The organism is Halorussus sp. MSC15.2, assembly GCF_010747475.1.
In the GTDB taxonomy this organism is placed as follows: Archaea; Halobacteriota; Halobacteria; order Halobacteriales; family Haladaptataceae; genus Halorussus.
Window position 1 is genome coordinate 332874 of record NZ_VSLZ01000001.1, and the last position, 222130, is coordinate 555003.

The 222130-nt window shown below is 63.6% G+C and carries 223 protein-coding genes, 3 tRNA genes and 11 pseudogenes (2 of these 237 only partly in view); 134 read left to right on the forward strand and 103 right to left on the reverse strand.

Annotated features, from left to right (window positions below; translation table 11 throughout):
* From FXF75_RS01725 to FXF75_RS22365, 6 genes and pseudogenes are all read right to left on the reverse strand, one after another.
* Positions 1-393, reverse strand: the 5' portion of a protein-coding gene (locus FXF75_RS01725; protein ID WP_163519839.1) for an ethylbenzene dehydrogenase-related protein. It extends 612 nt beyond the left edge of the window; the window shows 393 of its 1005 coding nt (coding positions 1-393); it begins with the start codon at positions 391-393; its stop codon lies off the left edge, out of view.
* Positions 386-1009, reverse strand: coding sequence for a molecular chaperone TorD family protein (locus FXF75_RS01730; protein ID WP_309221737.1), 624 nt, complete (start codon positions 1007-1009; stop codon positions 386-388). Before FXF75_RS01730 ends, FXF75_RS01725 begins: the two co-directional genes overlap by 8 nt.
* Complete coding sequence (locus FXF75_RS01735; protein ID WP_240334479.1) at positions 997-2391, reverse strand: 4Fe-4S dicluster domain-containing protein; 1395 nt, start codon at positions 2389-2391, stop codon at positions 997-999. The genes FXF75_RS01730 and FXF75_RS01735 overlap by 13 nt, the downstream gene beginning before the upstream one ends.
* Positions 2391-3632, reverse strand: a complete 1242-nt coding sequence (locus FXF75_RS23245; RefSeq protein ID WP_309221768.1) for a molybdopterin dinucleotide binding domain-containing protein — start codon at positions 3630-3632, stop codon at positions 2391-2393. The genes FXF75_RS01735 and FXF75_RS23245 overlap by 1 nt, the downstream gene beginning before the upstream one ends.
* Positions 3621-4169: pseudogene (locus FXF75_RS22360) on the reverse strand (molybdopterin-dependent oxidoreductase); the annotation flags it as partial. The pseudogene FXF75_RS22360 and the gene FXF75_RS23245, both read right to left, overlap by 12 nt.
* On the reverse strand, positions 4076-5347 hold the full coding sequence (locus FXF75_RS22365; protein WP_375335524.1) for a molybdopterin-dependent oxidoreductase: 1272 nt from the start codon (positions 5345-5347) through the stop codon (positions 4076-4078). The gene FXF75_RS22365 and the pseudogene FXF75_RS22360, both read right to left, overlap by 94 nt.
* A 449-nt stretch (positions 5348-5796) precedes the next feature.
* Here FXF75_RS22365 and FXF75_RS01745 point away from each other — a divergent pair, with 449 nt between their 5' ends.
* The 10 genes and pseudogenes from FXF75_RS01745 (at position 5797) to FXF75_RS01790 (ending at position 14063) form a co-directional block, all read left to right on the forward strand.
* A complete protein-coding gene (locus tag FXF75_RS01745) occupies positions 5797-6084 on the forward strand; it encodes a hypothetical protein (protein WP_163519841.1) in 288 nt (95 codons plus the stop codon).
* Entirely contained in the window at positions 6012-6620 is a 609-nt protein-coding gene (locus FXF75_RS01750) for a substrate-binding domain-containing protein (protein WP_163519842.1), read from the forward strand. Before FXF75_RS01745 ends, FXF75_RS01750 begins: the two co-directional genes overlap by 73 nt.
* Positions 6621-6645: 25 nt before the next feature.
* Complete coding sequence (locus FXF75_RS01755) at positions 6646-6888, forward strand: DUF2249 domain-containing protein (RefSeq protein WP_163519843.1); 243 nt, start codon at positions 6646-6648, stop codon at positions 6886-6888.
* A complete protein-coding gene (locus FXF75_RS01760) occupies positions 6885-8237 on the forward strand; it encodes a hypothetical protein (RefSeq protein ID WP_163519844.1) in 1353 nt (450 codons plus the stop codon). The genes FXF75_RS01755 and FXF75_RS01760 overlap by 4 nt, the downstream gene beginning before the upstream one ends.
* A 115-nt stretch (positions 8238-8352) precedes the next feature.
* Complete coding sequence (locus tag FXF75_RS01765; protein ID WP_163519845.1) at positions 8353-9132, forward strand: nucleoside phosphorylase; 780 nt, start codon at positions 8353-8355, stop codon at positions 9130-9132.
* 64 nt (positions 9133-9196) lie between these two features.
* A complete protein-coding gene (locus FXF75_RS01770; protein WP_163519846.1) occupies positions 9197-9580 on the forward strand; it encodes a cupin domain-containing protein in 384 nt (127 codons plus the stop codon).
* A gap of 242 nt (positions 9581-9822) precedes the next feature.
* Positions 9823-10470: a hypothetical protein gene (locus FXF75_RS01775; RefSeq protein WP_163519847.1), complete on the forward strand. Its 648-nt coding sequence runs from the start codon at positions 9823-9825 to the stop codon at positions 10468-10470.
* A 95-nt stretch (positions 10471-10565) separates the two neighbouring features.
* Positions 10566-10793 carry a DUF2249 domain-containing protein gene (locus tag FXF75_RS01780; RefSeq protein ID WP_163519848.1) on the forward strand — a complete coding sequence of 76 codons (228 nt, stop codon included), beginning with the start codon at positions 10566-10568 and terminating at the stop codon, positions 10791-10793.
* Between the two features lie 18 nt (positions 10794-10811).
* A complete protein-coding gene (locus tag FXF75_RS01785; protein WP_163519849.1) occupies positions 10812-11120 on the forward strand; it encodes a cupin domain-containing protein in 309 nt (102 codons plus the stop codon).
* A 646-nt stretch (positions 11121-11766) separates the two neighbouring features.
* Positions 11767-14063: pseudogene (locus FXF75_RS01790) on the forward strand (nitric-oxide reductase large subunit).
* A 67-nt stretch (positions 14064-14130) separates the two neighbouring features.
* On the opposite strand, the gene FXF75_RS01795 reads toward FXF75_RS01790, so the two are convergent.
* Positions 14131-14667, reverse strand: a complete 537-nt coding sequence (locus FXF75_RS01795) for a CPBP family intramembrane glutamic endopeptidase (RefSeq protein ID WP_163519850.1) — start codon at positions 14665-14667, stop codon at positions 14131-14133.
* Positions 14668-15376: 709 nt separating this feature from the next.
* On the opposite strand from FXF75_RS01795, the gene nirK reads away from it, so the two are divergent.
* Positions 15377-16441, forward strand: a complete 1065-nt coding sequence (gene nirK / locus FXF75_RS01800; protein ID WP_163519851.1) for a copper-containing nitrite reductase — start codon at positions 15377-15379, stop codon at positions 16439-16441.
* A 238-nt stretch (positions 16442-16679) separates the two neighbouring features.
* On the opposite strand, the gene FXF75_RS01805 is transcribed toward nirK, so the two are convergent.
* Positions 16680-17426 (reverse strand): IclR family transcriptional regulator, encoded by a 747-nt coding sequence (locus tag FXF75_RS01805; RefSeq protein ID WP_163519852.1) that lies wholly within the window; start codon positions 17424-17426, stop codon positions 16680-16682.
* Between the two features lie 312 nt (positions 17427-17738).
* On the opposite strand from FXF75_RS01805, the gene FXF75_RS01810 reads away from it, so the two are divergent.
* The 9 genes from FXF75_RS01810 to FXF75_RS01850 all read left to right on the forward strand — a co-directional run bounded on the left by FXF75_RS01810 (position 17739) and on the right by FXF75_RS01850 (position 29477).
* On the forward strand, positions 17739-19052 hold the full coding sequence (locus FXF75_RS01810) for an extracellular solute-binding protein (protein ID WP_309221738.1): 1314 nt from the start codon (positions 17739-17741) through the stop codon (positions 19050-19052).
* Positions 19053-19070: 18 nt separating this feature from the next.
* Positions 19071-20090, forward strand: coding sequence for a carbohydrate ABC transporter permease (locus FXF75_RS01815; protein WP_163519853.1), 1020 nt, complete (start codon positions 19071-19073; stop codon positions 20088-20090).
* Complete coding sequence (locus tag FXF75_RS01820) at positions 20083-20952, forward strand: carbohydrate ABC transporter permease (RefSeq protein WP_163521052.1); 870 nt, start codon at positions 20083-20085, stop codon at positions 20950-20952. Before FXF75_RS01815 ends, FXF75_RS01820 begins: the two co-directional genes overlap by 8 nt.
* A 6-nt stretch (positions 20953-20958) precedes the next feature.
* The gene (locus FXF75_RS01825) at positions 20959-22098 is read left to right on the forward strand and encodes an ABC transporter ATP-binding protein (RefSeq protein WP_163519854.1); all 1140 of its coding nucleotides are present in this window, start codon (positions 20959-20961) and stop codon (positions 22096-22098) included.
* Entirely contained in the window at positions 22095-23249 is a 1155-nt protein-coding gene (gene dgoD / locus FXF75_RS01830; protein WP_163519855.1) for a galactonate dehydratase, read from the forward strand. Before FXF75_RS01825 ends, dgoD begins: the two co-directional genes overlap by 4 nt.
* Before the next feature lie 2 nt (positions 23250-23251).
* Positions 23252-24082, forward strand: coding sequence for an SDR family NAD(P)-dependent oxidoreductase (locus FXF75_RS01835; protein ID WP_163519856.1), 831 nt, complete (start codon positions 23252-23254; stop codon positions 24080-24082).
* Positions 24082-26229 carry an alpha-galactosidase gene (locus tag FXF75_RS01840; RefSeq protein ID WP_205427119.1) on the forward strand — a complete coding sequence of 716 codons (2148 nt, stop codon included), beginning with the start codon at positions 24082-24084 and terminating at the stop codon, positions 26227-26229. Before FXF75_RS01835 ends, FXF75_RS01840 begins: the two co-directional genes overlap by 1 nt.
* A 57-nt stretch (positions 26230-26286) precedes the next feature.
* Positions 26287-28275 carry a beta-galactosidase gene (locus FXF75_RS01845; RefSeq protein WP_163519857.1) on the forward strand — a complete coding sequence of 663 codons (1989 nt, stop codon included), beginning with the start codon at positions 26287-26289 and terminating at the stop codon, positions 28273-28275.
* Positions 28276-28469: 194 nt separating this feature from the next.
* Positions 28470-29477, forward strand: a complete 1008-nt coding sequence (locus tag FXF75_RS01850; protein WP_163519858.1) for a tyrosine-type recombinase/integrase — start codon at positions 28470-28472, stop codon at positions 29475-29477.
* 488 nt (positions 29478-29965) lie between these two features.
* Here FXF75_RS01850 and FXF75_RS01855 read toward each other — a convergent pair whose 3' ends face one another.
* From FXF75_RS01855 to FXF75_RS01870, 4 genes are all read right to left on the reverse strand, one after another.
* On the reverse strand, positions 29966-30535 hold the full coding sequence (locus tag FXF75_RS01855; protein ID WP_163519859.1) for a hypothetical protein: 570 nt from the start codon (positions 30533-30535) through the stop codon (positions 29966-29968).
* Between the two features lie 144 nt (positions 30536-30679).
* Positions 30680-31435 (reverse strand): DUF4145 domain-containing protein, encoded by a 756-nt coding sequence (locus FXF75_RS01860; RefSeq protein ID WP_163519860.1) that lies wholly within the window; start codon positions 31433-31435, stop codon positions 30680-30682.
* A 1293-nt stretch (positions 31436-32728) separates the two neighbouring features.
* A tRNA-Thr gene (locus tag FXF75_RS01865) sits at positions 32729-32800 on the reverse strand.
* 78 nt (positions 32801-32878) lie between these two features.
* Entirely contained in the window at positions 32879-33616 is a 738-nt protein-coding gene (locus FXF75_RS01870) for a hypothetical protein (RefSeq protein WP_205427121.1), read from the reverse strand.
* Positions 33617-33666: 50 nt separating this feature from the next.
* Between FXF75_RS01870 and FXF75_RS01875 the strand changes: the two genes are divergently transcribed.
* Positions 33667-34386, forward strand: a complete 720-nt coding sequence (locus FXF75_RS01875) for an enoyl-CoA hydratase/isomerase family protein (RefSeq protein WP_205427123.1) — start codon at positions 33667-33669, stop codon at positions 34384-34386.
* A gap of 237 nt (positions 34387-34623) precedes the next feature.
* Here FXF75_RS01875 and FXF75_RS01880 read toward each other — a convergent pair.
* The 4 genes and pseudogenes from FXF75_RS01880 to FXF75_RS01895 form a co-directional block, all read right to left on the reverse strand.
* A pseudogene (locus FXF75_RS01880) lies at positions 34624-35579 on the reverse strand (AEC family transporter).
* A 213-nt stretch (positions 35580-35792) separates the two neighbouring features.
* Positions 35793-36698, reverse strand: a complete 906-nt coding sequence (locus FXF75_RS01885; RefSeq protein WP_163519861.1) for an acyltransferase — start codon at positions 36696-36698, stop codon at positions 35793-35795.
* 142 nt (positions 36699-36840) lie between these two features.
* Complete coding sequence (locus tag FXF75_RS01890) at positions 36841-38388, reverse strand: heme-binding protein (protein ID WP_163519862.1); 1548 nt, start codon at positions 38386-38388, stop codon at positions 36841-36843.
* Positions 38389-38475: 87 nt separating this feature from the next.
* A complete protein-coding gene (locus tag FXF75_RS01895; protein WP_163519863.1) occupies positions 38476-39150 on the reverse strand; it encodes a site-2 protease family protein in 675 nt (224 codons plus the stop codon).
* A 632-nt stretch (positions 39151-39782) separates the two neighbouring features.
* Between FXF75_RS01895 and FXF75_RS01900 the strand changes: the two genes are divergently transcribed.
* From FXF75_RS01900 to FXF75_RS01925, 6 genes are all read left to right on the forward strand, one after another.
* On the forward strand, positions 39783-40799 hold the full coding sequence (locus FXF75_RS01900; RefSeq protein ID WP_163519864.1) for an ABC transporter ATP-binding protein: 1017 nt from the start codon (positions 39783-39785) through the stop codon (positions 40797-40799).
* A complete protein-coding gene (locus tag FXF75_RS01905) occupies positions 40796-41572 on the forward strand; it encodes an ABC transporter permease (protein WP_163519865.1) in 777 nt (258 codons plus the stop codon). The genes FXF75_RS01900 and FXF75_RS01905 overlap by 4 nt, the downstream gene beginning before the upstream one ends.
* The gene (locus FXF75_RS01910; protein WP_163519866.1) at positions 41538-42545 is read left to right on the forward strand and encodes a SagB/ThcOx family dehydrogenase; all 1008 of its coding nucleotides are present in this window, start codon (positions 41538-41540) and stop codon (positions 42543-42545) included. Before FXF75_RS01905 ends, FXF75_RS01910 begins: the two co-directional genes overlap by 35 nt.
* Positions 42538-43596 (forward strand): TOMM precursor leader peptide-binding protein, encoded by a 1059-nt coding sequence (locus FXF75_RS01915; RefSeq protein ID WP_163519867.1) that lies wholly within the window; start codon positions 42538-42540, stop codon positions 43594-43596. The genes FXF75_RS01910 and FXF75_RS01915 overlap by 8 nt, the downstream gene beginning before the upstream one ends.
* Before the next feature lie 196 nt (positions 43597-43792).
* The gene (locus tag FXF75_RS01920) at positions 43793-44857 is read left to right on the forward strand and encodes a YcaO-like family protein (protein ID WP_163519868.1); all 1065 of its coding nucleotides are present in this window, start codon (positions 43793-43795) and stop codon (positions 44855-44857) included.
* A 63-nt stretch (positions 44858-44920) separates the two neighbouring features.
* Positions 44921-45442, forward strand: coding sequence for a PadR family transcriptional regulator (locus FXF75_RS01925; RefSeq protein WP_163519869.1), 522 nt, complete (start codon positions 44921-44923; stop codon positions 45440-45442).
* Positions 45443-45655: 213 nt separating this feature from the next.
* Here FXF75_RS01925 and FXF75_RS01930 read toward each other — a convergent pair whose 3' ends face one another.
* The 4 genes from FXF75_RS01930 to pyrH form a co-directional block, all read right to left on the reverse strand.
* Complete coding sequence (locus tag FXF75_RS01930; RefSeq protein WP_163519870.1) at positions 45656-47461, reverse strand: site-2 protease family protein; 1806 nt, start codon at positions 47459-47461, stop codon at positions 45656-45658.
* Between the two features lie 54 nt (positions 47462-47515).
* Entirely contained in the window at positions 47516-47941 is a 426-nt protein-coding gene (locus FXF75_RS01935) for a hypothetical protein (protein WP_163519871.1), read from the reverse strand.
* A gap of 106 nt (positions 47942-48047) precedes the next feature.
* The gene (gene lysS, locus FXF75_RS01940) at positions 48048-49880 is read right to left on the reverse strand and encodes a lysine--tRNA ligase (protein WP_163519872.1); all 1833 of its coding nucleotides are present in this window, start codon (positions 49878-49880) and stop codon (positions 48048-48050) included.
* On the reverse strand, positions 49877-50602 hold the full coding sequence (pyrH, locus tag FXF75_RS01945) for a UMP kinase (protein ID WP_163519873.1): 726 nt from the start codon (positions 50600-50602) through the stop codon (positions 49877-49879). Before pyrH ends, lysS begins: the two co-directional genes overlap by 4 nt.
* 206 nt (positions 50603-50808) lie before the next feature.
* On the opposite strand from pyrH, the gene FXF75_RS01950 reads away from it, so the two are divergent.
* The 3 genes from FXF75_RS01950 (at position 50809) to FXF75_RS01960 (ending at position 53492) form a co-directional block, all read left to right on the forward strand.
* Complete coding sequence (locus FXF75_RS01950) at positions 50809-51618, forward strand: molybdopterin synthase (RefSeq protein ID WP_163519874.1); 810 nt, start codon at positions 50809-50811, stop codon at positions 51616-51618.
* Between the two features lie 319 nt (positions 51619-51937).
* A complete protein-coding gene (locus tag FXF75_RS01955; protein WP_163519875.1) occupies positions 51938-52189 on the forward strand; it encodes a hypothetical protein in 252 nt (83 codons plus the stop codon).
* 187 nt (positions 52190-52376) lie between these two features.
* Positions 52377-53492: a PQQ-dependent sugar dehydrogenase gene (locus tag FXF75_RS01960; protein ID WP_163519876.1), complete on the forward strand. Its 1116-nt coding sequence runs from the start codon at positions 52377-52379 to the stop codon at positions 53490-53492.
* A 104-nt stretch (positions 53493-53596) separates the two neighbouring features.
* On the opposite strand, the gene FXF75_RS01965 is transcribed toward FXF75_RS01960, so the two are convergent.
* Complete coding sequence (locus tag FXF75_RS01965; RefSeq protein WP_163519877.1) at positions 53597-54841, reverse strand: aryl-sulfate sulfotransferase; 1245 nt, start codon at positions 54839-54841, stop codon at positions 53597-53599.
* Positions 54842-54957: 116 nt separating this feature from the next.
* Between FXF75_RS01965 and FXF75_RS01970 the strand changes: the two genes are divergently transcribed.
* Both FXF75_RS01970 and FXF75_RS01975 read left to right on the forward strand, forming a co-directional pair.
* On the forward strand, positions 54958-55230 hold the full coding sequence (locus FXF75_RS01970; protein WP_163519878.1) for a zinc ribbon domain-containing protein: 273 nt from the start codon (positions 54958-54960) through the stop codon (positions 55228-55230).
* Between the two features lie 54 nt (positions 55231-55284).
* Positions 55285-55992 carry a hypothetical protein gene (locus FXF75_RS01975; protein WP_163519879.1) on the forward strand — a complete coding sequence of 236 codons (708 nt, stop codon included), beginning with the start codon at positions 55285-55287 and terminating at the stop codon, positions 55990-55992.
* A gap of 131 nt (positions 55993-56123) precedes the next feature.
* Here FXF75_RS01975 and FXF75_RS01980 read toward each other — a convergent pair whose 3' ends face one another.
* Positions 56124-57614, reverse strand: a complete 1491-nt coding sequence (locus FXF75_RS01980; protein ID WP_163519880.1) for an aldehyde dehydrogenase family protein — start codon at positions 57612-57614, stop codon at positions 56124-56126.
* Between the two features lie 306 nt (positions 57615-57920).
* Between FXF75_RS01980 and FXF75_RS01985 the strand changes: the two genes are divergently transcribed.
* The 5 genes from FXF75_RS01985 to FXF75_RS02005 all read left to right on the forward strand — a co-directional run bounded on the left by FXF75_RS01985 (position 57921) and on the right by FXF75_RS02005 (position 62676).
* Positions 57921-58673, forward strand: a complete 753-nt coding sequence (locus tag FXF75_RS01985; protein WP_163519881.1) for a pirin family protein — start codon at positions 57921-57923, stop codon at positions 58671-58673.
* Positions 58674-58806: 133 nt separating this feature from the next.
* Positions 58807-59367: an NAD(P)/FAD-dependent oxidoreductase gene (locus tag FXF75_RS01990; RefSeq protein WP_163519882.1), complete on the forward strand. Its 561-nt coding sequence runs from the start codon at positions 58807-58809 to the stop codon at positions 59365-59367.
* Positions 59368-59522: 155 nt separating this feature from the next.
* Entirely contained in the window at positions 59523-60146 is a 624-nt protein-coding gene (locus FXF75_RS01995) for a TetR/AcrR family transcriptional regulator (protein WP_163519883.1), read from the forward strand.
* A 103-nt stretch (positions 60147-60249) separates the two neighbouring features.
* A complete protein-coding gene (locus tag FXF75_RS02000) occupies positions 60250-61026 on the forward strand; it encodes a helix-turn-helix domain-containing protein (RefSeq protein WP_163519884.1) in 777 nt (258 codons plus the stop codon).
* A 150-nt stretch (positions 61027-61176) separates the two neighbouring features.
* Positions 61177-62676 carry an amidohydrolase family protein gene (locus tag FXF75_RS02005; RefSeq protein WP_163519885.1) on the forward strand — a complete coding sequence of 500 codons (1500 nt, stop codon included), beginning with the start codon at positions 61177-61179 and terminating at the stop codon, positions 62674-62676.
* Between the two features lie 62 nt (positions 62677-62738).
* On the opposite strand, the gene FXF75_RS02010 is transcribed toward FXF75_RS02005, so the two are convergent.
* Positions 62739-62809, reverse strand: a tRNA-Gly gene (locus FXF75_RS02010).
* A 260-nt stretch (positions 62810-63069) separates the two neighbouring features.
* Here FXF75_RS02010 and FXF75_RS02015 point away from each other — a divergent pair.
* The gene (locus FXF75_RS02015) at positions 63070-63867 is read left to right on the forward strand and encodes an NAD+ synthase (protein WP_163519886.1); all 798 of its coding nucleotides are present in this window, start codon (positions 63070-63072) and stop codon (positions 63865-63867) included.
* Positions 63868-63974: 107 nt separating this feature from the next.
* Here FXF75_RS02015 and FXF75_RS02020 read toward each other — a convergent pair whose 3' ends face one another.
* Positions 63975-64598: a hypothetical protein gene (locus FXF75_RS02020; RefSeq protein WP_163519887.1), complete on the reverse strand. Its 624-nt coding sequence runs from the start codon at positions 64596-64598 to the stop codon at positions 63975-63977.
* Between the two features lie 256 nt (positions 64599-64854).
* Between FXF75_RS02020 and FXF75_RS02025 the strand changes: the two are divergent.
* Positions 64855-65972 (forward strand): annotated as a pseudogene (locus FXF75_RS02025) (site-2 protease family protein).
* A 97-nt stretch (positions 65973-66069) separates the two neighbouring features.
* Here the strand turns inward: FXF75_RS02025 and thiL are convergent.
* On the reverse strand, positions 66070-66978 hold the full coding sequence (gene thiL, locus FXF75_RS02030) for a thiamine-phosphate kinase (RefSeq protein ID WP_163519888.1): 909 nt from the start codon (positions 66976-66978) through the stop codon (positions 66070-66072).
* 236 nt (positions 66979-67214) lie between these two features.
* On the opposite strand from thiL, the gene FXF75_RS02035 reads away from it, so the two are divergent.
* From FXF75_RS02035 to FXF75_RS02075, 9 genes and pseudogenes are all read left to right on the forward strand, one after another.
* Positions 67215-68258, forward strand: a complete 1044-nt coding sequence (locus tag FXF75_RS02035; RefSeq protein WP_163519889.1) for a lysylphosphatidylglycerol synthase transmembrane domain-containing protein — start codon at positions 67215-67217, stop codon at positions 68256-68258.
* Positions 68259-68339: 81 nt separating this feature from the next.
* Positions 68340-68795 carry a 30S ribosomal protein S19e gene (locus tag FXF75_RS02040; protein ID WP_163519890.1) on the forward strand — a complete coding sequence of 152 codons (456 nt, stop codon included), beginning with the start codon at positions 68340-68342 and terminating at the stop codon, positions 68793-68795.
* A gap of 131 nt (positions 68796-68926) precedes the next feature.
* Positions 68927-69268 (forward strand): DNA-binding protein, encoded by a 342-nt coding sequence (locus FXF75_RS02045; RefSeq protein ID WP_163519891.1) that lies wholly within the window; start codon positions 68927-68929, stop codon positions 69266-69268.
* A 2-nt stretch (positions 69269-69270) separates the two neighbouring features.
* Positions 69271-69861, forward strand: a complete 591-nt coding sequence (locus FXF75_RS02050) for an alpha hydrolase (protein WP_163519892.1) — start codon at positions 69271-69273, stop codon at positions 69859-69861.
* 106 nt (positions 69862-69967) lie between these two features.
* Positions 69968-70219 (forward strand): hypothetical protein, encoded by a 252-nt coding sequence (locus FXF75_RS02055; protein WP_163519893.1) that lies wholly within the window; start codon positions 69968-69970, stop codon positions 70217-70219.
* A 121-nt stretch (positions 70220-70340) separates the two neighbouring features.
* A complete protein-coding gene (hisS, locus tag FXF75_RS02060) occupies positions 70341-71648 on the forward strand; it encodes a histidine--tRNA ligase (protein ID WP_163519894.1) in 1308 nt (435 codons plus the stop codon).
* A gap of 46 nt (positions 71649-71694) precedes the next feature.
* Entirely contained in the window at positions 71695-72069 is a 375-nt protein-coding gene (locus FXF75_RS02065; RefSeq protein ID WP_163519895.1) for an SHOCT domain-containing protein, read from the forward strand.
* A gap of 223 nt (positions 72070-72292) precedes the next feature.
* A pseudogene (gene truA / locus FXF75_RS02070) lies at positions 72293-73083 on the forward strand (tRNA pseudouridine(38-40) synthase TruA).
* A gap of 17 nt (positions 73084-73100) precedes the next feature.
* On the forward strand, positions 73101-73352 hold the full coding sequence (locus tag FXF75_RS02075) for a hypothetical protein (protein WP_163519896.1): 252 nt from the start codon (positions 73101-73103) through the stop codon (positions 73350-73352).
* Between the two features lie 6 nt (positions 73353-73358).
* Here the strand turns inward: FXF75_RS02075 and FXF75_RS02080 are convergent, their stop codons facing one another.
* Complete coding sequence (locus FXF75_RS02080; protein WP_163519897.1) at positions 73359-74699, reverse strand: M28 family metallopeptidase; 1341 nt, start codon at positions 74697-74699, stop codon at positions 73359-73361.
* Positions 74700-74832: 133 nt separating this feature from the next.
* On the opposite strand from FXF75_RS02080, the gene pepF reads away from it, so the two are divergent.
* The 3 genes from pepF to FXF75_RS02095 all read left to right on the forward strand — a co-directional run bounded on the left by pepF (position 74833) and on the right by FXF75_RS02095 (position 79767).
* On the forward strand, positions 74833-76626 hold the full coding sequence (gene pepF / locus FXF75_RS02085) for an oligoendopeptidase F (RefSeq protein WP_163519898.1): 1794 nt from the start codon (positions 74833-74835) through the stop codon (positions 76624-76626).
* A gap of 83 nt (positions 76627-76709) precedes the next feature.
* Positions 76710-78419 carry a methyl-accepting chemotaxis protein gene (locus FXF75_RS02090; protein WP_163519899.1) on the forward strand — a complete coding sequence of 570 codons (1710 nt, stop codon included), beginning with the start codon at positions 76710-76712 and terminating at the stop codon, positions 78417-78419.
* A gap of 109 nt (positions 78420-78528) precedes the next feature.
* Positions 78529-79767 carry a proteasome-activating nucleotidase gene (locus FXF75_RS02095; protein WP_163519900.1) on the forward strand — a complete coding sequence of 413 codons (1239 nt, stop codon included), beginning with the start codon at positions 78529-78531 and terminating at the stop codon, positions 79765-79767.
* A 163-nt stretch (positions 79768-79930) separates the two neighbouring features.
* Here the strand turns inward: FXF75_RS02095 and FXF75_RS02100 are convergent, their stop codons facing one another.
* Positions 79931-80206: a phage repressor protein gene (locus FXF75_RS02100; RefSeq protein ID WP_163519901.1), complete on the reverse strand. Its 276-nt coding sequence runs from the start codon at positions 80204-80206 to the stop codon at positions 79931-79933.
* 223 nt (positions 80207-80429) lie between these two features.
* Here FXF75_RS02100 and FXF75_RS02105 point away from each other — a divergent pair.
* A pseudogene (locus FXF75_RS02105) lies at positions 80430-81871 on the forward strand (MATE family efflux transporter).
* 104 nt (positions 81872-81975) lie between these two features.
* Here FXF75_RS02105 and FXF75_RS02110 read toward each other — a convergent pair.
* Both FXF75_RS02110 and FXF75_RS02115 read right to left on the reverse strand, forming a co-directional pair.
* Positions 81976-82731, reverse strand: coding sequence for a DUF2270 domain-containing protein (locus FXF75_RS02110; RefSeq protein ID WP_163519902.1), 756 nt, complete (start codon positions 82729-82731; stop codon positions 81976-81978).
* Between the two features lie 100 nt (positions 82732-82831).
* Entirely contained in the window at positions 82832-84169 is a 1338-nt protein-coding gene (locus tag FXF75_RS02115) for a tRNA pseudouridine(54/55) synthase Pus10 (RefSeq protein ID WP_163519903.1), read from the reverse strand.
* A gap of 122 nt (positions 84170-84291) precedes the next feature.
* Here FXF75_RS02115 and FXF75_RS02120 point away from each other — a divergent pair, with 122 nt between their 5' ends.
* Together FXF75_RS02120 and FXF75_RS02125 are read left to right on the forward strand one after the other, a co-directional pair.
* Positions 84292-84681 carry a hypothetical protein gene (locus tag FXF75_RS02120; RefSeq protein WP_163519904.1) on the forward strand — a complete coding sequence of 130 codons (390 nt, stop codon included), beginning with the start codon at positions 84292-84294 and terminating at the stop codon, positions 84679-84681.
* 143 nt (positions 84682-84824) lie between these two features.
* Positions 84825-85246: pseudogene (locus FXF75_RS02125) on the forward strand (nucleoside deaminase).
* 30 nt (positions 85247-85276) lie between these two features.
* Here FXF75_RS02125 and FXF75_RS02130 read toward each other — a convergent pair.
* The 3 genes from FXF75_RS02130 to FXF75_RS02140 all read right to left on the reverse strand — a co-directional run bounded on the left by FXF75_RS02130 (position 85277) and on the right by FXF75_RS02140 (position 87031).
* On the reverse strand, positions 85277-85993 hold the full coding sequence (locus tag FXF75_RS02130; protein ID WP_163519905.1) for an ERCC4 domain-containing protein: 717 nt from the start codon (positions 85991-85993) through the stop codon (positions 85277-85279).
* Positions 85994-86071: 78 nt separating this feature from the next.
* On the reverse strand, positions 86072-86638 hold the full coding sequence (locus tag FXF75_RS02135) for a DUF892 family protein (RefSeq protein ID WP_163519906.1): 567 nt from the start codon (positions 86636-86638) through the stop codon (positions 86072-86074).
* A gap of 102 nt (positions 86639-86740) precedes the next feature.
* Positions 86741-87031 (reverse strand): hypothetical protein, encoded by a 291-nt coding sequence (locus FXF75_RS02140; protein ID WP_205427125.1) that lies wholly within the window; start codon positions 87029-87031, stop codon positions 86741-86743.
* A gap of 123 nt (positions 87032-87154) precedes the next feature.
* On the opposite strand from FXF75_RS02140, the gene rnhB reads away from it, so the two are divergent.
* On the forward strand, positions 87155-87829 hold the full coding sequence (gene rnhB / locus FXF75_RS02145; RefSeq protein WP_163519907.1) for a ribonuclease HII: 675 nt from the start codon (positions 87155-87157) through the stop codon (positions 87827-87829).
* A 42-nt stretch (positions 87830-87871) separates the two neighbouring features.
* On the opposite strand, the gene FXF75_RS02150 is transcribed toward rnhB, so the two are convergent.
* The 3 genes from FXF75_RS02150 to secF form a co-directional block, all read right to left on the reverse strand.
* Positions 87872-88153, reverse strand: a complete 282-nt coding sequence (locus tag FXF75_RS02150) for a hypothetical protein (protein ID WP_163519908.1) — start codon at positions 88151-88153, stop codon at positions 87872-87874.
* Positions 88154-88445: 292 nt separating this feature from the next.
* Positions 88446-90029, reverse strand: a complete 1584-nt coding sequence (locus FXF75_RS02155) for a preprotein translocase subunit SecD (RefSeq protein WP_163519909.1) — start codon at positions 90027-90029, stop codon at positions 88446-88448.
* A complete protein-coding gene (secF, locus tag FXF75_RS02160) occupies positions 90030-90911 on the reverse strand; it encodes a protein translocase subunit SecF (protein ID WP_163519910.1) in 882 nt (293 codons plus the stop codon). It lies immediately after the preceding gene.
* A gap of 148 nt (positions 90912-91059) precedes the next feature.
* On the opposite strand from secF, the gene FXF75_RS02165 reads away from it, so the two are divergent.
* On the forward strand, positions 91060-91416 hold the full coding sequence (locus FXF75_RS02165; RefSeq protein WP_163519911.1) for a hypothetical protein: 357 nt from the start codon (positions 91060-91062) through the stop codon (positions 91414-91416).
* Between the two features lie 12 nt (positions 91417-91428).
* On the opposite strand, the gene FXF75_RS02170 is transcribed toward FXF75_RS02165, so the two are convergent.
* Complete coding sequence (locus FXF75_RS02170) at positions 91429-91902, reverse strand: DUF5812 family protein (RefSeq protein ID WP_163519912.1); 474 nt, start codon at positions 91900-91902, stop codon at positions 91429-91431.
* A 58-nt stretch (positions 91903-91960) separates the two neighbouring features.
* Positions 91961-92488 (reverse strand): hypothetical protein, encoded by a 528-nt coding sequence (locus FXF75_RS02175; protein WP_163519913.1) that lies wholly within the window; start codon positions 92486-92488, stop codon positions 91961-91963.
* Positions 92489-92662: 174 nt separating this feature from the next.
* On the opposite strand from FXF75_RS02175, the gene FXF75_RS21935 reads away from it, so the two are divergent.
* The gene (locus tag FXF75_RS21935; RefSeq protein WP_205427127.1) at positions 92663-93337 is read left to right on the forward strand and encodes a hypothetical protein; all 675 of its coding nucleotides are present in this window, start codon (positions 92663-92665) and stop codon (positions 93335-93337) included.
* A gap of 670 nt (positions 93338-94007) precedes the next feature.
* On the opposite strand, the gene FXF75_RS02185 is transcribed toward FXF75_RS21935, so the two are convergent.
* Positions 94008-94862 carry an ABC transporter permease gene (locus FXF75_RS02185; protein WP_163519914.1) on the reverse strand — a complete coding sequence of 285 codons (855 nt, stop codon included), beginning with the start codon at positions 94860-94862 and terminating at the stop codon, positions 94008-94010.
* Positions 94859-95770, reverse strand: a complete 912-nt coding sequence (locus FXF75_RS02190; protein ID WP_163519915.1) for an ABC transporter ATP-binding protein — start codon at positions 95768-95770, stop codon at positions 94859-94861. The genes FXF75_RS02185 and FXF75_RS02190 overlap by 4 nt, the downstream gene beginning before the upstream one ends.
* Before the next feature lie 526 nt (positions 95771-96296).
* Here FXF75_RS02190 and FXF75_RS02195 point away from each other — a divergent pair.
* From FXF75_RS02195 to FXF75_RS02210, 4 genes are all read left to right on the forward strand, one after another.
* Complete coding sequence (locus FXF75_RS02195; protein ID WP_163519916.1) at positions 96297-97589, forward strand: glucose-6-phosphate isomerase; 1293 nt, start codon at positions 96297-96299, stop codon at positions 97587-97589.
* Positions 97590-97658: 69 nt separating this feature from the next.
* Positions 97659-99173 (forward strand): BGTF surface domain-containing protein, encoded by a 1515-nt coding sequence (locus FXF75_RS02200; RefSeq protein ID WP_163519917.1) that lies wholly within the window; start codon positions 97659-97661, stop codon positions 99171-99173.
* A gap of 80 nt (positions 99174-99253) precedes the next feature.
* Positions 99254-100381 (forward strand): CPBP family intramembrane glutamic endopeptidase, encoded by a 1128-nt coding sequence (locus FXF75_RS02205; RefSeq protein WP_163519918.1) that lies wholly within the window; start codon positions 99254-99256, stop codon positions 100379-100381.
* A gap of 137 nt (positions 100382-100518) precedes the next feature.
* Positions 100519-100662: a CopG family transcriptional regulator gene (locus FXF75_RS02210; protein ID WP_163519919.1), complete on the forward strand. Its 144-nt coding sequence runs from the start codon at positions 100519-100521 to the stop codon at positions 100660-100662.
* A 137-nt stretch (positions 100663-100799) separates the two neighbouring features.
* Here the strand turns inward: FXF75_RS02210 and FXF75_RS02215 are convergent, their stop codons facing one another.
* Together FXF75_RS02215 and FXF75_RS02220 are read right to left on the reverse strand one after the other, a co-directional pair.
* Positions 100800-101264, reverse strand: coding sequence for an NOB1 family endonuclease (locus tag FXF75_RS02215; RefSeq protein ID WP_163519920.1), 465 nt, complete (start codon positions 101262-101264; stop codon positions 100800-100802).
* Positions 101265-101510, reverse strand: coding sequence for a PRC-barrel domain-containing protein (locus tag FXF75_RS02220; protein ID WP_163519921.1), 246 nt, complete (start codon positions 101508-101510; stop codon positions 101265-101267). It lies immediately after the preceding gene.
* A 147-nt stretch (positions 101511-101657) separates the two neighbouring features.
* On the opposite strand from FXF75_RS02220, the gene infB reads away from it, so the two are divergent.
* The 3 genes from infB (at position 101658) to FXF75_RS02235 (ending at position 105106) form a co-directional block, all read left to right on the forward strand.
* Positions 101658-103460, forward strand: coding sequence for a translation initiation factor IF-2 (gene infB / locus FXF75_RS02225; protein ID WP_163519922.1), 1803 nt, complete (start codon positions 101658-101660; stop codon positions 103458-103460).
* A gap of 251 nt (positions 103461-103711) precedes the next feature.
* Entirely contained in the window at positions 103712-104710 is a 999-nt protein-coding gene (locus FXF75_RS02230; protein WP_163519923.1) for a twin-arginine translocation signal domain-containing protein, read from the forward strand.
* Between the two features lie 144 nt (positions 104711-104854).
* On the forward strand, positions 104855-105106 hold the full coding sequence (locus tag FXF75_RS02235) for a hypothetical protein (RefSeq protein WP_163519924.1): 252 nt from the start codon (positions 104855-104857) through the stop codon (positions 105104-105106).
* Positions 105107-105250: 144 nt separating this feature from the next.
* Here FXF75_RS02235 and FXF75_RS02240 read toward each other — a convergent pair whose 3' ends face one another.
* From FXF75_RS02240 to FXF75_RS02250, 3 genes are all read right to left on the reverse strand, one after another.
* Positions 105251-105643: a DUF5811 family protein gene (locus FXF75_RS02240; RefSeq protein WP_163519925.1), complete on the reverse strand. Its 393-nt coding sequence runs from the start codon at positions 105641-105643 to the stop codon at positions 105251-105253.
* Positions 105644-105733: 90 nt separating this feature from the next.
* Entirely contained in the window at positions 105734-106210 is a 477-nt protein-coding gene (locus tag FXF75_RS02245; protein WP_163519926.1) for a pyruvoyl-dependent arginine decarboxylase, read from the reverse strand.
* A 90-nt stretch (positions 106211-106300) separates the two neighbouring features.
* Complete coding sequence (locus tag FXF75_RS02250; protein ID WP_163519927.1) at positions 106301-106996, reverse strand: cupin domain-containing protein; 696 nt, start codon at positions 106994-106996, stop codon at positions 106301-106303.
* A 117-nt stretch (positions 106997-107113) separates the two neighbouring features.
* On the opposite strand from FXF75_RS02250, the gene FXF75_RS02255 reads away from it, so the two are divergent.
* Entirely contained in the window at positions 107114-107653 is a 540-nt protein-coding gene (locus FXF75_RS02255) for an XTP/dITP diphosphatase (RefSeq protein WP_163519928.1), read from the forward strand.
* Between the two features lie 24 nt (positions 107654-107677).
* Here FXF75_RS02255 and FXF75_RS02260 read toward each other — a convergent pair whose 3' ends face one another.
* Positions 107678-108631: a helix-turn-helix domain-containing protein gene (locus FXF75_RS02260; protein ID WP_163519929.1), complete on the reverse strand. Its 954-nt coding sequence runs from the start codon at positions 108629-108631 to the stop codon at positions 107678-107680.
* 375 nt (positions 108632-109006) lie between these two features.
* On the opposite strand from FXF75_RS02260, the gene FXF75_RS02265 reads away from it, so the two are divergent.
* The 13 genes and pseudogenes from FXF75_RS02265 to glmS all read left to right on the forward strand — a co-directional run bounded on the left by FXF75_RS02265 (position 109007) and on the right by glmS (position 119196).
* Positions 109007-110239 carry a translation initiation factor IF-2 subunit gamma gene (locus FXF75_RS02265; RefSeq protein ID WP_163519930.1) on the forward strand — a complete coding sequence of 411 codons (1233 nt, stop codon included), beginning with the start codon at positions 109007-109009 and terminating at the stop codon, positions 110237-110239.
* Position 110240: 1 nt separating this feature from the next.
* The gene (locus FXF75_RS02270) at positions 110241-110621 is read left to right on the forward strand and encodes a PIN domain-containing protein (RefSeq protein WP_163519931.1); all 381 of its coding nucleotides are present in this window, start codon (positions 110241-110243) and stop codon (positions 110619-110621) included.
* Position 110622: 1 nt separating this feature from the next.
* Positions 110623-111195, forward strand: a complete 573-nt coding sequence (locus FXF75_RS02275) for a DNA-directed RNA polymerase (RefSeq protein WP_163519932.1) — start codon at positions 110623-110625, stop codon at positions 111193-111195.
* Positions 111196-111197: 2 nt separating this feature from the next.
* Positions 111198-111395, forward strand: a complete 198-nt coding sequence (spt4, locus tag FXF75_RS02280) for a transcription elongation factor subunit Spt4 (RefSeq protein ID WP_163519933.1) — start codon at positions 111198-111200, stop codon at positions 111393-111395.
* Positions 111396-111411: 16 nt separating this feature from the next.
* Positions 111412-111966, forward strand: coding sequence for a GTP-dependent dephospho-CoA kinase family protein (locus FXF75_RS02285; protein WP_309221743.1), 555 nt, complete (start codon positions 111412-111414; stop codon positions 111964-111966).
* 87 nt (positions 111967-112053) lie between these two features.
* Positions 112054-112371 carry a 30S ribosomal protein S24e gene (locus tag FXF75_RS02290; protein WP_163519934.1) on the forward strand — a complete coding sequence of 106 codons (318 nt, stop codon included), beginning with the start codon at positions 112054-112056 and terminating at the stop codon, positions 112369-112371.
* Positions 112371-112505 carry a 30S ribosomal protein S27ae gene (locus FXF75_RS02295; RefSeq protein ID WP_163519935.1) on the forward strand — a complete coding sequence of 45 codons (135 nt, stop codon included), beginning with the start codon at positions 112371-112373 and terminating at the stop codon, positions 112503-112505. Before FXF75_RS02290 ends, FXF75_RS02295 begins: the two co-directional genes overlap by 1 nt.
* Before the next feature lie 72 nt (positions 112506-112577).
* Complete coding sequence (locus FXF75_RS02300) at positions 112578-114179, forward strand: bifunctional N(6)-L-threonylcarbamoyladenine synthase/serine/threonine protein kinase (protein WP_163521062.1); 1602 nt, start codon at positions 112578-112580, stop codon at positions 114177-114179.
* A 67-nt stretch (positions 114180-114246) separates the two neighbouring features.
* Positions 114247-114486, forward strand: coding sequence for a hypothetical protein (locus FXF75_RS02305; protein WP_163519936.1), 240 nt, complete (start codon positions 114247-114249; stop codon positions 114484-114486).
* Positions 114487-114592: 106 nt separating this feature from the next.
* A complete protein-coding gene (locus FXF75_RS02310) occupies positions 114593-114868 on the forward strand; it encodes a DUF5808 domain-containing protein (RefSeq protein WP_163519937.1) in 276 nt (91 codons plus the stop codon).
* Positions 114869-115057: 189 nt separating this feature from the next.
* A pseudogene (locus tag FXF75_RS02315) lies at positions 115058-115970 on the forward strand (undecaprenyl-diphosphate phosphatase).
* 136 nt (positions 115971-116106) lie between these two features.
* Positions 116107-117309, forward strand: coding sequence for a sugar phosphate nucleotidyltransferase (locus FXF75_RS02320; protein WP_163519938.1), 1203 nt, complete (start codon positions 116107-116109; stop codon positions 117307-117309).
* A 96-nt stretch (positions 117310-117405) separates the two neighbouring features.
* Positions 117406-119196 carry a glutamine--fructose-6-phosphate transaminase (isomerizing) gene (gene glmS / locus FXF75_RS02325; protein WP_163521065.1) on the forward strand — a complete coding sequence of 597 codons (1791 nt, stop codon included), beginning with the start codon at positions 117406-117408 and terminating at the stop codon, positions 119194-119196.
* Between the two features lies 1 nt (position 119197).
* Here the strand turns inward: glmS and FXF75_RS02330 are convergent, their stop codons facing one another.
* The 6 genes from FXF75_RS02330 to FXF75_RS02355 all read right to left on the reverse strand — a co-directional run bounded on the left by FXF75_RS02330 (position 119198) and on the right by FXF75_RS02355 (position 125588).
* Positions 119198-119671 (reverse strand): hypothetical protein, encoded by a 474-nt coding sequence (locus FXF75_RS02330; protein ID WP_163519939.1) that lies wholly within the window; start codon positions 119669-119671, stop codon positions 119198-119200.
* On the reverse strand, positions 119671-120165 hold the full coding sequence (locus FXF75_RS02335; RefSeq protein WP_163519940.1) for a DUF4330 domain-containing protein: 495 nt from the start codon (positions 120163-120165) through the stop codon (positions 119671-119673). Before FXF75_RS02335 ends, FXF75_RS02330 begins: the two co-directional genes overlap by 1 nt.
* 468 nt (positions 120166-120633) lie before the next feature.
* Positions 120634-122139 (reverse strand): flippase, encoded by a 1506-nt coding sequence (locus FXF75_RS02340; RefSeq protein ID WP_163519941.1) that lies wholly within the window; start codon positions 122137-122139, stop codon positions 120634-120636.
* A gap of 2 nt (positions 122140-122141) precedes the next feature.
* On the reverse strand, positions 122142-123461 hold the full coding sequence (locus tag FXF75_RS02345) for a sulfatase (RefSeq protein WP_163519942.1): 1320 nt from the start codon (positions 123459-123461) through the stop codon (positions 122142-122144).
* 99 nt (positions 123462-123560) lie between these two features.
* Positions 123561-124376 carry a glycosyltransferase gene (locus tag FXF75_RS02350; protein WP_163519943.1) on the reverse strand — a complete coding sequence of 272 codons (816 nt, stop codon included), beginning with the start codon at positions 124374-124376 and terminating at the stop codon, positions 123561-123563.
* A gap of 33 nt (positions 124377-124409) precedes the next feature.
* Complete coding sequence (locus FXF75_RS02355; RefSeq protein WP_163519944.1) at positions 124410-125588, reverse strand: O-antigen ligase; 1179 nt, start codon at positions 125586-125588, stop codon at positions 124410-124412.
* A 394-nt stretch (positions 125589-125982) separates the two neighbouring features.
* Between FXF75_RS02355 and FXF75_RS02360 the strand changes: the two genes are divergently transcribed.
* Entirely contained in the window at positions 125983-126549 is a 567-nt protein-coding gene (locus FXF75_RS02360) for an FkbM family methyltransferase (RefSeq protein WP_163519945.1), read from the forward strand.
* Positions 126546-127709 carry a glycosyltransferase family 4 protein gene (locus FXF75_RS02365; RefSeq protein ID WP_163519946.1) on the forward strand — a complete coding sequence of 388 codons (1164 nt, stop codon included), beginning with the start codon at positions 126546-126548 and terminating at the stop codon, positions 127707-127709. Before FXF75_RS02360 ends, FXF75_RS02365 begins: the two co-directional genes overlap by 4 nt.
* A gap of 5 nt (positions 127710-127714) precedes the next feature.
* On the opposite strand, the gene FXF75_RS02370 is transcribed toward FXF75_RS02365, so the two are convergent.
* On the reverse strand, positions 127715-129181 hold the full coding sequence (locus tag FXF75_RS02370) for a sulfatase (protein ID WP_163519947.1): 1467 nt from the start codon (positions 129179-129181) through the stop codon (positions 127715-127717).
* Between the two features lie 315 nt (positions 129182-129496).
* Between FXF75_RS02370 and FXF75_RS02375 the strand changes: the two genes are divergently transcribed.
* Entirely contained in the window at positions 129497-130402 is a 906-nt protein-coding gene (locus FXF75_RS02375; protein ID WP_163519948.1) for a glycosyltransferase family 2 protein, read from the forward strand.
* Positions 130403-132292: an asparagine synthase (glutamine-hydrolyzing) gene (asnB, locus tag FXF75_RS02380; RefSeq protein WP_163519949.1), complete on the forward strand. Its 1890-nt coding sequence runs from the start codon at positions 130403-130405 to the stop codon at positions 132290-132292.
* Here asnB and FXF75_RS02385 read toward each other — a convergent pair.
* The 4 genes from FXF75_RS02385 to aglF all read right to left on the reverse strand — a co-directional run bounded on the left by FXF75_RS02385 (position 132289) and on the right by aglF (position 136729).
* The gene (locus FXF75_RS02385; RefSeq protein WP_163519950.1) at positions 132289-133401 is read right to left on the reverse strand and encodes a glycosyltransferase family 4 protein; all 1113 of its coding nucleotides are present in this window, start codon (positions 133399-133401) and stop codon (positions 132289-132291) included. The genes asnB and FXF75_RS02385 overlap by 4 nt on opposite strands.
* Positions 133402-133440: 39 nt before the next feature.
* Positions 133441-134871: a sugar transferase gene (locus tag FXF75_RS02390; RefSeq protein ID WP_163521067.1), complete on the reverse strand. Its 1431-nt coding sequence runs from the start codon at positions 134869-134871 to the stop codon at positions 133441-133443.
* A 68-nt stretch (positions 134872-134939) separates the two neighbouring features.
* Positions 134940-135926: an SDR family NAD(P)-dependent oxidoreductase gene (locus FXF75_RS02395; protein ID WP_163519951.1), complete on the reverse strand. Its 987-nt coding sequence runs from the start codon at positions 135924-135926 to the stop codon at positions 134940-134942.
* 53 nt (positions 135927-135979) lie between these two features.
* Positions 135980-136729: a UTP--glucose-1-phosphate uridylyltransferase AglF gene (gene aglF / locus FXF75_RS02400; protein WP_163519952.1), complete on the reverse strand. Its 750-nt coding sequence runs from the start codon at positions 136727-136729 to the stop codon at positions 135980-135982.
* A gap of 88 nt (positions 136730-136817) precedes the next feature.
* Between aglF and aglM the strand changes: the two genes are divergently transcribed.
* The gene (gene aglM / locus FXF75_RS02405) at positions 136818-138110 is read left to right on the forward strand and encodes a UDP-glucose 6-dehydrogenase AglM (protein WP_163519953.1); all 1293 of its coding nucleotides are present in this window, start codon (positions 136818-136820) and stop codon (positions 138108-138110) included.
* 62 nt (positions 138111-138172) lie between these two features.
* On the opposite strand, the gene FXF75_RS02410 is transcribed toward aglM, so the two are convergent.
* Complete coding sequence (locus FXF75_RS02410; protein WP_163519954.1) at positions 138173-140533, reverse strand: STT3 domain-containing protein; 2361 nt, start codon at positions 140531-140533, stop codon at positions 138173-138175.
* Positions 140534-140618: 85 nt separating this feature from the next.
* Positions 140619-140909, reverse strand: a complete 291-nt coding sequence (locus FXF75_RS02415) for a hypothetical protein (RefSeq protein WP_163519955.1) — start codon at positions 140907-140909, stop codon at positions 140619-140621.
* 167 nt (positions 140910-141076) lie between these two features.
* On the opposite strand from FXF75_RS02415, the gene FXF75_RS02420 reads away from it, so the two are divergent.
* On the forward strand, positions 141077-142285 hold the full coding sequence (locus FXF75_RS02420) for a CaiB/BaiF CoA-transferase family protein (protein ID WP_163519956.1): 1209 nt from the start codon (positions 141077-141079) through the stop codon (positions 142283-142285).
* A 39-nt stretch (positions 142286-142324) separates the two neighbouring features.
* On the opposite strand, the gene FXF75_RS02425 is transcribed toward FXF75_RS02420, so the two are convergent.
* Positions 142325-143434: a LeuA family protein gene (locus tag FXF75_RS02425; protein WP_205427129.1), complete on the reverse strand. Its 1110-nt coding sequence runs from the start codon at positions 143432-143434 to the stop codon at positions 142325-142327.
* A 292-nt stretch (positions 143435-143726) separates the two neighbouring features.
* On the opposite strand from FXF75_RS02425, the gene FXF75_RS02435 reads away from it, so the two are divergent.
* Together FXF75_RS02435 and FXF75_RS21940 are read left to right on the forward strand one after the other, a co-directional pair.
* A complete protein-coding gene (locus tag FXF75_RS02435; RefSeq protein WP_163519958.1) occupies positions 143727-144149 on the forward strand; it encodes a VOC family protein in 423 nt (140 codons plus the stop codon).
* Between the two features lie 101 nt (positions 144150-144250).
* Positions 144251-144415, forward strand: a complete 165-nt coding sequence (locus tag FXF75_RS21940; protein ID WP_205427132.1) for an HVO_A0556 family zinc finger protein — start codon at positions 144251-144253, stop codon at positions 144413-144415.
* 34 nt (positions 144416-144449) lie between these two features.
* Here the strand turns inward: FXF75_RS21940 and FXF75_RS02440 are convergent, their stop codons facing one another.
* Positions 144450-145613 carry a tubulin/FtsZ family protein gene (locus FXF75_RS02440; RefSeq protein WP_163519959.1) on the reverse strand — a complete coding sequence of 388 codons (1164 nt, stop codon included), beginning with the start codon at positions 145611-145613 and terminating at the stop codon, positions 144450-144452.
* 137 nt (positions 145614-145750) lie between these two features.
* Here FXF75_RS02440 and FXF75_RS02445 point away from each other — a divergent pair, with 137 nt between their 5' ends.
* The 6 genes from FXF75_RS02445 to FXF75_RS02470 all read left to right on the forward strand — a co-directional run bounded on the left by FXF75_RS02445 (position 145751) and on the right by FXF75_RS02470 (position 148777).
* On the forward strand, positions 145751-145903 hold the full coding sequence (locus FXF75_RS02445; protein ID WP_163519960.1) for a hypothetical protein: 153 nt from the start codon (positions 145751-145753) through the stop codon (positions 145901-145903).
* Positions 145904-146042: 139 nt separating this feature from the next.
* Positions 146043-146639 carry a tRNA (pseudouridine(54)-N(1))-methyltransferase TrmY gene (gene trmY, locus FXF75_RS02450; RefSeq protein WP_163519961.1) on the forward strand — a complete coding sequence of 199 codons (597 nt, stop codon included), beginning with the start codon at positions 146043-146045 and terminating at the stop codon, positions 146637-146639.
* 403 nt (positions 146640-147042) lie between these two features.
* Positions 147043-147507, forward strand: coding sequence for a TIGR00725 family protein (locus FXF75_RS02455; RefSeq protein WP_163519962.1), 465 nt, complete (start codon positions 147043-147045; stop codon positions 147505-147507).
* Positions 147508-147559: 52 nt separating this feature from the next.
* Complete coding sequence (locus tag FXF75_RS02460) at positions 147560-147865, forward strand: hypothetical protein (protein ID WP_163519963.1); 306 nt, start codon at positions 147560-147562, stop codon at positions 147863-147865.
* Between the two features lie 61 nt (positions 147866-147926).
* Positions 147927-147999: transfer RNA gene (locus FXF75_RS02465), tRNA-Pro, on the forward strand.
* 292 nt (positions 148000-148291) lie between these two features.
* Positions 148292-148777: a hypothetical protein gene (locus FXF75_RS02470; protein ID WP_163519964.1), complete on the forward strand. Its 486-nt coding sequence runs from the start codon at positions 148292-148294 to the stop codon at positions 148775-148777.
* 188 nt (positions 148778-148965) lie between these two features.
* On the opposite strand, the gene FXF75_RS02475 is transcribed toward FXF75_RS02470, so the two are convergent.
* The gene (locus tag FXF75_RS02475) at positions 148966-149373 is read right to left on the reverse strand and encodes a hypothetical protein (protein WP_163519965.1); all 408 of its coding nucleotides are present in this window, start codon (positions 149371-149373) and stop codon (positions 148966-148968) included.
* A 189-nt stretch (positions 149374-149562) separates the two neighbouring features.
* The gene (locus tag FXF75_RS02480; protein WP_163519966.1) at positions 149563-150108 is read right to left on the reverse strand and encodes a MarR family transcriptional regulator; all 546 of its coding nucleotides are present in this window, start codon (positions 150106-150108) and stop codon (positions 149563-149565) included.
* A 145-nt stretch (positions 150109-150253) separates the two neighbouring features.
* On the opposite strand from FXF75_RS02480, the gene FXF75_RS02485 reads away from it, so the two are divergent.
* Positions 150254-150904: a hypothetical protein gene (locus FXF75_RS02485; RefSeq protein WP_163519967.1), complete on the forward strand. Its 651-nt coding sequence runs from the start codon at positions 150254-150256 to the stop codon at positions 150902-150904.
* Between the two features lie 300 nt (positions 150905-151204).
* Positions 151205-152080: a chemotaxis protein CheC gene (locus FXF75_RS23250; protein ID WP_163519968.1), complete on the forward strand. Its 876-nt coding sequence runs from the start codon at positions 151205-151207 to the stop codon at positions 152078-152080.
* Positions 152081-152148: 68 nt separating this feature from the next.
* On the opposite strand, the gene FXF75_RS02495 is transcribed toward FXF75_RS23250, so the two are convergent.
* Complete coding sequence (locus FXF75_RS02495) at positions 152149-152832, reverse strand: haloacid dehalogenase type II (protein ID WP_163519969.1); 684 nt, start codon at positions 152830-152832, stop codon at positions 152149-152151.
* Between the two features lie 138 nt (positions 152833-152970).
* Here FXF75_RS02495 and FXF75_RS02500 point away from each other — a divergent pair, with 138 nt between their 5' ends.
* Positions 152971-153690: a hypothetical protein gene (locus FXF75_RS02500; protein ID WP_163519970.1), complete on the forward strand. Its 720-nt coding sequence runs from the start codon at positions 152971-152973 to the stop codon at positions 153688-153690.
* Between the two features lie 45 nt (positions 153691-153735).
* Here FXF75_RS02500 and FXF75_RS02505 read toward each other — a convergent pair whose 3' ends face one another.
* From FXF75_RS02505 to FXF75_RS02515, 3 genes are all read right to left on the reverse strand, one after another.
* Positions 153736-154122, reverse strand: coding sequence for a DUF5684 domain-containing protein (locus tag FXF75_RS02505; protein ID WP_163519971.1), 387 nt, complete (start codon positions 154120-154122; stop codon positions 153736-153738).
* Between the two features lie 104 nt (positions 154123-154226).
* Positions 154227-155450 (reverse strand): M20 family metallopeptidase, encoded by a 1224-nt coding sequence (locus FXF75_RS02510; protein WP_163519972.1) that lies wholly within the window; start codon positions 155448-155450, stop codon positions 154227-154229.
* A 6-nt stretch (positions 155451-155456) separates the two neighbouring features.
* The gene (locus FXF75_RS02515; protein ID WP_163519973.1) at positions 155457-156629 is read right to left on the reverse strand and encodes a PLP-dependent aspartate aminotransferase family protein; all 1173 of its coding nucleotides are present in this window, start codon (positions 156627-156629) and stop codon (positions 155457-155459) included.
* Positions 156630-156902: 273 nt separating this feature from the next.
* Here FXF75_RS02515 and FXF75_RS02520 point away from each other — a divergent pair, with 273 nt between their 5' ends.
* The 7 genes from FXF75_RS02520 to FXF75_RS02550 all read left to right on the forward strand — a co-directional run bounded on the left by FXF75_RS02520 (position 156903) and on the right by FXF75_RS02550 (position 163383).
* Entirely contained in the window at positions 156903-157433 is a 531-nt protein-coding gene (locus tag FXF75_RS02520) for an AAA family ATPase (RefSeq protein ID WP_309221744.1), read from the forward strand.
* Positions 157434-157478: 45 nt separating this feature from the next.
* Positions 157479-158486 carry a hypothetical protein gene (locus tag FXF75_RS02525; RefSeq protein WP_163519975.1) on the forward strand — a complete coding sequence of 336 codons (1008 nt, stop codon included), beginning with the start codon at positions 157479-157481 and terminating at the stop codon, positions 158484-158486.
* 83 nt (positions 158487-158569) lie between these two features.
* Positions 158570-159361: an endonuclease NucS gene (nucS, locus tag FXF75_RS02530; protein ID WP_163519976.1), complete on the forward strand. Its 792-nt coding sequence runs from the start codon at positions 158570-158572 to the stop codon at positions 159359-159361.
* 158 nt (positions 159362-159519) lie between these two features.
* Complete coding sequence (locus FXF75_RS02535; RefSeq protein ID WP_163519977.1) at positions 159520-161187, forward strand: TrkA family potassium uptake protein; 1668 nt, start codon at positions 159520-159522, stop codon at positions 161185-161187.
* Positions 161188-161239: 52 nt separating this feature from the next.
* Positions 161240-162268, forward strand: coding sequence for an ABC transporter ATP-binding protein (locus tag FXF75_RS02540; RefSeq protein ID WP_163519978.1), 1029 nt, complete (start codon positions 161240-161242; stop codon positions 162266-162268).
* The gene (locus FXF75_RS02545) at positions 162265-163050 is read left to right on the forward strand and encodes an ABC transporter permease (RefSeq protein ID WP_163519979.1); all 786 of its coding nucleotides are present in this window, start codon (positions 162265-162267) and stop codon (positions 163048-163050) included. Before FXF75_RS02540 ends, FXF75_RS02545 begins: the two co-directional genes overlap by 4 nt.
* A gap of 81 nt (positions 163051-163131) precedes the next feature.
* The gene (locus tag FXF75_RS02550; RefSeq protein WP_163519980.1) at positions 163132-163383 is read left to right on the forward strand and encodes a hypothetical protein; all 252 of its coding nucleotides are present in this window, start codon (positions 163132-163134) and stop codon (positions 163381-163383) included.
* Positions 163384-163427: 44 nt separating this feature from the next.
* On the opposite strand, the gene FXF75_RS02555 is transcribed toward FXF75_RS02550, so the two are convergent.
* The 5 genes from FXF75_RS02555 to FXF75_RS02575 all read right to left on the reverse strand — a co-directional run bounded on the left by FXF75_RS02555 (position 163428) and on the right by FXF75_RS02575 (position 167973).
* On the reverse strand, positions 163428-164240 hold the full coding sequence (locus FXF75_RS02555) for a hypothetical protein (RefSeq protein ID WP_163519981.1): 813 nt from the start codon (positions 164238-164240) through the stop codon (positions 163428-163430).
* Positions 164241-164418: 178 nt separating this feature from the next.
* Entirely contained in the window at positions 164419-165381 is a 963-nt protein-coding gene (locus FXF75_RS02560) for a ribose 1,5-bisphosphate isomerase (RefSeq protein WP_163519982.1), read from the reverse strand.
* A gap of 78 nt (positions 165382-165459) precedes the next feature.
* Positions 165460-165783: a hypothetical protein gene (locus FXF75_RS02565; RefSeq protein WP_163519983.1), complete on the reverse strand. Its 324-nt coding sequence runs from the start codon at positions 165781-165783 to the stop codon at positions 165460-165462.
* Positions 165784-165874: 91 nt separating this feature from the next.
* The gene (gene hmgA, locus FXF75_RS02570) at positions 165875-167098 is read right to left on the reverse strand and encodes a hydroxymethylglutaryl-CoA reductase (NADPH) (protein WP_163519984.1); all 1224 of its coding nucleotides are present in this window, start codon (positions 167096-167098) and stop codon (positions 165875-165877) included.
* 344 nt (positions 167099-167442) lie between these two features.
* On the reverse strand, positions 167443-167973 hold the full coding sequence (locus tag FXF75_RS02575; RefSeq protein WP_163519985.1) for a DUF5817 domain-containing protein: 531 nt from the start codon (positions 167971-167973) through the stop codon (positions 167443-167445).
* 128 nt (positions 167974-168101) lie between these two features.
* On the opposite strand from FXF75_RS02575, the gene FXF75_RS02580 reads away from it, so the two are divergent.
* Entirely contained in the window at positions 168102-168440 is a 339-nt protein-coding gene (locus FXF75_RS02580) for a cupin domain-containing protein (protein ID WP_163519986.1), read from the forward strand.
* Positions 168441-168720: 280 nt separating this feature from the next.
* Here FXF75_RS02580 and FXF75_RS02585 read toward each other — a convergent pair whose 3' ends face one another.
* From FXF75_RS02585 to FXF75_RS02595, 3 genes are all read right to left on the reverse strand, one after another.
* Positions 168721-169626: a lipopolysaccharide assembly protein LapB gene (locus FXF75_RS02585; protein ID WP_163519987.1), complete on the reverse strand. Its 906-nt coding sequence runs from the start codon at positions 169624-169626 to the stop codon at positions 168721-168723.
* Between the two features lie 217 nt (positions 169627-169843).
* The gene (gene icd, locus FXF75_RS02590; RefSeq protein ID WP_163519988.1) at positions 169844-171106 is read right to left on the reverse strand and encodes an isocitrate dehydrogenase (NADP(+)); all 1263 of its coding nucleotides are present in this window, start codon (positions 171104-171106) and stop codon (positions 169844-169846) included.
* A gap of 96 nt (positions 171107-171202) precedes the next feature.
* Positions 171203-171910 carry a hypothetical protein gene (locus FXF75_RS02595; protein WP_163519989.1) on the reverse strand — a complete coding sequence of 236 codons (708 nt, stop codon included), beginning with the start codon at positions 171908-171910 and terminating at the stop codon, positions 171203-171205.
* Positions 171911-172045: 135 nt separating this feature from the next.
* On the opposite strand from FXF75_RS02595, the gene FXF75_RS02600 reads away from it, so the two are divergent.
* Complete coding sequence (locus FXF75_RS02600) at positions 172046-172912, forward strand: isoaspartyl peptidase/L-asparaginase (RefSeq protein ID WP_163519990.1); 867 nt, start codon at positions 172046-172048, stop codon at positions 172910-172912.
* Between the two features lie 124 nt (positions 172913-173036).
* Here the strand turns inward: FXF75_RS02600 and FXF75_RS02605 are convergent, their stop codons facing one another.
* The gene (locus FXF75_RS02605) at positions 173037-174680 is read right to left on the reverse strand and encodes a hypothetical protein (protein WP_163519991.1); all 1644 of its coding nucleotides are present in this window, start codon (positions 174678-174680) and stop codon (positions 173037-173039) included.
* Between the two features lie 237 nt (positions 174681-174917).
* Here FXF75_RS02605 and map point away from each other — a divergent pair, with 237 nt between their 5' ends.
* Positions 174918-175814, forward strand: coding sequence for a type II methionyl aminopeptidase (gene map, locus FXF75_RS02610; RefSeq protein WP_163519992.1), 897 nt, complete (start codon positions 174918-174920; stop codon positions 175812-175814).
* A 159-nt stretch (positions 175815-175973) separates the two neighbouring features.
* Here map and FXF75_RS02615 read toward each other — a convergent pair whose 3' ends face one another.
* Positions 175974-176174, reverse strand: coding sequence for a hypothetical protein (locus FXF75_RS02615; RefSeq protein ID WP_163519993.1), 201 nt, complete (start codon positions 176172-176174; stop codon positions 175974-175976).
* Between the two features lie 785 nt (positions 176175-176959).
* On the opposite strand from FXF75_RS02615, the gene FXF75_RS02620 reads away from it, so the two are divergent.
* From FXF75_RS02620 to FXF75_RS02630, 3 genes are all read left to right on the forward strand, one after another.
* Complete coding sequence (locus tag FXF75_RS02620; protein WP_163519994.1) at positions 176960-177508, forward strand: HIT domain-containing protein; 549 nt, start codon at positions 176960-176962, stop codon at positions 177506-177508.
* 76 nt (positions 177509-177584) lie between these two features.
* Positions 177585-178511, forward strand: a complete 927-nt coding sequence (locus FXF75_RS02625) for a cation diffusion facilitator family transporter (RefSeq protein ID WP_163519995.1) — start codon at positions 177585-177587, stop codon at positions 178509-178511.
* Positions 178512-178665: 154 nt separating this feature from the next.
* Complete coding sequence (locus FXF75_RS02630; RefSeq protein WP_163519996.1) at positions 178666-179502, forward strand: plastocyanin/azurin family copper-binding protein; 837 nt, start codon at positions 178666-178668, stop codon at positions 179500-179502.
* Between the two features lie 30 nt (positions 179503-179532).
* Here the strand turns inward: FXF75_RS02630 and FXF75_RS02635 are convergent, their stop codons facing one another.
* Positions 179533-180783: a tRNA (N(6)-L-threonylcarbamoyladenosine(37)-C(2))-methylthiotransferase gene (locus FXF75_RS02635; protein WP_163519997.1), complete on the reverse strand. Its 1251-nt coding sequence runs from the start codon at positions 180781-180783 to the stop codon at positions 179533-179535.
* Positions 180784-180900: 117 nt separating this feature from the next.
* On the opposite strand from FXF75_RS02635, the gene FXF75_RS02640 reads away from it, so the two are divergent.
* The 3 genes from FXF75_RS02640 (at position 180901) to FXF75_RS02650 (ending at position 184123) form a co-directional block, all read left to right on the forward strand.
* Positions 180901-181689 carry a hypothetical protein gene (locus tag FXF75_RS02640; protein ID WP_163519998.1) on the forward strand — a complete coding sequence of 263 codons (789 nt, stop codon included), beginning with the start codon at positions 180901-180903 and terminating at the stop codon, positions 181687-181689.
* 525 nt (positions 181690-182214) lie between these two features.
* A complete protein-coding gene (locus tag FXF75_RS02645) occupies positions 182215-182976 on the forward strand; it encodes a hypothetical protein (protein ID WP_163519999.1) in 762 nt (253 codons plus the stop codon).
* Positions 182977-183034: 58 nt separating this feature from the next.
* A complete protein-coding gene (locus FXF75_RS02650; protein WP_163520000.1) occupies positions 183035-184123 on the forward strand; it encodes a YihY/virulence factor BrkB family protein in 1089 nt (362 codons plus the stop codon).
* Positions 184124-184321: 198 nt separating this feature from the next.
* Here FXF75_RS02650 and deoC read toward each other — a convergent pair whose 3' ends face one another.
* From deoC to tmk, 3 genes are all read right to left on the reverse strand, one after another.
* Positions 184322-184963 (reverse strand): deoxyribose-phosphate aldolase, encoded by a 642-nt coding sequence (gene deoC / locus FXF75_RS02655; RefSeq protein ID WP_163520001.1) that lies wholly within the window; start codon positions 184961-184963, stop codon positions 184322-184324.
* Positions 184964-185056: 93 nt separating this feature from the next.
* The gene (locus tag FXF75_RS02660) at positions 185057-185494 is read right to left on the reverse strand and encodes a hypothetical protein (RefSeq protein ID WP_163520002.1); all 438 of its coding nucleotides are present in this window, start codon (positions 185492-185494) and stop codon (positions 185057-185059) included.
* Between the two features lie 31 nt (positions 185495-185525).
* Positions 185526-186146, reverse strand: coding sequence for a dTMP kinase (tmk, locus tag FXF75_RS02665; protein WP_163520003.1), 621 nt, complete (start codon positions 186144-186146; stop codon positions 185526-185528).
* A 101-nt stretch (positions 186147-186247) separates the two neighbouring features.
* Here tmk and FXF75_RS02670 point away from each other — a divergent pair, with 101 nt between their 5' ends.
* The 8 genes and pseudogenes from FXF75_RS02670 (at position 186248) to cofG (ending at position 193239) form a co-directional block, all read left to right on the forward strand.
* The gene (locus FXF75_RS02670) at positions 186248-187132 is read left to right on the forward strand and encodes a complex I NDUFA9 subunit family protein (protein ID WP_163520004.1); all 885 of its coding nucleotides are present in this window, start codon (positions 186248-186250) and stop codon (positions 187130-187132) included.
* Between the two features lie 295 nt (positions 187133-187427).
* Positions 187428-188608 (forward strand): annotated as a pseudogene (locus tag FXF75_RS02675) (tubulin/FtsZ family protein).
* Positions 188586-188888, forward strand: a complete 303-nt coding sequence (locus FXF75_RS22375) for a hypothetical protein (protein ID WP_240334481.1) — start codon at positions 188586-188588, stop codon at positions 188886-188888. Before FXF75_RS02675 ends, FXF75_RS22375 begins: the two are co-directional and overlap by 23 nt.
* On the forward strand, positions 188807-189373 hold the full coding sequence (locus FXF75_RS02680) for a hypothetical protein (protein WP_240334482.1): 567 nt from the start codon (positions 188807-188809) through the stop codon (positions 189371-189373). Before FXF75_RS22375 ends, FXF75_RS02680 begins: the two co-directional genes overlap by 82 nt.
* Positions 189374-189490: 117 nt before the next feature.
* Positions 189491-190138 carry a 2-phospho-L-lactate guanylyltransferase gene (gene cofC, locus FXF75_RS02685; RefSeq protein ID WP_163520005.1) on the forward strand — a complete coding sequence of 216 codons (648 nt, stop codon included), beginning with the start codon at positions 189491-189493 and terminating at the stop codon, positions 190136-190138.
* 62 nt (positions 190139-190200) lie between these two features.
* Positions 190201-191445, forward strand: a complete 1245-nt coding sequence (locus tag FXF75_RS02690; RefSeq protein ID WP_163520006.1) for an ATP/GTP-binding protein — start codon at positions 190201-190203, stop codon at positions 191443-191445.
* Positions 191446-191450: 5 nt separating this feature from the next.
* Positions 191451-192059: a hypothetical protein gene (locus FXF75_RS02695; protein WP_163520007.1), complete on the forward strand. Its 609-nt coding sequence runs from the start codon at positions 191451-191453 to the stop codon at positions 192057-192059.
* Between the two features lie 55 nt (positions 192060-192114).
* Entirely contained in the window at positions 192115-193239 is a 1125-nt protein-coding gene (gene cofG, locus FXF75_RS02700) for a 7,8-didemethyl-8-hydroxy-5-deazariboflavin synthase subunit CofG (protein WP_163520008.1), read from the forward strand.
* A gap of 80 nt (positions 193240-193319) precedes the next feature.
* On the opposite strand, the gene FXF75_RS02705 is transcribed toward cofG, so the two are convergent.
* The 5 genes and pseudogenes from FXF75_RS02705 to cofH form a co-directional block, all read right to left on the reverse strand.
* Positions 193320-194432 carry a hybrid sensor histidine kinase/response regulator gene (locus tag FXF75_RS02705; protein ID WP_163520009.1) on the reverse strand — a complete coding sequence of 371 codons (1113 nt, stop codon included), beginning with the start codon at positions 194430-194432 and terminating at the stop codon, positions 193320-193322.
* Complete coding sequence (locus FXF75_RS02710; RefSeq protein ID WP_163520010.1) at positions 194425-194877, reverse strand: response regulator; 453 nt, start codon at positions 194875-194877, stop codon at positions 194425-194427. Before FXF75_RS02710 ends, FXF75_RS02705 begins: the two co-directional genes overlap by 8 nt.
* A complete protein-coding gene (locus FXF75_RS02715) occupies positions 194870-196321 on the reverse strand; it encodes an ATP-binding protein (RefSeq protein ID WP_163520011.1) in 1452 nt (483 codons plus the stop codon). Before FXF75_RS02715 ends, FXF75_RS02710 begins: the two co-directional genes overlap by 8 nt.
* A 144-nt stretch (positions 196322-196465) precedes the next feature.
* Positions 196466-197023: a metal-dependent hydrolase gene (locus FXF75_RS02720; protein WP_163520012.1), complete on the reverse strand. Its 558-nt coding sequence runs from the start codon at positions 197021-197023 to the stop codon at positions 196466-196468.
* A 26-nt stretch (positions 197024-197049) separates the two neighbouring features.
* Positions 197050-198446, reverse strand: a pseudogene (gene cofH / locus FXF75_RS02725) (7,8-didemethyl-8-hydroxy-5-deazariboflavin synthase subunit CofH).
* A 250-nt stretch (positions 198447-198696) separates the two neighbouring features.
* On the opposite strand from cofH, the gene FXF75_RS02730 reads away from it, so the two are divergent.
* Positions 198697-199773 carry a phosphoribosylaminoimidazolesuccinocarboxamide synthase gene (locus tag FXF75_RS02730; protein ID WP_163520013.1) on the forward strand — a complete coding sequence of 359 codons (1077 nt, stop codon included), beginning with the start codon at positions 198697-198699 and terminating at the stop codon, positions 199771-199773.
* A gap of 153 nt (positions 199774-199926) precedes the next feature.
* Here the strand turns inward: FXF75_RS02730 and FXF75_RS02735 are convergent, their stop codons facing one another.
* Both FXF75_RS02735 and FXF75_RS02740 read right to left on the reverse strand, forming a co-directional pair.
* Positions 199927-200265, reverse strand: coding sequence for a hypothetical protein (locus FXF75_RS02735; protein WP_163520014.1), 339 nt, complete (start codon positions 200263-200265; stop codon positions 199927-199929).
* 78 nt (positions 200266-200343) lie between these two features.
* Positions 200344-201321 carry a formyltetrahydrofolate deformylase gene (locus tag FXF75_RS02740; protein ID WP_163520015.1) on the reverse strand — a complete coding sequence of 326 codons (978 nt, stop codon included), beginning with the start codon at positions 201319-201321 and terminating at the stop codon, positions 200344-200346.
* Between the two features lie 155 nt (positions 201322-201476).
* Between FXF75_RS02740 and purS the strand changes: the two genes are divergently transcribed.
* Positions 201477-201731: a phosphoribosylformylglycinamidine synthase subunit PurS gene (gene purS, locus FXF75_RS02745; RefSeq protein WP_163521068.1), complete on the forward strand. Its 255-nt coding sequence runs from the start codon at positions 201477-201479 to the stop codon at positions 201729-201731.
* A 55-nt stretch (positions 201732-201786) separates the two neighbouring features.
* A complete protein-coding gene (gene purQ, locus FXF75_RS02750; RefSeq protein ID WP_163520016.1) occupies positions 201787-202464 on the forward strand; it encodes a phosphoribosylformylglycinamidine synthase I in 678 nt (225 codons plus the stop codon).
* A gap of 95 nt (positions 202465-202559) precedes the next feature.
* Here purQ and FXF75_RS22995 read toward each other — a convergent pair whose 3' ends face one another.
* Both FXF75_RS22995 and FXF75_RS23000 read right to left on the reverse strand, forming a co-directional pair.
* The gene (locus FXF75_RS22995; RefSeq protein WP_275897373.1) at positions 202560-202691 is read right to left on the reverse strand and encodes a hypothetical protein; all 132 of its coding nucleotides are present in this window, start codon (positions 202689-202691) and stop codon (positions 202560-202562) included.
* Positions 202688-202813, reverse strand: coding sequence for a hypothetical protein (locus FXF75_RS23000; RefSeq protein ID WP_275897374.1), 126 nt, complete (start codon positions 202811-202813; stop codon positions 202688-202690). Before FXF75_RS23000 ends, FXF75_RS22995 begins: the two co-directional genes overlap by 4 nt.
* Before the next feature lie 282 nt (positions 202814-203095).
* Between FXF75_RS23000 and FXF75_RS02755 the strand changes: the two genes are divergently transcribed.
* Together FXF75_RS02755 and FXF75_RS02760 are read left to right on the forward strand one after the other, a co-directional pair.
* Positions 203096-203737 (forward strand): hypothetical protein, encoded by a 642-nt coding sequence (locus FXF75_RS02755; protein ID WP_163520017.1) that lies wholly within the window; start codon positions 203096-203098, stop codon positions 203735-203737.
* A 2-nt stretch (positions 203738-203739) separates the two neighbouring features.
* A complete protein-coding gene (locus FXF75_RS02760) occupies positions 203740-204279 on the forward strand; it encodes a hypothetical protein (protein WP_163520018.1) in 540 nt (179 codons plus the stop codon).
* Positions 204280-204371: 92 nt separating this feature from the next.
* On the opposite strand, the gene FXF75_RS02765 is transcribed toward FXF75_RS02760, so the two are convergent.
* Together FXF75_RS02765 and FXF75_RS21945 are read right to left on the reverse strand one after the other, a co-directional pair.
* Positions 204372-205457 (reverse strand): archaeosine biosynthesis radical SAM protein RaSEA, encoded by a 1086-nt coding sequence (locus FXF75_RS02765; RefSeq protein ID WP_163520019.1) that lies wholly within the window; start codon positions 205455-205457, stop codon positions 204372-204374.
* A 471-nt stretch (positions 205458-205928) separates the two neighbouring features.
* Entirely contained in the window at positions 205929-206132 is a 204-nt protein-coding gene (locus tag FXF75_RS21945; RefSeq protein WP_205427138.1) for a VanZ family protein, read from the reverse strand.
* Positions 206133-206202: 70 nt separating this feature from the next.
* Here FXF75_RS21945 and FXF75_RS21950 point away from each other — a divergent pair, with 70 nt between their 5' ends.
* The 4 genes and pseudogenes from FXF75_RS21950 to FXF75_RS02785 all read left to right on the forward strand — a co-directional run bounded on the left by FXF75_RS21950 (position 206203) and on the right by FXF75_RS02785 (position 210551).
* Positions 206203-206430 carry a hypothetical protein gene (locus FXF75_RS21950; protein WP_205427140.1) on the forward strand — a complete coding sequence of 76 codons (228 nt, stop codon included), beginning with the start codon at positions 206203-206205 and terminating at the stop codon, positions 206428-206430.
* A 92-nt stretch (positions 206431-206522) separates the two neighbouring features.
* Positions 206523-208454 carry an aldehyde ferredoxin oxidoreductase family protein gene (locus FXF75_RS02775; RefSeq protein ID WP_163520020.1) on the forward strand — a complete coding sequence of 644 codons (1932 nt, stop codon included), beginning with the start codon at positions 206523-206525 and terminating at the stop codon, positions 208452-208454.
* 100 nt (positions 208455-208554) lie between these two features.
* Positions 208555-209043, forward strand: a complete 489-nt coding sequence (locus FXF75_RS02780; protein ID WP_163520021.1) for a GNAT family N-acetyltransferase — start codon at positions 208555-208557, stop codon at positions 209041-209043.
* 201 nt (positions 209044-209244) lie between these two features.
* Positions 209245-210551, forward strand: a pseudogene (locus tag FXF75_RS02785) (trans-sulfuration enzyme family protein).
* A 12-nt stretch (positions 210552-210563) separates the two neighbouring features.
* Here the strand turns inward: FXF75_RS02785 and FXF75_RS02790 are convergent.
* The 3 genes from FXF75_RS02790 to FXF75_RS02800 are packed head-to-tail and all read right to left on the reverse strand — an operon-like array spanning position 210564 to position 211514.
* A complete protein-coding gene (locus FXF75_RS02790; protein ID WP_163520022.1) occupies positions 210564-210923 on the reverse strand; it encodes a hypothetical protein in 360 nt (119 codons plus the stop codon).
* A 28-nt stretch (positions 210924-210951) separates the two neighbouring features.
* Positions 210952-211221 (reverse strand): hypothetical protein, encoded by a 270-nt coding sequence (locus FXF75_RS02795; protein ID WP_163520023.1) that lies wholly within the window; start codon positions 211219-211221, stop codon positions 210952-210954.
* On the reverse strand, positions 211221-211514 hold the full coding sequence (locus FXF75_RS02800; protein WP_163520024.1) for a ubiquitin-like small modifier protein 1: 294 nt from the start codon (positions 211512-211514) through the stop codon (positions 211221-211223). The genes FXF75_RS02795 and FXF75_RS02800 overlap by 1 nt, the downstream gene beginning before the upstream one ends.
* A 181-nt stretch (positions 211515-211695) precedes the next feature.
* Between FXF75_RS02800 and FXF75_RS02805 the strand changes: the two genes are divergently transcribed.
* Positions 211696-212118: a hypothetical protein gene (locus FXF75_RS02805; protein WP_163520025.1), complete on the forward strand. Its 423-nt coding sequence runs from the start codon at positions 211696-211698 to the stop codon at positions 212116-212118.
* Positions 212119-212252: 134 nt separating this feature from the next.
* Here the strand turns inward: FXF75_RS02805 and FXF75_RS02810 are convergent, their stop codons facing one another.
* Entirely contained in the window at positions 212253-212738 is a 486-nt protein-coding gene (locus FXF75_RS02810) for a hypothetical protein (protein ID WP_163520026.1), read from the reverse strand.
* A 7-nt stretch (positions 212739-212745) separates the two neighbouring features.
* The gene (locus FXF75_RS02815) at positions 212746-213129 is read right to left on the reverse strand and encodes a hypothetical protein (protein WP_163520027.1); all 384 of its coding nucleotides are present in this window, start codon (positions 213127-213129) and stop codon (positions 212746-212748) included.
* Positions 213130-213316: 187 nt separating this feature from the next.
* Between FXF75_RS02815 and FXF75_RS02820 the strand changes: the two genes are divergently transcribed.
* Together FXF75_RS02820 and FXF75_RS02825 are read left to right on the forward strand one after the other, a co-directional pair.
* On the forward strand, positions 213317-213721 hold the full coding sequence (locus tag FXF75_RS02820; protein WP_163520028.1) for a MoaD/ThiS family protein: 405 nt from the start codon (positions 213317-213319) through the stop codon (positions 213719-213721).
* A gap of 1 nt (position 213722) precedes the next feature.
* Entirely contained in the window at positions 213723-214961 is a 1239-nt protein-coding gene (locus FXF75_RS02825) for a hypothetical protein (protein ID WP_163520029.1), read from the forward strand.
* 9 nt (positions 214962-214970) lie between these two features.
* Here FXF75_RS02825 and FXF75_RS02830 read toward each other — a convergent pair whose 3' ends face one another.
* From FXF75_RS02830 to FXF75_RS02855, 6 genes are all read right to left on the reverse strand, one after another.
* Positions 214971-215858, reverse strand: coding sequence for a GNAT family N-acetyltransferase (locus FXF75_RS02830; RefSeq protein ID WP_163520030.1), 888 nt, complete (start codon positions 215856-215858; stop codon positions 214971-214973).
* An 85-nt stretch (positions 215859-215943) separates the two neighbouring features.
* On the reverse strand, positions 215944-216528 hold the full coding sequence (locus FXF75_RS02835) for a hypothetical protein (RefSeq protein ID WP_163520031.1): 585 nt from the start codon (positions 216526-216528) through the stop codon (positions 215944-215946).
* A gap of 8 nt (positions 216529-216536) precedes the next feature.
* On the reverse strand, positions 216537-216710 hold the full coding sequence (locus FXF75_RS02840) for a hypothetical protein (RefSeq protein WP_163520032.1): 174 nt from the start codon (positions 216708-216710) through the stop codon (positions 216537-216539).
* Positions 216711-216847: 137 nt separating this feature from the next.
* Positions 216848-218599 carry an archaeosine synthase subunit alpha gene (gene arcS, locus FXF75_RS02845; protein ID WP_163520033.1) on the reverse strand — a complete coding sequence of 584 codons (1752 nt, stop codon included), beginning with the start codon at positions 218597-218599 and terminating at the stop codon, positions 216848-216850.
* A 132-nt stretch (positions 218600-218731) separates the two neighbouring features.
* The gene (locus FXF75_RS02850) at positions 218732-219115 is read right to left on the reverse strand and encodes a hypothetical protein (RefSeq protein ID WP_163520034.1); all 384 of its coding nucleotides are present in this window, start codon (positions 219113-219115) and stop codon (positions 218732-218734) included.
* Positions 219116-219283: 168 nt separating this feature from the next.
* Positions 219284-219976, reverse strand: a complete 693-nt coding sequence (locus FXF75_RS02855) for a bacterio-opsin activator domain-containing protein (RefSeq protein ID WP_163520035.1) — start codon at positions 219974-219976, stop codon at positions 219284-219286.
* A gap of 123 nt (positions 219977-220099) precedes the next feature.
* On the opposite strand from FXF75_RS02855, the gene FXF75_RS02860 reads away from it, so the two are divergent.
* From FXF75_RS02860 to FXF75_RS02870, 3 genes are all read left to right on the forward strand, one after another.
* Entirely contained in the window at positions 220100-220528 is a 429-nt protein-coding gene (locus tag FXF75_RS02860; protein WP_163520036.1) for a hypothetical protein, read from the forward strand.
* Positions 220529-220698: 170 nt separating this feature from the next.
* The gene (locus FXF75_RS02865) at positions 220699-220920 is read left to right on the forward strand and encodes an AbrB/MazE/SpoVT family DNA-binding domain-containing protein (protein ID WP_163520037.1); all 222 of its coding nucleotides are present in this window, start codon (positions 220699-220701) and stop codon (positions 220918-220920) included.
* Positions 220917-221399 carry a type II toxin-antitoxin system VapC family toxin gene (locus FXF75_RS02870; RefSeq protein WP_163520038.1) on the forward strand — a complete coding sequence of 161 codons (483 nt, stop codon included), beginning with the start codon at positions 220917-220919 and terminating at the stop codon, positions 221397-221399. The genes FXF75_RS02865 and FXF75_RS02870 overlap by 4 nt, the downstream gene beginning before the upstream one ends.
* Before the next feature lie 3 nt (positions 221400-221402).
* On the opposite strand, the gene tgtA is transcribed toward FXF75_RS02870, so the two are convergent.
* Positions 221403-222130, reverse strand: the final stretch of a protein-coding gene (gene tgtA / locus FXF75_RS02875; RefSeq protein ID WP_163520039.1) for a tRNA guanosine(15) transglycosylase TgtA. Its footprint extends 751 nt past the window's final position; 728 of the gene's 1479 nt are visible here — the last part of the coding sequence; its start codon lies beyond the right edge, outside the window; the stop codon is at positions 221403-221405.

The window sequence follows — 222130 nt, forward strand, 5'->3', positions numbered from 1 at the left end:
CATCGTGATGGGCGGCTTGTCGCCGGTCCGGAGCATCACCGCGGCGGCGTCGCTGTAGTTGTTCGGCGCGCCGATGTCGGCGTCGTTCGTCGGGTCGGCCCACGTCAACCGGAACGCGGTGTGGGTGTCGTTGTGGACGGTCTGGACCGTCAGTTCGTCGGTGCTGCCGCCGCCGAACGGCGGTGCCATCTGCTGTTTCGACAGCGAGACCGTGCGCTCGGGCGCGTCGCTCCACTGGGACGACGCAGGGTCGCTGGGCACCGACTCGACCGCCATCGCCGGTTGCGTGCCGCTCGTGACCGCGGCCGTGACCGCGGTCTGGGCGGCCACCAGTACCGCGACGACGACCACCGTGACGACGGTCGCGCGCCGGGCAGCGTCGCGGTCAGGCACGGGACCGCACCTCCGTTGACGCCTCGAAGTCGACCTCCGGTTCGGGGTGGTCGGCGAGGTCCCGGGTGACGACGGCCTCCGCGAGGTTCGCGGCCGCGCGGTAGACCGACGACGCGCCGGTGGCGTCTTCGTCCGTGGTCTCGCGGACGTCGTGGGCGAACGCGGGCACGAAGCCCTCGATATGTTCGTCCAGCACCATCGCCTCGGCGCGTTCGAGGTTGTCGGCGGTGTCGTCGTCGCCCTCCTCGCGGGCGACCGCGCGGCGGGCCGCCAGCACCTGTAGCAGTTCGAGTTCCACGACGACGTGGTCCTGTCGCTCGTCGAAGTCGTCCGAGGGTTCGACGCCGAACGCTTCGAGCAGGCCGACCACGGTGGCGATGCGGCGCTGTTGGCGGCCCACCTCGTCGCCGACGGTGTACTCGGCCTCGTAGGGCACCACGGGGTAGGTGCCGTCGTCTACGGGCAGGCCGAACAGGTCGTTGTACGCCGATTCGAGCGACTCGCGGTCGGTCGCGTCGAGCGCCGCGGCCAGCGCGTCTGCCTCGGTCTCGAAGCCGAGTTTCCGCCCCGCCTCCCGGAGACCCTCGGCGGTCGCCTCGTGGGTCAGTTCGGCCACGGTCTCCTCGTCGGGGTAGCAGAACGCGCCCGCCGCGGCGCTGTAGAGGGCGGCGCGGGCCGAGTGGCGCTCCGCCGGGCGGAGGTCGTCGGTGGCGGTCGTCTCGTCGTTTCGCGCCGTCGTCTCGTCGTCCGTCGAGACCGTCCCGTCGTCGCTTCGGGTCGCGGGGTCGCGTTGGGGTGTTTCGTCCATACTCTCACCTCACGGTTGGTTGGTCCACTTCTCGCCCTCGCGGACTTCGAGGTCCTCCTCGATGGGCATGTCCACGACTTTCTTTCCTTTCCGGTCCCAGCCTTCACGCGGTTCTCCTTGACGTTGTACGTCTCGATGAGTCGGGTCGTCGCGCCGAACAACTGGAGGACGCCGAGCAGGTGGTGGCTCGGGTCCCGGACGCGCTGCTGGATGATTTTCACCGACTCCTCGTAGGTGCTCCCGGGCCAGTCGTTGCGCTTCTGGTCGGTGTTCGGCGTGAACATCTGGGTCAGGAACTCCGGCGGCACGTGGTACGGCGGCATGTAGAACACCTGCGGCCGGGTGCCGAACTGCGGGTAGAGCGGCAGCGCGACCTTCTCGTCGGACTTGGCGAGGTAGTTGATGGGACTGCGGCCCTTCGCCGCCGACTTCTTCCCGTTGGGGTGGCCCGCCTTCGGCCCGCGGTTGATGTTGCCGTGGAGTCGCGTCTTGCCGATGCAACTGCTCACGCACCGGGGGACGTTGCCCTCCTCGATGCGGGGGAAACAGCCGACCGGCTTCTCGGAGACGCCGGTCTCGGGGTTGTACATCGGCTTGTGGTACGGACAGGCCTTCACGCACTTGCGGTAGCCCCGGCATCGCTCTTGGTCGAGCAGGACGATGCCGTCCTCCGAGCGCTTGTAGATGGCCTTCCGGGGGCACGCGGCGAGGCAGGCCGGGTTCTTGCAGTGGTTGCAGAGCCGCGGCAGGTAGAACTGCCAGATGTCGTGGTACTTCTCGTTCTGGGGGTCGGACTCGACAACCTCGTCTTCGGGGTACTCGCCGTGGACTTGGTCGTCGCCGAGCGCGGGGTACTCCCACTCCTCCTTCTGGGCGACGTACCCCTTCACTCGCTCGCCCTGCTCGGCGGCCTCGAAGATGGTCTCCTCGGCACCGAGGTCGTCGAGCAGGCGCATGTCCCACCCCATCGGGTAGCCGCCGTACGGCTCCGTTTCCACGTTCATCCACCACATGTACTCCTCGCCCTTCCCGCTGGTCCACGTGGACTTACAGGCGAACGAGCAGGTGTTGCAGTTGATGCACCGGTTCGTGTTGATGACCATCCCCCAGTGCCAGTCGCGCTCCTCTTGGCGGTGTTCGTAGGGGTAACTCTGCTTGCGGCCGAGTTGCGGATTGTACACTTCTGGCATCAGTCGTCACCTCTCGTTGTCGTCGTTCCGCTGGTCGTCCCGCTCGCGCCGCCCTTCGACTGGAGCGACCCGCCGATGTAGTCCTCGACGAGGTCGTCCTTCCGGGCGTCGCCGGGCCACCAGTCGGCCTCCTCGTACTTCTCGACGGTCACGAGGTCGTCGCGGTTCACCCCGGTGGGTGCCCAGACGGTCTCCTCGTAGCCGTGTTCCAGTTCCGCGCCGTGCCACGAGATGTCCTCGCCGACCTTCTCGGAGACGTTCGGGTCGCCGAACACGGACTTGTGGACGAGGTCGTCGGTCTCTTGGCCGGGGTCGAGCCAGATGTTGGTCGTCGTGTTGAACCCCTTGACCTCGTCGTCGCCCTTCTCTTCGTCGTCGGGGAAGTGCTGGGGCCACCAGCCGTGCCAGAGGGTCAACTGGCCCATGTCGCCCGCCTTGCCGGGGCGCTGGCGCTCGCTGAGCATGGCCCTGACCACCGTCCCGCCGCGCTTGCCGGAGATGCGCACGTAGTCGCCGTTCTCCACGCCGATGTCCGCGGCGTCGCTCGGGTGCATCTCCACGAACGCCTCGCCGAGCGGCGGGGCCTCGCTGGTCTCGCCCTCGGCCTCGGGGAACGAGAAGTCGTCTATCAGTCGCTCGGTGCCCTCCGGGTCGGCGCTGGTCGAACCGAAGTCTCGCGCCGACCAGATGAGGTTCCAGTCGGTCATCCCCCACGAGGAGTGGGTCCGGTACTTGCTGTGGGGCGTGTTGTAGTAGAACTGGTAGCCCTCGTCGTGGTAGAGGGGGTTCTCCTGCTCGCCCGCCTCGGGCCACTTCTGGTTGACGCCGTAGGGCGTCCCCTCGACGCTCTCGATGTGGTCGAGGTCCTCGCGCCCGAGGTCCACGAACCGGTCTTCCTCCTTGTGGAACTCCATCCGGCCGGTCTTGGTGTAGAACGGCCGGTCGTCGTGGACCTGCGAGTAGAACGGGACGCGCGGGTAGGTCTTGAGGTTCAGGCGCTCGGGACCGTCTTCGAGGTCCTCCACGTCGATGTCCTCGGTCGTGATGCCGTGGTCGAGCGTCTCCTGAATGTACTTGCGGACGTCGCCGTCCTCGTCGAGGAACTCCGAGAAGTACGACCGATACGAATCGACGTTGCGCTCCTCGCGCGGAATCTTCTCGTCCAACTTCTCGGCGACCATCGCCAGCACCTCGCCGTCCTGCTTGGTGTCGTAGATGGGGTCCATAATCCCGTGGTCCATCGTGATGAACGGGTTCTCCGGACCCACCGTGATGTCGGGGTACTCGCACTCCAGCCACGAGGGGGCCGGAAGCACGATGTCCGCGTGCCGTGCGGAGTAGGTCATGTGGATGTCCGAGACGATGAACAACTCGTTGGACGTGTCCGGGTGCTTCGTGAAGTTGTTGACCACGTGCTCCTGATGTTTGGTCTGGTTCAGGAGGTTGCAGTTCATCGTCCACAGGATGGTCGGCTTGGACATCGTGTACGTCTCCGCGTTCTTCGGCATCACCGGCTCCTCGGCGTCGCCCTGCGGCACGAGGTCCATGTCCCGGTCGAAGTCGCCCCGAATCTCGTGGGGGTCCAACTGCTCGCCGCCGAAGAACGCGAAGGCGTACCCCGGATACATCCCGTGGGCCGAGTGACCGTCGGGGTTGACGTAGTGGGGGTAGCCGTCCAGTAGCTCTATCTTGTACTGGCCCGAGTAGTTGTAGTAGCCCGACCCCGGCTTGCCGACGTTGCCCAACATCGACTGGACGAAGAAGATGGACCGCTGGAGTTCGGAGTTGCCGTGGAACCAGTGGTTGATACCCTCGCCGGTGAACCACTGGCCGTTCTCGGCGGCGGCGAACTCCGCGCGGTCTTCTCGATGGCCTCGGCCGGGACGGTCGTTATCTTCTCGACCTGTTCGGGCGAGTAGTTCTCCAGCACGTTGCGCTTCTGGCGCGAGAAGTCGGTCTCGACCGTGACGCTCGAACCGTCGGCCAGTTGCAAGTCGGTTTTGGCGTCGAGTTGCGGGGTGGTCGGCATCTCGTCGCCGACCTGCTCGCGCGTGACCGCCTTCGGGTTGCCGTTCTGGTCCAGCACTACGAAGTCGCCCCAGTCGTTCTCCTCGTGCCGTTTGTCGCCCTCCGGCGGTGCCTCGTGGTCGTCGAACACCTCGTGGGCGCGGAGGTACTTGTCGTCGTCCTCGCGCACCAGCAGGGGGAGGCTGGTGAACTTCCGCACGAAGTCGGGGTCGTACAGTTCCTCGCTGATGATGACGTTGGCGAACGCGAGCGGAATCGCCGGGTCCGACCCCGGACGGATGGGGAGCCAGCGGTCGCACTTCTGGACGGTCGGCGAGTAGTCGGGGTAGATGCCGACCATCTCGCCGCCGCGCTCGCGCATCTCTTGGAACCAGTGGTTGTCAGCCAGCTTGTTGTGAATCAGATTCTTCCCCTGAATGATGGTGTAGTCGGACTTGCGCCAGTCGGCCGCGTCGGCGTCGGAGGTCTGGTACCCCGTCGTGATGACGTGGCCCGGCGGCAGGTCGGCGTACCAGTCGTACTCGGTCCACTCGCACCCGCCGAAGATGGAGGCGAGTCGCCGCCCCGCGCCGTGGCGCGTGATGAGTCCGTCGGCCTTGATGGCGTTGAAGATGTGGAACCGCTTGTTGTCCTCCAGACTCGCCATCTTCTCGGCGATGAGGTCGGCCGCCTCCTCCCACGAGACGCGCTCGAACTCGTCCTCGCCGCGTCCCTCGGGATTGGGGTCGTCTGGGTCCCAGCCCTTCCGGACCATCGGGTACTTGATGCGACTCGGCTCGAAGGTCCGGCGGTGGAGCGTCAACCCCTTCATGCACCCGCGGGGGTTCCAGTTCTGACTGACGTTCGCGTCCTCGTACCCCGACGGGCCGACGCTCTGGTCCTCGTTGTGGTAGACCTGCTCGGCTCGAATCGGCACCCCGTTCTTCATGTAGAAGTTGAGGGCGCACGACTGGGTGCAGTTGGGGTGACAGACCGTCCAGTCCACCTCGTCGTAGGCGTAGATGTCGTGGTAGACCTGTTCCCAGTCCCGGTTCGGATAGGACTTCAGGGGGTTGTCCACCTCGGTCACGGGTTCGACGCTCTGGGTCGCCCCCCAACTGCTGGAGAGGAGCGTCCCCACCGCGCCGGCCCCAGCACCCCGGACGAAGTCGCGCCGAGAGAGACTCACGTCACGACACCTCCCGCGGTCGGTCGTCGCGCCGTCGTTACTTGCATCATACGTTCGACTCTGGTCACGTATCGTCCTTCAACTCGCGAGACGATTCCCGGGCGATAGGAAGGCCTGCGAACACGTTCGACCGACCACCTATCCGGAACGTTCCCGCCGACTGGGAACGCGCGTCCCGCTTTTTGGAACTCCGGGAACTACCGCCGAACATGCGACGACGAACGCTGCTGCTCTCCGGCGGCGCGCTCGCGGGCGGCGCGCTCGGGGTCCGCGTCACGGGGACGACCGACTCGGCTCCGGCCCGCGCGCTCGTCGCCGGAAGCCTCCAGACGGTCGCCGAAGAGGTGGCGGGCGCGACGGTCGAGGCCCACGGGAGTCTCGCCGCGGTCGAACTCGTTCGCTCGGGGGCGCGCGACCCGACGCCGTGGCGCTGGCCGACCCGAGTCTGGTCTCGGACCTCGCGGGGTGGCACGCGACGTTCGCCACCAACGCGCTGACGGTGGTCTACGACCCCGACTCCCGATACGCCGACGCGATTCGGGGCGACTGGCGGTCGGCGCTCGCGCGCGAAGACGTCTCGGTCGGCCGGACAGACCCCGCCAGAGACCCGCTGGGCTACCGGACCCTGCTCGCGCTGGAACTCGCGGGTCGGGAAGGCGCGTCCGCCGACGCGATTCGAGAGAACGCCGACGTCTTCCCCGAGACCCAACTGCTCCGGACGCTCGAAGCGGGCGGACTTGACGCCGCGTTCGCCTACCGGAACATGGCGGTGGCCCACGACCTGCCGCGGGTGGACCTCCCCGCCGAGTTCGACCTCTCGGACCCCGAACTGGCGGACCACTACCGGAGCGCCGCGGTGTCCGTGGACGGCGAGACGATTCGCGGCGAACCGATTCGGTACGGGGCGGCCCACCTGACCGACCGCGGGAAGCCGTTCTACCGGAATCTCGTGGGGAACGCAGAGCGCCTCCGGGAGTTCGGGTTCACCGTGCCGGACCGATACCCCGTCGAACATGGTCGGGACAACCGATAGGCGACGAACGACCGCACCTACAGCTATGACGAACGACGAGACCGCTCACGACGGAACCACGCGCGAACTCGACGCACGAGAGATAGACGGCGAACCGTTCGGGGCCATCACGTCGGCGCTGTCGGACCTCGGCGACGACGAGACGCTGGTCCTCGTCAACAGCTTCGAACCCGAACCGCTCTACGGGGTCCTCGACCAGCGCGGTTTCGACCACGAGACCGAGCAGGTCGCCCCCGACGAGTGGCGGGTGGAGATAGAACCGCGATGAGCGTCCCCGCGGGCATCGACGCTGACCGCGGCCCGCCGATGGCGATTCCGCTCGCGCACTTCGTCGCGGGGTTCGGCTTCCTACTGGCGGGCGCGACGCTCGGGGTCCTCGGCGTCGTCGGCGTCGCGCCGGGTCTCGCCGGGGCGGCCCACGTCCACCTCCTGCTGGTCGGGTGGGTCTGTCTCACGATTCTGGGCGCGATGACTCAGTTCGTCCCGGTCTGGTCGGGCCTGCGACTCCACTCGCGGCGACTCGCGGTGGCCCAACTCGCGCTGGTCGGCGGCGGCGTCGCGGGCTTCTCGGGCCTGCTACTGGCAGGGAACCTCGACCTGCTCCCGGTCGCCGGCGGCGCGATGCTCGTCGGGTTCTGGACGTTCGTCTACAACGTCGGCCGGACGCTCTCGGGGGCGAGCGAGTTCGACGCGACAGAACGACACTTCGCGCTCGCGCTGGGCTACGTCCTGCTCGTGACGGCGCTCGGCCTGCTCCTCGCGGTGGATTTCACCCGGCCGGTTCTGGCCGCGGCGGGCCTCGCGCGCTCGCAGGTCGTCGCGGCCCACGCCACGCTCGCGGTGTTCGGGGTCGTCCTCACGACCGTGGTGGGCGCGCTCTACCAACTCGCCACGATGTTCACCCAGACTGAAATTCGCGGTACGGACGCGACCCTCCGGCGGGTCGAGGAGTGGACGTATCCGCCGGGCGTCGTCGCACTCGCCGCCGGGCGACTGGTCGGTCACGCGTGGCTGGCCCGCGTCGGCGCGGCCCTCGCAGTCGTCGGCCTGCTCGCGTTCGCGGCGGTCCTCGCGCGAAAGCTCTACGAGACGACGGTCGAGCGGACGCCGATGCTTTCGCGGTACGCGGTGGTCGCGCTCGCGCTCCCGTCGTGGGCGCTGTCGGCCGCTCCGTCGTGGCTCGGAAGACCGGCCGACCCCGCGACGACGTTCGGCCACCCCGCGGCGGGCCACCTCCTCGCGGCCGGTGTGGTCGGGTTCGTCCTGCTCGGGACCCTCTATCACGTCGTGCCGTTCATCGTCTGGATTCGCCAGTACAGCGACCGGGTGGGGTTGGAACAGGTCCCGATGATAGACGACCTCTACGACGACCGCCTCGCCGCGGTCGATTTCTGGCTCACGCTCGGCGGTCTCTCGCTGGTCGTCCTCGGCGAGAGTACGGCGTTCGAGTCCGCGCGTCTCGTCGGCGGCGCGCTGGCGACCCTCGGGTTCGCCGTCTTCGCCGCCAACCTGACCGGCGTCGTGGTCCGCCACGGCCCGGAGTCGCTCCGAATCGGTGCGTTCGGCGGCACGTCGCCGAAGTCGAGCGACAGCGACCCCGACGAGCAGTTCCCGTGATTCCGGGACTGGCGCTATCGACTCTCCCGGCGCGGCGGCGTAGCGGAACCGCGTATTGCCACGCCCTCCCGAACCCGGCAAAGGCATTTCACGGTGCCCTCTGTAGCGCCGAGCGATGCCGTTTCCCAACCACCCGGAGAAGTACGGCGCGGACCCTATCGTCACGCCCGACGAACACGCCGATTACAGAGCGGCGCAGGCCGAGGGCGACGTAGCGGAACCGCCGGAAGCGGTCGTCCTCTGCTACAGTCGCGGGCTGATGGAGTACTTCACCGAGACGTACGACGGGGAGACGGTGGACCACTACTACGGCCGACTCTACTGCTTCGAGGACACCGACTACGAGGTCGGCGTCCTCGGCGACTTCGGAATTGGAGCTCCAACGACCGCGATGCTGATGGACGAACTCGTCGCCGACGGCGTCGAGGCGTTCCTCTCCATCGGGTTCGCGGGGTGTCTCGACGACTCGGTCGAGATGGGCGACTTCATCGTCTGCGAGAAGGCCATCCGCGACGAGGGGACCTCCCACCACTACGTCGAGTCCGCGAAGTGGGCCGAGGCCAGCGACTCGCTCGTCGTCGACACGACGGAGTTGCTGGACGAGCGAGACGAACCGTTCCACGTCGGTCCCTCGTGGACGACCGACGCCATCTACCAGGAGACCGACGCCGAGGTCGAGCGCTACGCCGAGGCGGGCGTCCTCACGGTCGAGATGGAGGCGTCGGCGGTGTTCGCGGTGGCCGACTACCGCGGCGTCGAGGCGGGCGCGATGTTCGTCGTCAGCGACTACCTCGGCCAGTCGGACTGGGACCCCAAGTTCCACCTGACCGCCGAGGACATGCGCCGCCTCGGCGACACCGCCAAGGAGCTTCTCGCGTCGCGCTCCCGGCCCTGACTGTCCGAGAGCGACCGAACACGTTCGGCGAAGCCCCCACGACCGCGACGCTCCCACCTCCGACATGGTCGCGACCGACTTCGACGCCGAACGCGAGTACGACGACGAACAGTTCTCGGCGCAGTCCGTCTTCCGGAGCGACCGGATGAAGGTCGTCCTCGGCTACTTCGAACCGGGCCAGTTCATCCCGGTCCACGCCCCCGACAGCGACGTGGCGATTACGGTCCGAGAGGGCCGGGGCGTCGTCCGCGACGGCGACGACGAACACGCGGTCGGGCCGGGCGACGTGGTGGTCGTGCCCGCGGGTGAGGACCGCGGCGTGAAGGCCGACGCCGACCGGCGTCTCGAGGCCACGCTCGTCACCGCGCCCCCGCCGACCGACGCCGAACACGACCCCGTTCGCGAGGGGTTGAAGCGCGGCGAGTTCGACCCGCGCGGAGGCGACTGACAGAGTCAGTCGTCACCGCGCCCGCGGAGCGCGTCAGTGACACGAACCACCGTCGAGGAGACGGCGCGAACTGAGTGAGCGCGGAGCCACGCCCGCGGTGGGCGGTGCGGTCGGAGGTGGAGACTAGAAACGGCGCGCGAAGGAGTGAACACGCCACCGCGCCCGCAAAACGCGCTAAACTCTCGCCGACTCCATTCAGATTCGACACAAGACACTTGTAAAGAGGCGCGGAGAGACGGCGTATGCCCCTCCGCGTCAGTTCGGTCTGTCTCGCCGTCCTGCTAGTTCTCGCCGGGTGCTCGGGGTCGCCTCCGCCGGACGCCGCATCGACGACGACTGCGGACCCGACGGCCGGGACCGCGGCGACCGCCGAATCGCCGACGACCCGCGACGCATCGACCGCCTCGACCACGACGCTGCCGACTCGCGCGACCCTCTCGGCCGCGGACCTCTCGGCGTCCGAGCGCGACCTGCTCCGGCGGGCCGTCGAGAACGAGTCGGTGCGGGTGACGCGCTCAAACCTCACCGGGGAACTGACGCCCGACACGGACGGTTGGTACGCCCGCTATCGCGGGACGCTCTACGAACTGTCGTGGGAGCGCGGCGGCTTCTACGGCGAGTACCATCTGGGGAACGCGACGGTCGTGAACGCCTCGTCGGTCGAATCCTCGGACGGCGTCGTCGCCTACGAGAACCTCACCGCGGACGCCCGCGAGTTGTTCGAGGCGGCCCGAGCGAAGGAGGACGTCGAGGGCTACGGTGCGGAGGCGTTTCCGGACCAACTCCGGAGCAACCGCTACGTGACGTACGAGGGCGAGTACTACGAACTGAGACTCGCCGTCGCCGATTACGTCGCCTATCGCCTCTCCGTCGAGGACGTCGAGTCCTGAGTATTCCTTCTGCGGGTCCGACGCGACTCGGCCGCCCGACCGCGAACACGTTCGGGACAACCGCGAAGGGACGACCGCGAGTATCTCCACTCGTCATGCCGAGACTAGACGTCCGCGAGATTCCGCCGCCGGAACGTCATCCGAAGATACACGACGCGTTCGCCGAACTCGACAGCGGCGAGGTCCTCGAAATCGTCAACGACCACGAACCCAAGCCGCTGTTCTACGAGATGCAGGCCGAGGTCGAGTCGTTCGACGCCGACAGCTACGAGGTCGAACGCGAGGACGCCCAGAAGTTCGTCGCGAAGTTCCCCAAGCAGTAGGCCGAGACTGATACCGCCATGACCGAGACAGTCGCACTCGACGACCTGACCGAGCGACCACGAGAAGTGGCGTTTCCGGGGGCCGAACCGAAGACCGTCCGTCTCTCGCTCGACGCGGGCGAAGAAGTCCCGGCCCACCGCCACCCCGAGCGCGAAATCGTGGTCCACCTCGTGTCGGGGCGTCTCGACGTGCGAGTGGACGGCGAATCGAACGTCCTCGAACCGGGCGACCTCCTGCGGTTCGACGGCGAACGGGAGGTGTCGCCGAAGGCCGGGGCGGACAGCACCGCGCTGCTGGTGCTGGCTCCGCGGTCAGAGGACGAGTAACTGCATCGGGCGTCGGTGCGGCGCTCGAACGCCGGCGTGGCTCTCGACTCGCGCAGACGCGAACGGGTTGGACCGTTCGTCTTCCCCTCTTTTTATCGCGTACCGACGTTCGCGGTACAGACGGCGTCAGTACTGTGTGAACGAAATGGGTGGGTTAGATACTGTGCGTCCGACGTAGGCGCGCTCCGTCTGCGTTAACTGTGACGGGGCGGTGAAGCTAGCTATCGTTGAACTGAGGAGTACAGCACCGCACTGCACAGCACTCCACTGCACCGTACGCACCGCGACCGCGCTCCCCGCTTGCCCGTGCGCTCGGCCGCGTCTGCACCGCGTGCGGCCGAGCGAGAGCGCGGCGCATCCCGTGGTTTGTGGAGCGGAGCGAATCACGCGGGTTCCGAAACAGAACGCGTCTCGCGGTTTGCGGAGCAGAGTGCATCCCGTAGTCCGTAGAGCGTTGCGTCTGTGGTCTGTCGCGTCGAGCGCACTCTGTTCTTTGCAATGGTTGTATTGAGTGAAACTGTGGGCGGGCGACGAGTCGCCGCCCCGAGACGGGTGTCCCGGTCTGCCCGAACACGTTCGCCCGGGTTCCCGGAGTGCAGGAATCGCGCTCCAATTAAAAGCCCCACGAAGGCCAATCTCGACGTGTATGAGAGTCAAACGTAGCACACTCGGCAAGATACTCGCGGTCGTCTTCGTCCTCAACCTGGCCGTGATGGGTGCCGGCGCGTGGTACTCCTACCAGCAGGCCCCGCCCATCCCGAAAGAGGTCGAAGGGCCGAACGGTCAGACTATCGTGAACGCCGAGCAGGTCCGAGAGGGAAAGACCATCTTCCAGTCGGACGGGATGATGAACCACGGGTCGATACTGGGTAACGGCGCGTACTACGGTGAGGACTACACCGCGGACACGCTCGACTTGAAGGTGAAGTTCATGCGCCAGTACTACGCCCGCGAACAGTACGACACGTCGTCCTACGGAAGCCTCACGGATAGCGAACGGGCCACCGTGGACGTGGCGGTGAAGTCGGACCTCACCGACGGCGACCCGGGACAGCGCATCCAGTACTCCGCCGCCGAGGCCTACGCCCACGAGCAGGTCCGGCAGGTGTACGTCGAGCGCTACCACGAGGGGAGCCACGAGCGCGGCGTCCCCGCAGGGATGATAGAGAGCGAGGAGGAGGCCCGGCGCTTCGCCGACTTCGCGCTCTGGACGGCGTGGATTTCCCACACCGACCGGCCCGGCGCGGACCACAGTTACACCAACGAGTGGCCCTACCAACCGGCGGCCGGTAACGACGCCACCGGCGCGGCCATGACGTGGAGCGTCATCGCCATGATACTGCTCGTCGCCGGGGCCGGGTTCGGCGTCTGGCTCTACAAGTCCATCGAACTCCCCGAACCCGAGACCGAGGGCGTCTCGATTCCGCGGCCCGACGAGGTGAACCTGTTCCCCGGGCAGGCCGCGGCGCTACGGTTCGCGGTCGTCGGCGCGGGACTGTTCCTCGGACAGGTGTTGCTCGGCGGGCTACTCGCCCACTACTACATCGAGCGGGCGGACTTCTTCGGACTCGGTGAGTTACTCGGCGTCAACTTTCTCCAGCTAATCCCGTTCTCCATCGCCAAGACGTGGCACCTCGACCTCGGTATCCTCTGGATAGCCACCCTCTGGCTCGGCGCGGGGCTGTTCCTCCCGCCGCTGTTGACCGGACGTGAACCCCGTAAGCAGGGGGCGTGGATAAACCGCCTGCTCGGCGTCCTCGTCGTGGTCGTGGTCGGTGCCCTCGTCGGCATCTGGCTCGGCGCGAAGGGCTACATCGACGGCGCACTCTGGTGGATAGTCGGCAACGAGGGGCTGGAGTACCTCGAAATCGGGCGGCTCTGGCAGGTCGGCATCCTCGTCGGCTTCCTCGCGTGGGCCGCCCTCGTTGCTCGCGGTCTCAAGCCCCTGCTCGACCGCGAACCCAAGTGGGGTCTCGCCCACATGATTCTGTACGCGGGCGGGTCCATCGCCCTGCTGTTCTGTGCGGGCTTCCTCTACACGCCCCAGACCAACATCGTCGTCACGGAGTTCTGGCGCTGGTGGGTCGTCCACATGTGGGTCGAGGGAGCCTTCGAGTTCTTCATCGTCGCGCTGGTCGGCGTCACGCTGGTCAGCATGAATCTGCTGACCAAGCGGTCGGCCGAGAAGGCCGTGATGGTGCAGGCCCTGCTCGTGATGGGTACGGGCGTCATCGGCGTCTCGCACCACTACTGGTGGGTCGGCCAACCCGACGTCTGGGTGCCCATCGGGAGCGCGTTCTCGACGCTCGAACTCATCCCGCTGGTGTTCATCCTCTACGAGGCCTTCGGCCAGTACCGCGCGATGTCGAGCGGCGGGCAGTCGTTCCCCTACACCCTGCCGTTCATGTTCATCATCGCCAGCGGTATCTGGAACTTCGTCGGCGCGGGCGTGCTGGGATTCTTCATCAACCTGCCGTTCATCAACTACTTCGAGCACGGCACCTACCTCACGGTGGCCCACGCCCACGCGCGATGTTCGGCGCGTTCGGCTTCCTCGCGCTCGGCATGGTGACGTACATGCTCCGCATCGCGGTGCCCGAAGCGAAGTGGTCCGGGACGAACCTCCGGCGGGCGTTCTGGGCGTGGAACGTCGGTCTCGCGCTGATGGTCGGCGTCAGTCTGCTCCCGGTCGGCTTCCTCCAGTTGGAGGTCGCGTTCACCCAGAGCTACGACGCCGCCCGGAGCCTGTCGTTCTATCAGGGCGACTTGGTCCAACTGCTGTTCTGGCTCCGGATGCCGGGCGACACGCTGGTCATCCTCGGGACGGCCATCTTCGGCTACGACGTGGTGAAGAAGGTGCTGGCCCGCGGCGAGACCACGCCGTCCGACGCTCCCGGCGACGCGCCCGTCTCGGCCGAGTCGGTGGTCGAGAGCGACGACTGAACTGCGGTTCGCATTCTTTCGGACGATTCCGGTCTCGTCGGGGGCGCTCTGCTCTGCTCGCTACGTGTTAGCCCAACGCCGCGAAGACGATTGCCGCTGTCGAGAGAGTGTTCACTCCGATGTGGGCAACTGTACTACTGACTGTTCCGGACCGGTGGCGCAGCAGTCCCAGCACGAGACCCATCGCCAACAGCGTCGTTAGTCGTGCGACCGAACCATCGACGACGACGTGTTTGAAAGCAAAGAGTAGTGCCGTCGTTCCGATTCCGGTTGCGACACCCCATCCCTCCACAGCGTCCGTCTGTACGATGCCTCGCCAGACCTGTTCCTCTGCTATCGGTCCGAAGACCCCGTTACCCAGCAGGAACACAAGAGCGAGCGACGGAGTCGTCCGGAGCGCGTCCGTGACGGCACTGGTGAACGTCGCGTTCATCTCGTTACCGGCGAACAACACGCCGTCCACGTAGCCGGTTACGGCCGATACAGCGACCAGCACACCGACGCCGAGGATGCCGACGCCGACGCTGCGCCGCGACCAGTGGTACCCCCACGCTTCGGGACGCTGGCCGCTCTGAATCGCCGCCCACGAGAGGGCGACTCCCATCGCCGGGAATCCGACGAGGAGTACCGTCCAATCCGCTGCGAACGGGCCACCTAACGGTGTCGCCAAATGGGGAACGACGCCCCGGCGTAAGCCGAACTCCACGACGACCCAACTCAAAGCGACTCCTAGCGGTACGATAGCGCCGACGCTGAGGCCGTTTGAGGCACGTCCCGTCGGTGAAGGCTCGTTCCGAGTCATAGCTCGCCCTGTAAAGTCCATTTTCCGTAAAGCATGCTTTACAGTAAAATGTGTTTTACACTTCTCACTTAATAGTGTCGGTGGACGAACATAGGTGTCCACGACGTGCTGTCCGGACGGCGGAGTAGAAGCGGCGACCAGTCGTTACTTCCTGCGTGGAGGGCAGGTGACGACCCGGACTAGTCTGCCCTGTCCGAAGACGCTGCAGTCGTTTCACGAACACGAGAGACGCGGAGGCACGTTCAGCACTATCAGCGTAGTCACGGCGGCGGAGCCGCCGAGTTCGGACAGTCGTTGACGAATAGTCGCCACGAGTCCTTCAGACGCCCGCGGTCAGTGCTACCTGTCGGTCAGGCGACCCGGTATCACGAGTTTCTGTCTCGGGAGACCCCGGTCGTTCTCAGAATCTGAGAACGCCACGAACACGTTCGATAGCCTTCTCGCGGCCTGAGAATCAGTTTCCCGATTGAAGGGGTGTCGGCGACTATCTGTAACTGTAAGGTGACTCCCAATGCCCGCAACCAATCGTCGCACGGTCCTGCAAGGTATCGGTCTCGGTGGCGCGGCCACCCTCGCCGGGTGTTCGACCCGCTCCGCCCCGAAAACGACCCAGACCCAGAAGGCCATGAACAAACAGAAACAGAAGACCGTCCAGCGCGTCGCCGCGGACCCGACAGACATCCCCGACCCGATTAGCCGCAACCGACCGAAGGAGGTGGACGTGACCCTCCGGCCCGAGGAGGTCACGGCCGAAATCGAGGACGGGGTCACGTTCAACTACATGACCTACAACGGGCAGGTTCCGGGTCCGATGATTCGGGTCCGGAAGGGTGACACCGTGAACCTCACCTTCGAAAACCCGGCCGAGAACGACATGCCCCACAACGTGGACTTCCACGCCGCGGCCGGACCGGGCGGCGGTGCCGAGGCCACGATGACCGCGCCGGGCGAGACCGCCCACCTGAAGTTCAAGGCGACCTACCCCGGGGCGTACATCTACCACTGCGCGGTCCCGAACATGGACATGCACATCTCGGCGGGCATGTTCGGTCTCATCCTCGTCGAACCCGAGGAGGGACTCCCCGAAGTGGACCACGAGTTCTACTTCGGCCAGCACGAGATATACACCGACAAGCGCGCGGGCGAGACGGGCAAGCACAACTTCGACCACGAGGCGATGAAGCGCGAGGAACCGAGCTACGTCGTGATGAACGGCGAGAAGTACGCCTGCACGCCCGACAAGTACGGCGCGCCGACGGTGAAAACCGGGGACACCGCGCGGGTGTTCTTCGTCACCGGCGGCCCGAACCTCACCAGTAGCTTCCACCCCATCGGCAACGTCTGGGAGAAGCTCTGGCCCGAGGGGTCGCTGACCACCCGTCCGCAGACCCACATCCAGACCAAGCAGGTCGCGCCGGGTAGCACCACGATAGCGACGATGAACTTCCCCGTTCCCGGGAACTTCAAACTCGTGGACCACTCGCTGAGCCGAGTCGCTCGGAAGGGCTGCATGGCCATCGTGCAGGCCGACGGGAAGGAGCGACCGGACCTCTTCGACCCCGAACCCGGGAACTAAGTGGTGGGTCCGCTGACGAGGGGTTCGGCGGCCGAACCGCCGCTCGACTCCGCTCGTTTCGACCGCTCGTCACTTCGGATTTTCAATTGACGGCGACCCAGCGCGCGACACCGGGCATTCACCATCGTTGAACGCATCGGCGCGGCGCTGCGCTGCTGTTCTCGCTTGCCCGGCCAAAATGGCCATCGAGTCGCCTCTCAGGCCCTCACTCGGCATTCATCATGGTTAAACGGGTAGTTTAGTCCGTTATTCGGTCCACGGCGACCTTGTTGGCGGTGCTGAGAACGAGTCCGGGCATGTCCTCTTCGAGGCGCTTCCCGCTCATCCGGTCGGCCGGGCCGGAGACGGCGACGGCCCCGACCGCGCGGCCGTCGTCGGTCACTATCGGGGCCGCGACCGCCCGACGGTCGGCGAACAGTTCCCCGCGGTCGAACGCCAACCCTTGGTCGCGGACGGTCTGGAGTTCGCGGGCGAACGCGTTCCGTTCGGTTATCGTCTCGTCGGTGGGTGCCTCGGCGTCGTCGCCGAGTCGCTCGCCGTCCGCCTCCGGCGGTCCGTTCGCGAGGATGGCTTTCCCCGCCGCGGAGGCGTGTAGCGGAACCCGACTCCCCTCCCGGAGGTGCGTCGTCCCGTCGTCGCCCGCGCGGTAGACGAAGACGGCTTCGCCGGCCTCCTCGACGACGAGACTCGCCGTCTCTCCGCTGGAGTGGGCCAACTGGTCTACCGCGGACCGGGCGACGCGATACGCCCCGTCTGCGTCCCGGATGCGCGCGCCGAGGTCGAGGAACCGCAGGCTGAGGCGGTACCGTCCGTCCCGGTTGACGGCGTAGCCGAGTTCCTCGAGCGTCGCGAGGTGGTTGTACGCGCTCCCCTTCGAGAGGTCGAGTCGCTCGGCGACCTCCGTCACGCCCGCCCCGTCGAGGGTCGCGAGCGCCTCGACGACCTCGAAGGTCGTGCCCGTCGCGCCGACCGGATAGTTCGCCATAGCGAGGGGGTCTCGTTCCAGATACTAATCTCTGTTCACTGATAGCGAACGGAAGAAAGACATTATCTTTGATTAAATAATGGTGCGCTCGCGAGTAGCGTCGCGAGGGACAGTGAGGGCGTCGAATTTTCCGGTTTCGCACTTCTCCGAGTATTCAGTCTCGTTCACTAAGAGTGAACTACCCTGTTTCTATTGATGGTAGGCTTAGGCAATATTTCGGCAATAATCTAAAGCGTAATATGCGAATTCGTGAGCTATCTTTCTATTCTGGGCGAGAATACCAAAATTTATAACTTACGAAGGTGTCGGATTGTGGTAGCGTCTCTCATGACCGACCGCAACATCGATACGAACCGACGACGCGTGCTGAGAGGAGCGGGACTGGCTGGCGCGGCGACCCTCGCAGGCTGCATGGGTGGCGGCGGTGGCGGGAACCAGAAGGCCGACTCCATCACCGCGTGGGGTTGGGACGTCGCGGCGGAGTCCCTGAAAATCACGGCCGGGAGCTACCAGGAGGACACCGACGCGACCGTGAACGTCAAGCAAATCGGCCGCTCGGACCTGAAAGACAAGTACAAGTCCAAGCTCCTCGCCGGGAGCGGGGCGCCCGCCGTCTCGATGATGGAGAGCGTGGACGCCGCCGCGTGGGTCGATACCGGCGGACTCAAGGACGTGTCGGGCTACCTGAGCGACGAGGTCAAAGGGAAGTTCGTCTCCGGCAAGTGGGGTCCGCTGGAGAAGGACGGGAAGACGTACGCGCTCCCGTGGGACATCGGCCCGGTCGGGACGTTCTACCGCAAGGACGTCCTCGACGAACACGACGTGAACGTCGGCGACGTCGAGACGTGGGAGCAGTTCATCGAGGAGGGCAAGAAGCTCCCCGACGACGTGGCGATGCTCAACATTCCGTCGAACGACTACGACGGTCTCTGGCGGATGCAGTACCGCCAGCTGGGCGGCCAACCGTTCACCGAGGACGGGAAGATTGCGTTCGACAACGAGAAGAGCGTCCGCGTGGCGCGCAACCTCAAGCGCCTCCGCGACGCCGGTATCACCGCGAGCGAGGCCTCGTGGTCGAGCGCGTGGTTCTCCGGCTTCCAGAACGGCTCCATCGCCTCGCTCTCCGCCGGGGCGTGGATGGAGGGAACGCTGAAGTCCGAGCTTCCGGACACGTCCGGCAAGTGGCGGGTCATGCGACCCCCGGCGTTCGAGTCGGGCGGCGCGCGAGCGACCAACTGGGGCGGCTCGAACCTCGTCATTGCCGACCAAATCAGCGACGCGAAGGCCAACCGAGCGTGGGACTACATGGAGTACTCGCTGGCCAGCAAGGAGAATCAGGTCAAGATGTACGAGGAGTACGGCATCTTCCCGGCGTACGAACCGGCCTACCAGAGCGACGCGTTCGACCAAGGGAGCGAGTTCCTCGGCGGCCAGTCGGCCGGTCGGATGTTCGCCGAAATCGCGCCCGACATCCCGCCGTACCGCTACACCATCGACACGCCGGAGGTCACGAAGGCCATCAACACCCACTTCCGGAAGATGATGAACGGCGACGTCTCGCCGAAGAAGGCGGTCGCGAACGCCGCCAAGCAGGTCGCCGACCGCACCGACAGAGAACTGGCCTGACGGCCCGACTCTCCCCTCATGGCTAACACAGACACGACAGCGGGTCAGCGGCGCGCAACGTATCGCGACGAACTCCGGGACGCCTACCGGTGGCGTCGCCAGCGGCTCACCGACAGCCTGCCGAGCGTCGAGGGCGTCCCCTACCTGTTCCTCATGCCCTTCTTCGTCCTGTTCGGGGTGTTTCTCGCGTTCCCCATCCTCTACACGGTCTACCTCTCCTTTTTCGAGTTCGAGGGCGTCGGCGGCGCGGCGCTGTTCACCGTGCCCGGTATCAACGTAACGATTACCACGATAGCGAAACTACAGTTCGTGGGGCTGGCGAACTACCAGCGACTCCTCACCGACGGGCAGTTCCATCAGGCCATGTACAACACGGTCTTCATCCTGCTCGTGCAGGTGCCGTTGATGATTGCCGTCGCGCTCACGCTGGCGGTCGCGCTCGACGCCTCGTTCGTCAGGCTCAAGGGTCTCTTTCGGACGACGCTGGCGGTGCCCATCTCGGCGAACCTCGTGGCGTACGCGACCGTCTTCGTCCTGCTCATGCAGGACCACGGGCTGGTCAACTACCTCCTCGGACTGGTCGGTCTCGGCCCGATTCCGTGGTTCGCCAGCGACTTCTGGTCGCGGATGACCATCGTGGGCGCGGTCACGTGGCGGTGGACCGGCTACAACATGATAATCCTGCTCGCCGGTCTCCAGAACGTGCCCGAACAGCTCTACGAGGCCGCCGAGATGGACGGGGCCAACCGCCTCCAGAAGTTCCGGTACGTCACCCTGCCACAACTCAAACCCGTGTTGCTGTTCGTGGGCGTGACCTCGACCATCGGCACGTTCAAGCTGTTCTCCGAGCCGCTCATCGTGAGCGAGGCCGGGGCGTCCGCGTCGGCGACCCGGACCATCGTCCAGTACGTCTACGAGATGGCGTTCGTGCAGTTCCAGCTCGGCTACGCGAGCGCGCTGACGTGGGTCCTCATCGCCGTGGTGAGCGCGCTCTCGATATTCCAAATCAAGGCCGTCGGAGGTGGTGGCAGTGCGTGACCACCACCGGGAGTTCGGCTGGAAGCTCGTCACGTACGCCTTCCTGCTGGTCGCGGTCCTCGTCACCCTCGTTCCGCTCTACTGGATTGTGGTGGCCGCGACCCTCAACGAGCAGGCGTTCCTCGCGGCCGCCAGCGACCCCCAGCTCCTGCCGGGGTCGCTGGCGCAGTTCTTCGAGAACTTCAACGCCCTGCAGCAGCGCTCGCCCACGGAGTTCCTCGGCCACGAACTCGGCTTCCTCGCGGCCATCGGCAACAGCGTCCTCGTCGGCGCCGTCTACACGGTGCTGTCGCTGGTGCTGTGTTCGATGGGCGGGTTCGCCTTCGCGAAGTACGAGTTCAAGTACAAGGAACCCATCTTCTACGCCATTCTGGCCACGCTCGTGTTGCCCATCCAGTTGCTTGTCATCCCGCTGTTCCTGCTGATGTCGCGCATCGGGCTGACCAACACCTACTGGGCCATCATCCTGCCGTGGGCGGCCAACCCGCTGGGCATCTTCCTGATGCGCCAGAACATGCAGTCGATTCCGGACGCGCTGCTCGAATCCGCACGCATGGACGGGGCGACGGAGTTTCAGGTGTTCTACCGCGTGGCGCTGCCGACGATGAAGTCGTCGCTGGCGGCGCTGGCCATCGTCCTGTTCCTCTTCCAGTGGAACCTCTTCCTGTTCCCGCTGGTCATCCTCGGGCAGGACAAGTACACGATTCCGGTCGCCATCAGCGACCTCGTCGGCGCACAGCGCGTCTACTACGACCAAATCATGGTCGCCGCGGGACTCTCCATCGTCCCCATCTTTCTACTCTTCCTCTTCCTGCAGAAGTACTTCGTCAGCGGCATCCTCGCCGGTTCAGTCAAGGAGTGATTCATCATGGCTACGATAGACATCGACGACTTGCGCAAGGAATTCGAGATAGACGGCGGCAGCTTACTCACTGCCGTCGACGACGTCGACCTCACCGTCGAAGACGGGGAGTTCCTCGTCCTCGTCGGCCCCTCGGGCTGCGGAAAGACGACGACGTTGCGGTGCGTCGCCGGACTCGAGGAGGTCACGGACGGGGCGATTCGCTTCGACGGCGAGGACGTGACCGACCAGCGGGCGCGCGACCGGGACGTCGCGATGGTGTTCCAGAACTACGCGCTCTACCCGCACATGAACGTCCGCAAGAACCTCGGCTTCGGTCTCAAGCTCTCCTCGAAGCGGAGTTCGGCCGAGATTCGCGAGCGCGTCGAGGAGGTCGCCGAGATGCTCGGCATCACCGACCTGCTCGGAAAGCGCCCCCGGGACCTCTCGGGCGGCCAGCAACAGCGCGTCGCGCTCGGCCGGGCCATCATCCGGGAGCCGGAGGTGTTCCTGATGGACGAGCCGCTGTCGAACCTCGACGCGAAGCTCCGGTCGGAGATGCGGACAGAACTACAAGAACTCCAGCAAGACCTCGACGTGACGACGATGTACGTCACCCACGACCAGACCGAGGCGATGGCGATGGGCGACCGCATCGCCATCATGAACGAGGGGCGACTCCAGCAGGTCGGCACCGCCGAGGAGGTGTACGGCGACCCCACCAACGAGTTCGTCGCGAAGTTCATCGGCTCGCCCAGCATCAACCTGTTCACCGCGGACGTCTCCGACGGCACGCTCCACGGTCCCGGCGACTTCACCTACGTCCTCGACGACCCCTCGTGGGTCGCCGGACGCGACCGGGTCCGGGTCGGCGTCCGGCCCGAGGACATCTACCTCGTCGAGTCCGGCGGCAACGCCGCCGAGGCGTCGGTGGTCGAGCCGATGGGCAACGAGAACTTCCTCTACGCCGACTTCGCTGATTCGGAACTGACCGCCAGAATCGCGAGCGAACTCCGGCCGACGCCCGGCGAGACCGTCCGGTTCGACTTCGAAGAGACGGCGCTGTACCTCTTCGACCCCGAGACCGGGGACGCGCTGAAGACCAAGACGGCCGCGACCGACGTGAGCGTGAGCGAACACGTCCCGACCGAGGGGGAGTCGGCATGAGCGGCCGCATCGTCGATTACGAACTGTACGAGGTCCCGCCGCGGTGGCTCTTCCTCCGACTGGAGACCAGCGACGGTCTCGTCGGCTGGGGCGAACCGGTTGTCGAGGGCCGCGCCCACACCGTGCGGGCTGCCGTCGAAGAACTGCTCGACAGCTACCTGCTGGGGAAGTCGCCCGACCGAATCGAGGACCACTGGCAGACGATGTACCGTGGCGGCTTCTACCGCGGCGGCCCGGTCCTGATGTCGGCCATCGCGGGCATCGACCAGGCGCTCTGGGACATCAAGGGCAAGCAATTCGGCGCGCCGGTGTACGAACTGCTCGGCGGGCGAGCGCGCGACCGCATCCGGGTCTACCAGTGGGTCGGCGGCGACCGCCCCGAGAACGTCGCCGACGCGGCCCGCGAGAAGGTCGAGGAGGGGTTCACCGCGCTGAAGATGAACGCCACCGCGGAGATGGAGCGAGTGGACTCGCCCGCCGCGGTCGCCGAGGCCGAGGCGCGCCTCGAAGCCGTCCGCGAGGCGGTCGGCGACGAGGCCGATATCGGCGTGGACTTCCACGGCCGGGTCGCCAAGTCGATGGCCAAACGGCTCGCGGCCGCGCTCGAACCCCACCAGCCAATGTTCATCGAGGAGCCGGTTCTCCCGGAGCACAACGACGCGCTCCCGGGAATCGCGGCTCACACGACCGCGCCCATCGCCACCGGCGAGCGGATGTACTCGCGGTGGGACTTCAAGGAGGTGTTCGAGTCGGGCGCGGTGGACGTAATCCAACCCGACCTGAGCCACGCCGGGGGCATCACGGAGGTCAAGAAGATAGCCGACATGGCGGAGGCCTACGACGTGGCGATGGCCCCCCACTGCCCGCTCGGTCCCATCGCGCTGGCGGCCTGCATCCAGGTGGACGCCGTCTCGCCGAACGCGCTCATTCAGGAGCAGAGCCTCGACATCCACTACAACGAGGGCAGCGACGTGCTGGACTACCTCGCAGACACCTCGGTCTTCGACTACCACGACGGGTACGTGGACCTCCCGGACGGTCCGGGACTCGGCATCGAGATAGACGAACAGCACGTCCGCGCGAAGGCGGGCGACATCGACTGGCACAACCCCGTCTGGCGCCACGAGGACGGGAGCGTCGCGGAGTGGTGACCGTGTCCGGCAACGACGCCTCGACCGCGCCAGACGGCGTTCCGGGGCGATTCGAGGGCGACGCGGTCCTCGTCACCGGTTCGACCCGCGGCATCGGCGAGGGAATCGCGCGGCGGTTCGCCCGCGAGGGCGCGAGCGTCGTCGTCACGGGCCGGACCGAGGCAGACGGCGAGACGACCGTCGCCGACATCGAGGACGCGGGCGGCGACGCGACGTTCGTCCGCGCGGACATGCGCGACCCCGAGGATATCGCGGCGCTGGTCGAGGCCACCGCCGAGGAGTACGGCGGCATCGACGTGCTGGTCAACAACGCCGGCGTCGAGACGAACACCGGCGCGGCGGAGGCGTCGATGGACGACTGGAACTTCGTCCTCGAAACCGACTTCCGGGCCTACTGGCTCTGCGCCAAGCACGCCCGGGACCACATGGACGAGGGCGCTATCGTCAACGTCTCCTCGAACCACGCCCGCCTCACGATGCCCGAGATGTTCCCGTACAACGCGGTGAAGGCCGGTATCGACGGCATGACCCGCGCGATGGCGCTGGACTTCGGCCCGTCGGTCCGCGTCAACACGGTCAACCCCGGGTGGGTCGCCATCGACCGGACGACCGACGAGATGGACCCGGAGTACCGCGAATACCTCGAATCCATCCACCCGGTCGGCCGACTCGGCAGTCCCGAGGACGTGGCTGGCACCGTCGCCTTCCTCGCGAGCGACGACGCCGCCTTCGTCACGGGCGCGTCGCTGCTGGTCGACGGCGGCCGGACTGCGGTGATGCAGGACGACCAACTGCCCGACTACCGGGCGCGCCGCGAGGAGGACGCGAACTGATGGAAATCAGCGCGAGCGACGGCGACACCGCCGTCAGCTACCGCCCCGAGGAACGCCGTCTCGCGGTCGAACGCGACGGCGAAACCCTGCTCGACGGGCGAGTCCGCCTCGACGTCGGCGACGAAGAACTCCCGGCGACCGAGAGCGCGACGATTGGCGAGTCGGGCGAGGTCGTCCGCGCCGTCCACGACGGCGTCTGGGGAACGACGGTGGAACTCGAAGCGGGCGACGGCACCATCGACGTCCGCGTCGCGGTTCGTAACCCCCGCGACCGTCCCGTCGCGCTCGGGGACCTGCGACCGCTGACAGACGCGCGAGCGCCGTCGCTCGGAGCCGAGACCCGGCGCTACCGGCACGGCTACCAGTCGTGGACGCCCACGGCCACGCTCCCGGTCGGCGAGCGCTTCCCGGCAGAAGAGAACCCGCCCCAGATGCTCGACCCGGCCGCGCCCCCGGACGCCTCCCACGGCGTGACGGCGCTGCTGGCCGACGATAGCGCGCTCACGATGGGCTTTCTCGACCACTCGCGGTTCGTCTCGCGGTTCGAAATCGACCACGACGCCGACGGCGTTCACGGCGTGTCGGCGGTCTGTCCCGGCGACGGGACGCGACTGGACGGCGGCGAGCGTCTCGTGCTCCCGACGCTTCGTATCGACGCGACGCACGACCTGCCCGACGCGCTGGCCGCGCTCGCGGACGCGACGGCCGACCGCATGGACGCTCGCGTCCCGGCCGACGCGCCGACGGGGTGGTGTTCGTGGTACCACTACTTCACGGACGTCACCGCCGCCGACGTCCGCGAGAACCTCGGTTCGCTCGGCGAGTGGGGCGCTCCGCTCGACCTCGTGCAGGTGGACGACGGCTACCAGACCGCGTTCGGCGACTGGCGCACGCTCGCCGAGGGGTTCGAGGACGTGGAGCGACTCGTCGATGAGGTGCGCGAGGCGGGCCGCACGCCCGGTCTCTGGCTCGCGCCGTTCTACGTCCAGTCGGACTCGGCGCTGGCCGCCGACCACCCCGAGTGGCTCGTCACCGACGACGGCGACCCGGTGGACGCGGGACCCCGCCACGGGCCGATGTACGCGCTCGACACCACCCATCCAGACGCCCGGCGGTGGCTCCGGGAGACGTTCGAGACCATCGCCGACGACTGGGGGTTCGACTACCTCAAACTCGACTTCCTCTACGCCGCCGCGCTCCCGGGCGAGCGCCACGCCGACGTCACGCGAGCGGCGGCCTACCGGAGCGGTCTCAGCCTCGTCCGGGAGGCGGTCGGCGACGACACGTTCCTGCTGGGCTGTGGCGCGCCGCAGGGCCAGAGCGTCGGGTTGGTGGACGCGATGCGGGTCGGCCCGGACACCGCGCCTCACTGGCGCGCCGACCCCGCGAGCCAGCCCGCACACGAGAACGCGATTCGCAACGTCCTCAACCGCCAGTGGACCCACCGTCGGCTCTGGCTGAACGACCCCGACTGCCAGCTCGTGCGCGAGACGACCGACCTCTCGCTCGCCGAGCGCCGGTCGTTCGCCGCCGTCGTCGCGCTCCTCGGCGGCTCGAACGTAATCAGCGACCGCGTGGCCGACATCGGCGAGGCGGGCCGACGACTGGTCGAGCGGACGCTCCCGCCCGTCGAAACCGGGCAGGTCCGCGGCGTCGGCGAGCGCGAACTGCCGACCCGCGTCGTCGCCGAGCGACCGGCCGACGGCGGACTGGCAGTCGCCGCGTTCAACTGGCGCGACGAACCGCTGACCCTGCGCGTGGACCCGGCCGAATACGGTCTCGGTGCCGTGCGCGTCTGGGACGCGTTCGAGCGCGCCGACCGCGGGACCGGCCCGGTCGAACGCGAGGTCCCGGCTCACGGCTGTCTGCTGGCGCACCTCGCCCCGACCCGCGACCGGCCGCACTTGGTCGGGAGCGACCACCTCGCCAACCTCGCATCGCGGGTGACCGCGGTCGATTGGGACGCCGACGGGACGCTCTCGGTGACGCTCGACGCGTCCCGCCCGCAGACCGCCGTCGTGGCGACTCCCGACGACTGGACGCACGCTGGCGATGCCGGTGACGCCGGTATCGACGGCGAACGCAGCGAGACGACCGAAATCGAACTCGCGCCGGGCGAGAACGACCTCTCGTTCGAGAGACGATGACTGAAATTCCCTTGGAGAACCCATGACCGCAACCCACACACCACTCCCTCGAAACCAATGAGCATCGGAGTCTGCTACTTCCCCGAACACTGGCCCAGCGAGCGCTGGGAGCGAGACGTCGAACAGATGGCCGAGGCGGGCATCGACTACGTCCGGATGGCCGAGTTCTCGTGGGGCCGGGTCGAACCCGCCCGCGGCGAGTTCGACTTCGACTGGCTGGACGAGGCCGTCGAACTCGTCGGCGACCACGGGATGGAGGCGGTCCTCTGCACGCCGACCGCGACCCCGCCCAAGTGGCTCGTGGACGAGCGCCCCGGGATACTGCAGGCCGACCGCGACGGCACCGCCCGCGAGTGGGGGAGCCGTCGGTTCACCTGCTTCAACTCCCCGGCCTACCGCGAGGAGACCGAGCGCGTCGTCCGCGCGTTCGCCGACCGGTACGCCGCCGACCCACGCGTCGCCGGGTGGCAGACCGACAACGAGTTCGGCTGTCACGAGACGGTGCGGTGTTACTGCGAGGACTGCGCCGACGCCTTCCGCGGCTGGCTCCGCGAGAAGTACCGCACCGTCGCGGCGCTCAACGACGCGTGGGGCACCACCTTCTGGAGCCAGCAGTACGACTCGTTCGAGGCGGTCGAGCCGCCCCGGCCCACGCCCGCCGAACAGCACCCCTCGCGGCTGCTGGACTACTACCGGTTCGCCAGTGACAGCGTCGCCGAGTACAACCGGCTCCACGCCGACCTGCTCCGCGAGGCGAACGACGACTGGTTCGTCACCCACAACTTCATGGGCGACTTCCGGAGCCTCGACGCCCACTCGCTTTCCGACGACCTCGACTTCCTCTCGTGGGACTCCTACCCCACGGGGTTCGTGCAGGACCGCAGGCAGGGCGACCCGACCGCCGACGAACTCCGGGCGGGCGACCCCGACGAGGTCGGGATGAACCACGACCTCTACCGGGGCGCGAAGCGGAAACCGTTCTGGGTGATGGAGCAGCAGCCGGGCGACGTGAACTGGCCGCCTCACGCGCCCCAACCCGCCGAGGGCGTGATGCGCCTCTGGGCGCACCACGCCGTCGCCCACGGTGCCGACGCGGTGCTGTACTTCCGGTGGCGTCGGTGTCTGGAGGGCCAAGAACAGTACCACGCGGGGCTTCGGAAGGCCGACGGCTCGCCCGACCGGGGGTACCGCGACGCGACGCGGGCCGCCGACGAACTGTTCGACCTCGACCCGGTGGACGCGCCGGTCGCGGTCCTCCACGACTACGAGAACCTCTGGGCGACCGAGATTCAGCCTCACTCGCCCGACTGGGACTACTGGTCGCACCTCCGAGCGTATTACGGGGCGGTCCGCCGCCACGGGGTGCAGGCCGACCTCGTCCACCCCGGCGCCGACCTCGGCGACTACGCGGTCGTCTTCGCGCCAGCCTTCCACCTCGCGGACGACTCGCGGGCGGCCGCCCTCCGGGCGTACGTCGAGGGCGGCGGTCGCGTCGTCTTCGGGGCCAGAACCGGGCTGAAGGACCCGGCGAACAAGCTCCACGACGCGCCGGCGCCCGGCCCGCTCGCCGACCTCGCTGGCGCGACGGTGGACCAGCACGAGAGCCTCCCCGCCTCGCTCGACGCGACCGTCGAGTACGGGGGCGAGCGCTACGACTACCGGACGTGGGCCGAGTGGCTCTCTCCGGACGAGGCGACCGCTATCGGGACGCACGCCTCGGGCGTTGCGGAGGGACGCCCGGCCGTCACGGAGCGCGCCGTCGGCGATGGCACGGTCACCTACTGTGGCGTCTGGCCGGAACCCCCACTGGCGGACGCGCTCGTATCCGACGCGCTCGACGCGGCGGGCGTCCCGCGAACCGACCGACTCCCCGAGAGCGTCAGGGTCGCCGAGCGCGACGGCTACGCGTGGGTGACCAACTTCGGCAGCGACCCAGTCGAGGTCAGTGCGCCAGCGGCGGCCGAGTTCGTCGTCGGTGACGAATCCGTGGACGGCTTCGACGTGGCTATCGTCGAGGCTCCCGCGGCCGACCTCGACGTCTCCTGACTCGGCCGTCGGGGACTCTCGTTTTTCGCCGGAAAATTACGGCAGTAGAACTCTGTAGTGTAACGTTCGCGAGAAGAGCCTAGGCCGGGATTTGAACCCGGGCTCTCGTCGGCGGGCGATTTGGGGCACACGGCCCCGCGCCCGCCGTGGTGGGCTATACCATTGCCTGTTAAACTGGCTGTACCCGAACAGCCATGAGCCTGAAACCAACTCCACCGCACGATGCGAAGAACCGCTACCTCAACGACAAGAAGCCCGGCGTCACCAAGAAGACAATCAAGAACTACCGCACCACGACCCGACAGTTCTGTGATTGGCTAGACGAGCAGGGCATCACGGACCTCAACGACCTTGACAGCGAAGTCATCCAGCGGTACAAGGAACACCGCCTGTCGAACGTGAAGGTCATCACGGCCCGACAGGACATGATGACGCTCAAGCAATTCATCGAGTTCTGCGAACACATCCAAGCCGTCCCTCGGGGCATGGCCGACATGGTGCGGATACCCTCGGTCAACGAGGACGACGAGGTTTGTGACGACCTCCTGACCCGGGATGAAGCCGTCGCAATGCTGGACTTCCTCAAGAAGTACGAGTACGCGAGTAACCGCCATGTCACGCTCCTCATTCTCTGGAAAACGGGAATGCGAATGAGCGGGTTACGGGCACTCGACCTCGGTGACTTTGACGAGGCTCGGCCCGCGCTCGAACTCCGCCACCGGCCAACATCGGGAACACCACTCAAGAACAAAGAGAAGAGTGAACGGGATGTTCTACTGACTCCCGAGACGGCTGAGGTAGTCCGTGACTACGTGGAGCAGAACCGGAACGAGGTAAGGGACGAACACAACAGAAAGCCGCTCCTCACGTCCAAGAGTGGCCGCGTCGTGGAAACGACGATTCAACGGTACGTCTACACGGCCACCCGTCCCTGCTACTACAACGGCGGGGAGTGTCCATTTGACCGTGACCCGGACACCTGCGAGGCCATGTCTTGGAATGCCTCTTGCAAGTGCCCGGGGTCAGTTAGTCCCCATGCCCTACGACGGGGGTACGTGACCGCCGCTCGGAACGCGGGACAGCCGAAGGACGTAACTGGAGAGCGCGTGAATATGAGTGGGAAGGTGCTTGACAAGCACTATGATAAGGGAACAAGTGCGGAGAAGGCTGAGAGACGACGAGAACACATTAGGGATATCTAAAAACGGTAAAATACCGTTTTAGTAACGCTAAAATTTGTAACGCTCCTAAAATCTTCGTTGCCCCAACTCGTCTAAGGGGATAACTTCAAGGCAGTCTTCGCATTGCACTTTGTTTTTTGACATCACCTGAAGGCCGTCCTCATATTGTGTTCCGATTCTTCCACCGTGTTTGTAGTCCCATTCGTGGCCACACGCTGGGCACAACTCTGGCACATCGGCATTTTTTTGGTCGTGCCATATTCTCCATCACTGCGGCAACCACCATATAATTAATCATTATGTTATTTCTAAAACCATACTGAGGCGTCATACTTGTGAGATATTCAATAGGATAATCCTATAGCCGAAGTAGCGCACTCCTTTGCCCGAGAAGGAGTGCGGGGCATAGTAAGAAGACCGGTTCCTCAACAGCAAACGCAAATGCAACAACCTTTCAGATTTACAACTGGGATTTCAACCTATGGACTGTTACGAATGTTCTGTTTTGCCTATTTTGCCTCCCACGAGGAAAGCAGTCCTGCACGCCACAACCCCACGCTTATCACAACCGCAAGTATACCACCGAACCCGAGAATGATATAAACTATATCCGGGTCAGCATCTGTTCCGACTAGCCCGGTGACTCCTGCTCGTATGAAATTAATCAGAACTAATGCTATAGTCAAGAGCGCAATTGCGCGGTTTACATCATGTTGGCGTCGGTCTCGGTCATCCTCACGCTCTGTTTGGTATTCTTGCATCTCTCGCTCATGCGCTATCTTGAACCCCTCTGCTGTCAGACCGAATCTTTTCCCACCCCCAGCAGACTCTAACTCACGAGCACAATTTACCGACTGTAGATATCTAAGTGATTCACGGATTTCATTCTCCTCTCGTCCTGTCTTATCAGCAAGGAATTCTATAGTATCTCCTCCACCGGGTACACCCGGTGCACTTCTTACCGTCATGTTAAAAGACTCTGGAGTATCTTCGACGGTATCTTCGTGAATATACTGTTCGTGATTATGCAGTAACCGAAGAATCTCCGCCCAGAGCGGTTCTCTATCATTTTTGGTCATGCTCGTGTATTCTATCCCCTTTATCGCTTACCGCTAGATATAGAGTTCTAACAGGATTCTACTAGTAGATGTTGTCCATTGAACGCGCCGATGGCGTTCTTCCGTATGGAAAGGACTGCTGTTTGGACAAACTGTGGTAAGACCTTAGACCTCTCGAACGATGTCCTCTGCTTGCTTTATTAACCGCTCAACGTCCCGCCTATCAGGCTCTTTCTCGTTTGCATGGGCACAGTCATTACGAATATCAGCGAGATATCCTAGTTGGCTCTTCGTTGTGTCCGTTATTTCGCCTGCATCATACAGAGTTTCAGCAAGAGAGCGTATTCCATCAGAATGCCGGTACTCTAAGTCACGCTCGCTCACTTCACAGAGAGTCAGAAGATGACGCTCAAGGGCTACACCAGTAACCACACCGGCGGCTCTGATATTCCCAGCGTCCCAAAGGTCCTTAGCCTGATACAGTTCCTCGGTGAGAATTTCGTCCGAGATTCCTTTTCGGACTTTCAAGCGTTCTGTTTCCAATTTCGAGGGAATAGATAGAAGAATATTCTTTTGTCGGGAAATGATGCGACGGAGAATACCGCAGTATCGGTCTGCTTTCTTATACTCCATTCCATCAAAATGAAGCAGTTCGTCCATGTCAGAGTATGCTCCTCTAAAGTCAGCCTCCCTTTCTGGTAGATACTCGGAGACCAACGTCAAGCCCCGGTTATACCAGACCTCGTACTGTTCATCAACTTGGTCTACTAGCGCCCAATCCACGCGGTCAGTTTTGATTTTCCCCCCAGAAGTGGAGTTTTGAGCAAGGTCATACAGGGTGCTGTTTATATCCTCTATTTCGGACACTAAACCATCAATCTCATCTCGTAGTTGGTCTGATTTTCCATCAATTTCATTCATTATCGTGACCGAAGAAGTGGACGTCTAAAATGATTTACTCTCTCTTCGGTGCCCCCGAAGGGTGACCGAGCGGGAAAGCATGAGAAAAACGTGGAAAAGAGAGATTTTGTTACAATTGCGGGCAACATCGGGAACCGGACGCCAGCCGAGTTCACTCTACAGCGAAAATCTACTCTACTACGGGCTTACTCGGTGGCCGGTCACCAGTTCCCGGTCACCCGTTACCGTGGAGGTGACCAGTCAGCCTTCAGTCCCCAACTTCACAACTGCCCATGCTGTCAGTTCCTTATAGTATCCGGGACTTCAGCAAATTGCAGTTTGATAAACTAAGGGTGAGTTTAATAGGGGTGAGGGTAGGACAGGTAACGTCGCCGCCAGATACAGAGAACATCCACAATCACAGAACTCGCTCAGAGCGCCATATGGGCGTCTTGACGGGTTTGATTTCTCCGCGAGAGGGATACATCGTTTCAACTCAAGAAACCGTCAGAACCGCTTCTGATTCGTTCTGGCTTCTCGCTAGATTTTACTATACCAGCGACGTGAAGAAGTGCCTGCTATATCCGGATGAACCCCGTTATCTCGCCCTGTATAGCCTCCTTGTACCCGCTATGGTTATCTGTACTGTTACCCGTACTCTGTTACTTCCGGCTGTCCTTCCCGATGTTACCAGTACGGTGTTCACCTACTCTGGTACCAGTAGTTGTTATACAGTATTGTAGGGGGTGGGCACCTTGGACACTTTTGATAATTGAGAACTATTGGTGAGTTTTCTTCTGGTGACCATGGGGTGGGAACTACAAATTTCTGGCCAATTTGATTTGAACTATTCTTCAGATTAGGTAGACACCTCGACAATCAGACAGAAATAGTTGTGGTGACCATGCAATCCGTGATGACCGGTCACCGGGCAACAGCCGATAATGGAGGTCGCGCTTCTTGATTGATACCGAGTCTTCCGGTCGGACTGAATCCGCCAACCACGGTGACCCTGACGCACGTTGTAAAACTACCAAAATTATCGGGCAAAGTAACGTTTGAGGTGGCATTTCCCTATTGGTTGATGTTCTAACCTTACCTCTCCTTCCTGCTGATTTCCGATTGATTGATTGATTGACTGAATTTTCGCTAAACGCGGTACGCTGGAGGGTCATTGCGCGGGCGGGTGTCCTTGGCAAAGGCAGAACACCGGCAAAACCCTCCGCAAGACGGGTGGCATTCCTGATGGTATCCGGGGTAAAAACTATGTGAGAAGGGCGCTGTACTGGAATTACAGCCAGCGCCGCAGGCGCAAGCCTAGGCCGGGATTTGAACCCGGGCTCTCGTCCTTACCAAGGACGCGCTTTACCTCTAAGCTACCCAGGCGCACTCCGCTACTTCGGCGCGTTTCATGGTATGCCCGGAAACCTCTTTAGGCGTTTCGATTCCCGTCGGGGGAGACGGTCAGGGGTCGGTGGCCGAGGGCCGGGGGTCCTCCGCGGGACCGAACTGCCGGGGGTCCGGCGCGTCGGCCACGGCTTCCTCGACCGCGTCGGCGACCGAGTCGGGCGACTCCGGATGGTCGCCGTCGAGCGACTCGGCCAGTTCCGCGGCGTAGGAGAGCAGCGCGTCGGAAGGTTCGGACCCGAACGCGGTCGTGCCCGCCACCACCGCGAGTTCGAACACGTCGGTCTCCAGCGCGTGCGGTGCGGTCGGGCGACCCTGCTGGTCCTCGGTCTCGTCGCGGCCGAACGACTGGACGGTCTCGACCGCCTTGTCGGCGGCCTCGGTCCGCGCGAGCAGCGAGAATCCGCGGGCGACCATCACGTCCGCCGCGAGGATGTCGATGTTGCTGTCGGTGTGTGGCGGGTCGCGGTCCCACGGCGACTCGTCGGCGAGCGCGCGGGTGAGGCGCAGTCCCTCGTAGATGAGTTGGACGCCGGCGGCGCGCTCCTCGACGCCCACGGGACCGCTCCCAGTTGCACGTCCGTCGGTACTGCCCGGTAGCTCCCCCGTTCCGCTCGGTTTCCGGCCTCCGGTCGCACTCGCACCCTCGACGGCCCCCGCGGAGGTGAGGGCCAGTACGCCCGGCACCATCGCGGACTCGTCGAGGAGCGAGTGGATGCGTTCGCGGAGTCGGTCCGGCGCAACGTCTCGAACCGCCTGTCGTCCTGCCTCTCGTGCCCGGACGGCCGCTTCCATTGCGCGACCCTTACGACGGAATCGCCAAAGACCTTTGGAAACCGACTCCGATGTGCGAACGTGACGGGACCGTGATTCGGACGCAGGAGTACGACCGCGTGCGGGTCGTGACGCTCGACAGGCCCGACCGACGCAACGCGCTCACGCCCGACGGACTCGACGCGCTCGAAGCGGCGGTGACCGACGCCGACCAGCCGGTCGTCTACCTCCGCGGCGAGGGACCGGCGTTCTGCGCGGGCGCGGACCTCGACGTGGTGGCCGGACTCGACCGCGAGGCGGCCGAGGCGTTCGCCGAGCGCGGCCAGCGCGTCGCCGACGCCATCGAGGACGCCGACAGCGCGGTCGTCGCTGGCATCGACGGCCCGGCCCGCGGCGGCGGGGTCGAACTCGCGCTGGCCTGCGACCTCCGGGTCGCCACGCCGGAGGCGACCTTCGCGGAACCGGGCGTGAAACTGGGACTGTTCGGCGCGTGGGGCGGAACCGCGCGCCTCCCCCGAATCGTCGGCGAGGGCGAGGCGCTGGACCTCGCGCTCTCGGGTCGGACCGTGGACGCCGAGGCGGCCCGCAGGATGGGACTCGTCTCCCGGGTGGCCGACGACCCCCGGGCGGTCGCCGACGAACTCGCCGCCAACGACCCCGAGACCCTCCGCCTCGTGAAGGAACGCATGCGCGACGACTCACCGCCGGAGGTCCAGCAACGCCGGGAGACGGAGGTCTTCGGTCGCCTCGTGGACCGCCACGCCGACGCCATCGCCGACCGGCGCGAGTAGTGAGCTACCGCCGTCCGTTCTCCCGGCGCGCGCTGGCACGACGCCGCCGTGCGTCGTGCCCATCTGCGCGAGGGAGTCGCCGCCGTCCGGCGGCCGACGAGGCTGGGGAGGCGGGAGGCCTACGGTTGCGGTGCGGTCAGTTGCGGTACTCCGTGGCTCAAGCAGTAGCTAGCTCCCTTCCACTTTCAGCTCTCCTCGACGGTACGGTCAACGGTCTCCCCTCACCCCAAAACCGATTCAAATCAACAGCCCCGACTGCAACACCGCGATGAGTCCGGTCAGCGTCACCACGCTCGCAACCGTACTGGCGAAAATCGCGGTGCTCACGTACTCCGGTCCCGACAACCCCTCGCCGTCGCCCGAATCGTACTCGATGGAGAGAATCAGCGGCGTGACCGCGGCGGGCATCCCGCACTCCAGCACGAATACCCGCGCCACCGCCGGATTCGCCCCGAGACCGAGAACCAGCGCCACTCCCACGCCGACCAGCGGTGCCACGACCAGTTTCAGGCCGTTCGAGACGCCGACCCGCGAGATGGCCGCGCCGTGCTGAGTGTTGGCGAGTTGGATGCCGAGCATCAGCAGCATCACCGGGATGGAGGCGTCGCCGACGAGTTGCAGCGTCTCCATCGCGGCGGTGTCGGCGGCCGGGACGACTCCGGCCCACCGCGCGACCCACGCCGCGACCACGGCGTAGACCAGCGGGAGGCGAAACACCTCGGCGGCGGCCGACCGGAGGTCGGTCGTCTCACCGCGGGACGCCAGATAGACGCCGACGGTGTACATCAGCACCGACTGCCCGCGATGTAGAGGACCGCCGTCGAGCGGCCGACCGCGCCGAACGCGAACGCCGACAGGGGGATGCCGTAGTTGCCCGCGTTCGGGAACGACGACGAGAGGACCAGCGCGCCCAGTACGGGTTCGGACTCGCCGAGAAGTCGGCCGACCCCCTCCGCCAGCGCGACCATCACCAGCGTGAACAGACCGACACCGGCGAGCAACTTCGCGGCCAGTCCGCTCGAAATCTCGGAGGTGGCGAGACTGTGGAAGATGAGCGCGGGCGTCAGGACGTAGATGGTGACGGTCCCCAGCGCGTCTACGTCCACTTCGCGGACTTTCCCGAGCAGGAAGCCGACCGCCGCGACGGAGAGGACCGGAAGGATGGCCGTCCCGAGCGCAGAGACGAGTGACACGTCTCGGACGGTGACGGTTCGTCGTTACAAAGGTGTCGGAGGCGGCTAAGTGCGGTGGTTTTCTCCGGGTGTCGGTTCGCGCTCTCCCGGTATCTGTGTCCGATTCTCCCGCTCGGTAACCGTCCCTCGTCGCCGAGACGGGCCGCAGGAGACGCCGCTATCGAGTGTCGAAACACCGACAGAACGGAGGCAACTCGGCGGCGACGGGAGCGCTCACTCCTCGCCCGGCGGATTCAAATCCCGCTGGAACTCGTCGAAGACCTCCATGTCCTCGGGCAGGTCGTACTCGATGCGCCGGGATTCCTTGTCGGTCTCGACGTCGGCGTCGAGGGGTTCGGCGACCTCCTCCCATCCGGGCTTGACCTTGATACTCTTGGCCGGTTGTCCGGCCGCGATGTGGTGGGCGGGCACGTCGCTCTGGACGACCGACTTCGCGGCGACGATGGCGTTCTCGCCGACTCGCACGCCCGCGCGGACCATCGAGTCGTAGGTGACCCGAACGTCGTCCTCGATGACGGTGTGGTAGTTTCGCACCTCGGTCTGGTCCACCACGTCGTGGTCGTGGGTGTAGACGTGCGCGGAGTCGGAGACGGAGACCCGGTCGCCGAGGGTCAACTCCCCGCGGTCGTCCAGATGCACGTCGTCGTGGACGACCACGTTGTCGCCGACGGTGATGTTGTGACCGTAGGTGAACGTGATGCCCTTGAAAAAGCGGCAGTCGTCGCCGCACTCCGCGAAGAGGTGGTCGGCGAGCATCCGGCGGAACCGGAGCGCGAACTCCACGTTGTCGGCCATCGGCGTGGCGTCGAACTGCCGCCAGAGCCACTGGAGGTGCTTGGACTGCTGGAACTTCTCCTCGTCCTTCTCGGCGTAGTACTCGCTCTCGAGGGTCGCGTTACACGGGTCGTAGCTCTGGAGGCGAATCTCCTCGGCGGGCGAGACGCGCTCGCCGTTCTGCCACCGCTCGTAGGCCTCCCTGTCTCCGTGGAGGTCCACCAGCACCTGCTCGACCACCTCGCAGGTGTCCTCGTCGCTCGCTAGCCGCGTGTCTACCTCGGCGATGAACTCTTCGAGTGAGGCCTCCATCTCGTCGGAGAGGGATACGTGTCGTTTGGTCATACAGGGTCCTCCGTCGCTTATATTTCGAATGCTACTCGTCCTGACTTGATGGGGGTTTTGGTTGTGGTGGGAACCGCCGGGACCGACCGGCGCGCTCGCGGCGGAAACTGGCCGACGACCCCGCGGGGCAGTCTCGAGCGGTTCAGGCCAGGAAGACGTGTCGCGGCCGGTCGGCCAGCACGTCGCGGCCCCAATCGACGGTGTCGGCGAAGTCGTCGCTCCGGAAGAACGCCATGGCGTCGTCCTTGGACTCCCACTGACTGGCGATGAACATGTCGTTCTCGTCCTCGCGGTTGGCCAGCAGGTCGGTCTCGAGGTGGCCGTCCATCTCTCCGAGCAGGCCGCCGACCGTCTCGAACTTCTCCACGAAGTCCTCGCGGTGTTCGGGCTTGACGGTGTAGAACATCCCCATCGTGCCGAACCCGCTTTCTTCTCCCGCGCGGGCGACGATGCCCGGCAGGTCCGAGAGGAACCCGCCCGCGGTGTCGGCCGCGCTCTGGGTCTCCCAGATGCTCACGACTGCCGAGCGGCCGCCGTGCGGGTTCTCGTACACGGCGGTCTTGACGTGCGTATCGTAGTGGTCGAAGTTCTTCCGGAGACCGTCCACCTCCTCGAAGAGTTCGTCGGGGTCGGCCTCGGAGTAGAGGACCATCGCGTACACGTCCTCGCCGTGGGGTTGGCCCGCGTAGATGTCGAGGTCTTCGAGTTCGCCGCGGATACTACCGGCGTCGTCCTCGGCGGTCGAGTCGTCTCCGTGGTGGTGGTCGCTGTCACCGCCGTGGTGACCGCCCGACTCGCCCGAACCGTGGTGCCCTTCGCCGTCCCCGTGGCCGTGATGGTTCTCGGACTCGCCGTGGCCGTGTCCGCCCTCGCCGTGGGGATGGCCGGATTCGCCCGCCCCTTCCTCGGCGGGGACTGCCTCACCGGCCATGAACTGGGGGAGGTCCTCCGGCGGGAACTGGCGGCCGAAGTAGAACGGCCCGAACTCGGCGTACTTGGAACTGCTCTCGTCGAACCGGAGTTCGTACAGCAGGTCCTTGATGTCGGTCGGGTCGTTGCTGAACAGGTCCACGCCCCACTCGAAGTCGTCGAAGCCGATGGACCCGGAGATGACCTGCGACACCTGTCCGGCGTAGGTCTTGCCGATTTCGCCGTGGGTGTCCATCATGTCGGCGCGCTCGTCGAACGGCAGGTCGTACCAGTTCTCCCCCGGTTCGCGGCGCTTGTCCATCGGATAGAAGCAGACGAACTCGCTGTCGGGAATCTGGGGGTAGAGTTTGCTCTCGGCGTAGCGTGCAAGTCCCGTGTCCTCGATTTCCTCGGGCGGTTTCGTCATCTCCTCGGAGGTGTACCCGCCGACCTCCGTCACCGAGACGTAGGAGTTACTCTGCTCGGTGTACTCGGCGAACGCGGTGTCCTCGAACGCGCGCTCGGCGGTGTCGAGGTCGGCCATCGTCGGCCGGAAGTGGAGGACCAGCAGGTCGGCCTTGTGGCCGAGCATCGAGAAGATGGCCGAGGAACCGTCCTCGGCGTCGGTCACGTCCACGCGCTCGCGCAGGAACGAGACGCCATCTTCGAGCGCGGCCTCGCGCTCTCGCTCGGGGGCGGCGCGCCACGCGTCCCAGTCGATGGTCTGAAAGTCGTGTAGCGCGTACCAACCCTCGTTCGTCGCAGGGGGTTCTCTCGTCATGCGTGGACGTTGTGAGCGCCCGACCAAGGATGTTTTGAGTTTGTCTGCCGGTGGCGGTCCAACTCGGGCACCGTTCGCGTCTTCTCGTCAAATAACGATACGGACGAGCGTTCCGAGAAGCGAACCCATGAACAGCAGCCAGATACCCATCGCGACTCCGGTTGCCGTCTTTCCCCCAAAACGTCGCGGCATTCGGACTGCGAGTGCCTCTGTGCCCGTGCGGATTAAGTGCCCGCCGTCCAGCGGAATCGAGGGGAGACAGTTGAACAGTCCGAGCGCGAGATTGACGCTACCAACCCAGAAGAGCGCCGTCACGACTGTTTCTCCACTGGAAGCAGAGAGAAGAGCACCGCGAATCAGCCACAGCGCGACGAGCGAAGAAACTCCGACGACAAGATTGATAGCCACGCCGACTGCGAGAATACGGAGGCGAGCGGGGTAGCCTGAGTTCTGCCGGTTCTCGGCGTCAATCTCGACGAATCCACCGACCGGTATCGGTCCGAGCAGCCACACGCCGGACGAGGCGATATCGATTCCTTCGACCCGGCAGAGGACTGCATGGCCGAGTTCGTGGACGACGAGCGCGACGAGAAAGCCGAACGCGACCAAGTGGGGTGTCTGGCGCACGTCTCGGATAACCGCAGTGGCAAGTACAGATACGAACGTGTCGCCGTTTCTTGGTTTCGGAGTCGGGTGGACCCCCGTCGCCAGCAGAACCAGCGAGAGGAGGACTCCAGTCATCGCGAGGAACGCGAGGACCACGCCGATGTTTGCGAAGAATCGCCAGTGTAGTCGTCTGGTCGCCAGTCGGTCGAAGATATCGCCGAATCGGTTACTCGATACGGCGACGAACGGTCCCATCACCGACGTCGATTCTGGAAGCGTCCAGTACCGTCGTATTAGTTCGAGCAGTGCCCAATAGGCGACGACACCGACGGCCACAAACCACCAGTTCATTAGCGACGGCAATACGCTCGACCAGTAAATTAGTTTTGTTTAAGTGACTAATAGAGCACTACAACCAACTATTTTAGAATATCACATAAAATACGCTAGAGCGGATGTAAACCGCTCCGAAATTACGTCGTGTTTATGAGTTTATGCACGACACTTGCCGCTGTAGGAGTCCGAAACGTCGTCGCAGTTCGGCGGGTCCGGACTCGGAAGCGGCGGGACGCTGAAGAGAGTCCCGAATTCGAATGCGATAGTCTCCGTCGTTTCGGATTCGTCGGATTCTGTCACCTTCATATATTACTCCAGTTTCCTATATTTACTATTCCCATATAAGAGTAACTATTCATAAACTCACGATATGTATTGGGGAAATAAATAACAGATTCGTATGGTATTGAATAATAACAAATAAATGCAGGTGCTTTGTACGATAGGCTCATATGAGGAGTTCTCCCGCGATACGCGTCGAGAACCTACGAAAGGAGTACGAAACGGAACACGGTTCTATCACGGCGGTCGACGATGTCTCGTTCGACATCGAATCGGGGTCGGTGGTCGGGTTGCTCGGTCCGAACGGTGCGGGGAAAACGACGACCATAAAATGCCTCCTCGGACTCGTGAAACCTACCGCAGGCCAGATAGAAGTCGAAGGTGAGAACGTCCGAGACAACCAACGCGCGACGTATCAGCACGTGACGTCGATGCTCGAAGGCGCACGGAACATCTACTGGCGGCTCACCGTCATGGAAAACATCGCGTACTTCCTCCGGCATCAAGGTATCAAACCGGCCGATGTCAGCGACTACGTGACCGACCTCCTCGAAGCGTTCGACATAGAACAGAAAGCCGACGAACCGGTTCGGAAACTCTCCCGCGGAATGAAGCAGAAAGCCGCGCTCGTCTGTGCCCTCGCACAGCAGACGCCGGTAGTGGTACTCGACGAACCGACACTGGGACTCGACGTTACGACCGCTTCCACGCTCCGCACGGAACTCAGACGACTCGTTGACGAGGAAAACAGGACAGTTCTGCTCAGTAGCCACGACATGGACTCGATTCAGGAGCTGTGTGACCGCGTGATTATCATGAGCGAGGGACAGATTCTCGCCGAGGAGCGCATCGAAGACTTGCTCGACATGTTCCGGACACAGGCCTACGTATTTCTCGTCGAGAACGGACCGTCCGAGGAGACGCGGCGGACTCTCGAATCCCGCTACCAAGTGAACGAGTGGAGAGAGCGTGGTAAGTACGTCGAGTTCGAGGCGGTTTGTCGGGACCCCGACGACCTGTACGACTTGATGGAGATACTGCGAGCAGACTCGGTGACGGTCGTCTCGAGTCAGAACAAGTCGCCCGACTTGGAGGAAGCGTTCGTGGAAATCGTCGACAACGAACGGTCGGCTACAACACCGGGTAGCAAGCAACCTGCGACGGTGAACACGGGGAACGGACAGTGATGAGGCACGCCGCGCTGTACCTTCGAGCCTCGTTGACGAAGTCCGTCATCCTGCTTCGACGGTACTGGTTCAACACTGTGAGTCAACTCGTCGTGACTTACGTGATGTTCCTCCTTCTCGTGTTCGGCGGGCGTTCGATTGCGCCGAGTGTAATCCAAGAGTCGCTCGGCGGAATTATCGTCGGCTACTTCCTCTGGAGCACGGCGGTCAGTTCGTATCGAACGCCGTCTTCGAGCCTGATAGGGGAGGCCCGTCAGGGGACGCTCGAACAACTTTCGCTGTCTCCGCTGGGTATCGGTCGAGTCGTACTTCTCAAGACAGTTGCGAGCCTTCTCGTCAGCGTCTCTCTATCGATGGTCATCCTCCTCTCCCTGTTGGCAATCACGGGCGAGAATCTCTCTCTCGACTTCGTCGCAATCGTCCCGATACTCCTGCTGTCGATACTGTCTATCCTCGGAGTCGGATTCGCACTCGGGGGACTCGCACTGCTGTACAAGCGCATTTCGAGTGCGCTCCAGATTGTGCAGTATCTCATGATTGGACTCGTCGCGGCACCCGTCGAGTCGAATCCCGCGCTCAAACTCCTCCCGCTCTCGCTCGGGAGCAAACTCCTTCGAGACGTCATGACCCGTGGCGTCGGTCTCTTCGAGATTCCGACCGTCGATTTCGCACTCCTCGTCGCTACGGGTGTCTTCTACTTCGGCGCGGGCTACCTCGCACTCTACTGGTTCAAAGAACGTGCGCGTGACAGAGGCGCGATGGGACACTACTAGAATCATTACAGGTCTGGTATTTCCCATTCGGATAAATATAAATGCGACTCGTCAGAACATCGATTCGATGAAAATATCGGGAGAAGCCGAGGAGTTATCGGAGCTTCGGCGACAGGTTTACAACCGAAAACGGTCGTTGAGCGATGAACCGTTCGTCACCACGTTCCGGCAGAGAACCTTCGACTCACCCGACCTCGCCGGCGTCTTCCACGAGAACACGAAGACCGACCGCCAGTGGCAACGCCGAACCCGAAAGAATAGCAACGAACTGAAAGGCCAGCTTCACGCCGCGGCTGCGGAAGTAGACCCGGACTACCCCGGCCAAGAGTTGCTCCCGCTTCCGGACGACGTGTCACTCGATGCCGATATCGGGACGGTGCTTCAACGGCGGCGGAGCGTCCGCTCGCACGCGCCCAGTCCCGTCTCTCGTCGTGACCTCGCGCGCGTTCTCCGCTATGGCGCAGGGGTATCGACCATCGACGAGGGGAAGCGAAAGCGGACGTATCCGTCACCCGGTGCCCTCTATCCGACGGAAATATACGTTGCCGCGTTACGAACGGACGACATCGACGAGGGTCTCTACTACTACAACGCGAGGCGCCACGCCCTCCGAGTACTCCGCCGCGACGACCCCGAGGAGATTCGGCGAGACGTCCTCGGCGGCTTTCGCTCCGGGAAGACGAACGACGCCCGGTCGTTCGACGACGTGCCGTTAGTCGTCCTTCTTACGGGGTCCTTCTGGCGCGTGAAGTTCAAGTACGGTCCCCGAGGCTATCGGTACGTCCTTCAGGAGAGCGGTCACTTGGCCCAGAATCTGCTTCTGGCTGCGGAAGCCGATGGTCTCGTCGGGTTCCCCTACTCTGCGTTCGACGACGAACACATGAACGACCTGCTCAACGTCGATGGCGTGAACGAAGCTACGCTCTATACGGTTCTCCTCGGACACGAAGCCGGAGGGGTGCGAGATGAGTGACGAACCGCCGCAGAGACGCTCGATGTACCCGACTATCGACCCGGCTATCGTCCCCGTGAGAGTCACTCCCGACAAGGTTCACTTCCGTGCGGGACCGTGGAGCGGGCCAGTGTTCACACTGGAGGACGAACAGCGAGAAGCAAAACTCGCCGACCTCGTTGGGATGCTCGACGGGACCAACTCCGTGGCAGACATCCTCGACGAGTTCGAGGGCGACGAGGCTGCGGTTCGGCACGTTTTGGACCGCCTTCAGCGCAAACAGATACTCGATAGCCGGAGCGCCCCCGAGGACGAACCCCGGGAAATCGATTCGGGATTCGTCTCGGAAGGAGACCTCTCCTCGGTCGATGCCGACCGAGTCGCGGTCGTCGCTACGGGCGGACTCGGTCGAATCGTCGTGGGAGACCTGTTGGACACTGCAGTTGGCACTATCGAAGTCGTCGACGAGGAGTCGGGCAACCGTACGCAGGCGGAACTGACGGCGGACCGCGTCGAACGAGCGTCGCGCTCGGAACTCCCTCGAATCGTAGAGGAGGCAGACGTCGCCGTACTGGTGACCGACCGACCAGCACCCGAATTGTTCGCAGAGGTCAACCGACTGGCCCACGAGTTCGACACCCCGTACGTGTCCGGACAGACGTGCGGATTCGACGGACTGGTTGGACCGACCGTAATCCCCGGCGAGACGAGTTGCTACGAGTGTTTCGAGGAGCGGCGCGACGCGAACCTCCCGTCGAGTAGTGAGTACCACGCCTTCGAGCAGACTGTCGGTAAAACCGCCGACTCTCCGGGTCCCAGCGTCGCGGCGTTCGACCACGTCGTCGCCGGACTCGTGACGACGGAGGTGCTGAATTTCTTGGTTCGCGACGTCGCGTTCCTCGCTGGCCGAGTCGTTCGCTACGACTTCGCGGAATTGGCAGTTGAGACGAACGAGGTACTCCGGATGCCTCGTTGTCCGGTCTGTGCCTCCGGGACCGACTCGGCGGACGTCGACCGCGTCTTCACGCTCGATACGCTTCTCGAAGACGTGAACCGAGGTGGTGACGATTAAAATCACAAGCCCCGGGTCGGACCCCACGCGGTTTCACGCCGACCAGTTGCTCGGCAGTCACAGTGGACTGATAAACGAAATCTCGATAATACAGAACACGAGGTCGCACACTGAGTCCACGGTAGCGGTCGTCGACGCGTGTTCGATGCGGTCGTTACTCCCGATAGATATCCCGTACGATACGGACTTCAGAGCGATGGGGAAAGGAGCGACGGTCGACGAGGCGATAGCCAGTGCCGCAGGAGAGTTCGTCGAGCGCTACTGTGCGTTCTGGCAACCTGAACGTGCGCGTCGAGCGTCGTACAGGTCCCTAGAGGCGAGCGAGGAGACCGTCCCCGATTTCGAGTATCTCGCAATCTACGACGCCGACCAACTTCGGGAGATGCGCCAGTCTCCGTTGACTCGCGAAGCGGACATCCAGTGGGTCGAAGGGCGCAACATCCGAGACGGGTCGCCCGTGGCAGTACCGGCGGGACGTGTGTACATGGCTTCTCCCGACCCGTACTTTTACACAACCTCTAACGGACTCGCGTGCGAGCGCACGTTAGCGGGCGCGGTTGTCGGCGGAATCTACGAATCCGTCGAGCGGGATGCGATTATGCAATCGTGGTTCCGCCAAGAGCCACCGGTCCGCGTTCGCCTCGATGGACGGCCGGACCTCGCCGAGCGTCGTGACGCAGTCGAGACCGCCGATACCTCGGTGTCCATCCTCGATTTCGAGTCGGAGTTGCCGTTCCACGTGGTGGGAGCGTTCTTCCTCGACGAGTGCGCCGAGCGACCCAAAGCACTGCTCGCGGCAGGCGCGAGTCTCGACTTCGCCACTGCAGTCGAAGACGCGTTGTCAGAACTCTCTCAAGGGCTTACCGTGTTAAAAGAGGACCTCGCGTTCGGGGGCGAGAGTGACGCCGCCGACCGCGCGCCAGAGACGCGGTTCGATAACGTTCGACACTACGCTCGCCCCGAGAACGCCGACGCGCTCTCGATACTGCTGGACGGCGAAGTCGCGTCGCCGGAGTACGAACCTGTCGAATTCGAGACCGACCGAGACGAACTGCGGGCGTGTCTCCGAGCGCTGGAGGCCGGTGAAGTCACACCGCTAGCCGTGGACGTGACGACGAAAGACGTTCGAGACACGGGACTGTACGTCACGCGCGTCGTCGTTCCAGAACTGATACCGCTGTCGAGACCCGCTGTGCCGCCACGGCGGCATCCACGCCTCTCCGACGGCGGCCTCAACGATGACTGTCATCCTATCGGCTAACGGCGAACACGCTCGTTACCCCGACCGAAAGCCTTTCAAAAATACGGTTGGAATCTCCTGTCAATGCGGAAAAGCGGCCCGCCGAAAGGCCTCATCGCGTATCTCGTGTTGGAACTTCTGGACGAAAAACCGCGGTACGGGTACGAGATACTCAAGGAGATACGGTCTATCAGCGGCGGCCACTGGGAACCATCGTACGGGTCGGTCTACCCCATCCTCTACAAGTTCGAGGAGAAAGGCTGGGCCGAGCGTATCGAGCGCGCGGACGAACCCGACCGCAAGTACTTCGAGATTACCGACGCGGGCCGCGAGGAACTCGCCGAGAAGCGCGAGGAGACCGGCGGCAAAGCCCGCGACTTCGCGGACGTGATTCTGGGGTTCTACCACGTCTTCGTCGCGTTCGCCACCGACGAGCGCTTCGAGATAGAGAACCAATCGGGTGAGTGGAAGTTCGACGAGGAGTTCAGTGCGTGGGTGACCGAACAGATAATCCGCCACCACGAACGCGACTTCGGAGACTTCCAGCGCGTCCCCGACACGCCGGAGGAGTTCGCCGAGCGGCACGACTTAGAGTCCGACGAGTAGCCCGAAAACGGCCCGCCAAACGTTTCATCCGAGCGTTCGATAGGCGACCGGAGGGAGAGGACCGCAGGACTGTGGTGTCGAGACGAGAGGCGAGCAGTTCCAGCCACACAGTGCAGAACGAACCATCACTTCCCGAGTACTCGACGAACGAGACGGGTCTGAACCGTGCCGACAATCAGCGAACGTCTACGATGCGAAATTTCGGAGTCCCGGCTATCCCGAGAGCAACTGGGGTCCGAACACCATCAGGACCAGACTCGCTAGCATCACAAGTCCAATGGTCGTGGTGACCATCGTGGTGAGCTGACGGCCTTGGCTCGTCGGGAGGCGCGAAACGACTGCTTCGGTCCCCATTCGGAGGATATGTCCGCCGTCGAGGGGGAACGCGGGGATACAGTTGAAGAAGCCGAGGTTGAGATTGACCCAGCCAATCCAAAACAGCGCGTTCGCCAGCAGGAAAAGCCCGCGGTCACCGAGGAACGAGAGTGGCCCGCCTGCCGCAGTGTAGAAACCACTATTGAACGAGACGAACCCCGCGAAGTTGTACGCTTGAGGAAGCGTGATGCTGGCGAACGGGAGTACGAGGACGCCGAACACCCCGGAGAAGAACGAGGAGATGGGTCCAGTGAAGTCGGTGATGAAGACCTCCGAGAACTTACCGCCGAGTAGTTTGAGGTAGTTCTCCGCCGGATACAACTGCACGCCGACACTGTTGAACGTGATGCCGCTCACTCCCGCAATGGGATAGACGCCGATAGCGACTTCACCCGTTTCCGTCTCGCCGAGGGTGACGTTGACCGAATGGCGTTGGCCGTCGGCATACGCCTCGACGGAGACGGTATCCCCCGATTCGTACTCGTTGAGTACTCGTTTCAGGTCGGAGCCATCGATGACTCGCTTCCCGTCGATAGCAGTGATGACGATGGGACTCCCGTTCGCCACGTCTGTCTTCGCTATCTCCGCTTCCTCGTCGATAGTCGCTAACACCCCGACCGGTCCCGTAGCCGTCGTGCCAGATTCGGTCTGTAACGTCGCTACTGGCCTGTCAGCGACTGCCTCCCGGAACGCTTTCTCCGTTCGGACCGACGTACCATTGACCTCGACGATTGTCGTCTGGTTATCTTGGCTGACCGACAACGCCGGTGCAAACGGTGACGCGGGGTGGAAATCAGTGACCAGAAGCGACCGCTCGACCGTAACGGTACTTCCGTTCGCCAGCGTCACCGCCACCGACGACTCGTCGGTCCGTGATAGCGTGGCCCCGAGGTCAGAGTTGTTCTCGATTGATTCGTTACCGACTGCGACGATTCGGTCGCCCGGCTGTAGTCCCGCGTCCACTGCGGCCGACCCCGGCATGACGCCGCCGACCGCCGCCCCCGGCGTGACGGCGATAGAGCCGACGACTGGCCCGAAAAGCAGGAGGAACGCAGCGAGCGTCACCGCGAAGTTGTTGGTGACGCCTGCCGCGAACATCCGGCTTTGACTTCCCCGGTCGGCGTTTCGCCGACTCTCCTCGTCGGGTTCCACGAACGCCCCGACCGGGAGCACCGCTAGCGCTGCGAGGCCCATCGAACGAATCTCGATATCACCGACTCGACACATGATGGCGTGGCCCCCTTCGTGAACTACGAGACCGACGAAGAGACCCAAGAGAATCTCGCCTGCGACCGACAGCGGGAGAAACGGATTGACGCCGGGGATGACGAGAACGTTACGAGGCTGGGTAGCCGTAGAAGGCGACGGCGGGTTCTGAAGGATGAAGACGGCCTGCAAGACCAACAGGAAGAAGCTACCGAGCATTATAACGAGCGCTATGCCGAGGCCAAAGTTACCCCACGCGCGCCAGAACCGCTTCGGACGCGCTAGTCGTTCAACCAGTTCTTTTCCCCGGTTGGTGTGAATGGTTAGTATCGGTCCCTGAACGCCGATAAACGAAGGTAACAGCCCTTTCGAGCGAAGAAAAAGCACTACTAGCCAGTAAAGTACGACCCCAGCAACGACCCATACGAGCATGTTCATCGGATGAAAGAAGGGACGCGCCAATCAAAGGCGTTTGGGAACGCCCCGACTCTGCTACTTCGACCCCGACGAACCGGACGAACCCGACCCCGACGAGGTTTCCGCGGTCTGCCAGTCCTCTTCCAGTTTCTGCTGGGAATCAGACTTCTTCTGCTTCTGGCGCTTGCGTAGCTTTCGGGCCGCGGCCGCCCCGGCCGCGGTACCGCCGAGGATGGCCATCCGTCGGCCGTACTTGCGGATGCGACTCTTCCCGCCGCTACCGCCGGACTGCTGGCCCGACTGACCGGACTGTTGGCTAGATTGACCAGACTGCTGGCCCGATTGGCCGGACTGCTGGCCGGACTGGCCTTTCTGTTGACTGGATGCGCTCTGGTGCTTGGTTCCCTGTTTGCTCGATTCTCCGGACTTGGCTTTCGTTTCCTCGACCGATTCGACGCGTTTGAACGCCGGTTTCTCGAGATTTAGTTCGATTATTGACATAGTAAGTCTCCTCTGGTCGGCCGGTACCGCGCCGCCCGACTCTCGATTCGAATAACGGCTGGAAGATACTTTGTTATGCTGGCTCTGATACGGGCGTAGGGGGCGGTTACCCCTCGCGCCGGAGGCGGGTGAGCACGAACTCGCGGTCGAGTTTCGCGAGGAACGGCCCCAGTTTCGGACCCTCCTCGTCGTCGAAGAACAGGCGGTACCCGACCGAGAAGAACTCTCCGACCGGGATGTCGTGGCGCTTGGCCGTCTCGTAGATTTCGCCCTGAATCTCGTCGGGGTCGTCGTGGGTCGCCACGAACTCCGCGAGTTCATCCAGCGCGGTCTCGGTGGCCGAGTCGAGGTCGACGTCGGGCATCTCGCTTCGCTTGAGTTCGTAGTCGAACTCGTTGCTCGTGCGGCGCGCCCACTCGCGGGCGTTCGAGACGCGCGAGAGGGCGAACTCCGTGACCCACTCGGGCGCGTCCTCGGGAACGTGACCCTCTCGACGGGCGATTTCCTCCCGGAGGTCGGGGTCGTCGGTCATCCCGAGGACGGCCGCGAAGGTGTAGGGCAGTCGGACGCGGTCAGCGAACGGACCGTCCACGAGTTCGTTCGCCTGCGCGCGCCGGATGGAATCGACCACGGCGACGCTCCCGCGCTCGGGGTTGGAGACGGGGTCGCCGTCCTCGTCGAAGCGGGCGGCCACGGTCGGCCGAATCGTCGGCGAATAGGCGGCGTCCGCGATTTCCTCGGCCTTCTCGTCGGCGTCGGTCCGCTCCTCGCTCTCGGTCTCAGTCTCGCGGTAGTAGTTGCGCTCGAACTCGTCGAACTCGTCCACGAGGTGGTCCAGATGTTCGACGTTGAAGTCCCGGGCCTTGCTCGGGTCCTTGGTGAAGAAGTACCGGAGGACTTCCGGTTCGAGCATCTCCAAGGTGTCCTGCACCATGATGACGTGGCCGGACGACGACGAGAAGGGTTCGCCGTTGAGCGTGAACCACTCGTAGGCCATCGGCACCGGCGGTTCGTTCCCGAAGACGTTCCGGGCCACGTCCGACCCGCTGGGCCACGACCCCTCGGCGTGGTCCTTGCCGAACGGTTCGTGGTCCACGCCGAGGACCTGCCACTGGCCGGGCCACTCGAAGCGCCACGGGAGTTTGCCCTCGCGGAAGGTAGCGGTGCCCTCGTGACCGCACCCCTCGATGGTCTGGTCGCCCGCCTCCATGTCGGTGCAGACGTACTCGACGGTGCCCGAGTCGAGGTCGATATCGGTGACGGTCTCGGTAATCTTGCCGCAGTCCTCGCAGATGGGGTTGAACGGGACGTACTCCTCGTCCACCTTGTCCTGATAGTGCGACAGGACCTCGCGGGCCTGCTCGCGGTGTTCGAGGACGTGGCGGGTCACGTCCTCGAACTCGCCGGACTCGTAGAGTTCGGTGTTCGAGACCATCTCGACCGGGATGCCCAGCAGTTCGGCGCTCCGCTCGATGAGATTCGAGAAGTGCTCGCCGTAGGAGTCACAGCAGCCGAAGGGGTCGGGGATGTCGGTGTAGGGCTTGCCCAGATTCCGGCCCAAGGCTCCGGCGTTCACGTCGCCCAACTCCACGACGTTCCCGTCGAGGTCCGCGAGCTTTCTGGGGAGTTTGCGCAGGGGGTCGCGGTCGTCGGCGGTGAACACCTGTCGGACCTCGTGACCGCGTTCCCGCAGGGCCTCGGCGACGAAGTAGCCGCGCACGATTTCGTTCATGTTGCCGAGGTGCGGGACGCCCGACGGCGAGATGCCGCCCTTGATTACGATGGGGTCGTCGGGGTCGCGCGCCAGAATCTGGTCGGCGACCGACTCGGCCCAGAACGGGTGCGACTGGGAACCCTGAAGCACGTACGGGTCGTCGTCGGGGTGCATCTCCCGAGCGGTCGGGTCGTCGGAGTCGTCGCTGGCTGGTTCGTCGCTCATCGCTCGTCTCGCGCCCAGTAGGTCATCTGGTCGTCCGCGCCCTCCGGCACGATGTCGGTACCGTCGTGTTCGCCGTACCGGACCGCGTCGGCGATGCGCTCGGGTTCGGTGCCGTCGAGGACGATGGTGCGCACGCCCGACCGCTCGATGAGTTTCGCCGCCAGCAGGTCGACCGGCGCGGAACTCCCGGCGTTCATCTCCAGTCCCGCGATGACGTCCACGAGTTCCCCGGCGTTGAGTTCGTCGTACTTCTTGGCGTCGGGGTCCTCGTTGGGGTCGTCGCTGAACACGCCGGGGACGCTGGTCGCGTAGACCAGCAGGTCGGCGTTGGTGTACTCCGCGAGCGCCGCGCTCACGGCGTCGGTGGTCTGACCGGGCGTCACGCCGCCCATCACCGCGATGTCGCCGCGGTGCATCGCCGCGCCCGCCGACTCGTAGTCCTCGGGCGGACTCGGCGCGGCCTGCTCGGACAGCGCCGCGATGAGCAGGCGCGCGTTGAGTCGCGTCACGTCGATGCCGATGTCGTCGAGTTCTATCTCGTTCGCGCCTAGGTCGCGCGCGCTGGCGATGTACTCCCGGGCGACGCCGCCGCCACCGACGACTGTTCCGACTGTGCAGCCTTCGGCGGCGAGGTCCTCGATTACGTCGGCGTGGTCGCGGACGCGCTCGGAACCGAGGTCGGGCGCGAGTACGCTCCCGCCGATGGAGACGACTACTTTCATTCTGTGGCCGAGTAGCCCGGTCGCGGCCTTAAGGATTGCCAACTGTCGAAGGCAACGAACCGATTTTCGTCGCCGACGTTCGCGCCACCGCCGTCCTCTCTGTGACGCGTCCAGACTCCACGGGACCCCGAGCGACGTCCCTCGAAACTGCTCGCCGGGTCGGGGTCACCGAAGGCTACAAGCGCACCCCGGTCCAAAATCGCCCCATGCACGTACTGAGCCTCGTCGGTCCCGACGCGGCGGCGCGGGCGGTCGCCGACCGACTGGCGAGTCGCCTCGGCGAGGACGGCAGCGTCGCGGAGGTCCACCGGACCGAGACCGACGTCGAACAGCACGACGGACCCTCTGGGGCGAAATTCGAGTTCACGGCCGGAAGTTGGTCGGCGACGGGCCGCGACCGGTCGCTGTCGGACCTGCTCGCCGACCTCGCGCCCGACTACGACTACGCGCTGCTCGTCGGATTCCCCGAGGCCGACGTACCGCAGGTCCGTATCGGCGACGCCGCCGGCACGGACTCCGACACCCCGGCAGAGGTCCTGTTCGAAGCCGCCAGTGCGGCCGACGTGGACCCCGAGGAGGTCCGGACTGCGCTCGCCGGGACCGAACCGTACGAAACGCTCGAATCGCTGGTCGCCGAGGTCAAGCGCTCGGAGGATGCACCCTACTCGGGTGCCATCGCGACCTTCACCGGTCGGGTCCGGGCGAAGGAGGAGGACGACGACACGCCCACCGAGTTCCTCGAGTTCGAGAAGTACGAAGGCGTCGCCGAGGACCGTATGGACGCTATCAGCGCCGAACTGGAGGAGCGCGACGGCGTCTACGAGGTGTTGATGCACCACCGCACGGGCGTCATCGAGTACGGCGAGGACATCGTGTTCGTCGTGGTGCTGGCCGGCCACCGCGAGGAGGCGTTCCGTACCGTCGAGGACGGTATCGACCGGCTCAAAGACGAGGTTCCCATCTTCAAGAAGGAGTCTACGACCGACGAACAGTTCTGGGTTCACGAGCGCCAGTAACGTTTTTCACGTTTCGTCCGTCGGTTCCAGCGCGTTCCACGAGCGTGAACTACCGATTCGGCGACACCCGTCGCAGTTCGTATCGACATTTTCCCCACCTGTGTCAGTCGATTACACGGGTTTCAGAGTCCTGGGTGGAAAGGGAGAAACAAAATCTTAGATACCGTTTTAAACGATAAAGCGCCCTGAAAAAACGTCGTAAAAAGTCGTTTTTACCCCATTTTCCCGGTTCGTGTCGTCTCCGTTATCCAAATCCGCGGAAAACGACCCTAACCGTCTCCCCTTTATATCATCCCCTGCCGCTTACGTGGAAATGACGATGAGCGCAACAACGCAGCCCTCCGACGCTCCCGAACCGCAGTCCAAGGAACAACGCCTCAAGCAGTTCCTCCGGAGCAAAGCAGACGACGGGGAGATGTACTTCAAGAGCAAGTTCATCGCGGACGAGGTCGACCTCTCGGCCAAGGAAATCGGTGCGCTGATGGTGAAACTCAAGGACTCCGCCGCCGACCTCGAAATCGAGAAGTGGTCGTACACGTCCGCGACGACGTGGCGCGTCTGTCCGGCGTAAGTACCGAATCGTTGCGTGCGCCGTCCGTCTGGTCCCCTTCGGACGGTTCACCTCGCCCATTTTCCCCTGTTTCCGAGTCGCCCGCTACCGACGGGCACGCCCCGCGTTCACACGGTGTTCGCCCGCGTGAACCGTCGTTCCCGGTAGAACCACGCTCTTTTTCTCCCGTGGTCACGTTGCCCGACGTATGCAGCGGCGCGTCTACCTGCGGTCGTTGACGGCGACGGTGGGAGCGGTCGGAGCCACTGGCTGTCTGCGAACCGCCGGGGACGAACCGACCACCACGACCGAACAACCTCGGTTCCGCACCGAGACGGTGACGATGGAACTGGAGGTGCCGTGGGGTGCGGCGTTCGCCCCCGACGGCGACCTCTACCTCACCGAACGCCCCGGTCGCGTCCAGCGGGTCGCCCACGAGAACGGCCGCAAAGAGCAGATTGCCGACCTCACCGACGTGGTCGCGGCGCGCGGTGAGGGCGGGTTGCTCGGTCTCGCAATCCACCCCGGGAACTCCGATATCGCGTACACCTACCAGACCTACGAGGGCCAGAACGGACTGACCAACCGAGTCGTCCGTCACCGAATCTCCGACGATTTCGTCCGCGAGTCGGTCGTCTTCGACGGCATTCCGGGGGCGTCCATCCACGATGGCGGCCGCATCGCCTTCGGGCCGGGCGGTTCTTCGGGCGCGTCCGACGGTGCGCTTTACGTGGCTACCGGCGACGCGGGCGAGAGCGGTCTCGCACAGGACCGCGAGTCGCTCGCCGGGAAGGTACTCAGACTGACGCCCGACGGCGAACCCCACCCCGACAACCCCTTCGGCAACGCCGTGTTCACCTACGGCCACCGAAACCCGCAGGGACTGGCGTGGCGCGAGGGCACGCTCTTCAGCACCGAACACGGTCCCTCGTCCGACGACGAAATCAACGTCCTCCGCGCCGGGAACAACTACGGATGGCCCGAAGCGATGGGTCCGACCGACGGCGGACGGTTCACCGACCCCATCGAGTCCTACACGCCCGCCATCGCGCCCGGAAGCGCGACTTTCTACCACGGCCCGGTCGAGGACTGGCGGGGCGACTTCTTCTTCGGGACCCTCGCCGGGACGCATCTCCACCGAGTACGTATCGACGATAACGGGAACGTCGTCGGACAACAGCGTCTGCTCGACGGGAAGTACGGCCGCCTCCGAACCGTCTTCACCGGCCCGGAGGACCACCTCTACGTCACGACCAGCAACCGGGACGGAAGAGGAACGCCCGCACCGCAGGACGACCGCGTGCTTCGAATTCAGCCCGTTTAACGTTTCTCTCGTCTCCCCTGTTCTACTCCCGAGTGCAGGTCACTGGTCCCGAGAGTCAGTCACCCGTTCCGAACACCGGCTACCCGTCCCGAGCGACCGCGACGCTACCCTCTAGGAGGAGTAGGAGCGTCCCGAGAACTATCCCGGCGAGCGTCAGGAGTTCGGGGAGGTTCATCCACGGGGGGGAACACGAACGCGGCGTAGGCCTCGGCCTGCTTTAGCGTACTCCTGACCGAGTCCGTACCGACGTGGCGACTTCGGAGTTCGGTCCCGGGGACCGTCTCGTGGTCCTCCTCGGGGACGGAGAGTCGGTCGGCGGTGTAGGGCATCTGGACGCCCTCGTACGACCAGACGACCTCCCCGCGCTCGTTGACCTCCACGACGCGGTCGTTGAACGTGTCCACGATGAGGGTGTTGCCGTTCGGGAGTCGGTCGGCGTCCCGCGGCCAGTGGAGCAGGCTCCGGCCGCCGTACTGCCAGACGACTTCGTCTGTGGTCGCGTTGAGTTCGACCACGCGGTCGTTGCCGCTGTCGGCGACCAACACCGTCCCGTTCCGCAGTTCGTAGGGGTTGTGCTGATGGTCGAGAATCTCGGTGTTGCCCGGTTCGCCGACGACGTTCACGATGGCTTTGGTCTCGGGGTTCACTTCGACGACCACGTCGAAGTTCCGCACCGAAAGCTGGAAGTTGCCGTTCGCCAGTTTGTCGATGTCGTTCATGTGGGTCCAGTCCGCCTCCCCGCCGGGGTCGGCCGGACCGCCGTACTTCTCGTGGAACCGGGTGCCTTCCGAGAGGTGGTTCTCCGCCTGCCACTCCCACGTAATCCCGCCCGACTCGTTCACGACGAACGCCCGGTCGTTGCCCATGTCCACGATGGCGGTGTTGCCGTTTTCGAGGCGGTCCACGTCGTGGACCTCGTGGTGGGTTATCTTCTCGTCGTACCACGAGTACTCCCAGACGACTTCCTTGGTCTCGTAGTCGAGTTCCACGACTCGGGCCTCGATGCACTGTTCGGAGGCGACTTCTAACTGTTCGTCGGGACACTTCGCGGGCGGAAGCTTCGTCGTGACCGCCACGAGGAAGTTACCGTTGTCCAACTGCTCGGCGTCGAATACCCGCGAGTTCGGCGGGTCGAACTTCCAGACGACCTCGTTGTTCTCGTTCAGCTCGAGCAGTTTCCCGTCCAACCCGTAGCTCTGAACGCTGACGAGTGTGTGGCCCTCGTAGGGACCCTCGGCGGTGGAAGTGGCCGAGACGCCCTGTTTCGCGGTCAGGCCCTGCGCGCCGAGAATCAGCACCAGCAGGAACACGACCCACGCGAGATATCGCATCCGCCGTCGTCGCTTCATACGTTGACCTGTCGTCAACCCGTTTAAGGGCTGACGGTATCCGGTGAGACCGCCCGACGCACACCGGACCCGAGTGCGTCAGAAGAGCAAAGTACCATGACATCATATACCAAGATATGGGCGTCTGGGGATGGATTGTCCTCTACGTACTCCTCTTCTCGCTCGTCCAGTTGCTAATCTACCGGTATCTCCGGAGTGACGAGGACGCACCGCTGTTCCGCTCGACGCCGCCGAACCGGGAGACGACCCCTCTCGAAGAGGTCCGGGAACTCGACGACCGGCGCCGCAACGACGACCCGTCGGTCGTGGTCTGTCCGCGGTGCGGGACGGAGAACGACACCGGGTACACCTACTGCCGGAACTGCGTCAGTCCCATGTCGGCGCGGTGAGTGACCTCGCGTCCGAGAGGTGGGCTTTTCCCGTCGCGACACGGAGCGTGTCGTATGCCACGCGCCGTCGCGATCAACGTCGGAGCCAACACGAACGCGCCCGGCGTCCGCGGACCAATCTACCCGGACGGTCGGTTCGAGTTCGTCCCCATCCCCGAGGAGGCCCCGACCGGCGAGTCCGTGCCGACCTACGCCGACCTCTCGCTCGATACCGACCTGCCCGCCGCGAGCGCGGACGCGCCGGTCCACCTCGACCCGGAGTTCGCCGAGTACCCCGAGTGCGAGCGCTACACCTACGGCGACCCTCACGGCGTGAAGGCCCGGCCCCTGCTGGACCTGCGCGAAGGTGACTACGCCCTCTTCTACGCTACGCTGACCGCTCGCGGCGACCCGGAGCGAGAGTGGATATCGCCGGACTGGGGCGCGTACCTCGTCGGCCAGTTCCGCCTCGCGCGCGACCCGGTTCCCGGCGACGCGTACGCCGACCTCCCCCGGGACGAGCGCGAGACCTTCCGGAACAACGCCCACGTCAAGCGCGAGGAGTTCGACGCCGCGGTCCTGCTGGCGGGCGACGACCGGGAGTCGGGGCTGTACGAGACCGCGGTTCCGCTCAGTTCCGCCGAGCAGGGGTCGGAAGCCAATCGAGTGGTGACGGACCTGTCGAGCGACTCGGGGAAGGGACCGTGGTGGCGACGCCCGATGAAGTTCGACGCGGACGCGACCGCCGAACTGCTGGAACTGGTCGAGAACGGTTTCGAATGAACTCTCGGCCGGCATTCTCACCGGGATGGCGCGGAATCGACGGTGCCACTGCCAGGACAGGATAGAGAACGAGACGACGTTAGAGAAGACGACAGAAGAGAATGGAACGACGGGAGAGTGGGGAGTCGCGCTTAGAACGGGTAGTCGCGCGCGTCGTGCTGAATCGAGACCCACTTCGTCTCGGTTATCTCGTGCAGGAAGGCGTCGCTGTTGTAGGTGCCCATCCCGGAATCACCGATACCGCTGAAGGGAACGTGCGCCTCGTCGTTGATAGGTTGGTCGTTGATGTGGACGTTTCCGGTCTCCATGCGGTCGGCGATGTCCTTGGCGACCTCTAGGTCACCGGAGTGGACCGCCCCGGAGAGACCGTACGGGGTGTCGTTGGCGATTTCGACAGCCTCGTCGACGTCCGAGAACGGGATGACGGGCGCAATCGGGCCGAAGTGTTCGTTACACGCGGCCGCCATGTCGTTGGTCACGTCCGAGAGGACCGTCGGCGCGACGACCAGCGAGTCGTCGGTCTCGTCGATATCGACGGTTTCACCGCCCGTTTCGAGGGTGGCACCCGCATCGACGGTGTCAGCCACGTATCCGAGCATCTCGTCGCGCTGGGACTCGTCGATAATCGGGCCGACCACCGTGTCCTCGTCGTGGGCACTCCCGGCCGGGAGTGCCTCCGCACGCTCGACCAGACGGGCGACGTACTCGTCGTAGACGTCCTCGTGGACGATATGGCGGTTGATGGAGATGCAGACCTGTCCCTGATGGACGAACGACCCGAACGTCGCGCCGTCGATAGCCCGGTCGAGGTCGGCGTCGGCGGTGACGACGAACGCGTTGTTCCCGCCGAGTTCCATCGCGGGGACGGCGAGGTTCTCACCGGCGAGTCCGGCGACGTGTTGCCCGACCTCTGTCGAACCGGTGAACGAGACGACGTCGCTCTCGGGGTGACTCGCGACGCGGTCACCGATGTCGGAGCCTCGCCCGGTGACGACGTTCAGCACTCCGTCGGGCAGGTCCGTCTCCTCGAAGAGTTTCGCGAAGAGCAGGCCGCCCGTAATCGGAGAGTTGGCCGAGGGCTTCAGGACGACGCTGTTCCCCGCGGCGATGGCCGGGGCGACGGCGCGCATCGAGAGGTTCAGCGGGAAGTTCCACGGCGAGATGACCGTGACGACGCCCTTCGCTTCGCGTTGGACGAGGTTCTCCTTCCCGGGGATGTTGGAGTCTACGTGTTCTCCTTTCATCCGGCGCGGTAGCGTCGCCGCCTCGTTGGCGTGGTCGGAGGCAATTTGGATGGAGGTTTCACCCATGATGTGCGACCCGCCGACTTCGTGAGCTAATAGGTCGATTACCTCCTCGCTGTGGTCCTGAACTGCTTGCAGAAACTGTTGGATGACTGCCTGTCGCCGCGCCGGTGGCTGCTCACTCCACTCGGTCTGCGCGGCCGCAGCGGCCTCGTACGCGGCATCGACGTCCGCCTCGGTCGCGGCGGGAACCTCCGTAATCGCCTCGCGAGTCGAGGGGTCTTCGACGGTCAGGGTCTCGCCGTTTCCGCTCGGCGTCCACTCCCCGTCGATGTAGAGCGCGTTCCAATCGGCGTCTATCGAGAGATTGCTCGTCATTTGCGTTTTACCAAATGGTAGAAAACAGTAAAAGGGGCGCGAATTAGGAGAGGGTTTCCTATTCACAACTTGTGAACATTCGACTCTCGGAAATTTAACCGCACAACTGATGACCGCCGACACGGGTATCGAGACGCTCGTACGTCGAGAGGGAACGTCGATGGAGTCCTCCGCGACCGAACTTCGAACGTGGACGACGGTGATTCCCGTCCGTAGCGGGTTCCGTTCTTCGGGTCTGTACTCCATCCGTCGAAGGAGAAGCAGCTGTTTCGACGGGTTTTACCGTATGGTAAACGAAACGGCGGTATGAATCAGTCTGACCGAGGAGGAGCGAACCCTTCCGGTCCTCTCCCCGGCGGGGAGGTGCGACATGGGACGGGCGTGCATTCGAATCGTGCGTTTCCGACGGACGACTACCCGTACAACCTCGACCCGTTCGTCCTCTTCGAACGATTCTACATCGACTCCGACGAGGGGTTCCCGATGCACCCCCACCGAGGCTTCGAGATAGTCTCGTACATGCTCGACGGCGGCATGGAACACGAGGACTCGCTCGGCGTCTCTAACACCGCCGACGAGGGCGACGTGATGCGCATCACGACCGGAAGCGGTATCCGACACTCGGAGTTCCCTGCTCGCGGAAGCGGCTGTAACGGATTACAGCTCTGGGTGAATCTTCCGCGCGAAGCGAAGGACGCCGACCCGGACTACGTGGACGCGGACGCCGCCGACCTTCCGACGGAGGGGCAGGACGGCGCGACGGTCACGACAGTCGTCGGTAACGGCTCTCCGATAGAACTCCACACGCCGATGGAGTATCTGGACGTCTCCGTGTCCGACAGTTGGTCTTGGTCGATTCCGGACGAGTGGACGGGGTTCCTCTACGGTGTTTCCGGTGACGGGACGGTAGACGGGGACGCGTTCACTACCGGAGATGTCCTCCCGATGACCGACGCGCGGGACGTCGAACTTCGGAGCGAGGACTCCCTGCGCGTCGTCGCGATTTCCGGTCGGCCCCACGACGAACCGATTCGTCAACGCGGTCCGTTCGTGCTGTAGTTCCCTCCGCGCTGTCGCTTCTGTCGAGCGTGTCGAAAGCTCGGGGGACGGCTACTCGGTGGATGAATCGTCGGTTGCCACCGTATTTTACCAGATGGTAAGATACTTCTATCAGGGGTCGGTCGTATCCGCTATGGTAGACGTAGCTGTCATCGGTGGCGGTCCCGCCGGACTGAGCGCTGCACTGTACGCCGCGAAGAACGACCTCGAAACGGTCGTCTTCGACACCGACGAGTCGTGGATGCACAAGGCCCACCTCTTCAACTATCCCGCGGTCCGAAGCATCAGCGGCGACGAGTTCCTCGAAGTCACCCGGGGTCAGGTCCGTGACCGCGGCGCGACGCTTCAGGAAGCCGAAGTGACCGCCGTCGAGCAGACCGACGACGGATTCGTCGTCACCACAGCGGCCGACGAGTACACCGCAACGTACGTCGTCCTCGCGACAGGTGGCGACCGGAGTCTCGCCGACGGACTCGGTTGCGAGTTCACCGACGAGGACGTCGTCGATGTGAACGTGGACATGGAGACGTCAGTCGAAGACGTGTACGCGACCGGTGCCATGGGACGGGCCGAGAAGTGGCAGGCGGTCATCGCGGCCGGTGACGGCGCGGCCGCCGTCCTCGACATCCTCTCGAAGGAGAAGGGCGAGTACTACCACGACTTCGATATGCCGTCCGACGTCCCGGAACTGTAGCGGTCCCGAACTATCCTCGCGTTCGGTAACGTCCTCGTTCGAATGACCTTTTCGCGCGATACTCGTGCAGAGACTCCTCGAACCGCACCGAATACGACATCCGTAAATTCGTGCGGAGAAACCGCTATGAGTCCCCGCCCCGAAAGACCCACAACATGAGCGAATCGGAGGTGGAGGTCGACTCCAAAGACACCCGCGAGGTAATCATGGAGGCGACCTTTCGCGCCCTGAGCGAGCACGGGTACAAGGACTTGCGAGTGCGTGACATCGGCGACGAGATGGAGATGTCCCGTCAGGTAATCCACTATCACTTCGACGGGAAGTACGACCTGCTCTCCTCGTTCCTCGAGTACATCATCGACCAGTACGAGGGGAGTGTCGAGGTAGAGGGAGAGACGAGTCCGCGCTCGGAACTCGACGCGCGAATCGACCAGTGTCTCTTCGGTCCCGAGTTCGACGAGTTCTCACACTGGGACCGAATGAAAGTATACCACGAACTCTACGCGCACGCCCAGAACGACGAGCAACATCGGGAACTCTTCAACGACCACTACGCCCGTATTCAGGGCAGCATCGTCGAGGTCATCGAAAAGGGAATCGCGGACGGCGAGTTCCGCGAGGTGAACGCCGAACGAATGGGACAACTCGTCACCGACGTGATTCACGCGGCCCGGGAACGACGGATTTCGCTCGACCACGAGGACGCCCCGGCGGAGGCCCGGAAAGCCATCGACGAGTTCATCCTCGACTCGCTGTACCCGCCTCGAAACGGCGAGTAACCCCGCCGTTCCGTGATTCTTCCCGAACTTGGCGGTAGCCTCCGACCGGGGATTCGATATATTCCAACCGAGCATTCATCGGCGTACGACTTGTACAATCCCTATGCGCGAGTTCGATTTTACGGTCGTCTACAGCGAGGGGGCGGACCACTTGATGGACGTCTTCATCGAGTTCCCGCAACTGTACTCGCGAACGGTCTCGTGCCACGTAACTAGCGATACGATGTGGCGAGTAGACGAGGTCACCGGTCCGCGAGAGGCCCTGTCGGCGTACGACGACCAGCTAGCCAATCTCCAACGCTGTTCCAGCCTCCGCGGGATGGGGGGCTGTCAGGTCGATTGGACGTACGAGACCCTGACGACGGAATCGACGCGGCGACTCATCTACTCCAAACAGTCCGAGAGCGAGGGCTGTCGGTCGATTCCGTATCTCGCCGCGGCCCACCTCGGCGACGGAGTGCTGTGCCGGGCGGAACAGCACGGCGACGAGTACAGGTGGCAGATTCTCACGGACGACGACGCGGCGATGAGCAGTATCTACGAGGAACTCAGCGAGAACCTCCGCGACGGACTCGAACTCAGGTTCGGGCGCCTCGACCAGTCCCCCGAGTGGGACGACAGGCGCGGGACCGGCGACGACCTGCCGTACGAGCAGCGGGAGGCGCTCGAACTGGCCGTCGAGTACGGCTACTACGAGACGCCGCGAGAGATGTCGCTACAGGAGATTGCCGACGCGGAGGACGTTCCGACCTCGACGTTACAGTACCGCATCACTCGCGCCGAGTCGTGGCTCGCGAAGACTTTCCTCTCGAACGAGACTGGCGACGTCTCCGATGGCGTCGCGTTGAACCAGTCACCCGGCGCGACGAGTGACGACTGAGACGACTCGTTTTCCGCCGTAGAACACGGTCCGTTCCCCGTGGTAGCGTCCGCGGTTAGCGGGTATCGAATCGCGGGACGGGACGGCTTTGGTATGTTCCGAACGAGGGTCTATCCTATCTTGGGACGGACCACGAACTGCAGAGATTCCATGACGGACCAGCAAGACGGGAACGGACCCGACGTATCGAGACGGAACTACCTCAAGGCCGGCGGTCTAACGCTGTCGTCGCTGTCGTTCGCGTCGCTCGGTAGTGCTGCCGAGACGCGGGCGGAGTCGTCGTCGCGGAACGACACTACCGAGCGACCCGGTCAGTCGCCCGACCGCGTCCTGATAAAGAACGGGACCATCGTTCCCGTGGACCCGGACGTCGGCGTTCGCCGGAACGCCGACCTGTTCGTCGAGGACGGACAGATACAAACGATAGCCCGACACGTCGAAGCGCCGACCGCCGAGGTCATCGACGCTAGCGATTCCATCGTCCTCCCCGGTTTCGTGAACGCACACCTCCACACGTGGGAAGCGGGGGTTCGCGGTATCGCGGGGAACTGGTCGTTCCTCGAGTATCTGGAGAAGATGCTCGGCGAAATTAGTGGCCAGTACCGGCCCCGAGACGCCTACCTCGGCAACCTCTTCGGTGCGGTCGAACAGCTAAATGCGGGTGCCACGACGGTTCTGGACTGGTTCCACATAGCGAACTCTCCGGGCCACACTAACCGAGCGATAGACGGTCTGGAGGACGCCGGTATCCGTGCGGTGTTCACGCACGGGCCGCCTGGTGACAACAGTGCGAAGTGGTGGGACGACAGTACGGAACCCCACCCGGCCGACGTTCGACGACTGAACCGCGAGCGGTTCCCCGCGAACGACGGACTCCTCACGCTCGCGATGGGTATCCGCGGTCCGGACTACTCGACCGACGACGTGGTTACCCACGACATCGAACTCGCGCGCGAACTCGGGATTCCCGCGTCGATGCACATCGGTTCTCTCGGTCCCGGAGGGGTATCGACTCTCGACGAACTCGGACTTCTCGGCGACGACCTCAACTACATCCACGCGAACCGACTCACCGAGGAGGAGTTCGAACTCATCGGTGACTCCGGCGGCTCGGTATCGACTACTCCCGAGGTCGAGATGCAGATGGGGATGGGGATGCCGGCACTCCGGAAGACGCTGGACGCGGGGGCGATTCCGTCCGTCGGCGTAGACATCGTCTCGAACGTCAGCGGCGACATGTTCACTCAGACTCGGATGGCGCTGCAAGTCCAGCGAGCGCTCGACAACCAACCGACCGTCGAGCGGAACGAGCAGATAGAGACCGTCTCGCTGACCGCGCGACGCGCGCTCGAACTCGCGACCATCGACGGCGCTCGTGCGCTCGGACTAGCCGACGATATCGGGTCGCTGACGCCGGGCAAGCGCGCGGACATCACGCTCATCGAGACCGACGACATCAGCACGTCACCGGTCCACGACCCCGTCGAAACTGTCGTCTTCCAAGCGGGTCTCGCGAACGTCGATACGGTGCTCGTCGACGGCACCATCGTCAAGCGGAACGGACTGTTGTACAACGAGACTGCGCGGAAACATCAGGACCGACTGGTGCGGTCAGGTCGTCGGATTCTCCGAGAGGCCGACCTGCTGTAAGTCCTCTAGACGGACGGAGAGGCGAGTAGTTCGTCTGCTCGCAGTGAAGTTCACTTTAAAAATGCGCCGACCGGGAGTTGAACCCGGGCTATGAGCTTGGGAAGCTCATGTCCTACCACTAGACCACCGGCGCGCTCGTCGTTACCCTCCTCGCGCGCAGAGGCTCGCAAATCATCCGGATTTGCTCACCACCGGCGCGCACTGCGTTCGCGCCGAGCATCGACGGACGTCGCCCGTCTCACCACCGGCGCTCGGTTGCGTCTCTCGTTTCTCTCGCACGCCACTTCAACGTAGCGTTTCAGCCCAACCCTTCGACGGGCGTAGACTTGCCCATTCGTCCAGAAATCTCTGCCTTCCGGGAGTATTTAGACACCGCCTCGCTTACACACGCCCATGATAGACCTGCGATTCTCGGAATCGGAACTCGAAGCACGCCGAGAGCACATCGTCGAGTTCGTCCGCGACACCGCCGCGGACGCGGGCACCGAGCAGGCGGTCCTCGGACTCTCCGGTGGTATCGACAGCACGCTCACGGCCCACCTCGCGGTCGAAGCCCTCGGCGAGGAGAACCTCCACGGACTGGTCATGCCCGGCGCGGTCAGCGACGAGGAGAACATGAGCGACGCCGAGTGGGTCGCCCAAGAGTTGGGCATCCCCTACGACGTATTCGAGATAAATCCCATCGTAGACGTCTTCCTCGACACCTACCCCGAGGCCGAGGGCGACCAACTCGCGGTCGGTAACGCCCGCGCCCGGACTCGGGCGGTCCTGAACTACCTCGTCGCCAACCACGAGGATGCGCTCGTCCTCGGCACCGGCAACCGGAGCGAGGCGCTGGTCGGCTACTTCACGAAGTACGGCGACGGTGCGGTCGATTGCCATCCAATCGGCAACCTCTACAAGCAGCAGGTCCGCCAGTTGGCCGCCCACGTCGGCGTGCCGGACGAACTGGTCGAGAAGCCGCCGACCGCCGAACTCTGGGCCGACCAGACCGACGAGGAGGAGATGGGAATCGACTACGACAGCCTCGACGCCGTCCTCGCGCTCCACATCGACGGTCCGCTGTCGGTCACGGCGACCGCACGCGAGGTCGAGGAACTGACCGAAGAAGCGGTCCGACGCGTCCGCGAGATGTACGAGCGGAGCCAGCACAAGCGCCGAGTCCCGCCGTCACCGGAACCGCTGGAGTAGGGTCATACTGTCGGCTGTACGTACGGATACTCAGCCAGAGTGTCTGTTCCACTGGCTCTAAACACAGTCTTCTGCAACCCCCGTTCGAAGAATTACAGCCGACAGTATCAGCTAACGGACGCGTTCGCGACGATTCGCACGTGGTCGCCCTTCTGGAGGACGTACTCGGAGGGAGTCACCGGCTCGCCGTTCACCCGCACCTCGACCGTCTCGTTCGGGTCGTCGCCGTACGTCGTCCCGTCGTAGGTGACGGTCTCGTTGGTAACTTCGATGCCCAGCGTCTGCATCGCGTAGGCGAGCGTCACGTCCTCGGCGTGGACGTGCCACCGTTGTCCGTCGCCGTTCTCGAAGTGGAAGGCGTCGGCCTGCAACTGGAACCGCTGTCGACTGAAGTCCAGTCGCTCGCCGCCGATGCTGACGTTGATGGTCCCGTGGTAGTGGACCGACCCTATCGCGGACGGACCGTTCGTTCCCGCCCCGCCCGTCTCCGCTCCGCTCGACCCCGGCGCACCGCCGGAGAAGAACAGCAGATACGCCAGCAGACCGCCGAGTAGTATCACACCGATTCCGGTCCCGTACATCACTGCGTTGGACCCGCCGTCCTCGGCGTCCAACTCCGCGACGCGACGCCGTTCTATCCGACCGAGTTCGTCCCCGTGTTCGTCCCGAAGGTGTCGCAGGTACGCCGCTTCGTCGTCGAACGACGCTCCGCAGTGTTCACAGTCCTCCATACGGACACTCCCCCGTCTTCATCGGAATCGAGTACGCCCCGGAGCCTTTCAGTCTTTGCGCCGACCGCGTCCCGTTCGCGCTCACCGACCGGCGCTCACAGCACGGAGACGAGGACCGAGTCCGAATTGAACTCAGAATCTGTCGCGAGTCCGAACGCCGTCTCCGAGGGGCGCTGTCGGTCGAACACCCACTTCGGGCAGATTTCCACCGTTCCGTCCGGGGGTTTATCAATAGTCGCGCCGTAGCGCAATCTGAATGGGTTCGACCGACCCGCCCGCCGACGGTCCATCGCTGGAGCGTTTGAGTGCCGTGTTCCGGGTGTACGACGCCCGCCGCGACGGCGACCGGTTAGTGTACTACGGCGAACCGCTAGTCGCCCGCGAGCAACTGCTCGACGCGGTCTGGCCGCTGTTCCGCGAACACGGCTACGAGGTAACGTTGACCACCGAGACCGGCGAGTACGTTCTCGTGGCCGAACCGGCCGACAACAGCATCGACGGGATCCGTGGACGAACATCGGCCTGTTCGTCCTGACCGTCCTCTCGACGCTCTACGCCGGGAGTCGGTGGTACCACATCAGACCCTTCGAGAACCCGGCGAGGATAGTGGAGGCGTGGCCGTTCACCGCCGCGGTCCTCGGCGTGTTGCTCACGCACGAACTGGGTCACTACGTGATGACCCGGTACCACGGCGTGAACGCCACGCTGCCGTACTTCATCCCGATGCCCTCGCTCATCGGGACGATGGGAGCGGTCATCCGGATGAAGGGACAGATGCCCGACCGCGAGGCGCTGTTCGACATCGGCGTCGCGGGACCGCTCGCTGGTCTCGTTGCGACCATCATCGTGACTGCAATCGGAGTTAGTTTACCCGCCGAACCGGTGCCCCTGCAGTACGTCAACAGCGCCAACACCATCGAGGTCCAGTTCGGCTATCCGCCGCTATTGAAGTTCATCGCGTGGGCGCTGGGCGAGCAACTCACCTACGACGACCCCACGAAGATGGTCAGTCCGGTCGTCATCGGCGGGTGGGTCGGGATGTTCGTCACGTTCCTGAACCTCATCCCGGTCGGCATGCTCGACGGCGGTCACATCGTCCGGGCGATTCTGGGCGAGGAACAGGAGCGCATCGCCGCGCTGGTCCCGGTCGCGCTGTTCGGACTCGCCGCCTACGTCTTCTACGTCGAACACGTGAGCAACGCTTCGGTCCTGTGGGTGTTCTGGGGCCTGCTGGCGACGTACGTCGCCTACGTCGGCCCGGCCCACCCCATCGACGACGAGGGGTTGGACTCGACGCGGAAGGTCATCGGGGTTCTGACGTTCGTGCTGGGAATCCTGTGCTTCACACCGGTTCCCATCGAGATAATCACGTGACGGCGGTCGCGGTACGACGCCGACGCGGTACGGCGGCGGTCTCCTCCGACGGAGACGCCACTTTCGAGACGAACGCGGTATTCAGACGTAGCGTCCTCTATCCTCCGCCGTGCGTGTACCCTCTGTCTGGCAACGTCTCGCCGTCCATCTCGACGCCGGACGCCGTGACTTCGCCGACGACCGAAACCGGGGTCGGTGAGGCTTCTCGAACCACCGGGAGGTCGCGCTCGGGGACGGTAAAGACGAGTTCGAAGTCCTCGCCGAAGAACACCGAGCGCTCTCGGACCTCCGCCTCGCTCTCGGCCACCTCGCGGACCGCCTCGTCAACTGGGAGCGCGCCCCACCTGACCGAGAACCCGCAGTCGCTGGCCTCCGCGAGTTGGTGGAGCGACCGCGCGAGACCGTCGCTGGAATCCATCATCGCGGTGGCGTGTGACGCGATTGTCCGGCCCGCCTCGACTCTCGGTTCGAACCGGAACAGGTCGTTCGCGCGCTCGACGGCGTCGCGTCCCGCGTCACCGCCTTCGGCCGCGCCGCGCTCGAATAGTTCGAGCGCCGCGCCCGTCCGCCCGAGGGTCCCCGTGACGCAGACGCGCTCGCCCGGATTCGCGCCCGAGCGCAACACGGGGTCGTCGGTCCGTCCGAGCGCGGTAGTCGCCGCCGTGAACTCCCGGCTCTCGTCCAAATCGCCGCCGACGTACTCCGCGCCGACCGCCTCGCACACCTCGCTCGCGCCCGCGACGAAGGCCCCGAGGTCGGCGTCGTCGAACTCGGGCGCGGCGTACACCGCGACCGCGGCGGTTGCCTCGGCCCCCATCGCCGCCACGTCCGACAGCGACGCGCCGACCGACCGCCACCCCGCGGTGTATCTGGTCGTCCCCGCGGGGAAGTCGGTCGTCTCGTGGAGCATGTCGGTCGTCAACACCTGTCCGTCCACGACCGCCGCGTCGTCGCCCGCGTGCGAGAGTCGGTCGGTGAGAAACGACAGTGCGGCCCGCTCGTCCATGGTCGGTGGTTGTCCGTCCGAGGTGAAAGGTCTGCGGTCTTGGACGCGTGAAACCGTAACTCGGCACGGCGAACGTCGGCGGTTCGACTCGTTCGAGGAGCGGAGGGGTCCTGTCCGGCCGAACTCGCACAGAGCCGAGCGGTCGAATCCGCGTGATTCGATTCACTCTGGCCTTCTGTATCTCTTAAACTACGTCTCCGGTGGCTTCAAGCCCCGACCGGCCGTCTGTGGACGCGATGGACGTAGACCTCGGAGACGCGCGTTCGGTACTCGTCGGGTTCGGCGCTGGTGCTGTCGTCTTAGTGGCGCTCTACTCGCTGGTCGGACTGGAGGACGTGGCGTCGGCGCTCTCACGGGCCGACCCGTGGCTGGTCGCGTCGGTCTGCGTCGTGGCGGTCGGATGGCTGTTCGCGTGGGCCATGGCGCTCCGGACCGTCCTCTCGGTCATCGCGGTCGAGGTGTCGGTCTGGCGGGCGTTCCTGCTGTTCGCCGGGGCGACGTTCGCGAACAACGTTACCCCGTTCGGGCAGGCGGGCGGCGAACCCTTCAGCGCATTGCTGGTCTCACGGACGACCGGGACCGAGTACGAGAACGGACTGGCGGCGGTCGCAAGCGTGGATACGCTCAACTTCGTGCCGTCCATCACGTTCGCGCTCGTCGGCGTGGGCTACTACGGGACCCAGTTCACCGCGGGCGACAGGGTGGAACTCGCCGCGCTGGCGCTCGTCGCGCTGGCGCTCGGGGTCCCGATACTCGCGTCCCTCGGGTGGCGGAACCGATACCGCGTCTCCGAGTTCGTCGTTTCGGCCGCGGTCCCGGTGGGACGGACGCTCGGCCGCGTCGTCCCCGGAGTCGCACCGCCGGACGAGACGGAGATTCGCGGCCAAATCGAGGGTTTCTTCGCCGCGCTGGAGCGCGTCGGGGGCGACCACCACAAGCTGGCGCTCGCGCTGTCGTTCTCGGCGCTCGGGTGGCTACTGCTGTCGGTGTCGCTGTGGCTCTCGTTGCTCGCGCTCGGTCACGCCGTCCCGTTCGCGGCCGCGCTGTTCATCGTCCCGCTCGGGAGCGTCGCGAGTATCACACCGTTGCCCGGCGGTCTCGGCGGCGTGGAATCCGCGCTAATTCTGCTCATCGTCCCCATCACCGGCGTCGATGCCGGGACCGCCGCGGCCGCCGCGGTCCTCCACCGCGGAGCGACGTACCTGCTACCGGTCTTGCTCGGCGGGAGCGCTACCGCCATGCTGGAGGCCGACAACGTCCACGAATCCGCGAGCGATTGACCGTCATCGTGCGGGTTTCTCTCATACTCAACCACGGTCCGTAACGATGCCTTTAAACGCCGCGGAACGGAATTCGTGGGTATGACGACGCTCTACGACGTTCCCGCGGACGACCTCATCGACGCGGTCGCCGCGAACCTGGAGGACCGAATCGACGAACCCGACTGGGCCAAGTACACCAAAACCGGCGAGAGCCGCGAACTCCCGCCCGAACAGGAGGACTTCTGGCACCGGCGCGCCGCCAGTCTGCTCCGGAAGGTCGCCACCGACGGTCCCGTCGGCGTCGAGCGACTCTCGACCGAGTACGGCGACAAGAAGGACGGCTCGAACCGCTATCAGGTCGCTCCGGAACACCGCACGGACGGAAGCAAGAAGATAATCCGGACGATGCTCCAGCAACTCGAAGACGAGGGTCTCGTGGACACGGAGGGCAGCGCAGGCCGTATCGTGACCGGTGAGGGCCGCAGTCTGCTCGACGACGTCGCGGGCGAGGTCATGGAAGACCTCGACCGGCCGGAACTCGAACGCTACGCGTAGACGAGACCGAGGTACTTTTCGCCGCACCGACCGTTCGGTCGCTGTTCGGTACTGCGGTAACTGACACTCCTCACCCAGCGTCGCCTCTCCGTAATCATTTTTGGCCGTGGGCGTTAACTACGACACAACACATGAGCGAACAGCCCGACGACGAGCGACTCGAAGAACTTCGCAAGCAGAAGATGGAGGAGATGCAGGAACAGGCCGACCAAGGTGAGGCTCAGGAACAGGCCCAACAGCAGGCCGACGCCCAGAAGCAGGCGATGCTCCGCAAGCACCTCACCGACGGCGCGCGCAAGCGGCTCAACTCCGTCCGGATGAGCAAGCCCGACTTCGCCGACCAAGTCGAGCGCCAGATTCTCGCGCTGGCCCAGAGCGGCCGCGTGAACGGTAAAATCGACGAGGACAAGATGAAGGAACTGCTCCGCGAACTCAAGCCCGACTCGAAGAGCTTCAACATCCGTCGTCGGTGAGGATGGACCTCGGGCTACTCTACAGCGGCGGGAAGGACTCGACGCTCGCCGCCCTCCTGCTCGACGATTTCTACGACGTGACGCTCGTCACCGCCACGTTCGGCGTCGCGGACGCGTGGGACCACGCCCGCCGAACCGCCGAGGAACTCGGCTTCGAGTTCGAGACGGTCGAACTGGACGGCGACGTGGCCGGAGAAGCCGTCGAACAGATGGTCGAGGACGGCTACCCGCGTAACGGCATCCAGCAGGTCCACCTCCACGCGCTGGAGACGGTCGCCGAGATGGAGTTCCACGCGGTGGCCGACGGGACGCGCCGCGACGACCGAGTGCCGTCCGTCTCGCGCGCGCAGGCCCAGAGCCTCGAAGACCGCCACGGCGTCGAGTACATCGTCCCGCTGGCGGGGTTCGGGAGGGGCGCGGTCGATGCGCTGGTCGAGGAGACGCTCGACGTGACCGTCGGTCCCAGCGAGGAGATTCCGAAGGCCGACTACGAGGACGAACTTCGCGCGCTATTGGCCCGGGAACACGGCGACGACGCCGTGGCCGAGGTGTTCCCAGACCACACTCAGACGTACGTGAACGGTCTCCTATGACCGACGACGACCTGTTGTATCCTATCCAGTAGTTAATTTCAACTTATAGTTTTTCTCTAATATCAGAAATACATTTATATAATTTCTGCATTGTAGGGGGTGTAGTATGAAAATGGTACGTACTGTCATGCTCGTAGCGGTTCTTCTCGTAGCGACTGTCGGAATCGGGGCTGGCGCTCCGATTACGGAGTCGGGTACCTCGGACTCGGTCGTGGCTTCGGCCGACGCTGGGACGCAGATGTGCACGCTGTCGGACAGCGGCGACGTGAGTACCCAGTGCGGTGGTGATAACGACTACGACGACGACGGTGACGGCGACTGCACGATGATTCTCGTCTGCGGCGAACCGCTCGGCTAGTGCCGAGTTCCCACCGCTGTTTTTGCTTCGGAACGGGACGCGGGTAGCGTTCTGGTGCCAGTGTCCCGGTCTGCCGACGAGAAGTAAAAGCTTCAAGCGCGCGCTCACCCAACGCATTCCCATGTACGACCGAATCAAGGGCTTCCGCGACTTCTATCCCGGCGAGATGGGCGCGCGCAGAAAGACGTTCGACACCGTCGAATCCACCGCGCGCCAGTACGGTTTCCGGGAGATTGGAACGCCCGCGCTGGAGCGCACGCAGATGTACGTGGACAAGAGCGGCGAGGAGATAGTCGAGGAACTGTACAGTTTCGAGGACCAAGGCGGCCGCGACGTGGCGCTGACCCCCGAACTCACGCCGACGGTCGCCCGGATGGTCGTGGCGAAACAACAGGAACTCTCCAAGCCCATCAAGTGGTTCTCGACCCGTCCGTTCTGGCGCTATGAGGAACCCCAGAGCGGCCGCAAGCGGGAGTTCTACCAGACCAACGTGGACATCTTCGGCTCGTCCGCTCCCGAGTCTGACGCCGAACTCCTCGCGTGCGCGGCGGACGCGCTCACGGGGCTGGGCCTGACTAGCGAGGACTTCGAGTTCCGGGTCAGCCACCGCGACATCCTCGGCGGTCTGTTGGAGGCCTTCGACGCGGACGTGGACACCGAGGCCGCGATTCGCGCCGTGGACAAGAACGAGAAGGTCGGCGAAGACGAGTTCTACGGCCTACTGAACGACGCCGGACTCTCCTACGACCAAGCCCGGGAGTTCGACGACCTACTCGACACACCCGAAGACGAACTCGACGACCTCGTGGCGTTCGCCGAAACGGAGCGGGTCGAGAGCGCGGTCGAGAACCTGACCGAGGTGCTGGACGCCGCCGCGGACTTCGGTGCCCGGGACTACTGTACGCTCTCGCTGGACACCGCGCGAGGACTGGACTACTACACCGGCGTCGTCTTCGAGTGCTTCGACTCGACCGGCGACGTGAACCGCTCTATCTTCGGTGGCGGGCGCTACGACGACCTCATCGAAGGGTTCGGCGGCCAGCCGACCCCCGCGGTCGGGTTCGCGGTCGGCGACGCGACGCTGACGCTCCTGCTCCAGCGCGCCGGCGTCTGGCCGGACGAGGAACTCGCGACCGACTACTACGTCCTACAGGTTGGTGACACCCGCGGCGTGGCCGCCGAGGTCTCGCGCGAGCTTCGGGCCGCGGGCCACGTCGTAGAGACCGACGTGTCGGGTCGAAGCTTCGGTGCGCAACTCGACTACGCGGACTCCATCGGCGCGGAGACGGTAGTCATCGTCGGCGAACAGGACCTCGCCGACGGGAACGTGACCGTCAAGGACATGGACTCGGGCGAGCAGACGCAGGTCCCCGTGGACGACTTCCCGCCCGAAGACGTTCCGCGGCCGACCTACGAGGACTTCGAGTAGTTTTGCTTGTCCAAGGTTTTTGGGAGCCACCGTCATAGCTCCGCACATGGCCAACAGTGCCGTCACGCTCGAGAAGAAGCGACTGATTGCCGTGCTGTCGGTGCTGACGTTCGGTCTCACGGCGTTGTTCGCCGTCGTGGGGTTGGAGTTCCTCGTCCCGACTATCTTCGTCCTCGGGTTCTTCATCGTCGTGCCGTTAGTCGCCCTGCTGGGCGACTCCCTCCCGATGGTCGAAACCGACGCAGAGGGCGTCGAAGTCGAACGGGAGACGACCCCTGACGACCCGGTAGAGCAGCTGCGAGCGCGCTACGCGCGCGGCGAACTGACCGACGCGGAGTTCGAGCGGCGTCTCGAACGACTGCTAGAGACCGAGGACGCCGAGGCGACGGGGTCGAGAGAGCGCGTGTTCGACCGGGAGTGAGCAGTTTCGAGAGTGACGGCTGGCGGAGTGGCGAACAGACGACACCGACGACCCGCGGAGAGACGTGTCGTACTATCGCGGACCGCTCCGCGGCGACTCTCAGGTCACGCGACGAATTGGTCTCGTTCTGATATTTAAACGCTCGCGAGGACGGCGGCAGAGGTCCGAAGTCACCGCCGTCGCTCCTGTCGGTTTAAATACCTCGGCGACCGACTACGTGGTGATGCGAGCGTTCCGAGTGGCGTACGACGGCCGTCCGTTCCACGGGTTCCAGCGCCAGCCGGACGTGCCGACGGTCGAGGATGCGATTTTCGACGCCGCGAACGCCCTCGACGTCGCGGAGGGTAAACCTGCGGGGTACGCGGCGGCCGGACGCACCGACGCCGGGGTGTCGGCTGTGTCCCAGACCGTCGCCTTCGAGTGCCCTGACTGGCTGACACCGGCCGCGCTGAACAGCGAACTCCCCGGAAGCGTCCGGGCGTGGGCGAGCGCCGACGCGTCCGCCGACTTCCACGCGACTCACGACGCCGCGTTCCGCGAGTACGTGTATCACTGCTACGCGCCCGACGCAGACCTCTCACTGGCAGAGCGCGCTCTCTCGCGGCTCTCGGGCGAGAACGACTTCCACAACCTCACGCCCGACGACGAGAACACGGTACGGGAGCTAAGGGGTGACGTGCGGCGGGACGTCGAGTATCTGGTCTTCACCTGCGCGCCGGCGGGTTCGTCCGCGAGATGGTCCGCCGCGTGGTCTCGCTGGTCCGGGCGGTGGCGACCGGGGACGCGGCGTTGGCGAAAGTCGAACGCGTGTTGGGGCCGGAGCGAATCGACGGCCCGGCGGGCGTCGCGCCCGCCCCGGCGTACCCCCTCGTGTTGGCCGACGTGGGGTATCCGTCGCTGGAGTTCTCCGTGGACGAGACGGCCGCCGCGAGCGCCTGCGAGGTGTTCGAGTCGCTGCGCGAAGAGCGAGCGACCGGGGCGCGAGTTGCGAGCGAGATTACGCGACGACTGTAGCCGACACGAGACGCGGTGTGAACTGTCTGTCCGGCGGCGTGGCGAACTCGTTCGACGCCAGACCTATTGACGTGCGCGTCGAACCGACGCCGATGGTCGAGTGCGAGATGGACTTGGAGTGCGACCGACTCGCCACGCGCAGACTCCGCATCGAGTACCCATGCGGGGAGACCTGCGAGGAGTACTACTGCGACGACCATACCAGAACCGCGACGGAGGACCTCGACCTGAACGAGGTCGAAATTGTCGAGACCGAATCGCTGCTGTGAGGTCCCCTACTGCCACCCCTCCGGCCAGATTCCGGCGGCCTTCATCCCCTCCTCGTAGTCGCCCGACCGCAGATTCCCCGCGACCGACTCCGCGCTCGGTCGCGGCACCTCGTCGGTCGCCGCGAGTTCCCGGACAAGCAGGGCGGTCAGCACCGCGTGTTCCCGCAGATTCCGGTCGTCCACCTTGTCGCGGGTGTCGGCGTGGGTGTGGCCCCACCCTCGCCCGCGCTCGCGCGCCGCGGCGGTTTCGGCTGCCCGTTCGCTGTGGAGTTGGAGCGCGGGCACGCCGCGTTTGAGGAACGGCCAGTGGTCGCTGAAGGGATGGACCTGTTCGCGCACCGCGATGGGTTGATTCGCCGCCTCCGACACCGACTCTACCACCGCTTCCATCGTCTCGGAGCCGTGAGTGTGCGCGCGGAGGTTTCGGAACCGGCCCGCGCCGTCCACGTTCACGACCGCCCGGACCGAATCGAGGTCGAGTCGCTCGGCGAGGGCGTCCGCACCGAGCAGGCCGACCTCCTCGCAACCGACACCGGCGACTCTGACCCGCAGGTCGAGGTCCATCTCGGCGAGCAGATGTGCCGCCGCGACGACCACGGTGATGCCGCAACCGTTGTCTAGCGCGCCTTCCGCGATGTCGTGGGCGTCGTGGTGGCCGACGACGAGAATTTCGTCGTCCGTGTCGGGACCCAACTGTCCGTGGGCGTTGTGGCTGGTTCCGGGGTTCGTCTGGGCGTCCACTCGGAGCGCGGCGCGAGCGCCCCGCTCGGCGTAGTCGGTCAGCCAGTCGCCGGTCTCCAAGCTCACGCCGACGCCGGGAATCGTGGCCTCCCTGTCGAACCGGAGCGACCCGGTCGGCGGCAGTTGGCCGGGCTTGTGATTCCGGAAGACGAACGCCGCTGCCCCCGCCGCCGCGGCGTGACCGAACTTCTCCATCCGGTGGATGAAACGCGACCCCTTCGGCGTGGTCGTGGACGCGACGACGACGTTGCCCTCCACGTCCACCTCGTCGAGTTCCGCGGGCGTGCCGTGGCCCGCGTCCACGAGTTCACCCCGGACCTCTCCCGGCGGCGAGTAGGGAAGGGCAATCGTCTCGAACGACCGCTCGACCGGGTCCGTCACCGCGAGTTCGGCCTCGCCGCGAGACCACCGGTTCATCTCGAACGACTCGACGGCGACGTCGCGCGCACCCGCCCGCTCGAACCCCTCGGCGACGAGTTCGGCCGCCCTGCGCTCGCCGGGCGAACCGGCCATCCGGTCGCCGATTTCGGTCAATCTCGTGACGAACCCCCACGGATAGTCGTCGGTCCACGCCTCGCCTACCGCGGCCGCGGTTTCGACGTCCATGGCCGACGTTGCATCGCGGACCGCCAAAAGTCCACGCCCCGGAGCGAACGCGCGCGTCGGCGTCGTCGCCGTCTTCCGGAAGCCCGCTTCCGAATGACAAAGGCTTACAGTCGGTCTTTCCTAACCAGATGATATGAGTTCAGTTCCCGAACGGTCGGAGATAGACACCGAGTACAAGTGGGACTTGGAGAGCATCTACGCGACCGACGAGGAGTGGGAGCGGGCCTACGAGGAAGTCGAGGAACGCCTCGACGAACTCTCGGCTTACGAGGGACGCGCCACCGAGGACGGTGAGACGCTGCTGGAGGTCCTCGAACTCCGCGACGATATTCTGCGGCAGGCCAACACGGTCGTCGTCTACGCCCGGATGCGGAAGGACGAGAACACCGCCGACCAGCACTATCAGGCGCTGTCGTCCCGCGCGATGTCGCTGGCCTCGCAGGCCGACAGCGCGAGTAGCTTCGTCGAACCCGAGATTCAGGACCTCGACGAGGACGAACTCGACCGGATGATAGCGGAGACCGACGGACTCGAAACCTACGGCCACTATCTCCGCGACGTTCTCCGCGTCGCCGACCACACTCGCTCGGCCGAAGTGGAGAACGTGCTGGCCGAACTCGGCGAAGTCACCGGCGCGTCGGGCGACATCTACAACATGCTGATGAACTCCGACATGGAGTTCCCCACCGTCGAGAAGCCCGACGGCGACGCGGTCGAAATCACCCAGAGCAACTTCACGAAGCTCCTGAAGAATCAGGACCGGGAGTTCCGCCGGACCGTCTACGAGGGCTTCTTCGACGAACTCGGCGAGTTCCACAACACCATCGGCACGGCGTACAAGCAGTCCGTGAAGGCCGACGTCCGCCTCGCGCAGATTCACGACTACGACACCGCGCGCGAGGCCGCGCTCGACGGACCCAACGTCCCGGTCGAGGTGTACGACAACCTCGTGGACACGGTCCGGGACAACCTCGACAAACTCCACCGCCACGCCGAACTCAAGCGCGAGAGTCTGGGCGTGGACGAACTCAGGATGTGGGACCTCTACATGCCCATGACCGAGACCGAGACGCCTGACCTGGAGTACGAGCAGGCCCGCGAGTACGTCGTGGAGGCGCTCGGTGCGCTCGGCGAGGACTACCAGAACCGGGTCGCCGAGGGGTTCGACTCGCGGTGGGTGGACGTGTACGAGACCGAGAACAAGCGGTCTGGCGCGTACAGTAGCGGGACCTACGACACCCAGCCGTTCATCCTGATGAACTGGCAGGACGACATCTCCTCGATGTTCACCCTGGCCCACGAACTCGGCCACTCGCTCCACAGCCAACTCTCCAGCGAGACCCAACCGTACGTCTACAGCGACTACGAGATATTCGTGGCCGAAGTCGCCAGCACGGTCAACGAGAGCCTGCTGACCCGCCACCTGCTCGACACCGTCGAGGACCCCGAGTTCCGCCGACACGTCCTCAACGAGTATCTGGAGCGGTTCCGCTCGACGCTCTTCCGCCAAACGCTGTTCGCGGACTTCGAGCATCAGGCCCACCGTCTGGTCGAGGAGGGCGAGGCCCTCACCCCGGAGGCGGCCGACGAAATCTACGGCGACCTCAAGGCGGAGTTCTACGAACCGGCGGTCGTGGACGACCGCATCGCCCGCGAGTGGTCGCGCATCCCGCACTTCTTCAACTACAGCTACTACGTCTACCAGTACAGCACCGGCATCAGCGCGGCCGTCGCGCTCGCCGACGAGATTCTCGAATCTGACGGCGACGCCGCCGCCGACTACCTCGAGTTCCTCCGGAGCGGTTCGCGGGGCTACCCGCTCGACCTCCTCGAAACCGCGGGCGTGGACATGTCGTCGCCCGACCCCATCAAGCGCGCGCTGGGCGTGTACGACGACCATCTCGACGAGATGGAATCGCTGCTCTGAGTCGGCCGTCCGGATACGTACTCGTTTTCATTTTTTGAAAACGCGCATTCTGGTTTATGTAACGAACGTGTAAACGGCAGTGCATGGGTAGTCAACTTCTCGCCAAATACGAGAACGCGCTGTGGTGGTCGATGGACCGCCTCGGTGTGAGCGAGTCGGTCGAGCGCAAAGTACTGGCCGCGGTCGGTATCCAGTTCGTAATCTCTATCGGGCAGGCCGTCCTCCCTTCGTTGTTCACCGGTCCCGTCCGAACCGGTCTCACGGTCGGTCTACTGGCGGCGGCGGGTATCGCGTTCGCCAATACCGTGCTCGTCGCCCGGCGGGACATCACCGAACCCATCGCGGCGCTCGACCGTGCGGCCGACGCCATCGCGAATGGCGACCTCAACGCGTCGGTTCCGGCGTCCGAACGGGACGACGAGATGGGTCGCCTCGTCGCTTCCTTCGGGGAGATGCGGGCCTATCTCGGGGTGGTCGCCGAGCAGGCCGCCGCGCTCTCCCGGCACGAGTTCGACGACCCCGTACTGGACGAGGAGGTCCCCGGCGAGTTCGGCGCGTCGCTCGACCGAATGGCCGAGAATCTACGGACCTACACTGCGGACTTGGAAGCGACGACCGACGAACTGGAGGCCACGACCGCCGACCTCGAACGCCGGTCGCAGGACCTTCGCAGACTCGTGACCGCGTTCGGAGCGGCCGCCGAGCGCGCGGAGAACGGCGACCTGACCGCGACTATCGACTCGGGCGTCGCCGAGACCGACCTCCACGAGGCGGTCGTGGACAACTACAACGCCCTCCTCTCGACACTCGCGGACGCGGTGGGGGAACTCGCAGCGTTCGCTGACGACGTGGCGACCGCCAGCGAGGCGGCCGACACCGACCTCAGGGAGGTCAGCGAGGCGAGCGACGAGGTCGCAGCGGCTGTCGGCGAGATTTCGGAGGGTGCGACCCGCCAGACCACCAGACTCAACGAGGCGGCTGCCGAGATGAACACCCTCTCGGCGACGGTCGAGGAAATCGCAGCGTCGGCCGACGAGGTAGCGGAGACCGCCGGAACCGCCACCCAGCGGGCACGGTCGGGCCGTGAGACCGCCCGTGAGGCCGCGGAGGAACTCGAACGAGTGGAGAACGGCATCGACCGGACCGCCGAGGCGGTCGAAGAGTTAGCGGCCGACATCGGTGAAATCGACGAGGTGGTCTCGTTCATCGACGAGGTGGCGACTCAGACCAACCTGCTGGCGCTGAACGCCTCGGTCGAGGCTGCCCGTGCGGGCGAACACGGCGACGGCTTCGGCGTGGTCGCCGACGAAATCAAGACCCTCGCGACGGAGACGGCCGAGGCCGCCGACGAAATCACCGAGCGAATCGAGGGGATTCAGACCGACTCCGAGCAGACCCTCGCGGACGTCCGGGAGACTCACGAGCAGGTCACCCACGGCGTCCAGACTGTCGAGGAGGCGCTGGACGACTTCGAAGACATCGCGGACGTTGTGGGCGACGTGGACGCGAGTGTCCGGGAAATCAGTGACGCCACCGACCAACAGGCCGAATCGGCCGAGGACGTAGTGGCGATGGTCGAGGAGGTCGCGGCCATCAGCGAGGAGACGGCCGCCGAGTCCGAGACTGCGGCGGCGGCGACCGAACAGCAAGCGGACTCACTCTCGGACGTCGCCGAACGGATGGCCTCGCTGTCCTCGACGGCCCACGAACTCGACGCCCTCCTCGGGGAGTTCCGACTTTCCGAGTCTTCCGACGGTAGTCGGTCGGCGCCTCGTCTAGCCAGTTCTCACTGACCGCGGTAATTGACGGTTTCGAGAAGGTTCGGCGAAAGGTTTTTTCGTGGGAGAACCTCCGAGACCCAAAGGCACTTTTAAGCCGGTGGCCTAAGGGTGAGTAACAACGATGTCGCGCAGCCCACCCCTCCCAGACCAACCGACACTCGAACTCGACCCCGAGATGACCGACAGGGAACGGCTCTCGGCGCTCCGCGAACACTTCGCCGAAATCGTGGACGTGAACGCCACGCTGGAGGAGCGCCTCGACGACGCGCGCGAGCGCCGCGCCGACCTGCGCGAGGAAGTCGATAGACTCGAACGCGAGAACGAGACCCTGAAGACCACCTCGCTGTACGTCGCCACCGCCGAGGAACTGACCGACGACGGTATCATCATCAAACAGCACGGCAACAATCAGGAGGTCGTGACAGAAGTGTCGCCCAGACTCCGCGAGGAGATAGAGTCGGGCGACCGCGTCGCCGTCAACGACTCCTTCACGGTCCAGACCGTCCTCGAAGCCGAGAAGGACGCCCGCGCGCAGGCCATGGAAGTGGACGAGTCGCCCGACGTGACTTACGACCAAATCGGCGGTCTCGACGAGCAGACCCGCGAGGTCCGCGAGGCGGTCGAGCAACCGCTGGAGAACCCCGAGCAGTTCGAGACTGTCGGCATCGAACCCCCGAGCGGGGTCCTGCTCCACGGCCCGCCGGGGACCGGCAAGACGATGCTGGCGAAGGCCGTCGCCAACCAGACCGACGCCACCTTCATCAAGATGGCCGGGTCGGAACTCGTCCAGAAGTTCATCGGCGAGGGCGCGAAACTCGTCCGAGACCTCTTCGAACTGGCCAGCCAGCGCGAACCCGCCATCGTCTTCATCGACGAAATCGACGCGGTCGCCTCCAAGCGCACCGACTCGAAGACCTCCGGCGACGCCGAGGTCCAGCGCACGATGATGCAACTCCTCTCGGAGATGGACGGCTTCGAGGACCGCGGCGAGATTCGCATCATGGCCGCGACCAACCGCTTCGACATGCTCGACCGCGCCATCCTCCGCCCCGGCCGGTTCGACCGCCTCATCGAGGTCCCCCACCCCGACGAGGAGGCCCGGCGCAAGATTCTGGACATCCACACCCGCGACATGAAAATCGCCGACGACGTGGAGTTCGACGCGCTCGCCGAGCGGACCGACGGCAAGAGCGGCGCGGACATCGAGAGTCTCACGACCGAGGCGGGCATGTTCGCCATCCGCGACGGTCGGACCGAGGTCCGGCAATCGGACTTCACGGACGCCCTCGAGAAGATGGAGCAGGACGACGACGAGACCGGAATCGTCACCGAAGGGTCGCTCCCGAGTTACGCCTACTGAAGTCTCGATATTTTCGCCCGCTTCTCTATCTCTCGCTGTCACGCCGTGACCTGCTGGACTCGCGAAACCGAAACCGCGACCGGGAGACCGATACGGACGACCCGCATGACCGTCAGTGAGTCGCGCTGTAGCGCCGCCGTCGAACGAAACGACCCCGAGGAAGCTACTCGCCGTCGATACTGCCTGCGTCGAACTCGCCGTCGAGGTACTGCTCGCCGACGTCCGTGATACTGTAGGTGCCCCCGCCGACGTTCTCCAGCAGACCGCGGTCGGCGAGCGCGCGACAGCGCATCCCGAGGTGGTTGGTCGAGTAGGTGAGGTCCTCGCCGACGTCGGCCAGTCGGTCGCGGATGGCCGACGGCGGAAAGTTACCGCGCTCGCTCAGGAATTCGAGGATTCGCTCGTCGGCTTGCGTCAGCCAATCGGCGTGCTTTCGCATAATCGGCCGTATTTTTTGCGGCGAAGACCGTATAGCTACTCATTTCACCAACGTGGAGATTTGTCTGGCACGTGAGGAAGACCGTCTCCCGAACGCGGAGGTGTGTTTCCCTCGGGCGACACTTGCGTTCCGTCCGAACGGTGACAGGCGCCTCGGCGCGTCCTCTCCTCGGCGCGTCACGTATAGAAAATACTTTACTTTCGTTTCGAAATACACACCCAACGTGGCACGCTTCCCGAACCCCGTCAGACTGCTCATCCTCGGCGTCGGTCTGGCCCTCGCGCGCGCCGGTCTCGTCGACCCGGAGCGCGTCCGTCGGACCACGGACCTCGCGTGGCCGCGCATCGTCACCGGACTCGCGCGCATGTCGAAGAACGCCGTGGACGTGGCGATGGTCGGGGTGGCCATCGGACCCGTCGCGATTGCAGGTATCGGATTCGCTAGCCCGTACTGGGGCATCGCGTTCTCGCTCGGCGGCGGCATCGCCGCCGGGACCATCGCGCTCGTCTCCCAGCGCTTCGGCGCGGAGGCCTACGACGAACTCGGCGTGGCGGTCCGTGCCAGCGCCGTCGTGGTTCTCGCCATCTCGCTCCCCGTCACCGCCGCCTTCTGGCTGTTCCCGGCCGAACTCATCTCGGTCATGACCGACGACGCCCGCGCCGTCGAACTCGGCGCGGCGTACCTCCGGGTGGTCGCGCTCGGCGTCCCGTTCGCGGGTCTCAACCTCGTCGGCAGTCGCATCTACATCGGCGCGGACGACGCGTGGACGCCGATGCTGGTCCGGGGCGGCGGTGCGGTCTCGAACATTGCGTTCAGCGGCGTCCTCATCTTCGGACTCGACTTGGGCGTCACCGGCGCGGCCCTCGGGACCGTGCTGGCGAACGTCCTCGTGACCGCCGCGTTCGCCGGGGGTCTCGTCTTCGGGAAAATCCCCGGCGTCGGCGGTCTCCCCGTGCGAGTGAGTCCGTTCGGCACGTACCTCGACCGGGAGACGATAGTCGACGTCGTCCGCATCGGTCTCCCGGTCGTGGGCCGAAACGGCGTCTGGACGGTCGCCAAGTTCCCCATGCTGGCCATCGTCGGCCTGTTCGGCCCGACGGTCGTGGCCGCGTACGTCATCGCCCGGCGCATCTGGGGGCTGATGAACACGCCCGGATGGGGGTTTGGACTCGCGTCCAGCAGTCTCGTCGGCCAAGAACTCGGCGGGGGAGACGAACACGCCGCCGAGGTGTACGCCCGCGACATCGTCGTCTTCTCGGTCGCGACTACGTGGTCGCGGCCCTCCTCGTCGGCGGGTTCGCCGAACCGATAGTCCGCCTGTTCGTCGGCGACACGGGTGAGACCACGGTCCCGGTCGCGGTGGCGCTGGTCTACGCGGCCTGCGTCGCGGCCGTCGCGCAGGGCGTCAAGTCGGGGACGGTCGGCCCGCTCGACGCCAGCGGCGACACCCGGTGGCCGTTCTACAGTCAGGTCGTCGGCATGTTCGGCGTCGCCATCCCGGTCGCGTACCTCGGGGCCACCACGTCGCTCGGACTCGTCGGTCTCTATCTGTCGTTCGTGGCCGAGACCACGGTCCCGGCGGTCATCAACTACTACCGGTTCTCGACCGGCAAGTGGAAGGCCATCAGCCGGGAGTTCCGGCCCGGGACGCCAGCCGACGACTGAGGTCGTCGTTCGCTCGGGGTCGGCGGTCTCTTCCTGTCTGGCGGTTCCCTCGTCGCCGACTCCTCCTCACCATCGACTTCGAAACCTGCGCCCGCGCTCTCGCGCTACTCCTTCCACGGGTCGCTCTGTTCTCGCTCGTGGAACTCGCCGCCGCCGCGCCAGACGACGCCGTAGACCACGGCCGCCGTCGCCGCGAGGTAGAAGACGGCGACGCTCGCGGCGACCGCACTTCCGGGAATCCCGAGGACGCCCGCGGTCGTTCGCCACGACTGCTTGGGTTGGAACACCGTGACGCGGGCGACCCACGCCGCCAACAGCACGAGCGACAGCGGGTAGTAGATGCGGCGGAGTCGCCGCGAGAACGCGGTGAACACCGGCGTCTTCACCGCTGGATTCCGGAGGTCCTCGCTGATGCGTCGCCGCCAGTCGGGATGGGAGATGTCCCTGTCGGGGTCGAACAGTTCCGCGAACAGGTCCTGCTCCAGCAGGCGGACGCGTTCGCGCCACACGTCGTAGGCCCGGTAGCGTCGCGTCTCGACCACGAGGAAGACCACCAGCGCGCCCATCCCGATGAGCAGGAGGTAGTGCGGGTTGTTCGCGCTGGAGAACACCCACGTCAGCAGGGCGGCGATGATGGTGACCGCCCAGTAGGAGGTCTGGTCGAGTCGCCCTCGCCACGAGGTCACGCGGTCCATTTGCCCCCGGTAGAAGTGTCCCAGCAGCGAGATGGCGTCAGAAGGGTCCTCGGCGAACGCCTCGCCGATGTTCTCGTCGGGCGTCTCCGACCCGCCGCTCGGGTCTCGGTCGTTCGCGGTCCCCTCGTCACGACCATCCCCGGTCGCGTCTCCCGAACCCCCCATACCTCGCGATACGACGCTCTACGACCTACGGTTTGTGGTAGTCGTGAGGTCGGATTTCGCCGACGCCTCCCGGAGGGCCGACGTCGGCGCTCCCGACGGCTTACACCGACTCCTTCAGGTAGTCGGGGTCGGCGAACGCCTCGTCCTCGCCCTCCACGGCCAGCACGTCAAGCGCCGTCACCTCCGCGCCGACGCCGAGCAGGCCCGCGAGACTCGGCGTGGTCCGGCCCTCGTCGCCAGAGACCAGTTCCTTCACGTAGAGTCCGCCCTCGCCGTGGACTTCGAGTTCGGCGTGTCGCTCGTCTTCGAGGTGGCCATCGACGTCGTAGACGGTCCGGGTCCGCGTGATGCTCGCCCGGCGGTGGTCCACGCGCTGGGGCGTGTCCTGCTCGACCGTGGTGCCCCGGAGTTCGCCGATGGCCTCTTCGAGGGCCTGCTCGGTCACGTCGTCGTCGAACGCCACGTCCATCCGGTAGGTCTTGCTCGCGTCGAGTTCCTTCACGCGCTCGACCATCTCGTGGGTCGCCAGCGCGAGGTCGGTGACCTCGGCCTTCCCGTCGGCGAACTCGTTGATTTCGTCCTCCAGCGCGTCGGTGTCCACGTCGCGCTCGCGGGGTCGCTTGACCTCGATGACGAACGGTCGGCCCGTGTCGAGCATCAGGGCGTCCACGTCCTCGCGGCCCGCGCCGTGGAAGAGGGCCTCCTCGCCGTCCATCGCGTCGAGGACCGGCGGCGTGGTCAGTTCCTCGACGCTCTCCTCGTAGAGGTAGCCCGACCCGCCGCAGTGGTCGCAGGCCTCCTCGCCGCCGCCCTCCGCGAGTTGCTTGCCGGACCCGCCGCACTCGCGGCAGGGCCACTCGGTCTGGGGGATGTCGCGCTCCAGTTTCCGGTACCGGCCGTAGACGAACGCCGAGTTTATCTGGACCTCGACCGCGTGGTCCGAGATGTCCCCGTCCTCGCTCGCTGGCGGTGCGCCCTCGACGTTGAGCAGGGCCAGCACGTCGGGGCGCTCGAAGTCCACGTCCGTCCCCGTCAGTTGACCGACGCGCTTGCCGACTTCGCGGTTGAACTCCGACTTGAACGACTCGCCCGCGTCGTCGGGCAGGTCGGCGGACTCCCGGAGCAGGGCCTCGTTCTCCTCGACGAGCGGCGGGGTTCGCGTCCCGACCTGATAGGTGTCGAAGTTCCAGCCCTCCAGCGCTTCGGCGACTTTCTCGGCCCACTCGTCGAACCGCTGGCTCTCGCCCTCGCAGACCCAGCACTCCTCCTCGACGGGTTCGTAGGGGTCGTCGTCCTCCAGTGCGGCCGCGATTCTGAGCGACCGGCCGCGCTCGTCGTTCGTCAGCCCGAAACTCCGGTCGGCGAAACACCGGCCCAGACAGGCGTCGCAGACCGGGCCGTTCTCGGCGACTCGGCGGGCGTCTTCGAGGATGGTCATGGTAGAACGGTGGCGACGCGGCGGTTTACGGGTTTCTCATTCGGACGCGACGAACCGACGCGCGGAGGACGCGACACCGCGCAGGCCCCCACGAATTTGAGGGCGCGCGTCGTGGACGACCCATGGCTTACCGCGCTAACTACGCGCAGGTGAACGTGAGCGCCCACCTCGGACCGACGGAGGGAGCGCTGGACGTTCCGTGGGCGGAGTACGTCGGCGACGCCACCGCCGAGTTCGAGTTCACGGTCCCCACCGACCGGGCGAGCGACCCCTACGTCGGCCTGCAGGCGTTCCGAGTCGGGGAGTTCGGCCACGAACTCCGAATCAACGGCGGGTCGCTCGGGGGGTTCGACGTGCCGCCCGCCGACGGATGGCAGTACTGGGAGGACGCTATTACCGACGCGGAACTACAGGAGGGCACGAACACGCTGCGAGTTCGCCGCGACCGGACCACCGACGACAGTTTCGCGGTGAACAACGTCACGGTCCACTGGCGCGAACCCGTGGAGTAGCGCGGACCCCCGTACGTCGTCGGCGCTTTCTCCGGGGATTCCTCTTTCGACAGGAACTGATGGGGAGTAGAACTACGTGGTCGCCGAATCAGTACACGGACGTGTCCGATTCGACCTTCGACGACTTCGACCACGACTCGCACATGCGGCGGGCCTTCGCGCTCGCTCGCGAGGCGGCCGACCGCGGGGACCGACCGTTCGGCAGCGTCCTCGTCCGCGGAGACACGGTCGTCATGGCCGACTCGAACCGCGTCGTCACGGAGAACGACATCCGCCGCCATCCCGAACTCCACCTCGCGTACCGGGCCTGCCGGGAACTCGACCTGGACGAACGCGCCGAGACCGTCATGTACACCAGCACCGAACCGTGCCCGATGTGCGCCACCGGGATGACCAACGCCGGGTTCGGACGGGTGGCTACAGCGTCGGTAGCGACGAAATCGCGGCGTTCACCGGCGACGAACCGCCGATACGCTCGGCGGGGATTCTCGACGGTATCAGTGAAGTCGTCGGTCCCGTCCTGAACGACGAGGGTCGTCAGATTCACCGCGAGTTCGACTGGTGAGTCCGGACTCCGCCGCCACGGTCTCCGCGTTCACTCGTCGCGCTCGCCTCTGAGCGTCTCGAAAATCGCCGCGGCGCGCTTCTCGCCGACCCCTTCCACCTCGCGCAGGTCGGCGGGCGTCGCCGCCAACAGCGCCTCGACCGAGGGGAACCGCTCGTAGAGCGCGTCGGCGGTCTGCGGGCCGACGCCTTCGATGACGCCGAACAGACGCTTGGTCGTCGGCGCGGCGTACCCCGTCACGGTTCCGCCCGAGAGCGGCCGGGGAGACGCCTCCTCGCCGTGCTTGCGGAGCAGGCGTATCGCCACGTCCACTAGCCGTTCGCGGTCCGAGCAGGGGATGACGGGCGTGTCGTGTCGGGCCGCGAACGAGGCCATCGTGCCGTGGACCGCGGCGCTGCTCAGTCCGGGCCTGCGCGCGCCGACGTCCGAGAGGTCGCCCTCCAGCAGGACGTAGGCGTGGTCGTAGGCGTCGGCCATCTTCTCGACCTGCTCCCGGAGGTCGGTGCCGGTCGTCCCGAGCGCGGAACTCACGTAGTCGTCCACCGTCTTGCGCTCGATGCCGACGCTCCCGGCGACCCGGCGCTCGGGACCATCCGGCGAATCGCGGGGCGTGCTGAACTCGCCGAGGACGGCGATATCCGCCGCGGGGAGTCGGCGCACTTCGACCGCGTCCACGTCGTCGTGGGCCTCGACCGCCCGGCGCAGTCCCGGGGGTTCCCTGTCGTCGAGTGCGACCGTGAGCGTCATCGAGAGGGCGTAGGGGTTCGGGACGTTTCAGGGTCGCGCTCGGTACGGTCACGCGGTCCGCCTCCGGCGGTCGCCCGGTCAGTCCTGCGGCGTCTGTTCGGCCAGTCGGTCGAACAGCGATTCGATTTCGGACCCCGAATCGAGGTCCCGCGATTCCGTGAGCGCGTTCTGTGCGTCGTCGCGGTTGGCTTCGAGGGCCTCGACGACTTCGCTGTTCACGTCGAGGTAGTCGGCGAGGTGGAGCGCGCTCTCGTAACATTGGACCACCAACTGCTCGGCCTTGATGGCCACGTCGAGGTAGAACGGGTTTCGGAGCGCGTCGTCGAGGACGACGTTGTTGAATCGCTCGTTCTCTTCGAGGAGTGCCTCGACGACGGGTACCTTGCGGTCGCGCGTCGTCACGGTGTGGTCGAGCGCGTCGAACGCGTCGTCCAATCGGTTGGCGCGTTCGTCGGCCCGGTCGCCGTGGTTCCGGAACAACTCGCTCGCGCGCTCGCGGAACGCCGACCCCGGACGGTCGTCGAGCGAGTCGATACCCGACTGGGTGACCAGCGTCTCCATGGCCTCCGCGAGTTCGGTCTCGACGTAGCGCGCTCCCTGCAACTCGAACACGAACAGGTCGTACAGCGTTTCTACGTTCACCATGACCCCACCGTTCCGACCGTCGGCGCGGGGTTCCGTAACCGTTCTGCCCGCCGAGTCGGTGCGGTTCTCAGAACGAGCGCCGCGGGTTCCGGTCCTCGCCCATCACCGGCGGGTCGCGGTCGCTGTAGCGAGGTCGCCCGACGCGTCGCGCTGGACGCCGTTGAGGACGGCCAACTGGAGGTCGTCGGTCGTCCCGTACTCCTCGTGGCCGGAAGTGTCGAGTATCGTCCGGAGCGGTTCCGAACCGCCGCCGGGGTAATCGACGACGAGGTCGCCGAACTCCGCCAGCACCTCCTCGGTCGTCAGCGGGAACGCGTCCGTGTCGAACAGTTCGTGGATGTGGTCCATCTCCAGCGAACGGAGTCGTCCGGTCTCGTCCGGTTCTGTCTCCATGGGATAACCGAGTAGGCCACTGACGTGCATATCACTTCGGGCCGCACGACGGTTCGCCGTCCGTCGATTCGCTTCCCGTCGCGGGTAGCAACCTACAACTGTTCGGAGTCCGTCGTGGCGTCCGTGTTCGGAGTAGACGAGGCTGGCAAGGGTCCCGTGCTGGGGTCGATGTTCGCGGCGGCGGTCCGGATTCCGGACCCCACCGACCTCCCGGCGGGCATCGACGACTCGAAGCGCGTCCCTCCGGAGCGCCGGGAGGCGCTCGCGGCCGAGTTGCGTGACGACGACCGAATCGCGGTCGGCGTCGCCGAAGTCCCGGTCGAGCGCATCGACGACCCGGAGACCGACATGAACACGCTCACCGTGGCGGCCCACGCCGACGCCATCGCCGAGGTCGTGCCACCGAACGCGGACGCGACCGTCGAGGGCGTCGCGGACGCGGGCGACACCAGCGAGGAGCGGTTCGCGCGTCGGGTCGCCGACCGCGCGCCCGCGGCGGTCGAGTTGACCGCCGAGCACGGGGCCGACGACGAGCACCCCGTCGTCGGCGCGGCCAGTATCGTCGCCAAAGTCGAGCGCGACGCCCACGTCGCGGCGCTCGCCGAGCGGTACGTCGAGGCGTACGGCCCGGAACTGGGCGACCTCGGGTCGGGCTATCCCGGCGACTCGACCACCCGCGAGTTTCTGGAGACCTTCGTGGCCGAGACGGGTCGGCTTCCGGACTGCGCGCGCCGGAGTTGGTCCACCTGCGAGGACGTGCTGGCCGCGGCCGAGCAGTCTGGTCTCGGAGATTTCTAGAAAACGCGGTTCGAGGTAGTGGACAGTTGTCGAGTTGCTGGGCTACGACAGACCGTTCTCGGAGTAGTACGGCGGCAGGTCCCACTTCAGCAGTAGCGTCCGGATTCCGAGACCGACGAGCCAGATGCCGAGGACGGTGAACACCACCGTGCCGAAGTTCCACTTCGCGGCGTCTAAGCCCATGCTAACGAGGCCGACCCCGACGGAGATGCCGACCACGGAGAGCAGCGTCCAGAGGACGCGCCCGGCGAGGAGGTCGAGTTCTGCGCGGACTGCACGCCGGACGACGCGCTCTAACTGTTCGTCGGGGATGTCGGAGGGCATACCGGTGAGTTGTCAGCACCGACACAAGAGCTTTTTCGTCGGACAACGTCCCACTGGACCGACCGCACAACGCCTTTGACAGCCGACCATATCTGTCGGCCGATGGCGTTACCGACCGCGTTCGTCCTCCCGACGCCCTCGGAAGTCGGCTTCGTCGGTCTCCTCGCGGTCGTGATGCTGCGACAGTCGCGACTGCCGTACCGATTTCTCACCGCGGAGTCTACTGGAGGAGTAACGCGGCGGGAAACGGACGGTCGAAGAGAGCAACGAACGAGAAGCGAACTGAGGTCGCTTACCTGTCGGTCAGCAGACTTCGCAGGATGTCACCGTACGCGGGCCGCGTGACCAGCACGCCGATAAGGACGCCGAGGATGGTGATGAGCGCGAACCCTTGGAGGTCACCGAGGCTCAGCACCGCCAGCGGACTCATCGCGATGATGGTCGTCGCGGCGGCCGCGCCGATGACCCAGAACGCCTTGCGGAACCGGCTCTGGAACACCCGTGAGGAGTTCACGTCGCCCTCGGACATCACCTCGTCGGCGATGATGATGAGGTCGTCCACCCCGGTCCCGATGACCGCGATGAACCCCGCGATGTGACTGAGGTCCAGCGGCAGTTGGATGGCCGCGGCGACCCCGAGCAGGATGACGACTTCCGAGAGCGCCGTTACCAGCATCGGCGCGGCGACCTTCGGGTCACCGTACCGCAGGAAGACCACGGCGCTGACCGCCGCCACGGCGACCAGTCCGGTGATGAGCGAGTAGAGCTTGAACTCCTCGGCCAGACTCGGCGCGAGGAAGTAGGAGGTGCCCTGCTCTAGGTTCAGCGAGGCCGGGAGCGACCCCGCGTTCAGGTGAATCTGCAGTTCGCGGGCCTCGGACAGGTTGGCCGTGCCCATGACGAAGTTGGGACTCTGGGTGAACTTCTCCTGTCGGAAGGTCTGGGCCAAGTTCTCGGCCACGCTCGCCGCGTAGACGACTTCGCCGTCCACGACGGTGTAGAGGCAGTAGCCGGGGTCGTCGGGATTCGCACGGTAGTTACAGGCGTCGACGCCCTCGCCGGTGAAGCCGAACGTGCGCATGGCGTGCGAGAAGTTCTCGGCCGCCTGCTGGTTCAGCACCACGGGAACGTGCGGGCCAGTGCGTTGGGACACCTGTGCGGTCCCGATACTGCTGAAGTCGCCCTGCGAGAGCAGGGGTTCGTGGCGGTACTGAGTTCCGTTACCGCTCTGGTTCTGGGCCGGGAAGACGGCGACGACCTGCACCTGCCCGCGCTCGGTCACGAGGTCACGGACTTGGCTCCGATTGGTGTTGGGCATCTCGATGACGATGAAGTGCTCGTTGCTCGCGGTCGTCACCTGTTGGACTCGGCCGCCGGAGAGTCCGGCCTCCGAAATCTTGTCCCGGAGGATGCGAGTGATGGTGTTGCGGGTCTGTTCGGTGACTCCCTGCCGGATGGTGCCGTAGTCGTATCCGGACTGCTGGAGCGCCGAGGCGAACTCGTCTTCGGTGACGTTCTTGCTGAACACCTCGACGGTCGTGGTCTCGTTGGCCGCAGTCGCCAGACGCACGCTCACGTCGGCGGCCTCGACGCCGGAGAGGTTCCCGGCCACCTGTCGCTCGACGGCCCCCGGTCCGGTACCTTGGGGCACGTCCACGTTCTCGGCGGTGAGACCGTTGACGGGTGCGCGGATGCGGGTCCCGCCGGAGAGTTCGAGACCGAACTGGAGGTTCGTCGGGCCGTCGCTGGCCTGTTCGACGACTGCACCGCTTCCGCCACCGCCGTCGCCGCCGACGCCGGGGGCGAATATGGCGAACGTACTGACCACGAGGAAGATGGCGAGCAGGATGACTCGCCAGTTCTCACGAATCTCCATCTATCGGGCCACCCCCTCGTACTTGTACCAGCGAAGCAGACTCAGGTTGAGCATGTAGGTGTTCATGAGGTCGGTCGCAAGTCCGAGGACGAGGACGACGCCGATGGACGCCAGCAGTTCGATGCCGAACAGGTACGAGACCACCGACATCACCGCCATCGCGGACAGCGACGTGACGGTCATCGTCACGCCGGTCCGCATCGCGCGGTGGGTGGACTCGTAGAAGTCGCCCGACCGGCGCAGGATGTGGTTGTTCAGCAGGATGTCGGAGTCCACCGAGTACCCGATGAGCATCAGCAGTGCCGCGACGGTCCCCAGCGAGAGCGGGATGCCGAGCAGGTTCATCAGCGCGACGGGAATCACGATGTCACTGAACGCGGAGATGACCACCGCGATTGAGGGGACGAACGACCGGAACATCAGGAAGACGAGGACGCTCATCCCGGCGAACGCGAGACCGATGCCCAGCAGCGCGAGGCGTTGGGTCTCCTGACCGAAGCTCGCGGAGGTGCCTTGGACCGACTTCACCATGTCGGCCTGTGTCTGGCCTTGTACCGGCTCTAAGTTGTTTCTCGCCTGTTGAGCGATGTTCTCGGTCTCCGGCGGGAAGGTCACGATGTAGGTGTTGTCGGCCGTTCGGACCGGAGTAATCGTCGGTTCAACGTCGAAGGAGGTGCGGATTTCGGAGGGCGGTGTGGAGGTCTGGACTCGTAGCTCTGTTCCCCCAGTAAACTCCATGCCGAGTCGTACTGGTGCGCCGGTGAAGACGTACCACCCGACGATGACCAGCAGTGCGACGGCGAGAACTGCGAGGGGAATCGCCGCCAACTGCCGGTTGGAGTACTGGGTGTAGTCCACCTCCGGCACTTCGAACGCTACCATATGGGAGAGGAATGGGGTACGCCCGTGAATAAGTGTTCTTATCCCTTCTCGTTCTCCTCAGTCGGTTCCTCGAGGGCCGAACGGCGGACTGATGCCGGAACTCGGTTCGGGAAGAAGGCTCAAACCGTTCGCGGGCGTATCCGTAGTCATGAGTGAAACCGACGACCTGCGAGACCGCCACGTGGACCTCACGTCCGCCGACCGAGTGGTCGTCTCCTATCCCGAGGACTTGAGCGACTGGGGGCGGTTTCAGGTCGAGAAGGACACCTTCGAAGCCTACCTCCGGAAGACCAAGACCGACCGGGTCCGACAGGGCGACGAGTGGGAGGAGTTCGTCGGCGTCGGGTGCTGTGGCAGTACGTTGGACGTACCGCTCCGGGTCGAACGAATAGAAGGCGGCGAGACGTTCGGACCCGACACCGAAATCGAGTGGGCGGTCCGGGAGGCCTGCGGGGTACAGGGCGGGTGGAAGGTCCAGAGTCAGGACGGGCCGAACGAACTGTGACGTGACCGCTCTCTACGGCATATATCGGACGCTGACGACGCCGTCCTCCGCGCGGACTTCGACCCGGGAGACGCCGAGTCTGGCCGCCCGCGAGAGGGTCGCCTCGTCGTCCAGCACGTCCGAGACCGCGTCTTCGGTGTCTTCAGGGGGAACTGTGAGGACGTGAATCTCGCCCTCTCCGGCGCGCTCGGTCCGGGCGATTTCGCCCACGTCCTGTTCGTCCGCGAGTTCGCGCTCCTGCACGGTCGGGGGTTCTTCGCTTCGCTCGGTCGAGAGGTTCCGGCGCTCCTCGACCTCGACGACGGACCACGTGAGGTTCATCGGCTTGTCGGGCGCGACCGTGGCTTCGACCGCGTCGGTCTCCTCGACGCCGGGGTTCGACGAGAGGGTGTGAACCTGCCCGTCGTGGACGTCCTTCAGTACTGCCGAATCGCCTTCGGCGTGCGTGACGAGGAAGGTACTCGTCTTCTCGTCGGGGTCGCTCATGGTCCGGCGTAGGTCTCCCGGGGTTTTCCCGGTTGCGTTTGCCAGCGCCGGGAACGCGCTATCGCGCGACCCGGTGGACGACCAGAATCAGCGCCGCGGCGAGCAGCGGCGGCGCGACGGCGTAGGTCGCCGGGAGTGAGTAGAGGAACTCCACCGCGGGCGCGACCAGCGCGGGCGGCGTCTCGCGCTGCCCGGGGGGTGCCGAAATCAGCAGCGAGACGTACAGCGACAGGACGAAGACGTACCCCGCGAGCGCGAGGGAGGCGTCGGCGCGGGCGCTCGCGGTCCCGCGGGCGTGGCGCTGCCCGGCCGAGTAGACGGGCGCGGCCAGCGTCACCAGCAGCAGGACCCCCGCGACGACGAGGAACGCCCGGGAGAAGGTGGCGAGTTCGGACCCGCCTGCGGTGTTGAACACCCAGACCGGAATCGCGAGCAACAACAGCACTCCGACCAGCGCCCCGAGGAGCGCGCTCACGACCACGTAGGACTTGAGGAGTCGGGAGTCGGTCCCGGCGAACGACCGGCGGAACGCGCCGAACAATGCACTTTTTGACTCTTTAGAAACTACATCATTTGGTTCAGCCATCACGTCTATTTCATGGATTGATGGAGAAAAAGGGCCTGTTTAGAACGACCCACTAAAAAGTAACTGGGGGAATTTAATTAAAAGATAAAAGCAAATAAACAAGAGTAATAAAATATTACTTAATCCTGTTCAATTAAGAACATTTATATGTATAGGTGTATGACGTTACTGATGATGTCAGAAAAAGACATGACATCGGTCAATCGGAGAGACGTACTGCAAAAAGCCGCTACCGCTAGTATTGCTGGCCTCGGTGTCGGTGCTGTTTCTGGGAATGTTGCTGGGAAGAAGAAAGGGAAACTATCACGTTTGAAAAGTGAAGGTGTAATCCTGACTCAGCGGAAAGTTAGTGTTAGTAGTCGTGATAAGCTACCACCTGCTGAGACTCGAACTGGAAAGCGCCTGCTTAGTAAATTGGTAGCAGATGGTCTGCTCCAGCGAGCAACGCTAGATGTTCTTCCAGATGCGCAATCATCGGAGGGACAAATTCACCGAGTGCGTACTGATGGTAGCAAAGAGATCTCGTTCACCACGTCCACACCGCAAGGGCGCCTACAAGTTATCTTCGGTGAAGACTCGGTTCCATCTGCTGCTCTCTTCCCTGAAGATAGTGATCGAGTCGTCATGTACACTGCTCCGGATGGGAAAAAATACGAGCGTTCAAAGCTTGATATTACGACTTCAGAAGGTACCGACGGTGTGACGGCAACTAGTTGTGATTCCACATGTGGGGGATGTGACTGCGTTGACAATTGGTGTTTGGATGGAGCTATGCCGAAATCAAACAAGACGGCTTGTGCAACCTGTAACGACGGTGAGTGCATCATAAATAACTCCTGCGGTTGCTGATTCGAGTTTGTTAGCAGGAACGGTCTAGTTAGCGCAGCTTGTGAAGTGAGCAGGTCATGCGGTTGGTTGGAGTGAAGTTCCAGACCTGCTCAACGAGACGTTAGACACCGCTTCTCTTGAATTGTTGGTAGCGCGAGCGGACGCCCGTCAGGGCGTTCGCCGTCCGGCTCCGCACTGCCGGATGTCCTCTTAGAGAATGCATTAAACGGTCGCGTGGAACGGTCTAGGGTTGGGTGCAGTGACTAGCTGACAGCAATGAGACTCACCGTCGGCAACACCGACGCTGGTCGAAGTTGACAACACCATGCCGGATTGACGGTGATTAGTTCTGGGTGTACGTTGCAACCGACCTTGACACGAAGGTGTTGTCCTATTTGGACGGCAAGACACCGATCCGGCAGCTCGTTATGTGCGGTCTCACTCAGAAACACGATTGTTCACAATTTATACATTTGGTCGATGGGTTCAGACTCTCAGGATGGGAATCGACCGCTTTATTCGTTGCGGGCGCAGTCGGCAGAGCGTCCACCAGTGGCTTGCGTTGTTTGTCTTTTGCTATGATTCCAGTGACTTCACCAAGTGCTCGATGAACGTACACTAGCTAAGGAGAAAACTAGATACTACTGTTATTATATGCCTATTTTATATGGTAGCGTTCAATACTAGGCATTCACTCAAACTCCGCTTGCTTAAATCGCCAATATCCGAAGGTAACCGGTAGAAAAATCCAAGCGAGCAACATTACTATTCCAAATAAATTCGGAAGGTGAGGGGCACTTGTTGTCTTTCCAGTTAGAACCAATCCAAATAAATCAGATACGTATCTGTTTGCGCCTGCAAAGGCTTCAAACGGGCTAATACGACTTGCATAGAGGTACCAAGTTGGACCATCTGCATATGTCAGTATCTCTGCCAGTTCTATATTTTCAGTGGACGGATTTCCAGTTATTAATATTGAAAGGAGAGGTAGTCCCAGTTGCGTCCAGAGGGGGCCGAAGAACGCATATAAACCAAACATGATACCAATCGCTCGCCGTCCAGAAGAAACGAAACTTGAAACTCCAACGGTGGCTCCCATCCACGCGACTCCATAGAGAAAGAGCGTCCACGTTCCGGAGACTATATCTATAAGATTGAAATTACCTACTTGGAGGACAACTAGAGTTCCGAGTAACACTACTGATACTAAAATTCCAATAACAAGAACCACAGTTCGGCCAATAAACTTACCGAAAACTAAGTCCCATCGTTTACTAGGGAAACCAAGTAGTAAACGAATTCGACCGGTTTCACGTTCTCCAACTACCGAGTTATAGCCGATAACGATTGCAAAGAGTGGGAGCCAGAGATCAAATTGTGCAGTGGCTAGCAAGAAAGGATGTGAGGAGAGTTCAATGAACTTTGGCCCGATGGAGATCCATCTCGCTAAGACCAGAATAGTCATGAAGCCAACGGCTGTCCAAACTGTATTTGTACGGAAAGCGTCTGTAATGTCTTTCTTTGCGATAATCAATGCGTCTTTCATTCTCTATATCCTCCGTTAGTGACTTTTTCAAATAGGTCAGCAAGTGACGCATTTTCAACGTTAATATCGGTAACCGTGGCTCCTGCTGTTTCAACACAATTGATGACTGATGACTTTGCGCTCGGATCAGTACAATCAATTCGGAGAGTAGTATCAGTCTCTGAAACGTTATTAACGTGATTCAAGTCTAAAAGACCATGATTATCGGGAACGGTATCTACTGTGAGGACAAGTGTTGAGTCTCTATTGAGACTTTTCCGTAGTTCATCAATTTTACTTACTGTAAGCAGTTCACCGGCATCAATAATTCCAATCCGATCACAAACTGCTTGAACTTGCTCTAAAGAATGACTTGAAAAGAACACGGTGGTTCCGTTGTTTGACTCTTGATTGATTATCGCCTGAAACTCCTGTACCCCATTTGGATCAATTCCCGTAGTTGGCTCATCAAGAATAAGGATTTCCGGATTACCAACAAGGGCGATACCGAGGGCAAGACGTTGGCGCATTCCTTTAGAATATCCTTTTGCCCTTTGATCGCCTTCTCCCTCTAATCCAACTCGTTCTAATATAGATTTTGGCTTTATATCGAATTCACCTATTTGAGTTGCGTATTCAACATGTTCTCGACCGGTGAGATGGTCATAAAGACTATAATTGTCTGGAAGAACACCGATATGTTTTCGGACAGTATACGGGCTATCTTCAGGGTTATGTCCGAGAATAGATATTTCACCATCCGTCGGTTCCCTGAAACCAAGCAATAAATCTATTATTGTCGACTTGCCTGCCCCATTTGGCCCTAAGAATCCAAATACCTCACCTCGTTTGATTTTCAAGTCGAAGTCTCTAACTGCCGTAGTCGTACTGTATTCCTTTACCAACCCCTCAATTGTGATAGCTGACATCTATTCATACCTTTTCCATCTCATAACTTAAAACAACCGATGTAGTAGAATATCCTATATCTGTAGTTTTAATATAAGTTACAAATATTAAAATAAATATCATATACAAAATTGTAAGCTGCAGCCAAGCTAGATGCTTGGGAGACGGTAGTTGACTCCGAGAAAAGTTGCTGTCAGTTATCGTCCTCTATAGTGGTCGTGATAGGGCACATCCCCGCTATTAAAGGTCCGGTCAACACTCAGAGTAAAGTCATCGCTGATGATTCCAAAATACGCCGTCGGTCCCAGCGATACTCAATAACCAGTAGATGTGCTGGCAATCACTGTAAACTTCTCCTCAGTTATAGCTACTTGTAGCGATATCGCCCGTTGCGGGCTTCCTCTAGAGGCCATCGTCAGAACACGGAGAGTGAATTTTGTTATCTGGTCGTTTCTCTCGCTTCCGTTAAGCGTGCGACTACTGGTTTCGATAAGTTCACGCTGAAGGACCTGCCTATTTTTAGTTCGTCCCGTTGCTATCGGTAGTATGCGAGTAGACCTCGGTAACGCACTCTCGGACGTCGCCACCCCCGGCCTCTCACGTGAAGCGCTCGACGAACTCGACGAGCGAGTCGCCGACGCCCACGAGCGCATCCAACGAGGGCGCGACGAGTCCGAACACGGCTACGCCGCGCTGAACCTCCCCGAAACCGCGAACCCCGACGAGATTCGGCGCGCGGTCGAACCCTTCGCCGACGCCGAGGCGGTCCTGACCGTCGGCATCGGCGGGTCCGCGCTCGGCGCGGCCACGCTCGCCCGCGCCCTGCCCTCCGAGACGGACGCCTTCTTCCTCGACAACGTAGACCCCGAACACGTCACGCGACTACTCGACTCCCTGCCGCTGGCCGACACCGCGGTCAACGTGGTCTCGCGCTCGGGCACCACCGCCGAGACGCTCGCCAACTTCCCCGTCGTGCGCGATGCGATGGACGACGCCGGAGTCGATTGGACCGACCGGACCTTCGTCACCACCGGCGCGGAGGGGAACCTCCGGCGACTCGCCGAGAAGGAGGACCTGCCCGCGCTCGCGGTGCCCGACGGGGTTCCCGGCCGCTTCTCGGTCCTCTCGACCGTGGGGTTGGCCTGCGCCGCGATACAGGGCCACGACCTCGACGCCATCCTCCGCGGTGCCAGAGACGAGGCCGACCGACTCGCGGGGTCGCTGTACGACTCGCCCGCGTACGCCTACGGCGCGGCGTCCTACGCCCTCGAAGAGCGCGGCGCGGCCGTCAACGCGATGATGCCCTACGCCGAGTCGCTCGAAACCTTCGCCGAGTGGTTCGCCCAACTGTGGGCAGAGAGCCTCGGCAAAGACGGCCGCGGCCAGACCCCCGCTCGCGCGCTCGGCGCGACCGACCAACACTCCCAACTGCAGCTCTACCGGGCCGGACCTCACGACAAGATGGTCACGCTCGTGCGACCAGAGGAGCGGGCGGACCGGGCCATCCCGCACACCGACCTCGACGGTCTCTCGTATCTCGGCGGGTCGTCGCTCGGCGACCTGCTGGACGCCGAGTTCGAGGCCACCGAAGCCAGTCTCGCCGCCGCGGGTCAGCCGAACGTCCGGGTCGAAATCGACCGCATCGACGAGCGGAGCCTCGGCGAACTCCTCTACGGCATGGAGGCCGCCTGCGTCCTCTACGGCGAACTCGCGGACGTGAAGACGTTCACGCAACCGGCGGTCGAGTGGGGCAAGAAGGCCGCGAGAGGGCTGTTGGGTGGCGGCGACTTCGAGGAGGCAGACGCCGTCGCCGAGAAGACGACGCTGACTGTCGAGTAGCGTCACCGATAGAACAGAAAATTTTTGATAACTGGTTGAATAGAACCGAAAGTACGTCCGTTCGAAACAATGCTATCGGCCCTCCATCGACGGGTAGCTCTCGCCACGCTAGTCGCCCTCGCAGGCGTCGCTGGCGTGGTCGCAGGCGCACCCGCAACGACAGACGATGTATCGAACAGTGACTACCACATCGTTTCGGACGGTGACATCGCCGCCTCCGTCTCGCAGTCCGACGCGACGAACGACAACGAGAACGTCACCGCGACCTTCGCCAACGACCACGAGAATATCGTACTCCATCCGCACGCGAATCAGACCGTCCGACTGCGAACGAACGCCGAGGCCGGGACGGAACTGAAGGTCGAACTCCTGAGAAACGGAAGTCTCAACCGGGTCACCACGGCCCCGGTCTCCGAGAACGGGACCGCGACCGCAGTTTTCGACCTCGGCGATTTCGAAGCCGAACGCGACGTCTCGCTGGTCGTCCGCCACGACGACAAGAAAGTCGCCGAATCTCCCGGCGTCGTGCGGAAAATCTCGACCGAACTCGTTCACCACGGTGACCCCCTCGTCCTCCGGCCCGCCGAGAACGAGACGGTTCAGATTCGGACCGACGCTGACCCCGGGCGAAAACTGCAGGTGGCACTCAAATCCGACAAGTTCGTCCGAGCCGTCACCGCGACCGTCTCCGAGAACGGGACTGCCACTGCGACGTTCGACCTGAGCGACGTGGAGTCGGGGACCCCGATTACCGTCTCGGTCTTCGCCAGCGACGAACCGGAGTTCGAGGGTCTCGTCGTGAACGAGTCGGCCACCGTGCGCAGAAACGGGACGCTAACTGTGGACGACCCCTCGTCGAACTACACCGTTCGGGGCCGCGTCGGTGACTGGACCGTCACGAAACTCGAGGTCAACGTGTCGTCGGTCGACTCGACGCTTGACGCGTCGCGGACCGTGACGGTCGACGGGGCCGGTCGATTTAACGCGACATTCGACCTCTCGTCGCTCTCCGCCGGTACCGAACTATCGGTCGATGTCGGCGGAGTGCCTCGGTCGGTGTCCGAACTCGTTGTAACCGAGGCGTCCCGCGACGCCACCGTGTTCGCTTTCGTAGAGACCCCGCTGAATCTCACGGTTCAGCGTCCGGGCGAGGCGGTGCTGGTCCGCGCCGCGTCCGACCAGACGATTCGCGGGACGACGAACCTCCGTCCGGGGACCGAACTAGTCGTGACCGCCGAGAACGGTGCGATGAACGTCCCGAGCGACTTCTCGCTGTCCGACACCGCGACGGTTCGAGAGGACGGCACCTTCGCCGCGACGCTCGACTTCGACGAGGCCGAGGCCGGAGCGAACTTCACGGTCACGGTCGAACGCGGTCTCCCGCTGGCAGAAGTGGACGGACGCGTCGTGAAGGAGTCGGCCGTAATTCCAACGACGACTGCTCGCACGACCACCGCCGACGAACCGACGGCGTCCACCAACTCGACGACCGACGGTAGCAGCGAGTCCAGCATCCCCGGGTTCGGCGTCCCCGTCGCGCTCGTCGCGGTGGCGGCCGGACTCGCGCTCGCGCGGCGGAACTGACGACTCGTCTCACTCGACACAACTCACCGCGCCAACATACAAACACAGGGACTTTAGCCCGGCCACCCCTTGTTCGGAATATGGAAGACCGTTCTGCTGCGAGCGTGGGCGTCGTGTTGGCCGGATTCACCCTCGCGGCCGCCGCGCTCCCGTGGGGCACCGTCGGCATCGGTCCCGTCGAAAACGTGATTCTCGCCGTCCTCGGTGTGACCGCGTTCGGCGCGTTCGTGTTGCGACGCCACGACGTACTCGCCCGCGGTCCCGGGTCGCTCGTCGCTGGCGTCGCCAGTCTCGGCGTCGTCGGATACGTCGGCGTGTCGAGAGCGAGCGCATTCGCCGGTCGCAGTACGTTGGCCGAGGGAACGACGCTATCCGTCGATGTAACTGCGGTCTCACCGTGGGGCGTGACCCTCGCGCTAATCGGCGGGGTGGGCGGCGTCATCGCGGCGTACGGCGACGGCCGGGGTCTCCCCGAATCGCTTGGTACGGCGGTCAAAGCCGCCGGATGGGGTCTCGCAGTCGGGTTCGCCGGACTGTTCGCCATCGCGGCGTGGGCCAGCGTGCTCGTGAGTATCGTCGCGGGACTCGTCCCCGGCGACCCCGGAACGGCCACTCAACTCGCCATCAGCGCGGTGGCGCTCGGTCTCGGTACCGGCACCGTCGCGCTGATATACTTTCAGTGGACGGACAAGACGCTGGCGTTCCTCGACTTCCGCGTCCCGACGCTGCGCGACCTCGGCTACGTCGGCGGTGGCATCCTCGCGCTGTTCGGACTACAGGTACTCGTCACGGTCGTCTTCTCCCAACTCGGCCTGAGCACCGCCGAACACAACGTCCAGCAGGCCGCGGCGGGCGGCAACGCCGAAATCCTCCTCTTGCTGATTCCGGCGTCGTGGCTCATCATCGGTCCGGGCGAAGAACTGCTCTACCGCAACATCATCCAGAAGTCGCTGTACCCGACGTTCGGCGAGTGGGGCGGTGTGCTGGTCGCGAGCGTCGTGTTCTCGCTGGCTCACATCCCCGCCTACGCGGCCGGGGCCGACCTCCCCGCGTTACTGAGTACGCTCGCGGTCATCTTCTTCCTCTCGCTCATCCTCGGCGCGACGTACCTGAAGACGGACAACGTGACGGTCTCGGCGTTGATTCACGGCACGTTCGACGCCATCATCTTCGCGGCGATGTACGTCCAGATGACTGGCGGTGCGTGACCGGTCTGTTCGCGACTGAAAACGGAGCGGGCGAAATCCACGTTCGGCCCGAAAACGGTGCGTCTGCTGTCCGTGCGTCCCGCGTCCGCCTCACGTCTGACGTAGATTTAACACCTTCAACGACCTCTGAAAGTCTCATGGAGCGTCGCTACTCGATTACCTGCGAGCGCGACCGCGCCAAGCGCATCGAGACGCTGGCCCGCGAGTACGACCTGACGACGCAGGAGGTCCTCCGGCAGCTCATCGAAGTCGGACTCGAAGAGATAGAGACCGACGAGTGAGTGCGAAACGACCCCGCGTGGGTCGAGCGACAGCGCAAGTTCCGCGGGAGACTGACCTCCCAACGGACGGGTCTCGCTGTGGGCGAATCATCCGGTCGGCGAGTCGAACGTCGGATAAAGACGGTAGTTCGGTCGATTCAGGCGTTCGACGGGTTCTTGCGGGTCAGTTCGCTTCCGCAGATGGGGCATCGGTCCTTGTTCTCGTCGAACTCGCGGCCGCACCCCTGACACTGGAAGCGCCAGTCGCGCTGTTCCGCGATGCCTTCCTGCGCGATGACCTCGACGCTCACGTCCATGTGTTCGGCGACGTTCTGCATGGCGTAGTCGTCGGTGACGAGCGTCGCGTCGAGTTCGAAGGCACCGGCGATGAGTCGAACGTCGGTGTCGGAGAGTTCCTCGAAGTCGCCGGTCTCCTTGGCGGCCCGACGCACGCGCTCGACCGCGCCGTCCTGCGGGATGTGGATGTGCATCCCGGACCCCTCCATCGCGTCGAAGCGATAGGCGCTCTCGTCCTCTAGTTCCTCGCGGACCATCGGGATGCTCGCCGTGTCCGCGTTGGTGTGATACTCGTTGATGAAAGCTGAGGCGTCTAGAACGTACATTTACCGCTGAACGACGATGTAGTCTTTTACTGCCTGCACTCGTTTGACGGGGACCTGAAATCGACCCTCTTCGTCGGAGTCGAACTCCACCGTGCCACGTTGCAACTGTTCGTCCGGTTCGACGAGTAGGTCCGCGAGTTCACCCGTCTTGAGGTCCATGGTGATGTTGTACAACATACCGAGTTCTGTTCCGTCTGACCCCATGACGGCCTTCCCCGAGAGGTTTTCGGCGAGGATTTTCGACATACGGGGGGTTACTGAGTGCTACACCATAAAGGATACGGGGTGGTGTGACCCCCGGCAGTTCGGTCGCTGACGTACAGCGGAGTGAAAAAGTTAAATGCTACGCGGAGTACCTCTTGAGTAAGAACCTTCTTTCCCCGGTGGTAGCCTATGCCTGACACTAATACACGCGAGAACGGACAAGGTCTGCGCACCCCCATTGTCGCCGTACTGGGGCACGTAGACCACGGCAAGACCAGTCTTCTGGACAAGATACGCGGTTCGACCGTCATCGAGGGGGAGGCGGGTGCTATCACCCAGCACATCGGTGCGACCGCCATCCCGCTCGACGTGGTGTCGAAGGTCGCGGGGAGCCTCATCGACCCGAGCGACTTCGACTTGCCGGGCCTGCTGTTCATCGACACGCCGGGTCACCACTCGTTCACGACGCTCCGGTCGCGCGGCGGCGCGCTGGCCGACATCGCCATCCTCGTCGTGGACGTGAACGACGGCTTCCAACCGCAGACGCTCGAAGCCATCAACATCCTCAAGCAGTCCCAGACGCCGTTCGTCGTCGCGGCGAACAAGATAGACACCATCCCGGGGTGGAAACCGAACGAGGACGCACCGGTCCAACAGACCAAGGAGGCCCAGAGCGACCGGGTACAGTCGGCGCTCGACGAGCAACTCTACGAGATTATCGGCGAACTCAGCGACGAGGGGTTCTCGGCCGACATGTACTGGCGGGTGCAGGACTTCCGGGGGAACATCGGCGTGGTACCGGTCAGCGCGGAGACCGGCGAGGGTGTCCCCGACCTCCTGACCGTCCTGATGGGTCTGGCCCAGCGGTACATGAAAGAGGACATGGCCATCGACGTGACCGGGCCGGGCGCGGGCACCGTTCTCGAAGTCAAAGAAGAGAAGGGCTTCGGGACGACCCTCGACGTGGTGCTGTACGACGGCACCATCCGCGAGGACGAGACCATCGTGGTCGGGGGTCTCGACGACCCAATCGTGACCGACGTGCGCGCCATCCTGAAACCCCGGCCGCTCGCCGAGATTCGGACCGAAGACCGCTTTGAGAAGGTGGACGAAATCGCGGCCGCGTCCGGCGTCAAAATCGCGGCACCTGACCTCGACGACGCGATGGCGGGCGCGCCAGTCCGCGTGGTCCGCGACCGAGACATCGAGGAAGTCATCACGGAGGTTCGGGCCGAACTCTCCGAAATCGAGGTCGAGACGCAGGAACAGGGCGTGGTCGTGAAGGCGGACACGCTCGGCAGTCTGGAGGCCATCGCCAACGCCATGGACGAGGCCGAGATTCCCATTATGCGCGCCGAAGTCGGCGACGTTGCCCCCCGCGACATCAGCGTGGCGTCCACCGCGAGCGAGGACAAGCACAAGACGATTCTCGCGTTCAACGTGGACGTGCTGGCCGACGCCGAACAGCAGGCCGAGGAGAGCGACGTGAAACTGTTCGAGAGCGGCGTCATCTACCGACTCATCGAGGAGTACGAGGAGTACATCGAGGAACTCGAACGCGCCCAGCAGGAGACGGTGCTGGACAACATCACTCGGCCCGCGCGGTTCCAGATTCTACAGGACCACACCTTCCGCCAGAACGACCCCGCCGTGGTCGGCGTCGAGATTCTCGCGGGCACCGTCAAGAAGAACAGCAACGTGGTGAAGTTCGACGGGAACGACCCGACGCGGGTCGGCCAACTCAAGGGGATTCAGGAGCAGGGCGAAGACGTGGACGAGGCTCGGAGCGGGAACCGCGTCAGCGTCGCCATCGACGGACCGACGGTCGGCCGCCAGATAGAGGAGGGCGACGAACTCTGGATGGAACTCCCCGAGAAGCACGCCAAGATTCTCGAACAGGAACTTGCCGACGACATCCCGGTGGACGAACTCGAGGCGCTCCAGATGTACCTCGACAAACGGCGCAAGCGCGACCCCTTCTGGGGCAAATAGGTCGGGCCGAAACCGCTGTCCGCGCCCCACCGACTTGAATTCCAGCCACGTACCGGGTTTCTTATAAACAGTCGGCTCTATTTTTCACTGTTTATTACTCAATCAGTCCAAACAATAGTGCGGTTAAAATTACCTCTGGATATGGGTTCTTGGCGGGTTTCAGCCGCGCTCGTAGGGTTTTAAACGGTCTGAAGAGCGAAAACGGCTTCCTCCTTTGAAGTATCAACCCTCGTTCACTGTCGAGTGGAGTCATGACGGAACGTACTACGACGCGACGACGGTTCCTGCAAGCATCGGCCGCGACGGTCGTAACTGGCGCCCTCCCCGCGACTGCGACCGCCGCCGAGACCGGGTGGACGGTCGCCGAGACGCCGTCGGACACGTCCGACGAGCCTTGGCAGACTGCCAAGACCCCCACCGGAAACACCCTCTACGACGTGGAGTACACGAACGACGGCGCGTACGCGGTCGGCGCCGGCGGCGTCGCCATCCGCCGGACGCCCGACGGCTGGCGGACGGTCTTCGACGGCGGCGTGACCGGAAACGGGAACTCGTTGTACGGCGCGGACGTGACCGACGACGGCAAGCAAATCTGGATGGTCGGTTCGTCTGGCGCGGTCGGCGCGTACGACGTGGAGACCGGGACCCTCTACGACCACTCCAAGCCCGTCGGAAGCACGAACAACTTCAACGACGTGTCCGTGACGGGTCCCGCTGGCGAGGCGAACGTCTACGTCGCGGGCGACTCGGGCAAGGTCTACTACAGCTTCGAGAACGGGGAGTCCCAGACGTGGAACTACGTCACGCCCGGTAGCGGGTCGGGACTCTCGGCCATCGACTTCCACGACGTGAAGTCCGGCCACGTCGTGGACACCAACCAGAAAGTGTTCCAGACGACCGACGGCGTTTCCTACGACGACATCGGCATCGCCGACGCGAACGTCAACTTCTACGGCGTGGACAGCGACGCCCGCGACGACGTGTGGGTGTCGGGCGGCGGCGGCATGGTCTTCCACTGGGACGGTGCCAACTGGACGCCGACCGACCTCGGCGACGCCGGTCTCCGCGACGTCGAAGTCACCGACGACGACCGGAACGGCTTCACCGTCGGCGGGGGCGGCAAAGTCTTCGACCTGACCGACGGCAAGTGGGCGCAGGACGCCACGCCGACCGGCCAGAACCTGAAGGCGGTCGTCCGCGGCAGTCCGAACGTCGCCGTCGGTGCCGGCGGGACGGTCGTCGAGAACTGAGCGGCGATTGCCCTCGCGGAGTCGAACGCTCGCGACAGGCCCTCCGACTCCAGTGTCGCTCCTCGCTCTCCGCCGGATAGGATTACCACCGACCAATAATTTTTAGTCGACGGCTACCATATACACCTACTGGAAGGTGGTTTCATGCTCGGGCAAATCCAACTACCTAGTGGTAACGCCGGAGTACCGAACGCATCCTACTACGACCTCGCTCTCGTCTTCCTTCCGATGCCGCTGCTGGTCGGTCTGCTCGCCGGGAAACTGTTCGGCGTCGCGTCCCAACTCAGCGTGTCGGCGGGCGCGGTGCTGTCGGCGATTGCGCTCGCTCATCTGCTCTTCCGGAACCCGCCGACGCGCCGCGGTCCGCGCGGACAGGTCGGCGGACCCTCCGCGTGAAACTGCTGATTCTCCTGCGTGAGAGTCGACGGCCGCTCTGCGCGAGAACCAGTAGCCGCTCGACACGACGGACGGTAGTCGGTCCGCGTGAGAATCGATGGTCGTTCGAGTGATAGTACGTGACCGGCGAGCGGACGCGGACGCTTATCGCGCGGTCGGCGTGATGTTGTCGCCCATCATCTGCTTGACCTGCATGGCGGCGCTCGCCGCGAGACCTCGGGCGACCTCCGCCTCCTCGTGGGTTTCCAGGTTGTCCCCGTCGAAGTCGTCGATGCTGGGTTTGAACCCGGCACTCACGGGGTGGCCGACCGGCGGTTGGACCGACACCTGCGCCTGCGGTCCGTTGCCGTCGTCGGCGACCTTCGACCCGACGACGTACTCGTCGGGGAGGAACTCGCGGGTCCGGGTGGCGATGTCGGTGATGCTGTCGCGAAGCGACTGTTTCTGCTCGGGGGAGAGGTCCGGAACGTCGGCGTTCGCACGTTTCCCGGCCTGCGTCTTGCCGGGGACGCCCGCGTAGGGGGTGTTTCCGTTCATCGGTCTGACGACGATAGTTAGGTCCCGACGTTATAAAAGCTCTCGGCTTCGGCAGACTCTGGCACGGTTCTCCACCACGAGCGAGTCCGCTCAGCAAATCGGCTCGCTCTCGCCGTAGACGGCCACGACGACCGCCGTCGCGTAGACCCCGGCCTCGGCGTCGATGCTCGCGGTCTCGACGCGCTCGCCGGTGAACGTCCACTCGCGCAGTTCCCGCCCGGCCGCCAGACCGGTCCGGACGCGCTCGGTCACGTCCTCGGGGTCGGTCTCGCCCGCGGCCTCGTAGAACAGGCCCGGTCCCTCCTCGCTCGCGGTCCACCCGAGCGCGGCGGAGACGTGGCCCGGTCCGGCGCGTGTCGCGCGCGCCTGCACGACCGTCAGGCGCTCGCCGGCCGGTCCGAGGTCCGGGGCCGTGCCGACCGCCTCGACCTCGGCGTCGGCCGGAATCATCGACGAGACCGCGACGAGGTTGTAGTTGTGGAGGTTGGCGTCCGCGAGGGCGGCGTCGTACGAAGACATCTCCGTGGGACCGGTCCCGGTCCCCCACGCGACCCGAATCGTGCTCATATCTAGTGTGAATCACCGGGCGAGGTAAGGGATTGCGATTTTCGGTCTAGTCGCGGACTCGGCAGTGAGGTCACTCACCACCGAGTCCAGTCAGAGGTTCGGTTGTTCGACGGTCTCGGTCCAGAACTCGTCGCGGAGGTATCGCTCCTCGACCGGGCGGTGGCCGAGGGACTTCGCGACACGGCCGAGCGTGGCCCAGAGCAGTCGCTGGACGGCCGGGGGTCCGACCGCGACTCTCGTACCGTCTCGGAGGTACTCGGTCATCACGAGTCCGTAGAGGAAACTCGGCTCGCCGTAGTCGCCGCCCGAACCGAACGCCCCCTCGTGGTCCAACCCGGCGACGGTGAGTTGCGTTTCGAGGGTCTTCGCCCACGGAAGGTCCACGTAGAAGGCGACGAAGTCGTCGGTGTCGTTCCGGAAGTAGTGTTCGCGCCCGGGCCGGACGGTGTGCTCGTCGCCGGGTTCGAGACGGCGGGGGTCGCCTTCCTCGACGACGGTCAGTTCGCCTTCGACCGCGCGGAACTGCTCCTCGTCGGCGGTGTGGACGTGTGGGGGGAACTCGGTCGCGTCCGGCGACAACCAGACCAACATGGCGGGCGACTCGTCGGCGTCGTCGGGCCACCGCAGGGGAGCCATCCACATCCCGGTCCCGGGACTGGACGCGAGCGGGTAGGGCGAATCCGCGAAGAGGTCGGCGGCGGCCCCGTCGGGGTCGAGTTCGAGCGCGGGTCCTTCGGTCGGTGTGCCGTCCTCGTCGAGGGGACGCCCGGTCGTGAGCGAGTCCATGCTCGAAAAAGTCAGCCCGAGGACATAACTCTCGGGGAATACTTTGCGGGGCACGCCGGGTGAATCAACGAGTATAACCTGCGCGCACCCTCACCCCGAACCAACGGAGACCCCTTCATGACAATCAGATTCGTGACGAGCAACGAAGGTAAGGTCCGAGAGGCGCGCGAGTACCTCGACGACGACGTGGAGCAGGTCAACTACGACTACACCGAGATTCAGAGCGACGACCTCGGCGAAATCGCGGTCGCCGGGGCGAAGGAGGCCTTCGCGGAGACCGGCGGGGACGACCCCGTACTGGTGGACGACGCGGGCCTGTTCGTAGACGCGCTCGGCGGGTTCCCCGGACCGTACTCCTCGTACGTCGAGGACACCGTGGGCGTCGAGCGCGTCTGGAATCTCGTCGAAATGGAGGAGAACCGCCGGGCGCAGTTCCGGTGCGCGGTGGCCTACTACGACGGCGAGACGGCCGAGACGTTCGACGGCGCGGTGCCGGGCCGCATCGTCGCGCCGCGCGGCGAGGGCGGGTTCGGCTACGACCCTATCTTCGAACACGAAGGGGAGACGATGGCCGAGATGAGCACCGAGCGCAAGAACGCGATTTCCCACCGCGGGCGGGCACTGGCGAAGTTCGCGGACTGGCTGGCCGAGGACTGAGCGAACGACGCCTCTAGCGGTCGCTCAGTCCGAAATCGCCTGCGTTCCGTCGGAGGACGCCGACCGACAGCCCCGTTCCAGTTCGAGGACGTTCAGGTCGCCGTCGAGGGTCACCGACAGCATCTCGTCGTCCAGCGGAATCTCGACCAGTATCTGCCACGGGTCCTCCGAGAGGATGGTCGTCTGTTCGTCGCTGACGCACCACGCGAGGTCCCAGTACGGCGTCGTACACAGGTCCACGCCGTGTTCGCGGTGGAACGTCACCACGTCCGACTGGTCGAGGAGCGAGAGTCCCACCGCCGAGTAGAGTTGGTGGTGACACTGCTCGCACTCGTGGTCCACTCGCACCTCCAGTCCGAGGAAGTCCTCGTCGTCGCGGGTAATCGCGGTGGACATCCGGCCGTTGCACTCCGGGCAGACGCCGTCGGCCGCGAGGCAGTGGAGGTGGCGCACGCGCTGGTTGAACGCGTCCATTATCTCCTCGCGGGTGCGGTCGTTCAGTCCGCCCGGCGGGAAGGGGTAACAGCCGTGGTTCTTCCCGCACTCCTTGCACTCGATGGCCAGCATCTCGTCGTCGTAGTACGCCTGTAGTCCGCCGTCGCAGGTCGCACAGGTCCCCTGCACGTCGAACGGACCCATCTCGGGGTGTTCGTTGAACGACCCGGCGAGGATGGCCCGGACGACCTTCTTCCCGGCCTGCCTGAAGTCGTACCCGTCGTCGGTCTGGACGACGAAGTGGTCGGTGAGCTGCTTGAGGTGGTAGTTGAACTGGGCGCTGTCGCGCATGCCGACCTCGCGTCGAAGCTCCGAGAAGTTCACCGGGCGGTCCGAGGCCTTCCAGAGCGCCTCCAGAATCGACAGTCGCGTCTCGTTGGCGATGACCGAGAACGCCTCGGCCGGGGCCACGCAGTCCTCGCAGTCCCGAATCGTGGACTCCTCGGCGTCGAGGTCCGCGTTCGGCCCTGTTGTTCCGCTCATACGACGAGATGCGGTCGCATCCGGCTAAAGTGTTGCCTTAATCGCATTTTTGTTGCGTTTCTTACTATTCGGCGGAGATGCGCCGTACCGTCAGCAGGCCGGTCTACGGCCAAAACTTGTTTACTCGAAGCGGTGGTGGTCCCTCGAAGAGCGATGCTGCTGGAACGGGTCGCGTCGGGAGGCACTCTCCGTCGGCAACCGACCGAGAACGAAGGGGTCGGACGCGTCCCCGACGAGCGTGATTCCGCCGACCGGGACCGTCCCGACCGTCGTAACTGTGCACGGTAGGAACCGTCCCGACACCCGAACGAGAACAGTAGGTTTATCAGTCGTTCGGGGCGAATCTTCCAGTAGAATTACTTCAGGAGGTCAACTTTGACAGGAAATTACGCCCAACCGGAGGTGAATATCGGACTGGTCGGTCACGTAGACCACGGAAAGACGACGCTCGTGCAGGCGCTTTCCGGCGAATGGACTGACCAGCACTCCGAGGAGATGAAGCGTGGCATCTCCATCCGGCTCGGGTACGCAGACGCCACGTTCCGGCAGTGTCCCGGTCTCGACGAGCCGGAGCGATACACGGTAGACGAGACGTGTCCGGACGGCAGCGAGAGCGAACCGCTCCGCACGGTGTCGTTCGTGGACGCCCCCGGACACGAGACGCTGATGGCGACGATGCTCTCGGGCGCGGCCATCATGGACGGCGCGGTGCTGGTCGTCTCGGCCAGCGAACCCGTCCCGCAGGCCCAGACCGAGGAGCACCTGATGGCGCTCGACATCATCGGCATCGACAACATCGTCGTCGCCCAGAACAAAATCGACCTCGTGGACCGCGAGCAGGCCCAGCGCAACTACGAGGAGATACAGGAGTTCGTGGAGGGCACCGTCGCCGAAGACGCGCCGGTCGTCCCCATCTCCGCCCAGCAGGAGGTCAACATCGACCTCCTGATGCAGGCCATCGAGGAGGAGATTCCGACGCCCGACCGCGACCCCGACGCGGACCCGCGGATGCACGTCGCTCGGAGTTTCGACATCAACCGTCCCGGCACGACGTGGGACGGTCTGATGGGCGGCGTCCTCGGCGGCAGTCTGGTCGAGGGGAGACTCACGGAGGGCGACGACATCGAACTCCGCCCCGGCCGCGAAGTGGAGGAGGGCGGCGAGACGCGATGGGAACCCGTCGAGACCGACGTGCGCTCGCTTCAGGCGGGCGGCGAGACGGTGGACGAAGTGACGCCGGGCGGATTGCTCGGCGTCGGGACCGGTCTCGACCCCAGCCTCACGAAAGGCGACGCGTTGGCGGGACAGGTCGCCGGGACGCCCGGTACCCTCCCCCCGACGTGGAACAAGTTCACGATGGAGGTGGACCTGCTCGAACGCCTCGTCGGACTCGACGACCAAGACATCGACGACATCTCGACCGGCGAACCGCTGATGCTCACCATCGGCACCGCCACGACGGTCGGGTCCGTGACCAGCGCGCGCGAAGGCGAGTGTGAGGTCGCGCTCAAGCGACCGGTCTGCGCACCCGAAGGTGCCCAGATAGCCATCAACCGCCGCATCGGCGCACGCTGGCGACTCATCGGAGTCGGCACGCTCACCGAGTAGCATGGTCGTCACGGTCGCCATGGACACGAGCGCGCTCATGATGCCGGTCGAGTCGGACGTGCGGTTGTTCGACGAACTCGACCGACTCCTCGGCACCTTCGAGTGCGTCGTCCCCCGCGCCGTCTGCGACGAGCTGTCGAAGCTCGCGGAGGGCGCCGGAAAGGAAGCCGTCGCAGCGAGCGTCGGTGCGGACTTGGCGGCCGAGCGATGTCGAACCGTCGAACACGAAGCATCGTACGCAGACGACGCGCTTGTCGAACTCGCCCCCGAGTTCGACTACGTCGTCACGAACGACGGTCCCCTCAAGGGGCGCCTGCTCGACGCGGACGCACCGGTAATTCATATAAGGGGCCGGAACAAACTCGCAATCAGCAAACCTTAGCATGTACAAACGGGTTAGACTCAAAGATACGGTCGAGGTACCCCCAGAACACCTCGCAGAGGTGACGCCGGAGCTAGTGAAGCGGCTCCTGCAGGACAAGTTGGAGGGACGAATGGACGAAGATGTCGGAAGCGTCGTCAGTGTCGTGAACGTCAACGACATCGGCGACGGTGCGGTTCTTCCGAACCGACCGGGCGTGTACTACGAGGCCGACTTCGACGCGGTCACGTACGACCCCCAGATGCAGGAAGTCGTGGACGGCGAAATCGTGGAGGTCGTCAACTTCGGTGCCTTCGTCGGCATCGGTCCGGTGGACGGACTGCTCCACGTCTCGCAGATATCGGACGAGTATCTCGCGTACGACGAAGAGGGCCAGATGCTCGCGTCCCGCGAGTCGAACCGCACGCTCGGCGTCGGCGACTCGGTGCGGGCGCGCATCGTCACCAAGAGCATCGACGAGCGCAATCCGCGCGAGAGCAAGATTGGTCTCACGGCCAAGCAGGTCGGTCTCGGCAAGCACGGCTGGCTGAAAGAGGAACGCGAGAAGCGTCAGGCCACCACCGAGAGTGAATAACGATGGCTAGCAACCGCCTCGCCTGCCGCGAATGTCACGCCGTGGCCGAACCCGACGAGGACACCTGTCCCATCTGCGGTTCGACCAGCCTCACGGAGGACTGGAGCGGCTTCGTCATCATCGCGCACCCCGACGAGAGCCAGATTGCCGAGGAGATGGAAGTGACCGAACCGGGCAAGTACGCGTTGAAAGTCCGGTAACCGCTACTGATTCACCGTGAGTGACGTTCTCGTCACCTTGCCCGCGGAGATGCGCGGGGAACTCAAGGAACCGATGGGACCGATTTTCACCGACGCCGAGCGCCTGCTGGCGGCGGCGGGCGACGGCCCGCTCGTCGCGGTGGGCGACGTGGTGACCTACCATCTCGAACGTGCCGGCGTCGTGCCCGACGTGGCCGTGGTAGACGGTCTGACCGAGCGAGAGGAGGTCGAGGACGACGTCGCGGAGGGCGTCGCTAGACTCGGCCAGTCCGCACGCGAAGTCCGCGTCGAGAATCCCGCGGCGACCGTCACCCGCGAGATGGTCGTGGCGCTCCGCGAGGCGATTGCCGACACCGTCCCGACCGTCATCGTGGTCGAAGGCGAGGAGGACCTCGTCACCCTCCCGGCAATCGTGGCCGCGCCGCTGGGCGCGAGCGTAGTCTACGGTCAGCCGGGCGAGGGGATGGTCCTCGCCGAAGTGACTGCGGACGCCAAAGATAGGATGCACGACCTTCTAGGCCGAATGGACGGCGACGCCGGCGCGCTGTTCGAGATTCTGGACGCGACGTAGCTTCGGTCCGCAGCCGAGTTCGGGTTGTTCACTTCGAAATCCTTTTACAACGTTCACAGCCAATAACAGAGTAACTGAGCGATACACATGGAAGTTGAAATCCTCTCCGAGGAGCAGAATCCGATGCTCCACCGGTCCGAAGTGCGGTTCCAGATAGTTCACGACGAAGCGACGCCCTCCCGGCTCTCGGTCCGCGACAGTCTCGCGGCGAAGTTGGACAAGGACTCGAGCGAAGTCGTGGTTCACGAGATGAACACCAAGTTCGGAATGCGCAAGACCGTCGGCTACGCGAAGGTCTACGACAGCCCCGAGCACGCCCGCGACGTCGAGCAGGAGTACATGCTCGAACGTAACAAGATTGCCGCGGACGCCGACGCCGAACCCGAGGCGGAGGAGGCCGAATAATGGCGCGCAACGAGATGTACGACGACGACGGAACGACCGATAAAGAGACCTGCACCCGGTGTGGCGACGCGTTCCTCGCCGACCACGGCGACCGCCTCCACTGCGGTCGGTGTGGCTACACCGAGTGGAAGTAGGGCGATGCGCCGAGCGGGAGCGAACTGCATCGTGAAAACGCGAACGGCGACGAAGGAGCCGTGAGCGAGCGAATGCGCGTCCTCGGCATCGAGGGCACCGCGTGGGCGGCCAGCGCGGCCGTCTACGACACTGAAGACGACCCCGACTCGATTTTTATCGAAACCGACGCCTACCAGCCCGACAGCGGCGGTATTCACCCGCGCGAGGCCGCCGAACACATGAGCGACGCCGTCCCCGAAGTCGTCGAGACCGCCTTGGCCGAGGCCGACGGCGATATCGACGCGGTGGCGTTCTCGCGCGGGCCGGGTCTCGGTCCCTGCCTGCGGACGGTCGGCACCGCCGCGCGAGCGCTCGCCCAGACGCTCGACGTGCCCCTCGTCGGCGTCAACCACATGGTCGCCCACCTCGAAATCGGTCGCCAGCAGTCGGGGTTCGACTCCCCGGTCTGCCTGAACGCCTCGGGCGCGAACGCCCACGTGCTGGGCTACCGCAACGGCCGGTACCGCGTGCTGGGCGAGACGATGGACACCGGCGTCGGCAACGCCATCGACAAGTTCACGCGCCACGTCGGGTGGTCCCACCCCGGCGGACCGAAGGTCGAGGAGGCCGCCAAAGACGGCGAGTACGTCGAACTCCCCTACGTCGTCAAGGGGATGGACTTCTCGTTCTCGGGCATCATGAGCGCCGCCAAGGACGCCTACGAGGAGGGGACGCCCGTCGAAGACGTCTGCTACTCCCTGCAGGAAAACGTCTTCGCCATGTTGACCGAAGTCGCCGAGCGCGCCCTCTCGCTGACCGGGAGCGACGAACTCGTGCTGGGCGGCGGCGTCGGGCAGAACGCCCGTCTCCGCGAGATGCTCGGTGCGATGTGCGACCAGCGCGGCGCGTCGTTCCACGCCCCGGAACCGAGATTCCTCCGGGACAACGCCGGGATGATAGCGGTCCTCGGCGCGGAGATGGTCCGTGCGGGCGACACCATCCCGGTGGAGGAGTCGGCCGTGGACCCGGACTTCCGGCCGGACCAAGTCCCTGTCACGTGGCGCGACGACGACGAGTCCGTGGCCGTCTGGCGCGAGAACGGTGCGGAAGTGAAGGGCGCGGAGGCCACCGTCGAAATCGGCGACGAGCGCGTCACGAAGCGCCGCCTGCCGAAGCGCTACCGCCACCCCGAACTCGACGCGCGCCTCCGGCGCGACCGGACGGTCCTCGAAGCGCGCCTGACCAGCGAGGCCCGGCGACACGGCGTTCCGACCCCGGTGGTCTACGACGTGGACCCACAGGAGGGCGTGCTGGTGTTCGAGCGCGTGGGCGAGGCCGACCTCCGCGAGAATCTCACGCCGGACCGCGTGCGCGACGTGGCCCGGCACCTCGCCGCGATTCACGCCGCGGGGTTCGTCCACGGCGACCCGACGACGCGGAACGTCAGGGTCGGGCGACGCGACGGGCCGTCCGGACCGGACCGGACCTACCTCATCGACTTCGGACTGGGCTACTACACCGACGACGACGAGGACTACGCGATGGACCTCCACGTCTTCGCCCAGAGCCTCGCCGGGACCTCGGACGACGCCGAGGAGTTACGGCGCAAGTTCGAGGAGGCCTACGCCGAGGCTGGCGACGATACGGTGTTGACTCGGCTTCGGGCGGTCGAAGGCCGCGGTCGCTACCAGTGAGGACTCGGCCCACCACCTCCCGTCTCGGCCCACCAACTTCTTTCGGACGGCGGTCGAGTACCTCCCTATGGACGACGAACTCGAGTGTCACGCGGACGGTAGCTTCGAGTACGGCGGTCAGGACGGATATCTTGACGAGGTGGACGGCGGTACGGTCGGCGTCGATTCCGACGGTAGCCTCGTCAACCTGAACGTCAAGGTCACCGAACGCGAGGAGTTCGTACACGCGAGAGCTAAACTCACTCCCGAGGAGGCCCGCGAGGTCGGCGAGTGGCTCCTCGACTACGCCGACCGCACCGAGGAGTGACTCTCGACGGACCGCCGCGCACGTCGTCCCGCGGTCCGCCGCGGGAACCGTTCAGCTTTCGACCGTAGCCAAAGCACTTTATCCCTCTCCGCCGTATTTCTCTCACATGGCAGACAAACCTACCACCGGCGAACTGTTCGGCGTTCCGTACAACTTCGAGCGACCGAGCATCGGACGGATGCTCTCGTCGTACTGGAAACCCGACGAGGGGATGCTTGTGGACAAGCCCTTCGGCATCGGCTACACGCTCAACCTCGCCAACTGGCGGTCGTGGATAGTGCTGGCCGTCGCCGGCGCGCTCCTCTGGCACGAGCGCAAGAACGAGCAACAGGAACTGACCGCCGAGGGCGGTCCGGTCGAAGTCGTCGTGGACGACGACTGAGGACTCCGATTCTCTGCTCTGGAGTTACGAACGCGTCGATGGCGCTTCGTGACGGATAGTCGCTACGCTAGCCCGTAACGGCAACAGGAAGCAAAGTAGCAGGATAAGTCCCGTCGCTCGACAGCGGCGGTCGTCCGAGCGCCGTCGGACTTCCGAGCAGTTTTAACCGCAGACGAACGCCCATCGAGTATGAACCGGTCCGCGCTCGTCGCCGTCGCCGCCGGAGCGTTACAGGGCGTCTTCGAGTGGTTACCCATCTCCAGCGAGGGCAACATCACCGTCTTCTTGACCGCGCTCGGGTCCTCGCCCGAGGCCGCGGTCCAGTTCTCGCTGTTCCTCCACGCCGGAACTGCGCTCTCGGCCGCGGTGTACTACCGCGACGAGTTGCGCGACGTGCTGGCCGCGCTTCCCCACTGGCGGCCGGGGTCGGCGTTCGACCCCGCCGCCGACGCTCCGGGTGCCACGGGCGCGCCCGGCGCGACGAGTGCGGGCGCAGGAAGCACGGACAGTCGCGTCGCGAGTGCGCGTACCGCCAGCCAACGCCCGACCCTCTCGTTCCTCGGGGTCGCGACGCTGGCCTCGGGCGTCGTGGGCATCGCGGCCTACGCCACGCTCGACCACGTCGTTTCCGCGCTCACGGGCGGCGCCTTCGTCGCGCTGGTCGGCGTCCTGCTCGTGCTGACGGGCGTCCTCCAGCGGGTCGCCGACGACTTCGAGTTCGGCGGCCGCGAGTCGCCGGACCTCGTCGACGCCGTGCTGGTCGGCGCGCTACAGGGGCTGGCCATCCTCCCGGGCGTCTCCCGGTCGGGAACGACCACTTCGGCCCTGCTCTTCCGGGGTCACGACGGGCCATCGTCGTTCCGACTCTCGTTCCTGCTGTCGATTCCGGCCGCGCTCGGGGCCGGCGTTCTCGTCCTCCTCGACACCGGGGTTCCGGAAGTCGGGGCGACCGAGGCCGCACTGGCGCTGAGCACCGCCGCGGTCGTCGGCTACCTCACTATCGACGCGCTGATGCGGGTCGTCGAGCGCGTGCCCTTCTGGGGGGGTCTGCGTCGGACTGGGCGCGCTGGCGATACTGGGCGGCGGAGCGCTGGCGATATAGGACGGCACTCCGACAGTACCGACGACTTTCGGTGATAGACGATTTGTGGCGACGGAACGGGTTCGGCCGCCGACCGTCCGGTCGAGCGACCGCTGGAAGCCGAAGGTTCATGCCCCTACTTGTCGATGTTTCATCTATGACTGTTCGCGCCGCCGTCGTGCTGGCCGCTGGAGAGGGGACTCGCTTGCGTCCGCTGACCCGAAACCGTCCGAAACCGATGCTCCCGGCCGCTGACCGACCGATTCTCGAACACGTCTTCGACGCGCTCATCGGGGCGGGCATCGAGCGACTCCACGTCGTCGTCGGGTACAAGCGCGACCGCGTGCAAAACCACTTCGGACCGACGTACCGGAACGTCCCCGTCAACTACGTCGTGCAGGACAAGCAGTTGGGGAGCGGCCACGCCCTCCTGCAGGCCCGCGAAGCGGTCGAAGGCGAGGACGGCTTCCTCGTGGTGAACGGCGACCAAGTCATCGAGCGCCAGATGGTCGCCGACGTTCTCGACGCCTTCGAGGAGACCGACGGGAGCGCGACCCTCGCGGTCACCGAACAGGCCGACGTCTCCCACTACGGCGCTGTCGTGATGGACGGCGACCGCGTGGTCGAACTGGTCGAGAAACCCGAGACCGACGACTACCGCCTGCTCAACGCCGGGGTGTACGCCTTCGACCCGTCCATCTTCGAGGCCATCGAGGAGACGCCCCGCGTGCAGGGCGAACTCGCGCTGACCGACACGCTGGTCCGCCTGCTCGACCGCGAGGCGACGGTCCGGGGCGTCGTGACCGAGGAACTCTGGGAGGACGCCACCTACCCGTGGGACCTGCTCGACGTGTCCAGCGACCTGCTACTCCACGGCCGAGTCACCGAACCCGAGCGCGAGGAGTCGGTCTGGGTCGCCGACAGCGCGACGATTCACGAGGACGCCAGCCTCCAAGGCCCGGTCGTCGTCGGTCCGGACACCGAGGTCCGACCCGGCGCGGTCGTGGGTCCGTACGCCGCGCTCGGCCGGAACGCCACGGTCGGCGCGAACGCGGTCGTCTCGCGGTCGGTGCTGGACACCGACACCCGCGTCGGTCCCAACTCCACCCTGTTGGACTGCGTGACCGGACAGGGGGTCTCGCTCGGCGCGGACGCCACGGTTCCGGGCGGGCCGGGCGACGTGCGAGTCGGCGCGAGGGTCTTCGAAGGCCAGCGACTCGGCGCGCTGCTGGCCGACCGCGTCCGCGCGGACGGGGACGTGAGCTTCGACCCGGGCACGCTTGTCGGCCCGAACGCTCACCTCCGGACCGGCGTGACCGTTTCCGAAAATATAAGCGAACACGCCGAGGTGTTCCGGTGAGTGACCGTGACATCTGCTGACTCGAACGGGGGTGGTCCCACGGACGAATGGTGTGGCCACCGAGACGAGCGAGGGGGCTACCGAGGTGACGGACTGATGTGCGGTATCATCGGCTGTGCCGGCCGCGGCGACGAGACGCTCGACGTTCTCCTGTCGGGACTGGAGGGACTCGAGTACCGAGGGTACGACTCGGCGGGCGTCGCGCTCTCGAACGGGAACCTCTCGGTCTGCAAGCGCGAGGGCGAGATACATCGCCTCCAGCAGGCCGTCACCGGTGACCTCGTCGGGCCGGTCGGCATCGGCCACACGCGGTGGAGCACCCACGGCCCGCCGAGCGACGCCAACGCCCACCCGCACACCGACTGCTCGGACGACGTGGCTGTCGTCCACAACGGCATCGTGGAGAACTACGCCGACCTCCGGGCGGAACTGGCCGACCGCGGCCACGCCTTCGACAGCGACACCGACACCGAGGTCATCCCCCACCTCATCGAGGAGGGACTCGCCGACGGTGCGACCTTCGAGGAGGCGTTCCGCGCCGCGGTCGCACGACTCGAAGGGAGTTACGCGCTGGCCGCGGTCTCGTCCGGGTCGGAGACCATCCTCGCCACGCGCCACGACTCGCCGCTGGTCGTCGGTGTCGGCGACGACGCCGCCTACATCGCCAGCGACGTGCCCGCGTTCCTCGACTACACCGACCGCGTGGTGTACCTCGAGGACGGCGAGTTCGCCCGCCTCGAATCCGGGTCGTGGACGGTTTCCGACTCGGACGGTCGTCTCCTCGACAAGTCGGTCTCGCGCGTCGAGTGGGACGCCGAGGAGACCGCCAAGAGCGGGTACGACCACTACATGCTCAAGGAGATTCACGAGCAACCGCGCGCCCTCCGGAAGTGCCTTCGGGGTCGCGTGGATGAACTCACCGGCGCGGTGGACGTCGAGGCGCTCGACGGATTGGACCCCTCGTCGGTCCAGTTCGTGGCCTGCGGTACGTCGTACCACGCCGCGCTCCACGGCGCGAGCGCCCTCCGCGAGGCGGGGGTCCACGCGCAGGCGTTCCTCGCCAGCGAGTACGCCACCGCGCCCGCACCGGTCACCGACGACACGCTCGTCGTCGGCATCACTCAGAGCGGCGAGACGGCCGACACCCTCTCGGCGCTGCGAGAGGCCCAGCGGCGGGGCGTCGAGACGCTGGCCATGACCAACGTCGTGGGTTCCACCGCGGCCCGCGAGTGCGACCGGGCGCTGTTCATCCGGGCCGGACCCGAAATCGGCGTCGCGGCCACCAAGACGTTCTCCTCGCAGGTCGTCGCGGCCAACTTGCTGTCGGCCTCGCTGGCCCCGCAGAGCGACGCCCGCGAGGTGGTCGAGGCGCTGCGCGACCTGCCAGGACAGGTTCAGGAGGTGCTGGACTCCTCGCGCGCCGAGCGGGTCGCCGAGCAGTTCTTAGACAGCGAGGGCTACTTCTTCGTCGGCCGCGGTTACCACCACCCGGTCGCGTTGGAGGGCGCGTTGAAATTGAAGGAGATAACCTACAAGCACGCCGAAGGCTTCCCGGCGGGCGAACTGAAGCACGGCGTACTGGCGTTAGTTACCGAGGAGACGCCGGTGTTCGCGCTCGTGACGGGGAACGGCGAGGAGGCGACGAAGACCGTCGGAAACGTGAAGGAGGTCGAAGCGCGGGAAGCGCCGGTAGTAACTGTGACTGACGGGGTCTCGGACGTCGAGCGATACGCAGATGCAGTGCTGGAGATACCCGAGACGCACCCGCGAGTGGCTCCGGTGTTGGCGAACGTGCAGTTGCAGTTGGTGGCGTATCACGTGGCGAAGAAACTCGGTCGGAGTATCGACAAACCGCGGAATCTGGCGAAGAGCGTTACCGTGGAGTAGATTACGTTCGCTGGTCTTCGTCCGGAGATTCTGGTGGTTCGAGTACGGCGAGCAGTAGCCGAACCGTTCTCGACTCTCTGACCCACTCACTTTCGGCGGAGTTTCGGAGCACTCCCGTTGCTCGGGAAACGAATGACGCCCGCCACGTGCGTTCGAGGTGCGGGACGAGTCGGTCGAGGAGCGCAACGAGGGGACCGACAGTGTAGGTGTCCCGGAGATTGACGACGACGACGTCGGGTTCCGATTCCGTCGTGAGCCAGCGATACAGAAGCGAGCAGCGCGTCCAGCGTGCGAGCACTCGAACGATTCCCGCGAGTCCAGACGTGTCGGTCGCAACTTCGAGGGCGTTCGTGATGGCCCCCACTGTGCTCGCGACCCACGACGCCGTGAACCACGCTCGAAGTCGGAGTACGGTCGTGCGGACGAATCCGACGACGGTCGAATCGTCGGCGATTCGTCGGGTGTCCGTCGTCATCAGTTATCGCTTGCGAGATTCGTGACGGTTCCTTTCACGGTGACATGGCCGAAGTCCAGCGTGAGTTGGCGACCGACTTCGAGCGGCTTATCTTGGAACGTGATGTCCTCGTCCGTCGTCGTAGTGTTGAGCGAAACGCGGAGCGTGACGGTTTGTTTGCGCGGATGTTGGCGTTCGTGGAGTGTCCCGTTCTGGTCCCTGACGATGACCTCGGTCGGTCGCACGGATTTGTTCTCGACGGCGGTGATGCTGTCCGTGCCGATTCGACCTTCCGTGATGGCGTCGGCGACGTAGGGCTGGACGCCGGTTATTTCGAAGGTGGCTACGGTGGTCGTGTTGTCTGTCAACGCCTGTGTCGCGTTGGCGGGTTGGTTGTCGCCTCCGAGTACGAGCGCGGTGCCAGCACCGGCGACTGCGAGGACGAGCAGGACAACGAGTGCGTCGATGATATTGATGGTGCCGAGGAGACGGCCCTTGTCGTCGATGAGCTTCATAGGTGGAGACTCCGTTTTCGTGTTTGAATCCGTGGTCCGCCACGCCGCTAAACTGTTGTGTTTTGGCTTGTGCAAAAGTCACGGTCTAGACTCGACGTTACCCTTCGTCTATTCCCTACGGCTTGATTCAGATGAACGTTTTTTTCGTAGCTCCGCTGGAACAACAGCGCATCCGTAAATTTACCACCACATATCTTACAGTTCCCTCTATTTCGACATACGTATTTTACGATGGACAGGTATTTTTAACAACCTTGTTGTTCGTTCACCTACTAAGTGTGGTTTACTGGGAGTGGCAAAAGTTGTCTTCATGAATGTGCATAGTAGTGTCTAAAGGACGTCCACTGCTAATTTTGACAGCACGTATTTATAAGATATGAGTAGGGTACTTCGGATGAGGGTGTCCGTGAGTTAATCGCTTTTTGATCTACGTGCTCGAGTGCGATTACGTCAATTTTGAGAAATTTGTCATCCGCCGGAGTTGGTTAGCGTTATCCCGAGTTTGTCCTCCATTTCGTTAACGAAAACAAGCTCTTCTGTTCCTAATGCGAATGTCCATACAACAAAGAGGTGCACAAGTAGGAAAAGGATGATAGCAGAGGCCATTTGGAGTATACCAGCGAATATACTGGATAAAGCAAAGTTCATTGCAAAAAAGCTCGGAATGCTTATGAATGCTACCCATCCGAGTTGTTTTGATAAAGGCTGAATGTTGACAAAATGGTACAACTCGACCAGTCCGATAATGTTTAGTAGTATGTACGAAAACGCTGTCGCCAAAGCGGCACCAGAGATGCCTAACCGTGGAATAAAAGCTATATTAAGCCCAAAGTTCACGACTGCAATAGCGATAGTGTTATACATGACCACTTTTGTTCGGCCAATCGAAGTTAGGCAATTCATGGTTGGCCCAGCAATAACGGAACCAAAGAAACCTATAGCAAGAATCGTAAGCGCTATCGCCCCTCTTACATACTCATCTCCGAATGTAAGCTGAATTATTAACCGTGGGAATGAAGTCATCATGAGGAATATTGGAAGACTCAAAATGAACAGCCATTTCACGGTCATTTTATATATTTGACTCATCTCGTTTAACTCTCCGTTTGCGTGGTGTTTTGAAAGTAGTGGCATGGCAAGGAAGATAAATGCACCTAAGACCGTAGTCAGTAAATTTGCCAATGGATAGATGACGTGATAAATACCGACAGTTCCAGTTGAACTAAAGTAAGCTAGTAGATATGTGTCAATGTCCGATAGTACAAGCGACATAAGGCCCGTAATAGCAAGCGGTGCAGAAAATTCTAATAGCTCACGGTGCTGTGTCGGCTGGGTGAATAATCCTTGCATCGGCGCATACTTCCAGAGGTACCACAGACTGACAATACCACAGACGATGAAAGGAATAGTATATGCCAGTATCCCTCCGAAGGTTCCTAGTCCTAATGAGATGGCGAAGGCGATAAGTAATAAGCGAACTCCCGGCCGTACAACATGTCTGATAACGACTTTTGGAGTGGTTAATTCAAGCCCACGCATTGTACCAATCACATAACGCGTGAGTACTGCAAACGGCCCAATAATGGCGAATGCCTGAACTATTTTCGTTAATGACGGATCCTGGAATACATAGCGACTAAGAAACGGTGCTGCGATAAAGGCCAATATTGATAGAATAATTGAGAGAAATATCGTTAATTGGAGGCCTGAGTCAACCAAATCTTGACGTTCTTCTAATGTCTCTAACCGTGGGAGGATTTGAGCAACTCCTGTATTCATACCCAGAAGCGCAATTATCTGTATTGTGAGTACAATGGTAAGTCCGATTGAGACTGCCCCGAAATCAACCCGACCGAGATATCTTGAGATAAGCGCTTTTCCAACGAACGAAATAGCGTGGTCGAGATATGTTGCGAAGATTAGCAGTATTCCACTCTTAAAAAGAGAGTTTAGAGATTCGGAAATGTTTGTCATTGTTAGGCGTAACCCATGTCCCGCAACTGTTGCAATGTTCCTTCGCTTATTTCCACATCGGCACTGCCAGTTTCTTTGGTATCAAGGTCTTCGACAATTTTATCAAGCGACTTTTTTAGATTTTCGGACTTGCCATTTTCTACAACCCATTTTTCATTAGTCTGGTAGCCATAGTTGCTTGGCGGATGTATAATTCCTCGAAGTTGAGTATCGTATGGCTCCGGATTAAATCCGTCACTGATTAGTTTCGCTTTTCGACGCTCTCGAAGCCCGTGTCCTTCAATCAGTCTCGGAACCGGTTCTTTATCTTTCAATAGGTGACGGCCCCGCGAATGTTGATTATCCACGTCAGCTATATCCAAGATTGTTTTATGTACATCTAGCAAACTGGTGATATCGTCCCGCTTCTTGTCCTTACTTGATCCATCATAGACAACTAATGGCACCTTAATGAGCTCGGGGTATAACCCATAGTCATGACCCCAATACCCATGTTCTCCAAGCAGTTCGCCGTGATCAGCAATTGTAATTACATAATCCATATCGTCTGCTAACTTTTCAAAAATATCCTTATATTTTTGCGAAAGATATTCCGCAGCGTCATCGTATGCCGTCTTTACCGATGCATCAGGTGGTGATTCTTTATTCTCAAGGCCTAATTCAGAGGGGGGAGAGTAGTCTAGATGTGTTTGCGCTTCTTTTGGGATTTCATCATATGGTGTGTGAGCTTCCATTAAATTGATGAAAACGAATTCGGAGGAGCTGAAGTTCTGATTCGCTAACCATGTACGGGCATTACTTACACCGCTATCCTTTGGCGACCATAGTCCACGATTCTGAAGAGACATTTGTAACCCATATTTTACCGACAAAAGTGTTTTACAATCGTTCTTAAAACACCCAGTAAGAGCCCGAATATACCGTTTGGGGCCGGTCCCTTCGTTCATTTTGAAGAACTCTGCCCAATCGAATACCTCATCTTGAAGAGCCTGAACGCGATAGTTCCCGCTAAAAATATCAAAACCACGGTCAAAATTGAACGCGGGCGAAATATTTGGATTCGCAGAGTAAGCTCGTGTCGAATAACCGTTTTTTGTGAGGATTTCTGGTAGGGTTGCTTGTTCTACGTTGAGCTTCTGGTTTTTGGCGTGTACCCCATGTTCTGAGGGATACTTTCCGGTAAAGAGTGATGCATGGGCGGGTGCCGTCCAGTGCGATGTTGTCCAGGCGTTCTCGAATCGGATTCCAGGAAGCCATTGGAAGTGTTTATCGAAAAAATCCTTCCTGAGAGTATCAAGAACCACTAAAGCGATTCGAACCATTGTCCTTGACTCGAAGCTAACCTCAAATTAACGTTGCGCTTGACCACTCATCTTCCACCGAGTCACCTCTATAACCAATAAAATAGAATGAAATATGTATTAGTAATCTTCTCTGAACCGAGAGAACACTTTTCGCACTTGCTTCTTTATTGCCGGAGGGAGAAGTATATAAAAGAGACGTAGCAACGGAAATACATAATAACGAGTTGGTAGAGAGAAGGACCGTACAGCTTTAATATTAAACCAAATGAGTGTGAGGTTCCTTCTCCATAGGCCGTATTTAGAGTGCCATGTACTATCAGGACGGATTTTTCTTTCAACAAGAATCTCATTTATATTGGCGAACTTAGTGTGCTGGCCTACTCTTGTCCAAAGTTCCAAATCTTCAATATCATTAATAGTTCCGTCATACAATCCAGAAGTAATAAGTATTTCCCTCCGAGCCATTACGCCACTATGTATAAGTGGAATTCCCTTTGCCATCTCTTTTCGAATTTGGAGATCCTCAGTTGGATAGTATCGATCGTATTCCTCTTCACGAATCGTATCGATAGACTTGTTTCCGACGCCAACTACCCCCACATCAGGATTTTTATTTAGGAAGTCCACTTGTTTCTCAATCCTATCCTCCATAGAAAAGTCATCAGAGTCAACTCGAGCAATGTATTTTCCTTTTGCTCTGTCGATAGCGAAGTTGAGAGAACTAGAAAACCCCAGTCCTTGCTTAATAAACAAATCTATTCTTTCATCACTATACTCATTTATTTTGCCAATTGTTCCATCTGATGAACCCCCGTCAATAATCAAAACTTCGAAATCTTCGAAAGTTTGCGCAAGCAATGAATCAATTGCTTCCTCTATGAACTCTTCCTCATTTAAAGTCGGTAGGATAATGCTTACTTCAGGGGATGGCATCAAGGTGCACATCTCTTTTACGCCGTTAATTATCTATCGATTTGAGGTCTCTAACGTCTTTGTAAAATCCTTAGCGTCGCCCCTTTTACCAGAATTTGATACTCCAAGTGCAAGACCTATTAGAAACCAAAACTGCCTTGATTTATAAATATCTAAAAACACGCCCCAAAATAATAAGGATGAGAGCGAAATAAATACAAAAGACGAGATGACGTTTCGCCGACAGATAATGTCTCTACCAAGCCTTGTTAACGGAATGAAAATTATTGCTATAGACGAAGCGAGACCTACAACCCCAAATTGAGAAAGTATTCCCACATAGATATTATGTGATGAGCGAGCGGATACCTCGAACGGAAGTCCGAAGAAATAATTGTTAGGACCAAGTCCAAGAAACGGATAATTCTCCCAACTCACTATTGCTCCTTTCCAAAGGGTAATTCTGTTACGTATCCCCGCAACTACTGATCCTGAACGTAGGAAACGCATATTAAACAAATACAAAAATCGGTCAAAAAACACTAGAACTGACGATAGAATGATAATTATTAGGGTGGAAAAATGAGAAATTTTAATTGAAAAATCCGTTAATGAGTAAATGCATGACATAATGAAAAGTGCTGTGGTCAAGATTAGGATTCCTAATCCTGTCCGCGACCCTGTGGCCACAATCCCTATTCCAATAAATGACGGAAGAAGCCCTGAGAGGATAACTAGGGGTGTCGATTTACCATTAGAATATAAATCATATACTATGTGGAAAGATAATACATAACCAATAGTTAGAACGCTACCATATTGATTAGGGTCGTAATAAAATGGTTTTGCACGTGCTTGATTGACTCCGGAGAGCATACTCTTTACCCAACCAGGCTGATATCCCACTAGAAAAAGCACGGAGACAGTAATTGCAATCGCACAACTAACTACCGTGGATATAACAAAAACATTCCTTACTTGTTTGAATGATATCTCTTTACGATATATATAATTAAAGGTGAGTAGGGACGTGAGAAATCCAGTAATATACCTAAGCACGTCTAAAAACCCTTGACCAGATAGACTTACTGGTGACCTAGCTAATGAAGTTAACACAACTACTAAGAAAAATGAAAATGAAAGACTGAATTTTGGTTCAATTATGATTGAGCTTCTATAGACAAGTATATATGAGAAAACCGCTAGTCCAAGAACGATATCTGCGTATTTCACCGAACCAATTTCCGGTCCACGAAAGAGAAATAATGAAATAGAAGCTAAATACAAAAATTTCGGAATAATGGTTTGCTTCATACCTCTTCGTTTTGTTCTCTACAGGTAAAGATGACGGACTTCCTCAGCAAGGGGCCACTCTGTATCGAAAAGCTTGAGTATTCACCAAGTTTGGTTGTGCCATATGTCGGACCTACTTAAACGAGCTCATAAAGTGTACCACCGAGATGGCCTTGGGATACTTTTAGGAAAGTCATTACGGTACACATATAATAGAACGCTTCGTCGATTCCTTCCCAAAACCCAAGAAACCGCCACTTTCAATGGCGTGCATGTTTCCCAAAGACGTTGGTTAGATAGCATTGTTCCTTGGTGGACTCCACCTGGACAAGATATGCCCCTCTATGAAACGGAACTCATTCGGGGTGCTCGTAGTCAGATTGAAACCGGTGACAAAATAACCATTATTGGCGGTGGGTGGGGTGTTTCCACCGTGGTAGCGGCACAAGAGGCAGGTGAAGAAGGGAAAGTTGTAACATACGAGGGTGCAACTAAACAGGTGAAACGAACTCAGCAAACCCTCCTTCTTAATGACACTCTAGCAGAGGTTTCCATCATCCACGCTGTTGTCGGTAAGACGAAAAACCTACGAGGGGATGCAGGCCGTCCAGAGCAGATTAATCCGGATCAATTGTCTCCTTGTGATGGGCTCATAATGGACTGTGAAGGAGCGGAAATGGATATTTTGACCGATCTACGCATTAGACCACGCTTTATTGTCGTCGAGACTCACGGTTTGTATGATGCTCCGACTGAAAAAGTGAAAGAGAAATTGGTGGAAATGGAGTATGAAATAGCAGCATCAGGTGTAGCTGAGGAGTGGAAAAAGGAGGATTGTTATGAAAACGATGTCTATGTCCTTACAGCTGTCAAGGAAGAGACCTCGGAAAACAAATCATGAACGATAGGATAACACGAGATGAAATGCAGAAAGTTGCAATTGTCCATCCTGATTTAATGCAAAAAGGGGGAGCGGAGTCAGTCGCTATGCATATTTTAGAGGCATTACAGGATAACTATGAAGTTTATTTAATTACTTACACTAATCCCGACATTAGCGAATTAAATAGTTTCTTCGACACTACAGTCAAAGACGTTGAGATAGAACGGATTGATGGTCCTTCTCAATGGTTCAACAAGGTTGTCCAAGAACGGGTCGTTATGCTTAAAAATGTAATCCTCTGCCGTCACGCTAATGCTCAATCTTCGAACTACGACCTTCTTATCAGCACTAAGAATGAACTGGGTTTGAATCCTCCTTCAATAGAGTACATTCATTCGCCCACCTTTGATACCAGTCAACTTCCTTCTTCACAGCAGAATAAACCTGGGACTGCAAGACAAATTTATAAGGAATTATGTATGAGGTTGAGTAACATCAATCAAAGCGTGTTAGATACGACACAGCTTTTATCGAACTCCGAATGGACAGCGAACGTCTTTGAAAGAACGTATGGGCGACGACCCACTCCAGTTTACCCGCCAATCAATACTAGTATATTTGAAAGCCCTCCTTGGGAGAATCGCGAAAACGGGTTTGTAGTTGTTGGCCGTATTCACCCAAGCAAGAATTTACTGAAGCTTATCAATATTGTCGAAAAAGTCCGGTCAAGAGGTCATGATGTACACGTCCATTTTGCTGGTCCTCCATCTAAGGGGCAGTACCACGAAGTGATTTCAAGGAAACATCAAGACCTACCCTTCGTCCACTTAGAGGGTGAACTGAGTAGACGAGAACTTATTTCGCTTATTTCTTCCCATAAGTATGCACTTCACGGGAAAGAGTTTGAACATTTTGGAATGTCTATTGCTGAGTACGTTGCTGCTGGATCCATTCCTTTTTTACCAAAAAGTGGCGGACAAGTAGAAATTGTTGACGGGAAATCGGAACTCTTGTACTCATCGTTAAGTGGAGCTGTAGAACAAATTGAGGCGGTAATTACTGATAAGGAGTTGCAGGAAGAAATCCGCGAAGATCTACGCGGTGCTACAGAAAAGTTTAACAAAAAACGTTTTGAAGAGGAAATACTAGAAATAGTAACGGCTGTCTGCAAAGGGTAATTCTGTTACAAATACCCGAGATCTTGGAGGCGTGATTTAGTACTACCATCTAGTTTGTTATCTTCTCCACCACTGTCTATTTTGGATTTACTAATCCAAGGTTCGATTCCTTCTAAAAGGTCTTCTTTATCTTGAAGAGTCGTTTGTTTTTCATTGAAGCCATTAATCTTGTACGTGGTTCTACTTCCATCTGCCTTGTGTACTAGTTTCCTCTTTGGTGTCCTGATGGCCTGTCGAGGATGTTGGTAGTCCTGAAATTTCGTAGCATCATAATCGCCGTCAGTTCGTCTATCTACAGCTTTTTCAGGAGGATTTGTTCCTAAGAGTTCCGAAATAGCATACTTTCGCCCTTCTTCTGCGTACGGCGGGGGAAGGATAGCTCCGTTCGGGTTTGTGACCTCACTTTTATCCACTCCAGCCTCATGAAGGATCAGTGAAAATAGATCCGTGGTTTGAATCTGGGATTCCACTAACCTTTGATGGCCATCACCGGTTTTGACAGCGCACGGAACCCGAACTAAGGTGTCGTGTAATGAATAGAAGTGGCTCATTAATCCGTGTTCGCCAATATTCTCACCATGATCTCCTAAAAATACCACAACAGAGTCTTCCCTCGCCCCTATTTCATCGAGAAATTCATAAATCTCTTCTAACTTTCTGTCAAGATACAGAAGCTCGGCTTTATATAACTGTTGTAGTAGACTTAAATCATCATCATTGATTGGATTTTTCCCGAACATATGTTCCAATGGTTCTTGTGGGACAGAACGAGCCTTATTCAAATCACTATCGTTGAGGAATTTGAGGGCTGTCTCTTTTGGTGGATCGTATTCTAAATGAGGCTCTAAATAATTAGCAAAGAGAAAGAATGGATTTTCTCGGTCCCATTCATCGATTAACCATTTTTTAACTATTTTATTTATCCTTGTTGCACCGTGGTCATGGCGATTATGAAGAAACTTTCCATAAAAACCGTTAATAGTATTCACAACTGGATTTCCAGATAGTATATCCTTGGTAATATGCTTAAGAGTTTCAACTGATGATTTGTCCTTCGATAAGCGACTAGTCTCAATAAGGTCCTTTTCAGTTTGAATTAACTGCCAAATTTTGTAGAAGTCGTCGAAACCCCTAGCCAGGCCGAAAAGGTCGCTCACCCATGAATTATTCGTGACTCCAACAGTCTGGTACCCCTCCGAATGAAGAAGACCTGCTAAAGTATCAATCGACGGCGAAAGGCTATCTTCCCAACTGTTAACACCGTGATTACTGGGGAACAACCCGGTAAAAAGAGAAGCGTGTGCAGGTAGTGTCCACGGGGCTGTAGAAATACATTGTTCGTACATAACGTTTTCTTCAGCAAAGGAGTCGAAAAACGGGGTTGTTTTCGGTGAAAACTCAGAGTAAGCAGAAACACTTGAAGCACGAACGGTATCAAGAACAAACAAAATGATATTAGGCTGCTCTCTCATGGTTGCCAGTGGCAATGAGGCCTTCACTTAGATATAAATTTTGGACTGGACCGAATCGTGAACGGACACACGAAGCAGGAACTGTGGTTAGCTACAACAGTTAGTAGGTCAAAGGTTGGCGATTAGTAGCACAGTAAGGGTAGTGTCAACAAGTGGTGGGGAGTACAAGTGATGGCTACGAAGATAGACAATAAATAGATTTATTGGGGTTCATCTCTCTGGAGAAAGCCCCAGAATCCCAAGGCTTAGCTTCTGTGAAGAGCAGGCTTCGAAACAAAAGGTTAATATTGAGTCCAACCATCGGACAGGATAAAAATGGAGGTATCCGTAATCATTCCTACTTATGGTAGAACGTCGGAATTGCGTGAAGCGATAGAAAGCGTTCGAAAGCAGTCTACGCAACCTGCAGAGCTTATCATCATAGATGAGGATCTAAACAGTAGCGTTGGGGATTTTATCTCTAATATTAGCTTTTCGTCCGGGACAAACATTAAGTACTTTAATGGTCAATACGGTGGATTAACTGCATCGAAAAACGTAGCTGCTGAGAAATCAACTGGTGATATAGTGCTGTTTATCGACGATGATGCCGAACTTCATTCGGATGCGATTAAAAACCTTATTATTGTCTATGAAAGAATTAATCCAGACGGTGTTTGGCTTGTAACCGATGAGCAGCCCACCATTGCACAACGGCTTTATACCCAGCTTTTCCATTTTGGCCCATTTAATTATGGGCTAAGAGAAAGGGAGCTTAATAAGGAAGAGACAGGAGTTTTTACGGAAACGGATGCTATGGGGGGTTGCGGAATGAGTGTTCGAAGCTACGTCCTTGATGAATTCAAATTCGATGAATCGGACCCGGTGACGTTCCTGCCAGAAGATATTGACTTTTCATATAGGATGAAAGAGAATCACAAAATTGGTGCGACCGCGATTGCCCGGAAGGACCATAAACGGGTAAAGCGGAATAATCTTTCTAAACAAGAGTTGGAGAGGGGTTTTTATCGAAAGCCGTATTCATATAATTATCTCTACACACAAACACTCAACCGTAATCCTAAATTCCTACCTCATTACTTAATAGTGAATATTGGAATACTAATCAGCGCCATCTATGTAGGGTGGCAAAACCGGACCATAGCACCTATACTTGGTTTTCTCAAGGGAGTCTGTTCGATTATATTTGGAAATAGCGTGGAAGAAGAGTACTTACAATAGATGTGTGGGATTGCAGGGGTTCTTGATTCAAAATCACATCCTAGACAAACCGACTTGGCCCGAATGAACGAAAGTATGGAGCACCGTGGCCCAGATGACTCCGGCATTTACTGCGACGGGCCTATTGGACTTACCCACAGACGGCTAAGCATCATCGACCTTTCGAGCGGTCACCAGCCGATTTTTAACGAGGACGAGTCAGTAGCAGTAGTGTTCAACGGTGAAATATACAACTATACGTCACTACGCAGCTCTCTATCAAGTGTCGGTCACACGTTTTCGACTGACACGGACACCGAGGTCCTCGTTCATCTTTACGAGGAACACGGGCCATCGTTCGTCGAGAGGTTGGAGGGGATGTTCGCCTTCGCTATATGGGACAGCGAGAAGGAGAGACTGGTGCTCGCACGCGACCGAATGGGAATAAAGCCACTTTTGCTCGCCTCAGATGATGATGCGGTCGCGTTCGCGTCCGAACTCCCCGCTCTACTCAAAGCCGAGGTAAACCACGGCGGACTTGACCGAACGGCCATCGCTCAGTACTTCGCGTTCGGGTTCATCCCCTCCCAACGGACTGCGTTTAAGAACATCACGAAACTTCGACCGGGGGAACTCGCCATCGTCTCCGAAGACGGAGTCCAGCGAGAATCGTTCTACTCACCATCGATTACCCCTCGCGAACCGGGTCTCGACACCGCGGCCACCGAACTCCGGGAGCGAGTTGAGCGGTCGGTTGAGAGACGACTGCAGAGCGACGTCCCACTTGGGGCCTTCTTGAGCGGCGGTATCGATTCGAGTATCGTCGTCGGGACAATGGCACAGATATCCGATGAACCGGTAAAGACGTTCACGGTCGGGTTCGATGAAGAACTGTTTGACGAGTCGTGGGCCGCGCGCGAAGTTGCTTCCTTCCACAACACCAATCACCACGAATTTACAGTTTCGCCGGACGATGTGCGCGAGTTGATTCCAAAAGTGGTTGGACGTCTCGGCGAACCGTTTGCCGACCAGTCGCTGCTGCCCACGTTCGTGGTTGCCCAGAAAACTCGGCAGAACGTAAAGGTCGCTCTCTCAGGTGACGGTGCCGATGAATTGTTCGCCGGATACGGGAAGTACCGCGGAGAGTATTATTCCCAGTACTATCGGACAATTCCGCGTTCGCTACGCCGACGACTTATTCAACCAGCGGTCGAATCACTTCCGGCCTCGCGGACGAACACGGTGGGTGAGTTCTCGCGTAAGGCGCAAAAGTTCCTTCGCGGCGGTCAGTCCGATACCGCAGCGCGCCATTTTGAATGGCTTCGCATACACGATAATTCTGCAGATCGTCTGTTCGACGATATTTCGCCGTCGGACGTGGGACGAAACGCGATTTCGGCCCAACACGCAGAACTGGAATCCTGGCTTCCTCCAAGTCGTCGCGATGCGTTGAGTCGCATGCAAGCTGTCGATACTGGCTTCAGTCTCCCGAACCAAATGCTCCAAAAAGTTGATACGGCGAGCATGTTCAATTCATTAGAAGTCCGAGTCCCGTTCCTCGATACCGCAGTGGTGGAGTACGCGATGTCGTTACCGACGTCGTACAAAATTACACCGCGAACTCAAAAGCGGGTGTTGATTCGAGCGTTCGAGGACCGACTGCCACGGTCGATTCTCAAACGTGACAAACAGGGGTTCGACATGCCAATCGGCGAGTGGTTCAAAGACGAACTCGCTACCGAGTTCTGCGAAACCCTCCGTTCGACTGATACCGAACTTCTCGATACCGACGAAGTTCGTTCGGTGTACACCGAACACTGCACCGGCAACCGCGAACACGGGAAGTTCCTCTGGAGCGTGTACGTTTTCTTGAAGTGGCTCAAACGGATGCGGACAGATGGTGTCCTCTAAAGCCGTTGCTTGATTTCACGCGTCGTCTCCGCGACTGTATCTTCCCACCGAAACCGTTTAGCAACTACATGCCGCCCTTGTCGGCCGTACTCCTCCTGTTTCGTTCTATCGCTCACCAAACTCCGCAACTCACGTCCGAACCCCAAAACGTCTCCCACCGGAACGGTCGCACCGGCTCTTTTGACGACTGGCGCAACCTGTTCCAGGTCGCTGGCAACAACTGGCGTTCCGGACGCGAACGCCTCCAGAACCGTTCGAGGCAGTCCCTCTGCGCGACTCGGTAGTACCAGTACGTCCGTAGATCGATACACGTTCGGCATCTCGTCGTAGGATACGTGGCCGAGAAAGGTGATGGACTCGTCTAGTCGTCGTTCGTCCACCTGTTGTTCCAGTTTCGATCGAAGCGGACCGTCGCCACAGAGATACAACTCCGCATTGGGGTACTCCTCGTGGACATTTTTGAACGCCTCGATGGCGTCTCCGGGTCGTTTTCCCTCTACCAACCGACCGACGAACAACACGACCGGACCGTCGGCATCTATCAACTCGCTTTCCGGCCCGTCCGGCGTAAATCTAGACTGATCAATACCGTTGGATACGACTTCGATGTCGGTCTGTACCCCGAAGTCGCGTACGCGCTCCTTGTCCTCGTCGGTATAGCAGAATACAACATCTGCGCTGTCAAAGGTCCACTTCCCGACCGTTTTCAGGTAGGCATCAAAAATCCACTCCGGTGCGGTCTGCGAGTAGAGTCCGTGATTTGTGATTGCTAGCGGTGTGTCACCTAGCCGCCGTTTCAGTGCGGCAAGGTTCGTCGAGAAGTAGAGGTGGGAGTGGGCGTGAACCACATCGTAGTTGTCAGCGCTTGCGAGAAACTTTGCCACGCCAGCAGCGATTTCGTTACCTAGCACGTTGATGGTCGGAGACCGACGAACGACGGTGTATCCGTCACGAGTATCTCGCCTGGGCTTTGAGTTGTCGTCCGTGACTGTCAAGACGGTCACGTCGTGACCCATTGCTGCCTGATCTCGGCTCATCGCGTGGACGTGGTACGTACCACCGCCGGGAACCTCCGGATAAACATTCTGTGCAACGCGGAGGATGTTCATGTACCCCGTCGTTCTTCTGCGAGAACGTAAAGCCGCCGATTACTTGACGAATGATTTCAAATCCACGAAGACTGCCCACACTTGCCTTACAACAATCTTCACGTCGAACCAAAACGACTGTTTCCGGACGTACTGGATGTCGTAGTGCAGTTTCTCCTCCGGTTGCTTGCCCGTCGCATCGTTTATTTGTGCCAGTCCGGTCAGCCCTGGCTTGATGAACCACCGCTTGCGCCACTCAACGACACCGGTTCGGATGTCGGCCTCCAACTCTGGACGTTCCGGTCGCGGACCCACGACGCTCATATCGCCCACCAGAATTGACCACAACTGTGGGACCTCATCTAAGTGTGTCTGTCGGAGGATTCGCCCGACCCGCGTCACTCGTGGGTCGACCTCTCCGGCGTCCTCGTCGCTTATCGTCGCTCCAGTCGCAGCCTCGGCGTCGGTTACCATGCTTCGGAACTTGTACACCTCAAAGGTTTCACCGAACTCTGCGGTCCGTTCCTGACTGTAGAACACCGGACCCGGACTGTCTAATTTGATAGCGACCGCGATAACTCCGATGAAGGGTGCGAACGCGAGTAGGCCGATGGCCGCAAACACCACATCGAATACTCGCTTGAACACGTAGTCCTGCCAGTCCCACGGTTCTAGGTCAATATCGATTACGTCGTCGTGCCCAGTGGTCGGCGTGGTGGTTAACACGTCATCTGCATGGTCACGGTGGACCTTCGCATCCACACCATGTTCGTAGCACGTATCGAGCGCCCCGAAGAACTCCGCGCGGTCGGGGTAAGCGAACGCCAATACTGCGGTATCGACGTCGTACTCGACCAGTACCTCGCCGAGTTGCGAGAGACCGCCAAGGCATTCGAGGTTGTCTGTCATCACGTCACCGCTCCCGTCGGCGATAGCAGGCGTCGTAACTTGGCGGTCATCTTCGGAGTAGTACGGACTTGGCGGCGAGACGTAGCCCACTAGCGGGACGCTAGTAGCGTCAAGTACGTCGCGAATCTCTTCGGGGTCATCACCGACGATGACCGCATTCACCTTCCGACTGGGCCGGTAGCCGATAGCGACAAACCACGCAGGAAAGACTACTAGCAATCCGACCACCGTTAGCATGAGCGTCGAACGCGGAAGTGGATAGCTGTAGTCGAAATAGCCGACAGTTGCCATCGCAAATCCGGCAACGACCACTCGCTTTTGAGTGAACAGAATTGTATCTAAAATCCGTCGCGGTCGGGGCTTGAACAGAGGAATTAGACTCATGGTGACAATAAGAGTGGTCGTAACTGTGGCTATGAGTAAATCGTTCCCAGATAACACGTCGGCAGGGAGTCGCCGGAACACCGGTATAACGGTTGTTAGCCACTGGACAGCCGGGTGGTTTGCGAAGATTACCACCCCGGCCGTTCCCAAAAGTGTACCGACGACACTCACGACTCGATACCGATAACCGGAGACCATCACGCTATGCAGCACAGTCAGTCAGCTTAAAAGCTATGGAGTGCTACTTAGGTGTGAAATTTGACTGTTCATGAGTTCCGGATTAGTGGCTCGTACCAATCCCGGTTGTCACAATACCACTCAGTGAACTGCTCGACGCCTTCACGGATAGTCGTCCTTGGCTCGTAGCCGAGTAACTTCCTCGCTTTTGAAATATCCGCGTGAGTGTGTTTAGCGTCGGCTGCGTTACGCTCACCGTATTCAAGTTCGAGATCGGGAGCAAGTTGATCGCGGATTTCCTTGGCCAGCGTTCGGATTTCGATATTGTCGGTACTCCCGACGTTCAAGATTTCGCCATCCGCACTGTCGTTGTCGAGCAGGGTCTTGTTCGCCTGGACGACGTCATATATATAGGTAAAATCACGAGTCTGGGTCCCGTCGCCGTATATGACCGGTGGTTCGTCATTTAGACATCGAGAAACGAAATTGCTGATGGCCATATTCGGTCGCATTCGCGGGCCATAAACGGTGAAATACCGGAGCGTGACGGTTGGGAGATTGTACACCTCATTATAAATCCGCGCGTACTGCTCTTGCGCAACCTTCGAAGCACCGTACGGACTTACCGGCGTTGTGGGATGGTCTTCGTCGTAGGGGAGATACTCTGGCTTACCGTACACGGATGATGAACTCGCCACGACCACACGCTTAGTATCGGAGTTACGGGCTGCCTCTAGCATGTTGAGGGTACCCGAGACGTTGACATCGTTGACTTTCTGTGGCTCTTCGACACTCGCACGGACGCCCGCCTGTGCAGCTTGATGGAAGATTACGTCTGCATCGCCGACGTACTCGTTAACGATGTCCTCATCGCGGATATCGCCCTGAGTCAGTTCATAGCTTCCGTCACTCTCGGCAGCTGTATCTCGACCGACCTTGACGTTGTGTTCTTTGATGCCCCGGTCGTAGAACGGTTCGAAGTTGTCGAGCGCTACTACGTCGTGGCCGTCTCGGACGAATTCCTCGGCGAGATGGCTCCCGATGAACCCTGCGGCACCGGTAACGAGTATTCGCATTACTACTGGCCGGACACGCAATTAGCAAAAAGGCATCGGGACCGTACTGAACCTTAGTTGGCGGACGCTTCGGAAATTTTGGGTTCAGATTCGTCGTCTTGAAGGAGTCGTTCAGCTTTATCCCGATCCTCAGGATATCCCACGTCCACACGCCATCCATCCATCCGAATTGCGTCAATGGTACGACCGCTCTGGATGAGGAGGTCGATAGCCTCACTAATCTCGTACTCACCACGTTTTGACGGTTGGACCAGATGACAAGCGTGAAAGATAGCGGGGCTAAAGGTGTAGAACCCGGTCATTACGAGGTTCGATGGAGGATTCTCGGGTTTCTCGACCACGTCGGTGATTTCGCCGTAGTCATTGGTATCACAAACACCGTAGCGGTCTGCCTCCTCGAGGGGCACCTCCTCGGTCAGGAAGGCCGCATCTGCACGGTCCTCCTGCTGACGGTTGATTACGTCACCGAGGTTTGCGTCGAAGATATTATCACCTAGAATCAACATAAAGTCATCGTCTATGTACTCCTCCACCGTGAGGAGGGCGTGTGCGAGGCCCTTCTGCTCCCGCTGGTGAGCGTATGTGAGAGGAATACCGTCAAACTCATCACCGTAGTAACTGATTATGTCCTGCTTGCGGTAGCCGACCACGACAACGAACTCGTCGGCCCCTAAATCTACCAATTGATTGAAACAGTGTGTCAAAATCGGCTTTCCGTCAACTTCGACCATTCCCTTGGGCTTGTCCTCGGTCAAGGGGCGCAACCGAGTTCCTTCCCCCGCGGCTAGCACGACGGCTTTCATGTACGAGGAAACTCCGACGGAGTGTTAAATACCTTTAGACTCGTCGCCATCCAAACACTCAAGAGAGCGGACGGATACGAGGCGGGTAATGAACCTCAGTATCGTCGGAAGCGGCTACGTCGGGACGACCGTCGCGGCGTGTCTCGCCGACTACGGCCACGAGGTGACGAACGTCGATATCGACGAGGAAGTCGTCGCGGCCATCAACGCGGCCGACGCCCCGGTCCACGAACCCGGTCTCGACGACCTCGTCGCCGAACACGGCGGCGACCGCCTGCGGGCCACGACCGAGTACGCCACAGTTCGAGAGACCGACGTCACGTTCCTCGCGTTACCGACACCGACGGGCGACGACGGCCGCATCGACCTCGAAATTCTCGAAGCGGGCGTCCGGTCGCTGGGCGACGCGCTCGCGCCGAAGGACGAACCGCATCTGGTCGTCGTCAAGTCCACGGTCGTTCCGGGGACGACCGAGGAGACCGTCGCACCGATACTCGCCGACGCCGCTGGCAAGACGCTCGGCGACGACCTCCACGTGGCGATGAACCCCGAGTTCCTCCGCGAGGGGAGCGCCGTCGCGGACTTCCGGGACCCCGACAAGGTCGTGTTCGGGACCCGTACCGAGTTCGCACGTGACCGCCTCCGCGAGGTCTTCGCGCCCCTGCTCGACCAGTCGGACGCCGAACTGGTCGAGACCGGAATCCGGGAGGCCGAGATGATGAAGTACGCCAACAACGCCTTCCTCGCGTCGAAGGTCAGCCTCGTCAACGAACTCGGGAACATCTGCAAGGAGTACGACGTGGACGCCTACGAAGTGGCCGAAGCCATCGGACTCGACGACCGAATCGGGAAACGATTCCTCCGGTCGGGGGTCGGGTGGGGCGGAAGTTGCTTCCCGAAGGACGTGTCGGCGCTCGTCGCCGCCGCACGCGAGGTCGACTACGAACCCACTCTGTTGGAGGCCGCCGTCGAAGTCAACGAGAAACAACCCGACAGACTGCTCGACCTGCTCGACGTTCACCTCGACCCGGCCGGGAAGCGCGTCGCGGTCCTCGGACTCGCGTTCAAACCCGGCACCGACGACGTGCGCAACTCCCGCGCGATACCCGTAATCGAAGGTCTCCGCGAGCGCGGGGCCGAAGTCGCGGCCTACGACCCCGTGGCGACCGAGAACATGCGCGAGCGTTTCTCCGACATCGAGTACGCTCCCTCCGCGGAAGCCGCCCTCGACGGCGCGCACGGCGCGGTCGTCGTGACCGACTGGGACGAGTTCGCCGCCCTCGACTCGGCGTTCGATGCGATGGCGAATCCGGTCGTCGTGGACGGCCGCCGCGTCGTGGAGCGCCGCGACGGAATCACCTACGAAGGACTCACGTGGTGACGTACGCGAACACGGTACAGAGATGTAGGAAGATGCGAGGGGATGCGGAAAAGACAGCGTAGCTACGCGCCGACGCTGACGTTACCGCCGTTCTCGACTGCGCTTTCGGAGACCGTTACCGTCTGATTCCCGATACGATACGTGCCGGGATACGAGACCGTCACCGAGAAGGTTCCGTCCGGGCCGACCTCTGCGTTCCGGCGATAGACGAACTTCGTCCCGTCCACCTCGACGGTGTTCGAGACCGACACCGTCCCGTTAGCCGACGCCGTCCCGGTGAGGTTCGCGCCCGGTACCAGCGCGAACGCTTTCACCGACCCGTCTCCGCTAACGTGCATCATCCGGTAGTGTCCTGCGCCGCTCGCTCCACCCCCCGCGCTCCCGTGTCGCTGGTGCAGTCGTGCGTAGTTGGAGTCCTTCGGAATCCTGTTTAGGTCGAGGTCCGTCGTGACGACGAACCCGACTCTCTCCCGGAGTTTCTCGTACTGGGCCACGGGGTTCTTGGCCGCGAGGAAACTCTCGTAATGCTGCAGTGCGAACCCGTAGGACCTCGACTGCCCGTTCACGAAGTAGTTGTACACCCGGTTACGGCCCCACTTAGTCAACACGTAGTTCTCGGGGTATTCTTGCCCGCGCTGCTCGGCGTACTCGTTCATGGACACCGACGACCGGAACTTGTCGTCGGCGATTTTCACCTGTTCGTGTCGGACCGCGGTCTGGGCCGCGCCCGCACTGGTAACGAACAACAGGAGGACGGCGACCGCCGTAATCGTACTCCTATCCGGGAGTTCGAGAGACGAGGTCGGTTCTGTCTGCCCCCTCTTGTTCGCCTTCCCACCGAACGTGGGCGGCGTCGTCAGGTCAAGTTTCGCGACGAACGCGACGAACGCGTATCCGGCGAGCACCGCGGCGAACGGCGCGAGTTCGCCGACGAACCGACGCTGGAGCGTCGCCAACGCGAGGAAGTACCACCCATACGTGCAGACCACGAGCCACGGACGGTGCCGTTGTCGATAGGCCCGCAGACTCGCCAGCACTAACATCGGAACCGCGAGTAACCACGCGAAGCCGAGTTCGAGTATCGGACCGACGAGGAATCCCGACGGGCCACCGGCGAATATCGACTGGGTCTCGGCCGGGCCGGACTTGAACAACAGGTAATCGACTTGCTCGATTAGTTTCGACCCGTACGCCGGCAGGACGGTCTGAAGAATGACGAGACCCGCCAGTCCCCCAGCGACGACACCGGTACCGAAGACGAACGCGGGCATGTCGGCTCGGCGAACCCCCTCGCCGAGCAGCGACACGGCTAACACGCCGACCAGCAACAGTACCGGGGAGTAGGCGACGATGTCGGTGTGCCATCCGAATCCGGTGTGGGCGAGATGTGAGAGCAGCGACGCGAGCGCGAGTCCGCCGAGTATCGGTGCACTCGCTACCAGCGGTGACTGGTCGGCCCGCACGTCCACAGCGGCGCGACTTGCGACGTAGACGCCGAGCGCCCCGACGAGGAGCGGTCCGGCCTCCCACGCCAGCACCTGTCCGGCCACCGCGACGCCGAGGACCCCCGCCACGAGCCACGTCCGCGTGTCCGAGAGGTCCTCGCGGTCCACGTCGGCCAGCCAGACCAGTGAGAGCGCGGTCAGCACCAGCCACGGGTAGTCGAACGCGTGGTGGTCGGCGAAGCCCAGACCGGTCCGGTAGGCGAACGCGGGAATCGTCGCCAGCAGGACCACCGCGGCAAGACCGACCCGGCGGTCGTCGGTCACGCGGACCGCCATCGCGTAGGCGAGCGTCGCGACGACGACCGACGAGACGACGGGATACCACGCAAGCACCCATCCCGCAGCGTCGGCCCCGCCGAACAAGTTGGTCAGCCACCAGAGCGCCCCGACCATCAGGGGTTCGCCTTTGCCGACGGCACCGGGAAGCCCCGAGAGGACGCTGAAGTCGAAGACGCCGGTCGCCTCGGCGGAGAGCTGCTCGACCCAGTAGCGGTAGTAGTACGGGTCGTTCGAGGGGAGGACGACGTAGTCGCCGCGGAAGACGCTGGGAAAGACGTACGTTCGCAGCAGGACGACGAACGCCAGCGCGGCCCCGAACGCGCCCGCCTCTACTCGCGACACCGACGGGAGCGACACCGACGGGAGCGTGGGACCGTCACCGACGTCGGATTCGGCGTTGGTCGTCTCACCGTCGAGGCTCGCCCGAACCGCGGGCGGGTCCGCGATTTCGTATTCGTCGCCGTCCTTGGCGACGATGTCGCGTGAGACCAACTCGCCGAACGTCCCGGAGTCGAGGGGTACGTCGTCGAAGGTCCACCCGTCGGCGCGTTCGTCCACCGCGAGGAGGTCGCGGAGGTCGGGTTCCAAGTCGGGTTTCTCCGCGAGGAGGTCGTCGGCCGCCTCACGCACGTCAGTCATGGTCGGCGAATGTCGTGAACGGGCTATAAAGCCTGCGACACGAATTTGAACCGCGTCGAGAGCGCGGCCGGGCGGACGTCGTCACTCACAGGAGGTCCCGGACTCTGCCGAGTACGCCCGTCCGGTCTCGCCCCCACGATTTCCGGACGACCCGGCCGGGCGCTTTGACGTACGGCGGGCCGCTACGCTCGTCGCGTTCGTATCGCACGACGACCGAGACCGCGTTCCCGACCGCCTCGGCCTCCACCTCGCCCAACCCGATACACCCCGTCTGCGGGTCCTCCGCGTACAGTACCGCTTCCTCGCTGACCGAGACGGGTTCGTCGAGGTGCACGACCTGTAGGCGTTCGCGGATGGCGTCGGGGTCCGCGTCCATACCGCGACCCACGGCGTCCACCGACAAACGCTTTCCTCCGACTGCGACCCACTCGTCCCGAGTCCCCGCCGACTGGCAGAGCGACCCGTCTCGAACTCACAGTCGCGCGGCGTTGGTTGCAGTGGCCGGACGAACACTTATGCTGGCGGGTTAACAACCCGCACTCAATGGGGACCGACACGAACGACAGTCAACCGCTCTCGGACGTTCGGGTACTGGAGTTGGGGAACATCGTCGCCGGACCGTTCGCGAGCGTCATGCTCGCGGACCTCGGTGCCGAGGTGGTGAAGGTCGAACGCCCCGGTAGCGGTGACGTCCTCCGTAGCGCGGGCGAGGCCGGACCGCCGATGTTCGACGCGCTGAACCGCAACAAACGCTCCATCGAACTCGACCTCAAGAGCGACGCGGGACGCGAGGCCTTCCTCGACCTCGCCGACCGGGCGGACGTGGTCGTCGAGAACCTCGGTCCCGGCGTCGCGGACCGACTGGGTATCGGCTACGACGAACTGAGCGAGCGGAACCCGGAACTCGTCTACCTCTCCATCAAGGGGTTCCTCGACGGACCGTACGGCGACCGGGCCGGGATGGACGTCGTCGCCGAAGCCATGTCCGGGCTGATGAGCATGACCGGCGAACTCGGTCGCAAACCGGTCCGCGTCGGCACCTCCATCGCGGACATGGGCGCGGCGATGTACGGAGTGATGGGGGTGCTCGTCGCGCTCCGAGAACGGGAACGCACCGGCGAGGGCCGGAGAGTGGACGGTCCGCTGTTCGAGGCGGCGGCCTCTTGGATGGGCTACTGGATAACCTACGCCGACCGGTACGGCCGCGACCACCCGTCGCTCGGGGCGTCCCATCCCACGTGGGCGCTGTACGACGTGTTCCGCGTCGGCGGCGAGGACGACTGGTTGTTCCTCGGCGTGACGACCGAGCGCCACTGGCCGGCGCTCTGTCGCGCCATCGACCGGGAGGACCTGCTCGCCGACGAACGGTTCGAGACGTCCCAGTCGCGACTCGACCACAAGGCGGAACTGACCGAGACCGTCGCCGAGGAACTGCGCGACCGCGACCGCGAGAGCGTGCTGGCGGCGCTGTTGGCCGAGGACGTCCCCGCAGCGCCGGTGAACGACCCGTCCGACCTCGTGGACGACGACCACCTCGACGCCGTCGACCTGCTGGCGGAGTTCGACTCCGCGGAGGACGGCGAGTCGCTACAGACGGTGATGACGCCCGTTCACGGCGACGGAATCGCGCCGGCTCAGCGACTCGACCCGCCGGAACTCGGGGAACACACCGAGGAAATCCTGCGCACTGCCGGACTCGACGACGACGCCATCGCTGCGCTTCGGAACCGGGGGGCGTTCGGGAGCGAGTAGGGATTCGCGGACGAAGCGCGGAAACAGTCGACTACGGAGTCAGGATTCGACGGCTTCCGCGACGACCTCCGCTGCGGCCTCGCGGGACAGCGGCTCTCCCCGCTCCGCGGCGGCATCTCGCAGCGCTTCCTGCCCGACGGCGACCTGTTCGTCCGTCGCCTCCAGTCCGGTCGCGTCGAGCAGAGCACGAACCCCGCCGCTGCCGGTTCCGCGGCCGAACAGCAACTCGCGCTCGGCACCGTACCGCTCGGGGTCGAACGGTTCGTAGGTGCTCGGTTCGCGGAGCATCGCCGCGGTGTGGAGGCCGCTCTCGTGGCGGTACCCCTCCCGGCCCAGCACGGGTTTGCCCTCGTAGTCCACGTCGAGCGCGTCGAGAATCTCCCGGCAGGCGGGGACGAGTTCGGGCAACTCCAGTGCGACGTCGTCGCCGCGCTCGCTTCCGAGGACCGCGACCTCCTCCAGCGGGGCGTTTCCGGCGCGTTCGCCGACGCCGCCGACCGTGGCGTCCACGCTGTCGGCACCGGCGTCCACCCCGGCCACGGCGTTGGCCGTCGCCACGCCCATGTCGTCGTGGGTGTGAATCGTCACCGCGAGGTCGCCGCCGACCTCGTCGGCGACCGCGGCGACCGTCTCCCGGACCGCTTCCGGGTCGCCCGCACCCGTCGTGTCCGCGAGCGTGACGTGGCGGCCGCCCGCGTCGCGGACCACTCGCGCCCCCGCTCGGAGGTGGTCGTTGTCCGCCCGTACGGCGTCCATCAGCGTCGCACCGGCCGCGACGCCGCCCTCGACCGCTCGCTCGACGTTCTCCCGCAGGAGGTCCAGCGACTCCTCGCGGGTCTTCCCCAGCGCGTGTTCGAGTTGGACGTCAGAACTGTTGACGATGACTTCGATTTCGTCTGGTTCGACGTCGAGGGCGGCATCTACGTCGGCCGGAACGGCCCGAGCGAGCGCGGCCGTCCGCAGGCCGAGCGACTCCGCGTGGCGGTACAGTTCCTCGCGCGGCGCGGCCCGGGGAAACGACACTTCCACCCGGCCGACGTTCACGCGCGCCAGTCCGTCGAGGACGCGCTTGCCGACGTCGTCGGTGATTTCGAGGCCCGGCACCTGCGACCCCTCCCGGAGCGTGAGGTCCTTGAACGAGATAGTCATACGGTATCAATCACCAACATCCCGGTTAGGACTTTTCCAAGCGGCAACGGGTACCTCCGGTCAGGGCGGTTCGGTTCCGACGCACCGACACAGCGATTCCTCTCGGTCGGCGTCGAACCGCTAGGTCGGGAGTTCGCCGGACCGCGTCTCCTCGAACTCGTGTACGCTTACGAGCAGGCGACGGGACGTCGGCGGTCTCCGAAACGATTCGCCGGGAGTGCGTGACCGTCGTCCGAACGTCCGGACGAGCGAAAGGAACAGCACTTTCCGGACCTCTCACTATTCAGTACGTATGTCAGACGTGTCTGCACACCACTTCGGCGTGACGGTGACCGACCTCGACCGGGCGGTCGAGTTCTACCGCGAGGTACTCGGTCTCGACGTGCTCGACCGATTCACCGTCTCGGGCGAGGCGTTCTCGGAGGCCGTCGGCGTCGAGAGCGCGACCGGTAACTTCGCACATCTCGACGCAGAGTCGGCCCGGGTCGAACTCGTCGAGTACGAACCGGAGGAGGACACGGACCGTGACGCCGAGCGCGTCAACCGACCGGGCGCGAAGCATCTCGGTCTCTCCGTCGAGAATCTGGACCGCTTCTACGAGCAACTGCCGACGGACGTCGAGACCCTCAGCGAACCCCGGACGACCGAGAGCGGGACGCGAATCCTGTTCCTCCGCGACCCGGAGGACAACCTCGTCGAACTCGTCGAGTCGTAATTGCGTCACGACGGGCGATTCGCTTCGGCGTTTTGCATCGCGTGTCAGTTGACAGTACAGTTCCGACACCTTCATTATCCGGTGTCGTTCTGTTCCGAACGATGCAACACGTAGCTTCAGAGGACGCGGCCGAACCGCTGCTCGTTACGCTCGCGGGTGACGACTGTCGCTGGTGCGCGTCCGGAACGCTCGCACGCGAGCAGTTCAAGGGTGACGATGCGGTCGTCTGCGAAGACTGCGGGACGCCCGCGGCCCGCGTCTGGTGAGTTCGTCGTCGCGTTCTCTCGGCATCCGCTACCTTCAGAACAGCGCTTCCAGTTCGTCGCCGTCGTCCCTGACCAGACTCTCCAGATTCTCCTCGCTCTCTTCCCGTATGTCTTCGAGGTTGTCCTGCGTCTCGACCGCGACGCCCTGTAGGTCCTTGATTCGCGGGACGTCGGTGACGCCCGACAGCAGCGTCACCGCCGCGACGTGGTCGGTCCCCTGCATCGGGTAGTCGCCGCCCCGGACCTCCATGCTCGCGGTCTCGTTCTCCAGCCACTTCCGGCCGCGCTCTATCCCCTTCCGGTTGAGGTAGTCCTGCGGTCCCCCGACGACGACCAGCGACCGGTCGGTGCTTCGGACCTCGCACGGGAGGGTAAGCCGCCCGAGGGCGGCCTTCCGGACGAGGCTGGTGATGCGATTAGTTGTCTCGGTCGCGTCGAGTTGCTCGTCGGTGAACCGGCCGAGCAGACCGCCGCTCGCTGTCTCGACCTGTTCGGTGGCGTAGCCGATGGTCGAGACGCCGCCACAGGAGAGCGTGTTGATTATCTCGCTGGAGTCCACGACGCTCTCGCCGACGTCTTGGCCCGCCTGCACCTCCCCGGCCGAGAAGAGCATGCCGAACCGCCGGACTATCTCCTCGTTGATGCGGTCGTAGCCGCCCCGGACCGACTCGCCGGTCTCGCGCCACGCGTCGTTGTCGAAGACGAGGAGGTTGTCCACCTCGTCCACGAAGGTCTTGAACGACCGCGCGGCGTTCAGGGTGTAGATGCCGCCCTCGTCCTCGGCGGGCAGGACGCCCAGTCCGTAGACGGGTTCGGTGTAGATGCGCTTGAGGTGGCTGGCGAGGACCGGCGCGCCGCCCGACCCCGTCCCGCCGCCCATGCCCGCGACCACGAGGAACGCGTCGATTTCGTGGACCGGAACTTGGTCGATAGCCCCCTGAATCTCGTCCATGTCCTCTTCGGCGATGTCCGCGCCGAGTTCGTTGTCCGCGCCCACGCCGTGGCCCTTCACGCGGGCCTGCCCGATGAGGACGCGATTACGCTCGGGGACGTGGTCGAGTCCCGCGAGGTCCGCCTTCGCGGTGTTGACTGCGATGGCCGACCGGACGACGTCGCTTCCCGTCTCCCGGTCGTACTCCACGAACTTGTCCACGATTTTACCGCCAGCCTGCCCGAATCCAATCATTGCGAGCTTCATAGTTTGGTGCCTCCCTAACGCCGATTTCCGCGAGTTACCCGGCGACTGACCGCGAGTTGTGCCGGGCTTATCGGCTGTATCACCACACCACACCGGTTCTACCCATAGTTATACGGCGTCACACGGGAGTTCAGGCGGTGCCATACGACCGCGGAACGGAGTTCGGTCGCGGTCGCTCGGTCGTCAGTTCGCTCCTCGGACCGCCCTGCGAGACCGACGACCGGCCGCCCGTCACAGATGCCGGAATCGTCGTCCCGCGTCGGAGTTCCTCCGACTCCCCGCGTTCGTAAGCACCGCCTGAAACGCCTGTTCTCGGTCGTTCCGTCGCCGCCCGCGGACTGAATCCCGGCGACCTGTGCAGACTCGGCCGACGCTCCGCCGACCGATAGCTTCGACGGGCGTATTATCCCCGGCCGCCAACCGACGCGCATGCGCCAGTTCATCGTCCTCGGTCACGACGCCCCGACGACGCCCGACTTCTCGCTCGACGACCTCGCCGGCGGCGCTGGCCGCCTCGACGTGCTGTGTCGGTGCGTCAACTCCGCGTTCTTCCTCTCCCACGCGATTCGTGAGGACGTGCGGGTTCACCTCGTGTTGCAGGACGAGGTGACGGTTCACTTCGAGGGGAGCGAACTCCGGCGACTCAACCCCGACGAGCGGAGTACGGCGGCCCTGATTCGGGGCGCGTTAGAGGAGAAAGACGAGGCTATCGGCCACATCGCGGCCGAGAGTTCACCGGGCGTCTCCGTCTCGAAGCGCGGGTTCGAGTCGGTGCTGGAGGAGGCCGCGAGCGAGGGAACCGTCGTCCAACTCCACGAGGACGGCGACCCCGTGGTGGACGTGGAACCGCCCGAGGACCCCGTCTTCGTCCTCTCGGACCACAACGACTTCCGCGACGAGGCGGCGTCGCTGCTCGCCGACGCCGCCGACCGGCGCGTGCGCCTCGGCCCGGAACTGCTCCACGCCGACCACGCGATTACCGTGGCCCACAACTATCTCGACACCGACGGGTTCGCGTCGTACTGAGGGTGACTCAGCAGAACACGCGCGGGTGGAGACTCGGCTCTGGATTCACTCCGTGTAGAAAACCACCCGGCGCGCTGGCGCGGCGGCTCGTTCGCCGCGCCAGTGCGCGAGGGATGAGGACCGCAGGCCCGTGGCCGAGGACCGCAATCGGTTGGGGAGGACGTGGCCCGCGGTGGCGGTCACTCCTCGGAGTCGGCAATAGCTAGCTCCTTCTGGGCCAAACCTCCAGATAGAGCGCATTCTCGACTGATGATACAGCGCACTCCTCGACCGAGAGTAGCCCGAAGCTAACTTTCGGCTTGAGCCTCGGAGTCTACCGCCTCCGCCCCGCACCCTCGTCCTCCCCACCCACTCTCACGTCTCGAACGACACCCTCACGGTCCGCCCGACCTACTCTCCGACCATGCGAGTCAGCGTCATCGGCGGCGGCACGGTCACCGACGCGGAAGCCGAGACCGCCGAGGAGGTCGGTCGGCGTCTCGCCGAGCGCGGACACACCGTCGTCTGCGGCGGTCTCGGCGGCGTCATGGAGGCGGCGTGTCGCGGCGCGAGCGAGGCCGAGGGGCGGACCATCGGCATCCTCCCCGGCGAGGACCGGGCCGCCGCGAACCCCCACGTGGACACCGCCATCGCCACCGGGCTGGGCCACGCCCGCAACGCGCTCGTGGTGATGAACGGCGACGCGGTAATCGCAATCGACGGGGGCGTCGGCACGCTCTCGGAACTCGGGTTCGCGGGCGTGTTCGACCGGCCGACCGCCGGACTCGGGACCCACGACGCGCCGGGCGTCGAAGCCGTCTCCTCGCCCGCCGAGGCGGTGGCGTTCGTCGAGTCCGAGGACGACGGTGGGACCGACCGAGAGGCGTAGCGTCACCGACCCCGCGACAACGCTCAAGGACGCTCGTCCACTACGTCTCGTGATGCCACTTTCCGAGGCCCAGTGGGAGCAGGCCGAACCGGACGACAACGTCATCGCGCTCGTCTACGGCTTCCTCGAAAGCGAGAAGCCGACCGCGTACTCCATCGAGGAGATATTCTCGCAGGCCGAGGCGAACGTCCAGTCCGACTCGTCCTCGACGTGGGAGGACGTGGGCGCGCTCCTCGGCGAGCAGTCGGCCGAGGAGAAGTACCGGTGGGCCTTCGAGTACCTCGTCCACGCGGGCGAACTCGAGAAGCGCGCGGTGTTCGACGGCGGTGAGAAAGTCGAGTTCTACCGAGCCACGTAACCCGCGGTCGGTCGGGTGAATCCGGAAGGATTAAACTTCGGACGCGCCTTGGTCCACGTGCGGGCCGGTGGGGTAGCTTGGTATCCTTCGGCCTTCGGGTGGCCGTAACCGCGATTCGAATTCGCGCCGGCCCACTTCTTCCCGCATTTCACTTCGACGCAGCGAGGTGTTCAAAACGCCACGTCTGTACGGAGATGTAGAGCGTCCGCTGACTCCGCGTCAGTTCGTCGCGCCGAGCGCCTCGGTGGGGTCCTCTCGAGAGAGCGAGTTCGCGTCTACGGCTGTACCGAATCTTCTCGTCTGGGCTTCGCGCTATCTCGAGCCAGTTTTGCGCAGACAGGAGCGAATCCACGCCCATTGGTGTCAATTGTTTATCTAGATTCTATAGAAAATTTTAACGTTATATCCAACTAACTAATTAATGCCATGTCGGAAAAGACACGGCGTTCGTTCGTAAAGCAAAGTGCCCTGACCACTGCCGGCCTCGGTGCGCTCGCCACCGGAGTTGGCGCCGCCCAAGACCGCGTGAGGCTCACGGCCGACGATGCCATCCGGAAGCAACTCGACCTCGCCGACATCGAGTTCCCCGGTGGAGGCGTCTCGACGATGGCCTCGTGGCCGGTCAGTTTCAGTTTCGACGTGGCTCCCGGTGAGGGGAAGTTCGGCGACTCCCCCGCCATCGCCGAAGGTGCGTACTACGACTTCGACCTCAGTTACTCGCCCGAACTCACCGTCGCCATCGGTTTCCTCGACACGGCGACCGGCGAGTTCAACGGGTACAAGGTCACCGGTAGCAATCTCTACCGAGTCGAAGCCCCCGTTAGCATCCCCGAAGATAGCGCGGCCGTGGGAGTCTTCAACCTCTCCGACAACAGCCGTGCGGTCTCGGGCGACCTGTCGGTGACCAATTAACCGGACACCCCCATTTTTTTGTTCTGCACTGCTGCTCGTAGCGTAGGTCTTTAGCGACTTCCAGCGTAGACTGCTCTGCGCCGTCGGGAGTTCGCCGAGGACAGGGACGACGTCCTGAGCGTCTCGAATTCGTCGCCAAAACGTCGTGGACGGGAAGCCGAGAAGGGGCCGGAGGGGCGGCGTCAGACCTACTCGTCGTCTTCGGTGCCGACCTCCACCAGACCGTCACCGACCGAGGTGATTCTGGTTACGTCGGTGCGGAACGACTCGTCGGCCGTGAGCCGCTCGTCGTACTCGACACTACTCCCTTCCCCGACGGTCTCGTCGGCCTGTTCGTCGCTACCGTCCATATCGACCCTGACGACGTCATCGCCTTCGGCGTCCATTTGGCTCTCGTTCAGGTCGATGTGGAACGACTCGTCGGCCGTGAGCCGCTCGTCGTACTCGGTGCTGTTGTTGGTCGCGGTAGTCGGTTCTGTCGGCTGTACGACCTCGGAACTGTCGGAACTCACGTCGTCGGTGGCGACGATGCCGCCGGTGACGACCGTCAACATCGTCACGACCGCGACGGTGAGCGTCATCATTTTCGATTTCATGGGTATCACTATTGGTGAGTGACTCGGGCGACAGCAACCCGGCGGACGCGGCTTGCCGGTCGCCGCTCGTCCGAGCCACTCCGTTTCAGGATTGTACGAAAACCCACTTAGATTCCCGTTGGAAACGAATTAGAAACAAGGAGAGAAAAGTTCCGAAACTGCGCGCAGTCGCGTTACGACGACCGTACGTTACAACAGCACGACCCTGTTTCCCATGCCGTGTCGTTTCCGCTCCGCGAGGTTCTTGCTTTCGAGATTGTCCAGTACTCTGCTGACCGTCGCCTTCGACAGGTCGGTTCGCTCGACGATTTCGTTCTGCGCGAGAACGCCGTCTGCTTCGAGGACGGTTTCGTAGACGACCTGCTCGTTGTCGACTAGTTCGTCGGCCACCTCCTGCCACTCCCGGCGGCGGGTTTCGAGCAGTTCGTCGCTCGATTCGACGCCCTCGTCGCGGTCGCCGACGGACTCCGAGTCGGTCCGCTCGGAGTCGGAGTTCGATTGGCCGTCCACCAGCAGGTACGTTCCGCTCGACCCCAAGAGACACGACGCCACTGCAACCGTCCCGACGGCGCGATAGCTGAAATAGCCGCCCAACTCTGCGACCTTCGTTCCGTTTTCGCCGACCGAGACCATCACTGGTGACGGGGTAATCAACTGCAGCGCGAGGACGAGACTCGAGGCGACGAAGACGACTGCCGCAAACAACTGCTTGTCGCGGAGGGCACGCACGTCCATATTTCACTGTTCTAAGGGTCCTCCTAATTACCGTCGATTCACCTCGGCCAAAAACCGACAGAAAGGGCTTGAAACGCCTATGAAACGCGTTTCGAACGCGTTTCACCACAGTACTGATGTGGCCTTTCGTACAACGTTACACGTGATGAAAGACGCCGTTCGTTTCCGAGTTCTCGCCCTCGTCGGACTCGCCGCGCTCGGAGTCGGGTTGGCTCTCGTCGGAACCGCCATCGGAGTCGGCGGACCGCTCGCCGATACCGGTTCCGACGTGGAGTTCACGGTCTCCGAGGACAACGTCACGCTCTCGAACGACCGCCGAACGGTGACGGTCGTCGAGAACATGACCGGCGTCGAAACCGTCGAGATAACGGAAGACGACGGCCAGTTTCGGGTTCGAACCGGCGGGAGCGACTCGCTCACGGCCGCCGAGCGCGACCGTGCGGTGGCGATAGCTCGGAACAACGCCACCGTGAGCCAGTACCTCGACCGCACGAACCGATACGAACTCGGCGTCGAACTGATAGAGCGGATAAACGCCAGTTCCGGTCGGAGAGTAACGGGAGACGCTGGGCAGAACCTGTCGCTCGACGAGTCCGGAACGGCGACGTTCACGGTGGAGAACGTCACGACCGCGGACGGCGACGACTCGGTTACCATCGACCGTGACCTCTCCTCCGCCGAGCAGCGAGTGACCGTCACGGTCAGACGGCCCGCGGACGGCGAACTTCGATACTCGATTACCGTCGATTTAGCGGACGAAACCGTGGTCGAGATTACGGACTGGGGAACGCCGTAGCGAGGCGCCAAGAGTCCCGATTCGCGGAGACCGCCGAACCGGAAACCCTCCGCCGCGTCCGACCCCTTCGGGTGGCGTCGCGGTTCGGCGTTTCGGCTTCGACTCGAACGCTCCTTCGATATCGCGACCGTTCCGCCACGAGAACGTATCAGCCTACCGAAAACGGCGGCGAACAACGTTTTATACTTTCGGTAGCATCCACGAACGACGACAAATGGCGACCGCCACAGGCGAGAGATTTCCACGTCACCGAGTAGAGCGCGTACGCCCGACGGACACCGCCGACGCGACCATCGACCCGTGATACGCGGTGGCGACGCGGCGGACCGCGACCAACGCGCGGACGAAGAACGCGGAGTGAACGACGAACGCCGAGGAGAACACGGGGACGGCGACGGCGGCGACGATACGTCCGACCGACGCGAGGACGCGTTCGAACCCGCCGACCCGATAGACGCCGACCGCAAACGCACGGAAGGAGCTTCCGACGCCGCGAGCGAACCCACGAAATCAGTCTCCGACCGCGACGGCGACTCGGCGGGACCGACGCCGCGGACCGACGACCGACTCTCGATTCCGCTCGAAACCATCGCGGTCCTGAACTGGCTGGGCGAAATCGGCGTCGACGGCGTCGAATCCCGACTCCGAGCGGTCTCGACCGACGACCTGACCGTCGAGACCCAGCAGGTCAAAATCGGCTACGCCGGGCCGGAGACGATTCTCGACCAGTTCGGCGTCGAGGACCGGGCGGGTGCGCGCATCCCCGTCCAGAAACCGTTCTCGGGGACCGTGCTGGTGCTGTTCCCGGTCGAGAGCGCGAACCGCGCGGCGTCGCTCATGCTCCGGCGCGCGGTCGAGGACGCCGAGTCGGTCGTCTCCACGGAGATGGGTCGGGACGCGCTGACGGAACTCTGCAACGTGATGGCGAACGGGTTCGTGGACGAGTGGGCGGAACTGTTCGACACGCCCATCGACACCGGCGCGCCCGTCGCGGTCCAGAACCCCGAGATGACGCTGCTCCACCACATCTTCTCGGTCTCGGACGTGGGGCTGTATCTCACGTCTCGGCTCCGTCTCGCGGCCGACGACATCGACGTGACCGTCTTCGTCTTCCCCGGCGAGGAGCGGTTCGTCACCGAGATTTCACAGTTCCGCCCCGACGTGATAGACCGGTAGCCGGTCGTGACTCGGCCGAAGTACCGCGTCGCTGTGGGCTGTCGAATCTATCTCGACGCGACCGATGCTCAGGTCTCGAACTCGTCGGCGAGGTCGTGGAACGTCTCTACCGTCAGGTCGGGTTCGGTGTCGTACGGTCCCCAGAGCGTGTCCTGCCGGTTGACCCAGACCCCCTGCATCCCGGCGTGCATCGCGCCCGGCACGTCCCACCACCCAGCGGCCGCGAAGGCGAGTTCCTCGGTCGGCGTTCCGATGCGGTCGGCGGCGTGGCGGTAGAGTTCGGTCTCGGGTTTGAACCGCTCGACCTCGTCGGCGCTGACCGTGTCCTCGAGCAGGTCGCCGATGTCCGCGTGGTCCACCATGGAGTCGAGCATCTCTTCGTTCCCGTTCGAGACGACGTAGAGGTCGTAGCCCGCCTCGCGCAACCGCTCCATCCCCTCCCGAACGTCGTCGAAGACGGCGAGTTCGTGGTACGTCGAGAGAATCTCCTCGCGTCGGCCCTCGTCGAGTTCCACGCCCTGTGCGTCGAGTGCCCACTTCAGCGCGTGGCGAATCAACTCGTAGAACGAGTGGTACTCCTCGATGGCGTTGCCGACCATCGCGTACTGCAGCGACCGATTCCGCCAGAGTTCGGCGACCGCGGCGGGATTCTCGACGTGTTCCGACAGTGGCTCTTCGACGGTGTTCACGTCCACGATGGTTCCGTACGAGTCGAACGCTATCGCCTCGACCGCGTCGGTATCGAGCGTCATGTCGGCCGTACGTCCACCCGGACGCCGAAATAGCTTCCCGCCGAACGACCGCGGGGTTCTGACCGCACGCCGAATCCGACCACCCGCCGTTCGCCGGGGTTCACACGACTTTTAGCCCTCGCGTCCCTCCGGACGCCAATGACAGAGCTGTTCGACCTCCCCGTCGATTCCGCCGAAGACGTCGCCGAGCGCCGCGAGGAGGTGGTCGCGCAGGTCCGCGACCACGCGGGCCGAATCGCTCGCGAACTCGCGCTCCTGCAGGGCGGCGACTACGGGAAGCAGACCTTCGAGACCGATGACGGCGAGTGGACCGTCAAGTACGAGGCGGGCGACCTCCAGTTCCTGCTGTTCGAGGGCCGGAGGGCCGAGACCTACGTTGTCTCGACCCACCAACCGCCCGACCCCGAGGACCTCGCGGCGGCGCTGGCCGACTACGACGCCTTCGTCGCGGCGTTCAACGACTACGTCCGGTCGCTCGACGGCGTGCTGGACGACGTGGCCACCGACTTCTCGGAAGTCGCCTCCACAGACTCGGTCGTGGCCGAGCGCGAGCGCATCCTCGGACGCGTTCGCGAGGTGGCCGACCAGATGGCCCACCAACTCGCGCGCTACGAGGGCGGCGACTACGGCACCTACGGGACCCGAGTCGCGAGCAACCGGTGGGAACTCAAGTGGGAGAACGGCGAGGCGTCGTACCTCCGGGTGGGCGGCGAGGGCGGCATCTACCTCCTCTCGCAGTACCAGCCACCGTCGGCCCACGACGTGCGCAACCTCGCCGAGGACGTTCCGGCGTTCGTGGCGGCGTTCAACGACTACGTGGACGACTTGGACGCGAGCCTCGACGGCGTCTCGCTCTGAGCGGGTCGGTCGCTAAAAGAATCGGGCCGAACGCACGCCGCGGGTTCAGATTGCCGGTTCGCCGCCGGCAGAACCGCCACCGCGACCGCCGCCGCGGTACGACGCGTCGCCGAACGCCAGCAACGGGAAGAACACGAACGGCAGGAACCAGAGACCGACGCCCCAGCCGATACCTTTGCCGAACGCTTTCGCTACGCCGACGTACATCTTCCCGGCGGCGTAGATGTTGGCTATCGGGATGATAAACAACAGGAGGTACCAGCCCGGATTGTCACCGATTTTCAACATGACGTAGGCGTTGAAAATCGGAATGAGCGCGGCCCAACCGGGTTGGTCGGCTTTCTGGAAGACTTTCCACATGCTCGCGACCGTCAGGACGAGAATCCCGAGATAGGCGACGAGCAGTATCGTATTTGCAATATCGGGTGCCATTGGTAAGTGTATTAACTCGATATTACGATGAACGCTGATAAGTTCTTTGGTGTTTCAACAGATGTACCGAAACCAAATACGGGACGCCCGATGATACCACCCGGCTACTCCGACGAAAGCAATCCCGTCGCGGCCCGCTTCAGAATCTCGAGTGCGAGCGCGGCGTCTCCGAGGTCGATTCGCTCGTCGGCCGCGTGGGCCTGCGAGAGGTCGCCCGGACCCCAGATGATGGCCGGGGTCCCGGCCGCCACGAACTCCCGAGCGTCGGTCGCGGCCTCCAGTCCCCACGGTTCTCGCGGCGCGTCGGCCGTCTCGGCGGAGAGTCGGCGGAACCGCTCGGCGAGCGCGTGGTCCGTCGCAATCCCGGCGGACGCGTAGTGCTCGACCAGCGTCAAGTCGGTCTCGACGCCGGTCCGGCGCTCGGTCTCGGCCAGCACGTCCTCGATTTCGGCTTCGACCGACTCGAACGTCTCGTCGGGCAGGATGCGCCGGTCGAGCAGGAACTCGGCCCGGTCGGGAAGCACCGCCATGTTCGAGTCGGTCCCGGCCTCGAACTCGGTGACGGTGGCGAACGCCCGGCCGACGAGGGGGTCCTCGCGCTCGCGGAGTCGCTCGTCGTAGTCGTCTATCGCCGCGAGGACGGGACGGGCGGCGTCTATCGCGTTGGTGCCTTGGTCGGGGTGACTCGCGTGGGAGGCCGACCCTGCGACGCCGACGCGGTAGGTCACGACGCCCTTCGCACTCGTGGCGACTCGGAAGTCGGTCGGTTCCAGCACGACCGCGCAGTCGCCGCCGTACCCCGCTTCGACGAGCGTCCGGGTGCCGGGGTCGCCGGTCTCCTCGCCCATCGCGCCGTGGAAGACGAGCGTCCCGTCGAGGTCCCCCGCCTCGATGTCGGCCGCGAGGTCGCGGAGCGTCAGCATGGCGACGGCGAGACCCGTCTTCATGTCGGCGCTCCCTCGGCCGTGGAGCGTGCCGTCCTCGACGATTCCGGCGAAGGGGTCGCGGTCCCACTGGTCGGGGTCGCCCGCGGGCACCACGTCGAGGTGACCGTTGAGGACGAGCGTGGTCCCGTCAGCGTCTCCGCTCTCGCCGGGGTTCGCTCCTCCGGAGTCGTCTCCGTCCGCGGGGTCGTCGCCGACCCACGCGACCGCCTGCGCCCGGTCGGCGCTCGGTTCTTCCACGAGGCGGGCGTCGATGCCGCGCTCGGCGAACCAGTCCACGACGAACTCGGCGCAGGGGCGCTCGTCGCCCGGCGGATTCTCGGTGGGGATGCGGACGAGTCGGGCCGCGAGGTCGGCGAGTTCGTCGGCGTCGTCACCCTCCATGGCTGGTTATTCGGCGGCCACCTCGAAGGTCGCTTCGACGGCCCCGTCGAGGTCCGCGAGCAGGTCGTCGGGGTGTTCGGTGCCCACGCTCAGGCGGACCAGAGTCTCACCGATGCCCGCCTCGGCCAACGCCTCGGGCGAGAAGTCCTGATGGGTCATCACGGCGGGGACCTCCGCGAGGCTCTCGACGCCGCCGAGACTCTCCGCGAGGGTGAACACGTCGAGGTTCGCCGCGAACCGCGCGGCCTCCTCGACGCCGCCCTCCAACTCGAAACTGACCATCCCGCCGAAGTCGGCCATCTGTCGGGCCGCGACCGCGTGGTTTTCGTGGGACGCCAGACCGGGGTAGTAGACGGTCCGGACCTGCGGGTGGTCGTCCAACCACTCGGCGACCGCCCGGGCGTTCCGGCAGTGGCGGTCCATCCGGGCCGAGAGCGTCTTGACCCCGCGCAGGGCGAGAAAGCAGTCGAAGGCGCTCGGAATCGCACCGCGGGCGTACTGGACGTAATCGAGTCGCTCGGCGACCGCCTCGTCGTCGGTCGCGACCGCCCCGGCGATGAGGTCCGAGTGGCCGCCGACGTACTTGGTCAGCGACTCGACCACGACGTCGGCACCGAGTTCGAGGGGGCGCTGGAGGTAGGGCGACGCGAAGGTGTTGTCCACCGCGCAGAGGGCGTCGCGGTCGGCGGCGACCTCGGCGATGGCCGCCACGTCGCCGACCCGAAGCACGGGATTGGTCGGCGTCTCGAAGTAGACCAGCGCGGTGTCGGGCGTCATCGCGTCGGCGACCGCCTCGGCGTCGGTGATTTCGACGTGGGTCACCTCGACGCCGTACTCGGCGTACACCTCGGTCAGGAGTTCGTGGCTCTCGGCGTAGAGGTTCGCTCCTGCGACGACGTGGTCCCCGCTGGAGAGGAGCGAGAACACCGCGTCGATGGCGGCCATCCCGCTGGCGAACGCCGAGCCGTGGGTGCCGCCAGCCATCCCGGCGAAGGTCGCTTCGAGTCGGTCGCGAGTGGGTTCGGCCATCCGGGAGTAGCGGTAGTCGCCGCGGGTCTCGGTAGGGGTCTCGTACTCGTAGGTGGCGGTGGTCTGAATCGGCGGGGCGAGCGCCCCGTGTTCGCCCCGGCCGCGCCCCGAGTGGACCTCTCTGGTCTCAAACTGCCTGTCGTCGGCCATAATGTAGTATGGCAACACATCTCATTAATAGCTACCGCATCGCGAGATACCGCGAACTGGGGGCTGAAAACGAGAAACCGGGACCCGGGCGTGGGAATCCGGGACGCTCGAACCCGAACGTGAGAACCGGGAAACTGAAACCCGAGCGTGGGGATAGCGGCCGATGCCCGTCCAATTTTCCACACCTTCATAAGGGATTGGCTTCGTGGATTACAGTAATTGAAATGACTCGGACTTGCCCGAAACCGCGTTCCGGGGCGGTCGGTGGTCGCCGTGTCTGAGGCGGAGCCATTCGACGCACGACAGGAGACGCCGACGCTGGTCGTCGTCTGCGGCCTGCCGGGCGTCGGCAAGACCACCGTCGCCGAGGAAGTCGCCGAGCGCCTCGACGGACTGCTCCTCCGGACCGACGTGATTCGCAAGGAGATACTGTCCGACCCCGACTACACGGAGGAAGAGTCACGGATGGTCTACCGTGAACTGTTCGACCGGGCGCGCCGGACGGTCGAAGACGGCCGGAGCGTGGTCCTCGACGGGACGTTCAAGGACGCCGACGACCGTGACCGGGCGACCGAACTCTCGGCGTCGCTCGGCGTCGAGTTCCGACTCGTCGCGGTCGAGTGCGACGAGGACGTGGTTCGCGAGCGCATCGAGCGCCGGGAGGGCGACGAGAGCGACGCCGACTTCGAAGTCCACGCCATGTACCGCGAGCAGTTCGACCCCATCTCGGTGGACCACGTCACGGTGGACAACTCCGAGGGTATCGAGGAGACGACCCGACAGGTGGCCGAGTCGTTCGAGTAGCCGGTCCGACACCCCGCTTAAGTCGGCGTCTACCGATGTCCCGGCATGCGAACGAGCGGGACCGAACTACCGTCGGAGGACGTTCCGGACGACGAGTACGAGTTCCGACTGCCCGCCGAGACCTCGCTCGGTCGTTGGTTGGTGTTCGACGCGAATCGACTGTTACTCGCCTCGCTCGTCGTCGCCGGAGTCTTCGCGTGGTTCCTCGCGCTCACTTGGTCCGGGACGCTCGTCGTGACCAACGAGAACACCGCGTCCCTGCTTCTGAGCGTCTTCGTCGCCGGGAACTTCACGCTCATCTCCATCGTCATCACCATCAACCAACTCGTCCTCTCGCGGGAGTTCGGCAAACCGCACACGCTCCGCGAGCGAAACGAGGGCATCAAGCGCTTCCGGGAGAGTCTCGAATCGCTGGCGGGCGTGACCGTCGGTCCACCGGACCCGCTCGAACTCCTCCGGATGGTCCTCCGGAACATCGCCGACCGGACGAACGCGCTGCGGGAGGCGACCGGCGAGACCGACGACCCGCGGTTGCGCGCCGAGACCGACCGACTCGCCGACACCGTCACCGAGGAGACCGAGCGAGTCGATTCGACCCTCGACGAGTCGCAGTTGGGCGACTTCGACGTGCTGGTCTCGATGCTATTCTACCGCTCGGCGTGGCAACTCAACGCGGCCCGCAGAATCAGGGGGCAGTACGCCGATACCCTGCCGGAGTCGGCCGCCGAATCGCTCGACGAACTGGAGGAACTACTCCGCGGGTTCAACGTCGCCCGTCAGTACGTCCAGACGCTCTACATGCAGAAGGAACTCGCGGAACTCTCGCGCCTGCTGCTCTACGTCGGCGTCCCATCGCTCGTCGTCTCCTCGTCCGCGATGCTCGTCTACAGGGACCCGGGAGTGACCGTCGGCGCTGGTCCCCTCGTCGTCGTCTACAGCGCGGTGGCCGCCGCGGCCTTCGCTCCGATAGCGATTCTCCTCTCGTACGTCATTCGCGTCTCGACCATCGTCAGTCGGATGCCGTTACTCAGTCCGTTCGTGACCGACGGATAGTCACCGTCCGTCGGCATATTTGCGCCCGCGCCGTCCGCGAACCACTACCTTTTTGCTCCGGTGCTGACCACCGAGCAAAGACGATGGTCGCCGAACAACTCGACGCGCCCGACCCCGAAACCCTCGTCGGCGAGGCGAAGGCGGCGTTCCGGGACGGCGCGATGCTGACCGTGCAGGCCCACTGCGAGGTGGAGTACGAGGGCCGGACCTCCGGCCACCTCGGCCCGGGCGACCGGATTCTGGTCGCCAAACCCGACGGGACGTTTCTGGTCCACCAACCCACCGGCCACAAGCCGGTCAACTGGATGCCCGGCGGGGGGACCGTCTCCGCGCGCGCGAGCGACGAGGACGCGGTCCTGCTCGCGCGGCGCACGAACCCCACCGAGCGCGTCGAGGCCCGGATTCTGGAGGCCTACGGCGTGACGCGCTTCGACGCCACCGACGGCGCGACCTACGAGGAGTCCGGCACCGAGGCCGAGATGCACGAGTACATCGAGACCAACCCCGAGGTGCTGGAGGAGGGTCTCCGCATCGTGGAACATGAGCGCGAGAGCAAGTACGGGTTCATCGACTTCTTCGCCCGCGACGAGGCGGGCACCCCCGTCGTCGTGGAGGTCAAGCGGATTCAGGCGACGCTGAACCACTTCGACCAACTCCAACGCTACGTCTCGCTCTATCAGGAGGGCGAGGCTTCGCCTCGGGAAGGCGGTGTAACCGCCGAGAGCAACGACGAAGTTCGCGGGATTCTCGTCGCGCCCTCGGCCTCCGAGCGCGTGAAGCGAGCGCTTCGGGACAACGGACTGGAGTTCGTCGAACTGTCGGAGTTCGAGACCGACGCCAAGGGGGCGACCGAAGCGAAGTTGACCGACTTCTGACCGACGCGGCCCGCGAATCCGCCGATTATCGCAGACACCAGTGAGGTCTGCGAAGTGGCCTGTCTCGGGCATACGACTCATGACGCTCGAACGCGAACAGTGACGCGAGATGAGGTTCGTTCGACGGACGACCGTTCTCGACCCGGCGCGCTCCATCCATGCCCACTAACTGGTCGAAGTGGTTCGAGGGCGATGGCTCGTGGCTGCCGTGGTTGACCCGCCGCCAGCGCCTCGTCACCACTTACGTGGTCGTCCTCGTCCTGCTCATCCTGCTGTACTCGGTCCTCTACAACTACGGAATGCGGACGCTAGAGGGCCACGACCACTCGCTGTTCCGGTCGTTCCAGACAGTGGTCGAGACGATGACGACGACCGGATACGGCGCGGACGCGCCGTGGTCGTCACCGCTGATGAACGTGTTCGTCGTCTTCATGCAGTTGACCGGCATCGGCATCGGGTTCGCCACGCTCCGGGTCCTCATCATCCCGCTGTTCGAGCGCGCGCCGATGGACCTCAGCGACCGCCTGACCGCGAAGGACGACCACGTAATCGTCTGCGAGTACCGCCGCGACACGGGCGTCCTGCTGGACGAACTGGAGGGTCTGAACGTCGGTTACGTTCTCATCGAGTCCGACGCCGAGCAGGCCAAGCGACTCTCCGACGGCGGCTATCAGGTCATCCACGGCGACCCCGAGGAGGGCGCGGAACTCGAACGCGCGATGGTGAGCAAGGCCAGCACCATCGTCACCGACGCGGGCGACCGCAACGCAAGCATCGTCCTGACTGCACTGAGACGGAACGACGACCTCCGGGTGATATCGTTCACGGACACTCCGGACCACGACGCCGCACTCCGGGAAGTCGGCGCTGACGTCGTGCTGTCGCCCGACGCGCTCATCGGTCGGCGACTCGGCCAGAAGACGACGGCGTGGGCCGACACGCCGGAGGCGATGGGTGACGCCACCGTCGGTGACGTCCGCATCCGCGAGGTACTGGTCCGCCGCAACAGTCCGCTGGCGGGCGTCCAGATAGCGGACACGGCACTCGCCACCCACTCCGACCTCACGCTCGTCGGCGCGTGGATAGACGGCGACCTCAGACTCCCCGTGGACCCGGCGGAGGTAATCACGCCGAACTCGGTCCTCATCGTGGCCGGGACCGAGTGGGCCATCGACGACGTACAGGAGTTCGCGGCCGGACTTCGACCGCCGCGCCGCCACGACAACGTCGTCGTCGCCGGGATGAGCGTCGGGGGTCAGGCCGCGTACGAGGCGCTGGCCGAGGACGTCACCGCGACGACCATCGACACGGAGGACGGTCACCGCGTGGACGTCGTGGGCGACGTACGCGACCCGGAGACGCTCGAAACCGCGGGCATCGAGGACGCCAGCGCCCTCATCGTTACCGTGGGCGACGACTCGACGGCCATGCTCGCGGTCGCCATCGCGCGCACCCTCACCGACGACATCGAGATTCTGGTTCGGGTGGACGGCACGGCGAAGTCGCCCACCGCGTTCGACGCCGGGGCCGACTACGTCCTCTCGACCCAGCGGGTCAGCGCCCGCCTGCTGGCCCGCGAACTCCGGGGCGAGGACGTTCTCACGCCGTTCGAGCAACTGCGAATCGTCCGCACGGACGCCGCGGCGTTCGTGGGGCAGACGCTCGGTGACGTGAGCACAGAGACGGAAGCCGGGTACGTCTTCGTCGGGGTGGAGCGCGACGGAACGTTCGTCACCGACGCCAGCACGGAAATCGCGACCGACGACAGACTCGTCGTCGCCGGAACCGACGCGACGATTCGGGAGTTCGAGTGCCGGTACGCGTGACGTTCGGCCGCGACCAACGGCCTTTTCGCCGCGACACGTTTACGTCTCGCCGATGACTGCCGCCATCGAAGTCGAAGACCTTCGGAAGCAGTACGACGGGGTACGGGCGCTCGACGGAGTGTCGCTGTCGGTACCCGAAGGGAGTTTCTTCGGCCTGCTCGGGCCGAACGGCGCGGGCAAGACCACCTTCATCAACATCCTCGTGGGGTTGGTCCGGCGGAGCGGCGGCCGGGCCGAGGTGTTCGGCCACGACGTTGAGGACGACTACCGCGAGGCCCGTGACGCCATCGGTCTCGCGCCCCAAGAGTTCAACGTGGACCACTTCTTCCCGGTGCGCGAAGTGCTGGAACACAAGGCGGGCTACCACGGAATTCCGGCCGACGAGGCCCGCGAGCGCGCCGACGAGGTGCTGAAGCAGGTCGGCATCTACGACAAGCGCGACACCCGGTTCAACTGGCTGTCGGGCGGGATGAAGCGCCGGTTCATGCTGGCGCGGGCGCTAATCACCGACCCCGACCTGCTGATTCTGGACGAACCGACCGCCGGGGTGGACGTGCAGTTGCGCCACGACCTCTGGGACCTCATCACCGACCTCAACGAGTTGGGAACCACGATTCTGCTCACGACTCACTACATCGAGGAGGCCGAGCGCCTCTGCGACGAGGTGGCGATTCTGGACTCGGGCAACCTGCTGACCGTGGCGACACCCGAGGAACTGATGGACCGCGGGCCGGACAAGATTCGGGTCACGCTCCGGAACGCGCCCGCGAGCGTGCCCGACCTGCCGATGCTCTCGGGGACCCGCGGGGCGACCGACGAGGGCCGCGTCGAGAGCGTCGAACTCGACGGCGACCAACTGGTCGTGACCGCGACGCAGGGCGGACTCGTCGCGCCCGACCTCGTGCGGGCGCTCGACCGCGCCGGTCTCGAAATCGTTGACTTCGACATCTCCCGGACCTCGCTCGAAGAGGTGTTCGTGGACATGACCCGCGAGGGCGGGAGCGACCAGTCCGCGGAAGCGGTCGCGGCGGACGGCGGAATCGGTGGAGCGGTCGAGGACGACGGAGGTGTCTCCGAATGAACCTCCGCGGTCTCACTGGCTTCAAGACCCTCGCGCGCCGCGAGATTCTGCGGTTCCTCCGGCGGCCTCGGAACACGTTCGTCCCGCCGTTCGTGACGAACGTCCTCTACTTCTCGGTGTTCGGTGTCATCCTCGGCGACCGCGTGGGTCGAATCAGCATCGACGGCGGCGACCCCATCGACTACATCCTGTTCATCCTGCCCGGACTCGTCGTGCTGGGAGCCATCTCGAACGCCTTCGAGAACGCCTCGTTCTCCATCTTCCACGGGCGCTGGAACGACTACATCGAGGAGACGCTGACCTCGCCGATGTCCTACTCGCGGATGGTCGTCGCCTACATCGTGGCCGGGGCGACTCGCGGCCTGCTCGTCGGGTCGCTCATCGCGGTCATCGGCGCGTTCTTCACCACGGTCGGCGTCGCTCGGCCGCTCTATCTGGTCGCGTTCGGTCTGGTCGTCAGCCTGTTGTTCGCCAGTTTCGGCGTCGTGGTCGGTCTCTGGGCCGACGACTGGGACAACCTGACCATGATGAATCAGTTCATCGTCCGTCCCCTCGTCTTCTTCGGCGGCGTGTTCTACGCCATCCGGGAACTCCCCTCGCCGTATCAGGAACTCTCGATGCTGAACCCGATGGTCTACATGGTCAACGGCGTCCGGTACGGCTTTCTGGGCGTCTCGGAGGTGGACCCGAACTGGTCGCTGGCGGTCCTCTCGGGCCTGACCGCGGCCATCTTCGCGCTCGACGTCGTGCTGTTCAAGCGCGGGTACGGTCTCACGGACTGAGGTGGTTGCGGAGGCGCGAGATGACCGCGAGCGCAGAAGCGTTTCCACCACAGTAACGTTGGCTACGAGTAACTTTTACCCGTGACCTCCGAAACAATTGTCCTCCTCAGGTCGATTCGACGGTGGCTTCTAGTCGGTGTGTTCCTGCTGGGAGTCGGCGTCCTCACGCTGGCTCACACCGGCTATATTCTGACCAACACTGAGATACTGTACTGGCAGAGCCTCGTGTTTAGCATCGCGGGTGTCCTCGGCGGAGTCGTCGCGGGCGTCGCCGGAGTGAAACTACTCGGCAAGCGTCCGACTTCTGCACCCGACGAACCGGCGACCGAATGACTCTCTCAGGTAAACGACGAAGCCGGGTCAGTTCCTACTGGCCCTCACTCCACCCTGAACTGCTGCTCTCGGCCCTCGCCGTACATGTTCTTCGTCTCGCCGCCCTCGCCGCGGGCCTCCGCGTTGTAGGTGTAGGACCCCGTCGGCAGGTCTGAGAGCGTGACCGAGAACTCGCTCGACCCGCCGTCCCCGTCGAGTTCCACGTAGTCGGTCCACTGCTTCTCGCCGTCCTCTCGCTGGTAGAAGAAGTGGCCCGTCACCTCGTCGTAGGCGTCAACCCCCTTCGCGGACCCGCGGAGCGTCACCTCGCTCCCCGCGTCGTTCGTCTTGGGTGCCAGCGTCTCCACGCGCAGGCAGTTGGTCGAGGGACCCGAACAGGGGTCGCCCGCCGTGACCGCGAGCGTCTCGCTGACGCGCCGGGACTGGCCTTCGTAGTCGGTCAGGGTCGCCTCGGCGCGGTACTCGTAGGTCCGGCCGGGTTCGAGACCCGAAGCGGTGGCTTCGAGGTAGATATCGTCGGCGAGCGGGCCGGTCTCGGTGGCGAGTCGTCGCCACTTCGCACCGGCGTCGGTCGTATCCCCGCCGCCGGACGCCGGTTTCGGTCGGTAGAACAGGTTCACCTCGACCTCGTAGTCCGTCTCGTAGGCCGATTCGACCGCGGCGCGGAAGGTGACGGCGGTGTCGCCGATTTCGGCGGGTCGGGCGTAGACGCCACCCAACTGCCAATTCTGTCCCACGCCGGACTCCGACTCGTCGGGCGCGTCGGTCCCGTCCGAGCGTCGGGCCGTCGCCGTGATTCCCGTGCCTGTCGTGCCAGCGACCGCGTAGCCGAGGAGTTCGCGTCTGCTGAGTGCCATCCGTTCCGCGCACTCGCCGGAACCGGCATGAATCCGCGTCACCGTTCCGAGGGAAATCGGCCGTTTCCCGTTTTTGTCGCGAGGTAAGCCCCAGTTTCCCCGACGTTTCGAGTGTCTTCACGTCCGCCGAGTGCTTCGACGGGTACCGGGCGTCTTCACCACCTGTCGAGTCGTCGGGTTACTCCTCCCACGGTTCGCCGCCCTGCTGGTCGCCGAACAGTTCGCGCATCAGCGTCACGATGCTCTCGGGCGGGAACTGGCCGCGCTCGGTCACGATGGCGTCCACGTACCGCGGCGGCGTCACGTCGAAGGCGGGGTTCTCGACGGTCACGTCGCCGATTTCCTCCTCCTCGTCGAGGGTGAGCACCTCGCGCTCGTCGCGCATCTCGATTTCGACGGTGTGGCCCGTCATCGTGTCGGGGTGGAGCTTCAGCGTCTGGGCCGCGACCATGACGGGGACGCCGCGCTCGCGGGCGTTGACCGCCAGCCCCGAGGTGCCGACCTTGTTGATGACCGACCCGTCGGCCGCGATGGAGTCCGCGCCCACGAGCACGTGGTCGGTCTGGTCGAGGTACCGGCGCGCGGCGTTGTCCACGATGAGCGTGACGGGGACGTCCATGTCGCGGAGCCACTGGGCGGTGATGTGACCCTGCTTTCGCGGACGGGTCTCCTTGACGATGGCGTGAATCTCCTTCCCTTGGTCCAGCGCCTTCTCGACGCACGAGAGCGCGTCCGTGGAGTGACAGTGGGTCATCACGGTGTCGCCGTCCCGAAGTCGGTTCGCACCGATACGCCCGAGGTTGTCTTGGGCCTGCCCGAGTTCGCGCTGGAACTCGTCGGCGCTCTCGACCACGCTCTCGCGGAGTTTCGGGACCGAACCTCCCTCCATCCCGCGGAGGACGTACCGCAGGGCGTTGGGGAGGCTGACCGCGGTCGGCCGCGTCTCGCGGAGGCGACGGCCCGCGGCGCGCATCTCCTTCCGGAAGGTCTCGGGCGATTCGGCGTCGCTGTCCTCGGCCTGCGTGGCGAGCGCATCGGCCGCGGCGTCGGCGATGGTCGCCGCGCCGCGAATCTCCATGTTGGCGATGTCGTCTGCGGCCTCCTCGACGGTCGGATGGATGTCGGCGTCGGACTGGCTCATGACTGGCGGGTACGGGCCATGGCGGGAAAAACGAACGGGTCGCCGAGCGACGAGAACCTATTCGGTTCCGCTCGGGGATTACCGCGTCTCTTCGGGCAGGTCTACTTCCTCGGGTGACGGCATCCAGAAGACGTCCAGCGACACCGCCAGCGTGAAGGGCACGACCCAGACCAGAATCAGAGCGGTGCCCCGGTCGCGAACGCCGCTTCCGCCGAACCCGATGAACCCCGAGAGCAGGATGGTGGTGACGACGTACAGCAGCGGGACCAGAAGCGCTGTGTACACCACCGTCCCCCACGTGGTGGAGAGGCGGAGGCGGAAGAAGCGGATGGCGACCGCTGCCACGACGGTGTTGACGACCATGATGAGCAGGAACCCGAAGACTGTGGCGACAGAGGCCATTGCTACCGGTCACTTGGAACTCGGCGTTCTTGTGGCTACCGGATGCGCGACGAACTACTGCGGTCCGTCTCGCCGAGCGTCCCCCGAACGCCTACCGCCCGAGGTCCTCGTGGGCGCTCGACAGGTGGCGGGAGGCAAGCGCCGCGAGCAGGGAGAGTTCCCCGGCGAGCGCGCCCACGGCGATGATTTCGGCGAGCGCGTCGGCGTTGCTTCCCGCGGGGTCGCCGCCGCCCCGGAGACCCAACACGTCGAGCGCCTCGGACTGAGTGGGGAGTTTCGTCCCGCCGCCGACCGTGCCGACCTCCAGACTGGCGAGGCTCACGCTCGCGTAGAGGTCCTCGTCGCGGGCCTCGACGGTCGTGATGGCGTTGCTCCCCTCCACGACCTGCGCGGCGTCCTGTCCGGTCGCGAGGAACGCCGCGGCCACCACGTTCGCGGCGTGAGCGTTGAAGCCGAGGCTCCCGGCCTTCGCGCTTCCCACGAGGTTCTTGCGGGTGTTGGCCTCCTCGATGGCCTCGGGCGTGGTGTGCAGTCGTTCTTCGACCGTCTCGCGGGGAATCTTCACGTCCGCGGTGACGCTCCGACCCCGGCCCTCGACGGCGTTGATGGCGGCCGGCTTCTTGTCCGAGCAGAGGTTGCCCGAGAGCGCGACGAGCGACGCGGCGGTCTCGTCCTCCACGATTTGGGCGGCCTCCCGCGTGGCGATGGTCGCCATGTTCATCCCCATCGCGTCCTTGGTGTCGTAGACGAACCGCAGGAACACGGAGTCGCCCACGACGTAGGTGTCCACGTCGAGAAGTTCGCCGTGACTGGTCGTGGACTCGGCGGCCTCGCGCAGGCGCTCGGTGTTCTCGCCGACCCACGAGACCACCGTCTCGGCCTCGGCGATGCCCGCGACCCGGAACACCGGCGCGCGGGTCATCCCGGACTTGGTGACGCGAGCGTCCGCGCCGCCCGACCCGGCGATGACGGAGCAACCCCGGTTCACGCTCGCGACCAGCGCGCCCTCGGTGGTCGCCAGCGGGAGGTAGTACTCGCCGTCGGCCGCGCCGCCCGCGACCTGCACGGGACCGACGACGCCCATCGGAATCTGGGCCGCCCCGACCATGTTCTCGACGTTCGCGTCGGTCGCTTGCTCGGCGTCGAGCGCGAAGTCGCCGATGGTCTCCAGTTCGGCGTCGGTCTCGATTTCGAGGAGTTGTCTCCGGGCCGCCGCCGCGGTTTCGGCGTCGGCGTGGTCCTCCAGTTCGTGCAGTCGAAGTTCGCCCTCGCGCACCTTCTCGGCCAGACGTGAAGGCTCGGAACCGTCGCTCATGTCCGAACGGTTAGCCGGACGCCCCCTAACAGTTCTCATTCGGGTCGGGTGACCGCCGATTCGGTGAGGACGGGCGTCACCGCCGGACCTTCCGGCGCTCGCGACCACTTTTACTTTCACTGCACATATGCGTGATGTTTATGTCGGTCTCGTTCGTAGTGGAAATCGGTCCCCGAGTGGTCTCCCGGACGAGAGGGTGGATAGTTCCTGCACGCGACACTCGCCGCTCCGGTTCGGCGCGGAGTCGAGTTCGATTCGGTCTCCATCCGGCGAACTCTCGTACTCTGTCATCCCTATCCGTACTCCGCGCTCACGCCACTTCGGGGACCGTTCTCCGCGACCGCTCAGAGTAACCGATACCGGCCGCGACTCTCGCTGACCTCGCCCCGGCGGGTGAGTTTTCCGAGAGCGTCGCGCACGTACTCGGCCGGAACGCCGCGCTCGCTGGCGTACGCGACCACCTCGTCCTCGGTCGGTCGGTCGAGTTCGCGCAGCGCCGCCAGCACGGTGTCCTTCCGGGAGTTGCCGCGGGTGCTGGCCGACCGGTTCTCGACGCGTTCGGCGGCCTCGGCGACCGCCTCGGAGTCGATGCCGGAAGCCTCCAGATACTCCTCGTCGGAGACGCCCGCGTCCTCGACCTGCTCGTCCATCTCGGCGAAGGAGTCGAGTTCCGCGTACGCCTCGCCCTCGTCTTGGCGGTTGGCGAGCATCGACGACCGGACCTCCCGGGCGTGGTCCTCGTCGTCGGTCTCCACGAACTTCCGCAGTTTCTCGAACTTCCGGCGTTTCCCGCACCGCGGACACTGGGTGGTCTCGGGCCGCCCCTCCACGATTTTGAGCGCCTGACAGTCGCTACACCCCACGACGGCGTACATACCCGCAGGTCGGGCTTTTTCGTACGTGAATCTTCGGACTCGACTGCCTGATTTGACTGACTCGGCTCCCAACTGGATTACCCGCAGTCGAACCTTTAGGTAGCCAGCGCTCTTCGGTACCGACAGACATGGAAATCGTACCCAAAGACGCCGAAGAGTCCACGGAAGCGGTCGAGGGCGTCCACCTCTCGCTGCTGGCCGGGGCCGAGGAGATGAACGTCCAACACTTCTTCATCGAACCCGGCGCGGAGGTGCCCGAACACAGCCACGACAACGAGCAGACCGGCTACATCACCAATGGCACGCTGACGTTCCTCGTGGACGGCGAGGAACTCGAAGTGAGCGAGGGCGACTCCTACGCCATCCCGGGCGACGAACCGCACGCCGCCGAGAATCGGGGCGACGTGCCCGTGGAGGGCGTGGACATCTTCAGTCCGCCGCGCGAGAACCCGGACTGGAAGGACTGAGAGCTGTCGAGTTCGTATTTTCGGTCGTCCCTCTTTCGAAGCGAGACGAATCGGAGTTAGTCGCAGGTGGAGTTCTATTGGAGTTAGTCGCTGTGGTTGTCGAGTCGAAGCTAGCTATTGCCGACTCCGAGGAGTCTCCCGCAACTGCACAGCACCGCACGTCCTCACTCCTCCCCAACCTCCTCCCTCACTGCGTTCGGTCGTCCCTCGCACGGTCGGCGCGACCACTGTCGGGTCGCACCAGCACGCGCCGAGGTAGATGACCCCCGAAACCGCGTCTTCACCCCAGTCGTTCGAGCAACCGCCCGAACACTTCGGCCTCCACGTCCCGAAGTTCCGCCTCGTCGTCCGGTCCGACGCCGGTCTTCAGGTCCGCAGGCGCTACGTCTGTCTCGCCCTCTCGAAGACGCTCGAAGAGCGCGGCGGCCGACACCGAGAGTCGCTCGCGGTGGTCGGCGACGAAGTCGAGGGTCTCCTCGCGGTCCACGTCCCGGCCGGTACACTCGGCGTGAGCGACTCTGCCGACGCCCGCCGCGAGGACGACCCGGAACTGACCCACCTGCTCGCGAACCACGTCGCGGCGCTCCCACGTCGCGTCGAGCAGTTCCGCGCCGAGTTCGTCTTCGTCCGCGAGCAAGCGCGCGAGCGCGAACCCGTAGAGCCGTCCGGCGCTCTCCTCGGTGCGAATCCGCTCGGCGTACCGGCGAATCAGGTCGTCGCGGCGCTCGGGCGAGAGTTCGCCCGGGTCGGCCTTGCCCAGAATCATCAGGGCGTGACCCCACCACTGGGCGAGTTCGTCGTCCTCGCCCTCGGCGTCGAGAACGTCGAGCATGGGTTCGAGCGCGTCGAGCGCGCCCCGAGCGTTCTCCCGCCGGGCGTGGAGTTCGACCACGCGTTCGTAGTGTTCGCGCGCGGTGGCGGCATCCCCGTGTTCGCGTGCGAGGTCGGCCAGTCGCAGTCCGAGTGTAATCGTCGCGTCCCTGTCGCCGAGGCGGCCCCGCGTGCTGACCGCCCGGTCGTAGTACTCCCGCGCCGTCTCGTAGTCGCCGCGGTTCTCGGCGCGCTTCGCCCGCTGCTCGCAGTAGAACGCCTCGGCGCGTCGCTTCCACGGGAGGAGTCGGTCGCAGTGTTCCCCGAGCCACCTGTCGACCCGACTCGCGCCCCCCGATACCTCCGTCGTGCTCATGTGTCACCCACTGACGCGATATTTTATAAATCTCTCGAATGAAAGAATTTACTAATCGTGTCTCTGAACGAGTGGTAAGTGAAATGACTATCGTCGAATGGCGGCGGTGGCCCGTCGAGTCTCACAGTCTACGAGTCGTGTGAATCGACGGCGTCCGAAAGAGCGGAGATGACGCAGAAAGAACAGTGGCCGGATAAGCGAAGAGAGGACGAACGCTCTACGCGAGTTCTTCGATGTTCTTGCAGATTTCGTCGGCGTACTCACTCGTTGCGAGTTTCTCGCCGCCTTCGATTTGGCGCTCGATGTCGTAGGTGACCTTCTTCGAGGAAATCGTCGCTTCGACGGCGTCACGAACGAGTTGGGAGGCATCTTCCCAGCCGATGTACTCCAGCATTAGTCGGCCTGAGAGAATCATCGCGGAAGGGTTGACCTTGTCCTGTCCGGCGTACTTGGGAGCAGAGCCGTGGACCGGTTCGGCGAGGACGCGGCCGTCACCGAAGTTCGCGCCGGGCGCGATGCCGAGGCCGCCGATTTGAGCGCCCGCGGCGTCCGAGAGGTAGTCACCGTTGAGGTTCGGCATGGCGAGAACGTCGTAGTTCTCGGTACGGGTCAGCAACTGCTGGAGCATGTTGTCGGCGATACGGTCGTTGACCACGACGGCGTCGTCAGGCTGTTCGCCGTCCTGCTCCTCCCAGAGGGTGTCCTCGGTGATGACCTCGTCACCGTACTCCTCTTCGGCGACCTCGTAGCCCCAGTCACGGAACTGGCCCTCGGTGAACTTCATAATGTTGCCCTTGTGGACTAGTGTGACCGAGTCGCGGTCGTTCTCGATGGCGTAGTCGATGGCCTTGCGGACGAGACGCTTGGTGCCGAACTCCGTGATGGGCTTGACGCCGATGCCGACCGCGCCCTGATGGATGGTCTCGTCGAAGCCCATGTCGTCCTCCACGAACTCTCGGACCTTCTCGACTTCGTCAGTACCCTCTTCCCACTCGATTCCGGCGTACACGTCCTCGGTGTTCTCCCGGAAGTTGACCATGTCCATCTTCTCCGGTTCCTTGACGGGCGAGGGAACGCCGTCGAGGTGGTAGGTCGGTCGGACGTTCGCGTAGAGGTCGAGTTTCTTTCGAAGCGCGACGTTCAGAGAGCGGAAGCCCGCGCCGACGGGAGTCGTGAGCGGCCCCTTGATGGCGACTCGGTGTTCGCGGATGGCCTCGACGGTCTCCTCGGGCAGGTTCTCGTCATACTTCTCGCGGGCACTTTCGCCAGCGTAGACGCGCATCCAGTGAATCTCACGGCCGGTCGCCTCAGCGGCCTTCTGCAGCACTTTCTGGGCGGCCGGACCGACGTCCTGTCCGATTCCGTCCCCGTGGATGATGGGGATAATCGGGTTCTCGGGTACGTCGAGTTCGTCGTTCTCGGCGTCCACGGCGGTGATTTTCTCCCCGTCCTCGGGAACTTCCACCTTGTCGTAGCTCATAACAGCTAAACCTGCGTGAGAGAGGGATAAAAGGCCTGCCGTTTGGCCGCGGAGGGCTATTACCAACCTTAAATTCCTAATAATGTATCCGGAGAGTTACTCCCGAACGACGCCGACGAGCGCGCGGAGTTGACTCGCCCCGTTTTCAAGGAGCGCCCGCGGGAATCCCGGTCGCGAACGGTCGAGCGCCGCCGAGAGGGCGCTCGCGGCGTCCTCGAACACGCCCTCACCGTGGCCGACGAGGATTCGCTCGGGGTCGAGACCGCCTAGCAGGTCTCGGGGCGGCATCGGTCGCCGGAAGGTGTAGACCCCGAGGCGCTCGTCGGCCACCCGGTACAGCGGCGCGGTCCCGAGCAAATCGGGCACGTAGAGCGTCCCGTCGGCGGGCCGGAAGGCGACCGACTCGCGCCATCCCGGCAGCGGAGCGCGCGTGCAGACTCGGAATCCGGAGTCGCCGAGTTGCGCGGCGTAGCGCACCGTCGGCGCGGCGACGCGGTCCTCGACGCGGGTCATCGACTCGGGAAGCCAGACTGGGACGTCGTGACGCTCTGCGAGTACTCCGGCGTCCCGGGCGTGGTAGTTCGAGAGGACGGCGACCCCCGCAACGTCTCCGAGTTCGGCCACGATATCGTCGATGCCGGGCGCGTCGAGCGGGTCGAACAGCCAGACGTCACCGTCATCGTCTCGAATCGCGTGGCTGGCCCGTCGTCCCTCCTCGTTCGGATGCGCTATCCACCCTAGACCGTCGCTCCACCGGTCGATTACTCGAACGTCGGCGGGTCCGTCCCTGACGAAGGTCGTCATGGTGGAACCTCGACATGTACTCCTACGTAACTGTTCCGGTCGCGCTCGGTCCCCGGTTTCCGGACGGCGGTCGCACGTCGGTCCCGGATTTCCGATTGGCCGGAAGTTAAGAACCCCCGCGAACCACCCCATCGTATGAAGGTCATCGTTCACGGCGGGGCCGGAAGCGACCCCGACGAACCAGTACCGAGACAGGCAGTGTTGGACGACGCGGCTGAGACCGGCGCGGCCGAATCTGACGTCCTCGACGCGGTAGAGTCGGCGGTCCACGTTCTCGAATCTTCGCCGCGGTTCAACGCCGGAGTGGGCGGCGCGGTCCAGAGCGACGGAGCGATTCGGACCGACGCCGGCGTGATGACGAGCGACCGCGAGGCGGGCGCGGCCTGCTCGATGCCCGGCGTCGAACACGCCGTGAGCGCCGCCAGAGTCGTGCTGGAGGAGACGCCTCACGTCCTCGTTTCGGGCGACCACGCCGTGGACCTCGCGGCCGACTTCGAGGTCGAGACGGGCGTAGACCTCTGGTCGGAGAAGAAGCGAGAGAAGTGGGCAGACCTCGACGACGTTCCGGACGGGACGCCGAGCGAACACCTCGACTGGCTTCGCGAGAAGTTCGGCGGGGCCGACACGGTGGGCGCGGTCGCGTACGACGGCGACGAGTTCGCCGCCGCGACCTCGACCGGCGGTCGGTGGCTGGCGCTGGCGGGTCGAGTCGGCGACGTACCTCAAATCGGGAGCGGGTTCTTCGCGGCCCCTGCAGGCGCTGCCAGTGCGACGGGCGCGGGAGAAGACATCGCCAAGGCCACGCTGACCCGGCGGGCGGTCCGACACCTCGAATCCGGTCACGACGCTCGGGAGGCCGCCGACAGGGCCATCGAGGAGTTCGCCGAACTCACCGGGTCGTCCGCGGGCGTCATCGTCCTCGACAGCGACGGGAACGCCGGGAGCGCCTTCAACAGCGACGCGATGCAGACGTCGGTGAGCAGTCGAACCGCGAGCAGGTAGTTGGACTCGGTAGCGAGACGAATCGCTATCAGAGAGTCGAACGACGAGGACACGATTGCGACTGGCGAACGACGCCGCGGCTACCGTCGTCGCGCCCGAAAAAAGAAATCGAAGTCGAAGCCGCTCACATCTCCGCAGTGGTCGTCTGCTCGCCTTCGGCCGTTTCCTCCGTGGTTGTCGTCTCCTCGGCACCTGCGCCTTCTTCGGTCGTAGTCGTCTCTTCTTCGGTCGTCGTGGTCTGCTGACCGGCGGCGGTCGTCTCCTCAGCGCCGGTGTTTATCTCGCCCGTGTCGGTCTGGTTACTCTCCGCTATCGATAGCTGCCCGGTCAGTCGCGCACCGTCGGTGTAGACCCCGTGACTGTAGGTTCCAGCGGGGAACTGTCCGACGCTGACGTTGAACGTCACGGTCGCGGCACCCCTCGCGGGCACCTCGACGAGGTTCGCCTCGATGACGTTCCCGGCGATGCGGTAGGACACTTGCTTGGTGGTTCTGTCGGTACCGATGTTGACGACGGTCGCGCTCACGGTGTACTGCTCGCCCTGCTGGACCTCCGATGGGGCTTGCAGGTTCCGGAACGAGACGACGGAGAGTTCGCCGCCCTGCACCCGCACCGCGTCGGCGGACGCCGTACCGATGGTGGCCTGCTGGACGGTCACGCTCTCGACGGAGACGCTACTCACGGTCGTTCCGTCACCGGCTTGCGCGCCCGCGGCTTCGGTGGTCGTGGTGGTCTCTTCGGTCGTCGTGGTGGTCTCGGTGGTCGTGGTGGTCTCTTGCGCACCGACTTCATCTTCCGGGGTGGTGGTCTCCTGCGCACCGACGCCCGCTTCGGTCGTTGTCTCTTCCTGTAGTGCTGCCTCCTCGGTCGTGGTCTCCTCCGCGCCGACGCCGCCTTCTGCAGCGGTAGTCTCTTCGACGCCCACTTCACCTTCTGGGGTGGTGGTCTCCTCGGCACCCATACCCTCTTCGGTCGTCGTGGTCTCCTCGGTGGTCGTCGTAGTCTCTTCGGCCGCGACCGTCGTCTCTTCGGCGGTGGTCGTCGGCGTCTGGATACCGCCGGTATCGACGTTCAGCAAGACGAGCGACTGGATGCTCATCTCCTGCACGTCGACGGACTGGATGGTCGCGCTATCGACACTGACCTCGCCGAGTTGGGTCTGGCCGTCGGCGGGGGTCGTGGTCTGTTGCCCCGCAGCGGCGGTCTCCTGTCCGTCGGCTTCGGTGGTGGTGGTGGTCTCCTGTGCACCGACACCCTCCTCGGTCGTCGTGGTCTCCTCCTGCAGTGCGGCCTCCTCGGTGGTCGTCGTCTGGGCACCCGCCTGCTGGCCCGCACTACTCTGGACGCGGATGTCCTGAACGACGAGTCGCGAGACGTTCATCCGCTGAATAGTGAGGTCCTGCACGACGACCGACTGGACCGACGTGTTCCCACTCAGCGCCTGCGAGAGCGTCTGGTCGTCGGTCTGGAGGTTCTCCATCGAGACGTTCTCGAACGTCAGGTTCTGGAGTCTGACGTTCCTGAGCGTCGCGTTGTCGAGAGTCTCGTTCTGTCCGACGACTTCGACCGTATCGACGTGCATCACCTGAATCACTGCGTTCTGAATCGTGGCGTTGGCTAACTCCAGTTGTTCGACCGTGACGTTCTGTAACTCTACTCCGTTCGTTTCGTCGGCTGCGGACGGTGACGTCCCCCCGAGTGTCGCCAGCGGGACGCTGGCGAGCATCAGGGCTGTCACCATCAGCACTGCACCGGTTTCTCGTTGCATATGCAGGCAATCATATCGCCGGAGCCGCCAATAAACGGGACCAACTGTTTCGTACCGTTTGGGGTTTTGACGGCCTATTACTGCCGTTACCGCGGAGTTGTCCCGCTGGTACGACACCCCTAACCGCTCGGTGATATGTGGCCCGATAGGAACGTCTGTATAGAAGTAAACGGGCTATCACGACTGCGTCCCTCGTGAGACGCAAACTCTTTCCGGCGTTCAAGCCAACGTAGGGGCATGAGCAGCACCGAAATTGACCTCGATGCCGAAAAGTACGAGAAGCACCGCGAGGCGGGCGAGATTCTCGCACAGGTCCGCGAGGAGACCGCCGAGCGCGTCGAAGTCGGGACGACGCAGTTGGAGGTCGCCGAGTACGCCGAGGACCGAATTCGGGAACTCGGCGGGGAACCGGCCTTCCCGGTCAACATCAGCGTGGACGAGGAGGCCGCCCACGCCACGCCCTCCGCGGACGACGACACCGAGTTCGGCGAGGAGATGGTCAATCTCGACATCGGCGTCCACGTCGACGGGTGGATAGCCGACACCGCGATTACGGTGGACCTCTCGGGCAACCCCGAACTACAGGAGGCCAGCGCGGAGGCGCTGGAGGCCGCCCTCGACGTGGTCGAACCCGGCGTCGAGACCGGCGAAATCGGCGCGGAAATCGAGTCGGTCATCGACGGCTACGGCTACAACCCCGTCGTCAACCTCACCGGCCACGGTCTCGACCAGTACCAGCAGCACGTCTCGCCGAACATCCCGAACCGCGAGGTATCGCAGGGCGTCGAACTCGAAGTCGGCGACGTGGTCGCCATCGAACCGTTCGCCACCGACGGGTCCGGCAAGGTCAGCGAGGGCAACGACGAGGAGATATTCGCGCTCGAACGCGAGGGGTCGGTCCGCGACCGACAGGCCCGGAAAGCACTCGAACAGATATCGGAGGAGTTCAAGACCCTCCCCTTCGCCACCCGGTGGTTGGACGTCTCGCGCGCGAAGATGGCGCTCCGTCGCCTGAAGATGAACGACATCGTCCACGGCTATCCGGTCCTCAAGGAGGACGACGGGAAACTAGTCAGCCAGAAGGAACACACGCTCATCGTGACCGAGGACGGCTGCGAAGTGACGACGAAGTAGCGCGACTCACTCGGCATCTCTCGATTCCCGTTCTCCGAGCGAGTATCGATATCTCGAACGTTTGGCGTCCGCAAAAAGGCGATTACGACCGGTCGCCGGTAACGGATTTCTCGGAAACCTCCACCCACGCTTCGTTACGCGGGGAGAGCGGTGGCGGCGTTACGCGTTGTTCATCCGCTGGATGGACTCCTCACCACATATCTGACATTCGGTCACACGGTACGGTTCGCGCGAGAATTCGGCGTTCTCGCGTTTCTGGCTCTCGGTCCGAATCTGGACGGAGACGTCGTGTGGCGTCTCGCGTCCGCATTCGTCGCACGATTCCGTAATCGCCTGGAAGCTTTGGTTTTGTGTTGCCATCGTGACCTTCCTCTCACCTTCTTCTTGCGCTGATAGGAGCATAAAAACCCCAATCCGTTGGGGGGCGTTCGAACCGTTCATTCGGCTCCCGTCTTGCGATTTACCCGCAAAATTGGACGAGAGTAGCCGAAACAGTTTATAGGCTCGTTTGCGGAAGTAATGAAACAAAAACCGCCTGCAACGGCCGGAATATTTATATACTTCTTCCGGCGGTCTGAGGTCGGTAGAACCGGGCCTGCGTGGACCTAACTCCGAGCGGTCCGTCGAAGAGAACCGGGCCAGCAGTTACACGCGTTACCGCGCTCACGGTCGTAGGCGTAGTAGAACGACTTCCGAGAGTTGCCGGCGGAGACCGCGATGTGTTGGACGTGGCGGCGGTCGTTGAGAGACCGAGACAAGCTAACCGTATCAGAACTGTGGTATCAACTGGTGCTATACTGTAACACGAAGGACACTACGGTCGAAACGAACTACCGTCAATCGATACCGGTACTACTCGACGGTAGAGTGGGGTCACCGTTTCACCGACGAACGGTTGCACGTCGTTTCGCACGTATCTAAGCCGACGAGTTCGCGCTCTAAGTCGTGATTACCTCCGAGCAGACAGTAGTAACGAGGTAGTTCTGGTCTCGGCCCCTTCGAACGGCGGGGGAACTTGCACTCGGTTACCGCCGACGGGTTCGTCGCTCGTGCGAAACTCCCCACCGTGTACGGTAGTATCGAGACGTAACTCGGCAACGACCGACAGCAGACGGTATAAATCGTCGCGCTCGTAATGACGACGCATGGAACAGGTCTTCGCGCCGTGGCGCATCGAGTGGGTCGAACGAGACGACGAGGACGACGAAATCGAGGGGTGCGTGTTCTGTGAACTCCCGGAACGCGACGACGACCGCGACAATCTCGTTGTCGCCCGCAGCGACCACGCCTTCGTGATGTTCAACAACTACCCCTACAACCCGGGCCACGCGATGGTCGTGCCGCGCGAACACACGGGCGACTACCGCGACCTCTCCGAGGCGGTCCTGCTCGACCACGCCCGCCTCAAGCAACGGACCTTCGACGCGCTCGAGACCGCACTCTCTCCCAGCGGCTTCAACGCGGGTCTCAACCTCGGGGAGGGCGCGGGCGGGTCCATCGACGACCACCTCCACACGCACGTCGTCCCGCGGTGGGAGGGCGACACCAACTTCATGCCGGTCGTCTCGGACACGAAGGTCATCGTGCAGGCCATCGACGAGACGTACGACCGGGTGCGCGAAGCGTTCGCCGAACAGGACGGCGCGGAGGTTCCAGACGAGGAGTCGTCGGTTCGCTTCCGGTTCCAGCGTTGACGCGCCGGGTACCGGTTCGGGCGGCGACCCCGACCGAACGACACGCCCTTGGTTCCGGGGTCCGAAGGTGGGCGCGATGAGCAAGCACGCGGTCCGCCGGGTCGGCGCGGTCGTCTTGGCGGTCAACGTGCTGCTGGTGGTCGCCAAGGGGTTCGTCTGGTGGACGACCGGCAGTCTGGCCGTCGGGTCCGAGGCGGTCAACAGCCTCGCCGACTCGGGCTACAGCGTGGTCATCCTCGCGGGTCTCTACCTGACGACCCGACCGCCCGACTTCAGTCACCCCCACGGACACGAGCGAATCGAACCGTTCGTCTCGCTGTTCATCGCGGTGGGCGTCTTCGCGGCGGGTGGTGCGGTCCTCTGGCGGGCGACCACCTCGATTCTCTCGGGCGAAGTCGGGGCCGCCGTGACCTCTCCTGCCGCGGTGGCGGTGCTGGTCGCCACCGCCGCGGTGAAGTTTGGTCTCTATCGGTACTGTCTCCGGGCGGCCGACCGGACGCGCTCCCCGGCGCTGACCGCGACGGCGCTCGACAACCGCAACGACATCCTGACCGCCGGCGCGGCACTGGTCGGCGTCCTCGGGGCGGGCGTGGGAATGCCGATTCTGGACCCCATCGCGGCGGGCGTCGTCTCGCTCGGTATTCTCTACACGGGGTACGAAATCGTTCAGGACAACGTCGATTACCTCGTCGGGAGCGCGCCGCCCGAGGACCTGCGGGGCGAAATCATCCGCCGGGCGCTCGACCACCCGGACGTGGAGGGCGCTCACGACGTCATCGCCCACTACGTAGGGCCGGAGATAGACGTGAGCCTCCACATCGAAGTCGAGGGCGACCGAACGCTGTTCGAAACCCACGACATCGAGACCGACGTGGTGCAGTCCATCCGCGAACTGGACGAAGTGGACGACGTGTTCGTCCACGTGGACCCGAAGGAACTCGGCGAGTGGAAGACCGACGAGTCGATAGACGAATTGGTCGACGACGGTCCGCCGGAGCTGTGAGCGCTGAGTCGAGCACAGTGTTTGGGGACACATTCCCCCGTGGTCAACTGTCTATTCGTCCCAAACACCCCTCAAAATGGTTAGGTAGTTTTCAACTTCTGGGAATCGGGCGCCCTCTTATGATTTCTCCCGAACCATATCGGGCGTGGTTCCCATGCTACCCGACCGCCGCCCCGACCGACGAACCGTACTGAAAGCCAGCGGTGTCGCGCTCGCAACCGGAGCGCTCTCCGGGTGCCTCGGGGGTGTACGAGGCAGTCTCGCCGGTAGCGAGACCGACGACCGAGACCCGTCGCCGGACTCGACCACCGACGTCGAAGTCGCCGATTCCGAGACGACGACTGCCGCGTCGGACGCGACCGTCACGGTCGCGGTCGGTCCCGGCGGACGCCTCGCGTTCGACCCGTCGGGCGACGAACCTCTCGTCGTCGCCGCAGGTACGACGGTGGAGTTCGTCTGGGAGTCCGACACTCACAACGTCGTCGTGGACGACCAACCCGACCCCGCCGATTGGGCGGGGTCTCCCGGCGGTACGGGTACGGTGTACCGAGAGGGTTATTCCTTCTCGCACACCTTCGAGGTGCCCGGAATCTACGAGTTCCACTGCGCTCCCCACGAAACCGTCGGTGGGTCCGGCGCGATTTTCGTCACACCCGAGGGCGTCGCCGCGGAGTACGCCACGGCCGACGACCTGCCGGTGACTGTCGGAGCGGACCACGACCAACAGTTCGCGCCCGGTACCGTCCGCCCGCTGAAAGTCCCCGTCGGAACCGAAGTCGAGTTCGTCTGGGAGTCCGACGACCACAACGTCCGCGTCCGTGACCAACCTGACACCGCCGACTGGCAGGGGACGCCCGGCGACGACTCGAAACTCTACAACGAGGGCTACGAGTACAGCAATACCTTCGAAGTGCCCGGCGTCTACTGGTTCTACTGTCTGGCCCACCGGTCCGCAGGGATGGTCGGCGCTATCGTCGTCGAGGAACAGTAGTACGCTCGTTCGCGGGATGACGCTCCTCCATCAGACCGGTTCGCCGAACGCGTACACCGTGCTGTGGCCCGTAATCTCCACGTCCACGAAGTCGCCGACCTCGACGCCGTGGTCGTCGGCGTTCTGGACGATGACCTGTCGATAGGCCTCGTCGTAGCACTTCACGGAGTCGCCGGTCCCCTCCTCGACCGCCAGCACTTCGTGGGTCTCGCCGACCATCGCGTCGTAGGCCTCGGCCACCACGTCCATCTTGAGTTCGGACATCTCCTTCGAGCGCTCCTTCTTCTTGGTGCCCCCGAGGCCTTTCATCTCGGCGGCGTCGGTGCCGGGGCGCTTCGAGAACCGGGTGACGTTTATCTTCTCGGGTCGGGTCTCGCGCAGGAGCGCCATGCTCTGGGCGTGGTCTTCCTCCTCCTCGGTGGGGAAGCCGACGATGAAGTCGGTCGAGAGCGTCCAGTAGTCCAGATACTCGTCGAACGTCTCGACGATTTCGACGTACTCCGAGACCTGATGCTGACGGCGCATGTCGCCCAGCACGTCGTCGCTCCCGGATTGGACCGGCGCGTGGATGAAGTTGTATAGCTTCTCGTTCTCCGCGAACACCTCCGCGAGTTCCTCGCGGATGCCGTGGACGCCCTTCGGGTTCGCCATCCCGACGCGGACCCGGAAGTCGCCCTCGATGTCGCAGATGCGGTCGAGCAGTTCGTGGAGTTTGCGCTCGCCCGTGTCCCACCCGTAGACGCCGGTGTCCTGTCCGGTAATTCGAATCTCCTTCGCGCCAGCGTGGACCAGCGCGCGGGCCTTCTCGACGTTCTCGGAGACCGGCGGCGAGTCGATTTTGCCGGTCGCCTGCTTGGTGATGCAGTACGAGCAGTCGGACATGCAACCGCGGGCGATGGGGAGGATGCCGATGACGCCGTCCAATACGGGTTCGGCGTCGGGCGTCGTCGTCGGACACTCGCCGTTCGTGACGGCCTCCGGAACCTCGTCCCAGTGGATGACGTCGGCGTCCACCTCGGCGTCGCGGAACTCCTCGCCCTGCGCGAGCGCCATGCAACCGGTCACGATGAGGTCGGCCGTCTCGTCTTCCAACTCCTCGGCCCGCCGCAGCATGTTGCGCTCGGTCTTCTCGACTACGGTGCAGGTGTTGAGGATAGCCACGTCGGCCTCGTCGGGACCCTCGACGCGGTGGTGGCCCGCGTCGCGGAGCCGCCGCTCTATCTGGCGACTCTCGCCCCGGTTCGACGTGCAACCGTAGGTTTCGATGTGATACCGGGCCATTCGCTGACGAAACGTTTCGGCTACGCGGGCAAAAGCGCGACGAATCGGGACGTGTTCGACCTACCCCAGTTAGTTCAAAAGGCCAACCTTTTGACGCCGAAATTCGACGGCCCACGTATGGTCGTTCTCGATACGCTCGGCGACGCCGTTTCGCTCCTCCGCCGTCGCCCGACGCTTTTCGGTTACCTCGTGGCCCTCGGTCTCGTCGGGAACCTCTTGGGGAGCGGGCACCACTTCGGTCTCTCGGAGTTCGGTCAGAAACTGCTGGCTCGCGCCTCGATAGTCGTCGGCCCGGCCGTCACGGTCGGCGTTCTCGACCTCGTGAACCGCGCGGTCGTCCACGACCGCGTCTCGTTCGACGTAGTCGTCAATGCAGGCGTCCGGAACTATCTGCGAGTCGTCGGGGTGTCTCTCCTACTCGCTTTCGGCGGTGGTATCGCCGTGATACTCCTTCTCGTCGTCCTCCCCGCTCAGTTGGCGCTCGTCGTGTGCCTCGTGGCGATAGCCGCGGCGGCTCTCGTGTTCCAGTTCGCCGACCTCGCCATCGTTCTGGAGGGTGAGACTCCGAGAGACGCCATGCGACGGAGCTACGACGTCGCCACCTCGAATTTCGGTCCCGTCCTCGGGTACACCGTTCTCGAAGTACCTTTCGGACTGCTTCACGGCGCTACGTTCGTCGAGCGCTCCGAATTGGAGGGAATCCTCGTCACCGTCACGCCCGACTCGACACCGCTCACCTTCGGAATCCTCGCCGTCGGAACCGTCGGCTGGGCCGTCTTACAGACCTATCGCGTCGTCTTCTACCGGGCACTCGTCGCGTCCGACGGCGACGGACAGACCGGTCGGGACTCCGCTGGCGGACACGATGTGACCGCGGCGCGGACCGACGGCGAATCCGTTCCGTAGTCCGCCGAAACGTCCTTTTGAGTGCGTCTCGCGTTCCCCAAGGTTGGAGACCACGGGCGAGACGAACCTGTCGCAGTGATTCGCGGCGAGACCATTCTATCGGAAACGTGTCGGGGGTAGAAAACGTGCGTTTCATATTCATTGGTTCGGACACGTTCGCGACAGATTCCGCCAGTCCCGACTGCGCGGCGACGTGCTCTGGATAGCTCCCCGTCTTCCGAGAGGTCGGACGGAGTCGGTCACCCGCGAGACCCGCCGTCGTGTCGGTCGGTTCTGCAAGCGTCGCGACCGTCGCACCGGCTTTGTTCCGTCGAACTTTCAGGCGCGTGTTCGTTTCGTCGTGTTTCACTGCGGTCTCGGTCTGGGCGCGGTATTCGACAGCCCTCCGAGATGTCGGTGGCGGTCCCGCGGTTCGTGTCTCGAAACACCGACGTTCGGGGCTGAAACCCCCGTCTCGTTATGCGGCCAAGAACAAACTACGACTGTCTCCTGTTCCTATCTGCCGGTCTCACCCGGCGAGAAATCATGAACGGGCCAAACGTACTACTTCAGGCAGACGGAGTGTTCGGAAACCTCCCGGAGTGGCTCGGGAACGCCCTCTCGGAGATAGTGGCAGCGCTCCCGCGACTCATCGGCGCTATCGTCATCCTCATAATCGGTTGGGCGGTCGGGAAGATACTCGGCGGCGTCGTACAGCGGGTGGCCGACCGGGCCGGAATCGACCGCAGCGCACAGGACACGCCGATAGGACGGATGATGGGAGATTCACGCGACGCGCTGTCGAACTTCCTCGGGTCGGTCACGGCGTGGTTCGTCTACGCGCTGGCCATCCTCGCGGCGGCGAACACGCTCGCCATCCCGATTCTCTCCCGGTGGATAGCGACCGCGGTGTCGTATCTGCCGGCGTTCATCGCCGGACTGCTGGTCATCATCGGCGGGTTCATCGTCTCGGACTTCATCGGCGACGCCATCGAGCGAACGCGGGCGGCGACCCAGTCGCAGTACACCCACTACTTCGCCACCGGCGTCCGGATGTTCCTGTACTTCACCGCCGTGGTCATCGGTCTCGACACGATGGGAATCGACGTGCAGTTGCTGTACATCTTCGCGCAGGCCCTCGCGTGGGGTCTCGCCGCGGGTCTCGCGCTCGCCATCGGCGTCGGCTTCGGTTGGGGTAGCAAGGACTACATCGCCAACAACATGAACCGCTGGGCGGGCACTGCCAAGAGTAGCGCGTCGAGCATGTCCCAAGAGCAGGGCCAAGGTTCGACCTCGGACGACGACTGACGACGCTTGCCGGTAGCCGGCCGCGTGAGTTTTTTGACCGCCCGTCGGAACCCGGTGTATGAGTACTCTTTCGCGGGCACGGGGGTTCGGAAAACGGGTGTACGCCGACTTCTCGGAGAAGAACGTGACGTTCATGGCGGCGGGTATCGCGTACAACGCGTTCGTCTCGCTCGCACCGATGCTGCTGTTGCTCCTGCTGGTCGTCTCCACGTTCGGCGGCGGTCTCGAAGCCCGAGTCGTCGCCGTCGCTGGGAACTGGCTCCCCGGCCCGATAGCGAACGTCGTCGAGGAGATATTTCGCGGGAACTCCTCGGCCGCCGGGGCCTCGGTCGTGGGTCTTGTCGTCCTCCTGTGGGGGACGCTCAAGATATTCCGCGGTCTCGACACGGCCTTCTCCGAGATATACGAGACGAGGGGCCGGAACTCGTTCGTCGACCAGTTGAAAGACGGTATCGTCGTCCTCGTCGCGCTCGTCGTCGCTATCGTCTCGACGATAGGCGTCACGGTCGCGTTCTCCCGCTTCTCCGACTCGATTCCGTTCGTCGGGTTGCTGACGCCGCTGGTCCTCGTCGCCGGACTCGTCATCGCGTTCTACCCGATGTACTATCGGTTCCCAGACACGGAGGTGGGACTGGACGACGTACTACCCGGCGTGGTGTTCGCCGCCGTCGGGTGGGCCGTGCTTCAGGGCGTCTTTCAGGTCTACCTCTTGTTCAAGGACCCCGGGTCGGGGAGCTTCTTCGGGAGCGTCATCCTCGTCGTCACGTACCTCTACTTCTCCGGACTGGTTCTGCTCCTCGGTGCCGTCATCAACGCCGTTGTCGGCGGGCACTCCTCCGGCGAACCGGGCGGCGTGGGACGGGCAGCGACGAGTTACGACACTCAGCGCGAGGAGACGCTCGACCGCGAGGAACTCGCCGACTACCTCGCGGACCTCCGGAACGAACTCGCCGGACGCTACGACGGGATGCGCCCGGCCACCCATTCTGACGACGAGGACCGACGCCCCCGTCCGGCGGGCGACGTGCAACTAACCGAGCACCAGACGGTGGACGGCGACGAGCGTCGGTGGACGGTCACGCTCCAGTGGACCGTCGCCGAGGAGTCCGAAGCCGTCGAAGCGAGCGAGCGCCCGGCAGACGACTGAGACGCCCGCGGACGGTCGAACGACTCGCCGAGCGACCTCGCGTAGCTGTGAACGAAAAAACATATGTGGCGGCCTGAACCCCGTGCCATGCCCTCCAGACGACGGTATCCCGCCGGTGTCGCGCCGGTCGGAACCCACGACGAGAAGTCGCTCGTCGTCGCGCTCACGGAGAAGTAACGCCATCTTCGGACAGGCGACTCAGTAGTTCTCTCGGAAGTCCTCGACGATTTCGACGCCCGAACTCGCGCCGATGCGCTCGGCCCCGGCGTCCAGCATCGCCTTCGCCTGTTCGTAGTTGCCGACGCCTCCGCTGGCCTTGACGGGCAGGTACTCGCTCATCAGTTCCACGTCCGGGACCGTCGCTCCCCCGTCGGCGAATCCGGTCGAGGTCTTGACGAACGCGGCGTCGGCCTCCGCGGCGGCCTCGCACGCGCGGTGCTTCTCGTCGTCCGTAAGCAGCGCCGTCTCGATGATGACCTTGACAGGGACGGGGACCGAAGCGACGACCTCCTCGATGTCCTCGCGGACGGCCTCGTCGTCCCCGGCCTTCAGGCGGCCGACGTTGAGTACCATATCCAACTCGTCCGCGCCGTCCTCGTACGCGACGACGGCCTCCTCGCGCTTGGCCGACGTGGCGTTCTGCCCGTGGGGGAACCCGACGACCGTCGCGAGGGTGACCTCCGGAGCGTGTTCGGCGGCCTCGGCGACGTAGCACGGCGGGATGCAGGCGTTCATGCCGTACTCGTCGGCCTCGTCGAGGACCGCCGTCACGTCGTCGAGGGTCGTCTCCGGTCCGAGGACCGTGTGGTCTATCTTCGCGGCGAGTTCTGCGTCGTTCATATTCGGACGTGAGACGGCCCGCAACTAAAAAGCCGACTGTCCATCGGAGTCGCTCGGTGGAAGCGGCGCTCGGTATCCCGGCCGAATGGCCGACTACCGAGAGAGGACGATTCGCGCGAGTACCAGCGCGGTCAGCGTCGGCGCGAGCGACAGTGCGCCGAATCCGCCGAGAATAGCCAACAGTTCCCACGCGTAGACCAGTCCCGCGCCGCCGACCAGCACCAGCGAGAGCAGGAGTCCGACCGCCGCGCGAACCCACGGAAGCGTCGCCGGCCCGGCCCACACGACCGCGAGTGCGTCCAGCGTGTCCGCGAGGACGACCGCGAGCAGGACCCACGACACCTCGACGCGGGTCGGCCGCGAGACCTTCTCCGGGGGGTCCGGAACCGGAAAGACGAGTCGGATGCGCTCGGGCAAGCGCATCTCCGGGAGGGACATCGGCGGGAGCGAGAGGCTGAAATCCGTCTCCTCGTCGCGTTCACGGGGTCCTCGTTCGCGAGGTTGGGTCCGCCCGGCGTCCTCGTCCGCCATGGCGCGTGCTACGCGGTCGGGATTCAAAGACCTACTCGTCGCGTTCGTCTCGACCGTCGCGCTCCTCGCTGTCGTCGAGGAGTCGCCCGACCACGTCTACCGCGGAGTCGATGACCTCCTCGGGCGACCGCGTGGCGTCGATGCGGACGAACCGCTCGGGTTCGGCGTCGATAAGTCGCTCGTAGTTCCGCTGGACCTGACTCAGGAACGCGGCCTGCTCGAACTTGTTCGTCGCGCCGCTCCGGGCAGCGCCCGTCTCGGGGTCCACCTCGAAGTAGAGGGTCGCGTCGGGCGGTCGGGTCCACGGCTGGTGGACGCCGCGGATGTACTCCAGCGGACGCTTGACGTGGTCCTCGATGCTGACTGCCTGATACGCGTACCGCGAATCGGAGTAGCGGTCGGAGACGACGACCTTCCCGTCTTCGAGGGCAGGTCGGACCGTCTCCGAGAGGTGGGCGGCGTGGTCCGCGGTGTAGAGGAACAGTTCCGCCAGCGAGTCGGCGTCGTCGTCCGAGACCGAGCGGTTCACCGCCTCGCCGTACCACGTCTCGGTCGGTTCGCGGGTGAAGACGAACTCCGGGAACTCTTCGCGCAGCACTTCCCAGACCGTCGTCTTCCCGCTCCCGTCGAGACCCTCCAAGGTAATCAGCATACTCGGAGGTGGTTTCGGCTCGGTATAAAGGCCTGCGGGTCGGTCGCGGAACGACCCGCCGTAGCAGGTACTTTTAATTCCCGTCGGTACGTATCCTGTACATGAACATTCTCGTCGCCGGAGGGACCGGATTCATCGGCACGCGTCTCGTGCGAGCGCTGAACGACGACGGTCACGACGTGACCGCTCTGGCGCGGGACCCGGACGAGGCGGACTTCCCCGCGGGCGTCGAGCGCGTACGCGGCGACGTCACTGCCTACGACTCCATCGAGGGTGCCTTCGAGGGGCAGGACGTCGTGGTCAACCTCGTCGCGCTCTCGCCGCTGTTCCAACCCTCGCGCGGGCAGTCCCACATGCGGGTCCACCTCGGCGGCACCGAGAACGTCGTGACGGCGGCCCAGAACCACGACGTGCGCAAAATCGTCCAGATGAGCGCCCTCGGTGCTGACCCGAACGGTACGACGGAGTACCTCCGCGCGAAGGGGCAGGCCGAACAGGTCGTCCGCGAGTCGGGGCTGGCGTTCACCATCTTCCGGCCCTCCGTCGTCTTCGGCGAGGGCGGCGAGTTCGTCTCGTTCACCAAGAAACTGAGTACGCCCTACGTCACTCCGCTTCCCGGCGGCGGGGCCACCCGGTTCCAGCCGATTTGGGTCGGTGACCTCGTGCCGATGCTCGCCGCGGGCGTCGAGGAGGAACGCGACGGCGAAGTCTACGAAATCGGCGGTCCGCAGGTGCTCACGCTGGGGGACGTGACGAAGCTCGTCTACCGAGCGGAGGGGAAACCGGCGAACGTCCTGCCGATTCCGATGCCGCTGGTGAAGGTCGGCCTGAGCGCGGCCGAGTTCGTCCCGTTCGTTCCCTTCGGTGCCGACCAGTTCCGGTCGCTACGACTCGACAACACCGTCTCTCGAAACGACATCGATGCGTTCGGTGTCGACGAAGGCGACCTCACCACGCTGTCGTCGTATCTCGGTCTCTCGGAGTGACCGTGGTCGGGTATCGCTCGTCGGCGGTCCGTCGCAGTCGCGTAAAACCACGGAAAATCGCCGTCTGACGGGTGTCTGACGGGGGCGCACTCCCCGCTGTTTTCGGACACGTCCCTCCGTGGACAAACTTAAAGAGACATGTTCGACATCTGGTGATGATTCAGCCATTTTGGAAACATCGGCTTACCGTCTTGCGATTTTGCGTAACGAGCCGTTTCTGCATTCTGTGGAACGGACCAAAAGGATTATCACCCCTTCGTGGTTGTATTTCTCCCAACGGAGTACGGTCCGGAAAATGAAGCTTGCAATGATTGGTTTCGGGCAGGCCGGTGGGAAAATCGTGGACAAGTTCCTGGAGTACGACCAGCGAACTGGAAGCGAAATAGTGCGGTCGGCGGTCGCGGTCAACTCCGCGAAGGCGACCTCATGGGACTCGACAAGGTCCCCCAGGACAATCGTGTCCTCATCGGTCAATCCCGAGTAAAGGGTCACGGCGTCGGAGCGGACAACGAACTCGGCGCGGAAATCGCCGAGGAGGACATCGACGAGATTCAGGGAGCCATCGACAACATCCCGGTTCACGAAGTCGATGCGTTTCTCATCGTCGCCGGGATGGGTGGTGGCACCGGTTCCGGTGGCGCTCCCGTCCTCGCGAAGCACCTCAAACGAATTTACACCGAACCGGTGTACGGTCTCGGCATCCTGCCCGGCGGCGACGAGGGTGGGATTTACACGCTGAACGCAGCGCGGTCGTTCCAGACGTTCGTCCGCGAAGTGGACAACCTGATGGTGTTCGACAACGACGCGTGGCGACAGTCGGGCGAGTCCATCGAGAGCGGGTACGCGGAGATAAACGAGGAGATAGTCCGACGGTTCGGCATCCTCTTCGGTGCCGGTGAAGTCGGCGGTAACGACGAAGTCGCCGAGAGCGTCGTGGACTCCAGCGAGATTATCAACACGCTCGCCGGAGGCGGCGTCTCGACCATCGGCTACGCCGCCGAGGAAGTCGAGACCGAGGACTCCTCCAGCGGTCTGCTCTCGCGGTTCACCGGCGGCGAGGAAGACACCCAGACCGACACCGCGAACACCACGAACCGAATCACCAGTCTCGTCCGAAAAGCGGCGCTCGGCCGACTCACCCTACCCTGCGAAATCGAGGGGACCGAGCGCGCCCTGCTGGTCCTGAGCGGTCCGCCTCGACACCTCAATCGGAAGGGAATAGAGCGCGGTCGGAAGTGGCTCGAGGAGCAGACCGGGTCGATGGAAGTCCGCGGTGGCGACTACCCCGTTAGCGACTCCCAGTACGTCGCCAGCGTGGTCCTCCTGTCGGGCGTCAACAACGTCCCGCGCATCAAGGAGCTACAGGAAATCGCCATCGAGGCACAAGAGAACATCGACGAGATTCAGGAGGAGAGCGAGGAGAACTTGGAGGAACTCGTGGAGGACGACGACGATGAACTCGAACCACTGTTCTAAACTACTCGCGCTGTTGTTCGCCACCACGCTGGTCGTCTCGGCGGTCGGTCCCGCCGCGGCGATGTCGGCCTCGGCCAGCGGCGCGCCCGACGAGAAGAAGGTCGGCGAGGACGTGAAATCGACGTTCACGATTACCAAGCCGTTCAGCGAGTACGACACGTGGACGTTGAACGCGACCACCGAACTGAAAGACGTGACGTGGACCGTCCAACTGTACGACCAAGGCGGTCGAAAATCGACCAGAAGTCCTACGACGGCCAGTCGTTCGACCACGCGCTGAAGAAGAGCGACGCGTACGAGGTGAAGGTCGTCGTGAAGGGGACAGTGCCCGAGGTCGGGAACTACACCTACGACCCCGCGCAGAAACTGGTGCTGGCCGAACTGAATCAGGTCCGCGAGGGCGGGAGTAGCAAGTCCATCAAGGCGTGGACGTTCCGACCGTACACCGAGAAGAGTCAGGAGGCGCGCGACGCCATCGACTCGGCCCGAGAGACTATCGACGCCGCGGAAGGCTCCGGCGCGGACGTTTCCGGTGCCGAAGACACGTTCGAGAACGCCGTCTCGGCCTTCGACGCCGAGAACTTCGGCAACGCGGTGGACCTCGCCAACGAGGCCGCCAACAAGGCCGAAAGCTCCAAGCAGTCGAGCCAGCAGACTCAGATGCTGCTGTACGGCGCTGCCGGACTGCTCGCACTGGTCGTCGTGGTCGGCGGTGCGCTCTGGTACCGCTCCAACCAGCAGGACGACTACGACAAACTGCGCTGACGCGGCCGTGTTTTCCGGACCGGGATTTTGGGGGTCACGATTCGCGTCCGCAACGTTTTCCGCACTGAACGCTATTCCGTAGCCTCTTAAGCGAGGACGAGCGAGTTCCTACTCAGGATGCGAGTCGTCGTCCCGTACGCCGCGACCGACCCGAAGACGCGACTAGCCGACGTGCTGTCGGCCGACGAGCGGACCGCGTTCGCCGAGGCGATGCTGGCGGACGTGCTGGCCGCGGTTCGGGGGACCGGCCGCGAACCCGAACTCCTCGCCACTGCACCGGTCGCGGTGGACGCGCCGGTGACGGTGGACGACCGACCGCTGACCGAGGCGGTCAACGCCGTACTGGCCGAGACCGAGGAGGCGGTCGCGGTCGTGATGGCCGACCTCGCACTGGCGACGCCCGACGCGCTCGGGCGGTTGTTCGAGCGCGACGGCGAAGTCGTCGTCGCGCCGGGCCGGGGCGGCGGGACGAACGCGCTGGTCGCGCGCCATCCGGAGTTCCGAGTGGACTATCACGGCACGTCGTTTCTCGACCACCTCGCGGTCGCGCGAGAGGTCGGCGCGGCGGTCGAGGTGGTCGATTCGCACCGACTGGCGACCGACGTGGACGAGCGCGCCGACTTGGCGGAGGTGCTGATTCACGGGGGAAGCGAGGCGCGACGCACCTCGGCCACGCGAGCGACGAGAAAGTCGTTGGAGTGGCTGAAGTCCGCCGGGTTCGAGTTGGCGAGCGACGAGAGTCGCGTGGGCGTGGTTCGGGATTAGAATCTGATTGAAGGCTACCGTTTTAATACCGTGAGGGCCAAGATAGGTGCAACTGAACAGCGATGACGAAACTCGAACACATTGAGGTTGAGGGATTCAAGGGCTTGGAGCGGGTGGAGTTCGAGCCTACCGATATTAATCTAATTACTGGACGCAACAATACCGGGAAGACTTCGCTTTTAGAAGCTGTGGACTTGCTATTTAATCCTGCTCACTATGAGGATTTCGGCGACAACATGGATTCGGTTATCCATGTGGACCACAACTACAGTGAGATATGGGGGAAGGTCCAGGAGCAGGAAGTCGAAACAGCCATTCGGACTCCGACTAGTTCGGAGGCACAAAGCTACATGATAGAAGTAGTCTCTGAGAGAGTAAAGTACGAAGTGCATTTCTCCTCTTCGTTTATTGAAGAGAGAGCGGATGATATCAAAGATACAATAGATAAGAGTGCGCAACGACTTCTAGAGGAGAAATTAACACAAACAGTACTTACTGACCTCAAAGACGAGATGAGAGTACTGTCTACGGGTTCAGGCAAATTCCCGTATCTACTTTGTGGGGATACAACAAGAACGCTCTTACAGGATATTTGGAGACAAATCGCAGAGGAACTTAGGCAGGAAGATTTGCAGAACGTTCTTATCAAAAGCAATTCGGGATTAGTGGGACTCATGGAGTTCGATTCTGAACAGACGGAACTTCAAATGGGATTTGGAGAAATACCACTACGTTCTCCTGAAAATACAGGGTTTGCGTCGTTCATTAAGTCCACGAATCTTATTGAGAGTATCGACCGAACTGACGACGAACAGGAGCCAATAAAGATAGACGACATCGGCGATTTCATCAAGGACACGAAACTTGTGGACGACCTCAAGACATTCACGCTCGACTATCTCGTGTTTGAAGATGAGAGTGGCAATAAAAACCAGATACCATACAATTTCATGGGTGACGGCTTTAAGACCATCGTCGGCCTGCTTTGGGAACTCATGGACGACGACGTAGAGGACCAAATAGTCCTCATCGAGGAACCAGAGACACACATGCACCCCGGTTACGTCGCCGAACTCGTCCACTTCCTCATTGACCTCGCAAGGGACGAAGGCATCCAGTTCTTCATTACGACGCACGACCACGATTTCATCAAGGACTTCTTCACTGAGATGCCCGGGGAGAAGCGTGACTACCTCGAAGACGAGTTCTCGCTGGTCAAGATGGACGACTTCGGAGCGGACGTGATGGATTACGAGAATGCGGAACACCACCTCAAGGACCTGCATCTAGACCTTCGAGGAATTTAATCTCCATGGCGAAAATCGTCTTCAGCGAGGGTGAGCGTGACGTACGCTTCATGAGAAAGTTCTTCGACAAGTACCACGATAATCCACAGTTCGACCAACTCGTAATTGGGAATCTTTCGCAGGACGAAATGCTCCACGAGGAGTCCGACAAGATACGTTCCTTTTTAGGAGGATGGAACGACCACAATCTCCTTGTCAAGTCGGAGAACGGCAAGCCGAACCTCAAGAGAGGGTTCTCGTTCGTCATCCGCGATTTGGCGACAAAGCCGGTAGAAAAATACGTCCTCGTTGACCTCGACACGACCGAAATCGACGGCTTCGTAGACGATATTCGAGAGCGCGTTCGAAAACGGCACCGAGGTACGGGCCTCCGAATCGGTGAGGTGAAGAGTCTCAGACGGTGCCACGAGATGGTCGCGCAGGAGGTCACGCTCGAAAATGAGCGTGGTAGAGATCCCCGAACTGGATTCACGATTCTCGCATTCCGCGAAGACCTCGAAACGGCTGCAGGTATTGACAAGGATGAAGACGACTCGGAAGAACAGGCCGAGAAACTAGCATCACTACTCGACGGTGGGTCGTTCGACAGACTGCTTCGACAAACACTCCTGTGAACTGCGCTGACGGAACTTCCAAACCCTTTTCCTCGCGGTGGCGTAGTTCTGGAGGATGGCAGGTGCCGACATTCCGGGGGCCGACGAGTACGACGTTGCTATCACCTTCGACGAGACCGAGGTCCGGCGACTGCTCTCGGTGGAACCCGCGGACGTGGACGCCGCGGACGAACTCACGTTCGCGAAGAACGTCTTCGTCCCGCTGACGACCGCCTGCCGGTACACCTGCACCTACTGCACCTACTTCGACGCGCCCGGCGAGGCGTCGCTGCTGTCGCCCGAGGAAGTCCGAGACATCGTCCGGACGGGCGCGGACGCCGGGTGTACCGAGGCGCTGTTCACCTTCGGCGACGACCCCGACGACCGCTACGACCGGATTCACGACCAACTCGCGGAGTGGGGCCACGACTCGATTCACACGTATCTCCGGGAGGTCTGCGAAATCGCGCTAGAGGAGGGACTCCTACCCCACAGCAACCCCGGCGACCAGACCCGCGAGCAGATGGAACTCGTCGCGGACGTGAACGCCTCGATGGGCGTGATGCTCGAGACCACCGCCGACGTGGACGCCCACGCCGGCCCCCGCGTGAAGAACCCCGGCCAGCGCCTCAACACCATCCGAAACGCCGGGGAACTCGGCGTCCCGTTCACCACCGGCATCCTCGTGGGTATCGGCGAGGACTGGCGCGACCGGGCCGAGAGCCTGCTCGCCATCCGCGAGATGCACGAGCGCTACGGCCACGTCCAAGAGGTCATCGTCCAGAACGTGGTGCCGAACGAGCGCTCGTCGTACGAGCGACCCTCGGTCGAGACCATGCGCCGGGTCGTGGCGATGGCCCGCGCCTGCCTCCCAGAGACGGTGTCGGTGCAGGTCCCGCCGAACCTCTCGCCGACCCGAGACTTGCTCGACTGCGGCGTGGACGACTTGGGGGGCGTCTCGCCCGTCACGGACGACCACATCAACCCCGACTACGAGTGGCCCGCGCTCCGGGAGTTGGAGGACATCGCCGACGAGGCCGGGGTACCCCTGCGCGAGCGCCTGCCGGTGTACCGGCGCTATCTTCCGGCGGCGTCGGGCGGCGAGGCGGAGGACGACGAGTGGGTCTCGGACACGATTCGGCGGGCTATCGAGACCGGGGACGCGGCCGGGAAGCGGTACAGAGCGACGCTCTCCGATTAGGTTTCTAACCTGAATCCGGCGTTTCTGGCTTCGGGCAGACGGTACGCCATAGAAACTCCGAAAACGCCGAGACGCCTCGCTCAGACAGCGACCAGTTCGACCACGAACGCCGCGTCTCGGGGGTCCCCGCCCTCGACGCGAACGTCACCGCCGTACTGGTCCACGAGCGTGTCCACGAGGTAGAGACCGATGCCGGTGCCGGTGCTGTCGATGCCCTGTTCGCCTCGACCGAAGATGGTCTCGCGCCGGTCGCTCGGAATCCCCGACCCGTTGTCGGCGATGCGAACCGTCACGGCGTCGTCGTCGGTCTCGACGCTGATTTCGACCTTCGGGTCGTCAGCGTCGTTGTGCTGGACCGCGTTGTTGAGCAGGTTACTGAACACCGACGAGAGCATGTTGTTCGCCCGAACCCGCACCTCGGGAATCTCGCCGTCCACGACGAAGGTGGCGTCGTCGTAGGAGGTCCGGACCTTCCGGAGTTCGCTTTCGAGGACGCTGTCCGCGTCCACGGGTTCGAGGTCGGGGTCCTCCTCGCCGGTGATGGTCTCCAGCAGCGTCGAGACCGTCTCGGTGAGTTCGACCACGTGGCCGGTGTTCTCCAGCATCCGGTCGAGGTACGCCTCGTGGTCGTCGTCCTCGATGTCCTCTTGGAGGAGTTGGGCCATGCCCCGGACGACGTTCATGTCGTTGCGGATGTCGTGTTCGAGAATCTGGTTCAGGATGGCGAGTTGTTCGGTCCGGCGGGCGAGTTCACGCTCGTTCTTCTTGCGCTCGATGGCGTACCGCATGGTGCGAACGAGGAGTTCGCCGTCGATTTCGCCCTTGATGAGGTAGTCCTGCGCGCCGCGCTGGACCGCGTCCACGCCGAACTGCCGGTCGTTCAGTCCGGTCAGCAGGACGATGGGGACCTCGCGGGTCTGGTCGAGGACCGAATCGAGAGTCGCCTCCCCGCTGCTGTCGGGCAACATCAGGTCGAGCAGAACGATGTCTACCGACTCGGTTTCGAGTCGTTCGAGACCGTCTTCGAGACGTTCCTCGTGGACGAGCGAGAGGTTCGGCGAGAGGTTGTCGCTGTCGTCCAGTATGTTGCCCTTCATCTGGAGCATCTCCTCGAAGAGGCGAGCGTCGCCCGGGTTGTCCTCTATCAGCAGGACCGTCGTCTTGTCTTGGGTGGTCTCGTCTCGTTCACTCATCGTTCGGTGGAAGCTTGACTATCGAGAGCCAGAACTGCTCTAGATTCTGTGCGACTTCGATGAACTGGTCGATGTCTACCGGTTTCGTGATGTAGGCGTTGGCGTGTAACTCGTAGCTCTTCACGATGTCCTCCTCGGCCGCCGAACTGGTCAGCACGACCACGGGGATGCGCCGGAGTTCGCGGTCCTCGTCTATCTCCTTGAGGACCTCCTTGCCGTCCTTGCGGGGGAGGTTCAGGTCGAGCAGGATGAGGTCCGGTTGGGGGGTGCCCTCGTACTCGTCCTCGCAACGCAGGAACGCCATCGCCTCGACGCCGTCCTTGACCACGTGGAGGTTGTTCAGCACGTCGCCCTGCTTGAGCGCCTCCTTGGTCAGGCGCACGTCGCCGGGGTTGTCCTCCACCAGCAGAATCTCTATCGCCTCTCCGGGCGGTCCGCTACTCATCGCCGATACCTCCCGCCGAGACGGTGAAGTAGAACGTCGAACCCTCGCCCACCTCGGATTCGAGCCAGATATCGCCCTCGTGGCGGTCGAGTATCTTCTGACACATGGCGAGACCGATGCCGGTGCCGGAGTACTCGTCGTTGCCGTGAAGCCGCGAGAAGATGCGGAACACCTCGTCGGACTCGCCCTCCGGGATGCCGATGCCGTTGTCGCTCACCGAGAACACGTGGTTCTCACCGTCGCGCTCGGCCGACACGTGAATTTCGGGGGTCTCCTCGTCGCAGTACTTGATAGCGTTGCTCACGAGGTTCTGGAGCAACACGACCATCTGGCTCTCGTCGCACACCGCGGTCGGGAGCGGGTCGTGGGTCACCTCGGCACCGCTCTCGTGAATCGCCACCTGCAGGTTGTCGGTCGCTTGTTCGACGACCGACTCGAAGTCGGTCTGCTCGAACTCGCCGCCTCTGGAGTCCACGCGGGAGTACTTCAGGAGGTCGTTTATCATCTCCTTCATCCGGTTGGCTCCGTCCACCGCGTAGTCGATGAACTCTTGGGCGTCCTCGTCGAGGTCCTCCTTGTACCCGCGTTCGAGCAACTGCATGTAACTCGACACCATCCGAAGCGGTTCTTGGAGGTCGTGGGAGGTCACGTAGGCGAACTGCTCCAACTGGGCGTTCGACTCCTCCAGTTTCTCGACCGTCTCCTTCAGTTCTATCTCGGCCTCCTTGCGGTCGGTGATGTCGCGCGTGATGACCTGAAACGTCTCGCGCTCGCCCGGCAGGTCCACCGACGCGAAGACGTTGTGGAAGTACTCGCCGTCGTACCCGTCCTCGAACCGTCTGGTCGTCCCGGTCTCGATGACTTCCCGGCCGATTTCGAGTCGCCGTTCGGCCACGTCGTCGGGAACGACGTCGAACAGCGACTGGCCCGTCAGCGCCGTCGGCGTGGAGTCGAGGTTCTCCGCCATCGCGGCGTTCGCCATCACGAACTCCCCGTCCGCGTTTATCTGCGCGATGAGGTCCGGGGAGTTGTTCACCAGCAGTTCGTACTTCTGCTCGGTGCGGCGCTGTTCGACCGCGTTGTCTATCTGGTTCGCCAGTTTCTCGAACTGCTGTTCGCCCTCGTCCTTCTGGAAGTAGTGGGTGACGCCGGCGGCGACCGCTTCGCTCGCCACCGCCTCGCTTCCGGTGCCGGTCAACAGGATGAACGGCTGTTCGAAACCGCGCTCGCGCGCCGTTTCGAGGAACTCGATTCCGTTCGTCTCCGGCATCTGATAGTCGGTGACGACGCAATCGACGTCCGCGGTATCGAGGCGTTCCAGACCCTCGCGGGCGTCGTTCGCCTTCATCGTCGTCATGTCGTAGTCGGTCGCGAGCGTGTCGGCGACGACCTGCGCGTAGAAACTGCTGTCGTCGACGACTAACACCCTTATCGAGGTGTCCATGTGTCTGGCAGGTTCGTATCTTCTTTCATAAGTGTATTGAACTCGCCCACAATCTTGTTTCTCTTTGAACTTACGCGCCTGAATGGGCGATTACGGACCACTCTCCGGTCTGACAACCCGACGAGTGACCGAGGCGGGACGAACCTACCGCAGGTACCGCGTCTCTATCTCCGGCAGTCGCTTCCGGACCGCGACGTAGACCACCGAGAGCGCCAGTCCGACCACCGTGAGCTGTCGCACCACCCCGTCGAACAGTAGCAGGCCCGGAAGCGAGAACAGACTCGCGAGCAGAAGGTCCTCGGGCGCACCGTCGTAGCGAATCCAGCGCCGCGGCCGAACCCACCGCTTCGCGGGATGGACGTAGACGCCGCGGTCGTCGGTGGCCTCCCACGGTCGGAGTTCGAGACCGCCGCCCGCGGCGTCGGTGACGCAGTGGACCGCGGCCGACAGGAGGAAGAACGCGGCGGCGAGCGCCGCGGAACCGCCGACGACGAGCGCCAGCATGCTCGCGGCGACGGCGGCCACCGAGTAGTAGACCGGGAAGTGGAGCGTCCGGCGGTGCTGGCCCGACAGCAGGTCGAGGTCGGGGAAGACCCCTCCGGCGAGTCCGGCCAGTGCGGCCACGGGCGCGAGTTCGGGCGCGACGACCGCGAGCGGGGCCGCCAACGTCACCCCCATCGCGGCGTGGGTGGTGTTCATCATGCGTCGTCTCTCTGGTCGTCGGTGGCTCAATCGTCGGCAGGCGAAGTGTCCTCGGCGGTGGCCGCCGTTCCGTTCGAGTTCACCAGCGGCGTCCCGTCGGCGGCCGGACCGAGTTCGGGGCCGAACGGAGGGTCGTCCGGGTCGATGAGGCGCTTCTGGCGGTAGTCGTCGAGCGCTCGACCGGCGTCCGGCCTATCGCGGTTATCATCTCGACGTACTCCGCGAACGAGCGGGCCTCGCCGAACTCCCCGCCGGCGCGCTTGGTTATCTCCTCGCTGAGGATGGTGCCCATGAAGTCGTTCGCGCCGCACGAGAGCATCTTCAGGCCCTGCTCGTCGCCGTACTTGACCCAACTCGACTGGATGTTCTCGATGTTGTCGAGGAAGAGTCTGGAGACGGCTATCATCAGTTCGTCCTCGTGGGTCGTCGCGCCCGCGTCTATCATCCCGCGCTCGGCGAGGGGCGTGTTCGGGTGGACGAACGAGAGGGGGACGAACTCCGTGATGTTGTCGGTGCGGTCCTGCAGGTCCCGAATCCGCTTCAGGTGCCGGACGCGGTGGGCCTCGTTCTCGACGTGCCCGTACATGATGGTCGCGGTCGTGTCGAGTCCGACGCTGGCCGCGGCCTCCATGGCCTCGACCCACTCGTCGGAGCCGATTTTGCCGGGGCAGATGACCGACCGCACTTCGTCCACCAGAATCTCGGCCGCGGTACCGGGCACGCTGTCGAGTCCGGCGTCCGCGAGGCGGCCGTACACCTCCTCGTAGGACCAGTCGGTGCCCCGGCGGGCGTGGTAGGCCTCCTCGGGCGTCATCGAGTGGAGGTGAATCCCCTCGACGTTCATCGCCTCCATCTGCTCGACGTAGGTGCCGGGGTCGGTCTCGTAGGCCGCCGCGGCTTTGTAGTTCAGGTCGCCGCGGTCGCTCGATTCGAGGATTTCGACGTGTTCGTCGTCCAGCGCGAGCGCGGGGTGGAGACCGCTGACGGACGTGACCTCGTAGATACCCGTCTCGCGCGCCGATTCGACGATTCTGCGCGACTCCTCGGGCGTCTTGGTGAACCCGGCGTGGTCGTCGTCGGACTCTTCCTCGAAGTGCTGGGCGGTGTCCTTGAAATTACAGAACAGACACCCGGTGTTACACGCGGTCGTGACGTTGTTGTTGAGGTTCGCGACGAAGGTGACGTCGTCGCCGACCACCTCGGCCCGCCTCCGGTCGGCGGTCTCCAACACGCGCTCCTTGCGGGCGAGGTCGATGCCCTCGCGGTCGGTACCGGTGGTCAGCAACTCGATGCCGTCCGCGACCGTGAGACGGTCGCCGTCGCTGGCCTTCGCCAGCGCGTTCTCGAACGACTGGTCGGTCTCCGGCACGCAGTCGAAGTCGAACTGCTCTCGCGGGACGTTCGTCCGGGCCGCGTCTTCCATCACCCCAGACGACGACCGGGAGCGATAAAAACCGACGGGTTACGGCAGAGGGTCGGTCTACGGCGCCGCTTCCGACGAAGCGGGTCGCGGTGCCGCGGGCCGATGCGCGAAGATGCATACTTTCGCGGGTGACAGGTTCGAAAGTGCGCACGTGAATGGAAACGCCTTAGTCCGACCGAAGCGACCCCTCGCACATGACCGACAGCGACGGGGCACGCGAAAGTGGCGGCGCGACGCCGAGGTGGTTGCGGTGACGAGCGTCAAGGAGTTCCGCGTCGAGCGCGAACCGACCGCGAACACCCTCGGCCGGGGCGCGTTCGTCTTCACCGACGACTACTCGGTGTTCGACTGGGGCAAGATGCCCGACGAGATTCCCGACAAGGGCGCGAGTCTCTGTTCGATGGGCGCGTTCAACTTCGAGTTGCTGGAGGACGAGGGCGTGCCGACCCACTATCGAGGAGTGGTGAGCGAGGCGCGAAGCGCCTCGGACAGTCGAGCGGGGAGGGACGACCCGCGAGACCCTGACACCGCCGACGTGGTCTCGCTGGCGGACGCCGAGGAACCGCCGACCGAGATGGCCATCGAACTGACGCAGGTGCCCGACCTCCCCCACGAGGGCCGGGACTACGACTACGACGCGTTCCACGCCGCGGCGGGCGACAACTACCTGATTCCGCTCGAAGTCGTCTTCCGCAACAGCGTCCCCGTGGGGTCGAGTCTCCGGCGGCGCACCACTCCGGCCGACCACGGTCTCGACTTCGAGGAGTGGCCCGAGGGCGTCGTCCAACTGGAGGAACCCATCGTGGAGTTCTCCACCAAGTACGAGGAGAGCGACCGCTACCTCTCGCGGCGCGAGGCCGACCGCATTGCCGGACTGGCCGACGTGGCGGAACTGGAGGACGTCGCCCGCGAGGTGAACCGCGTCGTGACCGAGCGGGCCGCGGAGGCCGAGTTGGTCCACGAGGACGGCAAAATCGAATGTTGCTACTTCGACGGGGAGATTCGAGTCGCCGACGTAGTGGGGACCTTCGACGAGAACCGCTTCACGTTCCACGGTCAGCAGGTCAGCAAGGAGTTCGTCCGCCAGTACCACAAGCGCACCCAACCAGAGTGGGTCGAGGCAGTCGATGCGGCGAAGCGTGAGGCCGAGGAGCGCGACGTCGCCGACTGGAAGTCGCTGTGCGAGGAGTCGCCCGAACCGCTGGACGACGCGGTCGTCGCAGCCGCCCGCGACCTCTACGCCGCGGGGACCAACGCCTACGTCGGCCGCGACATGTTCGACGCGCCCTCGTTGGAGGACGCGGTGGCCGAAGTCAGGGACCTCTGAGGCCCTCCGTTTTCTGTTTGTGGGAGTCTCGCGGCCGCGAAACGTTTACTGGACGCCCCCGAAACAGTTCGACCAACCGAACACACCCCGAGCGCTCGTGTCCGACCAGAAACGAGCCGTCAGAGACGGCGACGAGACGAGGGTCGTTCCGACTCAGGGCGCGGACACGACTACCGAATAAGTCTCGTTGCGGTACCGAACGTACTCGTGGTCGTACCACACGTCGTAGTCCACTCCTTCGGGTATCCTCGTCGTGTTGTACGACCCGTTTAGCGCCCGCTCGAAGGTGTTCTGCTGGCGCGGAGCTAACTCCTCGAAGTCGATGATGCTGTTGGGCGTCGTGGCGACCTCCTCCTTCTCGACGGTCAAGGCGTGGGACCCGAGTTCGGTCTCGTCTCTGCTGTCACCGTCGAGCGGTTGGAGACAGCCTGTCGTGACTGACAAGAGGAGAACGAGGGAAACTACCGTTCGGGGGAGGGCAACCGAGGCCATACGAACGGTCCCGCGTAATTCGGCATAAATCTTCTCTGGGAGGGATGGAAAGATACGCGCGACGAACGCGACCGACGCCTAGTCGTCGCCCGACGTGGGCGTCGGAACCTTCCCGTCGGTCGGTTCGTCCGGCGTCAGTCGGTCGAGTTCCGGCCCCATCCCGAGCCTATAGCCGTCCTCGTCCTCGCGCTCCTCGGCGGCGTCCTCGCGGAGTTGCGTCCGGCCGCGGTGGATGGTCAGGTCGTCGGCGAGGTGGAGTCGGACGGCCTCCAGCAGCACCTCTGCTTCGAGCGGTTGACCCCGCTCCTTGATGGTCTCGACGCTCGCGCCGTCCGGGACGTCGAACGCGCGCTGGGCGACGATGGGACCTTGGTCGAGGTCGGTCGTCACGTAGTGAGCGGTCACCCCGGCGATGCGGACGCCCGCCTCCTTGGCCTGCCGGTAGGCCTTCGCGCCGGGGAACGCGGGCAGGAGGCTCGGATGGACGTTGATGATGCGGCCCTCGTACCGGAAGACGACGTTCGGGCCGAGGATGCGCATGTAGCGCGCCAGCGCGACGAGGTCGGCGTCGTACTCCGCCAGCAGGTCGAGCAGTTCGTCCTCGTCGGGGTTGCCCTCGGCGTCGCCGACGTCGTGGAACGGAATCCCGTACTCCGTGGCGACCGGTTGGAGGTCGGGGTGGTTCCCGATGACAACTGCGATTTCCGCGTCGAGGTCACCGTCGGCCTCGGCCTCGCAGAGTCGTCGGAGGCAGTGACTCTCCTTGGTCACGAGCACCGCGATACGGCGGGTCTCGCGGTCGGCGGGGAACCGGACGCGCACGTCCACGCCGAGGTCCGCACCGAGTTCGTCGAGGTCGGCCCGGAGGTCGGCCTTCGACCCGTCCATCTCCCGAGCGTCCACGCGCATCGTCATCCGGAAGAGGTCGTCGCGGACCGCTTGGTCGAGGTCCTCGATGTTGATTCCGCGTTCGAACAGCAGGGTGGTGACGCGCGCCACGAGTCCGGTGTCGTCGTCGCCGACGACGGTGATTTCGGTCAGTTCACGCTGGCTCATCGTACCACCTGCGCGGGGGACATTGTTGCCGGTTCTGAGGTGGTCGGGCGTAAAAAGGGACCGTTTCGGTGCAACATCCCCGGCTAGTATGCACGTTCGTGGATTGACGGCAGAATCCGAAAGTGCTTTTGAGCATGGACGACCACCCTCACACGATGACCGCCTACACCGCCACGGTCACGGTTCGCCTGAAGGAGGGCGTCTTGGACCCCGAGGCAGAGACGACCAAAAAGGCGCTTCAGCGACTCGGCTTCGAGTTGGAGAGTCTCCGGTCGGCCGACCAGTTCGAACTCGACGTGGACGCCGAATCGACGGACGCCGCGGCCGAGCGCGCCGACGAGATGGCCGAGCGCCTGCTGGCGAATCCGACCATCCACGACTACGACGTCGAGGTCGAACCCCGAGAATGACGGTCGCTATCTCGACGACACCGACCGTCTGCAGACGTCACAGGAGGCGGTCTGCGTGACGGTCGCTATCGTCCAATTCGGCGGCAGTAACTGCGACCGAGACGCCGAGCGCGCGCTCTCGCACCTCGGCATCGACGCCGAACTCGTCTGGCACGAGGACGGTCTCCCCGAGGACGTCTCCGGAATCATGCTGCCGGGCGGGTTCTCCTACGGCGACTACCTCCGGGCCGGAGCCATCGCCGCGAACAGTCCCATCATGGCCGAAGTCCGGGACGCCGCCGAGTCCGGCACGCCCGTCCTCGGCGTCTGCAACGGCGCGCAAATCGGCTCTGAGTCGCGCCTGACCCCCGGCGCGTTCACGACCAACGCCTCCGCCCGGTTCCAGTGCGAACGCGTCCACGTCCGGGTCGAGAACGCCGACACGCCGTGGACCGCCGACTACGACGAGGGCGAAGTCGTGGAGCTGCCCATCGCCCACGGCGAAGGCCGGTTCGAGGTCACCGACGACCGCCTCGCGGACCTGAACGCCGACGACCGGATTCTCTTCCGGTACTGCGACGAGGCGGGCAACGTCACCGACGAGGCCAACCCCAACGGGTCGAAGGAGAACGTCGCGGGCGTCGCGGGCGAGAACGAGAACGTGGCGGTGTTGATGCCCCACCCCGAGCGAATCTCGCTCCCGGACATCGGCGGAACCGACGGACAGGCCATCCTGCGCGGATTCGAGACCTGACGCGTCGAGCACGGACTCGTCTTCGACCGCGAATAGAACCACCTGTCCCGGCCCTCGGTCGAACTCACCTCTCTGCCCCGACCTGTGGGCCGAACTCAGAACCTCGACCGTCGCTTCCGGTCCCGACCGTAGGCGAACAGTAGCGCCCAGACGAACACCACGACGACTACCCATCCGACGACGACAACCAGCGACCACGCCGAGAGCGGCCCTGCGGGAACCGTCATCGTTCTACCGAGATGGGCGTGTCGCTGGCTATCCACTGGTCGTCGGTCTCGTCGCTGTTCCGAATCTCGATCCAGCCGTTCGAACAGAAGATTGTTTCGTAGTCGCCCCAACCCTCGGACATTGTGTCCGACACACCGGGTCGGCGGCGTCCGGCGAACTCCCCGGGTCGCCGCGCGCCGCCCTCGATGTGCCACCCCCGGCCCAATCAGATGGCGAGTGCGGACTTTGTTATCCGGTGAGTATCGCGGCGGTACGAGCGGCTTAGTCGCGCGAACGCCACGTTGAATCGAGTCCGCGCCCGGTTACCGTCGCGACAGGGTCGATACGTCACCGTCTCACGTGCTTTGCCGACCCTCCCCGCTCCGACAGAAGACACTTGTCGGACGACTACAATTTTCCCGCCATGCCCTCAAGACGCGCGCTCTTTCGGACCTGCGGGACCGGCCTGACGCTCGGGGTCGCGGGGTGTCTCGACACCGGCGGCGAGTCGCCGGACGAGACGACCCCGGCCGAGTCCGAGGCCGGTGCGACCGCCGGAACCGAGACTACCGCGCGGGGAACTCCGGCGACTGCTACCGCCGGTCCGCCGCCCGAGGTCCGGGAAGTGGACCCCGCCGCTGTCGGCGAACGCGGCGTCCCGCGCTCGCCGTCCGTGGAGTCGGACACCTACGAACCGTTCCGGGCGTTCGTCGTCGGGGAGCGCCCTGACTCGCCGGGTAACTTCTATCGGACGCCCCACGTCTGGGTCTGGAACCTCACCGGCGAGGCGACGACTATCGAACTCGCACTGACTACCGGGGGCGAGCGACTCCGCCGAGTCGAGACCGAGTTCCCGGGCGGGCAACCCCTCGCGTTCGTCTTCCGTGACCGCGGCAGGTACGAACTGGCGGTCCGGGTCGGCGACCGGACGAAGACCGTCACTGTCGAGCGCGACCGGTTCCGGTGCAACGCCACGGGGACCGACGTGCAGGTGCGGCCGGACCGAATCGAGACCGAGACGGTCTCGACCTCGATGGCCTGTACGACCACGCCCGGAGGGTCGTAGCGATGCGACCGAACGCAGATTCGCAACTCACCAGACGCCGCCTCCTCGCGGTCGGTGGGGCGGGTCTCGCCGCCTCGCTCTCCGGGTGTCTCTCGTCGGTCCCGCTCGTCGGTGGCCCGCCCGACGTTCGCGAGGAGTCCGAACCCCCCGACAGAGGCGTTCCCTCGGCCATCCACGACCTCTCCGCGAACGCGACGGTCGCGACGCTCGCGGTCGGCCGAGGGAGCAACCACCATCAGGTCTGGGTCTGGAACGCGACCGGGCGAAGCCGAGAAGTGAGCGTCGAAATCGGTGGTGCCTCCGACGAGGAGCTGTGGTTTCGGGAGAGATACGCGCTCGACGCCGACGCGAATCTCGCTATCGACCTGCGCGAGAGCCGCGAATACGCGATTACGGTCGGGGTCGGCGACCGCCAGAAAATCGTCGAAGTTCAGAAGTCTCAGTTCGACTGCAACGATTCGGCGACCGACGTGGCGATTCGGGACGACGAGATAGAGAGCCAGACGATTTCGACGGCGATGGGTTGCGGCGGTGGTTTCTAGACGCTCCCTCGGGAACCGATAACGGAACTCGAATCACGGGCCGACAGTAGGAAACCGAGTCACGGACCGGCCGCGTCACCGAACTCGCCGAACTACCGCGCCAGCGGGAGGCTGAAGCTCTTCTCGCGCTCCACGACCGCTTCCCACGTCGCCTCGCACTCGCAGGACACTTCTCCGAAGACGCTCGCGTCCTGCCGGATGTCGAAGTCCTTGATGGCCTTCTGGACTCTGTCGTCGCACTCCCCGCAGTTGTGGGGGCCGCGGTCCGACCCGTGACCCACGGGGTCCGAGACCACGATGGCGTCGGCGTCCGCGGTGTCCTCGAGCACCTCCGCGACCGACCAGAGCCACGGCGGGCGGTAGCCGTCCCGGAAGTAGAGTTCGTCCACCATGGTGTAGCGCTGGACGTTGGTCGGGTTCATCGAGACGGTGTGGGCGTACTCGGCGCACCGCCGGACGGAGGACTTCATGTCCTCGATGGCCTCGGATTCGGAGAGGAACGGGGGCTTCATCAGGAGGTAGGCCTTCACGCCCGCTCCGGCGGCCTCGGCGTGTTCGCTCGCCTCGATAAAGTCCTCGAAGTCGAAGTACTTGTTGACGCAGTCGTGGCGCACGCGGTCGGTCGCGGTTTCGAGACCGATGGCCACGTCGGTGTCGAGACCCTGCTCGGTGAAGTCGGCCAGTTTCTCGCGGTCCACGAAGTCCGGGAGGCTCTCGACCACGATGCGCTCGCGGTCGGCGAACGTCTCGGCGATGGCTTGCCGGGTCTCCGCGCCCACCTCTCGCTCGTCGAGGAACGACCCGGAGGTGTAGATTTTGATGAGACCGGATTTCCCGTCGGCCTCGCCCTGTTCGATTTGCTCTCGCTCGTGGTCGAGACAGACATCTATCTGGTCCATCAGCGCGTCGTGGGCGACCGACCCGCCCTCGACGGACTCGGCGACGTAGCCGCACATCGTACACCCGCCGGCGCGCGCCCACCGACACCCGCCGGTGTTGAGGATGATGGTGAGGCTCTGGTAGACGCCGCCGGGCGTGCGGTCCTCGTCTATCCAGACCCGCGTGGGTTCGTGTGGGTCGTACGTCTCGTCCTTCTGGGCGCGGATGTCGCGCATCACCTTGTTGTGCGCGTCCATCCCCCGGCCCTGCTCGTAGACGTCCGGACTCGGCTTGCTCATTACCGGACGAGTAGCGGTCCGGCGCGTAAATCGGCTTCGGAGTCGGGGTTGCGTGAACGGTCGGCGTTTCTCGGGGTCGGACTGACCGAATCTCGACTCTCGATGCACGCTTATCTCGACAACCGGTCTGGCACGCGCTGGCGCGACCGCGTGTCGCGCCCATGCGTGTGAGGGACGAGTAGCGCAGTGAAACGAACAACGCAGGAGGCTGGGGAGGCCCGAGGCTGTCGCGGTGCTGTGCGGTTGCGGGGCGGTTACTCCTTTGTGTCGGCAGTAGCTAGCTCGTTTTGACGAAACACGAAGAAGCTAGCTACTGCCGACTCCTATGAGACCGCAACCTCGGTCCTCCCCAACCTCCTGCGCTTCTCGGTCGCTTTGCTCCCTGCGATGCTCGTCCCTCGCGCGTTACTCGCGCGCCGGAGAAGATAGTCAAGAGAAATCGTGAACCGACTCCGTGACTCGAACCAGCAGTCACACCTCTCGTTCCACCCTTTTCTCCGAGGCCGACCGACCCGCGAACTCGACGCCGAGTCGCCAGACGAGAACCGCGACGAACGCCCCGACCCCGTCGGCGACCATGTCCGCGACCGAGAAGTGTCGCCGCGCGAGCGGGGCCTGCACGAACTCGATGCCGACGCCGTAGCCGACCGCCAGCAGGGCCGCGAGCGCGGCCACGACCGCGGGAGCGCGACCGGGGGGCGAGCGCGCTCGCGAGCGCCCCGGACAGCGCCGCGTAAGCGAGCGCGTGGAGCCACTTGTCGATGCCGAACACGCCGAGCGGACCCAGCGACGGGAGGCCAGACGACGGCGAGTCGAGGACCGAGGCGTAGAAGATGCCGGCGGCGACGAACGCGACGGCGAGCCAGCGGAGCCAGTGGGGCGGCCGAACGTCGGCGAGGTTCATGGCGTGGGGATTGCCACGCCCATCGCTAAAATCCGATGGTCGGCGACGCCGCGATTCGGTTGTCGCTGACCCGACGTAACCGGAGATGTAACCGATACCGGTTACGGTAACGAGGCAATGACTAACACGCTTGCGGCCCAATATAAGGATAGACCGTTACTATGACTGACCTCGGCGGATTCCAAGACCACGTCGCCAGAATCGACCTGAGCGACGAAGCGGTAGATTACGAAGGCATCGACGACGAGGATGCCGAGAAGTACATCGGCGCGCGCGGACTCGGCGTGAAGTACGTCTTCGACCAAGGACCGGACGTGGACCCCCTCGGTCCCGACAACCTGCTGGCGTTCATGAACGGGCCGCTCACGGGGACTCAGACCGTGATGAGCGGGCGAATCGCGGTGTGTACCAAGTCGCCGCTCACCAACACCGTCACCGACTCCCACCACGGCGGCTGGTCCGGAGCGCGACTCAAGTGGGCCGGGTTCGACGGCCTGCTGTTCGAGGGCGAGGCCGAAGACCCCGTCTACGCCGTCGTCGAGGACGGCGAAGTCGAACTCCGCGACGCCTCCCACGTCTGGGGTTGGGGCGTCCACGACACCATCGACGAACTCGAAGACGAGTGCGAGGGGTCGTACGGCAAGAACCTCTCGGCGATGGCCATCGGACCCGGCGGCGAGAATCAGGTCCGGTACGCCTGCATCATGAACGAGGACGACCGCGCCTCGGGCCGCGGCGGCACCGGCGCGGTGATGGGGTCGAAGAACCTCAAGGCGGTCGTCGTCAAGTCCTCCACGAAGATGCCCAAACCCGCCGACCAAGAGACGTTCCGGGAGGGCCACCAGCAGGCGATGCAGGTGATTCAGGAGTCGGACGTGACCGCCCCGAACGAGGGCGGTCTCTCGATGTACGGCACCAACGTCCTGATGAACCTGACCGAGGAGATGGACGGCCTGCCGACGCGCAACGCTCAGCACACGAGTACGAGCAGCGAGGCGGAGGCCGACGCCTCCGAACCCAACATCGACGCCGAGAACGTCTCGGGCGAGAACGTCCGGGAGAACATCCTCGTTGACGAACCCACCTGTCACTCCTGTCCGGTCGCGTGCAAGAAGGAGGTCGAGGTGCAGGTCCACCACAAGGGTGAGGACCACAACGTCCGGATGGAGTCCTACGAGTACGAGTCGGCGTGGGCGCTCGGCCCGAACTCGATGAACGACGACCGCGACAAGGTCGCCATGATGATAGACCGGTGCAACGACATGGGCGTGGATACCATCGACATGGGCAACACGATGGCCATGGCCATGGAGGCCTCCGAGGAGGGCTACCTCGACGAAGGCCTCGACTGGGGCGACGCCGACACCATGATAGAGATGATAGAGCGCGTCGCCAACCGCGAGGACGACCTCGCGGACCTGCTCGCGGAGGGGTCGATGCGCGCGTCCGAGGAACTCGGCGACGGCGACATGTCCCTCGACGTGAAGGGCCAGAGCATGGCGGCCTACGACCCGCGGGCGATGAAGGGGATGGCAATCGGCTACGCCACCTCGAACCGCGGGGCCTGCCACCTCCGGGGGTACACGCCCTCGGCCGAGATTCTGGGCATCCCGAACAAGGTGGACCCCAGCGAACCCGAGGGGAAGGGCGAACTCTGCGCCACGTTCCAAGACCTCCACGCCATCAGCGACTCGTTCGACATCTGCAAGTTCAACGCCTTCGCGGAGGGCATCGAGGAGTACGTCATGCAGTACAACGGCATGACGGGACTCGACGTGAGCGAGGAGGAACTCATGGAGGCGGGCGAGCGCATCTACAACCTCGAACGCTACTACAACAACCTCGTCGGGTTCGACGGGAGCGACGACGACCTGCCGGCCCGGTTCGTTGAGGGCAACGAGAAGGCCATCCCCGGAGAGGGCGGTTCCGAGGGCCAACTCGTGGAACTCGACCAACTCAAGGACGAGTACTACGAGGTCCGCGGGTGGGAGGACGGCGTGGTCCCCGACGAGAAACTGGACGAACTCGGCATCGACGTCGGTCCCGGTACCGGCGTGAGTTCCGGCGGCGCGGCCGCGTCGGGCGACGACTAACTCGCCTCTTCGCTCGTACTTCCGTTCTTCTCATCTTTCAGCCACGATAGCCGACGAACCTCACCGCTACGGCTAACCGCGTTCTGCGCGAACACCGACCATGGAGATTCGAGAGGCCACCGAGAACGACATCCCGACCATCAGGACGGTCGCCCGCGAAGCGTGGACGGAAGCCTACGCCGACGCGGTACCCGAATCGGTCGTCGAGAGCGCCGTCTCCGAGTGGTACGCCGAGGAGACGATGTCTCGAATCATCGCCGATGACGAGCAGGTGTGTCTAGTCGCGACCGACGAAGACGGCGACATCGTCGGGTTCTCGCACGGAGCGACCGACGACGGTGCCGGCGACGTGCTCCGCCTGTACGTCCACCCCGACAGGTGGAACGAGGGCATCGGGACCGCCGTGCTGGAGGCGATGGAGGAGCGACTCACCGCGATGGGCGCGGAGACGATTCAGGCCATGGTGTTGGCCGAGAACGAGATGGGGAACGCCTTCTACGAGGACCACGGGTTCGAGAAGACCGACGAGGCGGAGACCCAACTCGACGGAGCGACCCGGACCGAGAACGTCTACGCCAAGGCGCACTGACCCCGGACCAAGGCGTTTGTCCGGTCCCGGACGACCGCGCGCGATTCGATTCGGTATTGTTTCCTTCTGAAATTTTGACTCACGCTGTGGCAAAAACTGCCTATATTTATGACGGTAATATTTGCGATACACAGATTCTTTCGGTGCATTACTCGGTCGAAGCAATGATATGGCTCTGCGTCGGAGGTCCGATGGTTGTGTATGTCCTCCGAAAAATCGACTGCGGCCGACGACAGACGATTCGAGACGCTCTCGGTGACCTACGGCGAAGAGCCGGACCTCTCGAACGGGGTAGGTGACGTAACGTCGCCGATTCACCTCGCCTCGACCTACGCGGTCGAGGGCATCGACATGGACACCGCGCTCGAAGACCTCGACCCCGAGGCCGACGAGTTCCTCTACACTCGCCTGTCGAACCCCACCCGCCACGCCGTCGAGAAGCGAATCGCGGCGCTCGAAGGCGGCGACCACGCGATGGCGTTCGCCTCCGGAACGAGCGCCGTCGTCTCGACGGTGATGGCCGCGGTCGAACCCGGCGACCACGTCGTGGCCTTCGAGGACCTCTACGGCGGGACGAACACGATGCTCAAGGAGTTGTTCCGCGACAGACTGAACGTCGCGGTGGACTTCGTGGACGCGACCGACCCCGAGAACGTCCGGGCCGCCACGACCGAGGAGACCGCCCTGCTCTGGATGGAGACCCCGACCAACCCCCTGCTCCGACTCTGTGACGTCGAGGCGATGGCCGCCATCGCAGACGAGTGCGACGCCCTCCTCGGGGTGGACAACACCTTCATGGGACCGTACTTCCAGCGGCCTCTCGAACTCGGCGCGGACGTGGTGGTCCACAGCACCACGAAGTACATCAACGGTCACAGCGACTCGCTGGGCGGCGTGGCCGTCCTCTCGGACGACGAGTACGCCGAGGAGATTGGGTTCCTCCAGCAGGTCGGGATGGGGAACGTGATGGCTCCGTTCGACGCCTACATGGTCCTGCGCGGGATGAAGACCCTGCCCCTGCGAATGGCCCAGCACGAGACGAACGCCGCGGAGGTCGCGGCCTACCTCGACGCCCACGACCGCGTCTCGGCGGTCCACTACCCCGGTCTCGACTCCCACCCCCAACACGACCTCGCCGACGACCAGATGGACGGCCACGGCGGCGTCCTCTCCTTCGAACTCGACGGCGACCTCGACGCGGTCGAACGCTTCGTCGCCGCGCTGGAGGAGTTCACGCTCGCGGTCAGTCTCGGCGGCGTCGAGAGCCTCGTCGAACACCCCGCGAGCATGACCCACTCGCCGCTCCCGGCCGAGGAGCGCGCGGAACTCGGAATCACCGACAGTCTGCTCCGGGTCTCCGTGGGCGTCGAACACCCCAAGGACTCGTCGCCGACCTCGAACGCGGATTCTCCGCGATGGAATCGGCGGCGTCCTCGGAAGAATCGGACGAGGGGTCGCCGACCGACGCGGAGGCCGGAGCGCCCGGAGCGAGTCCCGGCGACGACTGAGCGCGGACTCGCTCACGCCGCGATAACGACCGCCTCGCGCACCTCCAGCGCGGTCTCGAACTCCTCGCGCCGGTCCTCGCGTTTGCCCACTCGGAGCAGTTGCTCGGCGTTCGCGCGGGCCACGGTCTCGTGTTCGCGCTCGGACCACCCGAGGTCCTCGCCGACCTCGGCCCAGAACCCCTCGGGGACGAGGAAGACGGTCCGCACGTCGTCCTCGTGGACTCGCTCGTACTGCCTGCGGAGGTCGTCGGCCCGAACCTCGACCTCGCGGCGGCCCTCGGCGACGAGGTCGGGGACGCGCTGGCCGCCGACGCTGGCCTTCGCCGCGGTCAGGACCAGTACCTGCCCCTCGATGGGATTCTCGGCCGTCATCGTCGGCGGTCGTTCGGTCGGCGCGCTCTCATCCGCCCGCTCGCATCGCCTTCTGGGAGAACTTCTCTATCAGCGGGTCGAGCGTGTTCTCCTCGCCCTCGAACACGACCGTGACCTCGGTCAGCGTCACGGAGCGACCGATTTTGACCTTCTCCGAGGAGACGCTGGCCCGCCAGTCGTCGCCGACCACGTCGCCGTCGCCTTCGGGGTCGCCGCCCTCGATGGTCCCGCCGAGGTTCGAGAGGTACCGCCGGGCGAGTCGCTCGGAGATGCCTCGGAAGGACTTCTCGACCCGCATCACTCCTCCGCCGCCGCGGCGTCGCTTCCGCCCGCGACCGGCGGGAAGACGCTCAGCGTGTCGCCGTCCGCGAGCTGGGTGTCCACACCGTCGATGTGAACCACGTCCGTGCCGTTCTTCATCACGGACAACTGGGACCGGAGGTCGCCGTCCTCGAAGAGGTCGAGACCGTACTCCTCGGTGAGGTCCGTCAGCACGTCGCCGACGGTAGTCCCGTCTGGGTAGTCGCGTTCGAGGGTCTTCTGGCCGACCGCCTCGCGGAAGTTGGCGAAGAAGCGCAGTGTGAGGTCCATGTCTCCTGATTGGTTGGCGACGACATAAAGGTCAGTTCAAGTCGGTCGCCCTACAGAACCTCAGTTCTTTCCCCACGTTCTGGGCCGTATTCTCACGGTCCTCTGGCAGTCCGACAGTTCACAGATGTAGAAGTCCTTTACATACGGAACGTTCTTCTTTGACTGAAGTAGAGCGAATATAATGAACCGTCGCCACGTCATCTCCGCCCTGTTCACCGCGTCCGTACTTCCGGGATGTTCGACGCTACAACCGCAGCACGACTCGATGCAGTTCGAAATCAACGCCGCGAACCTATATCGACTTGAAAACGGAGGGTTTGTCACGGTAGTCCACCTCGACAGGCGAGGGAAGCAGGACGAGAAACGGACTGTCCACCTGCGGTGGGAATTCGTGTCGAAGAGCGACGGAGTCCGGTGGGCAATAGACCAGCGGTTCGTAATCGACACCGAAGCCGTAGACCCGAAGGTGACGCTCTCGTGGATGCCCGGCGGAGACGAGGCCGAAGACGGTGTACGCGATTCCCGCGTTAAAATCACCCGTCGTCCGGAGAGAGACTCCGACTGGGTCGCTACGGAGCGGAACCCGAATAGTCGTTCCGACTGAACGCTTGACGGTCTGTGTCAGCCAGTCTGTAGGCAGTCATCTCACGGGGTCAGGCCGTCAGCGACAGCGAAAAGCTCAGTCTGAACCAACCACGCCAGCACCAGCTCCGGTGAACAGGGGCGTGACATCGACTCTCACGAGAAACGTCGCTCCGACGGTTGGTGTCGCAAATCCCGACGTTTCCGACGGCCGCCGACCGACCCGCCGAGCGCGCCGACGGCCGACCCGAGCGCCGTGACCGCGACCAGCGCGACCGAGGCGGGGACGTCGCCGAACGACACCACCGTCTCACCCGCGAGGTGCAGGACCGTGAACGCGGCGACGAGCGTCGCGCCGCCGACGCCCGCGAGGCCGTGGCGCGCGCCCGACCCCCCGCCCGTGCCGCCGAGGTAGCCCGCGACGTAGGCCCCGAGCGGGACCGTGAGGAGCGTCGCCGCCGCGAACGCGGTCGCGACCGACTCGGGGACGCCGACGGCGAACGCCAGCGCGGGTCCCACCTGCGGGACGACCGCGACCAGCGCCCCGGCCGCGACCGCCCCGCCGTCGAGCCAGCGGTCGCTGTGCTGGCGGGCCTTCGCGCGTCGCACCCGGTCGAGCGGGTCGGCGTCGTCGCTCGTCATCCTTCCGCTACCGCCCCGGTCGGATACCGTCGCTGACGATTCGGGCGTGACGCTCGCGGTCGATGCGCTCGCCGAGGTTCTCGTGGTCGTACAGTTGCTGCATCAGCGCCCCCATCAGGTCGCGCCACGCCATCGCGTAGATGGGCGACTGGCCCCACGCGCGCAACTCGGCCACGAAGTCGTCGTACTGCTCCCACCGGTTCTCGAACCGTTCGAGCGCGTCCACCACCGCGCCCGCGGCGTCGTCGTCGCCCTCGGCCTCCGCGATGGCGCTGTTGAGTCGGCGCTCCCACCCTTCGACCGCGCGTTCCATGTCTCGGGCGGCGTCCTCGCCGTCGGCCGGGAGCGATTCGACGATGGGGTCCGGCACGGAGAGCGTCAGTTCGTCCATGTCCGCCCCTTGTCCTTCGTGGTCCAAATAGCTACGGCCGCCGGAAGGGTTCTCCGTCGGCACTCGGCGTCGTCGGTCCGCAGTTGCCCGCGGCTCGACGGACGGAGACCACCGACGGTCTCACCCCGCACGCGGACCGAACGTGTTCGGACTCGACTATTCCGCGGTGGAGCGCGTCTCTCCGATTATGAACGCCGATGCCAGAAGCGCCGAGGTGCCCGCCCGCGAGTCCGAGACGACCGTCGAGGTCCGATGCACCGGCCACGTCCGGACCGAAGTCGGAGCGCCGAAACTTGAGTTCACCTTCGAGGGCGAGACGCTCCGGGAGTTCCTCGACGCGTTCTTCGCCGAGTACGACGTGAAGGACCTGCTGCTGGCCGAGACCGAAGCGGAGGCGTCCACGAGCGGGTGGGCCGAACCGCCCGAGGACCTCCCCGACTCGTGGCGGAAGAACCCCGAGGGCGAGCAGACCCGGACCTACGCCCGCGTCACGGTCGGCGGCGAGTTCAACGAACACCTCGCGGGTCTGGACACCCGCCTCGCGGACGGCGACCGCGTCGGACTCATGTACCCGTTCATCTACTGCTGCTGATATGGGTGCCCGAGCGGTGACGCGGTGGTCGCGGCGGTTCGTCGCCGCGAGCGCGCTCTTCCTCGTCGCGTGGCAGGCCGCCGCGCTCGCCGGCGTCGATAGACGCGTGCGAGTGGCCCTCGCGGTCTACGGCTTCGTTCTCCACGCCGTCTTCGGGAAGGCCTACTCGCTGGTCCCTTCCTACTTCGACCGGTCGCTCGCGCTCACCCGCGCGCCCGGCGTCCACTTTCCGCTCACCGCACTCGGAGCGGTCGGACTCGCCGCCGCGCCCCGCTCGGGTGTCCCCGAAGGAGTCGGTGCGGTCGGTGCGTTCTGCTGGGCCGCCGGAGTCGCCGTCTTCGTCGCGGCGCTCGCGTGGACCCTCCGGGACAACCCGACCGGCCGCGAGACCGGCACGAGCGACGCCAACGCCGACCGCAGGCCGGTGGACCGCTTCGCCAACGCCTTCGTTCCCGTCGTCCTCGCGTACCTGCTCGTCGGGTCCTACGCCACGGCTGCCGGGTACGTCACACCCGTGCCCGCGCTCCCCGAACTCGCGTCGCTCGGGTTCGCGCGCACGGCCCACCTGTTGGCCGCGGGCACCGCCGCGCTCCTCGTCTTCGCGGTCGGGTTCCGACTGTTCCCGCGGTTTCTGGTCGCTTCGTCGCCGCGAGCGCTGGTCGCCGTCGTCTTACCCGCGGGAGCGGTCGGTCCGGCGGTCCTCGCGTGGGGGCTCTACCGCGGGCCGTGGTTCCGGGCCGGAGCGGCCCTCGAAGCCCTCGCCGTGGTCGGGTTCGCGCTGGCGTACGCCGTCCTCTTCGTTCGCTCGGAGCGCCGCCGCGTCGGGTTCTACGCGGTCCTCGTCGGCGTCGCTTCGGGCGTCCTCGGGGTGCTCGTCGGCCTCTCGTTCGCGCTTGGCGGCGTCGCACCCTCGTCGGCGCTCGTCGAGGCCCACTTCCGACTCAACGTCCTCGGGTTCCTCGGCCTGACTATCGCGGGTGCGACCTACCAGTTCTATCCGCCCACGGTCGGCACCTTCCACGGCGCGTCCGACCGAACTGCACTGGCGTCCGTCTCGCTAGTCGGTGTCGGTCTGCTCGCAGAACTCGGCGGCGCGCTGGCCTCGACGCTGGCGGGGAGACAGGCGGCGACGTGGGCCGGGGCGCAGACGGCGACGTGGGTTCTCGTCGGCCGCGCGAGTGCGCTCGGCGGTGCGCTCCTGTTCGCGGGTCTCGTCCTCGGCGTGTTCGCCGAGCGGTGAGGTCGCCCGCTACTCGTCGCGGTCCAGTCGCTTCGCCATCTGCACTTCGTCCACGAGGTCGCCCTCGACCCGGTAGTGGTCGGCCCGGGTCGCCTCGCGCTCCCACCCGTACTCGTCGAGCAGTTCCAGCGCGTCCTCGTTGGTCGCCGGGAGACTCTGGTAGACCTTCAAGTAGTCTCCGTCGTCGGCCCACGACATGCCGCGTTCGAGCAGGGTCCCGCCGACCCCCGCCTCGCGGTACTCGGGCGCGACGCCCACTGTCAGTTCGGCGGTGTGGCTCCGGGCGGGGAGTTCGAAACCCTGCAGGTGGACCCACCCGATTATCTCGTCTTCGGCGACGCCGTTTCCGGCGTGCTCGCGTTCCCCATCTTCGCCCTTCGAATCGTCGTTCCCTGCGTTTTCACCCTCCTCGGTGTCCTCGCGGCGCAGTTCGGCCACGAAGAACATCCGTGACTCGCGCTCGTTGAGTCGGACCAGCGCGCCGTCCCGTTCTATGGCGTCCGCCACTCGCTCGTCCACGACGATGGCTCCCTCCGCGGCCACGTCTCGGATGAGTTCGGCCACCGCCTCCCGGTCGTCCTCGTCTGCGGGCCGTATCGCGTACTCGAACTCGTCGGTCTCGTGGGTCTCCGCGTCCGCGTCGGGCGAGACGTAGAGCCGACCGTCGCGCTCGGTCAGCGCCCCGGCCTCCAGTAGTTCGTCGAGGTGGTCGTTGAACTCCGCGACCGAGAGCCGAGTCGCGGACTCGGTGCCCGAGCGCGGCGGTTTCGCCCCCGCGGTCTCCTCGACTCGAACCTCGTCGCGGACCTCCTCGCGGGCGGCGGACCCGCGCCGCTCGACGCATCGGTAGATGCGAGTCGCCACGTCGCTCTCGAACTCCAGTTGCGGTGTCGCCATGTCGCGTCCGAGTACGGCCCGGGATACCATGGTTATTGAGTCGATACGCGGGAGTATGCGGTGGATACGGGCGCACGACGGCGGGTCACCGCCCCGCGTCGTCGCGCAGAGGCGTCGAGTACGGCAGTACCGGCACGTCGAAGGTGTCGGCTAGCGTCGCGAGCGTCCCGTCGAAAGTAAAGAGGTAGACGGGAACGTCTCGGTTCCAGCTTTCCCGGGCGAGCGCGAGGACGAGCGCGGCCTCGGGGAAGCTGAACTCGATACCCGACCGTTCCTCGAACAGTCCGGTCGCGGCGTCGAACACGTCCTTCGGCGTTCTCTCCTGACAGTTATCGCTCCAGTCGTCGCTTCCGTGAACGACTCGGACCGTCGAATCGCCGATTCTACTCCGGAGGCGTTCGACAGTCTTTGCGGACTTCGCGTACCTGACCTTCGTGAAGACTTCGACGAGTTGGTAGACGTTCGTGGTGTATATCGCTCTCGACCGACACAGTTGCTGAAAGCGGCCGGTGGTTTCTCGGTGCATCTCCGACCGAACGTCCGTGAACCACGAGAGCAACGCCTCTTTGCCGAGGTACACGACGACGTTTCCGCGACCGGCCGGAAACAGAACGTCGTCAGGATGATGGGACAGTGGCTCCGCGTCGCGTCTTCGGGCGTCTGCTGACATCGAAACGACTACTCCTCGCTACCAGTTAGCCGAATGCGTTCACCATCGAGAAGCGGGTCCCAGTCGTCACCTATCGGGTCGCCGAGTTCCGGGAGTGCGTCGGGGTCGCCCCTGATGAACTCCTCGACCGCGGGGTGGTGGTCCCCGTCCGGCGAACGACGTTCGTCCTCGTCAGTCGCCACGCAAATACCTCCTCTCCCCAGAGTTGTCGTTCTCGTCACTAAAACCTACCGAGCAGGCAGACGAACGCACTCCGTCCCGGGTCACGCTCCGGATTCGTTACGTCCTCCAATTTAAATCTCCGCCTCGCTCGGACCGCCTACTTCTCTTCGACGTGCCGAACCGTGGTCGAGATGCCGCGCGTGCTCTCGGCCATCTCCGGGCCGGTCATCTCGGCCCGGCCGACCGCGAACGCCTTCGGTCCCTCGATTACGACCTCGTCGCCGACCCGGATGTCGTCGTCGGCGTCCACGACGCCCGGCGCGAGGACGCTCCCGTGGGGCGCGAAGTTGTCGATTTCGACGCGCTTGGTCGGGGCGTCGGACTCGACCCAGTGGCGAGCACCGGCGAGCGTGAACGAGAGGACGCCGTACTGGGGGACCATCGCGGCGAGTTGCTCGCCGTCGGGGTCCTGCACGCGGAGTTTGGGGTAGCGGGCCTCGGTCTGCACGTCGTCGAAGAGCGCGTCGCCCGCGCCCTCGCCGAACTGGTAGTCGGCGATGGCTTTGAGCGTGTTGTGCTGGCGCTCGCGCTTGCCGTACTTGAGTTCGCCGTCGAGGGTCCGCATCAGGTTGCCCAGCGACTCGGTGGTCGTGGGGTGGTCCTCGACGGTGTACTCGAACTCCATCCCGAGCGCCTCCTCGACGCGTCCGCAGACGTCGCGGTAGCCCTCGTTCGGGACGTGGGCGATGACGCGCGGGTAGTCGTTGTGTTCGAGGTAGCGCCGCAGAACCTCGGCGACGAACTGCTTCTCGTCCTCGGACCAGCGACCCGTGACCACCGAGTCGTAGTGCTGTGCCGGATACGTCAGTTCGAGTTCCTGCGGGACGACGCCGATGGGCGAGGTCATCGAGACGGTGTGCGCCCGGAACTGGATGGCGTCGTGGAACTGCCCGTGGCTCTGGGATTCGCTGTAGGGCTTGGCGGCCGAGCAGGGCACCAGCACGAGAGGGTTGTCGAACCGGTTGTGGTACCGCGAGGTCACGCGGTCGGCGAACCGCTGTATCTCGACGCGCTGGAGAGTGTCCTCGGTCGCGGCCGAGAGTTCGGCGTCGCGGATGAGCGGCGTGCGCTCTTCGAGGTACGACCACTGCTGGTCGAACTCCCGGAAGGCGGCGGTCAGCCACTGGTCGTGGCGGGCCTGTCCCTCGATGTAGTCCCGGAGGCGACCCGAACGGATGCGCTCGCGGACGATTCCCAACTCCGCGCGGAGTGCGTTGACGTTGTGGTCGGCGCAGTCCTCGCGGGTGAACTCCGAGACCGGTTTCCGGCAGGCCGGGCACGCGCAGGGGAGTTCCGAGAGGTCGTCGAGGTAGTGGGTTCCTTCCGAGGTCAGGTACTTGCCCTGCGTGCCCGCCACCACCGCACGGTCGGCGTCCACGAGGTCCACTCCGGCGTAGACCAGCGTGGCGACGTTCGCGGGCGTGGCGACCCCCGGGAGGTAGAGCGCGCTGTCGGCCGGAATCGCCTCGCGGGTCTCGACGATGGCGTCCCTGAACCCCGCGCCGTGGCCGACGAACCCCTGCGCGCCCGAGAGGACGTAGGCGTCCGCGCCGAAATCCCCGGCGGTCTCGGGCGCGACGACCGCGGCGCTCGGGTAGTCCACGTCGGGATACTCCGGGGCGAACGACTCCATCACCTCGTCGTCGGTCCCGCTGGGGAACCCGCGGTGGGGGAGAATCGTGAGAACGTCGTCGCTCCCCTCGGGGACCTCCCGGTCGGCGGTCCAGAGGCTCCCGGCGTCGGCGAGAAAGTCGTCCGCGATGGCGGGCGTCGTCACGGCGTCCGCGAGGCGCAACTCGGCGATTCGGGCCGGGCCGTCGCGCTCGTGGACCTCGAAGTAGTCGGTCATACCTCCCGGTCGGGGGGGCGAGAGGCAACTATCTTGCGAGACGCGACTCCCGTCCCGGAGGCTATCGAGCGCCGAAAAAGCGACGTGCGGTTCGGTGCGACCGATTCGACGGGAAGCCGACCCGGAGCGTCGTCACGCCGTGGACGCGGTCGTCTCCTCGGTCGCTTTGGTCCCGGCGTAGGCGTTGTACCCGCCGAAAGCGGCGACCAGCACGCCCACGACGACGGCGTTCCAGAACGCGATGCCCGCGAGCGTCCAGACGAACGCCGCGGCTATCGTCCAGAGTCCGAGCAGCGCGTTCAGGCCGCTACTCCACCGCGGGACGACGCCCTCGTCGGTGGCCGCGTAGTAGCCGTACGCTCCGAGAATCGCTATCGCCGCACCGATTAGCAGGTCGTTCCAGTAGTTCGCACCGCTCACACCCCACACGAACGTCGGCACGAGGAACAACCACAAGCCGAGCAGCGCGTTCGCGCCGGAGAGCCACTTCGACGTCGTGGTCTCTCTCGCACTCATGGTCTCTCACCTCGTTCTGCCGGGGTGTTCGTCCCTCGGCACTCGTCTCTACGCGATTCTCGGACAAAAATGGTTGCGACGTTTTCGCCCGGTAGCGGCGGCTTGACGCCCCGTAATCCGATTTTGAACGGCGAGTCCCCGCCTCCGAGCGGTCGCCGCTCGCGGAGGCTACTCGACGGTCTGCTCGCGCGTTCGGTCGCGGTCCTCCTCCACCGCCTCCACCGTCAGCACGTTGGCGACGAGGTTGCCGTGGCCGCGTCGGAGTCGTTCGGAGAGGGCCTGATGGGAGATGGCGAGTTCGTCGGCGAGGTCCCGCGCCGAGGTCTCGCGGGGGACCTCGTAGTAGCCGGTTTCCAGCGCGGTCGTCACGGCCTCGTACTGCTGGGCGGTCAGTCCGTACTGGCCCTGTTCGTCGCGGTTCTCCAGTTCGTGTATCTGCTCGACGTCGATGTCGAGGTCGCGGTCCCGGCAGAAGTCGTGGGTCCGGGAGACGGCCTCCCGGTCGGGGAACAGGATGCGGAGGTGCCACCGCCGGTCGCGGCCCCGCGCCTTCAGGACGGCGGCCCCGTGTTCGGTCATCGAGTGCAGCAGTACTTCGACCGACTCGACCCACTCCATCTGGTAGAATCGCCCGTCGGTTAGTTCGGTGAGCCGCCGTTCGTTCTCGACCGAGGGGTCCGCCGCGAGCGCGTCCTCGAAGGCGTCGAGGTCCTCGCCCGCGGCCCAGACGAACGGCATGACCCGCCCCTCGTCGTGGGCCACGACGCGTTCGGCCGCGACCTCCACGTCGGGGACCCGCGGCAGGGTCTCCCGCAGCGCGAACGTTTCTGCGGGGACGCCGAGTTGCGCGATGGTACTCATGGTCGTTCGTACCACGAACGCACTGATATGGCTTGTAGCCGATTGCTTGCCAATGACGGGACGGAAAGCCGCTTCCGCACCGCCTCGAAAATATTATGGGTCTGAAACGAAACGCTCCGAAGGATGGCGTCCCCGCGAACAGACGGTAACGACACTGACCGGGACGATACCCCCGACGGAGACCCAGCGCCGGACCGAGAACGCCGGCGGCCGAAACTCTCGTTGTTCCTCGCGGGACTCCTCGCAGTGGACGTCGGCATCGACCTCTACGACGACGGAACCGTCTCGTGGTTCTGGCTCGCGGTCGGCGCGGTCGCGTGGGCCGCGGCGGCGGGACCGCTCGCGTCGAGCGCGGTCGGTCGGCGGGTCGGTGCGTGGTTCCGGTCCATCGGCATATTCGGTCGAGGCGTCGTCATCGTCGGGTTCGCGGCCGCGACGTGGTGGCTGATGGGTACGTTCGACCCGCCGACGCTCCCTATCGAAAGCCTCGTCTTCGGCGGGATGGTCGGATTGATACTCCAAGTTCTCTGGGAGATGCACGAGTCGAACTGACCGACCCTGCTCACGCGGGGTCGGCGCTCAGGTCCACCACGTCCACGTCCTCGGGCATCCGTGCCAGCGCGCTTTCGGGCAGTCGTGGCGGTTATCGGGACACGGTTTCGGAATTCGCGGACTATCGTATCGGCGTAATACTTTTCTTGTAATACGACAAAAGTCATACTATGAGCCGCGTCACGAGCAAGGGGCAGGTCACGATTCCGAAGGAAGTCCGCGAGCGACTGGGTATCCGACCGGGCGACGAAATCGAGTTCGAAGAGACCGACGAAGGGTACGTCATCAAGAAGGAAGTCGAAGCGAATCGCTTCGAGAAGTGGCGAGGCGTGGCAGAGACCGACGAGACTGTCGAGGAGCGGATGCGCGACCTCCGCGGAGAGCGTGAATGACTCGGACCGTCGTAGACACGAGCGCGCTCATCGCACTGCTGTATCCCGACGACCGCCACAACCGACGTGCAGTGTCGCTGCTCCAAGCGGCCGCTGCCGACGGGGCGATTTCGATAAACCCCGTCGTCTACGCGGAGTTGGCGGCCGACCCGTACTTCGAGTCTCACGAGCAGTTAGACGCCTTCCTCGACGACACGGGTATCGGCATCGAGGAACTCCCGCACGACGCCCTGTTCCACGCTGGGGAGGCGTTCCAGACGTATCTCGACAGGCGCGGCGATGGTCTCCAGTGCGGCGAGTGCGGTCATCAGACGACCTACGAATGCGGGGGATGCGGGGCACCCGTGACCGCGCGCCAACACGTCCCTGCCGATTTTCTCATCGGCGCGCACGCCGAAACGGCCGACGAACTGGTCACGTTCGACCGGGGGTTCTACCGGGACTACTTCGACGTAGAGTGTCGAACCGTTCGGGAGTGACGCTCATTCCGGGTCCGCGCTCAGGTCCACTACGTCCACGTCTTCGGGCACCAGCGCCAGCGCGCTCTCGGGCCAGTCGTGGTGGGCCAGCGTGAACTCGGTCTCGGGGTTCGACTCGGCGAGTCGGGCGACCCCCTCCGCGGCCGACCGGTATCCCTCGGGGTCCATGCGTTCGGGAGTCTCGGCGGTCAGCGGGTAGGTCTCCGAGAGGTGGCGCGGGAAGGGACCGAACGGGGCGACGACGCGCCACGACTCGTCGTAGCGGTCGCTCGGACCGCCCTCGGTCAGCAGCACTCGGCCCTCGGGGTTCAGGCGGTCCAGACGCTCGCGGTGGCGGACGACCTCCGGTCGCCGCGCGCTCTCTCCCGAGAGGTAGAAGAACGCGCCCTTCGACACAGAATCCTCTCGCTCTAACTGGTCGGCGTGGGCCGTCAGCGCGCGGTAGCCGTCGAGCATCGCGGGGTGGGCGCGGGCGCGGGTCTCGACTAGTTCGAGCAGGTTGCCCGACCGCAGGGCCTGCTTGACGGTGCGCATCTCCCGGAACGTGACGTGGAGGTTGTGCTCGGCCAGCAGTTCCTCGCGCTCGCGGTCGTCGAGTCGCCGCAGTTCCGCCGGTGTGTACTCCGCGCAGACCGGACACGAGCAGGGGAAGTAGTCGAGGTCGTCCATCTGCTCGGTGCCCCGAACGGTGAGGTATCGGTCGTCGCGGGCGTAGAGCGCGTAGGCCGCCG

What these genes read in the sequence shown, in the direction of transcription:
- FXF75_RS02545 (WP_163519979.1), top strand. Translation starts at nt 162,265, where the DNA reads ATGAACCTCCGCGGTCTCACTGGCTTCAAGACCCTCGCGCGCCGCGAG.
- FXF75_RS01805 (WP_163519852.1), bottom strand. Translation starts at nt 17,426, where the DNA reads ATGGCGAACTATCCGGTCGGCGCGACGGGCACGACCTTCGAGGTCGTC.
- FXF75_RS02415 (WP_163519955.1), bottom strand. Translation starts at nt 140,909, where the DNA reads ATGGACGCGGACCCCGACGCCATCCGCGAACGCCTACAGGTCGTGCAC.
- FXF75_RS02705 (WP_163520009.1), bottom strand. Translation starts at nt 194,432, where the DNA reads ATGAGTGAACGAGACGAGACCACCCAAGACAAGACGACGGTCCTGCTG.
- FXF75_RS01960 (WP_163519876.1), top strand. Translation starts at nt 52,377, where the DNA reads ATGCAGCGGCGCGTCTACCTGCGGTCGTTGACGGCGACGGTGGGAGCG.
- FXF75_RS01815 (WP_163519853.1), top strand. Translation starts at nt 19,071, where the DNA reads ATGGCTAACACAGACACGACAGCGGGTCAGCGGCGCGCAACGTATCGC.
- asnB (WP_163519949.1), top strand. Translation starts at nt 130,403, where the DNA reads ATGTGTGGGATTGCAGGGGTTCTTGATTCAAAATCACATCCTAGACAA.
- FXF75_RS01860 (WP_163519860.1), bottom strand. Translation starts at nt 31,435, where the DNA reads ATGAATGAAATTGATGGAAAATCAGACCAACTACGAGATGAGATTGAT.
- FXF75_RS01735 (WP_240334479.1), bottom strand. Translation starts at nt 2,391, where the DNA reads ATGCCAGAAGTGTACAATCCGCAACTCGGCCGCAAGCAGAGTTACCCC.
- FXF75_RS02535 (WP_163519977.1), top strand. Translation starts at nt 159,520, where the DNA reads ATGCCCACTAACTGGTCGAAGTGGTTCGAGGGCGATGGCTCGTGGCTG.
- FXF75_RS02000 (WP_163519884.1), top strand. Translation starts at nt 60,250, where the DNA reads ATGCGCGAGTTCGATTTTACGGTCGTCTACAGCGAGGGGGCGGACCAC.
- FXF75_RS02425 (WP_205427129.1), bottom strand. Translation starts at nt 143,434, where the DNA reads ATGACTATCTCGTTCAAGGACCTCACGCTCCGGGAGGGGTCGCAGGTG.
- FXF75_RS02270 (WP_163519931.1), top strand. Translation starts at nt 110,241, where the DNA reads ATGGTCGTCACGGTCGCCATGGACACGAGCGCGCTCATGATGCCGGTC.
- FXF75_RS01890 (WP_163519862.1), bottom strand. Translation starts at nt 38,388, where the DNA reads ATGACGAGAGAACCCCCTGCGACGAACGAGGGTTGGTACGCGCTACAC.
- FXF75_RS02155 (WP_163519909.1), bottom strand. Translation starts at nt 90,029, where the DNA reads ATGGAGATTCGTGAGAACTGGCGAGTCATCCTGCTCGCCATCTTCCTC.
- FXF75_RS02475 (WP_163519965.1), bottom strand. Translation starts at nt 149,373, where the DNA reads ATGAAATCGAAAATGATGACGCTCACCGTCGCGGTCGTGACGATGTTG.
- FXF75_RS01995 (WP_163519883.1), top strand. Translation starts at nt 59,523, where the DNA reads ATGAGCGAATCGGAGGTGGAGGTCGACTCCAAAGACACCCGCGAGGTA.
- FXF75_RS02080 (WP_163519897.1), bottom strand. Translation starts at nt 74,699, where the DNA reads ATGGACGTCGAAACCGCGGCCGCGGTAGGCGAGGCGTGGACCGACGAC.
- FXF75_RS01925 (WP_163519869.1), top strand. Translation starts at nt 44,921, where the DNA reads ATGCGGAAAAGCGGCCCGCCGAAAGGCCTCATCGCGTATCTCGTGTTG.
- FXF75_RS01840 (WP_205427119.1), top strand. Translation starts at nt 24,082, where the DNA reads ATGGAAATCAGCGCGAGCGACGGCGACACCGCCGTCAGCTACCGCCCC.
- FXF75_RS02460 (WP_163519963.1), top strand. Translation starts at nt 147,560, where the DNA reads ATGCCACTTTCCGAGGCCCAGTGGGAGCAGGCCGAACCGGACGACAAC.
- FXF75_RS02350 (WP_163519943.1), bottom strand. Translation starts at nt 124,376, where the DNA reads ATGCCATCCCCTGAAGTAAGCATTATCCTACCGACTTTAAATGAGGAA.
- FXF75_RS02510 (WP_163519972.1), bottom strand. Translation starts at nt 155,450, where the DNA reads ATGGAGGGTGACGACGCCGACGAACTCGCCGACCTCGCGGCCCGACTC.
- FXF75_RS01825 (WP_163519854.1), top strand. Translation starts at nt 20,959, where the DNA reads ATGGCTACGATAGACATCGACGACTTGCGCAAGGAATTCGAGATAGAC.
- hisS (WP_163519894.1), top strand. Translation starts at nt 70,341, where the DNA reads ATGTACGACCGAATCAAGGGCTTCCGCGACTTCTATCCCGGCGAGATG.
- FXF75_RS02620 (WP_163519994.1), top strand. Translation starts at nt 176,960, where the DNA reads ATGGAACAGGTCTTCGCGCCGTGGCGCATCGAGTGGGTCGAACGAGAC.
- FXF75_RS02625 (WP_163519995.1), top strand. Translation starts at nt 177,585, where the DNA reads ATGAGCAAGCACGCGGTCCGCCGGGTCGGCGCGGTCGTCTTGGCGGTC.
- FXF75_RS02480 (WP_163519966.1), bottom strand. Translation starts at nt 150,108, where the DNA reads ATGGACGTGCGTGCCCTCCGCGACAAGCAGTTGTTTGCGGCAGTCGTC.
- FXF75_RS02440 (WP_163519959.1), bottom strand. Translation starts at nt 145,613, where the DNA reads ATGAAGCTCGCAATGATTGGATTCGGGCAGGCTGGCGGTAAAATCGTG.
- FXF75_RS01885 (WP_163519861.1), bottom strand. Translation starts at nt 36,698, where the DNA reads ATGACCAAACGACACGTATCCCTCTCCGACGAGATGGAGGCCTCACTC.
- infB (WP_163519922.1), top strand. Translation starts at nt 101,658, where the DNA reads ATGCCTGACACTAATACACGCGAGAACGGACAAGGTCTGCGCACCCCC.
- FXF75_RS02130 (WP_163519905.1), bottom strand. Translation starts at nt 85,993, where the DNA reads ATGACGCTCACGGTCGCACTCGACGACAGGGAACCCCCGGGACTGCGC.
- thiL (WP_163519888.1), bottom strand. Translation starts at nt 66,978, where the DNA reads ATGGACGAGCGGGCCGCACTGTCGTTTCTCACCGACCGACTCTCGCAC.
- FXF75_RS02640 (WP_163519998.1), top strand. Translation starts at nt 180,901, where the DNA reads ATGGTCGTTCTCGATACGCTCGGCGACGCCGTTTCGCTCCTCCGCCGT.
- purS (WP_163521068.1), top strand. Translation starts at nt 201,477, where the DNA reads ATGACCGCCTACACCGCCACGGTCACGGTTCGCCTGAAGGAGGGCGTC.
- FXF75_RS02220 (WP_163519921.1), bottom strand. Translation starts at nt 101,510, where the DNA reads ATGTCGAAAATCCTCGCCGAAAACCTCTCGGGGAAGGCCGTCATGGGG.
- FXF75_RS02470 (WP_163519964.1), top strand. Translation starts at nt 148,292, where the DNA reads ATGTCGGAAAAGACACGGCGTTCGTTCGTAAAGCAAAGTGCCCTGACC.
- FXF75_RS01770 (WP_163519846.1), top strand. Translation starts at nt 9,197, where the DNA reads ATGGTCGCGACCGACTTCGACGCCGAACGCGAGTACGACGACGAACAG.
- FXF75_RS01875 (WP_205427123.1), top strand. Translation starts at nt 33,667, where the DNA reads ATGTGCGAACGTGACGGGACCGTGATTCGGACGCAGGAGTACGACCGC.
- glmS (WP_163521065.1), top strand. Translation starts at nt 117,406, where the DNA reads ATGTGCGGTATCATCGGCTGTGCCGGCCGCGGCGACGAGACGCTCGAC.
- FXF75_RS23000 (WP_275897374.1), bottom strand. Translation starts at nt 202,813, where the DNA reads ATGTCCGAGGGTTGGGGCGACTACGAAACAATCTTCTGTTCGAACGGC.
- FXF75_RS02215 (WP_163519920.1), bottom strand. Translation starts at nt 101,264, where the DNA reads ATGTACGTTCTAGACGCCTCAGCTTTCATCAACGAGTATCACACCAAC.
- FXF75_RS02395 (WP_163519951.1), bottom strand. Translation starts at nt 135,926, where the DNA reads ATGCGAATACTCGTTACCGGTGCCGCAGGGTTCATCGGGAGCCATCTC.
- FXF75_RS02175 (WP_163519913.1), bottom strand. Translation starts at nt 92,488, where the DNA reads ATGGCTGAACCAAATGATGTAGTTTCTAAAGAGTCAAAAAGTGCATTG.
- FXF75_RS02645 (WP_163519999.1), top strand. Translation starts at nt 182,215, where the DNA reads ATGAACGGGCCAAACGTACTACTTCAGGCAGACGGAGTGTTCGGAAAC.
- FXF75_RS02250 (WP_163519927.1), bottom strand. Translation starts at nt 106,996, where the DNA reads ATGGACTCGCTCACGACCGGGCGTCCCCTCGACGAGGACGGCACACCG.
- FXF75_RS02830 (WP_163520030.1), bottom strand. Translation starts at nt 215,858, where the DNA reads ATGGCGACACCGCAACTGGAGTTCGAGAGCGACGTGGCGACTCGCATC.
- FXF75_RS02385 (WP_163519950.1), bottom strand. Translation starts at nt 133,401, where the DNA reads ATGAACATCCTCCGCGTTGCACAGAATGTTTATCCGGAGGTTCCCGGC.
- FXF75_RS02165 (WP_163519911.1), top strand. Translation starts at nt 91,060, where the DNA reads ATGAGTGAAACCGACGACCTGCGAGACCGCCACGTGGACCTCACGTCC.
- FXF75_RS02755 (WP_163520017.1), top strand. Translation starts at nt 203,096, where the DNA reads ATGCCCTCAAGACGCGCGCTCTTTCGGACCTGCGGGACCGGCCTGACG.
- FXF75_RS01760 (WP_163519844.1), top strand. Translation starts at nt 6,885, where the DNA reads ATGAGCGTCCCCGCGGGCATCGACGCTGACCGCGGCCCGCCGATGGCG.
- aglM (WP_163519953.1), top strand. Translation starts at nt 136,818, where the DNA reads ATGAACCTCAGTATCGTCGGAAGCGGCTACGTCGGGACGACCGTCGCG.
- FXF75_RS02585 (WP_163519987.1), bottom strand. Translation starts at nt 169,626, where the DNA reads ATGAGCACGACGGAGGTATCGGGGGGCGCGAGTCGGGTCGACAGGTGG.
- FXF75_RS02605 (WP_163519991.1), bottom strand. Translation starts at nt 174,680, where the DNA reads ATGCAACGAGAAACCGGTGCAGTGCTGATGGTGACAGCCCTGATGCTC.
- FXF75_RS01950 (WP_163519874.1), top strand. Translation starts at nt 50,809, where the DNA reads ATGCACGTACTGAGCCTCGTCGGTCCCGACGCGGCGGCGCGGGCGGTC.
- FXF75_RS01850 (WP_163519858.1), top strand. Translation starts at nt 28,470, where the DNA reads ATGAGCCTGAAACCAACTCCACCGCACGATGCGAAGAACCGCTACCTC.
- FXF75_RS02115 (WP_163519903.1), bottom strand. Translation starts at nt 84,169, where the DNA reads ATGACCATCCTCGAAGACGCCCGCCGAGTCGCCGAGAACGGCCCGGTC.
- FXF75_RS02095 (WP_163519900.1), top strand. Translation starts at nt 78,529, where the DNA reads ATGTCGCGCAGCCCACCCCTCCCAGACCAACCGACACTCGAACTCGAC.
- FXF75_RS02340 (WP_163519941.1), bottom strand. Translation starts at nt 122,139, where the DNA reads ATGACAAACATTTCCGAATCTCTAAACTCTCTTTTTAAGAGTGGAATA.
- FXF75_RS02310 (WP_163519937.1), top strand. Translation starts at nt 114,593, where the DNA reads ATGGCAGACAAACCTACCACCGGCGAACTGTTCGGCGTTCCGTACAAC.
- FXF75_RS02740 (WP_163520015.1), bottom strand. Translation starts at nt 201,321, where the DNA reads ATGAGCCAGCGTGAACTGACCGAAATCACCGTCGTCGGCGACGACGAC.
- nucS (WP_163519976.1), top strand. Translation starts at nt 158,570, where the DNA reads ATGGTCGCCGAACAACTCGACGCGCCCGACCCCGAAACCCTCGTCGGC.
- FXF75_RS02275 (WP_163519932.1), top strand. Translation starts at nt 110,623, where the DNA reads ATGTACAAACGGGTTAGACTCAAAGATACGGTCGAGGTACCCCCAGAA.
- FXF75_RS02045 (WP_163519891.1), top strand. Translation starts at nt 68,927, where the DNA reads ATGAGCGAACAGCCCGACGACGAGCGACTCGAAGAACTTCGCAAGCAG.
- FXF75_RS02035 (WP_163519889.1), top strand. Translation starts at nt 67,215, where the DNA reads ATGGACGTAGACCTCGGAGACGCGCGTTCGGTACTCGTCGGGTTCGGC.
- FXF75_RS02065 (WP_163519895.1), top strand. Translation starts at nt 71,695, where the DNA reads ATGGCCAACAGTGCCGTCACGCTCGAGAAGAAGCGACTGATTGCCGTG.
- FXF75_RS01985 (WP_163519881.1), top strand. Translation starts at nt 57,921, where the DNA reads ATGAATCAGTCTGACCGAGGAGGAGCGAACCCTTCCGGTCCTCTCCCC.
- FXF75_RS02455 (WP_163519962.1), top strand. Translation starts at nt 147,043, where the DNA reads ATGCGAGTCAGCGTCATCGGCGGCGGCACGGTCACCGACGCGGAAGCC.
- FXF75_RS01870 (WP_205427121.1), bottom strand. Translation starts at nt 33,616, where the DNA reads ATGGAAGCGGCCGTCCGGGCACGAGAGGCAGGACGACAGGCGGTTCGA.
- FXF75_RS02290 (WP_163519934.1), top strand. Translation starts at nt 112,054, where the DNA reads ATGGAAGTTGAAATCCTCTCCGAGGAGCAGAATCCGATGCTCCACCGG.
- FXF75_RS02260 (WP_163519929.1), bottom strand. Translation starts at nt 108,631, where the DNA reads ATGAGCGGAACAACAGGGCCGAACGCGGACCTCGACGCCGAGGAGTCC.
- FXF75_RS02765 (WP_163520019.1), bottom strand. Translation starts at nt 205,457, where the DNA reads ATGAGCAAGCCGAGTCCGGACGTCTACGAGCAGGGCCGGGGGATGGAC.
- FXF75_RS01990 (WP_163519882.1), top strand. Translation starts at nt 58,807, where the DNA reads ATGGTAGACGTAGCTGTCATCGGTGGCGGTCCCGCCGGACTGAGCGCT.
- FXF75_RS02330 (WP_163519939.1), bottom strand. Translation starts at nt 119,671, where the DNA reads ATGACGACGGACACCCGACGAATCGCCGACGATTCGACCGTCGTCGGA.
- FXF75_RS01930 (WP_163519870.1), bottom strand. Translation starts at nt 47,461, where the DNA reads ATGAACATGCTCGTATGGGTCGTTGCTGGGGTCGTACTTTACTGGCTA.
- FXF75_RS01900 (WP_163519864.1), top strand. Translation starts at nt 39,783, where the DNA reads ATGAGGAGTTCTCCCGCGATACGCGTCGAGAACCTACGAAAGGAGTAC.
- FXF75_RS02255 (WP_163519928.1), top strand. Translation starts at nt 107,114, where the DNA reads ATGACAATCAGATTCGTGACGAGCAACGAAGGTAAGGTCCGAGAGGCG.
- FXF75_RS02015 (WP_163519886.1), top strand. Translation starts at nt 63,070, where the DNA reads ATGATAGACCTGCGATTCTCGGAATCGGAACTCGAAGCACGCCGAGAG.
- FXF75_RS01855 (WP_163519859.1), bottom strand. Translation starts at nt 30,535, where the DNA reads ATGACCAAAAATGATAGAGAACCGCTCTGGGCGGAGATTCTTCGGTTA.
- spt4 (WP_163519933.1), top strand. Translation starts at nt 111,198, where the DNA reads ATGGCTAGCAACCGCCTCGCCTGCCGCGAATGTCACGCCGTGGCCGAA.
- pyrH (WP_163519873.1), bottom strand. Translation starts at nt 50,602, where the DNA reads ATGAAAGTAGTCGTCTCCATCGGCGGGAGCGTACTCGCGCCCGACCTC.
- FXF75_RS02595 (WP_163519989.1), bottom strand. Translation starts at nt 171,910, where the DNA reads ATGACGACCTTCGTCAGGGACGGACCCGCCGACGTTCGAGTAATCGAC.
- FXF75_RS02670 (WP_163520004.1), top strand. Translation starts at nt 186,248, where the DNA reads ATGAACATTCTCGTCGCCGGAGGGACCGGATTCATCGGCACGCGTCTC.
- FXF75_RS02200 (WP_163519917.1), top strand. Translation starts at nt 97,659, where the DNA reads ATGCTATCGGCCCTCCATCGACGGGTAGCTCTCGCCACGCTAGTCGCC.
- FXF75_RS23245 (WP_309221768.1), bottom strand. Translation starts at nt 3,632, where the DNA reads ATGGACCACGGGATTATGGACCCCATCTACGACACCAAGCAGGACGGC.
- FXF75_RS02005 (WP_163519885.1), top strand. Translation starts at nt 61,177, where the DNA reads ATGACGGACCAGCAAGACGGGAACGGACCCGACGTATCGAGACGGAAC.
- FXF75_RS02600 (WP_163519990.1), top strand. Translation starts at nt 172,046, where the DNA reads ATGAAGGTCATCGTTCACGGCGGGGCCGGAAGCGACCCCGACGAACCA.
- FXF75_RS02305 (WP_163519936.1), top strand. Translation starts at nt 114,247, where the DNA reads ATGGACGACGAACTCGAGTGTCACGCGGACGGTAGCTTCGAGTACGGC.
- FXF75_RS01920 (WP_163519868.1), top strand. Translation starts at nt 43,793, where the DNA reads ATGGGGAAAGGAGCGACGGTCGACGAGGCGATAGCCAGTGCCGCAGGA.
- FXF75_RS02410 (WP_163519954.1), bottom strand. Translation starts at nt 140,533, where the DNA reads ATGACTGACGTGCGTGAGGCGGCCGACGACCTCCTCGCGGAGAAACCC.
- FXF75_RS02150 (WP_163519908.1), bottom strand. Translation starts at nt 88,153, where the DNA reads ATGCCCTCCGACATCCCCGACGAACAGTTAGAGCGCGTCGTCCGGCGT.
- FXF75_RS01755 (WP_163519843.1), top strand. Translation starts at nt 6,646, where the DNA reads ATGACGAACGACGAGACCGCTCACGACGGAACCACGCGCGAACTCGAC.
- FXF75_RS02370 (WP_163519947.1), bottom strand. Translation starts at nt 129,181, where the DNA reads ATGAGAGAGCAGCCTAATATCATTTTGTTTGTTCTTGATACCGTTCGT.
- FXF75_RS01980 (WP_163519880.1), bottom strand. Translation starts at nt 57,614, where the DNA reads ATGACGAGCAATCTCTCGATAGACGCCGATTGGAACGCGCTCTACATC.
- FXF75_RS02020 (WP_163519887.1), bottom strand. Translation starts at nt 64,598, where the DNA reads ATGGAGGACTGTGAACACTGCGGAGCGTCGTTCGACGACGAAGCGGCG.
- FXF75_RS02090 (WP_163519899.1), top strand. Translation starts at nt 76,710, where the DNA reads ATGGGTAGTCAACTTCTCGCCAAATACGAGAACGCGCTGTGGTGGTCG.
- FXF75_RS01935 (WP_163519871.1), bottom strand. Translation starts at nt 47,941, where the DNA reads ATGTCAATAATCGAACTAAATCTCGAGAAACCGGCGTTCAAACGCGTC.
- FXF75_RS02790 (WP_163520022.1), bottom strand. Translation starts at nt 210,923, where the DNA reads ATGACGGCCGAGAATCCCATCGAGGGGCAGGTACTGGTCCTGACCGCG.
- FXF75_RS02805 (WP_163520025.1), top strand. Translation starts at nt 211,696, where the DNA reads ATGAACCGTCGCCACGTCATCTCCGCCCTGTTCACCGCGTCCGTACTT.
- FXF75_RS02540 (WP_163519978.1), top strand. Translation starts at nt 161,240, where the DNA reads ATGACTGCCGCCATCGAAGTCGAAGACCTTCGGAAGCAGTACGACGGG.
- FXF75_RS02815 (WP_163520027.1), bottom strand. Translation starts at nt 213,129, where the DNA reads ATGGACGAACTGACGCTCTCCGTGCCGGACCCCATCGTCGAATCGCTC.
- FXF75_RS02135 (WP_163519906.1), bottom strand. Translation starts at nt 86,638, where the DNA reads ATGGTGAACGTAGAAACGCTGTACGACCTGTTCGTGTTCGAGTTGCAG.
- FXF75_RS02500 (WP_163519970.1), top strand. Translation starts at nt 152,971, where the DNA reads ATGACAGAGCTGTTCGACCTCCCCGTCGATTCCGCCGAAGACGTCGCC.
- FXF75_RS21940 (WP_205427132.1), top strand. Translation starts at nt 144,251, where the DNA reads ATGCAACACGTAGCTTCAGAGGACGCGGCCGAACCGCTGCTCGTTACG.
- FXF75_RS02850 (WP_163520034.1), bottom strand. Translation starts at nt 219,115, where the DNA reads ATGAGTGCGAGAGAGACCACGACGTCGAAGTGGCTCTCCGGCGCGAAC.
- FXF75_RS02185 (WP_163519914.1), bottom strand. Translation starts at nt 94,862, where the DNA reads ATGAAAGACGCATTGATTATCGCAAAGAAAGACATTACAGACGCTTTC.
- FXF75_RS02800 (WP_163520024.1), bottom strand. Translation starts at nt 211,514, where the DNA reads ATGGACCTCACACTGCGCTTCTTCGCCAACTTCCGCGAGGCGGTCGGC.
- FXF75_RS02435 (WP_163519958.1), top strand. Translation starts at nt 143,727, where the DNA reads ATGTCAGACGTGTCTGCACACCACTTCGGCGTGACGGTGACCGACCTC.
- FXF75_RS01970 (WP_163519878.1), top strand. Translation starts at nt 54,958, where the DNA reads ATGGGCGTCTGGGGATGGATTGTCCTCTACGTACTCCTCTTCTCGCTC.
- FXF75_RS02695 (WP_163520007.1), top strand. Translation starts at nt 191,451, where the DNA reads ATGGCGAAAATCGTCTTCAGCGAGGGTGAGCGTGACGTACGCTTCATG.
- FXF75_RS02870 (WP_163520038.1), top strand. Translation starts at nt 220,917, where the DNA reads ATGACTCGGACCGTCGTAGACACGAGCGCGCTCATCGCACTGCTGTAT.
- FXF75_RS01780 (WP_163519848.1), top strand. Translation starts at nt 10,566, where the DNA reads ATGCCGAGACTAGACGTCCGCGAGATTCCGCCGCCGGAACGTCATCCG.
- FXF75_RS02295 (WP_163519935.1), top strand. Translation starts at nt 112,371, where the DNA reads ATGGCGCGCAACGAGATGTACGACGACGACGGAACGACCGATAAAGAG.
- FXF75_RS02630 (WP_163519996.1), top strand. Translation starts at nt 178,666, where the DNA reads ATGCTACCCGACCGCCGCCCCGACCGACGAACCGTACTGAAAGCCAGC.
- FXF75_RS02795 (WP_163520023.1), bottom strand. Translation starts at nt 211,221, where the DNA reads ATGCGGGTCGAGAAGTCCTTCCGAGGCATCTCCGAGCGACTCGCCCGG.
- FXF75_RS02560 (WP_163519982.1), bottom strand. Translation starts at nt 165,381, where the DNA reads ATGAGCCAGTCCGACGCCGACATCCATCCGACCGTCGAGGAGGCCGCA.
- FXF75_RS01765 (WP_163519845.1), top strand. Translation starts at nt 8,353, where the DNA reads ATGCCGTTTCCCAACCACCCGGAGAAGTACGGCGCGGACCCTATCGTC.
- FXF75_RS02555 (WP_163519981.1), bottom strand. Translation starts at nt 164,240, where the DNA reads ATGGCACTCAGCAGACGCGAACTCCTCGGCTACGCGGTCGCTGGCACG.
- FXF75_RS02715 (WP_163520011.1), bottom strand. Translation starts at nt 196,321, where the DNA reads ATGGACACCTCGATAAGGGTGTTAGTCGTCGACGACAGCAGTTTCTAC.
- FXF75_RS02780 (WP_163520021.1), top strand. Translation starts at nt 208,555, where the DNA reads ATGGAGATTCGAGAGGCCACCGAGAACGACATCCCGACCATCAGGACG.
- FXF75_RS01775 (WP_163519847.1), top strand. Translation starts at nt 9,823, where the DNA reads ATGCCCCTCCGCGTCAGTTCGGTCTGTCTCGCCGTCCTGCTAGTTCTC.
- FXF75_RS02865 (WP_163520037.1), top strand. Translation starts at nt 220,699, where the DNA reads ATGAGCCGCGTCACGAGCAAGGGGCAGGTCACGATTCCGAAGGAAGTC.
- FXF75_RS02300 (WP_163521062.1), top strand. Translation starts at nt 112,578, where the DNA reads ATGCGCGTCCTCGGCATCGAGGGCACCGCGTGGGCGGCCAGCGCGGCC.
- FXF75_RS02820 (WP_163520028.1), top strand. Translation starts at nt 213,317, where the DNA reads ATGAACGCCGATGCCAGAAGCGCCGAGGTGCCCGCCCGCGAGTCCGAG.
- FXF75_RS02170 (WP_163519912.1), bottom strand. Translation starts at nt 91,902, where the DNA reads ATGAGCGACCCCGACGAGAAGACGAGTACCTTCCTCGTCACGCACGCC.
- FXF75_RS02390 (WP_163521067.1), bottom strand. Translation starts at nt 134,871, where the DNA reads ATGGTCTCCGGTTATCGGTATCGAGTCGTGAGTGTCGTCGGTACACTT.
- FXF75_RS02660 (WP_163520002.1), bottom strand. Translation starts at nt 185,494, where the DNA reads ATGGCGGACGAGGACGCCGGGCGGACCCAACCTCGCGAACGAGGACCC.
- cofG (WP_163520008.1), top strand. Translation starts at nt 192,115, where the DNA reads ATGGCAGGTGCCGACATTCCGGGGGCCGACGAGTACGACGTTGCTATC.
- FXF75_RS02515 (WP_163519973.1), bottom strand. Translation starts at nt 156,629, where the DNA reads ATGGCCGACGACAGGCAGTTTGAGACCAGAGAGGTCCACTCGGGGCGC.
- FXF75_RS02505 (WP_163519971.1), bottom strand. Translation starts at nt 154,122, where the DNA reads ATGGCACCCGATATTGCAAATACGATACTGCTCGTCGCCTATCTCGGG.
- FXF75_RS02615 (WP_163519993.1), bottom strand. Translation starts at nt 176,174, where the DNA reads ATGGCAACACAAAACCAAAGCTTCCAGGCGATTACGGAATCGTGCGAC.
- FXF75_RS21935 (WP_205427127.1), top strand. Translation starts at nt 92,663, where the DNA reads ATGTCAGAAAAAGACATGACATCGGTCAATCGGAGAGACGTACTGCAA.
- FXF75_RS02420 (WP_163519956.1), top strand. Translation starts at nt 141,077, where the DNA reads ATGGGGACCGACACGAACGACAGTCAACCGCTCTCGGACGTTCGGGTA.
- FXF75_RS02190 (WP_163519915.1), bottom strand. Translation starts at nt 95,770, where the DNA reads ATGTCAGCTATCACAATTGAGGGGTTGGTAAAGGAATACAGTACGACT.
- FXF75_RS02635 (WP_163519997.1), bottom strand. Translation starts at nt 180,783, where the DNA reads ATGGCCCGGTATCACATCGAAACCTACGGTTGCACGTCGAACCGGGGC.
- dgoD (WP_163519855.1), top strand. Translation starts at nt 22,095, where the DNA reads ATGAGCGGCCGCATCGTCGATTACGAACTGTACGAGGTCCCGCCGCGG.
- FXF75_RS02100 (WP_163519901.1), bottom strand. Translation starts at nt 80,206, where the DNA reads ATGCGAAAGCACGCCGATTGGCTGACGCAAGCCGACGAGCGAATCCTC.
- FXF75_RS02120 (WP_163519904.1), top strand. Translation starts at nt 84,292, where the DNA reads ATGGCTTACCGCGCTAACTACGCGCAGGTGAACGTGAGCGCCCACCTC.
- aglF (WP_163519952.1), bottom strand. Translation starts at nt 136,729, where the DNA reads ATGAAAGCCGTCGTGCTAGCCGCGGGGGAAGGAACTCGGTTGCGCCCC.
- FXF75_RS02860 (WP_163520036.1), top strand. Translation starts at nt 220,100, where the DNA reads ATGGCGTCCCCGCGAACAGACGGTAACGACACTGACCGGGACGATACC.
- FXF75_RS02690 (WP_163520006.1), top strand. Translation starts at nt 190,201, where the DNA reads ATGACGAAACTCGAACACATTGAGGTTGAGGGATTCAAGGGCTTGGAG.
- icd (WP_163519988.1), bottom strand. Translation starts at nt 171,106, where the DNA reads ATGAGCTACGACAAGGTGGAAGTTCCCGAGGACGGGGAGAAAATCACC.
- FXF75_RS02760 (WP_163520018.1), top strand. Translation starts at nt 203,740, where the DNA reads ATGCGACCGAACGCAGATTCGCAACTCACCAGACGCCGCCTCCTCGCG.
- FXF75_RS02735 (WP_163520014.1), bottom strand. Translation starts at nt 200,265, where the DNA reads ATGGCCTCGGTTGCCCTCCCCCGAACGGTAGTTTCCCTCGTTCTCCTC.
- trmY (WP_163519961.1), top strand. Translation starts at nt 146,043, where the DNA reads ATGCGCCAGTTCATCGTCCTCGGTCACGACGCCCCGACGACGCCCGAC.
- FXF75_RS02495 (WP_163519969.1), bottom strand. Translation starts at nt 152,832, where the DNA reads ATGACGCTCGATACCGACGCGGTCGAGGCGATAGCGTTCGACTCGTAC.
- FXF75_RS22365 (WP_375335524.1), bottom strand. Translation starts at nt 5,347, where the DNA reads ATGAAGAACGGGGTGCCGATTCGAGCCGAGCAGGTCTACCACAACGAG.
- FXF75_RS02195 (WP_163519916.1), top strand. Translation starts at nt 96,297, where the DNA reads ATGCGAGTAGACCTCGGTAACGCACTCTCGGACGTCGCCACCCCCGGC.
- FXF75_RS02775 (WP_163520020.1), top strand. Translation starts at nt 206,523, where the DNA reads ATGACTGACCTCGGCGGATTCCAAGACCACGTCGCCAGAATCGACCTG.
- hmgA (WP_163519984.1), bottom strand. Translation starts at nt 167,098, where the DNA reads ATGAGCGACGGTTCCGAGCCTTCACGTCTGGCCGAGAAGGTGCGCGAG.
- FXF75_RS02565 (WP_163519983.1), bottom strand. Translation starts at nt 165,783, where the DNA reads ATGGCCTCTGTCGCCACAGTCTTCGGGTTCCTGCTCATCATGGTCGTC.
- FXF75_RS02230 (WP_163519923.1), top strand. Translation starts at nt 103,712, where the DNA reads ATGACGGAACGTACTACGACGCGACGACGGTTCCTGCAAGCATCGGCC.
- FXF75_RS02835 (WP_163520031.1), bottom strand. Translation starts at nt 216,528, where the DNA reads ATGTCAGCAGACGCCCGAAGACGCGACGCGGAGCCACTGTCCCATCAT.
- FXF75_RS02210 (WP_163519919.1), top strand. Translation starts at nt 100,519, where the DNA reads ATGGAGCGTCGCTACTCGATTACCTGCGAGCGCGACCGCGCCAAGCGC.
- FXF75_RS01745 (WP_163519841.1), top strand. Translation starts at nt 5,797, where the DNA reads ATGCGACGACGAACGCTGCTGCTCTCCGGCGGCGCGCTCGCGGGCGGC.
- tmk (WP_163520003.1), bottom strand. Translation starts at nt 186,146, where the DNA reads ATGCTGATTACCTTGGAGGGTCTCGACGGGAGCGGGAAGACGACGGTC.
- FXF75_RS02525 (WP_163519975.1), top strand. Translation starts at nt 157,479, where the DNA reads ATGCGAACGAGCGGGACCGAACTACCGTCGGAGGACGTTCCGGACGAC.
- FXF75_RS22375 (WP_240334481.1), top strand. Translation starts at nt 188,586, where the DNA reads ATGAACTCGAACCACTGTTCTAAACTACTCGCGCTGTTGTTCGCCACC.
- arcS (WP_163520033.1), bottom strand. Translation starts at nt 218,599, where the DNA reads ATGACCGACTACTTCGAGGTCCACGAGCGCGACGGCCCGGCCCGAATC.
- FXF75_RS01955 (WP_163519875.1), top strand. Translation starts at nt 51,938, where the DNA reads ATGAGCGCAACAACGCAGCCCTCCGACGCTCCCGAACCGCAGTCCAAG.
- FXF75_RS02245 (WP_163519926.1), bottom strand. Translation starts at nt 106,210, where the DNA reads ATGAGCACGATTCGGGTCGCGTGGGGGACCGGGACCGGTCCCACGGAG.
- FXF75_RS01795 (WP_163519850.1), bottom strand. Translation starts at nt 14,667, where the DNA reads ATGGGAGTCGCCCTCTCGTGGGCGGCGATTCAGAGCGGCCAGCGTCCC.
- FXF75_RS02055 (WP_163519893.1), top strand. Translation starts at nt 69,968, where the DNA reads ATGAAAATGGTACGTACTGTCATGCTCGTAGCGGTTCTTCTCGTAGCG.
- FXF75_RS01975 (WP_163519879.1), top strand. Translation starts at nt 55,285, where the DNA reads ATGCCACGCGCCGTCGCGATCAACGTCGGAGCCAACACGAACGCGCCC.
- FXF75_RS02240 (WP_163519925.1), bottom strand. Translation starts at nt 105,643, where the DNA reads ATGAACGGAAACACCCCCTACGCGGGCGTCCCCGGCAAGACGCAGGCC.
- FXF75_RS02235 (WP_163519924.1), top strand. Translation starts at nt 104,855, where the DNA reads ATGCTCGGGCAAATCCAACTACCTAGTGGTAACGCCGGAGTACCGAAC.
- FXF75_RS02825 (WP_163520029.1), top strand. Translation starts at nt 213,723, where the DNA reads ATGGGTGCCCGAGCGGTGACGCGGTGGTCGCGGCGGTTCGTCGCCGCG.
- FXF75_RS22995 (WP_275897373.1), bottom strand. Translation starts at nt 202,691, where the DNA reads ATGACGGTTCCCGCAGGGCCGCTCTCGGCGTGGTCGCTGGTTGTCGTC.
- FXF75_RS02345 (WP_163519942.1), bottom strand. Translation starts at nt 123,461, where the DNA reads ATGGTTCGAATCGCTTTAGTGGTTCTTGATACTCTCAGGAAGGATTTT.
- cofC (WP_163520005.1), top strand. Translation starts at nt 189,491, where the DNA reads ATGCGAGTCGTCGTCCCGTACGCCGCGACCGACCCGAAGACGCGACTA.
- FXF75_RS02140 (WP_205427125.1), bottom strand. Translation starts at nt 87,031, where the DNA reads ATGGAGACAGAACCGGACGAGACCGGACGACTCCGTTCGCTGGAGATG.
- deoC (WP_163520001.1), bottom strand. Translation starts at nt 184,963, where the DNA reads ATGAACGACGCAGAACTCGCCGCGAAGATAGACCACACGGTCCTCGGA.
- FXF75_RS02365 (WP_163519946.1), top strand. Translation starts at nt 126,546, where the DNA reads ATGAACGATAGGATAACACGAGATGAAATGCAGAAAGTTGCAATTGTC.
- FXF75_RS02720 (WP_163520012.1), bottom strand. Translation starts at nt 197,023, where the DNA reads ATGATGAACACCACCCACGCCGCGATGGGGGTGACGTTGGCGGCCCCG.
- FXF75_RS01845 (WP_163519857.1), top strand. Translation starts at nt 26,287, where the DNA reads ATGAGCATCGGAGTCTGCTACTTCCCCGAACACTGGCCCAGCGAGCGC.
- secF (WP_163519910.1), bottom strand. Translation starts at nt 90,911, where the DNA reads ATGGTAGCGTTCGAAGTGCCGGAGGTGGACTACACCCAGTACTCCAAC.
- FXF75_RS02580 (WP_163519986.1), top strand. Translation starts at nt 168,102, where the DNA reads ATGGAAATCGTACCCAAAGACGCCGAAGAGTCCACGGAAGCGGTCGAG.
- FXF75_RS02575 (WP_163519985.1), bottom strand. Translation starts at nt 167,973, where the DNA reads ATGTACGCCGTCGTGGGGTGTAGCGACTGTCAGGCGCTCAAAATCGTG.
- FXF75_RS02360 (WP_163519945.1), top strand. Translation starts at nt 125,983, where the DNA reads ATGCCCCTCTATGAAACGGAACTCATTCGGGGTGCTCGTAGTCAGATT.
- FXF75_RS02810 (WP_163520026.1), bottom strand. Translation starts at nt 212,738, where the DNA reads ATGACGAGCGACGACGCCGACCCGCTCGACCGGGTGCGACGCGCGAAG.
- FXF75_RS01785 (WP_163519849.1), top strand. Translation starts at nt 10,812, where the DNA reads ATGACCGAGACAGTCGCACTCGACGACCTGACCGAGCGACCACGAGAA.
- FXF75_RS02650 (WP_163520000.1), top strand. Translation starts at nt 183,035, where the DNA reads ATGAGTACTCTTTCGCGGGCACGGGGGTTCGGAAAACGGGTGTACGCC.
- FXF75_RS02710 (WP_163520010.1), bottom strand. Translation starts at nt 194,877, where the DNA reads ATGAGTAGCGGACCGCCCGGAGAGGCGATAGAGATTCTGCTGGTGGAG.
- lysS (WP_163519872.1), bottom strand. Translation starts at nt 49,880, where the DNA reads ATGAGCGACGAACCAGCCAGCGACGACTCCGACGACCCGACCGCTCGG.
- FXF75_RS02375 (WP_163519948.1), top strand. Translation starts at nt 129,497, where the DNA reads ATGGAGGTATCCGTAATCATTCCTACTTATGGTAGAACGTCGGAATTG.
- pepF (WP_163519898.1), top strand. Translation starts at nt 74,833, where the DNA reads ATGAGTTCAGTTCCCGAACGGTCGGAGATAGACACCGAGTACAAGTGG.
- map (WP_163519992.1), top strand. Translation starts at nt 174,918, where the DNA reads ATGAGCAGCACCGAAATTGACCTCGATGCCGAAAAGTACGAGAAGCAC.
- FXF75_RS01915 (WP_163519867.1), top strand. Translation starts at nt 42,538, where the DNA reads ATGAGTGACGAACCGCCGCAGAGACGCTCGATGTACCCGACTATCGAC.
- FXF75_RS02320 (WP_163519938.1), top strand. Translation starts at nt 116,107, where the DNA reads ATGACTGTTCGCGCCGCCGTCGTGCTGGCCGCTGGAGAGGGGACTCGC.
- FXF75_RS02485 (WP_163519967.1), top strand. Translation starts at nt 150,254, where the DNA reads ATGAAAGACGCCGTTCGTTTCCGAGTTCTCGCCCTCGTCGGACTCGCC.
- FXF75_RS02040 (WP_163519890.1), top strand. Translation starts at nt 68,340, where the DNA reads ATGACGACGCTCTACGACGTTCCCGCGGACGACCTCATCGACGCGGTC.
- FXF75_RS02050 (WP_163519892.1), top strand. Translation starts at nt 69,271, where the DNA reads ATGGACCTCGGGCTACTCTACAGCGGCGGGAAGGACTCGACGCTCGCC.
- FXF75_RS02205 (WP_163519918.1), top strand. Translation starts at nt 99,254, where the DNA reads ATGGAAGACCGTTCTGCTGCGAGCGTGGGCGTCGTGTTGGCCGGATTC.
- FXF75_RS01965 (WP_163519877.1), bottom strand. Translation starts at nt 54,841, where the DNA reads ATGAAGCGACGACGGCGGATGCGATATCTCGCGTGGGTCGTGTTCCTG.
- FXF75_RS02110 (WP_163519902.1), bottom strand. Translation starts at nt 82,731, where the DNA reads ATGGGGGGTTCGGGAGACGCGACCGGGGATGGTCGTGACGAGGGGACC.
- FXF75_RS02855 (WP_163520035.1), bottom strand. Translation starts at nt 219,976, where the DNA reads ATGAGTACCATCGCGCAACTCGGCGTCCCCGCAGAAACGTTCGCGCTG.
- FXF75_RS02335 (WP_163519940.1), bottom strand. Translation starts at nt 120,165, where the DNA reads ATGAAGCTCATCGACGACAAGGGCCGTCTCCTCGGCACCATCAATATC.
- nirK (WP_163519851.1), top strand. Translation starts at nt 15,377, where the DNA reads ATGCCCGCAACCAATCGTCGCACGGTCCTGCAAGGTATCGGTCTCGGT.